Here is a 230,686-nt window from a genome sequence, read left to right as displayed (position 1 = left end):
GCCTCGGTTGGCCATTCAGTGCCGTCAGCCAGTTGTCCGATGTTGTGAGTAAGGTCCAGCATCCGCGCAATCTGATTGGAAAGATCTGCGTGCACCGCGGCAAGGGTCGCGGGCTCGCTATCCAACATCTCCATCCCTTTCGCCCCAAAGGCTGCGCTCAGAGCAGCGATCTTTTGAGCAGTACCTTTTGGAGCGGGTTCTTGGGATGTAAGATTGACCTTCTTTGCATCCTCAGCCCATTGCGACATGAGAGCGGGATCAAGCAGGCTATGAAGTACATCATGGACAGGCGCCAGTTCCAGATTGGCAAGCGCATCGTCCAGACTGTTTACCCCTGCCCCGCCTAGATGTTGATGCAGCTTCCCCCAAGGAGCGCTACTGTCGGATCGCAGTTCCCGCCAAGCAAGAAATGCGTGATACTCATAGGCGTGGAGATCAAACCTTAGTCCCTGATCAATGAGTTCACCCGAATGACGCAGGTACTCAAGGCCAGTAGAGCTATCACGAAAGGCTACGAAGAGTTCTTCGTCGGCCGAGAATCCGAGCCCCTCTGCCAGGCTACGTTGCCGGAGGATCCCCGCGACTTTATCCTGATATGCAGCAGAGTGATGAATGGTGCCACTGGTCGAGGCAAAACGGTTGTGATAGATCACAAGTGCGCGATCATTGCCTCGTCGATTTGAATATGCAAAAACATTCTCGTCCACCGTTCCGTCAGGACGCCAGAAATCGTACATGAGAAAGTTATCGCTCTCGGCGAACAATGCGCGATTGTGTAGCAACGGGGCGATTTCGCGTTGATGGCGATCCACGAGCCATTGAGTTGCATCTTCCTGCATACGGGGCCGCTGATACTCCATACCATACTTTTCAGTGAAGCCCTCGACCTGCCCATGACCAAACATAGGCAAGCCCGGCAGCGTTGCCATCATCGTGGAAACACCGAAGAACTTATCACCTGTACCAAACTGGTCGATAGCCGTGCGCTCATCCGGATTGCTCATGAAGTTGACATAGCGCTTCATAATCCCCGGATCAAACTCCAAAGTATTCTTGAGCACGGAGCGGTATTTGGCGTTTTCCTCATCGCGCATCATGTTCATAAAAGCGCTGTTATAAACACGATGCATGCCGAGAGTGCGCACAAAGTAGCCCTCCATCAGCCAGAAAGCCTCAGCCAGCAGTAGTGTCCCGGGAACCTCGTGGGCCACGCGGTCCACGACTTCACGCCAGAACTCCTGTGGTATCGCCGCATCAAACTCCGCTGTCGTCATCGAGTGCTCAGCGCGCGATGGAATTGCACCGCCGCTTCCAGGCGCAGGAAACCATAACCTCTGAATATGACGTTTGGCCAGGGTCATGGCGGCATCGAAGCGGATGATCGGAAACATCCTCGCCACATGCAGAATAGTCTGAATGACCTGCTCACGAACCGTAGCGCTCAGATAATTAAGCTGCGCTGTGTCGTTCCAGGGAAAACTTGTCCCATCATTGCCGTGATAGATATAAAGAGTGTCATCAGTCCACTTATCGCGACGACGAAATACTACCGCTGCATCCGATTGCTCATAATAGTGATCTTCAATCTTGATTTCGACCCGTCCATCACTGGATAGGTCGGGGCCGTTGAACTGGTATGCAGGATAAGGGCAGTCGCGGCGGGAAAGAAACCAGTCAGGATGATTGATGACCCAACTTGAATCGATGCCCATATGGTTTGGGACCATATCGCTTGCCAGACGAATGTTACGAATAGAAGCTCGTTCGCGGAGATTCCTATACGCTTCATCGCCTCCAATATCGGCTGCGATTGAGTAGTCATAAAGGGAATAGGCGGATGCTACAGCATCTTGATTCCCGCAAAGCCGCTTGATAGTTTTAGAAGCATGGCTCCGTTCCCACACCCCGATGAGCCACAGAGCGTTCATGCCACGGCTGGCCAGAGTGTCAAGCTCTTCATCAGGAATGTCGTTAAGAGTGGTAATGCTTCGTCCATATTGACGAGATAGTTGCGCGAGCCACACATAGGTACTCTTCGCAATCATGACGGTATTCGGCATCCATTCCTGATCGGGGCTGAATCTCTCATATTCATGTTGCGAGGTTGTGAACTGCGGCACCTCTGAGTGGGGATCGTTGAGTCCTGCTTCGGCTATCTTGCGGCGCCGTTGCTTTGTCTCCTCCGTAGGAGGATTAAAGCGCATCCAGATGGCTACCTCTTCTTCGCGCAAAATGTCTGAGGCAAGCAAAATAGAGCGCAACATGTCTCCCAGCTCCGCAGGCCAATTCTGCTTTATGTATTCCAACTGCCCACTGAGTGACTGAGGCGATGCAAGCGCCGGTGCACGCAGGGTAGCAAGCAGAGATTGCTTGCTCTGTCCTATCGTTGGTTTAGTGGCAAAATAGTCGTCAAAACCCTGCGTTATCTGCTCATATACAGGCATGGCCGCAAGAGGTTCGTCATCAAACAGCTCCTTGAATGGTGCAAACGCAGTATTCTGATTTGCCAGCCATAGGAGCAGAAGTTCTTCCATGGCCGCGGCACCATGCGTAATGCCATCGGTCTCCCCCAAGAGCCACTCCTCCGGCTCAATTTCTCCGCGAAAGACATCAGACGAGGGAAAAGCTTTCACAAAATTTAGTAACAGCTCGTTCAATGACTGGTCGCCAGCGATGCGCCCGAACCAATCCAAAGCGTCTGTGATGACATCAGGATCGATATTCTGACGGTAATACGCGAACATCGCGTGAGTCGCCTCATCAATGAGACCCATCGCATACAGGGATCCAGGGTGCACTACCCGAGTGGGATCCTGATCGGCGCCGCGCACCAGATTCATCTGATGCGCGAGCTGTCGACTGCCCGCAAGGTTAGCAAATATCGCGTTGCCACTGAATGAGAAAAGAATGTCTTTAAGCTCGTAACGGTCACGAGCCTCTCTTAAAATATGGAATTCCATCATGGGCAGGTCGACTCCTATCTATTCTTCCGCTGCAGTGCAACGTGCCCATCTCCTTAAATTTCAGAAGATGACAGGTTTCCTGAACGGATGACAGTATAGATGCTAATCATTGAAGAGGAGAATTCCAGATTAGTACTGGCTAGCGTTATTCGTCTCCATCTGTCTGAGGATCGGGTTGTGAAACTGAGGTTTGAGTGAGGTATATCCCCCCCTCCGACGTCTGACGGGTCGCTCAACCGACTCCGTCAAATCAAGCCTGAGCCTGGTTTCAGCAGTAGACGATCGCCTATCTGCTTTACCTGCGGCATTTCGGGAGGGCGACGACGCATATAGCCCGGGCCATTTATCGGCGACATATATGGAAGGATTCAAGAAATTAGAGGATGCCAGATCGCGAAATGGAGACGCGGCATACCCAGATGCTAATGACCAAAGCAAGGAATTAGGGCTCGAGTCGTTGAAGGTGAAGACATTCAAGCGGGCAGGGACGCCCGGATCCGGTTGTGGATAAACCTGCGATGAATAGACTGCGACGTCGCCCGGATTAACAATTTCTTCATCGCCAGACGATAATAAAACCTGCGAGGAAGGCCCTGTCACAGATGGGTTAAGGCTATCCTGCGCCAACTGAGAGACAGGAACACTCCCCACGCTCCATCCACTCCGGACAGATTCCGTTCCGATCCCATTCGAATTCAAGTCCATATCCTCGCTTGATGAGGCATCCGACGAAACCCCCTTCAACTCCTTCTTCTGATCAAAGAGCGATGGATTCACACCCATACGGTTCAAGCGAGGAGGCATATTTACATTGCCGAAGGAAGACATCAATGCATTCTGTATATACGGTGCGACAGCGCTCGCTGTGCTGCTCAATGCATCCACATTTATGTAAGGGCTCTGCGTGGTAGCGTCAAGGCTCGAGTTGAGAGGATCGATCGGCGCAAGATGCCGGGTGGGCTGCGTTAGATCAGATGCTCCAGGTGTGATTTCCGCGCTAGGCGCTGGAGCGGAACCCAAGGTTGTCTCATCTATGAGGGGATCCGATAGCGAAGTCACCGGATTCTGAGCATAAGAGGCATGAACTACCGCAAATAGGATCGCTCCGAGCACTAGCCCGCTTCTCTTGGCCCAGGCTGGAAGAGATATTAATTTCATGCCCGCCTCACTCTAAATCGAGGAATCGATGCATAAACTGACAACAGCACGGCGAATGCCAGGCCATCCCGCATGTTAAGGAAGTAAATCGACAGCTCATTTTCTACTTCGAACAGCAATCCGACGATTGCCAAGACCAAAATCGGCGCCACCAACCGTGGGACAGCATTCCCTACGATCTCCAGATAGCTCCTGAGCACGAGGCAAAGCAGTAAGGGATAGAGCAATGCACCGATGACACCGAAATCCAGCGCACCTGCAGTCAAAATAGAATTAGCTTCATCAATATAGGAAAATCCCAAGTAGTAATTTGCCAGGGATTCCTCGAGGACGCCTATCACCTCGTCCTTTCCACTCCAGATAGTTGAGGGGATGACTCTTTTGATCTGCAACATGAAGTCATGGCCCATCGCCGGATGCTGCTTCCCGGTCGCATCCAGCAAATCTGAAAGATAACCAAGGATGAAGGTCCTGCGCTCCACATTGTATTGCAATACCGACAGAACTTCGCTGCTGTTACGGCTTTCTTTTAGCTCCATCGCGAGTTGTACTCGCTCTACAAATGAGACCTGCGCGTTAGAACCGTTCACCGACCTCAGATAGTAGAAGAGGATGCTTGTAAAACTAAAAATTCCGATGAATATGGCAACGACAATCACTTTCCCAGCGAAATTCAACCTTACTTTTCGTCGGCCCATCCTCAACGCAAAAATCCCCGTGAGAACTGAAAACGTCAAAAAGCGACGACCAAGAGGAATCAATGCTGCAAATTGGATCAACATGCAGACCAGGGTTACGACCTTCTGGATTCGGCTCCCGGAGTTAAAGGCGACACACATCGTATATGCGAAGAGCGGAGTAATGATCCAGAACAGTAGTGCGGAGATAGGATCGTACCGTTGACTTACATCTGAAGCTACACCGCCGAAGGTTAAACGGCCTGTTATATAGGCGAGGATGATCCACGCCGTACCTGCGACAATCAGGAAATAGCTTCTTCCATCTATAACAATCCGAAAATCTTCACCCAGGACAGGTTTTTCGAACACCTCGCCTACACAGTAGAGTACTGCGGAAGAAGTAAGAATTACTGCCATTGCCCTGGTAAGTGCCGCAGGATCACGATTGAAGAACTCGCCTAGAGTGATTCCGGCGCGATCAATGGTAAACCAGCTATTGACGGCTCCGAGGCCATAACCAACTAACAGCATCATTCCCAGGAAGTTGGTCACTCGAAAAGGTGCCGTATTTACAAGTAAATCCCAGAGTGTGTATGCCCCTATAAGCCCTCCTGTGAGAGAGGCGATAATGAGCATGCGGTCTGTTGGCAAAACCCATGCTGCGAGCGCTGTATAGAGGAGCAGCAGAGGGAAATATATGAAATACAGAGCCCTTGGCGCAGGCATCACTACTCCAAGGCCACGTGACGCATATCGCGACTGGAGTAGTAACTGTGGACGGGATGTCGCGCCTGCTGCCATATTCCTCAAAAAATTGTATTGGAATAGATCAGGACACCGGTTGCTATGGCGATAGCAGCCTCAATGCCGCGATAGCCAAACGTCTTTCCGTTACTGGAAGGAACAAAAATGATATCGCCGTCACTGACCTTGATATCCGCCTGCTTTCCATACATCACATGCTTGAGATCAAGGTCCACCTGTTCGCGCCCTGCTGCCGTTTTCCGTATGAGTTTTACCTGACTCATTGCCGCAGTCTTATTCCATCCGCCAGCAAGACTTAGGGCTTGAATAAGAGAAAGGCGGGCGTTATTGTCTACGAGGAAACCGCCCGGCTTCAATACATCACCGATAACATAGACGACCCCCGCTTTGGAGACGATGACCGTATCACCTGGCTGAATAACCGGATTCGGCTGCAGGTTCATGTGCTCGACATTCGACTGGAGCGCAATCAGGATAGGATGTTGGGCGTCACTTCGATGAGTAATCGACACGACCTTGCCGGCAGTAGGCGAGAGTCCACCAGCAAGAGTAAGCATGTCAAGCAGACGGCGTGTGCCCAAAGTCGGATAGATGCCGGGCATTTTAACTTCACCTGTCACGGTGGCCCCTTGCGATGCATATTCGGAGATGAAGACCGTAACATGCGGATATCGCAGGTAGCCTCGCTGCTCTAATTCCTTCTCGATCGTGCGTGCCGCCTGATTAGCATCAAGGCCGGCGAGCCTAACCACTCCAAGCACTGGAATATTAACTTCACCACTCTGATTTACACGAACGGATGAGCTAAGTTCCGGAGTATCGAATACTACAACACGCAGTAGATCGCCGGCTCCAATAGCAATAGCTGGGGCGCTCTCCTCGGCATTGGCCAAGGGAGACACAGAAGATGATGGAGTTTGCGCTAGAACCGCAATCGGGGATATCGAGATCAGAACCGCGAGGCCCGGCACGAGCAGTGAACGAAAGGCTCTACTTATCATCGTCTACGACCCCGTATCCCGAGCCATAGCTCTTATAGCCATAGTCGTACGATTTCGAATAGGTGTAATAGTTTTCGATGCGCAGATCAACGTCATTCACGATTGTGCCTAGCACGCGTGCATTTACCCTCAGCAATTGATCACGCACTCGCTGGAGCGCCTTTTTCCGGGTAACTCCCGATCGAACGAGGATCAATGCTGCGTCTGTTTGTGGCGCAAGGCTTAGCGCATCTGAGACTGCCAGCACTGGAGAGGTATCAAGAATTACGTGATCGTATTGTTCACGCCATTGCAGCAATAGCTCTTCCATGCTGCGCGAGCCCAGCATCTCCCCAGGATTGGGGGCGACGGGGCCACGGGATACAACAGTCAGATTGGGCAAATCAGCCAAAGGCTGTTCATACGCTTCCGCACCAGACTCTCGACTAAGTAGCGTGGACAGACCAACACGGTTGGACCGCCGAAATTTAATATGGAGTGTGCCCTTACGAAGATCGGTGTCAACGAGTAAAACTCGTGCATTTCTCTGGGCGAAGGAAATAGCTAAATTAGATGCGCAGGTTGATTTGCCCTCTGCCGCAAAGCTGCTCGTAAGCAAGAGCACCTTGGGCTGTGTATCCACGGCAGACAAGAGAATTGTGGAGCGAAGGTTGCGAAAGCTCTCTGCAATAACGGAATGCGGCTCCAGATATGCAACAAGATCCGGTGAAAGGGATTCGGGACGCCCATCATCCCTTTCAGCAGAAGACTTTTTTGATGCTCCCCGAAAATGGGGGATTACGGCAAGTGTGGTCAGGCCTGAAACTGTCTCCGCGTCCTCTGATGTTTGAATCGTGTCATCAAGTGACTCTAGAAGCAGGGAAAGCGATATCCCAACGAGCAGGCCCGCGGCTAGTCCAACGCCCAGATCAACACGCTTTACAGGAGAAATCGGCAACGCCGGGATACTCGCACGATCAATTACATCGATGTTGTTGGAGTTGAGGCCTGCCATAATACCCGCCTCCTTCAACTTGATCTGCAGTGCATCATAGAGGTCTGAAGCAGACTCGGCACCATGCTTGAGAATTTCGAATTCAGCCGATGACTCGTTCTCACGAAAAGCCTCCTGCTTGGTGGCATCCAGCCGTTTTCGCATTAACGCTTCAGTGTTCGAAGCCGCGTTATATTCCTCCTGAAAACGCTGTGTCAGGCTGTTGATCTCGCTATCAATATCACGTTGGACCTGGCTTAACTGGCTCCGAATTTCCCGAACCCTGGGCCAATCGGGCCCGTACTTCGATTCGAGCTGGGCTGCCTGTACAAGGAGTGCAGCCTGCTGCTCCCGCAGAGAGGCGAGAACAGTCGTGGGTGCAACGGAAACAAGGAGTTCAGGATTGCGTGTCTGAGCAAGCCTGTATCGAGCCTCCTTCACGATTCGGTCGGCCTCAGCCTGTGCCAGCTGCTGGTTAACTGTTCGCAGACTGTCCGTTACGAGGTTTCCCCCCTCTGAATCGATACCGATCAGATTATTGTCTCGCTGAAATTTTGCAAGCGCCTTTTGGGAATCCTCCACCTGCCCTTTAAGCGCCGTCAGTTGCTGTGCAAGCCAACTCGATACCCGCGTTGTTCCTTCGAAACGCGACTTCAGATCGCGCTCAAGGTAAGCATCAACGATTGCATTGGCGACGTTGGTTGCAACCTCCGGGTCTGGGTTGCTGAAATGGATCTCCACCACATCAGTGCTTGGGATGACCATGATCTTGAGAGCACCGTGGTAGGAAAGAAGTAGCAGATAGCGTTGGAGGGGCGTTAACTGACCGTGATAGGGAGTCTGCTTGAAAATCTTGGAGAAAGGCTTCTTGTGGTACAGGTCCTGGGAATTGATTACCGCCATCGAGACAGAATCGCTCTGCATGATTCGTATCTCGGTCTGCATACGATCTGAGCTACCCTCACCGCCTGTAAGCTTTTGCTCAATCAGATCGTTGATGCCAATATTCGTAGATCTGCCGGGGTCGATATCAATGCGAGCTGTCGCTTCGTAAAGCGGTACAGACATGAGGAGGAAAAGGACGCCGGCGCCGAGACCAATAAGTGCAAAAGCCAACAGGAGCCACTTGCGCCTGATGAATATTTTGCGCACATCACCCGGAGTCAAGATTGAGCGCTCGTTAACAGGTAATTCTGCTTGCATATCTCCTGCGGGCGACACTCTGGTCGTCGTTCGAGGTCCTTCCATTCGTGCCTTGAGGCTCCTTAATTTTGTGCGCAGAACCTCCCCGAGGAAGGATCGTGCTTAGGGGAACGGATTTTGATGCCAGTGCTGCTCTCCCGCCCAGGATCTAGGCGAATGTCTTGTCTTGTTCCCCGATTATACCCATCCAGTTGCTTCTCTCTGGGTAGTTTCCTTTCTTAAACGGCTATTGGGGTCTTTGCCAGCAGACAAAAAACCGGCCGGCAGAATATCTGCCGGCCGGCCCTTTGTAATTAGACTGGTTTACTTTGCGACGGGATAGTCAACACGAACAGCCACGATCTCGAAAGGATGTACCGGAACTGTGACCCGATCACCTTCCACCTGCAGGGGAGAGCCTTGCGGCGCTTCCATCAGGTTAGTTTCCGTGGCTGCTGTTGCGCCTTTGGGAAGAGTAAGGGTGACACTTCCATCCTTACCCGCCCACTCATACATGTGCAGGATCAAGCCGTTGGAGTCCTCCGCCTTCTTCAGGGCGGTCACGACCACATTATCCGATCCGACAGAGAGAAAGGATTGCTCCACTGGCAGCTGACCGGTGTGCGGCTGCAGCTGCATGGCAGCAAGCTTGTAGTTGTACTCATAACCATGGCGCTCTGTCAGGGCCTGTTTCCAGTCTCCTGCATGAGGATAAAGCGCATAGCTGAAGTGCTGATGGCCACGATCGGCATCAGGGTCAGGCGAAACAGGCGAACGCAGCAGGGTGAGACGAAGCAGATTGCCCACAGCGTCGTACCCATACTTAGATTCGTTGATCAGGCTGAATCCGTGCTGTCCGTCTCCAAGATCTGCCCAGCGTAGGGCGGGCACCTCAAACTGTGCCTTTTCCCAGCTATTGTCACGCAGCGTGGAACGCTGGATTGTGCCATAGGGGATCTCGTAGGTGGCCTTGCTGCTTGTTGCAGCAAGCGGGAATGCAGCCTTCAACAGAACGTGTGTCTCATGCCAGTCAAAGTCATTAACAACATTCACCTGATCCATTCCGCTGTACAGCTGAATGTCCTGCTGGAATTTTGAGCTCTGCCAGTGGCGAGTGACGCGAATCACCGCGCGCATTGGTCCATGTTCAATCAGCTCAACCGAATCCGCCTGATTGAGGAGCGTCGGAGGAACATCGAGGGTGCCAGGATCGATATTCCAGGCGTCGTATTCCTTCGGCAGGTCTTTGAAGGCCTGCAGTTCATTTCCACAGCCGCCTTTGGCAATGGTCTCGAAGTTCGACTTCTTGTCATAGAGGCTGGTGATACAGCCAGTCGTTTTGTCTACCGTCACACGAAGCGCTGCATTCTCCAGAGTCAGCCCCTCTACCTTTACGTCGCTGGTAAAAGGCTTCTTGCCGGGCACGGCATGGAGAACCTCATAACCCATCGATGGAATATCCTTTGCCTCGACGAGCATGTGGTAGGTGTTGGTTGCTGCATTCTTGGAGATCATCTCTGCAGGTAGAACGCGATCGTGAGCATCCAGTATGGAAATTCCATCCGGCGCCGCTGACGGCATCTGCACATCAACCATCATCAGGCCGGAGCGCTGCCAAGCAAGGGGGTTGAAAACCATCACCGGCACTGCACCTGCAGCTCGGGTATCAATCCTCGCCGCAATAGTGTCCAGCGACTTCTGCTTGATCTCATTCGTGGCCCAATGAACCTGGTCGAACTCCTTCTGGGCATCCTTGTAAATAATACCGATACCCGAACCAGCTGCTAGGTCATGGAAGTCATTGAACGTGACCTTCTCCCAGGCGCTGGTCAGCTCGCTCCCTGGATATTTCTGGCCATCCAGCCACGCGAGTGAGGCATACTTTTCAGCATTGAGCGTCCACTCTTCCGAATGGCGCATGTTCCATTTGTGCTGAGCCTGGGTTGTGAAAACTCCCCGATGATATTCGAGATAAAGTTCGCTCTTCCAGGTAGGGATTGCGACCTGTCCGTTTTCAGGCGTCGGGGGTGGCTCATATCCCTTGGCGATGCTGTCATAGTCCCATTCGGGAGACTTTGCAGCGACTTCCTTCTGCACAGTGGTGAAGTAATTGATCGCAGTCCCAAACTTCATGTTCGGGATGATCTTATCCGGCTGAGACCAGTGAGCGGCCTCATCCAGCATGGCCCGCGTCGGTCCACCACCGTGATCGCCCACACCATACAGGTCCATCATGTCGAGCATTCCGGGCGAACGCTTGCGCGCCGTCACCAGATCGTCTGACAAGCGGAGAGGGCGCATGTCCTGATTCGCATAGTCGTGCGGGAAATAGGTCAGCACCTTGCTGCCGTCCGGTGATTCCCACCAGAAGAGCTTGAAGGGGAGCTGGTTCGTGTCGCTCCAGGTCATCTTCTGGGTGACAAAGTAATCCACGCCGGATTTCTTGTAAATCTGCGGCAACTGCCAGTTATAGCCAAACGAGTCCGGATTCCAGCCAATCTTTACATCGACGCCGTAATTCTTCTCATACCAGCGCTTGCCGATCAGCAGCGAACGGGCCTGAGATTCTCCATCGGGCAGGTTGAGGTCCGGCTCGACCCACATGCCACCGACAACTTCCCAGCGCCCTTCCTTGATGCGCTTCTTGATCTCATCGTTCATCTCCGGATACTTTTCGGCCACCCACTCGTTGTACTGAGCGGCTGACTGAGTGTAGGTGTACCACGGATATTCATGCATCAACTGCAGCGCTGTACCGAACGTACGCCTGACCACATCTACTGTTTCGGTTTCAGGCCACAGCCAGGCCGCGTCGATGTGAGAGTTGCCCGTTTCGTAGAATGTCGCCTGCTTCAGCACAGGCTTGAGTGGTTCAAGCTCGCTGGTTGCCTGCTTGAGCGATGCATCGAATTTCTGCTGATCTTTGGAGTCAAGCGCCCCGGTATCCACTGCGGCAATTGCCTTTTCAAGCGTGGCCATGTCCCCGGAAGGGTTCTTCGAGAGGCTGGGAATCAGCATGGTTGAGGAAAGGAATTCATCGACGAGGTCTTCCGGATTCGGGCGGCTCTCCGCCGGTTCGACGCTGAACTGCGCACCCCGAAAAGTCGTTCCCGAGGCCGTCATCACTTTAACCGCGACGACCACTTGCTGACCGGGCTGAGCATTTCGCAGCAACTCAACCGTCTCGAGATCTTCCCCCATCTGCACAGGGTTGCCGTTCACGTACATGATCTGCTGCATCGGCCTTTCACCGCTCGCACTGAAATGAACCTTGATGGTCGCGCCAGTCAGATCGTAGCCGTTGAGGTCTTTTGGAACTACAAGTGTTTTACGGAACCAGACTCCTTCGGCAGGGGACTTGAATCTAGGCTGAACCGTTGTCCACTGGCTCACATCAGCAGTGGGCGATTCACCGTGCGGCATGTCCGCGACGTGATAAAGCCAATCACCACTAGGCAGATGGTTTAAGTGTGAAAGCCGTGATATGACTGCCTGGTCATTGGCCGGCAGCGGCTTCATAATCTCCGCCATCTGTTGCGGGGACTGCCCCAACAATGGGGCAGCAGTCAACATGAACGCGGACGCGCTAAGTAAGCTATAGGCCAGCACTTGGCCTGGTAGTGTCTTCACCAGCAATCTCCTCAGTAGCCCTCTGCGGATTGGACCAAGGTCAGACATAAATCCTTCACAGAGAGACGAGCGGATTATAGCGCCAAAGAGGAACAAAATGGAAACGTTCCCATATTCCCGCACAAATTTCACTAGTGAACTTATTTATTTACAGCCCTTCTGCCCCCGATTCAGCCACGGGCGGAGCGAAGAGTGACTGGAGTCGCTGCCTCTACCAATGCCGGCACAGCCTGCGAGCTGATAGGGGGGGAAAAGAGGAAGCCCTGCATCACATCACAGCCCAGGTCGCGGAGTATGGCCCACTGTTGCTTGTTCTCGACCCCTTCCGCAACCACATTCATACCAAGGCTATGTGCGAGGGAGAGCGTCGCCTCTACGATCGAGTACGTGCCATTTCTTTCACAGATGCGTTCGACAAAGGATCGATCGATCTTCAAAGTTGAAATGGGCAACTGGTGGAGATGGCGGAGCGAGGAGTATCCCGTGCCAAAGTCATCGACAGAGAAGCGAATACCCTGATCAGATAACACTCGCATCTGACGCGCAACCTCATCAAGATTCCGCATAACCGTGGTCTCCGTCACCTCAAACTCGATCAGATGCGGATCCATGTTGTGGTGCTTGAGCACCTGCTCCACGAAGTTAGAAAAATCTACCCGCATGAACTGCAATGGAGATACGTTCACAGCAATACGAAGCTGGGGCAGGCCACTCTCAACCCAGGCTCTGCTCTGGCGACAAACCTCTTCGATAACCCAGTTCCCGAGCGAAACGATCAAACCGCTCTCTTCAGCTATCGGGATAAACCTATCGGGCAGGACCAGTCCAAAGCGAGGATGCCTTAGTCTGACCAAGGCCTCAAAACCGCAGAGCTTTTCATCAATGGTGTACTGTGGCTGATAGTAAAGCTCCAGCCCACCCTCTTTCAGGATGCGCCGTAAATATACTTCCAGCTCCGTGGCTTCGCTGGCCGAATTACTGATTTCGCGCGAGACGCAGACGTATTGGTTGCCCCCCGAATTCTTGGCGCGGTACATCGCTGCGTCTGCGCTTTTCCACAATAATTCCGAGTCCAGGCCGTCGTCTGGATAGATAGCCACGCCCAGACTTGCACTGATCTCGAGCATAAAGCCGTCCATACTGAACGGTTCACGAAAACTTTCGATCAAGTCGTTCGCGACGGTTCCAGCATCCCTTGCACTCGCCAGCCCTCCAAGTACCACGGTGAATTCTTCTCCTCCCGTGCGAGCCACGGTGTCCATCTGCCGAAGTCTGGCCTTCAGGCGTACAGCTACCTGCTGGAGCACCGCATCGCCGGCCGCATGCCCATAGATGTCATTGATCTGTTTGAACCGATCGAGGTCGATGCACACAACCGCGGCCTTCTGGCTGTGGCGTGCTGCAGAGACAAGAGCCTGCTCCATGCGATCTCGCAACAAGAGACGGTTTGGCAAACCGGTCAACATATCATGTTGCGCTTGGTGTACGAGCTGATTGTGAAGTAATTGCCGATCGGTAACGTCATTGATCATTATGAAGTGAGCGTCTCGCCCTTCAAATTTGATCGTATGGCCGATCTCCTCTACCTGGATACGGTGCCCGCTTCTGAGGATATGGGTAGTGGGGCCTGTCACTGTCGAGTTCACAATTGAAGAGACGACTGATTCTTTCCTGTCCTCCAATGCTTCTGCCGGGCAGAGGTCGCGAATCGTCATCAATAGAAACTGCTCTCGCGAATAGCCGTAGTGGCGTATCGCTGCATCATTGACACGAAGAAACGCGAGTGTCTTCCTGTCAAAGATCCACATCGGCAACGGATTACCGTCGAAAAGCAGCCGATAATCCAGACTCTGGCGACTGGCATATTCGAGTTCATCTTCGAGCAGTGTGAGCACCATCCCAAACTCCACAAAGTATTTGGGGACATTCCACACTTCGGGCGAAATATTGATCTGCGGGAAAAAAGCAGCAAAAACAACAGCAGAAGGAAAGACCGCAGCCCACACCAGTAAACCGATGCCGGCGGTGATGACGCCAGCAGAAATTCTCCGGAAGTCATCCCAGAAAAGCACCGCATTCATGAAGAAAAGCTGAGTCAACGCTGCATAGATGCCCAGTTCCGGTCTCTTATGGAGTGTGGAAACGACAGTTGTGAGGACATTCAACGCTGCTGCAAAGAAACTCGAATACAAGACGAGCGGACGCTGCCGATAAAACCGGACTGTCAGTAGCAAAACCAGCGTTTCGCCACAGATAGCGATCAGATCGAGAATTAAAGGATTAGTCCCGCCAAAGGTGACGAGTGCTGCGTAAAGAAGAGGGGGAAATGATAGCGCCGCGGCTGTAGACCAGACACGCTCCGCATCTATAGAGACAGCGGAGGAAGCCAGTATAAAGCTCACGCCACCCAGCAACAGGAAGCCGAACTGCATGAACGACTGGAGCGATTGTCCTGTGTTAGTAGTTGGCGACACTAACAGCACACAAAAATGTGCGAGGACGGAGAGCCATCCAAGAATCCAAAATTGCAGCCTTCGAGTCGCCCATTTTAGATAAATGGAGCCGAACAGCAATATCAGGAGGCCCAGAATAATTATGTCGAGCAGCGTCTTCTGCATAGTTGACGGACCGCAGCTAATGAACAGCCATCACATCCATGGCTGTTACAACACGACTTAATATTTCAGCAAAACGATGAGAAGAACCTAAGGGGGAAAATAAGACAGCCCTCTCGGCGAAAAAGCGAGAGGTAGAGGTACATGGTGGGCAGTGAGGGACTCGAACCCCCGACATCCTGCTTGTAAGGCAGGCGCTCTAACCAACTGAGCTAACCGCCCGTGCTTCTCTAACCCTTGTTGCACGGAAGTGCGCAAAGCTTCTTTGTTTACTGTACCAGAACTGCGCGTGAACCGCTCTCGAGAGAGGCAGCGGGCTACGAACGACGAGCGACAATTTGCAGCTTCGGGCTCGACGGGTTTTGGGCGGACCGCTCCAGTGTTCGTACAGGGGATCCATCCCGGGTCCATGCCACAGTCAACTCCACAAAATAGGTGAGGTACAGATAGCTAATTACCAGAAGATTAACCACGGCAAATATTGCAACAAGCACTATCACGATATGCATTCCATTCAACGACACGGGAAATCCGCCTTTCCCTGTTTCATTTGCAGAGAGTATCGGCATACTGGCTGACTTCGCCACACCCGAAGCGGTCACAGCCCTACAACTTTAGTGCCAACGCGCTGCTACACTTACCCTGTGAAACGGCTGATAGTGAACGCCGACGACCTGGGTCTGACGCCAGGCGTCAATCGCATTGTCTTCCGGCTGGGAGAGGCCGGTGCAGTTACCTCTGCTACTCTGATGGCCTCCTCCCTGGCATTTGAAGATGCCATCGGCCTGATCCGTCACAGAAGCACCCCTGCAGTCGGCTGTCACCTCATATTTGTGGATGGCACTCCGATTCTGCCCTCGCCTGAGATCCCATCCCTCGCTCCGGGGGGACTATTTCGGTCAACGCTGGGAAGTTTCGTCTCAGACCTCCTACGCAATCGAATTGTAGAAGCAGAGATTGAAGCAGAAGCAACTGCCCAAATCCGCAAAGTGCAACAAGCAGGCGTGAAGGTCACCCACATTGACACGCACAAGCATACCCACATGTTTCCCGGCGTTCTTCGGCCTGTCCTCCGTGCGGCGCTTGCCTGCGGCGTGAAGGCCATTCGCAATCCATACGAACCACAGTGGAGCATCCGTGCGACTCCCCACTCAACCATCACACGCCGCGCCCAAGTAGCCGTACTCAACACCCAGAAAGGGACTTTTTACCGCCTGGTTCGTGAGGCGGGGCTTTCGACAACCGATGGTGCGATTGGGGTCGTTGCCACGGGCACGCTCGACCGCCCTGCGCTACATTCATTGCTCCAGGCAATTCCTGATGGCACCTGGGAATTGGTCTGCCATCCAGGTCTTGATGACCAAGCTCTCCGAAACATACAGACCAGACTTAGAAATTCACGCGAAATCGAAGCGGATGCTCTTGCAGCGCTTATCCCGGCTACGGCCTCACAAGGCATAAATCTGATTCATTTCGGATCACTCTGAATCTCACCAGCCAGTCACCCCGTCCAATCGGGAGCGAGTTAACTATGAAGATCGGCATTACCTGTTACCCGACGTATGGCGGAAGTGGTGTAGTAGCAACTGAGCTCGGCATTGAACTCGCCGCAGCCGGCCATCAGGTTCATTTCATCACTTACTCGCAGCCTTTCCGGCTTACGGGTCGCGAAAAGGGCATCTTTTATCACGAAGTGCCAGTGTCCAATTATCCACTATTCGAATATCCGCCTTACGATCTTGCGCTTGCCACTCGCATGTATGAGGTGGCCGAATATTACGAACTGGATTTACTGCACGTTCACTATGCGATTCCGCACTCTGTCAGCGCGCTGCTCGCGCGGCAGATGCTGGCGGCCCGCGGACGTCACCTGCCTTTCGTGACGACCTTGCATGGCACAGACATCACTCTGGTAGGTCTGGATCGTAGCTACCTGCCGATCACGCGCTTCGCTATCGAGCAGAGCGATGGGGTCACATCGATCTCCAATTATCTGCGTGAGCGCACCATCAAAGAATTTGGGATAACTCGCGAAATCGAAGTCATCTCCAATTTCGTCAACTGCGACTTCTACACACCACTAGGCCAGGAACGCGCGGAACGGCGCAGCCGTTTTGCCACATCGGACGAAAAACTGCTCGTCCACCTGTCAAATTTCCGGCCCGTCAAACGCGTGGGAGACGTGATTGAGGTTTTTGCCCGCGTGGCTGAAAAGATTCCTGCGCGCCTGCTGCTGATCGGTGACGGGCCAGATCGCTCATCTGCAGAATGGCTAGCCCACAGTAAGGGCATTCAGCATCGCGTTCACTTCCTCGGCAAGCAGGATAGCGTAAACGAGTTGCTGCCGCTGGCGGATCTGATGATCATGCCCAGCGAGTTGGAATCCTTTGGACTCGCCGCTCTGGAAGCGATGGCATGCTGCGTACCCGCCATCGCAACGAGGGTTGGCGGCGTTCCGGAGTTGATCGAGGATGGAAAGAATGGCCGCCTCTTCCCTGTTGGGGCCATCGATGAAATGGCTGCAGCAGCATTGGATCTGTTGACAGATGACGAGAAGCTGAATGCAATGGCTGCGACCGCAAGACAGACAGCCCAGCAGCGCTTCTGTACAACACGAATCATCCCTGCCTACGAGCGTTACTACGAGCGAGTGATCGAGCGCTCGGCGAAAGGTGTGTCGGACGGGTCCTGAACTGGCACTGGCATCACCATCGTGACCTTCGTTCCTCGTCCGGGTCGGCTGCTCACATCAAAGCGCGCGGCCTCCCCAAAGAGTACTTCCAAGCGTTCCCGCACGTTACGCATACCGATGCCCGTCCCCTGACGCAGAACCCCTGTAGACTGCGTTCGGCCCGGCGCAATACCGACTCCATCATCTTCAACTTCGATAATGAGCTTGGCACCTTCCAACCGGCTGCGCAGGGTGATGACACCACCACTGATTCGAGGCTCCAGCCCATGCTTGATACTGTTCTCCACCAGCGGTTGCAGCAACATGCTGGGTACCTGCATCTCGAGCGTAGCTGGATCTATCTCTTTGACCACCTTCAATTTTTCGGCTCCAAAGCGCACGACTTCGATGCTGAGATAGTCATCGGTAAAAGCCAGCTCGCTGCTCAGCGCGACGTAGGAGTCATGCTCTTTGAGCAGCGCGCGCAGGATGTTTGCAAGCTTCACAATTAGCTCCCGGGCCTGCTCCGGCCGAAAGCGTACAAGAGATGCAATCGAATTTAGCGTGTTGAAGAGAAAATGCGGGTTGATCTGCCGCTGTAGCGCATCCAGCCGCGCTTCCAGAAGCAGTCTTTCCTGCTCCTTCAGCTTTTGCTCAATACGCGCCGCATTCCATATCTTGAGTGGTATTCCGACAACAACGGCCGCACAGGTCCACACGGCGAGACGTACAGGCCACAGTGAGGTGGTCAACGCAAACAGCCGATGAGGATACATTTGCGCCAGCCAGTCGCGGATGATCTCCATGGAGACAATCAAGACCAGCAAAAGTATCTGCCGATCGAAACGCGGTTTTCTCAGATTGCGCCGGATCCAGCGATAGATGCTCAGATCCACAAATGGAGAGAAGGACCAGACCTCCTCGGGTTCAACAAATGTGCCGAAAAAGCCGGAGATCATAGCAACTGCCAGATTGAAGGGCAGCGCAAAATACTCATGATGCAGAATTGCTGGCACCGAGAGCAGCGCGCCGCCGGCAACCGCCGGGAGCGGACCAAGCAGCACGCCAAGAATGATGGTGGTTTCAAATGAAATGTCGGCCGCGAAAAAGTTCGGGACGACCACCCGTACCCAGACACCCAGTGTCAGAGGAATGCAGATAAAAGCCAGCAGCCCCAGCATCTCAGCCAGGCTTCTATGCTCCGTAAAGAGGAGCCGCTTGAAGACACGGGACCGCGCCAGCGCGCTTGAGACTGCCGCTGCTACGCCCAGCTTTACTAGCAGGGTGATCAGGATGAGCTTCGGCTCGATCACGCCTTCTACTTTAACGCGTTCAGGACTTCACATTACCGGCGCATATAATCAGAACATGTCATTGGAGAGTGTCCGTCAGGTCGCCAACGCTGATTTTCCCTCGCGCTGGGGCCACTTCCGCATCCTTGGATTTGAAGGCGTGCAGGTGGGCGCCCAACCTTGCTGCAAAGAGTCAGCTTTGACCAGCCAGAAGGAAGAAGCGGCCGTACTGGTGATGGGTGATATTCATGCCACTCCGCCCATCGTGCGCATCCATTCACAGTGCCTGACGGGGGATGTTTTTCATTCCTTACGCTGCGACTGCCGCCTGCAACTGGAGTTGGCCTTACGGATGATCACCGAAGCTGGAGCCGGCATCCTGATCTACGAACAGCAGGAAGGCCGCGGCATCGGATTGATGGCAAAGTTGAAGGCTTATGAGCTGCAGGATCAAGGCTTGGATACGGTGGAAGCCAATGTAGAGCTTGGCTTTAAACCAGACTGCAGGGAGTTTGAACTGCCTGCTGAGATACTGCGCATCATGGGCGTACCGGCCGTGCGACTGATTACCAACAATCCTGAGAAGGTAGCAGCGCTGGAATCCGTCGGCATCCGCGTGGTGGAGAGAATTCCAGCGGAAGTTGAAAGGGCGGAAACGTTTGAGCGCTACCTCAGGGTTAAGCAGGAAAAGATGGGGCACATCTTCGAAGATGTGCAGCCTTAAGGCACATCCCACTACGTTCTTGCGTTCGGCTGACGCAAGGCCTTGAGCACTTTAACAGTGGTAATAATCTCCCCCACATGTCGCTGGGTATGATCCGCTATATGCACCAGAAGTCCTCCCAAACTCGTCGGGAGCTGCTTTCTGCCCACGTAGCGAGGTTCTTCAAGATTCAATGTGGAGAGCGCACGGACGCGTTGCGCTGCCTCGGCCAGTGACATTGAAAATTCAGTCAAAACCACGGACGATGGGATGTCAGCAGTATGCTCGGTTCCAAGTGCTGCCATCTGGACCACGCTGAGCTGGTGCCCCTCAGCATACGTAAGTAGGCGGTCAAGGCTGCGACTGAGATGCCGAATATGAAACACCAGCGCCGGCAGGCCGAGCGGCTCCCTATTCAGTTCGATGTCAGTGAGGTCGGCACACCAACGCGTCACATCTTCCTCTGCCAGCTGAAGAGCGTGGAGCGTGGCGCGCGCAACGGCGGGGACGTCCACAAGGCTACCGCGAAGCCAGGGTTCCGGCATATCAATCCAATCCTTTCCGCTTCCTGAATTCGAGAACCACGGCCGCTGGGTCTTCATGGCGGCCATCTACCGCCTCATTCATGCTCCGCATATCCTCCACAGTGATCTTGCCCCGAAGCTCCTCTAATGCCCTCCGCATAGCTGGCCATCGCTCTAGGGCCGCTTCCCTGACCAGCGGAACTGCCTGATAAGGAGGAAAGTAGTGCCTGTCGTCGCTGAGAGTTTGCAGACCGAGTGCCTCAATGGCTCCATCTGTTGAATTCCCCGCCACGATATCGACCTGGTGCGCATTCAGCGCGCGATAGAGCAACCCGAGATCCATGACGCGAGGCGATTCTTTGAAGTGCAGCCCGTAAGCCTTCGATAGTCCGTGAAGACCATCTGGACGCTCTTCAAACTCATAACCCACCCCCAGCCTCCACTGCGGCGCGTAGTTCACGGCATCACTCAGCGTTTTGATGTGAAACCGCTGCGCGTCGTCGCCCCGTATGACCATTGCAAAGCTGTTTTCGAAGCCAAACGGCTGCAGTACCGCAACCCCATACCGTTGTCGATAGAGAGCTGTGACCCTATCCAAAACGCGAGCAGGATCGCGGTCCATCGGCTGCTTCAAAATAGCGGTTAGTGCAGTTCCCGTGTATTCGGGATATGCATCGATGCGGCCCGAGACCATTGCCTGCTGACAAATATAGCTGCCAGCGAGATAGAACCTCCTCTCGACCTTCATGCCTGTTCTGGCTTCGATCTGCTGCGCCATTAACTCACCAAGGATTACCTGTTCTGTGAAGTTCTTCGCTCCGATTACCGGACGATTCGGGCGCGGTGGGGAGCAGCCTATCGCCATCGAAATGAGGATCACACCTACAGCGTTCGCCAGCAGTTTGACGAATCGCAATCTCATGCCGATTCCCGCCCGCGAACTCGCACCACATGTTCCAGCAGGCCAAGGAATCCATCTGCGGCAAGCGCCAGAGCAGCCGCCGGTATTGCCCCGGCCAGCACAAGGCGATTATCCACCGAGGCCACACCTCGAAAGATCAGCTCTCCCAGGCCTCCCGCACCGACGGCAGCGGCTATAGTTGCGATCCCGACACAGGTGACCGTCGCCGTCCGCAAGCCCGCTAGAATCACTCCCGCGGCAAGTGGCAGTTCGACCTTCCACAGTCGTTGGAGGTTGGTCATTCCCAATGCCTGCGCAACATCCACCAGCGCTGGGTCCACGCTTCGAATCCCTGCGTAGGTGTTACGCAGGATCGGCAGCAATGCATAACCGGTCAGCGCCACGATAGCGATGCGCGCAGCCCTCTCCCCCAGCCACGGCACCGGTAACAGAAAACCAAACATAGCCAGGCTGGGTATAGTCTGCACGACGTTCGCGAGCCCAATCACAGGCCTGGCCCATCGCCCGTACCGAGTCAGGAGAACCCCTACAGGAATCCCGATGGCTGCCGCGATCAGCATTGCGGTTCCGGTAAGCCAGAGGTGTTCAAAAGTGAGTGTGGCGATGTCCGAGCCGTACTGTGCGAGAAACTCTCTCACTCCCCAGCCTCGTGTGCTCCCCTGCGAAAAGCCTGCATATATTGCAGCACCGAAGGGTTTTGAGATTGAAGGAATTCCCGGGGCGGCAGGTCGGCAATGATGTGACCCTGCTCCAACAACACGATTCGAGAAGCAAGATAAATTGCCTCGTTGAGATCATGCGTCACCAGAAGAACGGTCTTCTTCAGTCGCCGCAGGAGTCTTCGCAGCATGTCCTGCATTTCGGCACGGGTGAGGGGGTCGAGCGCGCCAAACGGTTCATCCATCAACAAAATACGCGGATCCCCCGCCAGAGCACGAGCAAGCCCTACCCTCTGGCGCTGCCCTCCGGAAAGTTGATGCGGATAACGCTCGGCAAACTTCTCAGGATCCAGACCAGTCATAGCGAGGAGGGTATGCAAGTCCTTAAGACCGGTTCTCTTGCCTCCCAGTTCGCGCACAATTCCAATATTTCTAGCAACGGTGAAGTGCGGAAAGAGCCCCGTCTCCTGGATTACATAGCCGATGCTTCGGCGCAGCGCAATGGGCTCTGCCGAATTCGTATCAACACCATCGACCAGGACCACACCTGTGTCCGGAGTGGCCATCCGGTTGACCATCCGAAGCAGCGTCGTCTTTCCGGAGCCTGACCGCCCCAGCAGCGCCGTGGTTGTGCCTTCTTCCAGCGCTAAAGTGACATATTCCAGCAGCGAACGTCCGTCGTGCGAACGCAGACTAACATTCCGAAACTCAACGGCTGCGGCCATAAATCACTTGGAAATAATTCAGCCGGGCGAAGATGCCCGGCTGAATTCGGTGGATTATGCTCCCGTATCTGGTAAAGCTTCTGCTGGTGGTGTCAGCGAATTCTTGACTCGAACGACCGTAATCTTAGAAAAGCCCTCGGTGAAGGCCGGGGGCCGCAGCCGTTCCGCCATTTTCTGCATTACCTCATCACTCACCGTCCGTTCGCGGCGACGGTTACGCTCTATGCAGATTTCCAAGGGCACATCGAAGAATACTGCCTGCACATCGTAGCCGAAACTCTTCGCCATTTTGATCCACTGCCGACGCTCGTGAGGCGAAAGATTAGTCGCGTCCACATAGTTCCAGGGCATCTTCGCAATCAGCCGCGCACGCAACAGAGAACGCAGTGTTGAGAAGACCAGGCCCTGATAGCGCTGTTCCGTGATGTCGTCAAAGAGGATAGTGCGCAACATGTCGCTGGAAAGCGGCATAACTCCGCGCCGCTTAAACCAGGTTGTCTTGCCCGATCCAGGAAGTCCGATTGTCAGCACCACATATCCGCGAGGCCCCTTCTGTGCACTAGCCGGTGCTTCCGGTGGGGGGACTGACGGCGACTCAGGCTGAGTTTCCATCACGAGATGGCCACCACCCTCAGGCGACAACGGTGCCTCTTGCGGCATTTCTGCCGCATCGGCGACCACCACCGCTGATGGTTCCGGTTCAGCAGCTTCAATTGCAACCGGTGAACTCGCTGGCTTGTCTTCGGGATACGAAGGACGCAGCGGCGCTATTTGATTTTGGGGCAGTTCCTGCCCAATTTTGCCAGTGGATTCCGAATCGTTCGGCCCACGCTTCGATCGTCTTCTCATTCGTTCGCGCATCCATTCGCGCATGATGAGGATGTAACACACTCGGCGGCTCATCGCAAACATTCCCCGCCTTTCCTGAAGAATCTTCAGTCAATCCATTGCCTCGCCGCCATCCAGCGCTTTCACCGGAAGGGCCACAGTGCTAGCATCAATGTTTTGGAGGTTTGTACATCTTCATCCGGCAGTATCGTTCCACCCATTCAGTCAATAAACCGAAGGAGAAGCACTTTTCATGTCAGTCAAGGTAGGCATCAATGGATTTGGCCGCATCGGCCGCAACGTGCTCCGCGCATCGCTCAGCAATCCCGAAATCGAATTTGTAGCCGTCAACGATCTAACGAGCCCTGCCACGCTGGCTCACCTGCTAAAGCATGATTCAATCCTCGGCAACCTGAAGAATGAGATCGTAGCGGGCGAAGATTTCATCACAATCGATGGTAAGAAGATCAAAGTCTTCGCTGAAAGAGACCCTTCCAAGCTGGATTGGACTTCAGTCGGAGCTCAGATCGTCGTCGAGTCGACCGGCCACTTCACCGATGCGGAAAAGGCGAAAGCTCACCTGGGCAGCTCGGTCAAGAAAGTCATCATCTCCGCCCCTGCAACCAACGAGGATTTGACTGTAGTTCTGGGTGTCAATGATTCGAAGTACGACGCATCCAAGCATAACGTCATCTCGAATGCATCCTGCACCACAAATTGCCTTGCCCCCGTCGTCAAGGTGCTGCACGAAAACTTCGGCATTGTTTCCGGCATCATGACCACGATCCACAGCTACACGAACGATCAGGTCATTCTCGACTTTCCGCATAAGGACCTTCGCCGCGCTCGTGCTGCCGCAATCAACATGATCCCCAGCTCGACTGGCGCCGCCAAGGCCCTCAAGCTTGTTATCCCCGAGATGGCCGGAAAACTGGACGGCTTTGCAGTTCGTGTACCAACCCCCAACGTCTCAGTCGTCGACCTTACCTTCATCTCTGAAAAGCCGGTCACCATTCAATCCGTCAATGAGGCCTTGAAGAAGGCTGCCGATGGCGAACTGAACGGCATTCTCGGCTATGAAGCGGGTGAACTGGTTTCGAGCGACTTCAAGGGCGACGCGCGCTCCTCCATCGTTGACGCACCCCTGACGAAGGTTGTGGGACAGTCGGTTAAGGTCATCAGCTGGTACGACAACGAGTGGGGCTACTCGAACCGTGTTCGCGACCTCATCTTGTTCCTGACGAAAAAGGGCCTGTAAGTAATTCCTCTCAGGCACCCGCTCGGTAAATCCGCACCGGGTGGGTGCCTGCTCAAGAAGCCAATGCGAAACAACATTTCAGGTGCATCGCCCTACGAGCCAGTCATCGGATTTTCGCGCGCAGTGCGCATCGACAACACCATTCATGTTTCTGGCACCGGTCCTGTAGGTGCCGATGAAGGCAATGCCGAGACCCAGACTCGAATGGTTTTATCGATCATCAAGTCCGTTCTCGAGAAGGCTGGTGCCCGGCTTGAAGATGTAGTACGAACACGCATGTACCTGACCTATGCCGAAGACTGGGAGTCCGTTGGCAAGGTCCATGGCGAGTTCTTCGGTGTTATTCGCCCAGCGGCAACGATGGTGGTTGTTGCCAAACTCCTTAATCCAGCATGGCGCATTGAGATTGAGGCAGATGCCGTTCTCGAATGCGCGGGAAAATAGCGAATCTAATATGCCAAAGCTTTCTATCCGCGACCTCGAACTTCAGCACAAACATGTCTTCGTTCGCGTTGATTTCAATGTTCCGCTTACCGACGATGGCACAGAAATTACCGACGACACACGTATCCGCGAGACGCTGCCGACGATCAAGTACGCCCTGCAGCACAAGGCCAAGCTCATTCTCGCCTCGCACCTCGGCCGTCCCAAAGGCAAACCAAATCCCAAGTACAGCCTGCGTCCCATAGTCGACCGTCTACGCACTTTGCTCGATCATGAACTCGGCGAAAAGATCAATGTAGCCTTCTCGCCCGACTGCATCGGCGAAATCGCCACTGAGATGTCTCGTCAGTTGGAGTCAGGTCAGGTGTTACTTCTTGAGAACCTGCGCTTCCATCCAGAAGAAGAAGCGAACGATCCTAACTTCGCGAAGCAGCTGGCATCCCTCTGCGAAATTTATGTGAATGATGCATTTGGCAGCGCACACCGCGCGCATGCTTCGACGGAGGGAATCACTCACTTTGTCCAACAGTCCGCCGCAGGCCTTCTCATGGAGAAGGAGCTGAACTACATGGGCAAAGCGCTCGAAGCACCGGAGAAGCCATTCGTAGCCATCATCGGGGGCGCCAAGGTCTCGGACAAGATTCAGGTGATCGAAAACCTCTTGAATAAAGTCGATGCACTGCTGATTGGCGGAGGGATGGCCTATACCTTCCTGATGGCGCAGGGGCAGGACACAGGCAAATCTCTGGTTGAAGTGGATAAGATAGACACGGCGAAAGAGGCATTGGCGAAAGCTGAGTCCAAGGGTGTCCGCTTCCTGCTGCCTGTCGACCACGTGCTCGCTGATAAGTTCGCGCCCGATGCCAAGACACAGATCTTCGCCGGCACAGGCGCCTTTCCTGCAGAGTGGATGGCGCTCGACATCGGCCCCAAGACAGTTGAACTATTTACCCAGGAGATCACCGCAGCTCGCACGATTATATGGAACGGCCCCATGGGCGTATTCGAGATGGCCGCCTTCGCAGCAGGTACAACGGCAATTGCCGAAGCAGTCGCTGCCAATACTCAGGCTATTTCGATTATCGGTGGCGGGGACTCTGTCTCAGCAGTCAAGAAGGCTGGCGTCTCTGACAGAATCACCCATATCTCAACTGGCGGCGGAGCTTCACTGGAGTTCCTTGAAGGCAAGAAATTGCCAGGCGTCGAAGCACTCACTGAAAAGTAGGAGTAAGAAGAGAGTCGTATGCGCAAGCCACTGATCGCAGCTAATTGGAAGATGTATAAGACTCCGGCGCAGGCATCGGAGTTCGTGACGAATTTTCTCCCGCTTGTCGCCGGCCACGATCGCGACGAGATCGTCCTCTGTCCGTCGGACACGTCGCTTGCAACCGTCATCGCATCGGTGCAGGGTACCAATGTCGGCGTTGGCGGCCAGAATATGCACTTTGCAGAAGAGGGTGCCTATACTGGAGAAACTTCAGCGCAGATGCTGACAACTATCGGCGCAACCTGCGTCATCCTCGGGCATTCCGAGCGGAGACAGTACTTCTGCGAAACAGACGAAACGGTCAATAAAAAACTGCATGCAGCACTCAAATACAAACTGACACCCATTGTCTGCATTGGCGAATCGCTTGCCGAGCGCGAAGGAGGCCACACAGAAGATGTACTGCGTCGGCAGGCAACCCAAGCCCTGACTGGAATCGCTCCAGCAGATGCTGAGCCCATCGTCATTGCTTATGAACCCGTCTGGGCTATTGGCACCGGGAAGACCGCAACCCCTGAAATGGCTGCCGAGGCCCATCTGATCATCCGCAGTGAAGTGGCACGCAGGCTGGGAAGGTCGGTTGCGGAGAATCTGCGCATCCTTTACGGCGGCAGCGTAAAACCTGACAATGCTACAGCGTTGCTTAACCAGCCGGAGATCGATGGAGCCCTGGTAGGGGGAGCGAGCCTGGATCCGCAATCCTTCGCACGGATCGTCAAGTATTAGGCACTTGCGCGTCCTCATTGTTCATAATCGCTACCAGATAGCGGGTGGAGAAGACACCGTCGTCGCGCAGGAATCGCAGATGCTGCGCGACGACGGTGTTGAAGTCAAAACCTTTATTCCATCCAATGATGAGATTGTGGGAGTAGCCGCCCGGATCAAAACCGCGGCCCAAGTCACTTATTCCTGGACAATGCGTAGACGCATAGCGGCGGAGATAGCCGGCTTCAAACCCTCCATCGTCCATGTTCACAATTTTTTCCCGACTGTTACTCCTTCTGTCTACGACGCCGCCAGAGACGCGGGGTGTAAAGTCGTGCAGACGATCCATAATTACCGCCTCATCTGCCCTAGCGGCACCCTCTTCCGAGATGGGCATGTTTGCCATGATTGCGTAGGCAAAGGTATCGCGTGGCCAGGAATCCTACATGGCTGTTATCGAGATAGTCATGCAGGCACAGCGGCCGTCGCGACCATGCTTACCGTTAACAGGCTGCGCGGCGCTTGGTCTGAGCGCGTAGATAGATTCCTGATGCTCACTGCCTTCGCCCGTGACTTTTTTGCGGAACATGCTGGTATACCGCTGCACAAGATGCGCGTCAAACCCAATGCCGTTCAAGATCCGGGAGTCGGAGATGGCGGGGGAGGCTATGCGCTTTACGCAGGCAGATTATCGGAGGAGAAAGGCATACGAACGCTACTGGAGGCTGCCAACCAGGGTTTGGCTATACCGCTTCGAATTGCCGGATCCGGGCCGCTCGAAAAAGAAGTCCGCTCCGCGCATGCACAAGGCAAAGTCGAATATCTCGGCCCTCAGTCTCAGGAGCAGATTCGCAGCCTTATGCAGCGCGCCGCGCTACTGCTCACACCATCCCAGTGGTATGAAGGTTTGCCGATGGTAATACCAGAAGCCTACGGTACAGGGCTTCCAATCATCGCAAGTCAAGTTGGGTCATTGGCTTCCCTTATCATTCCTGAGCAGACGGGCCTACTGGTCGAGCCAGGAAATGCAAAGAGTCTTGCGGACGCAACGAGGAAGCTGGTGGACGCCCCGGCTCTGCTGGCAAAGCTCCGCGCCGGCGCCCGCAAAGCGTATGAGTCTGATTATCGACCAGAGACAAACATGGCGCTCCTCACTGCGATATACGACGAACTGCTTACAGAGAATTAAAAAGCGACGTCTTCCCCAATTGCGCCAGTATCTGCGTTAACGCTACCTGCTGTGATTCTGCCGTGCTCAGTTGGGTGGAGACCTGCGCAACGTCGGCCTGCATCAGACTTGTCTGCTCCGATTGCAGCTGCGTTGATTCCGTTTGCGAATAGCCTGCAGAGGCCTTAAGCCGCGTAATCGAGTTATCAATTGTGACCCTCTGATGGCTGACAAAATTCAGCACCTGACTCAGTTGAGTGGTGTCCGTAACCGAAGTAGCAGATGCCGTCCCGGAGGAAAAATCAGCTACCAGGCTATTCAACGTGCCGAGAACGTCATTACCTGCAGAAGAAAAAATCTCGTTTCCAGGCACATTTAACTGGATCTTTTGCCCATTGGGAGTCTGTACATAAGAAACCGCGCTATCCCCATGGTAGGTGGCGACCGCGGGGGAGACACTGTTATCGAGCGTGTAGGGAGCGGTACTTCCCTGGCTTCCGGAAAAAACATACTGACCCAGGTAGGTAGTATTTGCCAGGGATAGCACTTCATCCCGAATTCCCGAAAGCTGAGTCGCAACCGACTTTACGTTGCTCGCGTTCAGGGTACCGTTGTTCGCCTGGGTAGCAAGTGAGATCGCGGAAGTCAGTTGGCTGACGACGCTGCCCAGAGCGGAATCGCTCACCTGCAGCATACTCTCGGTTGAGCTTGCTGTTTGCGCGAAACTCGCATCCAGATTGATCTGCGAGTTTAGCAGCACATTTTCACCCGAGGCTATGGGATCACTGCTGAGCGAGTTCACTCGCACACCGGTAGAAATCTCCTGCGTGAGTGATTGAACGGTTCCCGTGACATTGTCCAGGGAAGAAACAACATTATTTAGATAATTGGGATCAACTCTCATACCTGCTCATCCTCTCTAGCTGACTGCTGTCTGAACCCCGAGGTTAACCGCTGACGACATAAGCGTGTCGAGTATCGTAAAGACCTTGGAAGCTGCCTCATAGGAACGCTGCAGGTTCTCAAGGGATGCTGCTTCCTCGTTCAGGTCAACGCTTGACAGCGCATTTCGCTGTCCCTGTATCTGGGTCAGAGACGCCTGCTGCGCCGTATTCTCTGTTGATACCTGAGAGACAAGGCTACCCAGGCTAGAGACGAAGCTCGAATAGTAGTTCACGGGAGTTGCCCCGCTTACGATCGCAGAGTTGGCGAGGCTCGCCATCGCCGTGGCATTCGTGTTATCTGACGGCCCGAGCCCGCTCCCAGCAGCGGCAATCTTCGAGGGGTCTGTCATGTTGACGTTAATTGCCGCCGCGGAACCAGCGACCGTACCAGGCACTGAGAATATTCCCGCGCCTGCCGCTCCGCTCAGATCCGACCCTGCCGCATTCTGCGTATTAATCGATGTCGCCAGCGAGTAGGCCAGCGTATCCAACGATGTCTGTATCTGGGGAATATCCTGGTTGCGCACCGTCAGCATGCCATCCAGCTGACCACCGCCGCCTGCGAGTGATGCCGTGATGTTATTACCACTCGCGTCAAAAACGTTCGTCGCTCCGCTAACCGTTCCGGTGCTCAACTTGAAGGCAGACGACTTGGAGACCAGCAACGCACCGGCAGAGGTCGTCACCGTTAACCCATTGCCCTCGGTCGTAATGGTGTGTATGCCAATCAACTGGGAAAGCTGCTGAAGATCCTGCTGGCGCTGATCTTCCAGCGTGCCCGTATCTCCCGACGCGCCTACGCTGCCGATTTGTCGATTGAGCTGGGCGATGGAAGAGGTTAGCGCATTCACCTGTCCCACCGTCGTGCCGGTCTGCTGGTCGAGAGAGGCCTGCTGCTCGGAAAGTTGCGTTGAAGCCGAGTTGAGCGCTGCAGCAAAGGAACTTGCGGTGCTCAGCACCTGCTGGCGCAATGAATTATCCGAGGGATTGCCTTCCAACTGGGCCAGTGAATCGAAAAACTGCGAGAGGTCCTGGCTTATACCACTCGCGGGGCTACCAGCCGTTCCGGTCGCAGCACTACTGAAGACCGCCTGCACCTGCTGAAGCGCAGTCAGCCGTGTATTGGAAGCCGCCTCCGTCTGCGTCTGCTGCTGCACCCGCTGCTCCAGCACTCGGTCACGCTGCGAACGGCCGCCTGTCATGGTCACACCCGTTCCGTAGTTTGTGCCATTAATGTTGACCGGCACATTTTCCTGCCACTGCGGAACCTCTCGTGTATAGCCGGCTGTATTCGCATTCGAAACGTTGTTGGCGACAATGTCGAGCGCGCTCTGATCGGCCTGGAGCGCTCCCGTAGCAATGTTTAAAGCGTTGCTGAGTGTTCCCATCTCTCTAGCTCCTCGGCACTCTGGTGCGACTCTGATTTATTCAGCCCTAGATTGATCTGCCGTTCAAATTGGCATGCGCGCTGCGCCGATAGAGTGAAGTTGCTGTCTGGTTGGACAGGAACAGCTTCAGATTGCGGTCTGTCTCCCGTAAGAGTGCTTCGAGCAGCTGCGCCTTGCTGTAGCAGCGATCCCGATCCTTCGGCGTGCCCGGCGGCAGCGCAAGCTCTGCCTCGGCAACGAGACGGGCAAGATTCTCAACATCATTACGGACAAAAGACGCAATGCAGTTATTCAGCACCTCTTCCGCAGATAAACCTCCAGCCGTCATAAGAGCGCGCCCCTTCTACTTTCCCTGCATATGATCTATCAGCTTACCGGCAACCTGCTCGGGGCTGACAGCGTACGTTCCATCGGCCAGGGCCTGCTGCACCGCCTGCACCTTTTCCATGCGGACCTCCGATGCGGCCATGGCCTTGGCCGCAAGACTGCCCGCAGAACTGAGCGTGGTGCTGTCGACGCCCATACCTGCGCTGCTCGAACTACCCAGCGACGTACTCTCCTTAAGTTGAGCTTGAGAAGCAGCCGCAGTCTGTGATCCTGAAGCAACCTCAGTGGGGCTGAAATGATTGCGAACTTCCATGGTGGTTCTCCCTCACCCAATAAATCGGCGGATACCAAGGTTTACTTTAGTAATTTCCCCCGCGAATATGTGAGAAGCTTCTCAGGATCTTGCTGCCTTTTCTTTGCCCTTTTCGGTCGCGTGAAAGTGGTCAAGGATACGGGTCGCGATTCCAAAGCCTCCATGCTCTGAGATGGCCTTGGCCATGGCTTCCGACCCGAAACTCATGAGCGTACTCTCGCTTCCGCCGCCCGAATCCGCTCCATCGGAAGACTCACTGAAAAGGGAATCATGCTCCAGAGGAGCAATAAACTCCTTCATCAATGCGGCCTCAAACTCATGGGCCGCGTTTTCCAGCTTTGCATTATGGGGCGAGTTGGGACTTGCGCCCGGATGTAGTTGCGTAATTGCTGTCACAGGACCTCCAGTTCTGCTTCGATCGCCCCTGCAGCTTTCATTGCCTGCAAGATCGAGATAATATCGCGAGCCGAGGCGCCGATCTGCTGCATGTCCTGCACCAGATCATCAACGGTCGCCCCCTGTTTCAATTCGATACGATTGGCAGCTTTATCCTGTGCCTGGATCGTGGTCTGCGGAACTACTTCAGTTGTTCCCTGTCCAAATTCATTTGGCTGTGAAACCTGATACTCCGTCACCACGTTGATCGCCAGGCCTCCATGCAGTATCGACACTGGCTGAAGTCGCACATCACCGCCAATCACCACGGTTCCGGTGCGCTCGTTGACGACTACCTTGGCACGTGGATAGACCTGGACCTCAACCTCCTGTACACGAGCCAGCAACGCTGCCGCGTCCTCGCCCGGCGCGACGGCGAGAGCGATGCGACGGCTGTCCACCGCATGCGCGAGATTCCGTGCCATGCTTTTGTTGATCGACTGCGCCATCGTCTCGGCGGTATGGAAATCAGCGTCCCTCAAGAGCAAGGAGAAGCTATGCATCTGGTTCAGTTCAAGCGGCACGGCGCGCTCCACAATACCTCCGGAGGGCACCCGTCCGGTCGTCGGAAAGTTGTATTGCTTTGAGCTTCCATTCAAGGCCACAGCATAGCCGCCAATGACGAGCGGTCCCTGAGCCTCCGCATAGATCTGGCCATCGGGCCCATAGAGGGGAGTCATCAACAGCAAGCCGCCTTGCAGGCTACGGGCATCTCCGGCTGAGGAAACCGTCACATCTATCTTGTTGCCAGGACGCGCAAAAGGCGGCAAGGTCGCCGATATGAAAACAGCTGCCATATTCTGCGTACGCATGGTCGATAACAGAGGCGAACTCTGAAGGTTCACCCCCATTCTTTCGAGCGCAGAGACCAGCGTCTGCAAAGGAAAGATCGTCTGCGTACTGTCCCCTGTTCCCTGCAGCCCCACGACGATCCCATAACCCATGAGCTGATTGTCGCGAATTCCCTCAATGGAGCTGACATCCTTGACATGTGCGAGACGCACGCGTGAGACCTTTCCCACCGACGCTGAGAGGGCCTGAGGGGAGAAATCCTGGAAGGTGCCGGCTTCTGGCGGCTGCGCGGTTCCTGTGCTGGCTGGAGGCGCTGCAGGCGGCACGGGCGGCGCGGCCAGAACCTGCGGTCTGGTTTCCCTCCCGCATGCAAATAACGCAAGCAAAAGCGCACATCTTGCCCATTTCATATTCATCGCCGCAACCCTTCTATCCCTGCCAACCTAGAAAATGAACAACTTTTGAAGCATCCGCACCACCACGTTCTGGCGGTAGGTATAGTCGTTGATAATTCCTTTGCCTACCACTTCAAGCTCGAGATCACTGATCGTCGTCGAGAGCACCTGGTTAAGCGAACTGACATCATCCGGGCGCACCAGTCCACGCAGGCGGACCAACTGAGTCTGCTGATTGAACGTCAACTGCTGAACCGCCTGGATCACCAACATGCCATTTGGCAAAACATCCACTACCTCGCCACCGAAGGTGGTTGCTAGGCTTGAATTCGTGACACTCTGGCCCTGCGCGTTCAGGCCGGACTGAGAGTTCTGATTCACAAGATTCTGCAGGCTGTTTCCTGCATGAAGTTTGCCGAAGAGCGCAGCAATCTGGGAGCTGGCATTCGATGCCCGGGAGTTCTTCACCGTCCCATCAGTCGATGCAGCCAGGCTCTCCGAGATGACAATCGAGACTGGATCATGCACACGCATCGCCTTCACGTCCGCTCCCAGATTTGTCAGCCTCCCATTGCTGCTCCAGATGGAACCGGTCGTCAATACTTCAGACGCCTGATCGGAACGCACGCGCGCAATGTAGTTCGAAAGCGCGATATCGGGAGGGGATGGCTTCGGCCCACCGGTCTTCTTCCTGGCAGCTGCAGTCTGAGAGCCGCCACAGAGGAGACTCACGGCAAGGAGAGTCGCAGCTAGATTGAAATGAAAGCAGGAGTAGAACCTGAAAAAGAAGATCCGGGCTTTCATGGCTGCCCCCATGCCGAAACGGCATTCGGGGACAGTTCCACTGATCCGGGACCACGCACAATGCCATGCAACTGCTTAACGCTGCCTGAGATCCGTACACGGATGATGCTCCCCACATCACCGCTTTCGACAGCGGTTCCCGACAATTCGATACGCGTATCGCCGTTTTGCTTCCAGAGCTCGACTGCACTGCCTGCACGGATGACCCGTGAGAGTTCCAGTGCTGCGACAGGAGCGATTCGTGGACTTTCTTTCCTCGCGGGCAGGACTTCCGGAGCAGTATTCCGCGATTGAGCCGTAAGTGCAACTCCGCTGCCTTCATCGATGATTCGCCATGGCTGTGCCGGATGATCGCAGTCCGCTACAACAGCCCACTTCCGGTGAAGTGTCGCATCCATCCACCTGCGTTCGATAAAGCTGCCCGAACAGGTGGAAGCTGCGAGCGGCAGACAATTCATAACCAGAAAACACGAGAGCAGAGATGCGCGCATCACAGTTACCTCGCCATATTGTTAACTTGGCTGTACATGTTGTCCGCCGCCGTGATGACCTTCGAGTTGCTTTCGTAGGCTCGCTGGGCAAGTACCATCTGCACGAATTCTGTGACTACATCTACATTCGAGTTTTCCAGGTATCCCTGCTGCAATGTTCCCAGCCCTTCCGGGCCGCCAGGTACACCAAGTACCGGATCACCGGAGGAGAGAGTTGCAGTGAAGAGATTGGACCCCATGCTCTCCAGCCCTTCCGGGTTCGCAAAGGTAGCCAGCTGAATTTGTCCAAGCTGAGAAGGGTTCTGTTGTCCAGGAAGAGTCGCGTTCACTACGCCGTACTGGGTAATCGTCACCGATGTGGCATTGGGCGGAATAGTGATATTCGGCAGGACCGGGTCGCCGTCAGAGGTCACGATCGTCCCCTGGTTATTCAGGTGAAAGCTGCCAGCCCGCGTATAGGCGATCGTCCCATCGGGACGCGTGATCTGAAAAAAACCCGAACCCTGAATGGCAACATCGAGAGGGTTGCCGGTATTGTTCAGATCGCCCTGCGACATGATGATTTCAGTTGCCGCTGATCGCGTGCCGAGGCCGATCTGCAGGCCGGCAGAGACGGTCTGCTGGCTCTGCGCCGCACCGGGCGTCACAAGATTCTGGTAGATCATGTCCTGAAACTGAAGCTGGCGCTGGCGAAAGCCTGCAGTTGAGGAGTTGGCCAGGTTGTTGGCTATGGTATCGAGGTTCAACTGCTGGGCGCTCATGCCGCTAGCGGCGGTGTAAAGGGCTCGAATCATACTTTGTGTCTCTCTTTCTCTCTCGAACAAACGCGGGAAGGCTTACACTCGCGGCAGGTCCTCACTGGCCGTCTTGTCAAAGTCAGCATGGAAGATGGATAGCGCCTTTTGCATCATCTCCGACTGGCGCTGGACAAGGATCAGTTGCATTGTGCCTTGGATTACATCCTGATTCGAACTTTCCAGCGCTCCTTGATGTACTCCTGCCGACGACAGCTTCGGTTTCGCGCCACCCACCGGCATGTAGCGGTTCACTCCCTCCGGCTGCATGGAGGCGGGTCCGTCAAATGTAAACACGCCAAGCTTGCCGGCCGTCGCTCCGCCAACGGAGATGACACCATCGGAGCCGATAGATATCTCACCGCTGGGTACGATGATCGGCTTGTTATTGATATCCAGTACCGGCTCGCCGGTTGCCGCAATCAGCACACCTTGATTGGTTCGCTGAAACGATCCATCACGGGTATAGCGCACACCGTTGGGAGTCTGCAGGGCGAAGAATCCCTGCCCCTCAATCGCCAGATCCAGAGGATTTCCTGTAGGAGCCAGCACACCCTGCCCAAAGTCAAGCTGGTTGCCACCAAGCACACCGAAGTTGTTGACCGTCCGGTTCAGTTGGGAATTAAGCGCATCGGGCCCAGCAATGGCATTGCGAAAGAATTCGCGCTCGGCACGAAAGCCGTGAGTGTTTGCATTGGCAAGATTGCTGGCTGCCGAATCAAGTGCTTCGGTGCGCGCCAAAAGCCCCGAAAAGGCTGCATAAATACCGCTGTCCACTGGTATCTCCTTTGCGCAGAGAAAGTGCAAAAGAGATACCGGGAAAGGTTTGGGAAGATAAGAAGGTTCTCAGGAACGAGTGGTACCGACGATCTACTGCTATTGGATCGATTCGCAAATCACCTTGAAGTCAATGATCTGATCCTCGAACTGATAACAGCGCTCGATACTGAACTCGGGACTCTGCATGTGTAGCTGATAGTTGCTGCCAGTGACGATAGCTGGAATCGATAGCATACAGCCGGAACTGAGCGGCGCATATTTCCCCTTCCAGGCTCCGGCAATCATGTTACACACCTCGCCGACCGCATCTTTAACGGTAGTATCCATCTCTGCCGTCTGCACTCCCGTAAGAAACTCTGCGATTCTCAGCGCAGACTTGCGACCCAGGCTGAGTAGACACGCGCCGCTGATCGCTCCTGCCAGACCAATGACCGCAGTCAACATCTCAGTATCGGAAGGGGGCTTAAGCTCCCCCGGTATACACTGGACGCCCATCATCAGACGGAAGACTTCATCCACCGCCTCATCAAGATGCACGGCATGGGGGCTGTCCTCTATCAACTGTCTGGTCATGGTCGCCATCAATTGCTCTCCTGTCGCTCTTACGCTTTCATCGATTTTAGAAATTACTTGCAGTAGATATCTGCTTCTGAGAACGACCGCAGGTTAAACCGCAGCTTCAACCAGCGGAAGCACCCGCTCCTTGACCTGATCAGCAGTGAACGGCTTACGTATATAGCCCTGCGCGCCGCTGGCAAGCGCCTCGCGCACGTGGTCCTCACTGCTTTCAGTGGTAATCATCACGACTGGAACTTCCGCCGCAAGATCCTCAGTTCGTAACTGCTTGAGAAAGGTGAGCCCATCCATATTGGGCATGTTGATGTCAGAGACGATTAGATCGACTCTTTCCGCACGCAAAAGCTCAAGCCCCTCCACTCCACTCGAGGCTTCAAACACGTGCGTCAGCTCCAGCCCAGCCTGGCGCAAGGCGCGCTCGACGATTTTCCTCATCACGGAAGAATCATCTACGATCAGGACGCGTATTCCATTCATTTGCACTCTCCTTTGAGCGTCCCCTTCCTTATCGGCGATTTAGTTTGCTTGCATCAGTGAACAGATCACATCCTCAACATCTTCTCTCCGAGGAACAGTTTGGCCTGACGCGACGCGCCATATCCTCAGCCAGAAGAAATCATGCACCCGCACCAGTCGCGCCTCAACTGCTCTGCTGTCCTCTAGCACGAGGCTTAGTGCGTGGACCAGGGGTTCCAGTCCGGCGGCCTCCATAAGTCGTGTTTTCGGAAATGCAGCCGCCAGCATCTGCGGATGGGCCAGTCGGAAGTCACTGCCACTCAATAATCCCGCTTCAACCCTGCATCCTGTCATCCGCTCAATGGCAAACGTGACGCACGGATCCAGATGACCTTCAAAACCAATGTGCAGGCGACTCGACACTGTCGCTCTCACCGGGACAAAGCCAAAGCTGTCGAGTAAGAGCCGCGGCACCAGCGACGAAACCAGTGCTGGCTGGAAGCCATCGAGCGAGAAAATGGGACAATTCCACTGTATTCCGAGGGCACGTGTCACCAGTCGCTGATCCAGTCCGTGAAGCTCTACCAGCAGGTCGCCCAGACGCTTCTGGTTGCCTTGCCTCTGCGCTTCAATCGCGTTGCGTAACTGAGCCTGCGTGATCCAGCCTTGCGCCAGCATCACCAGACCCAGCGGAACCCTGTGTTGATGCACAACGGGGACCTCACTCCTGCCCTCCATCTCGCGGGCGAGCATCTCTCGCAACCTGGCCCGAGTACACTCCGGACTGCAGAGCCACCCGCCTTCAAGTACCGGCGTCTGGCGGCTGCGCCAGAGACGAAGACGGCCAGCTTTACAGTCTGCATTCGAACAGACCGGAAAGAGCGCAGAACCACGCCTGGAATCTTCTGTCCGTCCAGATAAAGGAATGGCCTGAGGCTGGCCGTCTGAGAACTGCACCTGCTTCTTATCTAGAAAAGGCATCGGATACTCTCCAGGCGCATCTTCGGTTCTGCCACTTCAGTGACGCGCAAACCGAAGCAACCATTGACGAGCACAACTTCGCCCCGGGCAACGATCTTATCCCCTACCAGCAGATCAACAGGATCAGCCACATGGCGCTCCAGTTCGACAACGTCCCCCGCTCCAAGGTCCAGCACCTCGTTTAACGTCATCTCACGAGAACCGAAGCGCAGGGAAGCCTCCAGTTCGACATCCAATAAAAGATCGAGGCCACGGGAAGGCAATGCTGCACTATGCGAAGATGCTGGCTTCGACCCGGGAGGGAAAGCTCCTGCGCTGTTGACCGTCCGCGCTTCATTGCTCGACCCCTTTGCCGGATCTGCTGACGCACTCCCTGTTCCCGCAGTCTTTGGCACTACATTCTCAAACCGCACGGCAAGCGGGAGTCGATTTTCGCCAACTCGCAGCGTGTACCATTCGAAGGAGCTGCCCCGCATCTCGGCAAGTTGTACTCGCACATCGAGCCCCTCGCCAAACGCCGCCGCGGTCTGCGTGCTTGCCTGCCGCAGCAAGTCCGTCCACAGATCCCGGTCGCGCTCCTCGTCCGGCTCGGTGGAGGTCACCTTCGCGGCAACCAGCAGCGACGACAACGACGCTGCATCTACGGCCGCCAGCAGCCGATGGGAGCTGCCATGCAACACTTCGACCGCCACAAGCCTGCCGGTGGGCGGCAGCCCGCTCATCGGCTCTATCACAGCCTCAGCGCCTAGTTCGCTGGTCAGCAGCTTAGGCAGCTCGACCAGCCACACCTCAGAAAAATTCTTCATAGCCACCCCTTCGCCTCGAACGCGTTAACCTTTCAAAACATCTCCGCCAGCGGACTGTCGGGCTCCGGCCGCAACAGCCGCGCGCTGCGCAGCCCATCTCGGTTTACTGGAAGCGCCTCAAAAACCGGCACTCCCGCTACCTGAAACTTCGCCGCCCGAGTGGCTGGCAGCGGCAGTCGAAGGATGCTGCCCACCTCCATCTCTTCAATTGCCGAAGCAGGTAGAGAGACAGCAGGTAGCTGTACGGATGTGCCAAAAGTAGCCAGGCCCATCCGCTGTCGAATGCGCTCGGATGTCTCCGGCGAATGGCGTCTCTGCCGCGTCCAATCCCCAGTGAGCCGACGCAAAATGGTATTTGAAACCACAGCGGGAAAAGCCAGGTTCAGCAGCCCGCTCGCTTCCGGCATCCGGATTTCGAAGCTCAGACAAAGAGTCTTTTCGGCAACCGGCATAATTCGTGCGACCTGGGTCTGCAATTGACGCCGTTCGAAGGCAAAGGTCAGTCCCACCGGCTGCCAGGCTGCACTCAGTTCCCGGCAGATGACATCGGACACACTGGCAAGAATGGACTCTTCGATATCAGTCAGTTCCCGTGGAGTTCCCGGCCGCCCCTCGCCACCGAGTAACAGGTCAATGATCGGAGGAGCCAAGGCGAGATCGAGCTGCAGGACAGAGACCGCCCGCAACGGTTCAAGCTGCACCGAGCCTACGTATGCAAGTTCCGGAATGCGCATTGTGAACTCGCTGAAGGGCATCTGTTCGGCAGACACAAGATTGACCTCAAACCTGCTCCTCAGCCATACGCCAAGGTTGTGCCGCAGGTTACGGGCGAACATGTCATTCAGCAGGCTGATGGCCCGCATCTGTTCGTTCGAGATCTGTCCGGCACGGGAAAAATTGTAGGGTTGGACCTTGCTCCGAGTGTCGCGTGGGTCCTGCTTGGCAGAAACGGAGCGGGCCCGCGCCGCCTGAAAGAGAGCGTCAATTTCATCCTGCTTAAGATTTTTTTCCATCACTCGCCGTCTTTCCTGAAACTCTTATTTCTCCTGCCTCCGCATGGCTCTGGCGCCCTGCCCTGCTCTTTTGTCCCTCAGCCCGGCCAACCGGCGCGAACGCCGCAAGCAACGCCCGGAGATGCACGACCGCCGAGGAGTGGATCTGCGAGACCCGCGACTCGACCACCCCAAGAGCGAGGCCTATCTCTTTCATGGTCATCTCCTCGTAGTAGTAGAGCGTCATCACGAGCCGCTCCCGTTCGGGCAAATTGCTGACCGCTTCCGCCAGGCGCTCTTTCATCTCACCGGCAAGGCATCGGAAGAGGGGGTCTTCCTCCGGCTTGTTCGGGATATAAGCTAGTTCTTCTTCGCCGGAGTCTTCGGATCGCTCCATGTGGAGCGTCCCGATTTCGAGGCCTTTCAGCTGGCCAAGTAACTGCTGGTAGTCTCCGAGTGGCAATCCCATCTCCGCAGCCACCTCACTCTCCGATGGCTGACGCCCAATCCTGGCCGTGAGAGTGCGGATTGCCTCCTCGATCACGCGACCTTTCCGCCGCAGCTCGCGAGGACTCCAGTCAAGTGTCCGCAAGCTGTCGAGAATCGCACCGCGAATCCGAAACTGCGCGTAGCTGCGAAACTGCACTTTCTTGTTGGGATCAAACTTCTGAAAGGCATCCATCAGTCCAATCACCCCAGCTGAAACCAGGTCTTCCATCTCGACGTGCTGCGGCAGCCGCTCGTGAATGCGCCTGGCAAGATAACGGACGATTGGCAGGTGCTCGATCATCATTCGCTCCTGCTCTGCCTCCCACACTCCCGGAATCTTTGGGGTTGCGCCTACACTGGGTTCCTCGGCCGATATTCGCGCCTTACCGCCTGCCAACTCCGGATCCCGTTCCGGTAAATACACCATGGCCTGGTCCCTTTCCCGCTCTGCACTCGCTTCTCGCTGCTGCTCCCATCCGCCGCTCTGCATATCTGCTCCTGACCTCTGATCCAAAAGCTGTTCGTCTCTTTCTTCTCCCGTGTGAATCACACTCTCTACCGCACCACGCCTACGGACCGCACCCTCACGTCCGCGGGAATCTCTGCAGGCGAAAGCACCGTCACCCTCGGCAGCACAGGCTCAAGCCAGCGGCGCAGGTAGTAGCGCGCCGGTGATGGGGCAAGGAGCACGGGCAATGCCGCCGAAGACCTCGCGCCTATTAGCTGCTTCACAGAATCGGCAATGCGCCTTAGCCATGGTGTATTCGCTGGTGCACGGCCATCACTCAGCAGACGCGCCCCTTCAGGCTCAAAGAGAGCCAGCATCTCCTCCTCGATGGCGGGATCAAGTAGCAGAACCCTCAGCGTCCCATCGGCATCGAGCAGTGGCTGCACGATCCTGCGACCAAGAGCCTGACGCGCAGTCTCCACCAAATGGGGCACGGTCTTGTTCAACGCTGCCGCCTCGACCAGAGCTTCGAGAATCGTTCCCAGGTCGCGGATCGATACCTGCTCGCGTAAAAGTTGCTGCAGCACCTTCTGCGCTTCCCCAAGCGAGATCAGCTTGGGCACCAGTTCCTCGACCAGCTTCGGATGAGACTCGTTAAGCGAATCCAATAGCCGCTTGGTTTCAGCCCGGTTCAGGAGCTCGTGGGCGTGCTGCCGTACCATCTCCGCTACGTGGGTGCTCACTGCCGAAATGCCATCAACTACCGAGTAGCCTGCTGCGATAGCCTGGTCTTCGAGCGCGGGCGAGATCCAGCGCGCAGATATGCCGAAAGCGGGCTCCTGCGTTTCTTTGCCTGGCAGAGGATGGGCCGAAGCCTCGGCGCTCACCGCCAGAAGACTGTTGACCTCCGTCTGCCAGCGTCCAATTTCAATTCCTCGCAGGGAGAAGACATACTCACGCGGCTTTAGTCGAAGATTGTCCGAGATGTGGATAGGTGGCACGAGAAAGCCAAGTTCCGTGGCCAGACCACGCCTCAGCGTACGCACCCGGTTCAGCATCTGACCTCCCTGCTTTTCGTCCACCATAGGGATCAGCTGAAACCCTATCTCCAGGCTCAGTTCTTCCATTTTGAGAAGACCAGCGATATTGTCTGCCTGGGCAGTGGCAGGCTTTTTGCCTTCCGGCTCAGCAACTGCCGTTATCGGCCGCCGCTTTGAAACCACACTTCCCAGCAGGCCCAGCCCCAGTGAAGGCAGCAGGAAAGCAAGCTTCGGCAGTCCGGGAACGAGACACAAGGCGCCCAGCACTCCGCTCGCAATATAGAGTGTCGTGCCTTTGCGGAAGAGCTGTGCCCCTAACTCCGTAGTCAGCGCATCTGCCGAGGAGGCGCGGGTCAGCACCATGCCGCCGGCTACAGAAACCAGCAGAGATGGAATCATCGTCACCAACCCGTCGCCGACGGTTAGAATCGTGTAATTTTTCACCGCATCGGACAGATCGGCTCCCTGCTGAAAAACTCCTATCAGCAATCCTGCGATGATGTTGATCGCGGTAATGAGAATGGTCGCCATTGAGTCCCGCTGGCTGAATCGTGCTGCGCCATCCATGGCGCCATAAAACTCAGCCTCATGTGCAATTGCCTGGCGGCGCTTCCGCGCTCCGGCCTCATCGATCAGCCCGGCATTCATGTCGGCATCGATTGCCATCTGCTTGCCCGGCAAAGCATCGAGGGTGAACCGCGCTGTTACCTCCGCTGTACGCACCGCTCCGTGGCTGACAACCAGGAATTGAATTGCGATCAGGGCGAGAAACAGCACGAAGCCGACCACATAATTCCCACCCACCACAAATTGTCCGAAGGCCTCGATGACTGTTCCCGCCGCTGTTGTTCCTTCACTACCGTGCAGCAGAATGCGGCGACTGGACGCGATGTTCAAGGAAAGCCTGAAGAGCGTCAACAGCAGGAGGACAGTGGGAAAAACCGAGAAGTCAACCGCTCGCCGCACCTGTACGGCCGAAAGAAAAACAAGGATCGAAGCCGCCATTGAACAGGAGAGCAGTAGATCGAGCACCATTGCAGGTACGGGAATGAGCATGACGAAGATCACGCTGATTGCTCCTACTGGGAGGGACAGCTCACGCGCCAGCCGGGCTAAGCGAGCTCCCAGGCTGTCGGGTTTCGTCACGGCGAGTCCAGGCAAGGCTGCAGTAGTGCTCATGGGATAGGCTTCTCCTTGGCGGGTAAAGCAACGGTAGGTATAGCAACAACTGCTTGCGAGGCAGCTCCACGCGCAGGGCCCCCGCCCGCTTCCTTAGAGGCCCTCCTCGAGGGGATAGGCGCAGTCTGTTTTCTGCGGCGCTCTTCCCGCACTTTCTCCTCAACCTGCTGCCGATAGAGATATGCAAGGATTGCGGCGACTGCTGCATAGAGATCCACCGGGATCGCTTGACCTGGCTCAACCAGCCGATAGAGCGAACGGGCCAGTGGCGGATTCTCTACAATAGGCACGCCTGCCCAGCGGGCCTCACTCTTGATCTGTTCGGCAAGCAGATCGCGGCCCTTGGCCATGACTTTAGGCGCTTCCATTGTGTCGAAGTCGAAGCTCAAGGCCACCGCATAGTGCGTTGGATTGGTTACGACCACCGTTGCGCGCCGCACATCCGCTTTCAATTTCCTGCGCCTCATCTGGCGCTGCAATCCTCGGATACGGCTGCGAATCTGGGGATTGCCTTCCGTCTCCTTGTACTCGTCACGAAGCTCCTGCTTGGACATCTTGAGGCGCGCCTCTCTGCTGCGCCACTCGACCGCAAAGTCAACCCCGGCCCAAGCGAAAGAGATCCACGCCGCATCGCGCAGCAGCTCATAAGCTGCAGTAAAAATTAAAGGCAGACGCACGAGAGACATCACCGGGAGAGCCGTCTGTTCGCGCAGCTTTCCCCAGGCCAACGCCGCCAGTACCCCCGCGGGCAACAGCGACTTGAACAGCCGTGAGACGGCACGCATCGAGAAGAGGTTCTTGATGTTTTCAACTGGGTTGAGCCGATTAAACTTCCACGTAAGAGCCTTGGGGTGGACAGTGAAGCCTCCACCCTGCACAGCACCTGCCGCAAAGGCGCCCGACCATGCAGCAGCAAAGAGCAGCAGCACTGGCGATAGCACCTCAACCACGATGTGCCTCATTGCGAAGAATGTCGCCATCAACCGCGCATCTGACCAGAGCTTTGGCAGGCCCAGTTCGAGGCTCTGCTGATAAGCCATCGACCAGGCACCGGCCCATCGCTCCCCGGCCATGCCCAAGGCCGATACCCCCGCAAGCGTGGAGGCAGCCGTGACCAGTTCGCGGCTCATTACCCTATCTCCGTCTTCCTCAGCCTTGTGCCGCCGTCGCGGAGTGGCCTTCTCTGTACGTTCTCCACTCATCGGATGGCCGCTCCACCGCAGGTTGCCATCTGAGCCACCAACCTCTGGGCCACATCGAGCAGGGCTGTAAACCTCATCTCAAAGAAGCGTGGCCACAGAGCAAGCGAGCCGAGAAGGACGACATACCCCGTAAAGGTCTTCGCCGGGATGGTAATGTTCATGACCGGAAGCGAGGGAGAAAGCCTGCCAACCAGCGCAATCGCAATCTCAACCAGCATGGTTGCCGCCAGCACCGGCGCCGAGAGTTGAATTGCCGCAAGGAAGATGCCGCTGCCCATCGTGACTAGGGAGATGGCAATCTTCCCTTTGAAGATAGCTGTACCGACAGGCACCGAGGCGAAGCTTCGGATAAGAGCCTCGAGAAGAATGCGGTGAAGGCCGGATACAACCAAGCCCGTCGTCAGCAGGAGCGAGAATAATTGTCCAAAGATCGGAGTCTGAATCGAGGTATTAGGATCAAGCAGATTGACCAGCGAGAAACTGAACTGCAGACCGACGACCTGCCCGGCGAAAAGCGCAACCTCAGCCAGCAGGAGAAGGGTGAGTCCAAAGACCAGTCCTACCGCCAACTCCCCTAGAATCGCTGCGAACCCAATCTCGGCATGAGCCGCTGTCATCGATGCCGCTACCGGCGCGAGCAATAGAGAGGTAGTTCCCACCAGCGTCACCTTTACGGCTTTGGGAATCGCATCGGAGGAAAACACGGGCGCAAAGACAGCGAGAGCGCTCACCCGCAACATGACCAGTACCCATGCGGCGAGATAATGCTGCCAGTCGAGTTGGGGCAAAGCAGGCATGAGTCGTGATCTCCGCAAAATAGTCCCCGAAAGGAACCGGCTTCTATCCGAGATACCGGTGAAAGTCGAAAAACAGGCCGACGGTATAGGTCACAAGCCTGCGTAGAAACCACGGCAGTCCGGCGAGAATCATCAGCACGACCGCGAGAATGCGCGGCACCGTGGATAGCGTCTGATCCTGCAGGGAAGTGAGTGTCTGAAGCAAGCTCAAGAGGAAGCTGACGAGCGAGGCAACAAGCAGCACAGGGGCGCTGACAATCAGCGCTTCACGCAGGAGATGACGCATCAACTCTGAAACCTGATCTGCTCCCATTCTTCATTCCTTTCCTAAAAGCTCTTCAGCAGAGAACCCGCCAGCAGATTCCATCCATCAACCATGACGAAAAGCAGAATCTTGAGCGGAGTCGAAATAACTACTGGCGGCAGTTGAAACATGCCGATCGCAGTCGTCACTGAGGCCACTACCATGTCCACCAGCAGAAACGGGAGGAAGAGTACGGCGCCGATCTCAAAACCTGCTTTGAGCTCAGAGAGCATGTAGGCGGGCACAACCACTCGCAGCGGCAAATCCTGAGGCTTTGACGGCCGCGCTGTCATTGATGCCGCCGTGAACAGTGCCAGATCCTTCTCCCGGGCATACCGCAGCATGAAGGCCTTCGGCGGTTCGCTCCCGCGCCTGATCGCCTCCAGCCCTGAGATCTGACCGCTGCGAAAAGGCTCAACTGCCTGCTGGTCCACCTGCACAAGAACCGGCTGCATTAAAAACCACGTCATCATTAACCCAAGCCCCATCAGCACCTGGTTCGAGGGCGCGGTTTGCGTGCCCAACGCCTGACGCAGGAAATGGAACACCACCAGCAGACGCACCATCGGAGTCATGGAGAGGAGAATCGCCGGCAGTACTGTGAGCAGAGTCAGTGAAAAGACAATCGTCCAGGGGACGGCATTGTTGCCCGTCGCGTGTGCGTCCAGACCCGGAATGGAGAAGGGTTGAGACCTGCTGGCAAGCAGGAGGAATGCGGTGCTCATTGTGCTGCCTCAGCATCGTTTCTGGCGCGGGTGCGCCGCCCGGGCCGATTCAATGGCAGTACTTCCACAATCGGGGCTATCTGCTCCCCTGCCGAAGCCACCAGATAGTGCCTGCCACAGCAAGCAACCAGTGTGATTGATTTTTTAGGTCCCAGCGCAACCCGGGCTTCGATCTTCAAGGCCGTTTCACTATCAGCAGTCCGGAGTAGAAGCCGAGAGCGCAGTCCCACGGCGGCCGCCAGAACCCTCTTTCCCAGCCGCCGTAGAAGGGCAGCTTGCCCTGTCTGCGGTCTTTCTGCACTCATCACGCTGAAAGGCCATGATCCTGTCAGCATTCCCACTCCGCTTTTTTGATCTGGTTTCATTGAGGTCATTGCTCTTCCTGAGGTCTTTCACTGCGAATTCAGATCAGGCGTGTTACGCGAATGCCAAGCTTCTGCCCGACTATCTCGAACTCGCTCCATACCAACTGCACACCACCGGCCCACAGCGGCAGGTCCTCGGAGTGTGCCCAGGCTGTTTCAATGACTCGGCCCTTCTCCAGCGATAACAGCTCCCGCACCTGAAACGATGGCACGGGAATTCGCACATCGAGTTGAACGGGGAGGCGGCGCAACACCGAGGGCACCGGCGTCGCTTCGTCTTCCGCAATGGGACCCGGCGTGGACTGGAGCGTAAGCGCCGAAGATATGGTCGGCGCGTTGGAATCGACAGGTGGAGCGGCGAGGATGGGCTCTGCTTGCATGATGCAGAGATGAGGTGCAGATGGATGACCGAAATTGGAACAGCAAAAATTAGAAAAAACTTAGATTGCAGCGGAAGGCAGATTCACCCTCCGCCGCAGCCTGATTTAGTGCACCATGTTGATCGTGTCCTGGCTGACCGTATCAAAGGTGGTGACGGCCTTTGAGTTTGCCTCGAAGGCTCGTTGCGCAACAATCAGATCAGAGAACTGGGTTGAGATATCCACATTCGATGCCTCCAGCGCTCCACCCTGCATCGATCCCCGCCCTGCAGTTCCGGCCACTCCGTAACTCGCGTCCCCCGATACCAGCGTCGCCGCATAGTTGCCATCGCCGAGCTTATCGAGACCCTGTTCGTTGGTCACCATAGCCACCGCCAGCTGCCCGACTACCTGCGTGTGGTTGTTACTGAACTTCGCCGAGATGGTTCCGTCAGATCCAATCGATACACTTTGATATTGCCCACTGGTAAAGCCATCCTGATTGGTAGAGGCCACAGCCGATGCGCCAGCAACCTGCGTAATACTGGGTTGATTATTTGAGCCGTAAAGATCAAAGGCGAAGCTCATGTTCGACGCCCCATCCGAGAGGCCGGTGAAGGTGGTTGCTGCGGGATTCGATGCTGGCGCAATCAACTTTCCGGTCGTGTCAAAGGTCAGTGTCCCGGTCGTGTTTGCCCCGGGAGTTGCATCGCCGGCCGGCAATGCGATGCTGTAGTTCCAAGTATTTGCCGGAGCAGCTGGCTTTGTGAAGGTCACGGTCGCTTCGTGAGCCACGCCCAGCGAGTCATACACCTTCACTTGTGCAGGAACGGTGGTTCCAGCCGCAGCCGTCGCATCGAGATTTGCCGTGATTGACATATTCGCCGTCGCCTGTGGCTTCTCCACCTGTCCAACTGGAACTTGTATACCGGAAAGAGGAGCATTGGTATTCACAACGCCATTGGTCGCGGCGTATCCCATCACCTGTTGTCCGCTCTGCGTCTGCAGATTGCCATTCAAATCAAGAGAGAAAGTTCCATCGCGAGTCAACTCTGTCTCCCCGTTCTGCTGCACCGCAAAGAAGCCATCACCGTTGAGCGCGACATTGGTCGAGTTTCCAGTTGTATTCGGCGAACCGGTTGTAAAGTCTGTCGAGATGGACCCTACGTGGGTACCCGCTCCAACCTGCTCCGGATCTCCTGAGCCTGAGGCTCCGATCTGCTGATAGAACAGATCGCTGAAGTTGACCGTCTGAGCCTTATAGGCAGTGGTATTCATGTTGGATAGGTTGTTGGCAATGGTATTGAGCGCCGTTGAGTCGGCCTCAAGCCCAGAAAGCGGGATCGAAAAACTTGGCATTGCTTCCTCCGTAAAATGCGGGTTCAAAAATTATTTGCGTGGACGATATTCAAACATCGTGGGGTTGGAAGAGTATCGACTGTTTGCCACTGTGCCTGCCGGCGTAAGCGCCTGCGCCAGGCGGCTTGCTGCATTGATAGCCGATGAAGTACGGGAAGCCCCTGCGGGTATCGGCTGTGCTGCAGACAGACTCGCTTCTCCAGATGCCGCGGCCCGCGCTTTGGCCGGTGTGCTTGTCCCCGAAGCACTCGCACCAGCGACACCGCCTGCGCCGCTGACCCGCCCGGCGGTAGCACCTGTAGTGGAACCTGTACTGCTTCCCGTGCTGCTGCTCCCTGTGCCCCCCAGATCTGTATTGATTTGGATCAGTTGCTGGAGACTATTCACCTGAACAAGCTGATCGATGTAAGCGTTTGGATCCTGCTGAGAAGTCGGATCCTGGTTTTTCATCTCCGCAACCAGCAGGGTCAAAAAGTCATTCGCAGTGATGGTTGAGCTGTTGCTGGAGGCACTCGTATTGGAACTGGATGACGCATTTGCAGATGCGCTTGATCGAGAAGCCGTACGCGCCGACGCTGCCTGCGGCTGTGTTGTTTTTTGAGCTAAAGGGGAGAGGCCCTTATTGGCGGGATGAGTGATGTTCGTCGGATGCATGTGATGTTCTCCTAAACGCGAATGCTGATGCTGGACATGCGGCTGCTGTAGATGGCAGAACTCTCGGGCTGCTCGCCAATGGCAGGAATCTCCGCGAGAGTCGCTCTGCCCATAGAAGCCGGTGCCTGCGGAGTCTGCGGCTGGTGTTGACCCTGTGGTGGTGGTTGACCGCCGCCATGCTGTGAGCCGCCACTCATCGCGGTCAAGTTTCGCTCGACAGAGACGTTGCCAACCTGCACTCCGTGCCCGGACAAATACTCACCCAGAGCAGGAACGTGGCTTAACAAGCTGGCGTGGGCCTCTGGGGTGGAGGCAGCAAGCGATGCGCTGATGCTTCCCGCTTCCGCATGCGTCTTGATCTCCATGTATCCGTGCAGCGGATCTGAGACCGCGACGGAAACCTCGTGAGGAGGAGACGAAAGCAGGGTTACCGGCATTCTCGCGCCATCCATATGCTCAAAGGTCTGCGCAGGATGGATAGATACTGCAGTTGTCAGGCCCGCGGAGGCGCTCGCCGGCTGAACATGAAGGCTGCTTGCGTGTACCACCTCCACTGGAGCGATCAGCGTAGCTTGTGTTCTCTGGTGAAGTGGAACCGCTGGCCCCGCCAAAGGCGCAACCTCTGTTTTCATGGCGGATGTTGAGCTTTTCATCGTTGACTTCTGCACCAGGGAAGAAGCCTTTGGCTTGCTGGCGCTGGTCGCCCCTTGTGCCTGAGTAGTGGCCAGCCCGATGGATGGCTGCTCTACCGGGCTGGGCACAGTTAGCGTTGCAGTCTGCGATGGCCCTGGAGCCTTCACTGTTGCGAATGCATTCAGTGGAGGGGTGAGGTCTGAGCCTGCCACAGGCGTCATGTTCGAGGAAGAAGTCTGCGGCCCATCTTTCTGCGGCATGGCTGAAGCCACTTGTGCGATCTCAGACGTAGTCATCTTTGTACTCAGAACCGGAGCCGCCGCGGTCGCATGCAGTTGTGCCTCATCATGACAAGAAGCAACAATGGAAGGAGAAGCAGTAGAAGCTGGCGCCACAACATCCCCGGCAGCAACAGTCCGCCTGTGTGCTGTTCCTGGTTCTGAGGCCTGCTGTGTGATCAATGAAGATTTAACCACCGCAGGAGACTGCGGGATCGCAGGATGCACCACAGGCTCCGCTGACACTGGAACCGGATAGGGCGCAACAAGGCCAGTACTGACGACACTCAGCCGCGCCGGTTCCCTCTTTGTCGGTTTCGCCGCAGGCTTTGCGGTCGGCGAAGAAGATGCTGATTCCGTGCTGCCGCTGGCTACAGAATTCCTCTGAAAGTGAGAGGGCATGCCACCCTTGGGGAGCAAGATCTCCCCTGCCAACTTCGCACCTGGTTTTGTGTTTGGCTCAGGCGTCTGCGGCGGATTTGCCTGCCTAAAGAACAACTCCAGGAAACTCAGTGCACTCGGTACGGATGTCGTCTTACCTCCTGCCGCGACGGCTGTGGCTGCCTGTACCGTACTTGGAGGCCCTGCAGTTCCTGATGTCGCTGGTAATTGCACGCTCACTCTCCGCTTGCTCACCAGTGCAGGCAGCCTGCCATCATGGAATCTCGAAGAGTAAGAAAAAGCTAAGAAACGAAGGCTCCCAGCCTCTTGTGAGGCTGGGAGCCAAAGGTAAAGATTCGCTGATAGCTAGTGCGGCTTGCGAAACTGTATCTCATCCCCATGCAGGAAATACTCTGAAGAACAGTTGTCTGACCCGCAGATCATCGACTGCACTCCCGAGTACTGCGCCAACGTTATCAGTCCCAGCGACCCGCAGCTTGGGCACGCCAGCACTGCCCAATAGGGATTGTTCTGGTCACCCGCCTTTCCTGCGTTCTCTAGCACGAACATTGTTCCCGGCTCCATCTGCTCCGGTATCCATGCTTCCAGGGTCTCAAGCTCTTCCTGCATAGCTCTCTCCTCGCTGGTTATCTTGCTGCTGAAGTTTAGCTCCACTGCCGGGAGCACCGCGCATTTCAGGCCTGCTTCCTCTTTCCTCCTTGTGTGTAATTCGCCTTCGCAGGAGCCTTCCTTCCCCGTGCGGCGACCATACCTTCAATATCGGCTCGCAACGGTTTCAGTGCATCGCTCAGCGACAGCAGGAGCATCGGTTGGCGGCTGTTCCGCATCAGATCGACAACCTGCTCCGGTCCCTTTTTCAGATACACATGGCGCCCGTCGAAAAGCAGATGTTCTGTCTGCTTCTCTCTCAATGAGCCAGCGCTCCGTGGATCAGCAACCAACATATCCGCCAGCCTTGCCTGCAACTCATGCCGCAGAAAGCGCATTACGTGACGCACATGCTTGAGGGAAACTCGCCGCCGTCGCAGCTCATCGATAACGGTTATTTCAGCAAGATCTGCAGCGGAGTAAACCCTCTGCCGTGCTCTCCGTGCAGGAACGACAAGGCGCTGCTCATCCCACCATTGCAACTGCCGCGCCGAGACGCCGGTCAATTCCATTACTTCGCGCGTGCTGAAGGAGTCCAGCATCTCAAGTCTCGCACCAAACATTTCCTAGCGAAAATGTTTGATGCCATTCTTCCTGCCACAACGAAGCTTGTCAATCAGGAAATCAAGCCAAGAGTTTAAGCGTGGGTCTTCAATGAAACGGCACCTTGAACTGCGCTAGCGATCCGCTCAATCTCCTCATCCTGAAGATATGGATGCATCGGCAGACTCAGCACTCTATGTCCGGCCCGCTCCGCATGCGGGAAACTCCCTACTCCCTGCCCTCTATCTGCGAACACTGGCTGCAGGTGAAGCGGTACCGGATAATGCACGGCTGTCGGTATCCCAGCCGCCGTCATCGCCGCCTGCACATCTTCACGGTCATCTACCTCAATCGTGTATTGCGCGTAGGGACTCGTATAGCCGGGAAGCACTTTCGGTGTCTGCACAATTCCGGCAAGTCGCACATCATACTTGGCGGCAGCCGCATTCCGGCCGGCCAACTCGCCGTCGAAGATTTCGAGTTTTGCCAACAGCACAGCCGCCTGGATAGTATCGAGCCGGCCGTTGATTCCTACGCTGACGTGGTGATAGCGCCGGTCCTGCCCATGATTACGCAGTTCCATCATGGCCTTCGCCAAGCCATCATCATTGGTGAAGCAGCAGCCTCCGTCACCATAGCAGCCAAGCGGCTTCGACGGAAAAAAGCTGACACATCCTATCGTGCTGAGATTGCCTGAATGCTTCTCTCGATAGGTTGCTCCAAAACTCTGTGCCGCATCTTCAATTACCGGGAGGTCATGCCGCGCGGCAATCTCGTTGATTCGATCGAAATCCGCGCATTGCCCATAGAGACTTACCGGCATGATCGCCCGCGTGCGGGGGGTGATAGCCGCCTCAAGTTTTTCTGGATCGATGTTGTATGTAACGGGATCGATATCGACAAAGACAGGCCTTGCACCTATCAAGGCGATCATTTCGCCAGTCGCGAAAAAGGTAAAGGGAGAGGTGATGACCTCATCCTCAGGGCCGATTCCCAGAGCCAGCAGAGCCACCAGCAGAGCATCTGTTCCGCTCGCACAGGAGATACAGTGCTTCGCGCCAACCCTGGCAGCTAGCCGGGATTCCAACTCGGCGACCTCGGGTCCAAGCACGTATTGCCCGTGTTCGAGGACGCGGGCAATCCTCGCATCTACGTCGCTTTTGATCCGCTGATATTGAGCCTTGAGATTTATGAACTCCATATCTCTATTGTCGCGCAGGCATCATTTCCCTGTCAGTGCCTCCCGGGCGCACGAACGCACGCTCGGAGGTCAACTTGTCGAGCTCATGGTAAATCTGCTGATTACGCACGATCGCCTGCACATATTCGCGAGTTTCTGTAAAAGGAATGGACTCAACAAACTCATCCATACCATGGAAGTTGCCCGCGCTGCGCCAGTCCGTGACCCGGTCATCGCCAGCGTTATATGCGGCAAACGCATACTCAGGCTGATCATCGAACTTATCGAGTGTTTGCTTCAAGTAAAGTGTGCCGAGCCGGATATTCGTCAGTGGGTTGAGTAACTCACTCGCAGAGAAATGCCGGATCCCTTCCTGTCGGGCCATGCTCTTACCGACGGAAGGCAATAGCTGCATAAGTCCATACGCGCTCTTGTTTGAAATTGCGCTCGGATTAAACTCAGTCTCCTGGCGAATTAAAGACGCGACCATGTATGGGTCCAGACCATTCTTCTGCGCCTGCTCTTTGATCTCAGGCCAATAAGGCTGCGGAAAGAGAATGCGCCAGTAGCCCAGCGGAATGGAATCGATAGGCGCTGAGGTGTAGAACGGCAATGCCCGCTTCATGAGCCTCATAGCATGCCATGTTTCACCATACGAGGCATATATTTCAGCTTCAGCCAGCGCGCCCCATTCCCGGCTGCCATCCGCCGCCTGAATCTCCGGAGTGATGTACTCGTTAAGCCCGGCGTTGGCCAGCAGCTTCGCTTTGACAACATGGGGATCATCACTTGGAACATCGTCCGTGAGCTCAGGTACCGGCGCCGGGTTGATCTGATCCAGCGCAGTCACATTGGCAGGTGTGACATTACCTAACTCCTGCAATCGTTGCTCGGCCAGTGCCGCATAGTAGTAGTGGCGGTAAACGCGAGCGACGGTGCGAAAGTACTCCGCAGCCATATCGGGCCTGTGTTCCTGGTCAAGATACACCCGCGCTCGCCAATAAAGTGCGGAGGGTATCTCCTTGCCGCCGTGATACACCGCAATCTGTTCGTCGAAAAGCCTGGCAGCCTCCGAATAATTCCCGATCCGGTAGTTGAGCCATGCGGCGCGCCAATGGCTGCTGGGCGCGTAGTTTGAACATCCGGCGCTCGCTACCGGCTCACAGGAGCGGGGGAAACGGCGCGCCAGCTCCCCATAGTAACTGATAGCCGTCGCATAGTCCTTGCGCAGCAAATACATATTGCCACTTGAATAGAGCGCCTCTGACAGCCAGGGGCTGGTAGAAAACCGCGTCTCCATCTGCGACACAATGGCGCGTTGCGCATCTCCATCATCTTTGTTCCGTGCCAGCTCCATCAGCAGATAAAGCCGCCGCGCTCCGGATTCATCGTTCGTATCGGGCAAAGCATCGAGCTCTGCCTTATTCAGACGTTTCAACTTCAGGTCGCAGGCAGCAGCTGCGACCAGCAGTAAATTACGCTCCGCACCATCTGTTTTTGGATCCCCTGCCAGAGATTTATACTCGTCGTCGGCCTCGCTATAGCGGCCTGCGTGATAAAGCGCATCTGCATGATGGCTGCGCTCACTGACCGTCAATGCAGTCTCCGCACCCATCAACTGCAAGGCTGTCTTCGCCTGCCCCGATTCATAACTCAACGGATAATTCAGAAATACATGACGGAAAAGCGCTGCAGCCTCCGCCTGATTACCTGCCATTTGCTGAGCGCGGGCCATCGCAAATTGATAATCAACCTTACCCGCCAGTGGCTCCGAGCGATGGGCGTTCAAAATAGTCAACGCCCGCTGGGGATCGCCTTCCTGCAGAAAGAGATTGGCTTCCAGCACAGGTACGCTATTCACAAAAATGCTGTCAGGGTGTTTAGAGAGAAAGCTGCTCAACAGCATCTCCGCCTGAGGAAGGTCATTGCTCTGGAGATAGGCCTGGATTGTGAGATAGTCTGCGTAGTCACCAAGGGACTCGCCCTTCACATGCTTGAGGGCGCTGACAGCGTCAGGAAACTTTCGATCCAGCAGATAAGCGTGACCTAAAGCGAGATAGGCCGCCGAGGCAGCCTCGCCTGTGTGTGACCGCGCATAGGACAAAACCCCGGCATAGGCTGCTGGCGTACGCATCTGCGCAAGCTGCTGCGCCATGGGCCGCAACTGGGATGAGGCCACAAATGCCCGCTGGAGCCGGGAACTCCTTGCCCTCGCTTTAGCGGAAAGCACATGATGGCGGCTCCGCTTCCGAGGGGTCCTGCGACTCTGGTGTCCACCGGACTTGTGCGTCGCACTATGGGTGTGAGTTGCGGCAACCTTATGCTCTGATGCCGAACGGCGAGTTGCCGCTGATATATGCTTTTTATGCACAGCCTTGCGCGATGGAGTGCTACTCTGCTGAGCGGCAGCGCGATACGGCACAGCCATCCAGGTAAAGGCAGCCAGAACTGCTACAGCGGCCCACATCCGCAGCTTCGACTTACTTCTATTTGCAGAAACCCCAAGCGCTTCTTTACTCACGGAAACCAACACTCTCCCCTTCTCTAACTTTAAGCCGAAAGACAGAAGTTGGCTGGGGAAAGAGGTTACTGAAGAGTCTGAGGTGTTCCCAAAAGAGCATTAGCGCAGAGAAAATCCGGACATCTCACGCAACATCTGAGGTGTCCGGACCTATTTTTACGACTGCTTCTGTGCTTCTTCCGCAGCTACCGCCGCCTCTGCTGCCTGAAAACCGATCTTCGAATGGGTGCCATCGCAGAAAGGCTTCTTCGTCGAAGCGCCACAGCGGCACAGGGAGACAGCGGGCTTACCTGTCAGATCCCACTGCTGCCCATTGCTGTCGACCAGCTTGATCGGACCCTCTACTCTAAATGGTCCATTCGGACGCACGGTAATCGTCACTTCATTCTCTGCCATTCGTATCCCCTTTTGGTTATCTCTTAAGCGGTTCATTTCTGAGTCTACCAGCCACGAGCCGGAAGGGTGACGAAGCACGCCCTCTCCTGATAACGTTATCGCCGTACAGAAACCATACCCAACGTGGTAACGTTTCGCATAATTGATTCCGGAGCTGCTTGATGCCCTCTTCGCACGTACGCCTTCTGCGTCTTTTGCCCGTCGCTCTTCTGTTATTTCCACTTGGCCTGACTGCCGCATCAACGAGCCCAAAGCAGTCAATCCCTATTGACTCAGGGTGGCAGTTTCGACAGCGGGTGGAAACCGGGGACGCGCCGGCGAATGGGCAGGCACCTGCCCCGTCAGCCGTCAAAACAACGCATTGGCTACCAGCTCAGGTTCCGGGCGACGTGCATCTTGACCTGCTTCACAATAACCTCATCCCCGACCCCTTCTACCGTGATAACGAGGCCAAGCTGCAGTGGGTCCAGGATGCCAGCTGGGAGTACCAGACGACCCTCACCGTCACCCAATCAATGCTCGCGCACCAGCATGTCGAACTGGTCTTTGACGGATTGGACAGCGCTGCTGATGTCTCGATTAACGGGCAGCATGTCCTGTCTGCCGACAACATGTTCCGCCAGTGGCGCGTCGATGTACGCGCCATACTCAAACCCGGCGCCAATACCCTGCTCGTCGTCTTTCCCTCTCCGATTAAGGCGGCGCAAAAGGTAGCCGCGAACGACCCCTGGCAATCCCGTACCAAAACGGCAGAGAAAACCTACATCCGCAAAGCTGCCTATGAATATGGGTGGGACTGGGGACCGCGTTTCGTCACCAGTGGCATCTGGCGCCCCGCTCATCTCGACCTCTGGGATGACGCACGTATCGACAATTTCTACATTCAGCAACAGGAAATTTCGAAGCAGGCCGCCGAACTCAATCTCAAGTTCACGGTTCAATCCTCGTCCGACCAGAAGGCAACCCTGCAGGTGAACTACGATGAAGGCGGCCATCAAGGCTCTGTCTCGCGAGACTTTGAACTTGTCCCCGGCGAGAATGACGTAGACCTTCCGCTCGAAATCGCTAATCCTGATCTCTGGTATCCCACCGGATATGGTGCTCAGCCCATTTATCACTTCCATGCGCGCCTGACAGAAGGTAAAGCCACCGTTGACGAAGCCGACGCCAAGGCCGGCATGCGCAAGGTCGTGCTGCGCCGCGATGTCGACCAGTGGGGCCGCTCATTTGAATTCGTAGTGAATGGCATCCCAGTCTTTGCCAAGGGGGCTGATGTCATCCCCTTCGACAGCTTTCCCAATCGGGTTACGACGGCTCAATATCGCCAGATTCTGCAGTCCGCTAAAGATGCGAACATGAACATGATTCGTCATTGGGGCGGCGGCTACTACGAGACGCAGGAGTTTTATGACATCTGTGATGAACTCGGCCTCATGGTTTGGCAGGACTTCATGTTTGGCAATGACTGGCAACCTGGTACCTACTCCTTCAAGCAGAACGTCGAAAAGGAAGTCGAGTATCAAGTAAAGCGTCTGCGCAACCACCCCAGCATCGTTCTGTGGTCAGGAAATAACGAAACCGAATCGGCGTTTGCGTGGGGCGGCCGCTCGGAGCTGCCTGCCGACGTTCGCCTGCGCATGTGGCAGGATTATCTGACGACCTTCTCTGGAGTCATCGCCCGCACTGTCGCCCAGTTCAACCCTGAGACGCCTTACTGGCCAAGCTCACCGAGCGCGGACTATGAAGACACTTCAGCGAAATACATGTCAGGTGACATGCACGATTGGAGCGTCTGGCATGGCAATGCCGAATTCAGCGAATATGAAAAGCACTTCCCCCGCTTCGTCTCGGAATACGGATTCCAATCCTTCCCTGAAATGCGCACGATCGAGGCCTTCACCAAGCCTGAAGACCGCACCAGCATCTTTACTCCAGTGATGCTCGCACATCAGAAAAACGATGCGGGCAACCAGATCATTCACGACTACATGCTGCGCTACTATGGCGAGCCAAAAGATTTCGCATCATTCCTTTATGCAAGCCAGGTGTTGCAGGCTGAGTCAACAAGAATCGGTGCCGAACATTGGCGCAGGCTGCGGCCACGCACCATGGGTTCAATCTTCTGGCAACTGAACGACTGCTGGCCGGTCGCCTCGTGGGCCAGCATTGACTATTACGGCCGCTGGAAAGCTCTGCAGTACTACGCGAAGCGTTTCTATGCTCCGGTGCTTGTGTCACCGTATATAGAAGATGGAAAGCTCGACGTTTATGTCGTCTCCGATAGAACTGAGGCTCAATCCGGACAATTGCGCCTCCGCATCATGGACTTTAACGGCAAGGTTCTCAAGGAACAGACTCTGTCCGTTAGCCTTCCGGCGCTCTCCAGCAGGGCCTACATCGAGCTGCCACTCTCTGAGTTCGTAAATGCAAACGGAACCGATTCGGCCGCCATCTTCGGCGCAGCGGATCTGACTATCGCAGGCCAGCCTGCGTCGAGCAACATCATCTACTTCGCGCCTACCAAGCAGGTCCATCTGCCACAGGCTAAGATCGCAAGCGAACTGAGCGGGGGCAACGGCACATACACTCTCAAGCTGTCGTCTCCGGTGCTCGCTCGGGACGCGTATGTGTCTTTTGGTGACAACGACGTAAAGTTCTCCGACAACTATGTTGATCTCCTGCCTGGCGAACCGCAGACCATAACAGTAACCAGCAATGCCAGCTTGGAGATGCTACGCTCCAGCATGAAAGTCGTTTCCCTGGTGGATGCTTTTGGCGCGCAGCCAGCCAGCGCAGCAGCCGTTGTCCCCGCCAGATAGTTACCACAAGTTACCCTCCACGCCCGACTTTGGGCGTGGAAGGTAAAATTCCCGCTCTCCGCCCGTACCCACCCCGCATTTCCCGTATGATAAGAAAACACCGTGAAATTCTCGCGTGAATCAAGCACGTCCCGGCATTAGGTGTGATACTTTCCATCGGGGACGATGATTAACGTGCGCGGCAATTGTCTCCCATATGGAGGGTTTCAAAATTGGGTAAAAGCATGGTCCCGAAGCGCCTTTTCTTCACCAAGGGTGTCGGGAAACACAAGGAACGTCTCACCTCGTTTGAACTGGCGCTTCGTGACGCCGGCATAGCCGCCCAGAATCTGGTGCGCGTTTCATCGATCTTCCCTCCACAGGCTAAGCTAATTACCCGCAAGGAAGGCTTGACCTACCTGAGCCCTGGCGAGGTCGTTTTTGCCGTCGTCGCCGAGAACTCCACCCGCGAGCCGCACAGACTTGTTGTATCGAGTATTGGCGTCGCCATTCCCTCGGATCGAAATACCTACGGCTACCTGAGCGAACACCACAGCTTCGGCGAGACTGAAGAGCAAGCCGGCGAATATGCAGAAGAGCTTGCTGCAGAAATGCTTGCCACCACGCTCGATGTTGATTTCGACCCTGATAAGAGCTGGGACGAGAAGAAGGAAATCTATCGTATTTCCAATAAGATCGTACGCACTGCAAATGTGACGCAGTCGGCAATCGGTGACAAGCGCGGCCTGTGGACGACCACCATCGCAGCCGCAATTCTGATTTTTGAGTAGCTTTGCTGTACTAGAAGAGGCGCTGGGCCTGGTGCCAGCGCCTTTTTCACGCTCACGACTTCATCAGTAACTAACTGGGGCAAATCTATGCCATCTCAAATCAACTATCGCATCGGTCTGGTGCAGATGTCTTGCAGCCCGGATCCGGCCGCCAATCTTGATAAGGCCGCAGATCGCGTTCGCGAGGCTGCACGCCTGGGCGCAAACGTCGTCTGCCTTCCCGAGCTGTTCTGCACGCAGTACTTTTGCCAGAGGGAAGATCATGCGCTCTTCGATCTGGCCGAGTCGATCCCCGGACCCAGTACGGAACGCCTCAGCGCCATTGCGCGCGAGGAAAAGGTTGTGGTCATTGCGTCTCTCTTTGAGCGCCGAGCTCCGGGACTTTACCACAATACCGCTGCGCTATTGCAGCAGGATGGCACATTGGGTGGCCTGTATCGCAAGATGCACATACCCGACGACCCCCTCTATTACGAGAAGTTCTACTTTACGCCCGGGGACCTGGGCTTCCGCGCCTTTGATACAGCCGTAGGCCGCATTGGCACACTTGTTTGCTGGGATCAGTGGTACCCCGAAGGCGCGCGCATCACGGCGCTGCAGGGTGCGAACACTCTCTTTTATCCGACCGCCATCGGCTGGCATCCAGCCGAAAAAGCAGAGTACGGTGACGCTCAATACGATGCATGGCGGACCATCCAGCGCTCCCACGCGATCGCCAATGGCGTTTACGTCGGCGCGGTCAATCGGGTGGGACACGAGCAGGGTGACATCCGCGGCAATCGCGTTGAAGGTCCTGGCCTTGAATTCTGGGGTGGATCCTTCATCGCAGACCCCTTTGGCCGGGTCATCGCCCAGGCTTCTCACGACAAGGAAGAGATTCTCATCGGCGAAGTCAACCTCGGCCTCCTCGAAGACCAGCGCCGCAACTGGCCCTTCCTGCGCGATCGCCGCATCGATGCCTATCAGCCCATTGTTCACCGCTTTCTCGACTCCTCGGGAGATGGCAAGTGAAGACCCCACGCGATCTTGGCTTTCGCATGCCTGCGGAGTGGGAGCCGCACGCGGCTACATGGCTCGCGTGGCCGCACAATGCCGAGGATTGGCCGGGCAAGTTCCAGCCAATTCCCTGGGTTTACGCCGACATTGTCCGTAACCTCTCACGTGTCGAGGTGGTTCATATCCTCGTCAATGATGTTGCTGCCGAAAAGCGGGCCGCAGGCATTCTGAAGCGAGCGGGAGCGGTACTCAGCCAGGTGCGTTTTCATCATTGGCCGACGGATCGAGTATGGACACGCGATTCCGGTCCCATCTTCGTCAAAAACAACGAAGGGCTCGCGGTTACGAACTGGCGGTTCAATGCCTGGGCGAAATATGACAATTGGCGACATGACGACCGCCTTCCGGCCCGCGCAGCTGAATTCCTGCAACAGCATCAATGGGAGCCATCGATTGGCACGCATCGAATTGTGCTCGAGGGCGGCTCTATCGACGTAAATGGTATAGGCACGCTTCTGACCACGGAGGAGTGCCTACTCAGCGAGGTCCAGCAGCGCAATCCCGGCATCGGCCGCGATCAGCTCGAGCAGGTCTTCCACGACTACCTCGGCATCGATCAGGTCTTGTGGATGAACCGCGGCATCGCCGGGGACGACACCCATGGCCACGTTGATGACATCACACGATTTGTTGATCCGAACACCATCCTCACCGTAGTGGAACCAAACCGCGACGACGAGAACCACCTGCCCCTCTCCGAAAATCTTGATCGGCTGCGCTCCGCCAGCAATCTCGATGGCAAGCCCTTCAGAGTCATCGAGCTGCCGATGCCCTCACCTGTAGTCTTCGAAGGACAGCGGCTCCCCGCCAGCTACGCTAACTTTTACATTGCAAATGGCCTGGTTCTTGTGCCAACCTTTAACGATCCGGCCGACCGGCATGCCCTTAATATTCTGGCGGATCTATTTCCAATGCATAGGGTTACAGGCATCCACTGTGGGGACTTTATCTGGGGACTGGGAGCGCTGCACTGCATGACACAGCAGCAGCCCGCATGAGGACCATGGCAGTCATCGATAATCTGGCGTGGCTCGACGATTGGTATAGACGCCAATGCGACGGAACCTGGGAGCACAGTCATGGAGTACGGCTTGACTCAACCAAAGACACGCCCGATAAGCCAGGGCTGCGACTGACCATCAATCTCATCGGGACTTCAGCTGAGCATGCAATGCCCCAGCGACTCAGCCTGGATGCTACAGACGGCGACTGGATCTCATGCCGCATCTACGAGCAGCGTTTCGAAGGAACAGGTGACCCCCGCAAGCTAGAGCAGATCATTGGCATCTTTCGCACCTGGGTCGACCGCGACCAGCCAATCCCCAAGTGATGCAGCTGGAATATATGCAGGCAGCCCTCGAGGAAGCACATGCAGCCGCCTCCGCAGGCGAAGTGCCCGTAGGAGCCGTCGTCGTTCTGAATGGCGAGATCATCGCCCGCGGGCAGAATCGCGTACTGCGCGACTACGATCCCACCGCGCACGCGGAAATCGTTGCCATGCGAGAAGCTGGCAAGATCCTTGGCAACTACCGTTTACTGGGATGCGAGCTCTACGTGACCCTCGAGCCCTGCTCCATGTGCGCCGGCGCTATGGTTCACGCTCGCCTTGGCCGCCTTGTCTATGCCGCTCCTGACCCCAAAGCAGGGGCAGCGGGGTCCGTTCTTGAGGTGCTCAATCATCCTCGACTGAATCACCAGATGGAGATTATTGCCGGTGTCATGGCGGAGGAGTGCGGAGGAGTGCTTCGAGATTTCTTCCGTCAGCGTCGGAGCTGATTCACAATCGTATCTCTGGCGCGCTATTATGCTCCGCATGAAATTGCTGGTCTATTCCGCGGCCTGGTGCCGAGACTGCTATGTCGCCAAGCGGTTCCTTGAAACCCACAACATCCCCTATGAAGAAGTAGATATCGAAGAGACGCCGGGAGCAGCAGACGAGGTTTTGCGCCACGTTGGAAAGCGCGCAATTCCGCAGTTTGTTATAGACGGCGAATGGGTGCAGCCCTACCGGCCAGGACGAGGCTTCCTCTTTGAGGAGATGAGCGAAAAACTTGGCATCACGAATAAAGCCTGAAGACGGTGCTCGGCTTCACTTCAGGAAGCCGAGCACGCATTCTACTTAATGAGTTTTTTTAGGAAATATTCGGGTCTGCTGCCGGCTCCTGAGCCTCGGGTCCGAGATCCGCTCCCGGATCACTCAAAATAGACCTTGCATCAACTTCGTCCGCAGCAGCCACTTGTAGCCGTAGCGGCCCAAGTCCAGGCTCCATAATGCGTGCGTTTTCACCTGCTAAAAAGACGTTGATGCCCGCTGACTCGAGGCGTAACTTCGCCATTTCGGCTTCGAGCGGCTCTGTATAGCTTGCTACTGTAACCACTTCTTCCATGGTTCCCTTTCTCATTCCGACAACAACCGTACCATTCTTTTAGATGCGCAGACGATAGAATGAGAAGTTCCACAGGAGTGATTGATTGATCGCGCGCTATACACGCCCTCAAATGGGCAGCATCTGGAGTGACGAAAGCAAATACCGCAACTGGCTTGCAGTCGAAACAGCAGCAAGCGAAACCCTTGCTGAAGACGGCATCGTGCCCGCTGAAGCAGCCAAAGCCATCCGCGAGCGCGGTGGCTTCGACCTCGAACGAATTCAGCAGATTGAAGCCGAGGTAAAGCACGACGTTATCGCTTTCACTACGGCCGTCGCCGAAAAGGTCGGCCCGGAATCCCGCTGGTTCCACTACGGCCTCACCTCCAACGATGTTGTCGATACAGCGCTGGCCTTGCAGGTCAAAGCCGCTTCCGCAATCCTGCGGGAAGGCATTCTCTCCTTGCTCGAGTCGCTTAAAGTCCGGGCACTCGAGTTCAAACACACACCGACCATAGGGCGCACGCACGGCGTTCATGCAGAGCCGACCACCTTCGGTCTTAAGCTTCTCAACTGGTATGCGGAAATGCGCCGTAATCTGGAGCGCTTCGACGATGCTGCTGAACAGATGCGGGTTGGCAAACTCTCTGGCGCTGTCGGCACCTTCGGCCATCTCAAGCCTTCCCACGAGGAGCGCATCTGCGCCAGGCTCGGTCTTCAGCCTGCTCCGGTAGCGACTCAGGTCATCCAGCGCGATCGTCATGCGCAGTACATCTCAACCCTCGCGATTCTTACCTCGACCCTCGACAAAATCGCAACTGAAATTCGTCACCTTCAACGCACGGAAGTGCGGGAAGCAGAAGAATTCTTTTCCGAGAAGCAGAAGGGATCATCTGCTATGCCGCACAAGCGCAATCCCATTACCTGCGAGCAGATCAGCGGCCTTGCACGCATTGTTCGCTCAAATGCGCAGGCAGCCTATGAGAATATTCCGCTCTGGCATGAGCGTGATATCTCCCATTCCTCGGTGGAACGCGTCATCTTTCCCGATTCAACGATCCTCACCGACTACCTGCTCGCGAAAACCACCAACCTGATCGAAAAGCTGCTTGTCTACCCCGCACGCATGAAGAAGAACCTCGAAAGCACTGGAGGTCTCATTTTCTCCGGACAACTGCTCCTCGATCTTGCCGAAGCAGGCATGCTGCGCGAAGATGCCTACAGATTGGTACAGTCGCACGCCATGCGTGCCTGGCGCGAAGACCTTATCTTCCGCGACCTGGTTGCGGCTAACCCAGAGATAACAGCGAAACTCAGCCAGGAGCAGCTTTCCCGCACCTTCGACCTGGAACGCCAACTCACGAACGTGGACGCGATCTTTGACCGCGTGTTGGCCAAGGCGTGAACATTACACTGGCAATGACGGGCGCGAGCGGCGCCGTCTTCGGGCAGCAGATGCTTGCTGCACTCGAAGCCGACGTTCGCGTCTCCCATATCGATTTTGTTCCATCTGAAAATTCGCTGAGGGTGCTCGCAGAAGAGTTGCGTCTAAGCGGGCGTAATGGACTGGCTGAGAAACTTCTGGGCGCTTCTCCCCAAAAGGTCCAGCAGCATGCAGAGAGCGACATCGGAGCCAGCATCGCGAGCGGTAGTTATCCGAGTGCCGGGATGATCGTGCTGCCATGCAGTATGGGCACACTGGCAGGCATAGCCAATGGTCTCGCCCGGAACCTGATCGAGCGGGCTGCTGATGTCTGCTTGAAGGAACGCCGCCAACTGATACTCTGCGCACGTGAAACACCACTGAATAAAATCCACCTGCGCAACATGATGAGCGCCGCAGAAGCGGGTGCAACTATCTTTCCAGTGATTCCGTCCTTTTACGATCGCCCTGTGGACTCGACACAGATGGCACATCAGTTTGTCTGCCGTGTGCTCGCGCACATAGGACTTCCTCAAGAAGACGCCTATGTCTGGAAAGCCGGCGAGTAGCTATCGCGCCACATTAACCACCTGGGGAGCCATAGGCGGTTCAGCTTTCAGGAACGAAATGGTCCTCGGCGCGACCCGATCTACGCACTGCGCGGGAGCCAGATGCCCGCATCCATCATAGACTTCCAGCACTGATTGCGGTATTTGCGCATGCAGATCGAAGCCTACGGAAAGCGGAATCAGGCGATCTTGCTTTCCCCATACGATCAGCACCGGCATCTTGAGAGCCCCCAGCTTGCCATCTAGAATATCGTGACCAGCAAGCATTGAGTCGACGCTGCGCTTAATCACCCAGCCTACCTGCCTTTGGCGTCGAAGAAAATCTCGCACAACAAACGAAGGCATCGCAGGCCCTCGAGAAGGCAGCAGCAGGTTCTCGAGCTTTGCTACTTCTTCTGGCGTATGAGGCAGAAATACCTCTGGCCCGAATGGAACATAAAAGACAATCCCTGCGCTATCGTAGAGCACCAGGCGGCGCACAACGGCAGGTTTATCGAGCGCCACTCGCGTCGCTACCCACCCGCCCATTGACCAGCCTGCCAGATTGATATTGCTGAGGTTCTGGCTGGCAATAAACTCTTCGACGATGCCTGCCTCCTGCGCAATCGAATAGCTTGCATTGCGCGGCTTGGCTGACTGCCCATAGCCCAGCAAGTCTATGGCGTAGACGTGATAGCCTGCGCGCAACAACTGCGGCATCAATACGGCCCAGTCCTCTGACTTCGCTCCCAGTCCATGCACGAGCAGTACAGGTGCAGCCCCCGTAGGACCACCCACATAATAGTGAATTTGCTCTCCGCCAATCGTCACATAGCGGCTATGCATTCCACTTATCAGCAGCCGCAGACGTACTGCGCTCCCGACCAACTCCATCGGACGAAGGAAGGCAAAAACGGTAAGGAGGAGACCAAGCACCGCCATCGCGAGAACGAAATTACGGTAGGTATACCAGACGGAGTGCTGGGATTCACGAGGGGTTGTTTGCGTAGTATTCATCAACTTCTATTTCTATCTTGCTTGAACCCCTTCTCGATTACCGCCACCAGCGCTGGCTCACAGTTATAGATGTTATTCGAGATCAGCTCCGATCGCGTTGTCCAGAGAACCTCATCAGCATCGGTTGCGGCCTGAAGAAGGCCTCCCGTTTCATGACATAAAAATTCGACCAGCACATAATGAAAACGAACCAGTCCCTTCTCATCATGTGCGATGCGCTCGGCGACCTCCAGAATCTCAAGAGGTTCAATCGTGAGACCGGTCTCTTCCAATACTTCCCGGCAAACACCGTCTCGAAGGGTTTCACCTACTTCGAGCAGTCCTCCGGGCAGCGACCAGTGGCCCTTCAGAGGCTCTTGTCCGCGCCGTACCAGTAACACTTCCTCTCCGCGGATCACCGCCGCGGCCACTCCTACCCTCGGCGCATCGGGATATTCTCTTCTCACAGCTTTAGCGGCCTGCCGTACTCTTCGTCAAAGACCATCCGCGCGGTGCTGAAACGACCACCATAAAACTTGTCGCTTCCCTTCAGATGTCCGATGCCCAGCAGCGCAACCACATGGTAGCTAAGCGGCAATTTTAGAACCTCGCTTACCTTATCCGCCTCGAAACCTTCCATTGGAGCAGTATCGTAACCCAACACTTCAGCCATTAGCATCATCGTGGTGAAAGCGATCATCACCTGTCTGTTCAGCCACATGGGCAGATTAGGATGGTTGGACAGGTAGTTAGGGATATTAACCTTCGCCTGCTCGGCATAGTTTTCGGGCATGCCGCCTTCCCGGCCCAGCTCCAACATCTCTTCCAGGTCGCCTTTACGCCAGCCATCTGCATCCCCACAGGCGACTACCATAACCGAGGCTTCTTCGACCTTTGCCTGGTTGTAGCAGGCTGCACGCAATCGCCGCTTCTGCTCTGCTGAGCGAACTACAACAAATCTCCACGGTTGCAAGTTGTAGCCACTCGGCGCATTCAGTCCTGCGTTTAGGATTTTTTCTAGCGCTCCATCCGGTATTGCCGCCCCGTCAAAACTGGGAGTAGCTCGGCGTTGCATGATCGCCTGCGAAAGATTCTTCTCTATCAGGTTTGGCATGTTTTCCTTTATGTATGGCCTTGCTAGGATCTGACCGTCCGGATCCGATTGATCAAAGTGCTATTTGATTCATAGGCAATTCGATGGCAAAACGCTGCTGCCCAGGTGCATTCGCGTATACCCAAAGTCCGTGAAATGCCAGGCGCAGCTCGGGATGCTGATCCAGTATCCCTTTCATCAACTCTATGATTTCCGCCCGTACCGCAACCGGATTTGCAACGCTACTCGTCTGATAATTAATCACCAGATCAAGCCCTCCCAACGAGCCATCTGTGTGGATATTATTGATATAGAAGGTCTTGCCCGCTGTGGTAAGTTGCATCGGCTGCGCTCCCGGGATCCCTTCAGGCTGAATCGAGGTAGCCTCTTTCTGCAGCTTTTCCAGATTGGGGCTTGAGAGGAAATCCACCGGTCTGAGCAGATATTCAGCGGTCTGATAATAGAAAAAGGCGTTCCAGTTTAGTTTGCGATCGGCGTATTTACGCGCCTCGGTCCAATACCAAAGCCCGTCATGGCCCGCGGAAGACATGGGACGCACAAAAAGTCCGGCCAGTTTCCAGCCTGCACTCGCAGGAGGATCATTCTGAAGCACGATCGCCATCTGCTGAGGCTGAGCCACGCCAGTTGCATGCACTATTGCCACGACATACCTGCCCGGCGGCAGGTTTGGGATTGTCAGTGTTACCAGCAGTCTTGAAGTAGATCCACTGCAGAAAAAATCTGCCTGCTGCGCGGTCTTCAGATCGGTCGCATTCAACGCATAGAGGGAGTCGATCGTTACTGAGGCATTCTTCATCAGCGGCGAAGCACTTTGTATCGTACTCGCGATGCCCCCGAAATCTGCCGCGACACTGGAGATTGTCGTTGCCTTGACAGCCTGAGCATCGCCATTGGAAATATCGGTCGCCAATACCTTCACCGTCTGCACATAGATCGTCCGTTGCGCCTCGCTCATCTGCGCCTGCGTAGTACATGAGACAGCCAGACAGCGTGGCGCAGAAGCCACGACAAGCAGCGCCGGAAGAAGTCTTAGAAGGTGTTTGCGCCAACTCTTCATAAATTTTAGAAATTTCGTGAGCGAACCTGAACCACTGCTAGTCTAGTACACAGGCGTGATGATGATGCGAAACAGATTGAGGATGGCTGCCCTGATGGCGCTCGCACCATCTATCGTGTGCGGCGCTCAAGTCATTGCACCTATTGGCACCTATCCGCCCGCGATTCAGAAGCAACAGCAAGCGACGCCACCGCCGCCCAAGACATCAGCCGCAACTACGGCAAACCCGGCCAACTCATATGGTAGTGGATTGCAGCGGACTCCACCCTCGCTGCTTGACCAGGCATCCAGTCCCGCCAAAATCTCTTTTTCGGAGGGTAGGCTCGCCGTTGACGCAAACAACTCGAGTCTTCTCTCCATTCTTCAGCAGATCGCCACCCAATCGGGCATGAAGATTGAAGGCTCCTCAAAGGATCAGCGAATTTTTGGCACCTATGGGCCCGGGGCTCCGCGTGAAGTCATCCTCTCATTGCTCGAAGGCTCTGGCTACAACGTGGTTATGGTTGGAGCAACCGCACATGGCGTACCCCGACGCCTGGAGTTGAGCACTCGCGGGCAGGAGTCCGTCCCTCCTCCCCAGGCATCTGTACAGGAGAGCAGTGCCGACGATAATGATTCCGGTGCGGATGATGGTCAAATTCCTCCCGCCGAGCCAATGCCCCCTCAAGTCATCACGCCGGCTAGCCAGGCGCCTCCACCTCAGGCGCCGGCACAGGACGGAGTGAAGACGCCGCAGCAACTCTTGCAGGAATTGCAGCGAATGCACGACCAACAACAACAGCAGCAGAATCCCCAGTAGTTTCGCTTATCCACCCGGCTTAAGCCGGGAGCACTCCCCTCCAGGACCGGGGCCCTCATATAACTTGCCTTCTCCTCGGATTAGGCGCCTGTTATACTCAAAAGCTGGGATGAGCTGCGTTTACCGGGCAGTACAACGCTCGAGTGCTATTGATGGAACCCGCCTCCACCCGCAATTTTCCAAGAAGCTGTCTTTGAAAGGATCAAGCACTGTGTTGATGATTCGCCTGGCGCGTTTCGGCGCTCGCAAGCAACCTTACTACCGCATTGTTGTCATCGAAAAGGATCGGGCACGTAACGGTAGATCAATCGAGATTGTCGGCACCTATAACCCCCGCACCAACCCTGCTACGGTTGACGTCAAGCGGGACCGCATCGACTACTGGATCAGCAAGGGTGCCCAGTTCTCCGAGCGCGTTCAAAAGCTCGTAAGCAAGCTGAGCGTACCAGCAGCGGCCTGAAGCGGGTTCTGAGCCCATGTCTCGAGTCTCCGGGACATGGGAATAACCTGGCAATGAGGTGGCCGCGCAAAGGTAACAACCCTCAGGTAACCATATAAAGGTTATTCTTTATATACTACCGTTTTAGTCCAGCGAGCTGTTAGTATTGGCCAGCCCAAAGAGCAAATTATGCTCTCGCAAGGGGGGCCCACAACATGACGCTGGAACAGAAGCAAGACAACATGCAGGAATTAGTAACGGAAATCGCTCGCGCCCTGGTGGATGCCCCAGACGCGGTTCAGGTGGATGCTGTTGAACGCGATGAAAGCACTGTCTTGCGTCTGCGCGTTGCACCTACAGACGTTGGCAAGGTCATCGGCAAACAGGGTCGTACAGCCCGCTCAATGCGAACGATTCTTGGAGCTGTCAGCATGAAGCATCATCATCGCTACACGCTCGATATTCTCGAAGAGAACAATTCGCATGGCCAAGAACACAGCGAGTAGGTATCGGAGTAAATTTTGACCGTCGGTGGTGATGAATGGGTCACCATAGCTTGCATTGTCCGTCCCCAGGGACGGCACGGCGAGGTACTGGCTGAAATCTTGACCGATTTTCCGGATCTCTTTGCGGACCGCAAGATCTTACATCTGATCAAGAATGGCTCTCCCGCCAGAGAAGTCGGTCTAGACGACTTCTGGCTGCACAAAGGGCGGGTTGTGCTCAAGTTTTCAGGGGTGGACAGCATTTCCGATGCGGACATGCTGCGCGGGTTTGATGTAGTCATTCGCCCGGAGGATCGCGCGCCGCTCGATGAAGACAGCTATTACGTAAGTGACCTTCAGGGCTGTCAGGTCTTTGACTTGTCGGAAGAGCGGCGGGAGATTGGCCTTGTAACAGGAGTGGATAGCAGCACAGGAGCCGGCGTTCCGCTGCTTACGGTTCGTCCGCTGTCAGGCGGTGAAGAACTGCTGATCCCCTTGGCAAAATCCTATCTACGCCGCATAAGCCTGGAGGAGCGCGTTATCGAAATGGAGCTGCCTGCGGGGCTGCTCCAGATCAACGCACCCATGAGTGAAGAAGAACGACGGCTGCTCACCGCAAATGAGCCGGACTGAATAACCAAGGTGACCATGATCCGGTTCGACATCATCAGCATCTTCCCTGGCTTCTTTGAAGGGTTTCTGCAGCACGGCGTTCTCCGCCGCGCCATCAGCGCCAGCATGGTCGAGGTTCGCGTCCACGATCTTCGCTCCTTTACACACGACAGGCACCGTACAGTCGATGACAGGCCCTTTGGCGGCGGCGAGGGCATGGTTCTCAAGCCCGAGCCCATTGCGGCTGCCGTCGAGTCTCTAGGCGTAGCTCCAAAGGCTGAGCGCAACCTACAGCGCGAGTCCGTCGTCCTGCTTTCAGCTCAGGGCGCAAGCTTTACCCAGGCAACAGCTCGCCAGTTGACGCTGCTTGAAAGAATCGTTCTTATCTGTGGACGCTACGAGGGCGTCGACGAACGCGTCTCCGAGCTCATCGCGGATTGTGAACTCTCCATTGGGGACTATGTACTTTCGGGCGGCGAGCTCGGCGCAGCAGTGATCGTAGATGCTGTTTCAAGGCTTATTCCGGGAGTTCTGGGCAATGAAGCATCAAGTGAATACGAGAGCTTTGGGAATGCCGACACAGGCCCCACCTCTAACGGGACGCCTCGCTCAACCTACGGCTCCGGTGGCCTCCTCGATTATCCCCATTACACGCGCCCACAGGAGTTTGGTGGGCTTTCGGTGCCGGAGGTGCTCGCTGGGGGTGACCACGAAAAAATCCGCCGCTGGAGGCGGGAACGCGCATTGGAAAAAACGCTTCACAACAGGCCGGATCTGCTTGAGAAAGCAGTACTCAGCCCGGCAGACCGTGCATTTATCAAATCGATTCAGCCCCCAAGTTGCTGAATTTTGTGTAAACTGAAGATTCCGAATTCATTCGCAGGAAAGAACAATGTCTATCCATCCAGTAATGCAGCGCCTCGCAGAAAAGCTTAATCGCACCGACATTCCCGCGTTCGTACCCGGTGACACCGTGCGTGTGCAGGTCAAGATCAAAGAAGGCGAAAAAGAGCGCCTCCAGGCTTTTGAGGGCATCGTTATCGCCCGCAAGAATGGCGCTCAGGGAAGCTTTACCGTGCGCAAGATGAGCTTCGGTCAAGGAGTTGAGCGAATTTTTCCATTCAACTCCAAGGTAATAGACAAGGTGGAAAAGGTTCGTTCCGCCCGCGTGCGCCGCGCAAAACTCTTCTACCTCCGCGGCCTCCGCGGCAAAGCTGCTCGCCTTAAGGAAGTTGAAAGAGCCTAGCTCCCGATATAGCAGATAAAAGCCCCGGAAGACCGGGGCTTTTTATCTGTATGCGGCAATCCTTGGTGCTCTGGCTAAGCCATTACGGATAAGCCATCAAGGCCTACTGGTGGGGTCTATGGCCTTGGGCCGCAGGTACTGGTGGAGGGACAGAGGCCAACACCTCTGGCGTCTCCTCGCTCAATTCTGGCAGCGGACCTTCCAGTGCAATCTTCAATACTTCGTCCATGGAATCCACGAAGTGCAGCTTCATAGCACTCTTCAGGTTCTCCGGGAGGTCAGCTAAATCCTTCTTGTTGTCCTGCGGAAGAATCGCTTCGAAAATACCCGCGCGATGAGCTGCGAGCAGCTTCTCCTTCAATCCCCCTATAGCAAGAACCTTCCCCCTCAGCGTTATCTCTCCGGTCATGGCGATATCCCTCCGCACAGGAACCTTTGCCAGCGCACTGGCAAGCCCCGTGGCTAGGGTGATACCTGCGGATGGACCATCCTTCGGGATCGCCCCCTCGGGCACATGAATGTGAATGTCAACATTGCGGTAGAAGTCCCGAGGCACGCCGAGATGCTGAGCGCGGCTGCGAATATAGGAGAGCGCTGCCTGGGCTGACTCCTGCATGACATCGCCAAGCTGTCCGGTCAGCGTAAGCTTGCCCTTGCCATCCAGAACTTGAACCTCGGTCTGCAATATGCTGCCGCCCACCTCAGTCCAGGCAAGGCCTGTCACCAGCCCGATTTCGCTTTTCTCATGTACCTGTGAATCGCGGAACTTGGCCACCCCAAGAAAATCAGAGATGTTTGCCGCAGTAATCTCATCCTTGTGCTTCATTCCCTGCTTCACAACCCTACGCGCGACTTTCCGGCAAACATTCCCAATTTCACGCTCAAGATTGCGGACACCCGCCTCACGCGTGTAACTGCGAATCATCTCGGTCAGGGCCGAATCCTGAAAAACAATATTTTTCTCGCTTAGGCCCGTGTTCTCGCGCTGCTTTTTTACGAGATACTGCTTCGCAATCTCCAGCTTCTCAACCTCGGTATATCCATGCAACCGCAGGACCTCCATACGATCCTGCAGCGGCGCGGGAATGGTATGCAGAACGTTTGCAGTCGCAACGAACAACACTTGGGAAAGGTCGTATTCGACATCGAGGTAATGGTCTTGAAACGCCGTATTTTGTTCCGGGTCCAGCACCTCAAGCAGTGCCGAGGCTGGATCGCCACGGAAATCCGAAGCCATCTTATCCACCTCATCCAGCATGAATACCGGATTCCTGGTGCCCGCCTTTTTCATAGACTGAATAATCTGACCCGGAAGAGCTCCTATATAGGTGCGCCTGTGGCCCCGGATCTCCGCTTCATCGCGAACTCCTCCTAAAGACATGCGGACAAACTTCCTGCCCGTTGCCTTTGCAATGGACATGCCCAGCGATGTCTTGCCTACCCCCGGGGGTCCGACAAAGCAGAGGATAGATCCCTTCGGGTTTTTCACCAACTGCCGGACCGCTAGAAACTCCAGGATGCGATCCTTAATTTTTTCCAGACCATAGTGGTCTTCATTTAGTACTTTTTCAGCATGTTCGATGCTGCGCGTCTCTTTTGACTTCTTCTTCCACGGCACAGCCAGCAGCCAATCAAGGTAGTTACGCGAGACAGTTGACTCGGCCGACATAGGCGGCATCGCCTCAAGCTTCTTCAATTCCTGGGTTGCCTTCTCGAAGACGTCCTTCGGCATTCCAGCCGTCTCTATCTTCTTCTTTAGGTCGTCAAACTCGTTTTTCTCGCCCTTACCCAGTTCCTTCTGAATCGCCTTGATCTTCTCGTTCAGGTAGTACTCTTTTTGCGCTTTTTCCATCTGCCGCTTTACGCGTGACTGGATACTGCGCTCCATGTTGAGCTTTTCTATTTCAATTTCAAGCACACCGGCAACCCGCGCGAGCCGCTCCATGGGATCAAACACTTCCAGCAATTCCTGCTTATCTGCGATCTCTAGCTGCAGATTTGCAGAAATGGTGTCTGCAAGTTTGGCAGGCTCGTTGGTAGGGATAGCGGCGATCATCGTCTCATAGTTCAGAGACTGCTGCAGCTTGACGTACTGCTCAAAGAGCGAAAATACTTTCTGCGCAAGTTGCTCAACCTGGGGAGTAAGCTCGAGATCCAGAGCGCCGGTACGAACGGTTGCGACAAAGAAGCCATCTGTGTCTGTAACTTCAATCGCACGTGCGCGTTCCAATCCCTCCACCAAGACTTTGATATTGCCGTCCGGCATCTTCACGCTTTGCACGATGTTGCCGATGGTGCCGACCTGGTAGATATCTCCAGCGCCAGGCTCATCAAGCTTTGCATCATGCTGGGTGGCAAGAAAAATCTTACGGTCACCGGTGAGAGCCTCCTCAAGCGCGCGCACGCTCGATTCTCGGCCTACTACGAATGGCGTCATCATGAAAGGAAAAATCACCATGTCCCGGATGGGCATCATGGGCAGCACGCGCTGGCTGCTCTTCTCACGCGCTTCTTTTGATTGGCTCATTGAACTTCCTTTCATCCTGTCTGTTAGATGAAGACTATCGCATCCGGGCTCAGAGCTGCAGGAACGATCATTGATGGCTTAACGAGGTTCTGGTGGCGTCAGTATTCTTATGGGCGAAATAATAGATGGTATCGGCTGGCTGCCGCCGCTCTGGTCAATGAACATGTGATCAGGATGGTCAGTTCTTTCATTTTCAAATTTGAGATCAGACACCATCGATCCAATCTTCTTTCCGGCTACATTGACGCCTAGCGCTCTCGCATGCACAGCATACCCGGTAGTTGTATTGTTGCGGAATATCCAGTGAGCGGATGACGCGTCCTGGTTGGGCGTGCCGTAGATCCCGAACGCTGTCGTGTTGGGATTTCCACCTATCGCTCTCAGAATATTATTTTCGACTGTGAGATTCACGAGAGGAGTAAAGCTGACCCCTCCCTCCCTCATCCCCAAACCAATGCCAATAACATTCCCTGGCGCATTCTTTGGAATATCCTGATTGACTGTGTTGTGGTTGAGCTTGATGTCGGAAAGGTATCCTTTCGATCCTGCGGGTCCGCCACCTACGCCAAGAGCGGGAAACTCTACCCCCTGTCCTACCGAAGTCTGATTGACCACATTGTCATGTACGTCGATGGATTGGGCGTCAACACAGACATTATTGAGGCAGTATGGGGTGAGCTGCATTGTGCCGCCATCTATTACATTCCCACCGATTTCACAGGAGAGGCAGTCAAATTCAAACCCATCCCGATGATTCTGCTGCGCACCATTGATAAAGCGATTGTTGAGAATTACTCCACTGGCAATCATAAGAGAGATCCCATTGCCGGTCTTCGCGCCATGATTTGCATCGAAAATATTGCCGGTAATGGACACTTTGTCCATAAAGTCTTTAGCGGAACCATACACGGCTTCCAGCGCGAAGTTATTGGAACCCGTGCCAGTCTGCGTAAAATTATTAGCGATGATATACCCCCTTTGAGGGCCACCCCCATTCCCGCGAAATGCCAATGCATCCGCTGTATCACTGTTCCAGCCATAATTAATGACGCGGTTATTAATAAAGCGAAAGTTGGAGACACCGTACATCTCGACTGCGTGCCAGCCTGCATTCAGAAATTGATCATGGTCGAATACAAAACCGTTGCTGTTGGTCCCCCCAACAGAATCAATGCGAACTGCATCTTCCCAGGAGTCGCGAAAAATAACATTACGGAAAACGAGAGTATGGGCATTTGCGGCAGCGGTCGCCCCACGGCTGAAAATTGCCAGGGCGCGATCATTGCGGTCTGCTGCAGCACAGTTCCCACCGGAAGCAGGAGGACAATTCCCACTCATTGTGAGATTCTCCACCGTCAGATTCTTGCTGGAAGTATGGCTCCGATAGTCATACGCCTGAATCGGATAGAGACCCGCACTGAGTCGGCCTTGGTTAGATAGAGCCATTGACGGTCTTTCCCTAACGATAAGGCGGATCGTATTCGGCGCTACTATCAGAGGGTTGGCAAAGCTACCGCTATAACCCTTAGGGGCGCCAGAGATGGCTATTACGCTTGGCTGTGCGTAAGCATTCCAATCGGGCAGTGAAAAGTCACCTTTGATTTTCACCAGGATGGTATAAGGCCCGCTTCCGCTGTAACTCAAACTTTGCACATCGTACTTTTTGTGTGGGCACGCCAGCAGGGTGGTTGCGCCTGTTCCGGCGCCACGAACTACCTTATTGCTTGGCAATGGCAATACCAATGGAGCCGCGCAGCCCACTATAAACACGCCTGCAGGGAGATTGACCGTCGTGCCCGGAGCATCGAGCATGGCCTGAATTTTCGCTGTTGAGTCGGATTGAGCAGCGACCGGCAAAGAACCCAATTGCAGCCACCCCGTCACAAGGAGGACTACAGCAAGCGTTAACCCTGTACGCATAGTTTGATTCTATGCGTATTTACAATCCAAATGACCCAGGCCTGACCGGCTAAACGATCAGGCCTGGAAAATCAGCCAGCCTTCTCAAGCAGGCTGATCGACAGGTCTCGCTTCTCGATCATTTCCTTGGTGATATCCAATTCCTTCACCTTCTTACTGCTGGGCAGGTGATACATCAAGTCCAGCATCAATTCTTCGAGAATCATCCGAAGTCCGCGAGCTCCTACTTTTCTATTAAGTGCTTCCCTCGCAATAGCTAAGGCAGCCTCGTCATCAAAGCGGATCTTAACGCCTTCATACTCGAAAAGCTTTTGATACTGCTTCAAAATTGCATTCCTAGGCTTGGTCAGGATCTCAACAAGCGCAGCTTCGTCCAGCTCGTCTAATATCCCGATAACCGGGAGCCTTCCGACAAACTCGGGTATCAAGCCGAACTTAATCAAATCCTGCGGTTCAGCCTGCCGCAACAGCTCAGTGTCGCGCTGGGCGCGACTTCCCGGCTCCTGATGTTCCTTGTCAGCAATCGCCTTGAATCCAAGCGCTTTTTTGCCTACTCGTCGGCCGACTACACGTTCCAGCCCAACGAATGCGCCACCACAAATGAAAAGAATGTTAGTCGTATCAACCGGCGTGAATTCCTGGTGTGGATGCTTGCGCCCACCTTGTGGCGGCACGTTCGCAACTGTACCCTCCAGTATTTTCAGCAATGCCTGCTGTACTCCTTCACCGGAAACGTCTCGCGTGATCGACGGATTCTCATCCTTGCGTCCGATCTTATCGATCTCGTCGATGTAGATAATGCCGGTCTGTGCACGTGCCACATCACCGTCGGCCGCCTGTAACAGCTTGAGAATGATGTTCTCCACATCCTCACCCACATAACCAGCCTCGGTCAGAGTGGTTGCATCAACTATGGCGAAGGGCACATCAAGCATCTTGGCGAGGGTGTGGGCAAGAAGAGTCTTGCCGCTACCAGTCGGCCCGACCAGAAGAATATTGGACTTGGCAAGCTCTACATCATTGCCCCGGACACGATTCATCTGGATGCGCTTGTAGTGGTTATATACAGCCACTGCAAGTTTTTTCTTGGTTTGGTCCTGGCCAATAACATACTCATCCAGGAATGCCCTGACTTCTAGCGGTTTTGGCAAGTGAGCTGGAGCGGCACCAGGCTGCGTCTCTCCGCGGTCATCCTCGAGAATCGAGTTGCAAACAGCTACACACTCGTCGCAGATATACGCGCGCGGGTAGTCACTTGGAGAAGAAATGAGTTTAGCTACAGCGTCCTGTGACTTGTGGCAGAAAGAACAACGAAGTGCATCGTCTGATCCCGTGCGAGTTTTCATACTACTGGGCTCCTGGTTCGACCGCCATTCAGGTGCGCGGGCGGTCGATGATCTCGTCGATAATGCCGTACTCTTTCGCTTGCGGGGCGTTCATGATGAAGTCACGTTCCACATCGCGCTCTATACGTTCAAGCGTCTGGCCGGTATGCTTCGACATCAAATTGTTCGTAATCTCGCGAATGCGAAGAATTTCGCGGGCGTGGATATCAATATCTGTGGCCTGACCTGAAAGACCACCCATGGACGGCTGGTGAATCAGGATCCGGGAGTTGGGAAGCGCAAATCTCTTACCCTTCGTGCCTGACATCAACAAAAATGCACCCATGCTGGCAGCCTGCCCAATGCAATACGTCACCACATCGTTCTTGATGAACTGCATGGTGTCATAAATAGCCAGGCCAGCGGTGATTGAACCTCCCGGGGAATTGATGTAAAGCTGGAGATCCTTTTCCGGGTCTTCACCAGAGAGAAAAAGCATCTGCGCAATGATCAGATTCGCGACCTGATCATCGATAGGCGTGCCGAGGAAAATGATGTTGTCGCGCAGCAGACGGGAATATATATCGTAGGCGCGCTCGCCTCGACTCGTCTGCTCGATCACCATAGGTACGAGTGCCATGCTTCTCTTTCTCTCACTCCCCGAAGCTCGAAAGCTCCGATCAGAAAACTTCGAAAGATAATCCAGGAGGCCTAGCCTTCCAGGCCTCCCGCATCCGGAACCGTATCTAGGAAGCTAATCTCTCGTAAAGCACGCTTCCCGTTTTGTCTCTGCGTAGTTGTTCACGGATTCTAGCTAGACTGCCATCGTTCGTCAAACGCGTCCGCAGCGAATCCAAGGGCTCCCTTGTTTGCAATGAGATAACCTCCAGCTCACGGTCGACCTCGCCTTCGTCTACCTTGATACTTTCAGCATCTGCAATCCGATCTAGGAGGATTGATGCCTTCACCTCATTCACAGCTGACTCACGCTGCGCCTCGCGGAGCCGTGCGAAATCGAGCTTCCGCATATCCTCCGTGCGCATCCCCTGCTGGGCAAGCGCACGGAGACCGCGATCAAGCCGCGCATCCACTTGCTGCTGCACCAGCGACTCAGGCACCGGGAATTGGTATTTCGCGAGCATCGCTTCGACCAGCTTGTCTTTAGTTTCCGCCTCAAGCTTTCGCTGCTTGTCGAGCTGCAAATGCTCTTTTAACTTTTGTTTGAAGTCTTCAAGGCTCTCATATTCGCCAAGCTCCTTGGCAAACTCATCGCTCAGCTCAGGCAGGATCTTCTTCTTAACACCCTTAACTTCGACGTCGTATGCAATGGTCTTACCGGCAAGCCGAGGCTCACCAAACTCCTGCGGATAGCTAACTTCAAACTTCAACTGCTGGCCGGTGCTGGCGCCTCTAAGCGCGTCATTGAAAGCCGGCAGCGTGTTCTGCCCACCAACCTCGATCATGACTTCTTCGCCGGTAATAGGCTGCGATTGCTCAGTGGTCGACTCGTCCTGCTTGAATTCGCCCTTGAAGCTGATCTGCGCCCAATCCCCCTCAACCAGAGGGCGCTCTTCCGCCACAGGCTCCATTGTCGCCCGTGAATCACGGATGCGATCTAACTCTGCATCGAGTTCAGCATCCATCAACTCTGTGGACGGCTTGTCTACCTTAATATCCTGATAGCCTTCGATCGAAAATTCGGGAAGAACTTCGAAAACGGCCTTGAACTTCAGAGGATCACCTTCTTGAAGGTGTAGATCAGTCACCTGTGGCTGAGAAACGGGAGTCAGATTTTGCTTCTCGATAGCCTCGCGAAAATGTGTCGGCAATATTGACTCAACCACATCCTGACGCAGCGACTCCGCAAACCGTGTCCGAATCAGTGACTCGGGCACTTTCCCTGCACGAAAGCCGGGAATTCGCGCCTGCTTTTGATAACGCTTCAATACTGTGCGAAAGGCGCGCGTCACCTCGTCAGCCGCGATTTCGATCTCAACTTCACGGCTGCACTCGGGATTCAACGTGGGACCGTGTTGGTGATCATGAACGTGATCATGGGTGTGTTCGGGGTTCTCCTGCGTGGCCGTATCGATCGCAGGATCGGTCTGCTGGGTGTTGTTGACTACTTCTGTTGAACTCAACGTGTGCCTTCCGGATATTTTGCTTGTCCAACACCCATTTAAGATGCCTCCGAGATCAATGCGGTGGCGCGGGAAATGAGGTGCTGAATGGTCTACATTCATGTTACGGAGCTTTCAGGAGGGGGTCAAACCAGCTGGTCCTTGGACGGTGGCGCTCTCGATGCTGTTTAATTGCGAAATGGTCAGGCCCTGTTTTCTCATTGTTGATCGTGAATTCCCCGGGACTATTTCCACCCGAAAGCTGGTCATGGAAACAGCCAAATACAATGTCATCACTGCCTACAGCGGCCCAGAAGCGGTGCATACTTTTGAGCAGTTTCCTGGAATCACGGGAATTGTGCTCAATGCGGATATGCGCGACACCCCTTGCGGAGAGGTGGCACGGCAACTGAAGGCTATCCGCAGCGATATCCCGATCGTTTCGATCCTCAGTCCTGGGGCCGAGCAATGCCCGGGAGCGGATTATCACCTTGAAAGCTTCGATCCAAAACAGCTTCTAGCTCTGCTGCAAAAGCTCACTCCCCTTGAAACAGCAGAGATCCTGGCGCGAGAGCAAAAACTTGAGAGAGACACGCCTGGAGTTTAAGTCTCCCTTCGCTAGTTCCTCCGAAGATGCCTAGCTTAAGATTCTCGTTTCCTCTCGAGGCGCCGTCTGGGATAATAAAGCTGCTCTGGGGTTCTGCGCCGTGCGGCCGCAACACATGTCTGTGCGCGGCAGGCACCGGAATTGCTTACGATGAAACCCCTTAAACTGGCCCTTTCGCCAACTCGCAACCGCCGCCTGAACGAGCTGCTTGGGTTTCTGCTGCTGGTCGCCGCTTCTCTTCTGCTCCTCTCTCTGATCTCGTTTCACCCCTCCGATCCGTCGTTCAACACTGTAAGCGACCCTGGCCGGGCTGTCAGCAATTGGATTGGCCGCGCAGGTGCATTGACCAGTGACCTCCTTCTCCAGATGGAAGGCCTGGCGGCTTTTTGTGTACCGCTCCTCCTGGGCAGCATAGCGATGGCGTGGATGCGCTCTCGGCCGACAGGTTCGTCCCTTTCGAAGCTCCTTGGCGCGCTGCTTTGTTTGCTCTTCCTTCCGGCGATCTTCGGGCTGCTGCCAGGGCACCTGCACCTGCTCCGGGGTCTGCCGGTTGAGGGTCTCATAGGTCTTCTGGTCAGCGGTCTCCTCGTCCGCTATCTCAATCTGCCCGGCGCATGGATCGTCTCCATCAGCATGGTCGCCGTGGCCCTCTACTTATCGACAGCCTTCAGCCTTAACACGGCCCAGGAATGGCTTGCCGTTCGTTTTGCCTTTATCCAGTCATGGCGCGACCGCTTCACGCGCTGGAAGCAGCTACGCGCTCGCGCCCGCGAACAGAAGCAGGCAGCCCGAGTGGAGGCGGCGCGGGCCACGACTCAGGCAAAGGCAGTAGCAGCCCCCACCCAGCCCAAGGCCCCCAAGCAGGTCAAGCCAGTGCCGGAACCGGTACAACAGGTTCCCGAGCGTCGTAAAGACGCGTTGGCGGCCATGCGCGAAGAGGAAGAGCTTGCGGCCATGCATGAGCAGGAACAGGCGCCGGAGACAGTGCATGAGGCACCCCCACAGCGCAGCGTATGGGAGCAGATGCCTCGCGCTTCCGTTCCCGATCCGGAACCGTTGCCGGAGCCACCGAGCTCGATCGCCGTTGGCGAGCGCGCAGACGCTGAGATCCGTACGGTCACACTCACCCCAAAGACGGTCAGTGGCTATCGCCTGCCGCCCAGCACTCTGCTCCATCGCAGCGAGGAATCGCAGACCATTCGCGAAGACGAGCTTCGAGAAGAAGCCAAGGTGCTGGTTGAGAAGTGCGCCGAATTCGACGTTGGCGGCCAGGTTGTGCAGATAAATCCCGGTCCGGTGGTCACTACCTTTGAATTCCGCCCTGAGGCAGGGGTCAAGTACAGTCGAGTCACAGGCCTTTCTGAAGATCTCTGTCTTGCGATGCGGGCCGAGAGCATCCTCATTGAGCGCATGGCTGGCAAAAGCACAGTCGGCATTCAGGTACCAAACCATACTCGTGAAACTATCTGGCTCCGCGATATCGTGGAAGCGGAAAACTTCTCCAGTCCTAAGAGCAAGCTGACTCTGGCGATGGGCAAGGACATTAATGGCCGCATCGTCACTGCCGACCTCGCGACGATGCCGCACGTTCTGATCGCCGGCTCAACTGGCAGCGGCAAGTCCGTTGCCATCAATGCCATGATCATGTCCGTTCTCTTCAAAGCAACACCTGAACAGGTGCGCCTGATCCTGGTGGATCCGAAGCGTGTCGAACTCGGCATGTATGAGGGCATTCCTCACCTGTTCACCCCCATCATTACCGAACCTAAGCTGGCCGCGAACGCTCTGCGCAACGCGGTCCGCGAGATGGAACGACGCCTCAAGCTCCTGGCATCGCGCAGCGTCCGCAACATAGATCAATACAACAAGCTGTTTGAAAACCCCTCGCTTTTCGAGGACGGCGAAGACGAAAATCCGCTGCCTTACATCATCATCATCATCGATGAACTCGCTGACCTGATGATGCTCGACAAGGCCAATGTTGAAGAGGCTATCACCCGACTGGCGCAGATGGCGCGCGCTGTCGGCATCCATCTGGTACTCGCTACACAGAGACCATCCGTGGACGTCATCACTGGACTGATTAAAGCAAATGTTCCCACTCGAATATCCTTCCGCCTTGCCACGAAAGTAGACTCGCGAACCATCCTTGATTCGAATGGCGCCGAGTCGCTGCTCGGGCGGGGCGATATGCTCTTTCTGCCTCCAGGCACCTCCCGACTGCAGCGCGTGCATGCTCCCTTTGTGACCGAAAAGGAAATTGCCGCGGTGACGGAGTTCTGGAAGAAGCAAGGCGAGGCGGAATATGTGCAGGGATTCCTCGAAGGGCCAAAAGATGATCGTGGCCGCGATCTGGAGGAGGGTGACGGCGAAGACTCGAACGACGAACTCTATGAAGACGGCGTCCGGCTGGTGCTCGAATTCGGGAAGGCTTCCACTTCCCTGCTGCAGCGGCGTCTTCGCATTGGGTATGGCCGCGCTGCCCATTTGATAGATATGATGGAGCGCGACGGCATCGTGGGCCCGGCGGATGGCTCGAAGCCGCGAGAAATTCTTAAACCTCCCGACTGGATGAATGAAGTCGAGCAGGTAATTCGCTGACGCTCATCCGCTTTTTTGGGGGGACATGACGTCACATCAACAACCAGCAGCAGTGAGTAATTCGCGCGGTGGATAAAGAGCAGGAATGCAATACCGTTTCTGGGGCCAGTATAAGCGCTATCGCAACCATCCTTATCATCGACGACGATCCGCTCAGCCTGGCCTTGGTCGCTCTGCAGGTCGAAGCTGCTGGTTACAGTGTGCTGACTGCCTCATCTGGAGAAGAGGCTCTCCACCAGCTCCACTCGCTGCCTCGCACTTCGTTTCCAACAGCGTTCCTGATTGATATGCAGATGCCAGGACTGGCCGGCAAGAGTCTTGCTGGTGCGTTGCGCATACTTACAGGAGCAGCCACGCTCCTGCTCGCCATGAGTGCCAGCGGGGATAGTATTCCTGACGGCTATGATGGATTTTTGCGTAAACCGCTGGATCTCAATGCATTTACGCATGCTCTTGCCAAACCAGGGCAACCAGTTCCGGGAGACTCTTGTTCTAACCCTGCCGAAGTGCTAAGAAGGGAAACTTACGACAAACTGGCAGCCATGATGCGGCATGCCGATGTTCGTGAGATATATACGGCGAGTGTCAATGACACCCGCACACGCCTTGAAGCCATGCGGAGCAATGCGCAGACAGGAAATTTGGCAAGTGTTCGCGCCGCTGCCCACGCGATTAAGGGTGGTGCAGGTATGATTGGGGCGACGCAGCTTTCTGGCATTGCGGCACGCATCGAACTGCAAAACATGAATAACGAAGAGTTGACGCAGGCATTAGATCAACTCGCCGCAGCATGTAACGAACTGGAGCGTGTACTGGATGGCGAATAGAGAAACCAGGTTTTCGACAGGCAGTGTTCCATCAGCAGATAACGGCTCAGCATCTTCATCTCCTCGGCTGCGCATTCTGCTAGCGGATGACCATCCTGTCGTTCGAATCGGCGTCAGCAACATGCTTCTTCACGATGCCTCTTTTGTTGTCGTTGGAGAGGCGGCTAACGGCGAGGAGGCCATCTCTCGAACGGTGGAGCTTATGCCCGACATACTCCTCCTTGATCTGCAGATGCCGCGTCTGCCTGGCCTTGAAGCTATGCGCACGATCATGAACGGTTCCCCCACCGTCAAAATCATTCTGCTCACCAGCACGATCACGACCCAACAGATCATCGAAGCGCTGCAGGTGGGAGCGCGAGGCATTGTGCTCAAAGATGCTCTCACCGACCATCTGACAACTGCGATACGCGCTGTATCTTCTGGTGATTATTGGATTGGCGGACGTCGAGTGGCTAATCTAGTGAACGCCCTGCATGAACTCATGCAGCAGAATGCCAAACCTGATCGCAAAACCTACGGGCTTACTCCCCGTGAGCTGGACGTTGTTGGCTGCATCGTTGAAGGTTGCAGCAACCGAGATATTGCCAAGCAATTCAGCCTCAGCGAAGAAACCGTGAAGCGCCACCTCTCGAACATCTTCGACAAAACGGGTGTATCCACTCGCCTCGAATTAGCGTTATTTGCGATTGCGCACCAATTGGTTGCCCCGCGACCGTAATTATTCAGTTCACGCTACCTTACTTCTGACTCTCACTCGCAAGCACCTGTCTTGCTCGCAGGCGCATCCACTCTAGCAGAGCTTTGCGTGTGCCTCGAATGTCCGTACTTTAGGAGTAAATAAATCCTCTCATGAGTAAGAAAAATCTTTTGGTCTTTCTCGCTATTTGTGCCTCATCAAGCGTTCTTCTCGCCCAGGAAATGAATCCCACAGCGACGGACAAGTGGCCTCAAACTCAAGATCAACGAAAACAGCCACAGGCTGAGATGCGTGACGGTGTCGCTGTTTATAAGGTTGAGGTTGTGGGGCGGGATATACCCGCAATCAATTACTTCCACCGGAGTGGCGCAACGAAAATAGGTTTCGAGGGAACAAGTCTTCTGCCGGGAGCTAAGGGCTCTGCTGAGGTATCCAGTGAGCGCGGCCGTATGGTCATTAAGGCGCGCTTTCAAGGCCTGAAGCCGGCGAACAGTTTCGGCATTGAGTACCTCACCTATGTCCTCTGGGCAATTACCCCGGAAGGGCGGCCTATCAATCTCGGCGAGATTTTACCTGAAGGTACAAAGAACGACATTACTGTCACTACAGATCTGCAGAGCTTCGGGCTTGTGGTGACTGCTGAGCCATATTTTGCAGTGACGATGCCGAGCGATGTCGTCGTACTGCAGAACACCATTCTTCATGACAAAACCGCCGGCATCTTGGAACAGATCAACGCTCATTACTCGCTCCTACCACGCGGAGCCTATGAGAAAACTGCCAGTCAGAATGCGGTGCTTCATCCGATCACCCGAAACGAAAAATCTCCGCTTGAGCTCTATGAAGCAATCAATGCAATCCAGATAGCAGAGGCTGCAGGCGCTAAAAAATATGCTCCGGAAACCCTGGCCACGGCGCAACAGGACCTGCAGAATGCCCAGGCCATGGACACGCATAAGAGCAATCGGAAGCAAGAGATCACTTATGCTCGTGAAGCCGTCCAGGCATCGGAAGATGCGCGCATTATGAGCATCCGGAAGCAAAAAGCCGAGGAGGCTGCACGTCGGCAACAGGCGCAGGAACAAGCTGAGCAGGCAGCCCAACAAGCCCAGCTTGAGGCACAGCAACAGGCGACCAAGCGCGCACAGGCAGAAGCACAGGCCTCTGAAGCCGAGGCACAAGCTGCGAAAGCCCAGGCGCAGGCAGCCTTAGCTCAGCACGCGCAGCAGCAGGCAGTCGACCAGACGGCGCAGATGCGCGAGCGCCTGAAGCAACAACTCAATCAGGTTCTGTCTACCCGCGAAACGGCGCGCGGTCTCATCATCAACATGTCAGACGTGCTCTTCGCATTCAATAAATACGATCTCAAGCCGGACGCCCGCGAGAAGCTGGCAAAAGTTTCTGGCATATTGCTCGCCTATCCCGACTTGAAGCTCCAGATCGAGGGATACACGGACAACGTTGGCTCACAGCAATACAACGAGAAGCTTTCTCAAGAGCGTGCAGATGCGGTTCGGGATTATCTCGTCTCTCAGGGAGTAGCTCAGGGGAATATCGTTGCGACAGGTTACGGCGAGAATAATCCTATCGCCGAAAACTCAACGGCCAATGGCCGCGCACAGAACCGCAGAGTACAACTGGTCGTCTCCGGCAACTCTATCGGTGTACAGGAAAAGGCGCCCGGAGCTGGGAATGACGCACAACCCGCACCACCAAGCCCACCCCAAACGCCAAACAACACTGGCGTCTCCAATGTGCCACCACAGTAACTGAATCCGTGCTGCAGGGCTGTGCTGTAACTTTAGCGCAGCCCTTTTTCTTTTGTCGCATCTATTCATTCAGTTATGAGAATCGCTTTTCTAGGACTGGGCAAAATGGGCTCGGCCATCGCCGGGCACTTGCTGAAAGGCGGCCACGATCTGGTCGTCTGGAACCGCACCATATCGCGAACGGATGAGCTGGCCGCGCAGGGGGCAAAGGTTGCATCGTCGCCAGCTCAAGCGGCGACGGGCTGTGAATTCCTGTTCACCATGCTCATGGACGACGCGGCGCACGAGGAGGTCCTGCTGCATCCTGAAGGTGCGGTCGACGCGCTACCTACGGGTGCAGTCCACGTTTCATTGAGTACCATCAGCGTCGAATTATCTCGGCGTCTGGCGCGCGAACATGCTAGCCGGAATCAGCATTACATCGGAGCACCTGTCTTTGGGAGACCCAATGTCGCGGCTGAAGGGAAACTTTGGATCACAGTGGCTGGGCCCCAATCTACTCTCGACCGTGTACTCCCTTTGCTTCAGTCATTCAGTCGCGGTCTCAGCGTGGTGGGTAGCGAGCCGCAGCAGGCGCACGCGCTCAAGCTTGGTGGCAATTTCCTTATCACAGCGATGATCGCCTCGCTCAGCGAAGGTTTGGTATATGCCGAGTCGCAGGGGATAGATCCTGCGCTCTACCTGGAAGCGGTTAACGATGCTCTCTTCCAATCGCCGTTTTATCAGGCTTACGGCAAAGTCATGCTCAACCCGCCATCTATTCCCGGCGCGACAATTACTCTAGGGGCCAAAGATACCCGTCTCTTCCGCGAGGCAGCAGTAGCAAGTCATGCAGCGACCCCGCTAGCCGACTCATTTCAGCAGCAAATGGATAGAGCCAGCAAAGCAGGGCTTGCAGACCAGGACTGGGCTGCGGGCTACTATAAGTCCGTCAAGAGCGAGTCGGGTTTAGGATGATGCCTATGCAGAAACTGAACGATCGCATCGTTTTTATCACCGGCGCAAGTGCCGGCATTGGATATGCCTGCGCTCGCGCATTCGCAGCTGAGGGTGCAAACCTGCTCCTCGCCGCGCGGCGCTTCGACAGGCTCGAAGAGATGAAGCCGCAACTTCTCGAGAGCGGGGCGGGAAGTGTGCATAATTTTGCACTAGATGTCCGGAGCAGAGAACAGGTACAACAAAAACTCGCGGAATTGCCCTCACCGTGGGGAAACGTGGACATTCTTATCAATAATGCTGGGCTCAGCCGGGGTCTCGACAAGCTCTACGATGGAAGCGTCGAAGACTGGGAAGAGATGATCGACACCAACATAAAGGGTCTGCTCTATGTCACCCGCTCAGTTGTCCCGGGAATGGTACAGCGTGGGCAAGGACATATTGTCAACCTTGGCTCGACTGCGGGAGAGATGACCTACCCTAATGGCGCAGTCTACTGTGCAACCAAAGCCGCTGAACGCGCAATCAATGACGGCCTTCGTCAGGACCTTCTGGGAACACCGGTCCGCGTCACCACCATTGATCCGGGAATGGTAGAGACGGAATTCAGCAAAGTGCGTTTCCGAGGCGATGAAAACAGAGCAGCCAAGGTATACCAAGGCCTAACGCCTCTGACTCCAGAGGACGTAGCAGACTCGATCCTCTGGGCGGTAACGCGACCCGCTCACGTGAACGTGGCCCGGGTCTTATTAACGTCTGTCGATCAAGCTAACTCTTTGCTTTTCAATAGGAAACAGTCGTAATTTACACCTTGGCCATGCGGGCCTCGATATCGGCGAGAGCCGCTTCGAGGGCCGCGCGCCGGTGAGGACTCGATGTTCGCGCGGCAAGAATATGTTCGCGCTGCAGTTCGAGTTCCTGCTGCTGCCTCTTGCGTACGGCAGCCGTAATACCATCCTGCTTTTTAGCTGCGGCCTTACCCGCATCAATGTCTTTATCGGAAATCTGATCTTCCACGGACTTACTCTCCCACCCTCGAGCCATACTTCTATCGTAACCCGCTTTCGCATCAAAGCTAACGCTGTCCGCATCTACATACTGCATTGCCCACGTTTTTTTTACGGAGCCGTCCCTATGAAAGTCTGGCAAATATCTTCATTTGGCATTGATAATCTTGAACTTAACGATCTTCCCATGCCGCATCCCGCCCCGGGACAGGTAGTCATCAAAATCCATGCGACGTCGTTAAACTACCGGGACTTGATGATGGTCTTAGGCAAATACAACCCAAAGATGGCGCTGCCTCGCATTCCGCTTTCGGATGGGGCTGGCGAAGTAACGGCAGTCGGCGAAGGCGTAACCACGTTCAAGCCGGGTGATCGGGTTGCGGGTATCTTCATGCAGAATTGGCTCGATGGTTCTCCCCACGCAGCGAAGCAGAAGGGCGCCCTGGGCGGAGACATCGACGGCATGTTAGCAGAGTATGTGGTGCTGCCAGCAACGGGTGTCGTTCCTGTGCCGACCCATCTCTCCTGGGAGGAAGCCGCTACGCTGCCGTGCGCTGCCCTCACCGCTTGGAACGCGGTTGTCCGCTCCGGCAATGTAAAGCCGGGCAGTACGGTTTTGATTCAGGGTACAGGCGGCGTCTCTATTTTTGCTCTACAGTTTGCCAAAATGCTCGGAGCTCGGGTTCTTGGCACATCCAGCAGCGATGACAAACTCAGCCGTGCACAGAAGATAGGCCTGGACGCGGGGCTTAACTATAGGACCACTCCTGACTGGGCTGCGTGGGCAGTGGACCAGACCCACGGCGAAGGGGTGGATCTTGTAGTCGAGGTGGGCGGATCGGGAACGTTTGCACAGTCGCTGAAGGCTGCTCGTACCGGTGGCACTATCACCCAGATCGGCGTGCTCAGCCACGCTACAGAGCCCTTTCAGATCGGCCCCCTGCTACACAAGCAGCTTCAGGTACAGGGCATTTATGTAGGCTCACGAACTGAATTTCTCACCATGAATCAAGCCATCGAGATGCATGGCCTGAAGCCTGTCATTGATGAGGTTTTCGCATTTCAGGACGCTAGAAAGGCCCTCGAAAAAATGGAAGCTGGGCGGCACTTCGGGAAACTGGTCATCCGCGTGCAATAACTCGTAACAGCAAGTGTACAGGCTGCATCTTAGGCCTGACACCAAAAAGCCGAATACGCTTTAGCAATCCACGACCTGAAAGGAGAGAGCTGATCGATGAGCTTTCTTCATAAGTTTTTTAATTTCTTTGTTGAAATCTGCCTTGGCTGCAGCCATAACAAATTGACCCGTCCGTTCACCCTCAATCGCGAGACCTACAAGGTATGTCTCGATTGTGGCAGACGGGTCTACTATTCCACTGAAACCATGCGCCCGATGGGAAGGCGGCAGCTTCGCCTCTTGAGAAAGGCGTACAACAGAAAGCTGCCACAGTTCCAAGTGAACACAACAGTCCGCGCTATGCTTCCCACCGATCATAGCGAGTCTAGCGCTGCTGCCTGATCCACATTGGCTTGGCATCCACGCAGGAGCGCTGCTGGGGTTCCGTATAATTCGGAAGCATATTCATTCTTCAATGGAGCCAGCATTTGGTAGTTGAGATTTCAGGGCTGACGAAGATATACCAGGACAAGCAGCAGCGCACAGTCGCAGTCAACGGGATCGACTTGAACGTTGAGGCGGGTGAACTTTTCGGATTGCTTGGTCCGAACGGCGCTGGCAAAACGACAACCATCAGCATTGCGACGACGCGCGCACGACCTACCAGCGGCAGCATCCGCATCAGCGGCATTGACGTCGTCGCCAAGCCCGCCATGGCGAGACGGAACATCGGGGTCGTGCCACAGTACAACACGCTCGACCGCTCGTTAAGCATCTTCGAGAATCTCTACTATCACTGCAAATATTTCGGCTTTTCGAATAGCGAAGCTCGCGATCGCTCCAACAGCCTGCTTGACCAGTTCCATCTGCTTGAACGCAGCAAAGCCTTTCCATCGCAGCTCTCGGGCGGCTTGCAGCAGAGAGTTCAGATTGCCCGGGCTATCGCTCACCGGCCAGCCGTCCTTTTTCTCGATGAGCCCAGCGCAGGACTTGATCCGCAGAGCCGCATCGCTATGTGGGATGCTGTACGCGGTCTGCGGGCTGAGGGCATTACTGTCGTCCTCACCACTCACTATATGGAGGAAGCCGATGAACTATGCGACAGGGTGGCGATTATCGATCACGGCAAGCTCCTCGCACTTGATACCCCTGAGCAGCTTAAGTCCCGCCTCGGCGCGGGTACCATCATCGATCTCAAGCTTCGCGACCAGCTTGGAGTTCATGTCCTGCTTGGCAATCTGAAGGAGATTGCAGGTGAAGCCCGCGTAGAGGAGATCGCCGACGGCGTGCGCATCTTCGCCGCCTCTACTGACGGCCTGCTTCCGGCACTCGTACAGGCTGCGCAACCCTTCGGTGTTCGCGACATCACCATCAACGAGCCAAGCCTTGAGACTGTCTTCATCCAGCTGACAGGAAGGGACCTGCGTGAGTAATCCTACCGCTACCACCGCACGGGCCTTTGCCGGCCTCATTCTCCGAGATTTTCGCGTACTGCGCCGGGAGTTGGGGCCTTTTGTGGTCCGGGTCATCATGCAGCCGCTCCTGTTTCTCTTCGTCTTTACCTTCCTTATGCCGCGCATTGGCCAGGGGAGCATGATGGGCGGCGGCACCAATTTCGCTACCGTGCTCCTGCCCGGGCTGATGGCAGTCGCAATTATGTTCAGCGGCATTGCCGCAGTCGCCCTTCCTCTATCAACGGAGTTTGGCGTCACCCGCGAAATCGATGATCGTGTCATGTGTCCGCTGCCGGTCATTGCAGTGGCGTTTGAAAAGGTATGCTTTAGCGCGCTGCAAAGCATCCTCGCTGCACTGCTTGTTTTGCCTCTCGCTTACTTCATTCCGAGCCAACCCGTCGAGGCGCATGTCAGCAGCTGGTTCATGCTTGTTGCCGTTCTGGTGCTTGCGAGCCTGGTAGCAGGTGCACTCGGTCTCGCCATCGGCGCCAATGTGGAACCCAGACAGATTGGCCTGGTCTTTTCGATTGTGGTTGTCCCGATCACATTCCTTGGCTGTGTCTACTATCCATGGGCCCTGCTCTATCATGTGCGCTGGCTGCAGATTGCTGTGCTCATCAACCCGATCGTTTACATGAGTGAAGGGTTACGCGCCGCACTGACCCCAAATGTCCCGCATATGCCCTCTGCATTGATCCTTCTCGCGCTGCTCATCTCCTTTGCATTGTTGGGCTGGTTCGGTGTGCGGGGCTTTCTGCGTCGCGTCATCTCGTGACTTGTGATCGGTTTCCGTGTTCAATAAGGATGGTTTGCTCTCTCGAATCATGCCTTTCACGCTCTATCGCCGTAGCTTGCCCCTGCTGCTGTTAACCGGCGCGCTGTGCGGCTGCGGCGCCTTCCAGCCCGGCAGTGCGGGAGGATCGGGCAACTCCAACCTTTCTGTCCAGGCCGGCGCCTTCCAGATCACGACGAACGGGCAGAGCCAACTCACCGCCATTGGCAGAGATGGCAAGCCAGCAGCAGTGCGATGGTCTGTCAGTGGCGGGAACAACGATGCTTCCCTCGGCGAAGGTAGCGTTGACGCAAACGGTCTTTATACACCTCCTTCTGCTCTATCTCAGGACGCGGTCAAAATCGAGGTCACAGCGGCATTGCAGTCAAACCCTGCTGTCACCGCAACAACTACGCTCAATATCTCTCCCGGATTTATCCAGTCTCTACTGCCCGAAAATGCTGCGGTGCCTGCCGGCGGCACCCTAGAGGTCAAAGCAGAAATTGCAGAAGTGGGTTCTGGCTCCGTCACATGGAAGCTTGCCGTCACGCCCTCAAGCGGGGCAGAGGCAAACATGCTCGGCACCATCACCCCCCTCCCCTGTGAGCGAGGGGAACATCGATACACCGTCTGCAAGGCAACCTATACTGCTCCCACTGGTCTGAGCGGGCCTTCTGCCGTCTATGTGCAGGCGCTAGTGAGCATCGCCACTGCTCCATCCGATGAGGAGCCATCAGCGACTCCCGCGGTTCTCCATATCCTGCTGAATCACAACGGTGTAGCTGCTGACCCCGCCATGAACCAGACAGTGCAGACTGGCCCGGTAAAGATGGGCAGTTCCGGTGGAAACGAAGGTGATTACGATACCTTTGAGACCCGGGCAGGCTCACAGAAGATTGCAGACTGCTGCGGCGGGACGCTCGGCGCTCTGCTCAAGGACAGTAGCGGGAACCAATATATCCTCAGCAATAATCACGTCCTCGCCGAATCCGACCAGGCCCAGCCCGGCGATTCGATCATCCAGCCGGGACTCATCGACGATGCCTGCCGTCCGCCCAGCGAGTCAGGCTCAACCGCTCGCGCTGTTGGTGTGCTTAAGGCATTCGCTCCGCTCAGTTCTCCGGCGACTAATGTAGACGCAGCTATTGCCGCCACCTCTCCCGGGGCGGTGGATGCAAGCGGAAGCATACTTGATCTTGGCACACCGATCTCCGGGGGCCTGATTGAAGCTGCACCGCCCATGAGTGGCTCCGGTGAGGCTCTGACCGCGGCGAATCTCGGCGATCTACATGTAGCGAAGAGCGGCCGCACCACCGGATTGACCTGTTCCACCGTCAATGCTGTCGATCTTTCGGTCAAGATCGACTACTTCAGGGATTGCGCAGAGACGGAGCCCTACACAACCAAGCTATTTACCGGACAGATCGGCATCGCCGGGGATAGCTTCTCTGACAGTGGCGACTCGGGATCCCTGGTTGTCGATTCGGCCAATGCCGAGCCATTAGGCTTGTTTTTTGCCAGTGGAACAGATGGCCATGGCAACGGCATGAGTATCGCAAATCCAATTTCTGACGTCCTGGCGCAACTAAGCATGAGTGTCGGCAGCCGCCTCACAGTGATAGGAACGACTTCGCCTCACGCAGTTTCCTGTTTGAACTACGACACGGACAATTCTCCGCCGCCCGCGCCGCTTGCTCCACGCCTCCAGTCCCTTGCCCATCATGCAGCAGAGACTGCCAGCGCCATGCTGATCAACCAAGAAAGCGGAATTCTGGGTATCGAGACCGGATTTAGCGCGGATGCGCCAGGTGAGCCGGCCATTCTTGTCTATGTTGACCACCAGAAGCCGCCAGCCACCCTGCCGCAAAGTATTGATGGTGTCCGCACTGCGGTCATTGCTACGGACTCGGCTAGCGTTACCCGAGGAAGCACTCCATCGAGACCGCCAGCCGTTTCTGGCATCCATCTTTCAGCAGAAGTGCTGGCGCATGCGGCGTCTATCCAGAGACAGGTGGCCGCCACACTCATGGCTGATCCTGCGATCTTTGGAGTGGGTATTACACAAAGCGAGGACAATCCCGCCGAGGCAGCACTGCTGGTTTTGGTCGATCTTAACCGCGAACCGCATACCCTCCCCCACTCGATGGGGGGCCTGCGGGTTCGTTATCTACGGCTACACCGATTCCATGTGACCCGCTCGAAAAGTGCTTCCGTGAACAGTGCAAGTCGCTGTCTGGCGCGTCCTGCGAGCGGGATTTAGAGATCACTTCAAATTCCCTGAGATCTGCACGCTACGCATTCACTGAGTCGCCTACAGGTTGGGCTTCCATCTCAGGAGTAACAGCTGGCAATTCTGGAAAGAAGAGCATGAAGATGGTTCCGCACCCGGGAGAACTACCCTCTCGACTGCGGATGGCTACCCTCCCGCCATGCTTGCGGATGATTTCTGCACTCACCCAGAGACCAAGACCGGTACCCGTAGCCTCTTTAGTTGTGAAAAATGGTTCGAAGATGCGTTCAATCGTGGCCTTTTTCATGCCGCAGCCTGAATCGGTAACCGACAATCGAATCCCTGGAGTGCAGGGCTCCCTCCACGAGCGAGAGCGACGGACTGAGATACGCAACTTGCCGCCAGCCGGCATCATGGCATCAAGTCCATTTCCGATCAGATTTGCAAAGAGCTGGCGCATCTCCCCTGAAAAGCAAAATAATTCTGCGTCATCGCGATATCTCCGCTCAACCACGACCTGCAGTGAGCCGACTCGTCCCTGATGCAATGTCAGAACGGAATCCATCAACTCGGTGATGCTCGCGCGGGTGGCCACGGTAGACTGCCTATAGAATCGCAGTGTCTGCTGCGTTATCTCCGAGACGCGCGCAACCTCATGTTGTGCCATTTCAGCATATGAGATGGCCTCGTCATCGAGCGAACTCTGGTTGCGTAACAGGAACAGAAGATTCGTTACCGCTTCCAGAGGATTGTTAATCTCGTGCGCGATAGAAGCTGCCAGCCTGCCTGCGGCTGCCAGCTTCTCCGTCTTCCGCAACGCCTCCTCAGACCGTTTCCTCTCCGTCGCGTCGACGATAATCACACCTACCCACCGCACTTCCTGCGCGGGGCCGGAGCGAACCGGATAGACGCTTACGAGCCAGGTAAGAGGACGCGCGGAGCTCGCCAATAAACTGCCTTGGACTTCGATATCGCGCATAGCATTGCCGGTGCGAAACACCTCTTCCAGTGCAGGCCGTAACTGTTGTGCAGCCGACGAAGGCATCGCCTCATCGAGCGTGCGCCCCAGATAATGCGTCATGCCTTTCTGACTGATTTCTGCAAGAAACTGGTTCACCCGCACAAAGCGGTACTTCCGATCTAGAAACACCAGCCCGATTGGCGCATTAGCCAGCATCGAATCGAGGATCGCCAGCGTGTCGTTCAATCCCGCGCGCTGTTCATCGAGCGATGCGACCATTCTGTTGAAGGCCAGGGTGAGGTCGGCTGCCTCATTCCTGCCATGCACTTCGAGTGGAAATCCTCTCATGTCCTCCGGATCGCGAACAATCTGTCGAGTCGCTCGCATGAGCACGCCAAGAGGCTTTGTAATGCTCCGCGCCAGCAGGCTTGCAAGCAAGGTGCACCCCAGCACCACCATCACGCCCGAAACCAGGGACAGGCGCATAAGGGAACGCAACTGAAGGCGGTCCTCAGACTCATGAGGATAGATCCACGCAAGCCCCACCACCTTATCTCCGACCCTGATCGGAGCTACAACTTCGTGAGATTTACCTGGGGAAAAGATAACCGGTTGATAGAGATATCTGAGATAGACGCGTTCCTTTTGGCTCAGTGTGATCTTGCCATCCATTGCCGGATCGCTGCTGAACATCGTTCGACCTGTCGGGTCGGTAATCTGGACAGCTTTTATGCTGGGGAAGCGAGTCATCCCGGATACCAGCTCCTGGATGGGGGCCACGTTACCGCCACGGATGGCCGCGGCTGCCTCTATGGCTAACTGCGATGCCTGGAACTCAAGCCGCCGGCTGATTCGCAGTTCAAGCTCTGCATTCTGCTCCCTGATCAGCAGCCATGCAAATCCGCCAAGCACAAGCATTTCGAACACAACCAGCGCTGCGATAAGTTGACCGCGTATCGTTCGGGGTCCAGTCAGCCACATTGGATTGCCTATGCCTCCACTCAGCGCCGGCTTAGATTGACCTCAGCCAGTTTCTCTTTCAGATCGTCGGCGATCTGCCGCCCGTGGAAACGTCCATTCTCTATAAAAATCTCGTTGGTACGGGACCCAGCGATAATGACACCCGCCAGATAAATGCCTGGAACATTGCTCTCGAGACTTTTTTCGTCGAATACCGGGCAGCGATCCTCACCCTCGATTCTCACCCCTAACGATTCAAGAAAGTCAAAGTCAGGGTGATATCCCGTCAAAGCAAAAACAAAATCATTACGTAAAGTCAGCTCTCTCTCCAGAGTAGCGATATGTACAGAATCTTCGGTGATCGATGTCACGTAACTGGAGAAATGCGCCTTCACTTCGCCGTTCTTGATTCGATTTTCTATGTCGGGTTTGATCCAATATTTAACATGGCGATGGATGTCAGGACCTCGATGCACCATCGTCACCCTCGCTCCGTGACGCCATAACTCGAGCGCAGCAATTGCTGCGGAATTCTTCCCACCGATTACCAGTACATCCAGGTTGTAGTATGGGTGCGGATCATCGTAATAATGAAGCACCTTGGAGAGGTTTTCCCCCGGTAGCCCAAGATAGTTCGGCAAGTCATAGTAGCCAGTGGCGACCACGACCTTTCTCGCTGAATAAGCCAGGCCCCGCCCATACTTATCTTCCGTCTCGACGAGGAAATCCCCATCGCTACCACTTACTTTCTTCACTGTCTGGTATTGCCTGATGTCGAGTTCATAGTGATCTGCGACTTTGCGGTAATACTCCAAAGCCTCGTTACGGGTCGGCTTCTGGTTGGCGCTCGGAAAAGGTATATCTCCTATCTCCAGCAACTCCGGTGTCGTAAAGAAGGTCATATGCGCCGGATAATGGAAGATTGAGTTACACAGACATCCTTTATCTACCAGGACGCTTTGCAGACCCGCACGTTTCGCTTCAATGGCGCAGGCCAATCCAGTCGGCCCCGCGCCAATCACCAAAACATCGAAGACAACTCCAACCTGAGCGCTCTTTAGCTCCGCCATTCTGATAGATTAGACGATTCGTCTGCGCGAAGGGACATAAAGCCCAAACCATCGGCCACCCAAGCCCCCAAAGCAACCAAACCACCCGCCTCCCCCTCCAACACGCCTAGACATAAAATGCCAGAGCATCCATTGTCGCCATACCAGCTATGAGCTCCACTGCGAATACAATAGTAGAGAGTGAGACACGCATTGCCACCAGGAGCACACCTCCGCAGCAGAACAAGGATAATCCCCGGATGAGCCCAGAATCCACTCCGGGACCGACCCCCGGGAAGCCAGCCAATCACCACCTGCGCCGCAATCCTCCTATTGCCGGAGAAGCAGAAGCGATTGCCGCAGCACAGGCCGGCGACGCAAAATCATTTGAGACGCTCTATGCGCTGCACAAGCGCCGCGTTTACTCGCTCTGTCTGCGCATGCTCGGCAATGTGGCGGAAGCTGAGGATCTAACGCAGGAAGCATTCCTGCAGCTCTATCGCAAAATCGGAACATTCCGCGGCGACTCGGCATTCTCTACCTGGCTTCACCGGCTTGCGGTGAATGTCGTATTGATGCACCTTCGCAAAAAAGGCCTGCCTCAGGTTTCTCTGGAGGAGACACTTGAGCCCTCGCAGGACGATGGGCCAAGGAAGGACATTGGTGCCCGCGACCTTACCCTTTCAGGATCGATTGACCGGGTCGCCCTTGAACGCGCCGTGGAAAATCTTCCCCCCGGCTATCGCCTCGTTTTTGTCCTCCACGACGTAGAGGGCTATGAACACAATGAGATCGCCGAGATGTTAACCTGCTCAATCGGCAATAGTAAATCTCAACTCCACAAGGCGCGCATGAAACTGCGTGACCTACTGCGCTCTGGGCAGCGCAAGGAGCAAGTATGACAGCCCGCCAGCCCGAGCGGCCAAATGGAAAGATCATGACCTGCGCAGAGTTTCAGGAAATGCTGCCGGATCTCTTTGAGTCCGGCAAAAACCCCAGCGAAGAAGAGCATGTCAAGACTTGCGCGAACTGCGCGGCTCTCGTGCGGGACTTGGAGTATATTGCCTCTCAAGCAAAACTGCTCCTGCCTATTCACGACCCGGCTCCAGCTGTCTGGGACAACATTCAATCGGCACTTCGCCGTGAACCGGACAATGGCCGCCCTTAATCGTCACTTCCTTTTTTGAATTCGCTTTTCTACGCAGATTTACTGCTTAAAATCTAGACGAGCGCATTCATGGAGCACACAGAGGCCGGGAGCCTGAATCGTAAGATAGAGCGCGTTGTGCTTGCCGGGTTTATGGGAGCGGGCAAGTCGACGGTGGGGCGTCTGCTCGCCCGACAACTTGGCTGGCAGTTCTTCGATGCCGACGAAGTCATCCAGGTTAGGAACCAAGCAACCATCGCAGAGATCTTTTCCTCTGGCGGCGAGGCAGTTTTTCGCCGACTGGAAGCAGAGACCATCCATTCACTTCTGGTGGAAAGCCACTCTGTCATCTCGCTTGGCGGCGGAGCCCTGGAAACAAGCGAAACCCGGGAGCTACTCCTAACCGATCCCGCAACGTTTCTGGTCTTCCTTGATGCACCTCTCGACATCCTGTTACAGCGGTGCGAGCAGCAACCCGGTGCAGCCATTCGCCCCGTGCTGCTTGAGCGCGAAAAACTTCAGGAACGCTTCGCACGCCGGCTTCCGCATTTCCGCAGAGCGCATCTTATCGTCCCGACAAGCGGGATTTCCCCGACCGAGACAGCTATGAAGATTGCGGCCGCACTTCCAGTGGACAAGACAATAGGAACAGAGAAAGTTGGACAGGATCTTGAACATCAAAACTGAGCGGCAGTCCTCTCGACGAGGTGACATAGTCTTCACCTTCGCGCTCGCTCTCCTGCTCTGCCTGGCCTGGTTCGTGCGTGATGTGTTGGTGCTTATCTATGTGAGCGCGCTCTTTGCTGTCGTTCTCACTCCGGTTCTCAACGGAATCATGAGCCTCCGCATCCGTGAGTGGCATCCCGGAAAGGGCCTGGCTGTCCTGATTCTTCTGCTCGCCGTTGCAGGAGCAGTCACGCTCTTCATCGCTTTTGCGCTCCCTCCGGTCATCCGAGACTTGAAGGAGTTCGGCTCTGAGCTACCCACGCGCGGTCCTAAAATGCTCGATCGCATTCATCGGCTCCCTTTTATGCGCCACGTCGACGTTTCATCCCTGAATACAAAGCTTCAGGATTTTGCCTCGAACTTCGCGACTTACGTCTTCGTCTCGATCAAGGGCTGGGCTGGGAAAGTGGCGGACATTGTGACTGGGATTGTCCTGACCGTCTACTTCATGCTGGAGGGGGATACGGCCTACCGCTGGATACTCAGCTTCTTCCCTGTCCAGCATCGCCAGCGGCTTGATCAGACTCTAGGCCGGGCTGAGCTCCGTATGGGCAAGTGGCTTCTCGGCCAGGGGTCGCTTATGCTGATCCTCGGTATTACCAGCACCATTGTTTTCGTTGCGCTGAAGATCCGTTACGCCTATGCACTGGGCGTCCTGATGGGTGTCTTCAACATCATCCCGGTTGCAGGTGCGCTGATTTCGGTTTCCCTTGCCCTTCTGGTGGCAGCCATCGACTCCTGGGGCCATGTGTTGGGCATCATTATCTTTTATGCGATCTATGCCCAGATAGAAACCTCGTTCCTGACCCCTCGCATCATGCAGAGCAGCGTCGATCTTGCCGGGTTGGCAGTGGTGATCTCTCTGCTTCTCGGCGCTTCCATGGCGGGAGTAGTCGGCGCCATGGTCGCTGTTCCGACCGCCGTGCTCGTCGCTGTGCTCCTCAACGAATATGGCGTCCAGAAGGAGCCGATCATCGATGTCAGGACGACAGAGTAATGTCGCCGAAGCAGACTGGCTATTCGTCCTGCTCCCGGAGCCTTGCGATCACGCTGAAGTCTTCAAGAGTGGTCGTGTCTCCCTTGATCTCACCGTGTGTTGCCAGCTCCCGCAAGAGTCGCCGCATGATCTTTCCCGATCTGGTCTTAGGTAGCGAATCAGTAAACCGGATATCATCTGGCCTGGCCAGCGCTCCAATCTCCTTGGCAACCCAGGCACGGAGTTCATCCTTGAGATCCTTCGATGGCTCATGACCACTCTCGATCGTCACAAAGGCAGCAATCGCCTGGCCCTTCATTGCATCGGGCCTACCGACGACTGCAGCTTCAGCCACTTTGGGGTGAGCGACAAGCGCGGACTCAACCTCCATGGTTCCAAGCCGGTGCCCGCTGACGTTGATGACGTCATCGACGCGCCCCATCAGCCAATAACAGCCATCTTCGTCCATGCGCGCGCCGTCCCCGGTAAAGTACGAACCGGGCACCTCCGTCCAGTACTGCTTCACGTACCGGTCGGCATCTCCATAAATAGTGCGTGCCATCGATGGCCACGGCTTCCGAATCACAAGGAGACCACCCTGCCCTGCGGGAACAGGACCACCATCCTTATTGACGATTTCCGGCACAATCCCAAAGAAAGGTTTGGTCGCCGATCCTGGCTTGGCTGCAACGGCGCCAGGGATGGGCGCCAGCATGATTGCGCCTGTCTCGGTCTGCCACCAGGTATCGACGATCGGACAGCGTCCTTTGCCGATCACCTCGCGATACCACATCCAGGCCTCCGGGTTGATCGGCTCGCCTACTGTGCCCAACAGTCGCAGAGAATCCAGGTTGTGCGCAGCAGGATATTCGTCGCCCCACTTGATAAACGCACGAATCGCTGTAGGCGCGGTATAGAACACTGAAACCTTGTGCTCTTCGATAATTTTCCAGAAGCGGCCCGGGTCAGGATAATTTGGCGCTCCCTCATACATCAGGGTCGTAATCCCGTTCTGGAGGATGCCGTAGATGACATAAGAATGCCCGGTCACCCAGCCAATATCAGCCGTGCACCAGTACACATCCTGATCACGCAGGTCGAAGATATACTTGCTCGTCAGATACGTCTGAACGGCATAGCCACCGGTCGTATGCACGAGCCCTTTCGGCTTACCTGTCGTTCCAGAGGTATAGAGGATGTAGAGCGGATCTTCTGAATCGAGCGGTTCTGCCGGGCACTCTGCGCCGGCAGCAGCCATCAGCTCATGCCACCATTGGTCGCGACCGGACTTCATCTCAACTGCTGCGTCGCTTCGCTTGTAGACCACCACATGCTTCACCGTTGGACAATGCTTCAACGCCTCATCCACAGTTGCTTTCAGCCTTACTTCTCCGCCACGCCTATAGGAGACATCCTGCGTAATCACAGCGATACACTCCGCATCGTTGACGCGATCTACGATTGCGTTGGCTGCGAAACCACCAAAGATCACCGAGTGCACTGCCCCGATGCGCGCACACGCGAGCACAGCAACAGCCAGCTCGGGCGTCATCCCCATATAGATCGCTACCCGGTCGCCCTTGCGTATGCCCAGCCCAAGCAGCACATTAGCAAACCGCTGCACCTGCTCGTGCAATTCGCCGAAAGTAAGCCGCCTCACCTCGCCCGGCTCCCCTTCCCACAGGATGGCCGTCTTGTCCTTCTTTCCGCCCAGCGCATGGCGATCGACGCAGTTGTAGCACAGGTTCAGTCGTCCTCCGACAAACCACTTCGCCCACGGCTCGTTCCAGTCAAGCACTTTTGTCCATGGAGTAAACCAGTCGAGTTCCCCTGCGGCCTCCGCCCAGAAACCCTCCGGATCCTCGATGGAGCGCTGATACAGGGCATCGTACTCTGCCAGGTCGCGGATATGCGCCTTCGCGGCAAACTCCTCTGGCGGAGCAAACACGCGGTTTTCGCGGAGCGTGGAGCTAAGATTCGAATTAGCGGCGAGATCGGGAGAAGGCATACTGCGCGAACACACTCCAGAATGATTTCAGGGCGTCAAAGAGCCCCTATCCACACTACCGGCACAGCACAGCATGAGGCAAGGCACGCCACCATACAAGGTGGGGAAATCTCGCATTGCGGCCAGGGTGTAACTCTCAAACAGCTCACGGGTACACCCCGGAAGGATTCGTCACCAGATAGCTGCCGCCGCTTTCTGCCACCACTCGAAAATTGTTGCCAACCAGCTTTCTCAACAGTGGCAGGTCTGAATCATCAAGCAACAGGTAGCTTTTCCCGCTGCCCATCCAGATCGTCTGCAATCTCGCGTCGTCTATGAACACCTTCGGGGCATTCGGAGCGTACGACCCGTACTCCAGATTTGCACTCCTGCCATTCCAAAGCAGCGCCGTACGATCTGTGTAAAAGAAGACCGAGGAGAAAGCATAATAAGCATCAGCTTCAATCAGTGTTCCAGGCTGAGACCGCATCAGCGCCCTGGCTAAGCCGTAGGAGCCTAAATAGGGGTCGAACTTAATGAGAGCGATACGTGCTGCCTGCAGAAAAACCAGCATCACCACCGTCAGCACGAATACGGCTGCTTTGGTCTGGCGCACTAGCAGTAACCCCACCGCGCCTATCAGGACCGCAAGGCCCGCCAGCGCCAACGGTAGACGAAGATAGGCGAACGACCTCACCGTCAGGTCACCCATGTGCCCCAGCGATAGCGTATAAAGGTCGGGATGCTGGGTGAGGGCTGTCGAAATATCTCCCGGCGTAGCCAGCCTGGCAGTGCTCACCAGTAGATATCCGATCACTCCGAGACAAACCGCAAAAATGGATACAAGCAAGATGCGCGCCCATTGCGGATATTTTTCCCTGCGAGCAAGATCTCCCCCCAGCAGAATTGCCAAAGCCGGGTAAATCGGCAACGAATAATATTCCTGCGTGGTTGAAAGCGTAAAGAACAGCAGGATAAATCCGATCCAGATGAGGCAAAGAAGCCTGACCCTGCCCGCACGGTCAACCACCTTATAGCTGGTTCTGAAGGCGCTGACCATTGTCGCACTCCACGGAAACAACCATGCAAAGTGCAACAGCCAGAACCATACACGCGGAACCGTGTTGTAATCGCGCGGGTAGCGCATATTCAAAAAGCGAAACACATGCTCGTTGAAGAAGTAGAACCAGAAAAAGCCGTGATATTCGCCCGGTCCGCTGTGCATTGTCCAGTTAAAGTGTGGCGGATTCTGCAGAGTCGCGAGCACATGCCAGGGGGCCGCAATCACGAGGACGATAATCATCCCTAGAAAAGGACGCATCCTGCGGAACAACTCCCTGGGAGTGTATTCACGCGTAACAGCCAGGTAGACCAGCATAATCCCGGCAGGAAAGACTCCGGCGATCAGTCCCTTCAGCAACAACCCCAAGGCAATGCTTCCATAAAGCAGCAGGAACCATAACCATCGTCTCTTTTCAGCGCTATCCAGTAAACGCAAAAAGCTCCAGAGCGTGAGAGCAATGGTCAGAGTAAGAGCGGCGTCCGGAATCAGGATCCGGGTAAACAGAAACATGCCGACACAGGTTGCTATGATGACTCCGGCATAGAGCGCGGCGCGCCTGCCCAATGCCCACATGGCAAACCGAGCCGTAACCCAGCAGAGAGCGACATTAATCAAGGCCAGCGGCAGCCTTGCCGACCAGTCATGCACTCCAAACAGGCGATAGGAAACTGCCATGATCCAGTAGATCAATGGAGACTTTTCCAGATACGCTACACCGTCCAACCTGGCTGTCACCCAATTGCCGCTTTCGAGCATATTGCGGGCGATCTGCGCCTGCACTGCGTCAACGTCATTCATCAGGTGCGGCGGCGCGGGAACCAGTGGCAGAAAAGCACAGCAGGCAACGATCAGGACAAGAATATCTACGCGGAGACGGTGGAATACTCCTCTGTAACCTGTAGTTCCAGGTTGCATTCGATCTTCCATTGCTTGATCCAGAGAAACAACATCAGCAGTCCCCATAAGTGATATCCGTAATTTGCCTTTCTTTGCAGGTGCTGCGTCAAAATAGATTCAATATAAGACCAGCGGAAGAGCCCTGATTCTTCTACAGCCCTTTTATTCAGCGTATCCAGCAGTAGCGATTTCAGATGCCCACGCAGCCAGCCGTGTACCGGGATATCCAAACCATGCTTCTTCTTGGTCAGGATATTCTGCGGCAACTTATCCCCCATCAACTCACGCAACACTACTTTCAGCCTGGATCCTTGAATACAGTGGCTGAGCGGCAATCGACCGGCAAATTCGACGATCCGATGATCGAGGAATGGCGGCCTGACCTCAAGGGAATGCGCCATGCTCATACGGTCAACTTTGGTCAGAATATTGTCCGGCAGAAAGTAGTCCTGATCGAAGGCGAGGAAGCGCTTTCCATCTCCATCCTGAGGAATGGACTCGAGCAGCTTCCGCATTCCGAAGCCTCGATTCGTCAGCAGTAGCTCACCGCGCTCTTCCTCTGAAAAGGTCCCATTCCAGAAGACATGTGAGCTGCGCTCATCCATCAACGCACCCTGCAGAAAGCGCTGCAGCTTGTAGTCAAGCCCGATTTTCTTGTCGGAAGCCGCAATCTTCCTCGCAGAGTGCAGCGCTGCCCTGCGAATTCCCCTTGGTACGCTGCGGGCAAAGCGAGCATACCTGTCGGCCTTGTAAGTGATGTAGCCGCCGAACAACTCGTCCGCCCCTTCTCCACTCAGCGCGACCGTCACATGGCTTGCGGACATCTGGGACAGGAACCACACCGGCACCGCTCCGGCATCTGCATTCGGCTCATCTGCATAGTAGGCGAAGTCGGCAATCGCGTCAGGCGACGCCGTTTCCGGCCCGAGGTCGAGCTCATGGTGGATGGTCGAGTATTTCGCTGAAACCGCCCTGATATAGCTTGCCTCGTCAAATTCGCGCCCATTGAAAGTGATGGAAAAGGTCTTTACCGGGTTTGACGAGTGCTGCGCCGCATAATGCAAGATTGTCGACGAGTCCAGGCCACCGCTGAGCCAAAGGCCCACCGGCACATCCGCAGCCAGATGTTCTTTGACTGATTGGTGGAGTAACTCATCAAGCTCCCCCACGGAATCGCGCAGGGATCGACCGGCTGCAACATTGCGGCTCGGCTTCCAATATCGACTGGTCGACACATGACCGCCGCTCCAGATCAGCATGGAACCCGGCGCCAGCTTCACAATGCCCTCAACCATTGTTTCTGGACCCGGAACATAATTCAATCCAAGGTAGGTCTCGAGCGCATGAGGGTCGATCCTGTGCTCGATCTCTGGATGACAGAGTATCGTCTTCAGCTCCGAACCAAAATAGATATTCCGACCCCTGCAGGCGTAATAGAGAGGCTTGATTCCCAGCCTGTCGCGAACCAGCACCAGCCGTCGCAGCGACTCTCTCCAAACTGCGAAGCCAAACATGCCGCGAAGCTTTTCCAGGCATCCTGTATCCCACTGCATGAACGCGCGCAGTAGCACTTCCGTATCACAGGAAGAGTGAAAACTGTGCCCAAGCCCCTCCAACTCCCGCCGCAGTTCTCGATGGTTGTAAATCTCTCCATTGAAAACCAGGACGTAATCCTTGTCCTCGGAAAACATAGGCTGAGAGCCATCGTTATTGTCGATGACCCGCAGGCGGGTTGAACCGAGCGATGCGCTCTCGCTCTGCCATACGCCCTGCTCATCAGGTCCGCGGTGGCTGATGGAGGCGACTGCCTGGTCGATACGGTCGGGCACGAAGGGGCTTCCGAGATGAGTAAAACCTGCAATTCCGCACATCTTGGCACCTCCCCTGGATTTTTTTTGCGCTACCGCGAAACTTAATCTTTCGTGTCGCGTATAAGTCTGAGGATACATTCGGAATTCTTAGGAGTGGAGGCAAAACAGCGCTCCAAACCCTTACTTTGCGCCAGTATCTGGGTAAGTTTACATCCTCTTCCTTAAATTTTCTTCAAGAAGTAATATTTCCGGGTTCAGCACATGACAAGCCTTTCCCCTGTGGCAGCCCGTCTCGACAAGGTATTCTCAAAAGACGTCTAGGCCCTAAAATGCCTTCGCGGATCTGAACGATCCTGCTGGAGCACTAGGGATTTTCTCAGACATGGCCATTTGAGATGGGCACTCCTCCAATGTTTACGCGCCGACTTGTTATCGCGAGACGCAGCATGGCCCTCAGCGAGGTCGTACACCTCGCCCTCTCCAGCTTCCGATCAAATAAGGTCAGCTTCGCATTAACCTCACTGGGCATGGTCATTGGCTCTGCAGCCGTCATTCTTGTCGCAACGATAGGACTCACCGGCAGGCAGTATGTCATCCATCTGATTGAAGGCATAGGAGTCAATATGATCGAGGTTGACTACCAGGGTGGGGGTACGTCAGCCACTTCTGAACAGGACCTGCTGACCATTGGGGATGAAACAGCCGTAGTGGAGCAAGTACCAGGCATCGTCGCCTCATCTCCTATGCTCGAAACTCATGAGGCAGTTCCTTTGGGGGAAGGCAGCGTTAAGGATGTTTTAGTCCTCGGCGTATCGCCGGAATATGAGGATATTCGCAATCTGCTCGTCGTGTCCGGCCGCTTCTTCGATCAGCAGGATGCCCGTCATCGCGCCAAGGTCGCCGATGTGACCGTTCCTTTTGCCGAATCTCTCTTCGGGAGCGCAGACAGTGCGCTTGGCAAGTCTTTCTCGATGAATGGAATCCCCTTCACCATCATCGGCACTGTACAAGAGCGCATTAATACGTTTGGTCAGTCAGAGATTGAGGATCAGACCATCCTTATTCCCTATCAGGTGGGGCGCTATCTCACAGGCTCCAACAGCGTTGGCCAGATATTCTTTTCGGTCCGCGACTTTGGCCGTGTCAGCGAGATCGAGAGGCAGATACATGACGTCATCCAGGCGCGGCACAGGCCTAACACTGTTTACATCACCCAGGATCTTCGATCGTTAATTTCCGCTGCGGGCAGCATCGCCGGCTCGCTCACCATCGCTCTGATCCTCTTTTCGACGGTCACTCTGCTCGTCAGCGGAGTTGGCATCATGAATATCATGCTGGCTACCGTACAAGCACGGTTTCAGGAGATTGGCCTGAGGAAAGCGCTGGGCGCAAGGCAGCGCGATATTCAACTGCAATTTCTGATGGAATCAGGCCTGATTGCCGTCAGTGGTGGAGTGATTGGCGCTGTTCTCGGGCTGGCGCCCTCACTGCTCATCAATGCTCTCACCAGTTATCACATCCCTATTTCCTGGTGGGCTGTGTTCATTTCACTGAGCACGGCTCTTTGCATCGGCATCGGATTTGGGACTCTGCCTGCGAATCGTGCCGCAAGCCTCGATCCTGTGGAAGCTTTGCGGCACGAATAACCCGATAAGCCTTACTGTTTGCCCCGCAGTTTAACCGCCGCCTCAGCAACGCGTTTGCCCTGTACCCTTGCGATAAAGAGGTCTTCCGGCTTCGGTTGCAATTCCCCCTGGGCTCCCGCGATAGTGGACGCTCCATAGGGAGTGCCGCCGCGGTTCTCCGTATGGATCATGCCCGCGGTGGAGTAGGGTACACCCACTATCACCATCCCAAGGTGAATCAACGGCACCATCATGGTAAGCAGGGTGGTCTCCTGTCCGCCATGGGTGGATGCTGTTGAAGTGAAGACGCCGGCAGGCTTGCCTTCCATTTCCCCTTTGAGCCAGAGCTGCGCCGTACCGTCGATAAGCGCCTTCATCTGCGCAGTCATGTTGCCATAGCGGGTCGGGCTGCCGAAAAGGACACCATCAGCTTCACGCAGGTCATCGACTGTGCATTCCGGGATCGACTGCTGGTCCTGATAGACCTGCCACGCATAGCCCTTTTCCTGTTCGATATGCTGCACATATTCCGGGAATTCGCGCACTCTGCGTAGGACCAGCTCTACCCCATTCACCTCTTTCACACCCTCTGCAACTGCATTCGCGAGCTGGCGCATGTGTCCGTATAGCGAGTGGTAAACCACGAGTATCTTCATTTACATCCTCCTCTGAGTTTCGTTTCGTTGCAGACCTGAGGGCTCGCGTAATGCTTCTTACGCCAGATCGAATACCAGGACTTCGCTTGCTTCAGAGCCTGTGGAGATCAGCTCGAGCGCCTTCTCCTGGCTTACAGCTACTGCATCACCACTCGATAGCGCCGTACCATTCATCGTCATCTCACCGCGGATAAGATGCACCCACGCATGACGTTCACTCCCAAGTGCATAGTTCAGCGTCGTCTTCGGATCCATCTCGGCTACCGAAAGTGTCACATCCTGGTGAATCTTCGCTGCACCCGCAACCGGATTCTGCGAAGCCAGCTGCCGGAACTTATTATGTTTCTCCTCGCCGGTAAAGGCCAGCTGTTCGTAGCTTGGCTTGATACCTAGACTCTGTGGCTCGAGCCATATCTGCAACAGATGCACAGGCTCGGTTCTGGAGCCGTTGAACTCACTATGCACAACCCCGGTTCCCGCAGACATGCGCTGGATTTCATTCGGCCCAAGCTGTTCCGTATGCCCCATGCTGTCCTGGTGCGCCAGCGTGCCGCTGAGCACATAGGTGAGGATCTCCATATCGCGATGCGGATGGGAACCGAAGCCCCTGCCCGGCGCCACCACATCCTCATTAATTACGCGCAGCGACCGGAAACCCATGTGATCTGGATCGTAGTAGGTCGCAAAGGAAAAGGTGTGATATGTATCCAGCCATCCGTGGTTTGCATGGCCCCGTTCGCCGCTTTTTCGTACGGTAATCATTGTTGATGCTCCTCTTTGTTCGCCCTTGAAGCCACGCTCGCCGCGTAGCCAAGCTTTTTCAGCAGATGACGCAACTGGTTGCGCTCTGCCCGGGAAAGTCCGCCCATCAAGGCCTCGAGTTCACGCTCGTGCCTTTCATAGATCGCAGAGATAAACGTTCTTCCCTGCGCCGTCAGCTCGACGATGCGGACGCGCCGATCTGATTCGCTATTCACCCGCCTCACCAGACCCCGCTCATCGAGACGATCGATAGCCGAAGTCATGGAAGCATTTGCCAGCAACACCTTCTCAGCAATTGCCGACATCGTTAGCGGCCCCTTGTGCAGCAGCACCTCGAGAGCCGCAAAGTCGCTTAAGCCCAGCCCCTCCGCCGCAATCGTGCTCTCCAGATAAACGGCAACGGCGTTATAAGTTCGCGCCAGGATGACCCAGAGCTTAGGAGCGGAGGTTGTTTGCTCATTGTTCATATTCCTACGACATAAGATAGTTCGATATCGAAATAAGATTCAAAAACTTCTTCACGGCCAGGAAGAGTCTCAGTCTATCCGCACTTTTCGATCGTTCGTCTGGAGTGACGCAATCCTGAAGGCTATCTGATAAAAATCTGTTCGGCTGCTCAGGGAGCAGGAACTCCGGCCGCCTCATAGTGAGCTGCAAGCTCTAGGGCAACGTCGGCTTCGCGTCCGGCAAACAGCTCTCGCAAACGCTCTGCAATCCGGAGGTGGCAGCGAGCTCGAAGCGACGCTGATGCGCCGTTGTAAAGGGCCTCTCGATAGAAAGAATGGCAAAAGACATAAAAGCTGGAGCGCGCACCATCCGGCAGTTCATCCTGTCCGGCATTGGCAATGAGTCGGGAACCACGGGCAAGAGCCTCGCACTGTTCCTCAACTTCGGCCACGCTGATATCGAGGGCCGCCGCTGTTGCCCATGCCGGAAAGACAGTTCCAGCGACGGCACTCGCTTCCAGAAGTCGCCTCTCATCCCGGCTTAGGCGCTCCAACTGCAGCTCGATCATCCCGGCAATTCCATCAGGAACTCCCAGCCGCAATTCAGCAAGTGGAACAGTCAGTCGCAGCTCTCCGCAATCCGTCGACAGCAGCTTCTGCTGCTGCAGATGTTCAAGGGCAGACTCAAGAAAAAGTGGGTTTCCTTCCGAGTGCTGATGCAGAAAGCTAGTTAGCCCCTTGGGCAGATTCTCACTTCCCAATGCGCGCTTGACACACTTGCCGGCTGCCTCCTTATCCAGAGGTCCAAGGTCAATACGCGTCGCCAATTTGCGGGTCAAAAGATCCTGCTTCAGCTGGCGTGGCGACTCCGCTGTAATCATTCCTGTCGGCGAACAGGTCGCCAACAGTAGGAATTTAGCTTTTGTCTTTCTTCGCGCGAGGGCCGAGATCAGATCAAGCGTCGATGCATCCGCCCAGTGCAAGTCTTCCAGCACCAGGATGACAGGGTTCTTTTGAGTCAACCCCTCGATCGTCTCGCAAAACTCACTCAACAGAGGCTGTTTGCCTGTAGCATCGGCAATGAATCTCTTGAGCGCGCTGCGCATTTCCCCTTGTTCGCCCGAGGCGAGCAGGCCCAACGCTTCGCGAATGGCATAGAAAGGCTCTTTGCCGGCAAATCCCTCTACGCTCTGTCCCCAGCCGATCTGAACGCTTTCGTTCAATCGAGCCTCTGCGCAGAAGGCCTCAACGAGCGCCGTCTTGCCGATGCCAGCATCGCCCGCGAGAAAAATGATCTGTCGCTCGCCTCGGGAGGCACACTCCAGGCAGTGCCGGAGGGTCGCCAGCTCCGCTTCACGACCGAAGACCTGCTTCCCACGTCCGGGCAGATTCGACGTAGGGGCGTCGTGCACTTCGGCTAAAAATCGATAACCCCGCCGCTGCACAGTCTGGATGTATCGCGGCTCATCCCTGTCATCGCCAAGCAGCCTGCGAAGCTCAAGGATGTAGGTACGCAACACCTGAGGCTGCACAAAGGTTTCCGGCCAGAGGGCATCGAGCAGCTCATCGTGGGTGATCAGCTGCTGCGGATGCTCGACCAGATAGCGCAGAAGCGCAAACGGCTTCGGCGTCAGAGGCAACATCTGTGCGTCGCGCCACAGGCACGCATTCTTGTCGTCCAGACGGAAGCAGCCGAATTGCTTCATCGCGTTCGGTGAGGCGGAAAAAGATTCGCCCTCACTAGCGCTTTTTGGGCTTGTGAGGAGCGCCAATCTTACCTAATCGATAGACCAGTCCCACGGAAAGTGCAAATTGCTCCTTCACCTGGTAGCCGCCAAAATTTACCAGGGTCGCATCCGGTGAGATACGGAATGAGAGCCGCGGCGAGCGATTCAGGTCGATTGAACCACCGATAGCGCTGCCCCAAGTGAGTTGGTTACTAAAAAACCCAACGGCCAATGGAGGCACGGGATGGTTGTTCTGGTCGTAGAGTGCGCGTTGAAAGTCACCATAAGCCCCTCCGAAGAGAGCGTGCAGCGTCATGGAAACATGCTGGTTGCTGGGGCCGCGATATTGGGGACCAACGAGGAACATATGCTCACTCACAAAGGGGCCGATAATCCCATAAGGATTTGGCTGTGCGCCACTGGTGCCATAGTACCCGCGGACGTCCGCCATAGCGGCCCAGCGATGGGTGAGGAAGCGGGATGCCTGGACATTAAATCCGCCCAGATTTGCACCCTGCAACAACTGCGGACCCGCATCGAAGTGCGAGTAAGCCACACCGCCGTACAACTCCCAGCGATAGTCATACTTCACATCGTTCAGGGTGTCATTTGGCGCGACCACCGGCGCATGATACTGAGGAGCCTGAGCGCGGGCTGGAAGACTGACGGCTACAGACAGAAGCGCGGAACAGATCACTGCTGCCGCAATGCCCACACGAAGCACACGAATACCTTTCAACAACGACCGGACCTCCACAAAAAGCACTAACCTCTCACGATACATGGGAGCATGGCTTTCTGTCAGATTCACCCGTAACCTGCCCGGCATGAAAATCCCTGCTCCCTCACCCCTGGCAGTGTTAGACTCGCTCTAAACCAGCACTTACTCTGATCGCCGGTCCCGCAAGTTGTGGCGTACAGGTATGCTTTGGATTGGAGACCCTCACCGTGGCAGATGACCGTTCCCGCGCTGTAGACCTCGCGCTCTCACAGATTGAAAAGCAGTTTGGCAAAGGCTCCATCATGCGCCTTGGCAGCAAAGATGTTGTGCCGATCGCTGTCATTTCCACCGGCTCAATTTCTTTTGACGCTGCGTTGGGAGTAGGTGGCGTGCCTCGCGGCCGTGTCATCGAGATCTACGGTCCTGAGTCTTCCGGCAAGACCACTCTAACCCTCCAGATCATCGCCGAAGCACAGAAGGCCGGCGGACTTGCTGCATTTGTCGATGCTGAGCACGCGCTCGACCCGGCCTACGCCAAAAAACTGGGCGTCGATACCGACAACCTCTTGGTCTCCCAGCCCGACTATGGCGAGCAGGCTCTGGAAATCACCGAAGCCCTCGTCCGCTCGGGAGCCATCGATGTGCTGGTGGTCGACTCCGTTGCAGCGCTCGTGCCCAAGGCCGAACTTGATGGAGAAATGGGCGACTCGCATATGGGCCTCCAGGCGCGGCTTATGTCCCAGGCTCTACGAAAGCTGACCGGCACAGTCTCAAAGTCCCGAACCTCGCTTATCTTTATCAATCAAATTCGCGAGAAGATTGGCGTCATGTTTGGCAATCCGGAAACAACCACCGGAGGCCGGGCGCTCAAGTTCTACTCCTCGGTCCGCATCGATATTCGCCGGATTGCCGCTGTCAAAGAGGGCGATGTCGTGGTCGGCTCGCGCACCAAGATCAAGGTAGTCAAAAATAAGGTTGCCGCGCCTTTTCGTGAAGCCGAGTTCGACATCCTCTACGGAGAAGGCATCTCGCGTGAGGGTGACGTGCTCGACCTGGCCGTGGCCCACAATATCGTTGATAAATCAGGCGCCTGGTACAGCTTCTCAGGCGAACGTATTGGACAGGGCCGCGAAAACGTCCGCCAGTTCTTCAAGGACAACCGCGACGTATTCAATCGGGTCGATACCGCGCTACGTCAGAAGCTCGGGATAGCTGGCTCCGCCACCCCTCCTGCCGAGGTGCCGCCAGTTCCGGCAAATGGTGCAGCAGCAGCGCAGGAAGCGGTACGCCCCACCAAGCGCGCTTAACTCTTTGTCTAGATAGTAAAGGCCGCTCTCTGCGAGCGGCCTTTGTTTTTCATCCAGCAAAATCCTCTCCTTTCCCCGTATTTCCTGATAAATTTCATGTAAATAAGCGTGGTAAGCTTAAACCTCTTCACTAATCCACATTTACTTAAAGTGCATCAGCCGTTCGACCCTTTTTAAGGAGCCGTAATGAAGCGCAATTTGCACCTATCTCTCTTTGTCAGCCTGACGAGTTTGATCCTGTTCGCATTCTCCGCTCTCACACTCCAGGCACAGTCCACCGGCACGATCAAGGGATTGATCACAGATCAAAGCGGAGCAGCCGTACCGGGCGCTGAGGTCACCATTACCAATGCCGGGACAAACGTCGCACGCCATGTAACAACCGATGGAGCGGGCAACTATCAGGTTCCCTCACTCACCCCCGGCTCCTACAACGTTCAAGTGACGGCCGCTGGTCTACAGACCAAAACCATGACGGGAGTCGTTCTCCAGGTTGACCAGATCGCCAGCGAAAATATTCAGCTCGGCGTAGCCTCGCAGAGCCAGAGTGTTCAGGTCACCGCGGCCGCTCCTCTGATCGACTCGCAGAGCATGTCTGTAGGTCAGGTCATTAACCCGCGCACCGTGCAGGAAGCGCCCCTCAATGGCCGCCATTTTGTCGATCTCGGCACGCTGATCGCCGGATCGGTCACGCCGCCGCAGAGCGGCTTCCTGGTCGTTCCTATCCGCGGACAGGGCTCCCTGTCGTTTGACACTGCCGGCCAGCGCGAAGACACCGTCAACTTCATGATCAACGGCATCAACCTGAACGACATGAGCCAGAATCAGATCACCTTTCAACCTGAGATCAATACAGTTCAGGAGTTCAAGGTAGATAACTCCAGCTTTTCCGCGGAATACGGCCGCAACTCCGGCGCAATCGTAAACATCGCCACCCGCTCGGGCACAAACCAGTTTCACGGCGAAGCGTATGACTATATCCGCAACGACTTCTTCGACGCCCGTAACTTCTTCAATCCGCAGTACACAGTCAACGGCACACATGTCCGGCAGTCTTCTTTCAAGCGCAACCAGTTCGGCGGCGACGTGGGCGGTCCTATCTACCGCAATCACACTTTTTTCTTTCTCAGCTATGAAGGGCTTCATCAGCATCAGGGCGAGGCAGTCAACAGCGCCGTCCCGCCTGCTGGATCAACTTCCACCGACCCCATCATTCAAAAGCTGCTCACGCTCATACCAGCTCCTAATGCTGGCAACAACTTCGTGGGCTCAGCTATTGCCCCGGTAGCTATCGACCAGGGAACGGCTGATATCGATCAGGTCCTCGGCGCAGCAGACCACCTGCACGGCTACTATGCCATCCAGCAGGATTCGCGCACGGAGCCTCTGGCTCCAACGGTAGCCGATACCATTCCCAACTTTGGCGACTCGCGTCCGGCCCGGCGACAACTGCTGACCATCGTGGAGACACACATCTTTGGGCCGAATGCGGTCAATGAAGCTCGGCTTGGTTTCAATCGTATCCACATCACGTTCACCCCAAACTTCGTTGCGAATCCCGTCTCCTATGGCATCGACAATGGCGTTACGACTAACATCGGCTTGCCTCAGATCAGCATCAGCAGCCTGGGCCTGACCTTTGGCGGCCCGGCGGGCGAACCACAGGGCCGTGGCGATACGACCGGTGTCTTTTCCGACACCTTCAGCCTGTTACGCGGCAAACACTCCTTCCGCTTCGGCGGTGAATATCGCCGGTTCCTCAACGACAACTTTGCCGGCGACACCAGCAGCTTCTCCTTCAACTCTCTTCAGGGCTTCCTCAATGACGAAGTCGCGTCCTTTGCCGTCGTGCCGGGCACGCGTCCAAGCCGCATCTACACTAACGCTACGGGCGTTTACGCCATGGACAGCTGGAAGTTGCGGCCGAATCTGACTGCCGAGCTTGGCTTCCGTTTCGACTGGAACGGGACCCCGGCAGAGGCCAGGAACCGCCTGACCGTCTTTGATCCCTCCACCTCCTCGCTTGTGCAGGTTGGGACGAATGGCCTCGGCAGCATCTATCGGCAGAATTTCGGCTACGAGCCACGCGTCGGTCTTGTCTGGGATCCAAGTCACAATGGACGTACCGTAGTCCGCCTGGGATACGGTTATTTCCTCAACCAGCCGACAACCAACTTCATCCAGAGTCTCGCACTCAATCCGCCATTCGCGGTGCCGGTTTCAATCGTGCCCGCTACCCCGAGTGCAGCCTTGACCATGGCCAACGCTTTTGCTTCTTCGAAGTCATCGAAGACGATTGCGCCATCATCTATCAATCCTCAATTCAAGAATGCTACGGTTCAGTCCTACAACCTCAACCTGCAGCAGCAAATCTCCTCGACGATTGCCTTTCAGCTCGCCTATGTAGGCTCCAAGAGCACACATCTGCAGCTAACCCGCAACCAGAACCAGCCGATTAATGGCGTGCGCCCGTTCACGACTGTTGCTGCCAGTAGCCCTGTTGACCCGGGAGCGAGCCTCGCCAACATCACGGAGTATGACAGCGCCGGTAACGCCAACTACAACGCTCTGTGGCTCACCGTCACCAAGTCCTTCTCTAAGGGACTTCAATTCCAGAGCAGCTACCAGTGGACAAAGTCTTTTGACTACAACTCCCTCAGCAGCCAGGGCATTGTCCTGCAAAACAGCTACGATCCGCGCAACAACTATGGGCCGTCTGACTTCGATGTGCGCAACCGCTGGGTGCTGAGCGGCGTCTATGACCTGCCAGTGAAGGGCAACCGCCTCATTGAAGGCTGGGAGGTATCGCCCATCGTTGCCATGCAGACAGGCAATCCAATCACGGTTGTCACCACACTTCCCACCAATGGCGTACTCGGCACCATCCGGCCCAATCTACTTGGCAGAGTTCCGGTCGGCTACAGCCACACCGCCAGCGGCAATATCCAATATCTGCCGCAGGCTGTCTGCGCAACAGCAACCCCAGGCTGCCTCTTTTCCAGTCCCGGAGCAGGCAACTTTGGCAATGAGCCGCGAGGCGCAATCTACGGTCCGGGCTATCTGGACGTCGATTTCTCTCTGGTCAAAAACACGAAAATCAACAACCGTGTTCAACTGCAGATCCGCACAGACGCCTTCAACATCCTCAACCACGTCAATTTCGGCCAGCCGATCTCAACACTCTCCGTCAGTTCCGCTGGAGCGGTCAACGCCGGACAGTTCGGGCAAATAACCACCACTCGCTTCCCTATCGGCGATCAGGGCTCCTCGCGCCAGCTTCAAGTGGCTGGCAAGATCGTCTTTTAAAAGCTGCTGTTGCCTGGGCTGGAACCTACGATCCCAGACAACTTTTATCGATATCAAAGGAGGCGCTGAAACCGGCGCCTCTTTTGTGTTTCCCTAGAGAGATATGCGGCATCACTTTGAAGCGGCGCAGTGGGTACCTTATCCAATCGAGCTTGTCTTTGCGTTCTTCGCAAATCCTGAGAACCTGCCCCCGCTAATGCCGCGCTGGCAGCGGGCGCGGATTGAAGAGGCCAGTTTCGTTTCTCCACCGCCTCGCCCTGTCTCTGCCGACGGCTCAAGACGACTGCGCAGTTTCGCGGCCGGGACCGGCTCCACGATGACGATCAGCTTCCGTCCATTTCCGCTTTCCCCCATTCGAATGCCATGGGAGGCTTACATCGCGGAATTCGAGTGGAATGATCACTTTTGCGATGAGCAGGTTCGCGGTCCGTTTGCCTACTGGCGCCACTGCCATCGCGTGAGCAGAGAGACGCGAGACGGGCAGCAAGGAACCGAGATCAAAGACGACCTGACCTATGAAATGCTTTTTGGGAAGCTGGGAGAACTGGCGCATAAAGTCTTTGTCCAGGCGCAGATGAAAAGCCTGTTCGCCTACCGACAGAAGCGCCTTATGCAAATCCTGCCAAAGATCGCATCTCAATTCAAATTGTGAGCGGCTGATCTTTGGCGCTGCTGCTCTCGATTCGCTTTTCCGATCTTGGGCGCAAGAAGCTACCGAGTGACTAGCCGCGAGCGGTTAGCTTTCTTGAGATACGGCTCAAGCTTTTCGAGCGCTGCCTCCACGCTGACACCGTGACGTGCGCGCAGTTGATCGACCTTGCCATGTTCAATAAAGCGATCAGGCCAGCCAATGCGAACAACGGGAACATCGAACTGCATTTCACTTATAGCCTCTAGCACTGCGCTACCAAATCCGCCCATGAGAACATGATCTTCAAAGGTAACCATGACGGATACCTTTTGCGCATACTTCGCAACCATTTCGCGGTCGAGCGGTTTAGCGAAGCGCGGATTGATCACCGCCGTTGAATGTCCGCGCGACTCCAGCTCCGTCGCAAGCTCTCCCGCCATCGGGAGCAGGGCTCCCAATCCGAAAATTGCAACATCCTCGCCGTCCTGTATCACCTGTGCCTTGCCGATAGGAATCGCCTCAGGATGCGCCTTGAGCTTTACATCGGGTCCGGTTCCGCGCGGGTATCGTATTGCGCTCGGTCCTTCGTGCAACATGGCGGTGTAAAGCATATCCGCAAGTTCGTCTTCATCCGATGCAACCATGTGCACAATATTAGGAATGCTGCGCAGGTAGCTGATATCAAAAAGCCCGTGATGTGTCGCTCCGTCGTCCCCGCTCAGCCCACCGCGATCCATGCAGAAGACGACAGGAAGATTCTGGAGACATACGTCATGAACGATCGGATCGAATGCCCGCTGCAGAAATGTTGAGTAAATGGCACAAAAAGGCTTGAAACCTTGCGTGGCAAGACCCGCAGCGAAGATGACAGCATGCTCCTCAGCAATGCCAACATCGAAATACCGCTGGGGATGGTGTGGGCGAAAAAGATCAAGCGCCGTGCCGTTGGGCATCGCCGCCGTGATAGCCACAACCTTATCGTTTCCATCTGCGAGCTTAACCAGCGTATTCGCAAACACCTCGGAGTAAGTAGGCTGTCCAACAGACTTGGTTTCGCCCGTCTCCGGGTCGTAGGGCCCGAGGCCGTGAAACTTCTTCTGCTTGTCTAGTGCAGGCTGGAAGCCGCGCCCTTTCTGCGTAATCACATGCAGCAGCACGGGACGATCCTGCGTTTTGAGAAACTGGAAGGTCTCGATAAGCAGCTCCAGATTGTGTCCATCAAGAGGTCCGTAATACGTAAGACCAAATTCCTCGAAGAAAACAGATGGCCACAGCATTCCTTTGGCCGCTTCTTCTGCGCGACGCACGACATTCAAAGCAGTCTTGCCGCCGAGCTTTTCAAGCAGCCGTGAAGCACTGTCGTGCAGATGAGTCACACGCTCATTGGTTACGATCTTATGGAGATAGCGGGCAATGGCGCCGACATTACGGTCGATCGACCATTCATTGTCGTTGAGCACCACAATCATCCGCCTCGTTTGATCGGCAATATTATTGAGTGCCTCGAAAGAAATTCCATTGGTGAAAGCTGCATCGCCAGCCAGTGCGACCACATGTTCCTTGCCCCCGGCAAGGTCGCGCGCAACAGCCATGCCGAGCGCTGCGGAAAGAGCTGTACCCGCGTGACCCGCACCATACGCATCGTGCTCACTCTCCGAGCGCATCATGAATCCGTTGAGGCCCGCGGGCTGACGCATTGTTTCGAATCGTTCACGCCGCCCGGTAAGCAGCTTGTGAATATAGGCTTGATGGCTGACATCGAAAACGAACTTATCCGTCGGGGTATCAAAGACATAGTGCATGGCCAGGGTAAGTTCGACCACGCCCAGATTGGGTCCTAAATGTCCCCCTGTCTTCGAGAGCGTCAAAATCAGCCGCTCCCGGATTTCCTCTGAAAGGGAGGTGAGTTCCGGGATGGTTAACTTCTTGATATCGGACGGAGAATTGATGCTGTCGAGTCGCTTTTTCATGGTTGCCCTGACGATTTCCGCAATAACCAAAAAAGACCCCAAGCTGGGGCCTTTTACTGCAGGCGGGTCTCCTAAACTTCAAGCTTTAAGTATACCAACCGGTCCATCTTATCTCCCCATGGACCCTTAATTCCTTTTCAGCTTATAAGATGCCCTGGTTTCTCTTGCGATGCACTAGCATGGACGGAAGAAGGAGTCATGCGCACTTACATTCGATTCATCAGCTCTCTCACCACAGCGCTTGTTCTAGGCATTGCGCAAATCGCCTGTGCGCAGCTTCCTCTTGATCCGCTCTCGAAGCCTACCCAGGATGCAAACCCTCTGACGAATCCCGGCCTCTCACCGGGCACAGCGTTCCTCTTCCAAATGGAGAGCAGATTTGAGCAGGAAACATTGCAGGGCGGCGGCGCTGCTTTCGCCTCCTGGTTTGCGGAAGATGGCGTTACGCTGGCCAATGGCAAAGCCCCGGTGATCGGACGCGCGGCTATCGCCAGAAGCGCCAACTGGAGACCAGAAAACTATCACCTGAGCTGGACACCGACCGGCGGCCAGCTGTCCGCAGATGGTCAGATGGGTTACACATGGGGAACTTATCAGGGTGTGTCTAAAGATGCCCATGGAAAGCCGGTGATTACCGCAGGGCGTTACATGACTATATGGAAAAAGCAGTCGGACGGAACCTGGAAGGTTGCGCTGGACGCCAGCAATGACGGGCCACCCGCAGCAGGAGACTGTTGCAGGATTCCCTAGCAACCCGTCTACCTGGTTCCTTGATCTTATGAATTCAGAAAATTCTCTCTGCACCCAGCCGTAATAACCCGAATGTGGCAGAGCCAAGCCGAGGGGCCTCTGAAACAATAAGTTTTCGAATTACTTTCCATGTCCTTGCTTGCCGCCATCCCGCAACGCGATGAGGCCGAAAGGCTCAGAACGCTTTTACATTATGAAGTTCTCGGTAAAGCGCAGGATCCTGCCTTCAGCGAACTTGCAGTTCTGGCTGCTCAATTCACTCTTGCACCTTACGCCTATATTGGCTTTCTGGATGCGAACCGGCTTTGGTTCGGAGGGACAGCCGGGTTCCAGGGTCTCGAACTGGAGCGCAATGCCACTCCTTGCAGGGTTACCGTTCTGGAACAGCAGCCTCTGCTGGTCCGCGATGCTGCCAGTGACCCGCACTGCCAGCCGGGGGGCGTCATCGAGCCCTCCTCCGGCATCCAGTGCCGCTCTTATTTAGCCGTTCCCCTTGTTGCTCCCAACGGAGAGCCTGTTGGGACACTCGCCGTGCTTTCTCCCCTTCCGCATGCCTTTCGCGAGCAGCAGATTCAGGCGCTTGAAGTACTTGCCCGTCAGGTAATTACCCGGCTTGAGTTCTACAACCGCTCGCGCCTGCAAGAGAGAATCGTACGCGCACGGCAACGGGTCGAGCGTGCCCTCACCGTTGAGCGAAACTTTGTTTCTGCCGTACTCGATACCATCAGCGCTTTGGTGCTGGTGCTGGACACAGCCGGCCGTGTCGTTCGCTTCAATCGCGCATGTGAACGTGTTTCCGGCCTCTCCTTTGCCGAACTCGTAGGACGAACTCTCCCTGCAAACCTCGCTTTGAGCGAAGAATGCGAGCCTGGAGCAGATATGCTTTCCAGGGTCCGCAGTGGCATGCCCTATGCGGGGGAAACAAACTGGATTTCCCGAGACGGTAAGCGGCGCAGGATCGACTGGACGGCCACCCCACTCTCTGACCACATGGGCGAGGTAAACTTCATCATCGCCACCGGAGTCGATGTAACCAGCCAGCGTGAAGCAGAACTGGCATTGCGCGAAAGTGAGACCAGATATCGCCAGCTGGTCGAAGGCTCGCTCGGCATGGTCTGTACTCACGATATGGAGGGCAGATTACTTTCTATCAACACTCACGCTGCCGCCGGTCTTGGGTACCAGCCGGAGGAGTTGATTGGTACCCATATCATCGACCTGATACCGGAATCCTATCGAGCCGGCTGGCAAACCTATGCGCAGAATTTGCGTGACCATGGAGATGCCCAGGGACGCCTCCATTTGCAACACAAGAATGGCGAAGTCCGGGTCATCGCTTACCGCAACAAACTGCTTGCATTGCCAGAGACAGCGCCCTTCGTGCTGGGCCATGGTATCGACGTAACCGAGAAGACTGAAGCTGAGAACAGGGCGCACACGCTGATGCGGCAGCGTGAATCTATTCTCGAGTCGGTTGGGGATGGCATCTACGGCATCGATCTGGAAGGCTGCATCCTCTTCGTAAATGAGGTCGGCGCTAACATGCTCGGCTATTCCTCCGCCGAGGTTGAGGGCAAGAAGATCCACGACCTCATCCACCACAGTCGGCCTGACGGCACCCCCTACCCGCATGAAGAATGTCCGATTGACGCCACCCCTTTTCGCAAGACACCGCTGCGGGTTCGCGACGAAGTCTTTTGGCGCAAAGATGGCATTGCGATCCCGGTGGAATATGTCGCCTGCCCCCTCATCACGAATGGTCAGCCCACAGGCACAGTCGTTGCTTTCCAGGACGTTACTGAACGACGTCGGCTGGATCGAATGAAAGATGAGTTCATTTCTACGGTCAGCCATGAGCTTCGTACTCCCCTCACCTCACTGCGTGCGGCTCTCGGCCTGATAGGCGGAGGAGTGCTCGACAAGCGGCCCGAAAAGATGGCGCAAATGCTGGACGTGGCTATTGGAAATTGCGACCGTCTGGTACGTTTGGTCAATGACATTCTCGACTTCGAGCGCATTAATAGTGGAAGGCTGCAACTGGTCTACGGCGAGGTAAACGCTGTCGATCTGCTGCGCCGGGCCACCGACCTGCAGCACTCGAGTGCCACCCGTGCCGGCATTGTTTTCCGTATCGATGCTGAGCCAGTAAACCTGTGGGTTGACAGCGACCGCATCCTGCAAACCTTAACGAATCTCATCAGCAATGCAATCAAGTTTTCCCCGCACGAAAGCGAAATTCGTCTGCGCGCACATGCGTTGAACGACACTCAGGCCGTGCTCGAGGTGCAGGACCGGGGTCGCGGCATCCCGCCCGAAAAGTTGGAGATGATCTTCGAGCGCTTTCAACAGGTCGATGCATCGGACTCGAGGGAGATGGGAGGCACCGGGCTAGGGCTCGCCATCTGCCGTAGCATCGTGCACCATCACGGCGGACGGATCTGGGCAGAAAGCAATGAAGGTTCGGGGAGCACCTTCTTCTTCACAGTGCCACGCGGCCCACTGCCAGGCCAACCTCCGCCTGAGCGAACAATTACTCCGGTGCTCGAATAAAAATGGCAAAAACTCCGCGGTTAAGCGAACGCCATCCTCCCCGACGCCAAGTGCTCCACATGATTCAGAAAGACAAAACACAGTCTGTCGTCAAAGAACCTTGCTCATCAATCTGATCTCCAAAAAGCCTCCGCCAGGCAAATCGACCGTGCGAGGTTCGACCAGCTTGTAACCGTGACGAGCATAGAACGGCTTGCCGGGCAGCGTGGCCGCCAACTCAAGGCGCCAGAACCCTGCTTGCCGTGCAGCCTGTTCACTTGCCCTCAAAAGAGCCGTCGCCACGCCAAGGCGTGCGTAATCGGGATGGGTAAAGAAGGCACGAATCTTCGCAGGCTCAGATTGCGGGTCGAGAAGTGCATCGTCGCGGTTGACGGCATGGTCACTGCCACTGAGGGTTCGCCGCTGGCTCCAGCCTCCGCAACCGGCGAGCACACCATCTATCTCTGCGACGAAGTAGGTGCCATCCTCAACAAGCTGGGAATCCAAACCGAGTGGCCCCCGGAGCGCCGCTTCTATCGTCTCCGGCGAGTAAAGGTCATAGCGCAGCACCCGCGCAGAATGTTGTATGAGCCCGCGCAGCGCCGGGATATCTTCCTGCTTGGCCGTGCGAAGGTCGATTTGGCTCATCTCCCCGTCCTCCTGTCGTTGGTTTGAAATAACCCAATTCAACGCTTCCGGTTCCATAACAGCACAAAGGCCCTCGAACGATCGAGGGCCTTGTGCGCAGATCGAGAGTTCCGGTTCCCCAGACTCCCTCCATCTCTGCAGAAACTGCTCTTAATTCACCTTGAGGAAGATGATGACCAGCGTGAACAGCGAGAGAGACTCGATAAACGCAAGACCGAGCACCAGCAGCAGCTGAATGCCTGCGCGGGCTCCAGGGTTCCGTGCGAGAGCTTCCGTTGCCGAGGCGGTTGCGCGGCCCTGGCCCAGGCCGCAAAGCCCGGCGGCGAGCGCCATGCCGATTCCGGCGCCGATCGGCACCATGCTGATTCCGCCGCCGGTCGAGCCGGACTGGGCATATGCCGGAGCTGCCATCAGCAGCACAGACAGAGTCATGAAGAGATATTGCAGTTTACGCATTGTGATTCTCCTGCTTCCTTTTCAGTATGTGCCATCAGTGGGTGGTTGAGGCTCACCGTGCTGGCCCCCTCACGCTCACGGCCTGCCTCGATCGAGGGAAGCTAAACTCGATCGAGCGCAGAATTTAAATCCTGCACGGTCCTTAGTGATCGTGCGAAACAGCCTGCGACAGATAGATCATCGCCAGCAGCATAAACACATAGGCCTGAATCAAGGCCACCGCAAAGTGAAGCCCCAGAAACACGATCGGGATCCCAATAGGCACCATCGAAAAGAACACCAGCGTCAGCAGATCACTTGCAAACATATTGGCGTAGAGACGAATAGTGAGTGACATGATTCGGGCAAGGTGAGAGATGATCTCGATTGGAAACAGTAGTGGTGCGATCCACCAGATAGGCCCCATAAAGTGCTTCAGGTACCCAATGGGCCCCTGCGCTCGGACGCCGTGGTAGTTGTAATAAATAAACGTGAGAAGCGCTACGCCCAGCGGGACAACCGGATTCGCCGTCGGCGTGTCGATATGCGGCAGCAACCCGAAGCAGTTGCAGCAGACGATGAAGAGCAGAATCGTCGTTACGAAAGCAATGTGCGGTTCATGGCCATGGCCAATGATTGACTCGCCCTGGTCGCTCACGAATCCGTGAATCATCTCGGCCAGATGCTGCGCCGGTCCGGGCTTTTCAACGCTGAGTGTTGCGCGTACCAGCACGAAGAAGAGCAGCAGGCCCACCATCGCTACCAGTTCCAACGTTACGGTGCGGTCAAAGGGTGCGGCAGGGTGCGCAGGATGGATACCGAGCTTCAGCAGCAGCGCCGTGACGGGCGCGCCGAAGAGCTGGTTCAGAAGATGCATGAGAGCTAGCTGTAAACTGAGCATGTGGGTTGTTTAGTTTCCCGGCCTTCAGGAACGCACGAGGCGCACTGCCTCGATCGTAAGGGCAATCATCGCCAGCCCCAGACCTGCAATCAGCGCATAGAGCGATCCGTGAAGATACCTCACACTAGCATAAAGGATGACCGCCGCCAGCGCGAGCCGGAAGAAAAACATCGTTACTACCCAGACTGTTGACCGGGGTGAGCGGGCATTGTCGAGCTTCGCATTGATCAGCGAAATCAGCTGCTGCCACTCATAAAGACCTGTGGCCGAGACCATGGCGCCCACCAGCAGCATTACCGCCGAACGCCACCCGGCGGCAAAACCCACCGCCACCGCCAGGCCAAGCCCCAGCAGGACGATCGTCCTGAGAGCACGCATCAGCGCGTCCTTAAGGTCGGCGTCTGTAAATTCCAAAAAGGGATTTGCTCCGGTCATAGGCTTACCTGGCGGTTCATGGCTTTTTGTCCCCCATCTGCAACGCCTGCCGAACGGCCTCGACTAGCCCGGCGACTGATCCAAAGATGAGCCCGACGATGTAGATCCAGCTGGTATGCAGCCACTTATCCAGCAGCGCGCCCGCCGCCCAGCCTATAAAAACGGCCGCGGGCAGCACAAAGGCGATCTGCATCATTCGCTCGGCCTTGACCAGCGAGTGCAGCCCACCGCCCTGCTTCTTATTGGAACCGTCTGCCATCCATCGACTGTTATACAGCAATGGCAGAGATCAGACAGCAACTGCCCCGCTATACTGACCCTTACACTTCAATCACGAGGCTCCTTCAGTGTTCGCATCAGAATTTGAGCGTGAGCTATTTGCGCTCCGCCAGGAAAAGCTGAAACAGATTGCCGCGCTCGGCAGTGAAACCTACCCGAATCAGTATTCGGCCACTCATACAATTCCTGAGATTCGTGCCTCCTACGAGAGCAAAACCGGGGAAGAACTCGAGGCCGAGCGGGTGCCTGTCTCGGTCGCAGGCCGGGTCATGACCATTCGCGGACAGGGCAAGGCCGGCTTTGCCCATCTGCAGCAGGGCGGCGAACGCCTCCAGATCTACGTCCGCAAGGATGCAGTGGGAGACCAGGCCTTTGAACTGTACAAGCTGCTCGACATGGGCGACCACATCGGTGTAACCGGCTACTTATTCCGCACGCGTACAGGGGAGCTGAGTATCCACGTCGAGACTCTGACTTTTCTTTCGAAGGCCATGCTTGCATTACCGGACAAGTATCACGGCCTGGAAGATGTAGAGCTGCGTTATCGCCAGCGCTACGTTGATCTCTTCATGAATCCCGAGGTGCGGGAAACGTTCGTCAAGCGAGCCCAGGTACTCCGGGCAGTTCGCAGTTTCTTCGACGAACGCGGCTATCTCGAAGTAGAAACACCTATGATGCAGCAGATCGCCGGCGGAGCCGCAGCGAAGCCCTTCACCACCCATCACAATGCGCTCGATCTCGACCTGTATCTGCGGATAGCACCGGAGCTCTACCTCAAGCGGCTCGTCGTCGGCGGCATGGACCGCGTGTATGAGATCAATCGCAACTTCCGGAATGAAGGTATCTCAACCCAGCACAATCCTGAGTTCACCATGCTTGAGTTCTATCAGGCGTATGCGAATTATCACGACCTGATGAAGCTTACAGAAGAGCTAGTTACTTATGTCGCTAAGCAGGTGAACGGTACGACCAAGACCACATTCAACGGGCATGAGATTGACCTCGGACAGTGGCGCAGCTACTCCATGCGCGAGGCGATTGTCGAATTTTGGCCCAAAGAGGCAGGAGGCGCAATGCCGGTTTTCAATGACTTTGAAAACTCCGCATCACTTCTAAATCTGCTCGACAGGGCCATTTCCAGGCCATCGACCCCGCGCGGGGCACTCAATGAATTAGGCACAGCAGAGTTTCAGCAACGTAAGGAGCTTGACGTCTTCTATGCGGCTCTTGACCTGATTCATGGTCAACTGAGTCGCGGCAGCTCCTGCGGCAAAGCGATTGCCGACATCTTTGAAACAGTCGCCGAATCGCATCTCATCCAGCCGACCATCATCTACGACTTCCCACTCGCCGTTTCGCCGCTCTCGAAGCAGAAGGCGGACGAACCGGACTGGGTGGAGCGCTTCGAGTTCTACATTGGCGGCTTCGAGGTGGGGAATGCCTTCAGTGAGTTGAATGATCCGGAGGAGCAGCGCAGGCGCTTCGAGCAGCAACTCACCGAGCGGGAACGCGGCGACGATGAGGCTCACCAGATGGACGAAGATTATGTTCGCGCGCTCGGATATGGACTGCCGCCGACTGGCGGTGAAGGCATCGGCATCGATCGCCTCACCATGATCCTGACCGGCGCAAAATCCATCCGGGACGTGATTCTCTTCCCCCTCCTGCGCCCACAGAAACAAGCAGCAGAGGCATAGCCACCGAGCCATGCCCCGTCGCGCTTCTTCGCGTCGGGGCGCATGGCTTCCTCGACTCAACTCAAGCTCGCTTCGTCAGGCGGTCCAGCTCGTGCCGTGCACTGCCGGCTGCGCATACGCCGCCACGGCGCCCGCGACTGATTGTTGCGGTGCGGTCTCACCCAGCAAGCGCAGCACTTCAGGGTCACGCGCTACCTGTTGCCACGCCTCGCGTACATTTCGTACGCAGTTGATCGCCTCTTCCAGCCGCTCCCGCGACTTCAACCGCGAACCCTCGATAGCCAGCGCAAAGACCGCCGCGTAAAACTCTGACAAAGACTTCGCCGGACTTCCTCCAATGTCCATTCTGAGCCGCGACTGCAGGTGCATGAGGATATCCAGGACGCGCCGGATCGCTACACGCCGCGCCGCGTCATCACCCGCGTCAATCGCCCGCAAAGCCCTGTGCAGAAACTTCATCATGCCGTCATAGAGCGCAACGACTAATTCCACGCGGTTCATGCCCGCGATTGCCTGGTTCTGATAATTCATCTGTGCAGCGCCCCCTGAGCCTCTGCTTGATTTCGCTTCTTTGATCCGATCACTACGGATGGTAGGTGTTATACCCGGTGATGGCGCTGTAAAGTTCGTTCATGTAATTGAGCTGCTGTGGTATCTGCGTCAATGTAAAATTCGCCTGATTGAGTTCGGTCGTCAGGGTTGCCTTCTGGGTGTTGATGATTGCCTCTTCATTGGACACATTGGTATTCAACTGCGACTCGGTGGTCGAATTCTCCTGCATTGCCAGATAAACTGCCCCGCTCGGCGCACTGTTTCCAAGGTTCCCCATCACCGTAGAGAAGTTTCCGCCGAAGGAAGTGAAGTTTCCGCTTGGTTGAAAAAAATTCACCACGTCCTGATAGTTACTGTTCAGCTCACTGTTCAGCGTGTCTCCGTTGAGGGCCAGCGTGCCGTCATTATTGACGGTAATTCCCAGTTGCGTGAGCGAAGTCACGCCCGCCGAAAGCGACCCACCAAAGGTGACCGCCTGTCCGGTAGTCGTATCGGAGAGACTGCTGCTGTTGATGTTGATGACTCCGGCCGACCCACTCGTCGCATTCTGCAGGCTTAGTGTCGACTGACTCCCTGAAGTGATCACATTCGCGGTCACTCCCATATTGGCCGCGTTGATGGCAGATGCAAGCCCAGCCAGCGTCGGAGTACTCGAAGGCACTGCCACCGTCTGCGCGGCTCCTGTCCCCACGGCGATCGACAAGCTCCCGGCGAGCGTGTCACTTGTTCCGATAGTGGTATTCGTCGCCACTGCCTGCGCCGGCTGAGTGAACGTCAACGCCGCCTGCAACTGCTGCTGCAGATTGGCCAGGACCGGGTTGCCGAACAGCGGCTCCGGCGTCCCTGACGATGTATTTCCCTCCTGCGTGTTCAGGTCAGTAAGGACCTTGTTGTAAGCAGTCACAAACGTATTGACCGCCGTCGTCACCGAGGTATTGTCATTCGTGATCTGAACCTGCACGTTCTCAGAGGGAGAGGCCTTTAGCAATTGAAAGGTCACACCTTGAATTGCGTTCGTGACAGTATTCGAAGCACTTGTCACAGAGACTCCGTCAACGGTCATCAAAGCATCCTGGCCTGCCTGGGCCTGAGTGAAAGTTACGGCAGCATTGCTGTTGCTGGTGTCTGTCATGCTGCTGGAGAGGGTAATATCGCCGCCTGCTCCGCTTGTGCTGCTCACCAGCGACAGTCGCGATCCGGAGGAGTCGGTGATTACATTAGCGGTTACGCCATAACTGCCCGAGTTGATCGTATTCGCAAGACCGGCCAGGGTATTGTCGGACGAGTTCAGAGTGATCGTCTGCGAACTGCCGCTTCCAATTGAAAGCGTCAGGCTCCCGGCGAGAGTATCGCTCGCGTTTGCTATCGCACCACTCACATAAGACGAGGTCTGTGCCAGCTGTGAAACGACAATCGTATGGCTGCCCGCGATGGCCGTCGTCGCTGCGGAGGTCAGCTGCAAGGTGTTCGTATCCGAGCTCGATCCCTGCTTGCCTGCGAGCACTCCCTGGAAATCGGTCAATGCCTGCATGGAGGTCGAGAGCGCGTTAAGATCCGTGCCTATCGAGGTCAGCGCTGTATCCTCGGCCTGCAGCGAAGTAAGCTGTGTCTTCCACGGGGTCTCAACCGTTTGCATGTTCGTGACAATCTGGTTGACTGTGCTTGTCACATTAAAGCCCGTGCCCGACGTAGGTGATCCGAAAGAGAGTCCTACTGTTCCCATGCTGCGTGTATCGGCGAAATCGGAGGGAGCTTGAAAGAAGTTAGCCGAGCCAGACTGGCTCAGGCTCGAGAACGATTCCAAATCTGTCCTGAACCACGGTTATGATCCGATCGCGCAGTGCACCTATAGCCGCAGCTGTAGCTCCCCCCCGGTTGATCAGCGCCAGTGTGTGACGAGAAGAGATTCCAGCCTGCCCCATCGCATAGCCCTTGATGAAACCAGCCTGCTCTAGCAGCCACGCGGCTGGCAGCTTCACCTGCGCGTCGCCGGCCGGATACTGCGGGACAGCCGTAGCCGTCGCTGCGGCAATCTGCGCATAGTGGGCCTTCGAAATCACTGGATTCTTGAAGAAGCTGCCCGCGCTGCGGCAGTCCGGATCATCCGCCGTAAGCAGCATCCCCTTGGCCCGACGTATCTCTCGAACCGCGGCGCTCACCTCGGTCAGGGTGGGCGTAGGCTGTCCGGCAAAGTGCCGCTTGAGATCGGCATACGCAATACGTGGCGCGCCCCCGAGGGTTAGATCGAAATCCACTCTCGTCACTGCGTAGCGGCCGCGCTCCGTCGAGTTGAAGATGCTTCTTCGGTAAGCAAAGCCGCACTCCGCGGCGCCGAGTTCTACGACGGCTTCGGATCGCAGGTCGACCGCACGTACCAGGCGCACCGTCTCCGCAACTTCCTGGCCGTAGGCGCCGACATTCTGCACAGGTGTGCCGCCGACGCTACCAGGAATTCCTGCCAGGCACTCGACTCCGGCGCAATCCCGACTAACGGCAAGAGAGACAAACCCATCCCAATCTTCACCCGCAGCCACAGAGAACTGACCCGGGTTATTTTCCTTGCATCCGCGCAGCGCCATGCGGAGCACAAGGCCGTTAAAACCCTCGTCTGCCACCAGGAGGTTGCTGCCTCCCCCGAGCACAAAGAGTTGCAGGCTGCGTGTCCGGGCAAAGGCTAGGCCCTCCAGAACCTCTTCCTCCGATACGGCCTCAGCGAACCAGCGCGCCGGGCCGCCCACCCCGAATGTCGTATAGGGCGCAAGCGGAACATTCTCTAAAAACTGCATTGCCACGCTTCCAAGATATACCCAGAGAGCTTGCGCAATCCCCTGTTGGAAAGGAAAAGGGGCAGGCAGAGCGTAAAGCCCCGCCTGCCCGATATGGATTCGAATTAGTCGCCGAAGGCTGTCGCTGCCTGACCCAGCATCCCCTGGCGCGGAGACAGGGTAGAGGAATAGCTGCGCGATTCGGCAAGGCGGAAGCGCCCGATATGCTCCTGCAGGCGCCTGGCTCCGGTTTCGACCGAGGTCACAATACCTGTCGTCGCAGGAATCGCAGCCGCACTCTCTTCGCCCAGCCGGTTGATGGTGTCGAGGTTCGCACTCGACTGCCGCGCGGCTTCGGCCTGCTGCATCGATGCTGTAGCGATCTGCGCAATCATACTGTCCACCTGGTCGGCCATCGAGATAATGCGCTGCAGGGCTTCTCCTGCGCGAGTCGTTGTTTCGACGCCCTCATTCACGGTCGCCGTTCCTGAGTCCATGGCCTCGACTGCACCACGCGTATGGACCTGGATCCCCTGAATCATCTGCGCAATCTCGCTGGTAGCATCGCGCGTGCTCTCCGCAAGCCTTCTGACTTCGCCAGCGACGACGGCAAAGCCGCGCCCCTGCTCCCCGGCACGCGCTGCCTCGATGGCAGCGTTCAATGCCAGCAGATTGGTCTTCTGCGCGATCTCCTCAATCACGTTGACAATGCGGATGATCTGTTCAGACTCCTTGCCGAGCCGCTGGACAGTCGTCGCCGTGTTGCGCACCGAGCCTGCGATCGACTCCATGCTGGTCAGCATCTCTTTGACGATAGAGCCGCCATGGCGCGCAGTGGTGGCCGCCTCTTTAGCGTTCTCCGCAGCGTTCTGCGAGTGCCGCGAGACCTCGTTGATGGAAATCGACATTTCCTGCATGGCCGCCGCAGCCTGCTGCGTCTGCATGCTCTGCTCCTTGATGCGACGGAAAGATTCGGAGGTGGACTGCGTGAGTTCCTTGGAATCCTGGTTGATGGTCGAGGAGATGTCCATCATCGTGCGGATCATCTCGCGCAGATTATCCTGCATGGTATTGACGGAGCGCGCGAGACTCGTCACCTCATCGTTTGCATCGAGATGCATCGGCTCACCTGTTAGATCCCCCTCTGCGATCAGGTGAGCGCGATCCGCCACCAGCGTCACAGATCGCACAACGCGGCGCGTGGTGAGTTCAGCGATCACGCTGCCGACGAGTCCGCCGAAAAAGATCGCAAGCCACATATAGACCGCCTGGAGATGATTCACGCGCACCAGTTCGCGGAGATCATGGTCCGTAGCCGCCACCTGCATCTGCACGATCTCAGAGACCGTCTTCTCGAACGCGGCATCATGGTCGGCAACCTCGCCCTGCAACAGGTCAAAGGCCTTGCTCGTCGCGTCACTTCCCTGTCCGACGGCCATCTGTTCCACACGATCCTGCCCCTGCTGAAAAGCGCGATACTCACTGAGCAGCAGGTCGATCTTCGCGTTGCCGGTAAGCGTGTCCAGCTGGCTACGCAGAGACTCAATGTGCTGGATGGCCTCTGCACCTGCTGCCTCGCTCGCAGCAAATTCTTGCTTGTACCTGCTGGCCATGGTCGGGTCAACACCAAACAGCATGTACGATTTGAGGGCCGATGAAGATGCCAGGGCCGCAACCCGCAGGTCGCGTACTGCTGTCAGGGCAGGTACCCGCGCAGCTGCCACACTCTCAGAGAGCTGGCTCACCTGCCGCATCTTGACGTAAGCGGCAAGCGAGCCGAGGAGCACTGCAACGACCAGCACACCGGTGCTGAGCCGCAATTTATTTGATAGCTTCCAGTGTGCCAATGACATGATGTGTTCCATTCTCCCTGTTGCTCTGTGAGGTAATCAGCAGACGAGCTGCCGCACTTAGTTGCCAGTCTCGAAATTTATATCCACATCAACCGTCGAGACTGCGTCGGCGGGCGCGAACTTCCAGCGTTTTACCGCGTCTTCCGCCGCCGGGGTCAGCATCTTGTTGCCCGACGTGGCTTTGACCGCCGTCACCGTCCCATTCGGGGCAACGGTTGCCGAAACATGCACCATTCCACCGATGCGCATGCGCTTCGCAAGCTCTGGATAGACGGGGGGGACACGCTTCTCGACATGGCGGTCATCGGCATGCCCAGGCAGCGCCACAGTAAGCATTGCCGCCGCAGCGGCAAGCAGGAAAAGACTCCGGAGAGAGACAGATTTCCTTAAAGAGAAAGGCAGAAAATTCATGAGAGTAACCTCGATCCGAGCGGGGAATCCGCCGTTTAGCCCTCTTATCGGCGACTTGAGAGGTTTCTTGAATTGGTTTTGGTGGAGTCAAAGAAGCAGGTTGCTCATCAGCCTGGCTTAACCCCACGCAGACCGCTTTCCGCCCATTATTTCGGCGTTGACCGGCCTGTCCACAATTGCTACACTCCGTTGCTTCGCCAATCTCGTGTCACGGACAAGCCTAATGTCTGGAGCCCTGACAACCATCGTTCTGGCATCGCCGGAATCGTCGGCGAACCATTCGTTGATACTTTGGATGATCTGCGGGATTGTCAGCCTTTTCTTCCTGACTTTCGTCCTCCTGACCAGAAGATCGTGGAGGCTCCCCGCCGGCAGCACTCCGCCACAAATAGCTACTGATCGTGCGGAAAGGTCCTGCGACGCGGTGCTCAGCGTCTGCGCTCTGCTGATCCCGGCAACCTTGGGCCTACTCACCTGGCTTCACGAAAAAATCGGCGTCGGAAGCTACATGATCCCCCTTGCCTTCGCGCTGGTTTACTTTTTCGCGCTTCTCATCTTCACAGCTCATCTCCGATTCAATTTTCTCTGGCGATATAACAGCACCTTTGAAGTAAGCTCGCAGAAGAATCTGCGCTTCGGATACTGGCTCACAACCGCCACCAGCAGCATCGTTCTGGGACTGATCCTCATGTCCATACCGGTGCTCCAACTGGGGTTCGGCTGGCTCAAAGTCAAAGAGTTGCCCGTCCGAGAACCTCCAGTCAAGATCGAATGCAGTGCCGGATTTTCGGAGCCTGCTCCGGTCCGCCCCTGCTACCCGGCCAGTATTCCGCCAGCCAGACCACACCGCCCCCGCACCTCAAACTAGGAGAAGCTCATGGCCTTCTTTCGCACATTCCTCATGGAGAATAACCAGACTCCCGACACCGCTTTCGACGAAGAGGATGAAGCAGCACTTGTAATCTTTCTGCTTCAGGCAAGAGTTAAAGGGTCTGCGGCCGATTTGCAGCTCCCGCCAGGCTTTCGAGCACCAGAACATCTGCCCGGCGAGTTCGACAGCCCGGGCGTTCGGCAGGAGCTGAAGTTCATTGCCGGCTTCTTGTGCTTCTTTGTCTCGAAGCCTGTGGCTTACATGCGTGAGATCAAGGCTTTTCGCGACTACTTCATTCCTCGGTTTGCGAGCGACATACCTAAGCAGATCCAGCTCGCCCAGGCATTACGAGAGGAGTTCTTCTCCGCGACTCTGGATGACCTGAGGTTTACCGACACAGTGGACCGCTTCTTTGACATTGCGGAGATCAGCCTCACAGCATAAGAAAACCTGGCAGCAACGCCAGCACTCAGCCTGTGATCGCTGCGAACGTCAGGTCGGCAGCGGAACTGCCCGTCTCGCGACGCCAGTCTTCGAACAGCCTGCCATAGCTCAGTGTCATAATTTCCTCGCGACCAAGACCCAGTTCTGCACTGCGGCGGTCGATCCAGGCCTCTGAGCCTTCCAGTTCGGCAAAGGTTCCGATAGGAGTCTCATCGATCACGCAATGGCCTTCACGATCGGCATATTCTGTGCGCCACTTCTCATAGGTAAATGCTGCACCATACCCCAGCTGCGTAAAGATCTCTGCTATTGCGTCCCCGTCTTCGACTATCGTCTCGGTTTCGACGCGGTGTTTATGCGGCGCGGCTGCATCATGATTGTCGGGCAACCGCTTATGTGTCACCACCCATCGCCCCCCATAGCTGCGCAGGCGAAGAATAGACTGCTTCGCGCGCAGGCTCCTCTCCGGCGTATCAAACAGGATGTTGCGCTCAAAGGTACGGGGTGTCTGGAGCTCGAAGCCTATCTCCGACAGCCTTAGCTCCAGCGCGGGAATACTGGTTACGCGAAACTTGACTTCAATCTCAATTGCACTCGACATTTTCTGAGTATAAGACGATGGTGCATAGCAGAGCATAATAGAGACAGGCTCAGATAAGGACGCGCCTTGCCCGATACTCTTCACCTCATCGTTGACCCAGCTGCACTTGACTCCCCTCTTTCGCGTGCTGCGATCGATCGCGCCGCAGCCATCCTGCGCAGTGGCGGCACAGTCGCCTTTCCCACGGAGACGGTCTATGGTCTGGGCGCCAACGCACTCGATCCGGAGGCAGTCGCAAAGATTTTTGCGGCAAAACAGCGACCTTCGTGGGATCCACTCATCGTTCATATCGCTGATCTCTCGATGCTGGACCAGGTCGCCTCCGGTATATCGGAGAATGCTCGACGTCTGATGAATGTCTTCTGGCCGGGGCCACTTACGTTACTGCTACCGCGCGCAAGGGGAATTCAGGATATCGTTACCGCAGGCAGGCCACTCGTTGGTGTGCGGATGCCTGAGCATCCCGTGGCGCTGGCGTTGATCCGGGCCGCCGGGGTTCCTCTGGCCGCTCCCAGCGCCAACACCTTCGGACGCACCAGTCCCACCCTCGCCTCGCACGTTGCCGAAGACCTTGACGGCAGAATCGATGCCATTCTTGATGGAGGCGAGACGACCCACGGGCTCGAGTCGACTGTAGTCGATGCCTGCGTCGATCCCTGCATCCTCTATCGTCCCGGGGTCATTACTCTGGAGCAGCTGCGTGCAGTCTGTACGGACGCCGTAGCCTTCAAAGAAACGCCCCGTACCCGCGCTACTGCGCCGGAAGCGCTACCCTCCCCCGGAGTAGGATTGCGCCACTATGCTCCGCGCGCGCGCCTTGTACTCGTCGGCAACAGCGACGAGGCACAATACACAGAGTTCAGAGCTGCCGCGCAGGAGGCCAACATACAGGGAACCAGACTTGGACTGATGCTGGCCGACAGCTTCCAGCTGGCCGCAGCCGGGATCGATGCAACTCTCTATCGGTGGGGCCACTGGGGCGATCCTGAAGAGCTGGCCCAGCGCCTCTTTGCAGGCCTTCGCTTCCTGGATAAGGCGGGCGTAGAGATGATTCTCTGCCCGCTACCGGCTGCTGAGGGTGTCGGTATCGCGATTCGCGACCGGTTGGAAAAAGCCGCACGAACCTCGTAGAGCAGCGGGATTCAGCATCATGCTAGCCATGCAAATAACCGCCATGATAGCCGCGTCTGAATCCATCCCTGTAATAGTAGCGATACTGGTGAAACGGCCCACCCAATCGCGGTGAATAGCCCGGCGCCTCCTCAAAGAGTTCGCTCCTCCCGGGCTTGTAGCTGCGCCCCATATCTCGATCTGCAACGCCCATCCGCTCTCCATCCACGAACCCATTATGTTCTGCCACGGAGATCAATGGCTCTACCTGGACTGGTTCTGGGGGCGGCGGTGGGGTGGCGACGTAATAAGCAGGCCGGCTGGCGCAGCCAGCCACAAGCAGCATCAAGAGGAGACCGAGAGACTTGAAGGAGGAAGATCTCATCCGCGAATAACTCATGCTGCTTTAAACGCAGATAGCAGCAACCAGTTGCATGCGTCTTTTTCCCCGATACAGGGTTTGATTTAAGCTCTCTTGCCCACCGGCAACTGCACCAGGAAAACCGTTCGTCCAGGCTCGGAAGTAAAGGTGACCGCCCCGCGATACTGGCCCACCACAATGCGGTGAACGATATCCAACCCGAGCCCCGTACCGACTCCGACCGGCTTGGTCGTAAAAAATGGCTCAAAGATGTGGCTGCGACTCGCCGCCGCGATGCCCGGTCCTTCATCGGCAATAGACACGCAGACAATTGGCCCGTCGACCCATGTCTTCACAGTGATCGCGCCCTTTTCCGGCGATGCGTCGATGGCATTATCCAGTAGATTCGTCCACACCTGGCTGAGGCCGGAGCCACCACTGACCACGATCGGCAACTCCGGGGCAAAATCCTTCTCCACGGTCAGCTGCTTATTGCGGAATTTGTGTCCGAGGATCGTCAGCGTGCTCTGGATGCTGTCGTGAATATCGACGCCCTGCTGGCTGATTTTGTCGTCGTAGGCATATTTTTTCACCGCGATGACCAAATCTGTTACGCGGGCCACGCTCTCTTCAATTGCGGCCACGTGCTGCACGCTTGAGATCAGCGCTTCCAGCCAGTTCAGTGAGTCGGAAAATAGCTCAGGCGAGAACTCGTGTTGGGCGCACTCAATATCACAAGGCTTCCAGCCAATCGCCACCAGGGACGGGGCCATCTTCCATGCATTCTCCACGCCCGCATTTTCCAGCCACTCGCTCAGCTCTTCCTCCGCGTCCGATTGTTCGATAGAACTCATGGCGGGAGCTTTCTTGCAGCTCAAAATTCGCTCTTGCAGATTGCGCATGCACTCCATCTGCGTCGGTGTGAGGTCTGCATGTGTGAATTTGAGACTGATCTGCTGAAGGCGGAAGAGATTGTCACGTAATTGCGAGGCAGCCCGCCGCGCGGCGGCGCCCGGATTATTCAGCTCGTGCATCAACCCTGCAGCCAAAGTCCCCAGCGAGATCAGCTTCTCGCGATGAAGGGTGATTGCCTGGTAGCTTTCCAGCCGTCGAGCCATATTTTCGAGGATGCCCTGCCGCACTACCGGGCAGGTCGCCATCAGACGCCAGAAGCCTTCGCGGCTGATGGAAATTAGACGGCTCGGCGTGATGACTTCGGAATTTACGGAAGTCGCCTTGCTCCCGATCAGGATCGGCACTTCCCCAAAAGTATCCCCGCTCTTGAGCGTCGCGATCGGATGGACCGTGCGGTCGCTTTCAACCTTATAAGCCCGAATTTCCCCCTGGAGCAGAACCCAGAAATGGAAGTTGGCTTCGCCCTCGCGCAGAAGAAAAGAGCCGGGCTCCATTTCAACGACTTCCACGTCCCCGAGACATTCCAGATCTGCCGGTTTGATATGGGCAAAGACAGGAATCTGCTTCAGTTCGGAGTAAAGCTGTTGAGCGGGGACGATTTTGCTGTCCACAATATCCTGGGGCCCACTACGGGGACTACTTTGGTTGGCGTCCGTCATTCCCTCTGTCTCAAAAGCGCGTCTTTTTACTAAAAACGTGCAAGGTATTGATGCATGAACTGCACAGCTATCGAACCCTCCCCCACCGCCGAAGCGGCCCGTTTGACCGAGCCGTGGCGTACATCTCCGGCTACAAAAACGCCGGGCGTGCTCGTTTCGAGCAGGTAGGGATCCCTATCTTCTTTCCAGATTCGCGGCAACCGCCCTTCGATTCTTAAATCCGGCCCGGAAAGTATAAATCCATACGGATCGCGCATAATCGTGTCCGGCAGCCACTCCGTCTGCGGGGCTGCACCGATAAAGATGAAGAGAGCGCTGGCTTGACGCTGCGTCTCGCCCTGAGGGTTTCTGACTCGAATGCACTCCAGCCGCTGCTCCCCAAACACTTCGACTACCTGAGAGTGCGTCTCGACATCGATGTTGGGCGTGTCGGCGATCTGATCTATCAGGTACTTCGACATACTCTTCTCAAGCGACTCGCCGCGTACCAGCATTGTCACCTTGCGGGCATATTTCGCAAAATGCATAGCCGCCTGCCCGGCCGAGTTCGCCCCACCCACCAGAAAAATCTCTTCATCGCGGCAGGAAAGCGCCTCCGTCATCGCGGCTCCGTAATAGACACCGGCACCGGTCAGCTGATCGATGCCCGGAATCGAAAGCCTTCGGTAATCGACCCCAACCCCTATCATCGCTACTCTGCAAGCAACCTCGCGGCCATCTCCCAGGACAACATAACGATAATCATTCTTCATCCGGAGGGACGTCGCACGCTGAGTCAAAAACTCCGCTCCGAAGCGCGAAGCCTGGACATAGGCGCGTCGTGCCAGATCGGCCCCGCTCAGCCCTGAAGGGAAACCAAGATAATTCTCGATCCGCGAGCTGCTGCCTGCCTGACCACCCGGCGCTTCGGGCTCGATTACCAGCGTCTTTAGCCCTTCAGACGCCCCGTATACTGCCGCTGCCAAGCCTGCCGGACCAGCTCCGATAATCGCCAGATCATAAAACTCATCCTGAGCCTGCGTCCGCAGGCCAATCCGGTCTGCCAGTTCCGTATGGGAAGGCTGCATCAATGAGGTTCCGTCCGGGAAAAGCACCGCCGGAAGACGCTTTTCATCGATCTTGTAGCGCTCCATCAGCCCGATGGCTTCATCGCTTTTCTCCGGATCGAGCCATACATAGGGAACCTGATTTCGGGAAAGAAAATCCCTGACCTGATGATCTCTGAGGGACCACCGCGGTCCGATCACTTTCAGGCCCTCAAAAGGCGGCTTGTAGCCATGGCTCCACGACTCGAGCAGATCGTCCAGTACCGGATAGAGCATCTCCTCCGGTGGATCCCAGGGCTTCGTCAGGTAATAGTGAATCTTTGCTGTATTGATGGCACGAATAGCGGCTTCCGTATCCGCATAGGCGGTCAGCAGGGCGCGCTTCGCATTAGGGTATAGCGTCTGTGCCCGCTCCAGCAGTTCCACCCCGGACATACCCGGCATCCTCTGGTCCGACAGGAACAAAGCGACCACATCCCCGCGCTGCTGAAGCTGCGCGCAGGTATCGATTGCAGCGTGGCCCGAGGCCGCACGCATGATTCGATAGTTCGCGCCATACCGGCGGCGCAGATCCTGCACCACGGCCTCAAGCACGCTTACATCGTCATCAATAGCGAGAATAACTGGCTTACTCATGAGTACTTAGTGTAGAGCTTTTCTGGATGCAGCTTGTGAAAGTCTTTACCTGAACTGCAACCTTCGTTGTAGCAATATGACCCCTTTTTACAGTTGCAATCTTTTGCAGACACGATATCTTTAGTCACAAAGCAAGTACGAGTAAGTAATCAAAATGAAATACTTTTATCCCCTCTGGGAATGTTTTTATATGCCTTGGTGTCTGATTCAAAGACATAAAAATGTTTATGTGTCTCAAAGCCGATATGACCAGTGAAAGGTACCTCTTCTGTGCTTTTACTGGACATGCCTGCACGAACTACGCCATGGCTGACCGTTCAAAGGTAGAGATGAAGCTGACAAAAAGGGGAAGCCGCAGCCGTCATGAACAAAATTATCCTAGCTGACAATCAAGCCATCTTTCGTGCAGGAACTGCCAAGGTTCTGGCTATGGAAGACGACTTCCGGATCATAGCGCAATGCCCGGACGTCGAGCGGTTGTACCAGGCCATCGAGACCTTCCGAGGTTCGATTCTGATCTTCGCCTCAGCACTCAAGCCCGACCTGAGCTTCATGATGGAACGTCTACGCCTCGCGCAAAGTCGCGCTCTGGCCGTCGCCGAACATGGCGAATCGGCACAGCCGTTCATTTCTGCCGGCGTCCAGGGAATGCTCTACCGCAGCGTCTCCGGCCCGACACTTATCGACGTTACCCGCCGGGTGGCTGAAGGTGAAACCTGGGTCCAGCCCTCGCTCGGAGTTCCCGGCACCCAGGAAGATGAAGATATGGTGGGCGCTCGCGTACGCGACCGCCTCACCCCTAAGGAGATGAAGATCGTCGCCTTGATCGTCCAGGGATGCAAGAATAAGGAAATTGCCATGCGCCTCGGGACGACCGAGCAGGTCATCAAAAATTACCTGCGCAGCGTCTACGATAAAACCGGTGTTTCCGATCGCCTGGAACTTGCGCTCTTCACGATCCACCATCGCATCCTGGCCGAAGCAGCAGCCGCGGCCGGCAACCTGATGATGCAAAGCTAACAGCCTTCTCAGCCGCCATGTCTTCCGGGCATGGCGGCTGAAAATCGGTACAGATCCAGGCGCACTTTCACACTTAATCAGATGTGCACCTGAAATTTCCCCTCAGACGCGGCTCAACTCCTCAAGCAAAACTTCAGCATCTGCCGTAGGTGGCATACAGCTATTGCCTTTGCACAGCACGGCAAAGCTTCCGCTTGCTGCGAGCTGTGGCAGGGACGGCAGTGTCTCGGCCAGCATAGGAGGCAGATTTTTCCGTGTCACCTGAATTCTCCTCAATGGCACCACGGCCTTATTGATCGCAAACCTCGCCGTCGCCATGGCGGCGAGCCTTTTTGCCGCATCGTCTTCGCCCAGAATCACCACCTGCACGGGCGCAACCAGAAACTGCCGCAGCGCAATCCCATAGGTCGCCGCATACAAGCCGAAATGCTCGACGATTCCCGCAAAGTGCTCCAGCGTATCCTCTGCCTTTTCGCGATATTCGGCTCGTCCGCTCAATGCTTCAAGTCGCAGCAGGGCGGCTGCGGCCAGTGGATTGGCTGCGGGAGTTGGCGAATCCTGCAGTGGCTTGCGCCGCGCTGCAAGGGCGCCAATAACTTGGCCGCTGCTCTGTTCGGCATCGAAGAAAGCCCCACCCGTAGCGTCGTAGAACCGGCTGATCATCGCGTCAGCAATATCAATGGCCGCATCGTAGTAGCGCCGCTCACCGCTTGCCTCCCATGCGTCGATCGCTGCATGGACGATGAAAGCATAGTCCTCGAGGATACCCGGCACCCGCTCTGAAGAGGTATGCCCGTCAGCGTAAGCAATTACGTGCGCGAGCCCTCGCTCGGCATCCCAGCCCTCCCTCAGGATACGATCCAGCGTCTTCAATGCAAATTCTTTGACTGCATCCAGTTGCAGGACACGGGCAGCATCCAGGTAGGCAGAGATCGCCATCCCGTTCCAGCCGGTGTAAACCGTTCTGTCGACGAAGGGGGTTTTACGTTTCAGTCTTGCAGCATAAAGCTTTTGCTTGGCAGACTGCAGATCCCGCTCGACATCCTCTATGGACCGGCCAATCCGTTTCGCAATCTCCTCGGCCGTGTACTTGACATGCAGCACATTCTTTTTCGGATCGTGGTGCATGTCTCCTATTTCGCCGATGTCATAGAACGGTTCAGCCACCTCTAGTTCTTCCGGTGTAAGCGCCGACGCGGCTTCATGGCGAGTCCAGGTGAAGTAATCTCCATCGTCATCAAGATCAATATCCGCATCCTGAGAGGCGTAAAAGCCACCCAGTTCCCGGTCACTGAGCCACTCATCGATCCAACGGATGATATCTGTGGCCACCCGGGCATGCTCAGGCTCGACGAACGTCTGGAAGGCATGCACATAGTTCTTCAGCAGGCCAGCATTGTCGTAAAGCATCTTTTCGAAATGGGGTACCACCCACCGCTCATCGACCGAGTAACGATGAAAGCCGCCCGCCAGCTGATCGTAGACCCCTCCGTGCGCCATCTTGCCAAGAGTGACTAAAGCGGCGCGACGCACATTCTCGTCTCCTGTCCGGGCCGCCTCGTCGATCAGGAGATCAAGTGCCGCGGGATGCGGAAACTTAGGTTGCGAGCCGAAGCCGCCGTTGACAGGATCGAATTGCTGGACCGCACTGGCAATCAGCTTATCAACCAATTCAGGACCAAGCGTACCGGCACGACCGGCAAACGAGCCTTCATGCTCGATGGCTGCAATCACACTCGATGCCGATTCGAGGGCCTCGTCACGCTTGTTCTTCCATGCACTGGAGAGGGCGAGCAGGACGCGCTCAAAGCCGGGCCGCCCATAGCGGTCTTCGCGTGGAAAGTAGGTCCCCCCAAAAAACGGCCTTCCGTCGGGCGTAAGGATGGCGGTCAGCGGCCACCCCCCCTGTCCGCTGATGGCTGACACTGCCGCCTGATAACGACTGTCCACATCGGGGCGCTCGTCACGGTCTACCTTGACGGCGATGAAATGTTCGTTAATGACCTCGGCCAGCGTCGGGTCTTCGTAGCTCTCGCGGTCCATTACATGACACCAGTGGCACCATACTGCGCCGATATCCAGGAGGACAGGTTTGTCTTCAGCAGCAGCGCGAGCAAAGGCCGTCTCGCCCCACTCATGCCACTGCACCGGCTGGTGCCGGGCGGAGCGAAGGTAGGCAGAGGCGGCTTGGGCGAGGGAGTTTAGCTTCTCAGTCATCTCTGCTGAGCATACCGCTCGCGGGCCTCTGCATCCACCCTCGCCAGTAAGCGCAGATAATACCAGGCAGTCGCAGCGCCAAAACTCACGGTAAATACAAAGTAGAGCCAGAAATTCGTCATATCGGAGGGCATCTGATCAAAAACCGTCCAGATGCGGAATGGCAACGCTGCAACCATCGCACCCAGCAGACCGCTGCACACAACCGCAGGTCGGACATGCGCAAGGAGCCACTCACCGGAAAAGAACACTGAAACCGGAACAGCAATAACTATCCAGGCAGCCGCACCTCCGGCAAAGGTAAATAAGCTCCAGGCCGACAGTCCGATGCTTAGCGCGGACAAAAAGAGTCGAGGCTCTGTGCCGGTATTGCGAACAACCTCGAGCACCTGGAACGGCACTGTCGCAACCACGCCTGTCAGCCAGCCGACTGTGGCAGCCAGGGCCGAGCAACGAAGCCTGTACCCGGGCGTGGTCACGCGTGGCCAACCAGCCTCTGCGCTACCTGCGTATACAGTTCGATTGCGTCACGCAGTTCTTGCTTTGCGAGCTTCTCGTTCGGCGTATGTGCAACATGGATCGAGCCGGGCCCCAGCAGCAGCGGCTCGCCCCAGTTGGTCAACGCCGGGACATCGGTAGTGAACGAAGCAATCATAGTTGGCAGCCCCTCCACCTGCTTCATCCGCATAAAGGGAATCTCCAGGGTGAAATCTACCTCAGCCAGGCCGGAAATAGCGTCCTGAATGACTTTGCGCGTCTCTTCGGAAGGTCCGACCAGTCGCACCAGCACCTGCGCGCGAGCCTTGTCAGCTATCACATTCGGCGCGCGCCCCCCTTCGATCACTCCGATATTCAGCGTGCTGGGGCCTACCTCTGCATTGGTTGGCAGCTTCACCTGCAACAAGCGCTCCAGTGCGTTCACCAATTTATGTACCGCACTATCGCCCAGTTCCGGATAGGCTGAATGTGCCATCTTCCCGCTCGCCTTGATTACAGCGCGCAGAGTCCCCTTGGATGCGAGCGCCAGTCGATTATCCGTCGGCTCACCATTAATCAGGAAACGGCTGCCCTTTGGGTGCTCATTCGCGATTTTCGCGCCCGCGGAGTCTCGCTCTTCGCCGACTACAAACAACAGCCCGACTCTTACCTGCAAGTCGCGAAGCTTTTCCGCAGCGGCTATCTGCGCCGCAATGATCCCCTTTGCATCACAGGCCCCGCGCCCATAGATGTAGTTCTCATCCTCACTGCTAGGGATATAAGGAGGTACGGTATCCATGTGAGTCGAAAAAACCACGTCAGGGGTTTGCCCCGGCACGCACGCATATACGTTGAAGCGTTCTCCGGTGTTGCCGCTTTCCGGGTCCTGCGGCACCGGCATCCGTTCAACGGAGAATCCGCGGGCCGCCAGAAACTCAGCCAGCCATGCGCCCACCGCGCCTTCGTTATAGGTTGTCGATTCGATATCGATCAGCTGCCGCGTCAGTTCCACTTCATTCAGGCTCATTGACGATCAGTATAGTGAAGAGATGACGACGAATCGCAGCGGCTCCGCTGTCCTCAGAACTATTGACGACCTGAGAGGCCCCGCAGGCAGGCTTGAAGCGCTCCTCAACGCCGGCGCTGCGGATGCGCAATACGCGGTGCTCGTATGCCACCCCCATCCACTGGGCGGCGGCACCATGCACAATAAGGTTGTTTACCACGCCATGAAGGCCTTCCAGTCCTTCAACCTTCCCGTTCTCCGCTTCAACTTCCGAGGCACCGGCCTCAGCGAAGGTGTGCATGACAACGGCCACGGGGAGCAGGAGGATGTTCGCGCAGCCCTTTCCTGGCTGGAAAACGAGTTTCACCTGCCGATACTCTTCGCAGGTTTCTCCTTTGGGGCAAACGTCGGCCTCAAGGTCTGCTGCAATGACGACCGGGTGCATGGTACGGTCGCTCTCGGCCTGCCGGTGCATGCAGAGGGGCGCGACTACCACTATGACTTCCTGCCCGGCTGCCGGAAGCCAAAGCTTTTTATCAGCGGCACCCATGATCAGTACGGGCCCCAGGAAGAAGTGGAGGAGATTGTCAGCTTAGCCCCACAACCTGCCCAGCTCGTGTTGATCGCCGGCGCAGATCACTTTTTTGTCGGCAAGCTTGAAGATGTGCAACTCGCAATCCGGGCGTGGCTGCAGACGCATTTTCTACCGCTCGCCCCATGAGCGGGAATGGGCCAGAGTTTCGCATGGATAAAAATTTGTATTTACTGGCTGGAGAGGGCCTTCTTTAGCGCACAATGGAGAGACCTGCAGATACACCATAAAGCCAGCCGCCCGGCTCGGATTTGAATGAGGAAGTGTTGAGTACCATCGAAGATCTCCACAACTCTGCCCACGATATCTTCACCCACGCCCTGGATGCATGCGATGTGGGCAACGCGTTTGATCGTCACCTTCACTTTGAAAACACAAAGCTCGTCCGTCACCCCTCGCAGGCGCTCAAGCCAATCGAGATCGACCTCAGCCGCTATAAAAAATTCCTCGTCATCGCCTTTGGCAAGGCTGCACTCAGCATGTTCGACGCGCTGCTCAGCCGCCTGCCGGACAAAATCCATGTCCGCGGTGTATGCTCAGCCCCCGAGGTACCCAGGAGCCAAAGCTGGCCGCTGAGACTCAACATTCACGAGCGTATCCGCTACTTTGCAGGCGGCCATCCTCTTCCGAACAAGGACTCGTTCGAGGCCGCCGAGGCCGCCCTTAACCTGCTCAAGCGCGCCGGCAAGGACACCTTTATCTTCTTCCTGATCAGCGGCGGCGGCTCGGCCATGCTGGAATTACCGCTTGACCGCAGCATCTCCCTCGAAGACACCATCGCCTTTCATGAGACGCTCGTTGCATCCGGCGCAACGATTACGGAGATTAATACAGTTCGCAAATACTTCTCCGCGGTGAAGGGTGGCAGGCTCGCGCTCGCCGCGCCTCAGGCGGAGAAACTATCGCTACTCGTCGCCGATGTCCCGCTCAAGGATCTGGGCGCTGTCGCCTCCTCGCCCACTCTTCCAGATCGCTCCACCCAGGCAGAGTGCAGCGAGATCCTTAGCCGCTACCATCTTCTAGATAAATTTCCAGCCACCGTAAGAACCTACTTCGAGACCCTAACTCCCGGCAATAACGCTCTCTCCGCAGATGCGTTCACCCACACGCAGTTCGACACGCTGCTGTCCAACCATGACTTCGTGAATGCAGCGCGCGACCGGGCCCAGCAGCTGGGGTTCAAGGTTTTTATCGATAATACCTGTGACGACTGGGATTATGTCGATGCGTCGCGGTATCTGCTCAAGCGCTTCCATGAATTGCGGCGTGAGCATCCGCGGGTCTGCCTGCTTTCGAGCGGCGAAGTCACCGTGCAGCTCGCCCCTGAGCATGGCTGCGGAGGCCGCAACCAGCAATTTGCCTTAGCTTCAGCGTTCGATCTTAGGCAGTTTGAAGGCCAGCCATTGGTGGTGTTCAGCGCCGGTTCAGACGGTATCGATGGCAACAGCCCTGCTGCAGGAGCTATCGCCGATACCACTACCATCAGCCGTGCCCGCTCCTATGGCTTCGATCCCGACATGACTCTGGCGCGCTTCGATTGTTGCCCACTCTTTACTGCCCTCGGCGACAGCATCGTGACCGGCCCTACCGGCAATAATCTTCGTGATTTACGCATTTTATTGGCTGCAGAAGAATAGCTCCTATTGCGCTGGAGTAGCTCTCCCGGCAGAACACTAGAATGACGACACCGATGCTCATGTATCAGGCCGGGACGGAATGGATCAATGAAGAGCCCTGAAGTACTGCGTTTACTAACGTCCATAGCCACCTTTGGATGGTTCATCCTCCTGGTCATCTGGGTGATCGGCGCCATGAACAGCAAACCAACGCGCCAGCGCCAGCCATGGCGTGTCATTCTTCTTCGGCTCGTGCTTCCCGCGGTGATCCTTTCCATTGCCTTTAGCCATTTCCATATCAGCCCCCTAGGGCAGCAACAGGTGCCACCGTCGCCTGCTGCCATGTGGGCCGGCTTTTTCCTGGATATCAGCGGCATTATTTTTGCCTGCTCGGCTCGCTTTTCCCTCGGATCAAACTGGAGTGGCCACATCACGATTAAGGAAGACCACTCCCTCATCCGTCGAGGACCCTATAAGCTCGTACGCCACCCTATCTACAGCGGGCTCCTGGCAGGTGGGTTAGGCGCCGCCCTGCTCCATGGCTATACCCACTGCTATTTCGCAGTAGCATTCGCTATCCTTGCTGTCTGGATTAAGCTGCGCATGGAAGAACAATTCCTGCTGCAGGAATTTGGCGAAGAGTATCTGCTCTACCGCCGAGAAGTAAGAGCGTTGATCCCATTCCTGCTTTGAGATCGATCTATCTACTCTCCGGGGTGGCCTGACGTGTATGGTGGCCGCGATTTTGGAAACGCATGAGGAGCAGTTCTTCTCTGCTGCAGCGCTTCCCCGCCGGAAAGATAGCTTGCCTGCTTCAGATTCTTTCGACTCTTCTCGTCCGACCCTGTCGGCAGTTCTTCATTTTCATGCAATGACAAAAGTAATTGATTCAATAGTTTGCTACTGTTCTCACGCCTTGATTCTGCCTGAGAAATAGCAATTCCTCTATTAAGCTAGAGATCGAAGGCTATTCGCACGGCGGTCCACTTTACAGATGGTCCTGAGTACACTTCTTCTCACAACTGTGTTGCTCACATTCCTGGCAGGGAGTGCGCTTTTGGCAATGCACCGCAGCAGTCCATCCCTGCGCGGCGTGTCCAGGATGAGTGTTTGTTACTTCTCGGGATGTGCGTGTGCCGTCCTGCTGCTCTCAAGGAATCACACCCCCGAAATCGTCTGGGTGCTGGCTGCAAATTTTGCTTTTCTGCTCTGCTACATCCTCATGCATCTGGCAATCCTCGACTTTTTCGGCAAGGCCTCCCATGTCTCCCTTCTCAGCGGAGTTCTGGTCGCAGTCGATCTCGGCTTCTGCAGCTACTCAATAGCACAGGGTGGCAAGGGATACCTGCGGATTGTGCTGATCAGCATCCTTATCTCAATCCAGCTTGCACAGACATTGCTTGCTCTGAATAAAGAGCTGAGAACCAATATGCGAACCCCTGTGCTGGGCTACATGGTCGTGCTTTCTGTAGTCACTGTCGGCTATCTCGTGAGGGCCGGGCTCGCGTTGGCTATCGGAAGTGCGGACGGAATTGTTGGAAACGGTATCCTCCAGGTCCTGGCGATTCTCACTTTGATCTTTTCCATCGTCGGCTCGGCTTTCGCTTTTATCTGGATGACAACCACCAGGCTCCATCTTGAACTGGAGCATCTGGCATCCACCGATCCACTGACAAAATCCCTGAACCGCAGAGCCATACAAACTCAGTTCCGCCGTGAGTTGGAACTCGCTGGCCGTAACGGCTCACCACTTTCCCTCATCACGCTGGACATTGATCACTTCAAAGCGATCAACGACCAGCATGGGCATGTTGCCGGAGACGTCGTCCTCCGCACCGTAGTCGGTGAACTTCAGGAGCATTCCCGGACTACGGACATACTCGGACGCATGGGAGGGGAAGAATTCCTGATTCTGTTGCCAGCCTCGAATAGAGAAGAGGCCGCCGCCGTCGCCGAACGGTTGCGCGCCGCCCTCGCCAAACTTCGAATTATGCACGGCGACAAAATAATAAGTGTTACTGCCAGCCTGGGCGTCACCGAGGTCTCAGCCCGACATGCAGGGTGGGAAGAATGCTGGGAAGATTCCCTGCGCCGCGGTGATACAGCTCTGTATGCCGCAAAGCAGAGCGGAAGAAACTGTGTCTTCTCACTGGAAGAAGGACCGGCATTTGAGCATATAAAAGAAGCAGCATCTGCTTCCTCCAGGGAAAAATCTCCCGGAACCTCAGCTGTTCCTCTCCTGATAAACTTAGAGGTTGAGGGATAGTCCAGAAATTTAGACTGGACCACCCCCGGAGGGAGTTCCCATGTCAGATCTGAACGGCAATCACACCACGACCACTTCGCTTCGCCTCAAGGTTGGTCTTGCAGAGATGCTCAAAGGTGGCGTCATCATGGACGTCACTGACGCGAAACAGGCGGAGATCGCGGAAAAGGCGGGGGCTGTAGCCGTCATGGCGCTTGAGCGCGTTCCAGCGCAGATTCGCGCTGAGGGTGGAGTTGCACGTATGGCCTCACCCAAAAAGATCAAGGAGATCATGGCCTCGACCTCTATTCCTGTGATGGCAAAGTGCCGCATCGGCCACTTCGCCGAAGCCCAGGTGCTCCAGGAGTTGGGTGTCGATTTCATCGATGAGTCCGAGGTTCTCACGCCCGCCGACGAGCTCCACCACGTCGACAAGCATGCCTTCAAGACCCCTTTCGTCTGCGGGGCCCGCGATCTCGGGGAGGCTCTCCGCCGCATCGCTGAAGGAGCTGCCATGATCCGCACCAAAGGTGAGGCAGGCACTGGCGACGTCGTTCACGCCGTTAAGCACATGCGCCAGATCGTTAAGGACATGCGCTCGTTGACTGTGCTTGGAGAAGAAGAACTTTATGCCGCAGCCAAGGAATTCCGGGCGCCTTACGAGCTCATCCGCATGGTTGCGAAGAGCGGCAAGCTTCCGGTGCCGAACTTTTCCGCAGGTGGCATCGCCACGCCAGCCGATGCTGCACTGGTTCGCCAGCTCGGCGCTGAAGCTGTCTTCGTAGGATCGGGCATCTTCATGCAGGACTCCTATACATTCGCCGAGCCGGCAGAAGCCACCATCCGCGCCCGCGCCATCGTGCGCGCCGCAACCCACTTCGATGACCCGAAGATACTTGCAGAATGCAGCGAAGAGTGCACCGGCGCCATGAAAGGGCTGGCGGTCGCTGCACTCGATCAGTCGCAGATGCTTCAGACCCGCGGCTGGTAAGGTTACGCCTGCTCCTGAGCGCGCCGAACGACGCGCTCAGGAGACAAGTCTCTTTTCTGCTTCTGCCAACAGGCGCAGAGTGCAATGGAAAGCTCAGCATCCGCGCATAGAAGCCACTCGCACCCCACACATCCAAGATTCGGACCCAGCATGCCAATGAATGCCACCCAGCCGCTCCGCATCGGCGTCCTCGCCATCCAGGGGGACTATGACGCACACGCAACCGCACTCAACGAGCTAGGCGCGCAGTCCATTCTCGTCCGCAAACCCGATCAACTCACCGGACTCGATGGACTTATTATTCCGGGCGGTGAATCGACCACGTTTCTCAAGTTTCTGGAGCGGGATGGCTTTCTCAAAAGCCTCCAGTCCTTCGTCCAGACGACACCAACTTTTGGCACTTGTGCGGGATGCATCCTGCTGGCAAAAGAGGTCCAGCACCCACACCAGGAGAGCCTCGCGGTGCTCGATGCAACAGTGGAACGCAATGCATACGGAAGGCAGATTGACTCCGCCATTTACAACGGAGAGACATCCCTGCCTGGCGGCCCGCTCGAAATGGTCTACATTCGTGCCCCGCGCATCACACGAACGGGTCCCGCCGTACGCACTCTCGCAGAGCGTGATGGTTTTCCAGTCCTGGTTGAGCAGGGGCACCTCATGGCCGCAACCTTCCATCCCGAACTTTCCAGCGATCGTCGGGTCCATCAGCACTTCCTCGACCTCGTCCGCAATCATCAGAGCGCCTGAGACAATGGGCGTATGAATCGCGTCTGGTGGATGCCGCCCAATGGCGCTCTGCATGGCTGGGCTATCGATAGGCTCATGTGGGTGAACCTCACCGCTCTTGGAATCTGCCTGGTGTTCGCTCACCTCCTGCTGGCCGCCGCTCTTCTCCGCCGGAAGCGTCACCAGGTTTCCTCTGGCATTCTCCGATGGGAGGTCCTGCCGCTCTTCGGGTTTTGCTGCCTCTACCTATGGCTTGCCATTACAGCCCAGCGGCTCTGGGCAGCCAACCGCTTTGAGGGACCTTCACCGGCAGCTATGCAGGTAGAGGTCGTCGGCATGCAGTTTCAGTGGTACTTCCGCTACCCTGGTCCCGATGCGACTTTCGGGGAGGTCCGGCCACGGCTTGTTGACGCTGCGGATGGGAACCCTTTAGGGCTTGACCCGCGAGACCCCCGCGGCGCCGACGATATCGTCACGAGTGTTCTGGTCGTCCCCGCTGGACGTGAAATAGATCTCCGCCTGCGCGCTCTGGATGTGATTCATGGCTTCTTCATCCCCGGCATGCGGCTTAAGCAGAATGCCGTCCCCGGCCTCGTTCTGCACCTTCACTTCACTCCGGAGGTCGAAGGCGCCTACCCCATCCTGTGCTCCCAGGTCTGCGGCTCGGGTCATGCCCGCATGCAGGCAAAGCTCAAGGTGGTCTCCCCCGCTGCTTACAAAGCCTGGAGCGCGACCTTGAAGCATCGCTGATCCCTCAAGGTCGGGCGAGAGCAAACGAAAGGCCCCCAGAATCTGAGGGCCTTTCGGGTATTACATATTACAAATCGACGTGGATCTTGATTTACGCAGCCTTTGCCGTCGACAATGCCTTGAGACGCGCATTCAGGCGGCTCTTGTAGCGCGACGCGGTGTTGCCGTGCAGAATCCCCTTCTGGACGCTCTTATCGAGTGCAGAAACGGTCTTCCGGTACTGTTCGGTGGCTGCGGCGTGATCGCCCGCCTGCAGCGCCTCGCGCATTGCGCGGAGACTGCCGCGAACGCGACTCTTGTTGGCGCGGTTCACCGCAGTTTTTCTAACCGTCTGACGGGCGCGCTTGAGCGAGGATACGTGGTTCGCCATGTTGCTTCCTTAAAGGTGAATGAAATGGGATGCAGGCAGAAGAGACGCAATTGCCGCATCCCCTACAAACCGTAAGTTTATACGATCCAGCGCTCAAGAGCAATGACTGCCTACTTAAAGAGTGAAAGATCGATAGAGTTCGCCATTGCCTTGTAGCCGGCATCGTTCGGATGAAGGTGGTCGCCGGAATCATCGGCAGGCAGAAATACGTCTGGCTTGGCTGGATCCTGAGTGGCCTTATCGAAATCGATGACTCCGTCAAAGGTGCCGCTGGTTCTGATCCACTGGTTGAAGGCCTGGCGCATCTGCTCGCCCGCCGGAGATTGATAGCCGGCCCCGACATAAGGCGTCAGAGTCGCACCAAAAACTTTGATGCCGTGTTGATGGGCACGTTCGACCATCTGCTCCATAGCAAATTCAAGCTGTTCGGTGGTAATTTCGTCACCGGGGTCGATTGGCTTGGCAGTACGGCCAATGTCATTGATGCCTTCAAGAAGTATCAAGTACTTCACCCCGCTCTGCGCGAGCACATCACGGTCAAACCGCGCGAGGGCATTAGGGCCGGCATTATCGTGCAACAGCCGGTTGCCGCCTATTCCCTGGTTCAGCACACCCAGTTCCGCCGTCTTCTTATTCGCATGCAGGCGCTGGGCCAGCAGGTCCGGCCAGCGTTGATTGGCATCGCGGGTGGAGTGAGCGCCATCAGTAATGGAATCGCCAAATGCCACGATGGCGGCAGATTTCTTCGTCGCCTTGACATCGACCCCCTTTACGAAGCACCAGGAATAATCTGGCTGCTCACCCGTCATGGTCGCCGCAGCGGTGTCATCTCCCGGGGCTGTGAAACTAGTAGCGTCGGCGAAAGAGTGACAGGTAGTTACGGCAATCGGCTGGGTGGGCAGATAGACACTGACGGCGAGATTCGCAAAAGCATCCACCTTGAGCGGAACCGGATCGCTCAGAACCATTGCGCCTGCGGGAATCATGACAGAAGTCTGACCGTGAAAAGTGAGCGCGTGGTCGGTGCCCGGCTGAGTAGCTCCGTCGGCTGCGCTGATCGCAACGTGCGATGCGCCAACCGTAAGGGGCGATGTGCCGAACTCATTTGTCAACTGGATCCTGATCCCATCCCCGCCCGCGGTAAGGTGAACGATGTCGCGGTAAGTTGTGTTCGCGGCATCGTGATCCGGCTTAACGGTAAAGCCCATGGGAGAAGCTGCCCAACTGCCTGTCCATCCGGGTGAAGGGCCTTCAGCCAGTCCTGGCAGTGCGGCAAGGGTTAAAACAGCAGTCATCAGCGATACTTTGCGCGCGGTATTTCTATTCACCTCAGGCGAGCCTCCATGGCACAGCACCAATCTTGCACAGGCAAAGCCTGATCCGTCAAAATTTAGCTGACTTTTCCATTGACGCAGCCTGTAGACAGGGCTAGTCTGAGCGCATTAACGGCAAAGATTTGGTGCTCATCGCCAATCCGGCCCGCAGCTACCCGCATCTAAAAGATGTGGTGTTGCAAATGCTTTCGCTCACTCCCGCTTCCATTTGCGAACCTCAACCACAACCTGTGCCTACAGGAGGGAATCCTTCCGCTTGATGAAAAAAGCGCTGGAAATCACGCCCAACCTCGAGCCCCTGTTCGGGACCCGCGACGAAAACCTACGGCTCATGGAAGACGCTCTTCATGTGCGCATCGATCTCACCTCTGACGCGGTTCAGGTGGAAGGCCAACTAGATGCGATCAATCGAGTTGAGCGTATCTTCGCTGATTTTGAACACCTTAGGCGCGGCGGCGTCAATCTCCACAATGGTGAACTGCACAGCATGCTCAAGCTGGTAATTGCAGATCCGACTATAACGCTGCGAAGCGTGGCCGAGAGCGGCAAGCAGCGCTCCGCTGGAACAAAGCGCATGGTGCAGCCGCGCTCGCTCAACCAGCGATACTATTGCGAAGCCATCGAGCAGAATGACATGGTCTTCGGAATTGGTCCGGCAGGCACCGGTAAGACTTATCTCGCCGTGGCCATGGCCGCCGCCGCGCTGATGGCAAAAAAGGTCAGCCGCATCGTTCTCGTCAGACCGGCAGTCGAGGCTGGGGAACGGCTCGGCTTCTTGCCGGGCAGCCTTCAGGAGAAGGTTGATCCTTATCTCCGCCCACTGTATGACGCGCTTTACGACCTGCTCGAACCCGAACGCGTCGACAAAATGCTGGAACGCAACGTAATCGAGGTTGCGCCCCTCGCGTTCATGCGCGGACGCACCCTGAACGACGCCTTCATCATCATGGACGAAGCGCAGAACACTACCAGCGAGCAGATGAAAATGTTCCTCACCCGCCTGGGCAACAACGCCAAGGCAGTCATTACGGGGGACGTAACCCAGATCGATCTCCCCAACCCCAAGAAGTCCGGACTGGTGGAGGCGATGAGCATTCTGGAAGGGGTCGACGGCATACGCTTTGTCCGATTCGAGGATGGCGATGTTGTCCGTCATCACCTGGTGCAGCGCATCATTCGCGCCTATGATGGCTTCGGCCGCGAGCAGCGGGAGCTGCCACTTTCGCTATCGGAAGAGGCCATCATGCGATCTTCCGCAAAGCCCCAGTAGGCTCGCGTGCGATAACATCAACACTGGAGGGCTTTGACGCCCTCCAGCGTTGTTTTTGCGCACTTATGATCCTGATCGAACCTGACGCGACGAAGAGCTTCAAAGCATCCGCATTGAGAAAGCGCGAACTGTCGCGCTTTCTCAATGCGGCGCAGAAGGCTGCAAAACTTCGCGGCCGCGTCGACGTGCTGCTCACAGACGATGCAGGCATCAAGCGCCTCAATCGCGATTTCCGCAAGAAAAATAAAGCCACGGATGTGCTCTCCTTTCCAGCCTTCGCTCCACCCGGGCTCAAGTCTCCCATGGCGGGAGATCTCGCCATTTCTCTCGACACAGCGTCCCGGCAGGCAGAGAGCTTTGGCCATACGCTCGAGGTAGAGCTCCAGATACTCATGCTGCATGGTCTGCTGCACCTCACTGGCCTGGACCATGAGACCGACAAGGGCGAAATGGCTGCGTACGAAGCCGCTTTGCGAGTCGAACTGGGCCTTCCGACAGGCTTGATCCAGCGGAGTGGAACGCGATGAGCCTGGCCTACATCGCCGCCGGAGCCATATTACTGATCGTACTGACCTTCGCGTCGTATATTGACCGGCTGTATTCGGAAATGGGTAAATTTCTCGCCCGGGAATTCCAGGAAAACATCGATGCATGGGAGCAGCTCGTAGAGCCCAAGATCAAGCTGGGACGGGAACGCATCGCGCTCTCGGCTTCCGTCCTCACTCACCTTTCGATCGCACTGCTCACATTGCTCTTTGCTGCAGCGCTTTTTGATCGTGACTCGATTTACGACCGCCCCACCGTCGCCGAGGTAGGCCAGGTAGTTCTCGGTATCGTGCTGGTAATCATGCTGTTCAATCAGCTCTTGCCCTTTGTCTTTTTTACCCGCACGCGGGGCGTATGGGTAGCCAAGGTGCGATGGCTGATACGAACCCTTATCTACTGCGCGCTCCCAGTCACCTTCTTTTTGAGCTTCCTGTTATCCATTGCAGCGCTTGCCGAAACGCCTCGCAGAACGGATGAAGAAACCACTTCTGAAGGCGTAGAGGCTCTGATCGAAGCGGGCGAAGAGGAGGGCATCCTAGAAGAAAGCGACCGTGATCTGGTCCGTTCCGCGGTCGAATTTGGCGACAAGGTAGCGCGAGAGGTCATGACTCCGCGCCCTTCCGTCTTCGCTGTTGCGACCGAGACCACGATTGAAGCATTTCTGACCATGCTCGCTGAGCACCCGTTCTCTCGTGTACCTGTCTTCAAGGGGACCCTGGATACCGTCACCGGGATTGTTTTCGCGCATGATCTCCTGCAGATCTCCGATGCGGATGCTCACACCAGAACAGTCGGCAGCATTGAACGTGTCGCCGCCTTTGTACCAGAGACAAAGAAAGTCAATGAGCTGCTCCGCGAAATGCAGCGCGAGAAGCAGCACATGCGCATCGTAATCGACGAATATGGCGGCGTTGCCGGAATAGTCACCATCGAAGACCTGCTTGAAGAAATCGTAGGTTCCATTTCTGATGAGCATGAGACGGAAAGTGTCGAAGAATCGATTGTGCGTGAACCGGATGGCGCGCTGCTGGTGCCCGGCAGCTTTGAACTGGCACAACTCGAACAAATCCTTCCGGATGCACTCGAGGGTAACGAGGAGATGGAAGCAACAACCGTAGGCGGCTGGGTAAGCGAGATCGCGGGGCGCATCCCGCTGCCCGGCGAGGTTATCGAGGAGTCGGGCCTGCGCTTTGAGGTACTGGCCTCGACAGACCGAAGAATTGTGCGCGTGAAAGTTTCACGCATCAGGAATGAGGAGTAGAAAGTGCGATCAGGTTTTGTATCCATTCTAGGCCGGCCAAATGCCGGCAAGTCGACGCTCATTAATGCGCTGGTCGGCGAAAAGGTGGCCATTGTCACCAGCAAGCCGCAGACTACGCGTAGCCGCATTCACGGCATCGTGGATATCCCGGCCGTCAAGGGTAAGCACCATGCGGCCCAGATCGTCTTTGTCGATACCCCGGGAGTGCACAAGCCGGGCTCCATGCTCGACAAGCGCATGATGCAGGAGGTTCACGACGCCCTGGCCCAGCGCGATATCGTGCTGCTCATCATCGACGCCACCCGGCGTATCGAGATTGATGATCCCAAAAGCGAAGACACCTTCGTCTTTGAATTGATTAAGAAGGTGGACTGCCCCGTCTTCCTGATCATCAACAAGATCGATCTGGTCGATCGCGAGAAACTGCTTCCGTTGATTGCGCAGCTCAGCGCTTTGTATCCGTTTGCGGAGGTCTTCCCTATCTCCGCACGCAAGCGCGACGGCCTGGAGCGCCTGACTGAGAAGCTCATAGAGCATCTGCCGGAGGGCCAGCGCTATTTCCCGAAAGACCAGTTCACTGACCAACCCGAGCGTTTCCTGGTAGCGGAACTGATTCGCGAGCGCATTCTCATGGAGACTGGCGAGGAAGTGCCCTACGCATCGGCGGTAGTCATTGAACGCTTTGAAGAGCCGGAGCCTGCCAAGGGCGACAGATTGCCACTCACCCGAATCGCAGCAGCCATCTACTGCGAGCGTACCGGGCAGAAGGCCATCCTGATCGGCAAAGGCGGCAGCAAGCTCAAGAGCATAGGAACGTCAGCCCGCAAAGAGATCGAGTCGTTGCTGGGAACGCGCGTCTTTCTTGAACTTCACGTCATCGTGAAAGAAAACTGGCGCGAGTCACAGGGCTTCGTAGAAGCACTGGACTGGCGCCGGCAGATTGCGGAAATGGGCGAAGCTCAGAAGCAGCGCGAAGAAGAAGACTGAAGCTCCTCCTTCGCGCCTGAACTGCCCTCTACAGCAACCTAAATTTTGGCCCACATTTGCTCGCGCGGGTCCTCAGGGTTGAGCTTCGCCAGTTCGCGGAGAATCTCCTTCGAGCGTTCATCCTTGAGCTGCGGAACGAAGATTTCGACCGTCACAATCTGGTCTCCCCGCACCCCTTCATGTGCAGCGGACGGTACGCCCCGCTCCCGCAGACGCAGCTTCTGGCCGGATTGCGTGCCCGGCGGGATCTTCAACTGCGCACGGCCATCGATGGTCGGAACCTCGACCTTTGCACCCAGAGCTGCCTCAGCAATCGTTACAGGAACGGTAACCAGCACATTGTCTCCCTCACGAGTGAAGACCGGGTGCGGACCGATCCTGATCACAAGGTAGAGATCGCCTGCAGGGCCGCCATTGAGACCGGCGTTGCCCTTACCAGCCAACCGGATGCGCTGCCCGTCGCGCGTGCCGCCCTTGATTCGAAATTCCACCGTCTCACTGCGCGTGACCGTACCCTGGCCGTGACAGGTGGCGCACGCATTCTGGACCTTACCCGATCCACCGCAAACTGGACATTGGATATTGAACTTCATCCTGCCGCCCATCTGCGTCACCTGTCCCGACCCGTGACACTCCGGACAGGTCTGCGGTCCCCCCGTCGAAGCCTTGCCCTTGCAGGTCGGGCAGACCTCCTGGCGCTGGATCTGCAGCTTCATCGTGCCGCCACGAATTGCCGTCCAGAAATCCGTATTTACCTGATACTCAAGGTCGGTGCCGGGCTGCGGCCCCTGTTGCTGGCGGCCGCCTTGAGAAAAGATCCCTGAAAAGATGTCGCGGAAGTTACCCCACCCGCCTTCGCTCCCCGATGGCTGTTGCGCACCCGGCTGGGCCGAGTAACCTGAGAAATCAAAGCCTCCAAAGTCGAAGGGGACACCCTGCTGCCCTCGTCCCCCGGCTGACCCGTAGCCGCCGCGCGCCGCCGCTTCTGCGGCCGCCGGATCGATCTGGTCGGAGTAAAAGCCAAGCTGATCAAAGATCTTGCGCTTCTTCTCATCACTCAGAACGTCATTCGCTTCTGAGAGTTCCTTGAATTTCTCCTCAGCCTTTTTATCTCCCGGGTTTACATCCGGGTGATACTTGCGGGCAAGCTTGCGGAATGCCTTGCGGATCTCGTCCGAAGTCGCGTTCTTCTTTACCCCAAGGATGCCGTAATAATCTTTCTGCTGCGGTGTAGTTGGCATTCTTTCTTAATCCTTCTGACACTGGGGACACCAATAAACTGTCCGCCCAGCTATCTGCCTGCTCTCAATCTTCACACTACAAACCCGGCATGGTCTGCCCTGTCGCCGGTAAACATAATGCACATCTTCATCATGAACCGGACGGGAGCGATGCGAGCGGTCTGCTGGCCTGGTCGTTACGATGCGGCGGTCGACCATTCCGTTTCGCATCAGTTTCTTTGCCTCCGTCCATAGGCCCTTCCTCTGGCTGGCACTCACCGCACTGCCTGGCCGGAACGGGTGAAGACGGGCTCGGAAAAGTAACTCAGCACGGTAGATGTTTCCTATCCCAGCCAATACCGACTGATCCATCAACAATGCCCCTATCGGCGTAGCACGGCGTTCGATGAGGGCAAAGGCTGGAGCGGGATCAGAATCCTCGCGAAGCGGGTCGGGACCCAGGCGTTGAAGCAGCGCCTTCCACCGCTCTTCATTGAAGATTGAGCAGTCGGTAGGCCCCCTCAACTCGATCCAGTCTGTCTTTGTCCACATCCTCAGCCGGAGCGCGCCCTTCGCCGCTGGATAGGGCATCTGCCCTTCCCGGAAATCTCCATACATGCCCAGGTGGACATGCAGGATAAGGTCGCGGCCGAAGAAGTAGCCAAGATGCTTGCCGTAGGCTTCAACCCCGCGAAGCATCCGGCGATCCAGCAAATCTGCATGAGCAAACCCGCCATTGGGCGAGTCAACCTGCACTCGCCTTCCGGCAAAAGCCGTTGCATGCCGGAGAGCGAAACGGTGGATTTCATTTCCTTCCGGCATGCTCGACCCGATACAGTCCGCTTTTCCTGAGTTTCATCTTTCGGTCCCGCAGCGTTAGAGTCAACTGCTGGAATTTAGTTCCAAACCATGCTGACAGGAATGGCTTCGACGCGCCAGAATAAGTCCGGTTCGACCCGGGTCATCTGGGCAACAAATTCATCGGCTTCCTTCCGGCTATTAAACATCACGCTGTTGTAGACCTTTCCAGCCCTCAACTGCTCACATCTCCAAAGGGTATCTGTCATTTACTGCTCCCCACGGCTCCTACTACTAGCTACTAGATAGAAAACCGCGGGGCGGCCCAATGTTGCGATGAGCGCGCCCCGCGTGTCTGCCACCGGTACACTTTCACCGGGTCTTGCCTGTCTGCCCTTTACTTCTTCTCGTCCACGTCGACGTATTCCGCATCGATTACGCCTTCGTCTTTCTTCTCATCCGCCGTACCGGCTACGGCTTGCGCTCCATCCGCCGGAGGCGCGGCGTTCGCTTTATACATCGCCTCGGCAAGCTTGTGGGAAGCTGCGGTCAACTTCTCCCGCGCCCCATTCAGATCACCGACCGACGGCGTACCTTCCAGCGTCTTCTTTGCTTCGGCAAGCGCTGTCTCCACGTCAGCCTTATCGCTGCCGGAGACCTTATCCCCGCTTTCCTTCAGCATCTTATCGACGCTATAGACGAGGTTGTCGAGACCGTTGCGGGCTTCGATTTCCTCCCGCTTGGCCTTGTCTTCCGAGGCGTGCGCGTCGGCTTCTTTCGCCATCCGCTCCACCTCTTCCTTGCTTAGACCCGACGAGGACGTAATCGTAATCTTCTGGTCCTTACCGGTAGCATTGTCCTTCGCCGTCACATTGAGGATGCCGTTTGCATCGATGTCAAAGGTGACTTCGATCTGAGGTACCCCCCGCGGAGCCGGGGGAATGCCGCTGAGCTTGAACTTGCCAAGCGTACGGTTCTGGGCTGCCATCGGCCGCTCGCCCTGCAGCACATGAACTTCGACCTCAGTCTGGCTATCTCCGGCGGTCGAAAACGTCTCCGTTTTCTTAGTCGGGATCGTTGTGTTGCGCGGGATCATCGGCGTCGCTACGCCTCCGAGCGTCTCAATGGACAGCGTCAAAGGAGTAACGTCGAGCAGCAGCAGATCCTTGACTTCACCCGCGAGCACCCCGGCCTGCACTGCAGCGCCGATCGCCACTACTTCGTCCGGATTGACACCGCGATGCGGCTCCTTGCCGAAGAGTTCCTTCACGATCTGCTGGATGCGCGGCATGCGTGTCTGTCCACCAACCAGCACCACTTCGTCGATCTTGCTCGCATCGACACCAGCATCAGCCATTGCCTTCTTGCAGGGCTCGATGGAGCGCTGCAGGATGTCCTCGACCAGCTGCTCGAGCTTCGCACGGGTCAACTTCTTGACCAGGTGCTTAGGCCCGGTTGCGTCCGCCGTGATGAACGGCAGATTGATCTCGGTCTCCATGGTGGTTGAGAGCTCAATCTTGGCCTTTTCTGCCGCATCCTTGAGCCGCTGCAGCGCCATCTCATTGCCTTTGGCGCGCAGATCCAACCCTTCGTCCTTCTTGAACTCGTCGATCAACCAGTCAACGATCTTCTGGTCGATATTGTCGCCGCCAAGATGGGTGTCTCCGTTCGTAGACTTGACTTCGATAACGCCTTCGCCGACTTCGAGAATAGAAATATCGAAAGTACCGCCACCGAAGTCGTAAACCGCGATCGTCTCATCCTTCTTCTTGTCCAGGCCGTAGGCCAGTGCAGCTGCCGTCGGCTCGTTCACGATGCGCTTGACATCGAGACCGGCGATGCGGCCTGCGTCCTTCGTCGCCTGGCGCTGCGCATCGTTGAAGTAGGCCGGAACAGTGATCACCGCCTCAGTTACAGAAGTTCCGAGATAGTCTTCGGCCGCCTTCTTGAGCTTCTGGAGGATCATTGCTGAAACTTCGGGTGGAGTGTAGTCCTTCCCCTGCGCCTCGACGACGATGTGATCCCCCTGCTGCTTGACCTTGTAAGGAACCATCTTCATTTCGTCGTTTACTTCGTTATAGCGACGCCCCATGAAGCGCTTGATCGAATAAATCGTATTCTCAGGGTTGGTGATCGCCTGACGTTTGGCCACCTGACCAACCAGCCGTTCTCCACTCTTTGTGAATCCAACTACCGAAGGGGTGGTCCTGCCGCCCTCTTCGTTCGGGATCACTTTGGGTTCGCCACCCTCCATGACCGCTACGCAGGAATTAGTCGTTCCGAGATCAATACCGATAATTTTTGCCATATGCCTTTAGCCGCCTGTACCGAGTGCTTACTGTCCCAGCATTGCACTTGAGTGTTCTATTGTCAACTTATCTGATGGCGAGATCGCACTCAAGGATGCAGAGGTTATCGCTATTTTTTACTGAATGCTGCAAGTCATTGAAGCCCAAAGAAATGCATCCATTACCATCCTTTGCTCCTCTAAATAGCTGGCCGTAAGGCAATCGTCTTAAATCAAGCAAAGATCGCTGGAAATCCTCCGGAAGGACCTGGATGCCCCCTCCTGACTCCAACTCGGCTCAAAATGCGGGGGTAAATCCCTGGTTGATCGCCGCATCCGTGATGCTGGCGACGTTCATGGAAGTTCTCGATACAGCAATTGCTTCGGTTGCGCTTCCTTACATCGCAGGCTCGCTGGGGGCGACTACGGATGAAGCCACCTGGGTGCTGACCAGCTACCTGGTCGCAAACGCCATCATTCTGCCGGCCAGCAATTGGTTTGCATTGAAGTTTGGCCGGAAGCGCTTTCTTATTAGCTGCGTCATCATCTTCACCATCTCCTCCTTTTTCTGCGGAGCCGCACCTTCGCTGGTGTTCATTCTCATTGCCCGCATTGTGCAGGGTGCAGGAGGAGGCGCCCTGCAACCGCTCTCCCAGGCCATTCTGCTGGAGAGTTTTCCTCCGGCGAAGCGTGGCGCGGCCATGGCCGTCTTCGCTTTTGGAGTTGTGGTGGCCCCGGTGCTGGGGCCAACCCTGGGCGGCTGGCTGACGGACAGCTACAGCTGGCGCTACGCCTTCTACATCAACATTCCAGTCGGCGCTCTGGCCGTCTTTATGATCAGCCGCTTCGTGCATGATCCCCCCTATATCAAGAACGCCAAAGTCTCCCCCTTCGACAACCTGGGCTTTGGACTGCTGGCGGTATGGGTAGGCTGCCTGCAGGTGATTCTGGACAAAGGCCAGGAGGATGACTGGTTCGCAGCTACCTGGATCCGCTGGGCGACCTTCTTTCTCGTGGTGAGCCTCGTTTGGTTTATTGTCCACTCCTGGCGGAATAAGACGCCGCTGGTAAACCTGCGCACCTTGAAGAACTGGAACTTCGCGGTCGGCTGTCTGCTCATCGCCGTCTTTGGCGTGTGCATCTACTCGATGATTACAGTCCTGCCGCTTTTCTATCAGGAGCTACTGGGCTACACCGCCTTCACCGCCGGTCTGGTGGTAGGCCCACGCGGTATAGGCTCCATTCTTGGCATGCCCGTGATCGGGTGGCTCGGCGGCAAGGTGGATGCGCGCTATCTGCTGAGTTTCGGCTTCATTGTCTTCGGAATCACCTCGATCATCTTTGCGAATGTAGATCTCAGCATCAGCCCAACAACCCTGCTGTGGCCAATTATTATTACCGGCTTTGCGCTCAGCTTTGTCTTTGTACCGATCACCACCCAGGCTTATGGCACCCTGCGCAATGAGCAAATCGGAAATGCCAGCGGCATCTTCAATCTGGTACGAAATGTCGGGGGGTCGATCGGCATCTCGGTGGCACAGACGCTGTTAACCCGACGCACCGATGTCCACCAGACCGAGATGACGAACTACGTGAGCACCAGCCAGTACTGGTTTCAGCAGCGACTGGAGAGTCTTACAAGCTATCTCGGCCACCACACGAATCCTGCAAATGCGCTGGCTGCCAGCCAGGGACAGCTCTACCGGCAACTCGGTCAGCAGGCACTGCTCTGGGCCTTTGTCGATGTTTTCCGCTGGACCTCGATCCTGTGTTTCGGTTGTGTCGCCCTGGTCTGGCTCTTCCGCAAGGTAAAAGCAACCAAGGCTCCCGTCGGAGCTCACTAGCTTCTTGCGCCAGGATGAAAGTGGGCACGCAACCAGTTTTACCTCACATTTCCTCCTCCATGGCCGATAGGAATTGTAGAGTTGAGAGGCCATTCGCTATCAGGCTTATCGCCCTGAAGCGGAAAGATTATGGATTGCATAGCCACTGGCACGTTGAAACTGGAAAGACCCAGAATGCAGGTACTTGCACCCACGCGCTTTCTAGCCAAACAGCCGATCTTCGACAGCGACCTCCAGCTTTTCGGCTACGAACTCCTCTTCCGCGAGGGGTTCGAGAATTGCTTTTCGGGCTCACCGGAGTCTGCAACCAAGCAGGTGATGGATAGTTACCTTCTTCTCTGCATGGACTCAGATCCGGGAACAATCTTTCTAAACTGCACGCGCGATGCGCTTGTATCGCGACTGGTCACCCTTTTGCCGCCCGCAACGACGGTGCTGGAGATACTGGAGGACGTCGAGCCGGATGAAGCGGTGCTGGCCGCCTGCAGCGAACTGCGCCGGAAGGGTTATCGGTTTGCGTTGGATGATTTTTCACCGTTGCCGTCGCGCATGCCGCTTCTCCAGTTTGCCGACTTCATCAAGGTGGACTTTCAGCTATCCTCCGCTGCCGATCGCGCTGCCATCTATGCCTTGGTTCATGGAACCAATATCAAGCTGTTAGCCGAAAAAGTCGAGACGCAGGAGGAGGTGGAAGAAGCGCGCCGTGAGGGAAACACCTATTTTCAAGGCTATTTCTTTTCGCGCCCTCAGGTGATCGCGCAGCGTGATATTCCGCCCAACCACACGACCTACATGCGACTGCTGGCAGCTCTCTCCCAGACGCCGCTCGACATGAAAAGCATTGAACAGCTTGTGGTAGCGGAGGCGTCTCTGTGCTATCGCTTGCTGCGGCTTGTCAACTCTGCCCTGTTTGGCCTGCGCCGAGAGGTACAGTCCATTCACAACGCCCTGATCATGATAGGCGAGCAGGAGTTTCGCAAGCTTGTCACAGTCGCTTTGGCGGGTGTGCTGGCTGAAAACCAGCAGCCTACGCTGATTTCTCTGGCGCTTGAGCGGGCTCGCTTCTGCGAGCTCCTTGCCCCGCCGATTGAGCAAAACTCGGCCGAGCAATACCTTCTGGGGCTGCTCTCGCTCGTGGATGCCATTCTGGAATCGCCCATGCAGCAGGTGGTTGACTCCCTGCCCCTGCGGCCTGAGGTCAAGGCGGCGCTGCTCGGCGAGCCAAATTTTGTCGGCATGCCTCTCCACCTCAGACGGAGATATGAAGAGGGCAATTGGCAAGCCTGTAGCGATTTACAGCAGGTCCTCGGCCTCACTGAGTCTTTCATTACCCAGGTCTATGTGGACGCAGTGTCATGGGCCAACCAGGTGCTCTGTTCTGCCCGTGAAGTCCACTCAGCTTGAAAATGCATCTATCAGGCTGAGGGATCGATATGCCAAAGAATCTGCTGCCGGACCATGGCGGCAAAGCTCTGAAGAAGGCGACCCGGTCGGCCGCGCTCGAAAAGCCCCCGACTACACCTGCCAAGAAGCGACCCAAAAAGCACGCCGGTACCCCTCCAGAGAATGATCTGGAGCGCGCCTACTGCCATCTGGGACGGGCTGCCGCTGTCGCTGCCGAGCTTCAGGCCGCGCCTCGCGAGTTTGTCTCCCGCTTTCTCGAATACGGGGCTGAATTTTACCTTGAAGCCCTATCAGAGAAGGGCAGGAACGCCGAGCACGCCGCCTTCGCCGCCGCAGAAGTGCTGCGAACCGCCGAACACATTGCCCTGGCCAGCCTTTATGGGCAAAACCGAAGCTCCGTGCCCGCGCTACCGGCCCCCAAAACCGACCACGTCAAGCGACTGCAGCAGACAAGCCGCCGGATCGACGATGCTGTACGCCACGCTCGTAGCAGCCCCCACCTTGCGCAGTTTACGGCCGCCGCCCGGGAACTGCTGCGTCAGGCCGAGCAGTCTACCGAGTCCCATGAAACACAACTCGCGCACGAGTTCCTGCATGCGGCAGAGGCACTGACGGAGGCCTTATCGCAACTGCCTGAAGAGTAGGCTCAGGCAGCGGGAATGCCCGGTATGGCGCGTCCGAGCTTTCTTGCTGCCACCCTGCCTCTCCGCTGTTTTTCGAGCTCCGCATTCACCTCCGCGCCCGCAATGATGGCGCAGCCGGTCAGATAGAGCCAGAGCATCAGTCCGATTACCGCCCCGAGGGAACCATAGGTAGCGTTGTAATTGGACATATGGTTCAGATAAAAACTGAGCCCAAATGACCCGAGGAACCATGTAACAACGGCAAAGGTCGCTCCAGGCAGCGTTGACCATACGCGGCTCCTCCGGTTAGGCCCCATCAGATAGACAAGTTCCAATCCGATAACAAAAGTGACAAACATAACCGCAATGCGCAGCGCAGGCCATAGATCTGCAAATGCCTCAGGTACGCCAAATGTCCTTACCATGAAGTGACCAAAGCGGGGACCACTGAGCAAGGCGATCAGAGAAATGACGGCCAGCGCCCCACTGGTGAAAGTCAGCAGCAGCGCCTGCAAACGGTCGCGCCACCATGGCCGAGTGACTTCAACGTCATAGGCTACATTGAGCGCGTCGATGAGCGCAGAAAAGCCCCCTGTAGAGGCCCACAGGTAAGTCAATACTCCGAAGGAGAGCAGCCCCTGGTGGTGTGTGGTCAACACTCCACTGACGATCCTCTCCACCAGAGCCATAGCGTCGGCAGGCACCAGGGCGGCCATCATATTCAGCAACTGCTGGAACAGGTTCGGGATCGGCAGATAGCCCAGAAGGGAAGAAAAGATGAAAAGCAGCGGCACCAGCGACAATAGGAAATAAAACGCAATCGCAGCCGCGATCACAAAAGCTCGGGTCCGAAAGAGCTCGTTGTAAATGATCGGCGGGAGCTGACGAATGGCCTGCTTCCATCCGTATTCGTCCTCAGGTCTTATCTTCATGGGGTAACGTGAGCATCACTGGTTCCGATGTCAATTCATGACTACGAGATGTGCCGCGGCAAAACCATTGTGGATCATCTACAAATTCATTGACCGGGCGCAGCACAATGCCGTCCCGGTGTGGCATCATTACCGTGCGCTTAAAAACCCGGGCCCTTTAAGAGGTGTGTTGTGCGACGTACGCTGCTCCTGTTTTCCCTCTGCGCTCTTCTGACGCTTACCGTGCATGCCGCCGAACCTCAAAGCATCTCCTTTCCCAGCGGAACAGAGACGGTTCATGGCCTGCTTTACCTGCCCTCTGGCCAGGGTCCGCACCCGGCTATCGTAGTGATCCATGAGTGGTGGGGTTTGAACGACTGGGTCAAGCAGCAGGCTGCTGATCTGGCCCGCCAGGGATATGTTTCACTGGCCGTCGATCTTTACCGTGGGCAGGTTGCGACTGATCCGGAGGTGGCTCATGAGTTGATGCGTGGCCTGCCTCAGGATCGCGGCGTCCGCGATCTTCTCGCGGCTACGAGCTACCTGGCCGGGCGCAAAGACGTAGCTGCTGACCGCATCGGCGCAGTGGGCTGGTGCATGGGGGGCGGGTTCGCGGTGCAGCTGGCAGTGGCTGACCCGCAGTTGCGTGCGGTGGCAATCAATTACGGTTCCCTCCCTACCGATCCGGCTTCGATCGAAAAAATTCATGCTGCGGTGCTCGGCAACTTTGGAGGCTTGGACCGCGGCATTACACCTGCGGACGTAAATGCTTTCGAATCTGCGCTTAAGAAGCTGAACCATCCGACGAATATCAAAATCTACCCGGATGCCGGCCACGCTTTCGAGAACCCGAATAATACGGCTGGCTATCGCGCGCAGGATGCGAAAGATGCAGAGCAGCGGATGACGACTTTTTTCGCTAAGACGTTGAAAAGGTGACTTAAATCACCAAGCTAGCCTCAGCGGGACGCGCAAAGGTACCGTAAAAAGCCAAATTTCTATCTGACGTAAAAACTTTACGAATGGTTGCAAAAATAATGCTTGCATATCCTACTTCCTGCGTGTTAACTATGCAGCCAACACCTCGATATTGCTCGGATTCGCACAAAGAGGGGAAAGTGTGGGGTTAGCCACCACAAACATGAAAATAGGTACAACAATTAAGGGTTTTCGCTTACAGAAGGGTTTATCGCAGGGAGACATAGAGAAGCGCACCGGCCTGCTGCGCTGCTACCTGTCAAGAGTAGAGAACGGCCATACGGTTCCCTCTCTCGACACGCTTTCGAAAATTGCAGGAGCTCTCGACCTGCCATTAGCGCAGTTTTTCGCCGAGGATAGCCTTAGCCGCGAACTGAATACGCACAGTCTGACGGACGACGAGTTACGTTTCCTTACGCAGATAAGGCGCTATTCCACCAATCTGAATGACAGCGACCGCAAATTACTGCTGGCCATGGTCAAGAAGTTCGCCGCAACCGCTGTCCGCTAACGCACGGGGACAATCCGGTCGTGGTTTTCTTCCAGCTGCGTTCCGCCCATGACCGGATTGATGCCGTAAAACGTCAGAATCCTGGCGTCGCAATGAAGTCGTCAGAGCCTTGCGGCGGACCCGTGCCGGATAAACGTGCCGGATAAAAAGGTTCAGCAATGGCCAGATCAACATTGGCCTTTGGGTAGATCTCTCAGCCGCGCCAGAAAGATCTGACCCCGAAACACAGCAGAAGAAGCAGGAAAGTCATCCCCACGGTAGCAATCCATCGCCTGCGAAGAAACTGGGCCCGGGCGGCGCCGATGCGCGGCACAAGTGGAATACCAAAGGCCAGCCCGCTGAGGAAGCCTCCTAGGTGGGCCATATTGTCTATCTGCAGGCGAGTGCGCGCGACCCAGGTGCCAGCGCCGATGACGAAGTTCAGTACCGCGAACCAGATCACACTGCGACGCAGTCTGCCAACCTCGGCCTGCGGCAGGGGAAGCAGCGGCGACTTGAGCAGAATGATCAGCACCCCAGCTAGTCCAAACACAGCACCAGACGCACCTGCGCCCACGATGCCCTGAGGGCCGCCATGAACTCCCGGATGCACCGCCGTGCTGAGAAGATTGCCCGCGATGCCGGTCAGCAGATAAGCCGCAAACATCCCAAACGGCCCAAGGAGGGGCTCGCCCAGCAACCCCAGATTCCAGAGGCACCACATGTTGGTTGCCAGATGCAGCAGCCCGACGTGGACAAACATGGCAGTGACCAGACGCCACCACTGCCCCAGCACGAGCACGAATGGGCCGTAATCTGCCCCCCAGACCAAGAGCTGCTCCGGGGTAGGCGATGTCATGGAAACGCCGGTCAGGAGCATGCCCAGGAAAACGAGGCAGTTAATCCCCACCAGAACGTAGGTCGCCGGGGCGAATGCCCAGCGTCGACGCGGACGGGGCGGCGGCTGCACGGGACGGTAGTAATAGGCCTGGGGCGGCTCCGGAGTGGCGCCCGGCGGCAATATCTCGGGTTCTCTCGCTACAGAGCGGGAGACATCGCCCTCGCGCCAAGTGGAATCCATAGCAATACGCTACCCTTCCCTGCCGCCGGTGACAACCGCCGCCGTGCTGCTTACAATCTGGATTCAGGCTGAATGCAAAAGGAGCGTACTTTTTGAGCGGCAACAAACAGGTGCGGCGCGCACTGCTAAGCGTGACCGACAAGACTGGAATTCTCGATTTCGCGCGGCAGCTCGCGCAGCATAAGATTGAACTCGTCTCCACTGGCGGAACCGCCAAAGCTCTGCGGGATGCCGGGCTGGAGGTTCGGGACATCTCCGACCTGACCGGCTTCCCTGAGATGCTCGACGGGCGGGTAAAAACGCTCCACCCTAAGGTTCACGGCGGAATCCTTCACATTCGCGGCAATGCTGCACACCGCGCCGCAGTAGCTGAACACGGGATCGAGCCAATCGACATGGTGGTCGTCAATCTCTATGCCTTTGAGAAGACAGCCACACGCGCCGGAGCTACCTTCGCCGAGATTATCGAAAACATCGACATTGGCGGTCCTTCCATGGTGCGCTCGGCAGCAAAGAACTTTGAAGATGTAGCCATCGTGACCTCTCCTGACGACTACGCGGCTCTCGCAGACGAACTGGCTGCCAACAGCGGCGCCCTTGGCCGGGAGACGCGTTGGCGACTCGCGCAGAAGGCCTTCGCGGTGACCGCGGCGTATGACACCGCAATCGCGAATGCTCTGGAGCAGATTCCCTCGCCCGAGCCCGCAGAGGCCCCTCCACAGCTCTCCAGGGAGCAGTTCCCTGCCGCACTGCGAATCAACTTCCCCCGCGCCATGAGCCTGCGCTACGGAGAGAACCCGCACCAACAGGCGGCACTCTATTCTGACGGCTCCGGCCTCGGCATCGCTGGCGCGGAACAGCTACAGGGCAAGGAACTAAGCTATAACAACCTCGTCGACCTGGACGCGTGCTGGGAACTGGCACAGGAGTTCGAGGAAACCGCGGTCGCCATCATCAAACACACCAATCCCTGCGGGGCAGCCACAGGCGCCACCGTCCTGGAAGCCTACAGCAAGGCTCTTTCCTCCGATCCGGTTTCCGCCTTTGGCGGCGTCATCGGCGTCAACCGAGAAATCGACGGCGCGGCAGCCGAAGAGATTGCAAAGCTCTTCGTCGAAGCCATTGCGGCCCCCGGCTTTACTGAAGAAGCGCGCACTCGATTCGCCGCCAAGAAGAACCTTCGGCTTGTCGTTGTGCGCCCGTCACAGGCAAGTCGAGTAATGAAGCAGGTATCCGGCGGTCTGCTGCTACAGGATGCCGATCGCGGTCACGTCACCGCGTCTGAGCTGAAGACCGTCACGAAGCGGAAGCCCACCGACGACGAACTGGCCTCCCTGCTCTTCGCATGGCGCGTCAGCAAGCATGTGAAGTCCAATGCCATCGTCTATGCCCGCGATAACCAGACAGTGGGCGTCGGCGCAGGCCAGATGAGCCGGGTTGACGCGGCAAAGTTTGGCGCGATGAAAGCGGTCCTGTCCCTCGAAGGCTGTGTAGCAGCATCGGACGCTTTCTTTCCTTTCCCTGATGGGTTGGAGACGGTGGCGGCGGCGGGAGCAACAGCAGTGATCCAGCCCGGGGGGTCGGTACGGGATGAAGAGGTGATCGCAGCTGCTGACCGCCTCGGCATAGCGATGGTCTTTACGGGGATGCGTCACTTCCGCCACTAGATTCCCACTCCCTTCTCAAGGGTTCACGGGACAGTAATTCCCACTGGTTTTTCTCCGGTTGAATTACTGTTCCGCTGCTCCCATTCCTTACAATCGAAGTGTGGCCATTGCAGCCCCACCCTTGAACAGATCAACGGCCAGCCCTCTCGGCTGGCTGACTTCGATCCCCGTCTACTGGCATCTGCTCAGTCTGGATGCGCCGACCGTAGCTGCCCTCTGGTGCTGGAGTATGGCCCGTGCCTGCGGCATCGCGCTACCCGCGGGCGCACCTCTCCTGCTTGCGCTGGGCACCTGGCTTGTCTACGTTGCGGACCGGCTGCTCGATGGGCTACCCGGCGCACACGCGGCCCACCTCCGCGCTCGACATCACTTCTACGCACGCCATCGGCTGCCTTTCTTGATCCTGGGTGCGACAGGAGCCTTGCTGCTACTCTGGCTGGTATTCACGCGCATGGCTCCGCTGGTACGCCGCGAAGACACAGCAGTCTTCCTGGTTGCGCTCGTCTATTTCATACTCGTCCACACACAATCGGCGGCCGTTGAAGGGCTGCTCTCCAAGGAACTGGCCGTGGGAGCCCTCTTCGCCACTGCAACCGCGGTGCCGGTGTGGGCGCGACTGGGGAGTGCTCACACCGCCCTAGTTCCGCTCGTGGTCCTGTTTGCGGCACTCTGCTGGCTAAACTGCGCGGCAATCAACAAATGGGAGCAGCCCCTCGATGCGCCACTCCGCTTTGCAGAGCGTCATCTGCCCCTAGTGTGCGGAATCCTGGCAGCCGTGGCCATAGTTCTCGCCGCAGGCAGCCATTCTTCACGACACCTGCTGCTTGCACTTGCTGCAGCCGCTGCGTTGCTCGCGCTACTCGACCGCTCCCACACCAAGCTTTCGCCCATGTTCCTCCGCGTAGCGGCAGATGCTGCATTGCTGACGCCCCTGCTGATTCTTCCCTGGCTCAGATAAGCAATGTCCCCCAGGCTAAATTTCGACCGAATCGCCCGCCCCTACCGCTGGCTCGAATATCTTAGCTTCGGCCCGCTGCTTGAACGTTGCCGCTTTTATCGTCTCGACGCGGCGAAGGGCTGCACCCAGGCGCTGGTATTAGGCGACGGAGACGGACGCTTTCTCGCGAAGCTGCTCGCTAGCCACACGAACCTTCATGCCGAGGCGGCTGACATCAGCCCGGCCATGCTCAAACTGCTACAGCGGCGTGTTGCGCGAATTGATGCAGTCCAGCGGTTGCGATTGCAGTGTGTTGATATACGCAACTTCACCCCGGAAGGCCATTTCGATTTCATCGCCACTCACTTCTTCCTCGACTGCCTGAGTGCAGATGAGATTGCCGCTCTGATCAAACGCCTTGAGCCAGCCGTAGAACCCGGAGCGGTCTGGATCATTTCGGAATTTGCGCTCCCGCATAGCGGGTTGGTGAAATGGCCGGCGCGTATCATCGTGCGCAGTCTTTACCGGGCCTTCGGTCTGCTGACAGGGCTCGAGGTCCGTGCCCTGCCGCCGCATGCACACCTGCTCCGGGCGTCGGCCTTCGAACGCATCGACAGCCGGGCGTGGCTAGGCGGCCTGCTGATAAGCGAGCTATGGAGAAAGATGGAGTCGGGCAACAGCAGACCCTCCCTGGCCGTCCCACCTGCATGAGCCTCAGTTCCATTCCAGGGATCGACCCTGGCCCGCTGCCCACCCCTGTTCCGGGTCCTGACCCGGGTCCGCTACCCAACCCCGATCTGCCGGAAGGCCCTGGAAATCCGGAACCCGACCCAGGACTGCCCCCGGAGCCAACACCTACACCATCTCCCGTCACGATATGAGCACCGGTTGCTAGAATCGTTGAGGTACAGGTTTCGACTTAAGAAAGTGATCTCCGCATGAACGTCTATATCCTGCGCCACGCAAGCGCAGGTACCCGTCGCGCTAATCCCGTCATCGATGTGCGGCGGCCGCTCGACAAGGAAGGCAAGCAGCAGTGCATTTTGATCGCCAGCTACCTCAACGCGCTGCGCGTACAGTTTGATCTGGTCGTTTCGAGCCCCCTCAAGCGCGCGCTGCAGACCGCTTCAATGGTGGCAACTGAAACGGGCTATGAATCGAAGATCATGGTCTCCGAGGCGCTAGCACCGGGCGCTTCGGTAACGGCCTTCCTGACGCTGGTGGACGATCTGTCGGTTTATGAAAATGTGCTGCTGGTAGGCCACAATCCAAACCTGCCACAGTTTCTCGGCGCGCTGATTGCTTCGCCGGGCCGAGCTGCCGTCCGGCTGCGCAAGGGAGCTATCGCCCGGGTGGACTCCACCCGGAGACCGGGCACCCTGCATTGGCTGGTCGATCCCCGCATTCTGCGCGGCCTCTACACGAGGGTTACGAAGAGTTCTCTACGGAAGACCTCTCGGAAGTAAGAAGCCTCTTTTCGCAGAGACCATATCTCCAGCTCCGCTCCGGTGCGGCCAGGAACAAGCTCCAGCATTACGCGCTTGGGATAAACCTTGACGCGGACCTTGAGTACATCGCTGGCGCGATCCTGGTTCAACGCAACAGCCAGGCGCAGCAGCACCACGGCGCGCCGGACGTGTTCATGCTCTCCAGGAGCTACCTGGCGCATAGTGCGACCCGCTGGCTCAGGGCGGCTTTTGCCCAGGTAACGGGCAATTGCCGACGTGACAGCCCGCTGCTGCGGGGTAAATCCGAAGAGCTCTGAATTGGCAATAATGTACTGCGCGTGCCGATGGTGGCCCTGGTAGTTCATGAACTTGCCGACGTCTCGCAGCATCGCCGCAGCCTCCAGCATTGTCTGGTACTCCTCCGGCAGTTGGTGGATCGTTGCCAGATCATGAAAGAGCTGCTCTGCGTGTTGCCTGACCGGCTCTGCCTGCCGGGGTTCGACCCCGTAGCGGCGACAGGTTTCGAGCACTGCGTTCCAGCGGTCACGCTCAAACTGCTGATGAGCCGTCGTGCGGGGATCAGTCTCAGCCAACATCTGCGCGAGAATCCCATCGCGCAATCCCATGGAAGAGTAGCGATAGCCAGTGAGTGAGAACCGCTCCAGCAGCTCTGCAAAAACATGGGCGCCGGCAACGATAATCTCCGAACGCCTGGGGCCTATGCCCTGCACACCGCTGCGTTCCACATTGGTGAGCTTCGTCAGTTTGTCCGCGAGCTTGCGTACTGCCACAGTGGATGTAATTTCCACGCCCGCGGTACGCTTCTGCAGTACCCTGCCGGCTTCCGCTAGAGCCGCCGCTGTTCCTGACGTGGCAAGAACGAGCTTTACGCCGGCGGGCTGCACGCGTCGCTCTGCTCGCCTGAGCTCACGGGCAATGAACTGTTTGAGCCGGGCCACTTCATTCGGCGTGGGTGGGTCCGTCTGCAGAAACTCCTGCGTGAGCCGCACCGCCCCGAGAGGAACACTGATGGTTTCCACCAGGCGGCGATGATCAGAGAGTGAAATCTCACAGCTTCCACCGCCAACATCGATCAGAAGGCAGCGGCCCGCTGTACCGGGCTCATTGCTCATCACCCCGCGATGAATCAGGCGCCCTTCTTCAAGGCCGGAGATGATCTCTACCTCCCAGCCCGTTTCATCCTTGACCCACGCCAGGAAAGCCCGTCCATTGCGCGCATCCCGCATGGCCGCCGTAGCCACCGCGCGCACCTTATCAGCACTGTGCATCTGCACTGCGCGATAGAAGCGTTTGAGCGCCCGCAGTGTGGCCGCCATCGCATCCGGCGAGACAAGTCCGCTCTCGAAAACGCTGGCTCCCAGGCGCGTTACCTCGCGATCCTCATGCAAAACCTTGAGCTGATGCTGCACTACCCGTGCAATCTTCAATCTGCACGAGTTTGAACCGATATCGATCGCCGCAAAGGTCTGCATCGAGTACGCGTATCCTCCATAAAAATCTTCAGCAATCCTTACGTCGGGACTGCTTTCAGGCCACGATTGAACGATACACGGCCACGCTGCGAACGGGAATCCGCCATCAGGCGGCATGCCCTCATACAGCCCTGTGACCGGAGACCTTGGCCTTTTTCGCCCGCCATTGGACCAAAAGCTTCGCACGAAGCTTCATGGCAGTTCGGTACGCCACCGTGTAGTGGCGGTCGCGCTCGGCGTCAATGATAGCCACCAGCCCCGACGAATCCGTCTTGAGTGCTGCCCGCACCTCCTCCGAGAGCACCACCCAGTCGTGCCAGATGCCAATCTCGTCCTGCATCTGGTTCAGCGGCGCAGCAACCTTTCTGCCTCGAGCGCCTTCCATCTCCGCCATGTAGCGGGCCTTCTTCGCGCCTTTGCGAAAATCATGCAGGTTTTCAGGTGTAAGCCGGGGCAGCCTTCGGGTGAGTTCCGCGAATGCATCAAGGGCAGCGTCTGCCGCACCGCCAGCCATCGAACTGTGGTCGTAAGTCTTCGACTCAACTCCTCCAATAGCCTTGTCCAGCTGCTTTCGCCACTTTGCCGCGTCTTCCGTGAGTCTCACCGCGCTTTTTCTGCGTCTGCCGCGGAGCCAGAGATCCAGCTTGCGGGCATCCCGTCGGACCTCCAGAGATTGGCTCGCAGCCGCTTTCCGTTGCTCCCCGAGAACCAGGTCCTTCAGCAGCCCGCGATGGACATCAAGATCCCGCACCGGCCCGGCAGCCCGGCGGATCTTCCTGAGCAGCTTCCGGAGCGTAGCTGCCGCATGGTCGTGACTGGGGTGGTGTTTCGCCTGCAGCAAAAGATCGAGGGCAGCCTCACAGCGCCGTGCTCCGGTGCGCAAATGATGCACAACATCTTTCCCCGGTGATCGAGAGCACGCACCAAGAGTCTCAACAAGTGCTGTAACGGATTCCCTGACACCTTGTGATCTGCTGTTCTGCATGGCTCGCTGCTATTCTGATCTTTGTGCGTAGAGCACCTAAAAATCATGCCCGATATCAATAATGCACCTGCGAGGCCGTCCTTGCTCTCTTCTCCCAAGAAAAGCTGGACACTGCTTCTGCTCGTATTTGCCGCCGTCCACTTCGCGGCGCTGTTTTCTCCTGCCTTGCTGGACGATGCCGATGCCACCCACGCCAACGCAGCCGCGCATATGGCTCGCAGCGGCGACTGGGTCACGCTTTACGTTAACGGCATCCGCTATCTTGAGAAGCCTCCTCTGCCCTACTGGATGGTGGCGGTGGATTATCACCTTTTTGGATTCAATGTCTTTGCGACTCACCTGCCCATGTCACTTGCAGTCTTAGGCTGCGCCGTGCTCGCGTGGTTGTGGATGCGACGGGCCTACAGCGATCGGGCTGCCTTCTATTCAGCACTGGCGGTGCTTACCAGCATCGGGGTTTTCCTCTTTACGCGCTTTTTTATCCCGGAATCGATCCTCACCTTTTTCCTGATGCTGGCGCTTTACACCTTTCTGACGGCTCTGGAAGATCGAAGATACAACCGTCTCTATATCACCTACGCAGCACTGGCGCTGGCGCTGCTTGCTAAGGGCCTGATTGCTCCAGTCTTCTTCATCGCGGCCGTGGCGCCCTATCTTGCCATCTCCGGCGAATGGCGCAAGTGGAAGCATCTCCGCATTTTTACCGGGCTGCTGCTCTTCCTCGCGATAGCCGCGCCGTGGCATATCCTGGCCGGACTGCGGAATCCAGACTATGGCAACCCGGTCGGTAATGTACCCACCCCAGGCCATGTTCACGGCTTCTTTTACTTCTATTTCATCAATGAACACGTACTCCGCTTCCTGGGCAAGCGCTACCCGCACGACTACAACAAGCAGATGGGCGTGGTCTATTGGTTTGCACACCTGATCTGGCTCTTTCCCTGGTGCATATACTTTCTCGCGGCCCTGCGGCGCATGTGGAAACATCACCGGGACTTCTTCCGCTACCTTCGCTACGATTCGAATACCACGCTGCACCTGCTCGACAGTCGAACCACGGCCCATGAAGCGGCCTCCATGGCCGCCCAGCTACGTTTCCGTTCCCGTACAAACTGGCTGCTTGTCTTGTACGGGACGTTTATTCTCGTATTTTTCTCCATTTCTACCAACCAGGAGTACTACACCTGGCCTGCCTACCTGCCCCTGCTCATGCTCACCGCCGGACAGCTTTCCCTGGTCGAGCGTGCGGGTCGAGACGACAGGCCACGCTTCTGGCTCAAGGGCGGCCACATTGCGCTGGCCGTGGTCGGCACCGGCGCAGCTCTAGCGCTGGGGTATGGCCTGTGGAGTTCGCGCCACCTTCCCTATATCCACGATATCGGCACCCTGATGGCTCACCGCGGAGTGGGTAATTACTCGCTCTCCATGTCTCACTTCTTCGATCTGACAGGTCCTTCGTTTGCAGCCCTGCGACTACCCGCTGCGCTGGCCGCAATTGCGCTGCTGGTTGGGCCACTCATCGCGTGGCGCCTTCGCGTGCGCGAACATGATTTTGAAGCCACCGTATCGGTAGCGTTCACTGCAGCCATCTTCCTGATAGCCGCGCACATCGCCTTTGCCCGCTTCCAGCCCATGCTTTCGTCTAAGGCATTGGCAGACACGGTTAACCGTCTGGCCGGTCCTAACGACCAGCTGATACTTTATGGCGATCAGGCCGACGGCTCTTCCGTAATTTTCTATACCCATCGCCGCGCGCTGCTGGTGCATGGACGCACCTCTTCCATGATCTGGGGCTCCTGCTATCCGGATGCGCCCCATATCTTTCTGGAGGATTCTGATCTGATGGCAATCTGGGGCCGCGGGCCGCGGAAATTCCTCTTCGTGCCAGGGGACTGGCACGATCACGTCGAATCGCTACTCGGCTCACATGCCTACAAGATTGAAGAATTGTCAGATAAGACGCTCTACACGGATCGTCCGCTGTAGAGCGTCCTGCGCTGCTGCCAAAACACTCTAACGATGCGCCCAGACCTTGTAAGCGGTGATTCTGCCGCTCGCATCGCGCAGGGGGGCATAGGAATCGATCGTCACCGGCCCGGACACGGGCTGGATGGCGCGCACCAGTTGCGCTTCACTGACGGAACCGTCCTTCGCATGCGCCAGGTCCGATGGCACCTGATAAATAAGGGCACCCCCGCCATTGGTTCGCACCAGCAATTCGCTTGGAGGCTGGTTAGCAACCGCCGGGTGATCGCCATAGTTCCACAGGTGCGGCGTGATGAAGATGAACGCAAGAATAAGCGTAACCATCACGTCGTAGTGCAGGCTGCCGCGCTCATACGTCCAGAAAATATAACCCTTAAGCGTCTTCATCTGATAACCTCCATGCCACCCATGTATGGCACCAGAATATCCGGTATACGAACTGAGCCGTTCGGCTGCTGATAATTTTCGATAACCGCGAGCCACGTCCGGCCAATCGCCAACGCGCTGCCATTCAGAGTGTGGACAAACTCCGTCTTCGACTGACCAGCAGGACGGTACCGGATGTTGGCGCGTCGCGCCTGAAAGGCCTCAAAGTTCGAGCAGGACGAGATTTCGCGGTAGAGGCCCTGTCCCGGCAGCCAGACTTCCAGGTCATAGGTCTTCGCCGCGCTGAAGCCCATATCGCCCCCGCATAGCAGCATCCGCCGATAGGGCAGACCGAGCTTCTCAAGAATCGACTCTGCATGCGCGGTCAGATTCTCGTGTTCGGCATAGCTGTCTTCCGGCCGCGTGAATTTCACCAGTTCAACCTTCTGAAACTGATGTTGACGAATAAGCCCGCGCACATCTTTCCCGTAGGCTCCTGCTTCCGCGCGAAAGCATGGCGTATATGCCGTCAGCGAAATAGGCCCCTCGGCCAGATCCACCACTTCGTCGCGATACAGATTCGTGACCGGTACCTCTGCAGTGGGAATCAGCCAGTGGTCATTGTCCTTGTACACGCCCGGCTCATACTCTTCGCAATGGAAGAGATCATCAGCAAACTTCGGCAGCTGCCCTGTTCCGTAGAGGGACTTGCTGTTAACCATGAACGGCGGCAGCACCTCAGTGTAGCCATGTGCCCCGGTGTGCTGATCGAGCATAAAGCTTGCGAGAGCGCGCTCCAGCCGCGCACCCGCTCCACGGTATACCGCAAAGCGCGCGCCGGAGAGCTTCGCCGCTCGCTCGAAGTCGAGGATGCCAAGCGACTCGCCCAGTTCCCAGTGCGGCTTCGGTGCAAAGTCGAATTCAGGCAGCCTGCCCCAGCTCTTGACCTCGACATTATCGTCGGCACTCGCTCCGGCTGGAACGCTCTCGTGCGGCAAGTTCGGAATGCGCTCGAGCAGCGCACGCATTTCGCTCTCCGCTTCGCTGGCGGCGTTGTCCAGCGCCTCCAGGCGCTGCTTCATTGAGCGTGTCTCTTCCTGAAGGGCGGTGGCATCCTGCCCGGCCTTCCGTAGCCGCGCCACCTCTTCACTCAGGCGGTTGCGCTGCGCCTTAAGTTGTTCCGATTCCGTAATGCGCTGGCGGCGCGCATCGTCGAGCGAACGAAAATCACCGAGAAGTGCCGCGGCCTCGCCGCCACGCGTTTTGAGCCGCTCCTCGACAAATTCCAGGTTTCCCCTGACAAAGGCAAGATCAAGCATAAGTATCCAGCTTACTAAAAAGCTCTCAATCCTCCCGCATCTCTCTGGCTGTCAATGCAGAAACGCGCTACCCTCAAACCATTCCCTTGCCTGAGGAAGACCTGATGCCACGACTGCGCACCTTGCTCGCCGCCTGCCTATTCGCACTCACCTGCTCGCTGAGCCTCGCTGGACAGAACACAATCGCAGAAAAGACCAGCGCCATGAAGCATCTCGATGGTCTCTTCCCGCTCGACTGGGACGCAAAATCAGGCAAGCTCTACCTGGAGATCGGCAGCTTCAGCAAGGATTTCCTCCTCCTCGATTCGCTGCCCTATGGCGTCGGCTCCAATGATCTTGGCCTCGACCGTGGGCAGCTCGGGCGCAGCCATGTCGTGCATTTCTACCGCAGCGGCCCGCATGTGCTGCTGATCGAGAAGAATCTCGCCTACCGCTCCAGTTCAAGCGAGCCGGAAGAACAGCTCGATGTACAGCAGTCCTTCGCCCAGTCTGTCTTATGGGGCTTCAAAGTTGAGGCGGAGGACAATGGCAAAGTCCTGGTAGACGCGACTGATTTCTTCCTGCACGACTCCCATGGCGTCGCGGAGCGGCTTGTGCAGGCGAGGCAGGGCGCCTATAAGCTCGACCCCACGCGCAGCACCATTGCCATGGAGGCGACGAAGAACTTCCCACTCAACACCGAAGTCGACTCCATCCTCACCTTCACCGCGGATGGCCCGATGCGCGGCAAGCTGGTCGCCTCGGTCACTCCCGATCCCCACGCCGTCACGGTGCATGAGCACACTTCCCTCATCCAGCTGCCGGACGATGGCTACCAGCCTCGCGCCTTCGACCCGCGCGCCGGCTACTTCGATATTCAATATCGCGACTACTCCGCCCCTCTTGGTGCGCCCATGGACGTTCATCTCATCACGCGCCACTGGCTCCAGAAAAAGGATCCCGGCGCAGCCCTGAGCGAGCCGGTAAAGCCCATCATCTACTACGTCGACCGCGGCGCGCCTGAACCGATTCGCAGTGCCCTCGTTGAAGGCGCCAGCTGGTGGAATCAAGCCTTCGAGGCTGCAGGATTCAAGAACGCCTTTCAGGTTAAAGTGCTTCCCGAGGGCGCTGACCCCATGGATATCCGGTACAACATGATCCAGTGGGTGCATCGCTCAACTCGTGGCTGGTCTTATGGCGACAGCGTCATCGACCCACGGACCGGCGAAATCATCAAGGGCCAGGTCACTCTCGGCTCTCTTCGCGCGCGTCAGGACTATCTCATCGCCGAGGCACTTCTCTCGCCTTACCAGAAAGGCAAGCCCATATCTTCGGCCATGAAGGAGTTGGTGCTGGCGCGCATCCGTCAACTCGCCGCGCATGAGACCGGTCACACCCTCGGCCTCGCTCACAACTTTGCTGCAAGCTCGATTGCCGCTGGCACGTCGGTGATGGATTATCCGCATCCTTGGATTACGCTCGACTCCAACGGACGCCCGGACCTCTCGCATGCATACACGACCGGCATCGGCGCATGGGATAAGGTCGCAATCCAGTATGGGTACTCGCAGTTCCCCACCGGAACCGACACGCATAAGGCACTCGATGCCATCCTGAGCAAAGCCTTATCCAGCGGCCTCTATTTCATCACCGATGAGGATTCCCGCCCGCTGGGCAGCGCCAATCCCTATTCGCATCTTTGGGACAACGGTCATGACCCTGCTGTTGAACTCGACCGTCTGCTCACCGTCAGGACCGCGGCACTCAAGCACTTCGGAGAAGATGCCATTCAGCCCGGCGAACCGATGGCCCAGCTTGAAGACACACTCGTACCCCTCTACCTGCTGCATCGATACCAGACAGAAGCGGCAGCGAAGGAGCTTGGTGGCCTCGATTATCGCTATGCCCTTCGAGGCGATAACCAGATGGTGACAAAGCCTGTCTCCGCTGCCGATCAGCAGCGCGCGCTTGCAGCCGTGCTCAGGACACTCAGCCCGGATGTGCTCACGCTGCCGGCGTCACTCCTGCAGATGCTGCCTCCGCGACCGCCAGGCTATCCGCGCACGCAGGAGTCCTTCCAGGGACACACCGGCCTGACCTTCGATCCTGAGGGTGCCGTTGAATCAGCGGCGGATCTGACAAATAACCTGCTCTTCAACCCTGACCGTGCCGCTCGTCTGGTGGAAGAAAAGCAGCAGGACACCTCACTGCCCGGCCTTGAGGATGTAATCGAAGCGACTCTTAAAGCCACCTGGTATGCGCCGCGCTTAGCAGGACTCGAAGGCGAAACGCAGCTCACGGTTGAGGATTCAGTCTTGCGCCACCTGCTGTCGCTTGCTGCCGCCCCGGGAGCATCTCCTGAAGCGAAAGCTGTTGCGGCAGCAGAATCATCCAAACTTGCCAACTGGCTAAAGGGCAGAACAAACATTGTGAACGCGCCACCATTGCTGCACGCACACTGGAGCGCCGCACTCGAACAGATAAACGCCTTCAAACAGGCTCCGGCAAAGTTTGCCACTCCCAGCGAACTGGAAGCCCCTCCGGGGCAGCCAATTGGCGAGGATGACTTCTAGGGATCGGTTCCTTGCCGGCCCTATCTTTGCTCCCCTATGCTGGTGGATACATCAGCATAGGGGGCGATCAAATGGTGGACGAGAAGCAGCGATGGGCTTCTGAGACTCTTGCACCCACTTTGGCTAAGGCAGCCGAGCAGCCCATCGGCTCCCGCACCGGCATCAACCTCAATGCTGAAGGAAACGCACAATTCACCAGCATTTCCGGCGCCCCGGTAGAGCGGCTTTACACCGAGGCCGATCTTCCGCACGAGTGGCAGCCGCCTGACCCGGGGGAGCCGCCCTATACGCGCGGCATCCATGCGACAGGCTACGGGGGCCGGCTCTGGACGATGCGCCAGTTTTCCGGCTTTGCCTCCCCTGAAGAGACGAACCTCCGCTACAAATATCTGCTGGCAAATGGTGGCAATGGATTGTCGGTCGCCTTCGACCTGCCGACCCTTATGGGGCGCGACTCCGACGACCCGCTGAGCGAGGGGGAGGTGGGCAAATGCGGCGTCGCCATCGATTCGCTTGAAGACATGGAGACCCTCTTCGATGGCATAAATCTCGAGACAACCAGCGTTTCAATGACCATCAACTCTCCTGCATGCGTGCTCTGGGCCATGTATCTCGCGGTCGCGGAGAGGCAGGGAGCGGACCTCGCAAAGCTCTCCGGCACACTGCAAAACGACATCCTCAAGGAGTACATTGCGCAGAAAGAGTATCTCTATCCGCCGGCGCCATCCATGCGCCTGGTCGTCGATACGCTCGAGTACGGCGCGGTGATTACGCCCCGCTACAATCCGATATCGATCTCGGGATACCATATCCGCGAGGCCGGTTCGACTGCGCTGCAGGAGTTGGCCTTCACCCTCTACGATGGCATCGAATATGTCGAGTGGGCCCTCCGGCGGGGAATGAAGATTGACGATTTTGCGCCCCGCCTGAGCTTCTTCTTTAATTCTCATAATGATTTTTTTGAGGAGATTGCCAAGTTCCGTGCCGCGCGCAAGCTATGGCACTCGGTTATGACGGAGCGCTTCGGCGCGAAAAATATCCGTTCCCACTGGATGCGGTTTCATACCCAGACTGCGGGCGTTTCGCTCACCGCGCAACAGCCAAAGAACAATATCGCGCGTGTAGCCCTGCAGGCGCTCGCCGCCGTCCTCGGGGGAACGCAATCCCTCCACACTGATGCCTTCGATGAGGCGCTGGCCTTGCCGACGGAAGACGCGGCCCGCATCGCTCTGCGAACCCAGCAGATCCTCGCTTATGAGTCCGGAGTGGCGAATGTTGGAGATCCTTTGGGCGGCTCCTATTTTGTCGAGAAACTCACCAGCAACATGGAAGAAGGCGCGCGCAGCTACTTCAAAAAGCTCGATGAGATAGGCGGCATGGTGCGAGCCATCGAGCAGGGATATCCCCAACGCGAAATCGCAGAGGCAAGCTACCGCTATCAGCGTGCGGTTGAGGCAGGCGAGAAGACTATTGTCGGCGTGAATAGCTTCACCGTGGAGGAGCCGCCACCAGAGACCCTTTACATCGGCGAATCCGTGCGCGAGGCCCAGACTGCGAAACTGCGAAGCCTTCGCTCGCGCCGATCCAACCAGGCAGTCGACCGTGCGCTGTCAGCCCTTTGCCGCGCAGCCGAAAGGGAGCCTGCTGCCTCACATACCGGAATTTCATCGGCTAATACAATGCCTGCCCTTCTGGACTGCGTGCGAGCCCTGGCAACCGTGGGCGAAATCTGCACGGCTCTGGAAAGGGTTTTTGGCGAATATCAGGAAGCCGCTTTCGCCTGATCAGTGATTTCGTTCCCAAGCAAGTCGTCACCGACCTTTGTGTCGATTATCGCAGTTAGTAAATCCATTCAAGACGTGCTACAACATCGCCTATGGCGAAAAATAAGCAAGATAATCCCGCCAAGCGCGATTCCGTCAATCTTCGTCAGCTTTCAGAGCTGCTCCAGTTGTCTCAGACTACGATTTCTCTCGTCCTGAATGATTCCCCGGCGGGAAAGTCGATTCCTGCGCAGACGCGCGAACGTGTCTTCGCCGCTGCCAAGAAGTTTCAATATCGCCCGAATTATTTCGCTCGTTCCCTCCGTAAGAGCCGCAGCATGTCCATCGGCGTCATGGCCCCCGACCTGAGCGAAGGCTACTTTACGATGGTGATGAATGGGGTAGAAGCGCAACTGCTTAGCTCCCACTACTTCTATTTCACCGCCAGCCATTACTGGGACACAAAATTGATGCAGGAGTACCCGCGTCTATTGGTGGAGAGGGCAGTGGATGGATTTCTGCTGCTCAACACTCCTGCTGATTTTGAAAGCACGCTGCCGCTGGTTGCCATCTCGGCGCACACCAATACATCCGGTGTCACGAACATTGTGCTGGACCACTTACGCGCCGCGGAACTCGCACTGACCCACCTCTATGAACTTGGCCATCGCAACATCGTCTTCATGAAGGGCCCGGAGATTATCCCGGATACCGAGTACCGCTGGCAGAGCATTCTGGAAATGGCCAGCAAATTAGGCCTGCAGATACGCCCTGAACTCTGCATTCAACTCGAAGCAGACAGCTGGTCGCCCGACGTAGGCTATCAGCCCATGCAGCGGCTGATGGCACAGACCCAGGACTTCACCGCCGTTTTCAGCTTTAATGACATCTCTGCAATCGGCGTGCTGCGCGCCATTCATGACGCCGGCCTCAGCGTGCCGGGTGACATTTCGATCATTGGCTTTGACGACATCATGAGCGCTGCCTATCAGAAGCCCAGCCTGACCACGGTGCGTCAGCCCCTGCGAGAGATGGGCCGCGAAGGCGCACGGGTGCTGCTCGAAAAAATCGCAGACCCCGCTGCTACATTCCCGCAGGAAATTGTGATGACACCTGAGCTGATTGTTCGTGAATCGACTGGCACCGCCATGCGGAAACTTGCTACACGGAAGGCTGCCAGGCGTAACTAAGATTTATTCCTGGTGCCTCTCCGGTTTGCTGAGGCCACCGAATTCACGCAGAATGTTCAAACCGAAACTGACGCCTTCCTTCACGCCGTAGCGTTCCATCGTTTTGCCGAAGGTGATGCTGCTCTCAGGAGAATATGCGTTGCTGAGCGCGGTCGACATGCCAAAGCCAATCATGCTTGAGTAGTTTGGCATCTCGTTCCCTTGGTCGCTGTAAGCGACCACTTCACTGCGTAATGCCCACCACACACGCGACACAAAAGATCCAGTTCCCTTGCGAAAGTATCGCGGATCCTGATGAAACACATTCGGAAGGATGGCATCGGTGAAAAGAAACGTCGTTGCCAGGTTGGCTGCGTTATAGCCGAAACGTTGCGCGTAGGGTCCCCATCCCGACCCATACTGCGGCCCATAGCCGATGCCCTGATCGAGGCCAGCGAAAGCTGCAGACTCGATCAGAAACGAGGGATCGACCGTCTTGCGATATGCCATCTCAAATTTCTGCTTCGGCTTCAGTGGCGCGACCGGAATAGTCGGATCCTGCACAGTCTCAAACCCCGGAAAGAGCAGCAACACTCTACGGTGAGGCAGTGGCGCCTCAGGCAGCGATGGGTCGATCTTTGCCTGGGCATTTGCGCTGGAGGTGAAGGCAACAAAAGAGAGTGCGCACAGGAGGCCCGGCAAAAGGCGGCCTATCATCGGTGATTTCAAAATGCAGGGAACTCCTTATTAAGGATCAAGTAACCCTCATTAGACGCGCGATTCCGCTGATGCGATTCGCTACTTGTCCAAAAATGTCCTTATCGTAACGACACAGTCAGCTTGCATGGGACAAGTGCCTCCTTGGCGATCAGAGCTAGAATTCTTATGGACCCTTTCAGGATGGCAAGAGTTGAATAAATATTTATTTCGGCTGCTCCCCCTTTGCTTGTTGATTTCGCTGACCGGCTGTGGCGTACATTTTGCCAACCAGGCGCAGACCGCTCCTTCCCAGTCGCCACCGACTCAACCGCCACCCGTTGCCGGCCAGAGCGGTTCCATCACCATCAATCCGCAATATGTCGCTTTGCTACCCGGGGGCACGCAGAATTTCAGCGCAACAGGGGCAGCAGGGCAGCCGCTGCAGTGGTCCGTGAATGGAATTCCTGGAGGCAACAGCAGTGTTGGCGTAGTCTCCAGCACTGGTGTATACACCGCGCCTTCATCTCTGCCGCAGAGCACAAATGTGACGGTCACGGCAGCCCTGGCCTCGTCGCCACAGGCTAATTTCGCCACAGCCGTTGTTTCCCTCATCGATCAGGGCGTGGTCACGTCAACGGCAAATCCGCAGGTCGCCACCTATTCGATCTATCTGCCTGCGCCGGGTACTGTCAGTATCAGCTTCGGCAAAAGCACCAGCTACAACCTGAATACCTGGGCTCAGGCTACACCATCGCCAAACGGCGGCCAGATCAACATCTATGTCGCAGGAATGCTTGCCTCCACCCAGTACCACATGACCGCGAGGATCACCCTGAGCGACGGCGCCACCCTCACTGATGTTGATCACACTTTCGAGACCGGCATACCGCCCGTGACATCGCCCGTTGCGGCGACAACCTTCAGCGGGCAACAGCCTCAACCCGGTGTCGAGATGTTTGACACTCTTGTTCCCTGGGAGCCTTCGCAGGCCTTCGCGACCGATCTGCAAGGCAATATCATCTGGACTTATAGCTATCCCGGCTCGCATGAGGATGTAGTTCAGCCCATCAAGATGCTGCCGAACGGCCACTTCCTCGTCCTCCTCTCTTATGCTTCATCGATTGCCGTGAAGAGTGGAAAGATCATTCCCAATACCATCGATGAGGTACGAGAAGTCGATCTGGCAGGCAATACTATCCGGTCCATCACTGAAGCAAATCTTGCCAGCTCGCTCGCTGCAGCGGGATACAACCTGGCACTCGGCAGTCTGCATCACGACGTGCTCGAACTGCCAAACGGCCACTGGATTCTGCTGGCAACAGTCAGCAAGAGCGTTACGCTCACCGGCAGCACCAGCCCGACCAATGTGCTGGGCGATGTGCTCATCGATGTTGACCAGAACTCAAAACCTGTTTGGGTCTGGAACTCCTTCGACCACCTCGACGTGAATCGGCACCCCTATCTCTTTCCCGACTGGACACACTCGAACGCGCTGCTCTATTCGGCTGACGACCACAACCTGCTGCTCTCAATGCGCCATCAGAACTGGATCATCAAGATCGACTATCAGGATGGGCAGGGCTCGGGGAATATCCTCTGGCGCCTTGGCAAGGACGGCGACTTCAAACTTGTGAATGGCACTGATCCGACCGACTGGTTCTACGCCCAGCACGGCATGTCCTTCTTCACGTCCAATACAACCGGCGTGTGGAAACTGGGCATGATGGATAACGGCGATGATCGATATTTCCCGGCAAGCGGTGGAGGCAGCACTCAGGTCAACTGCTCCCCCCCGAACAATACCGGCAGCGCGCAATGCTACTCCACCACCCCGGTACTGCAGATCGATGATTCGGCGAAGACGGCCACTCTGGTCTATCACTACGTGGCGCCCACGAACCTGTACAACTTTTTCGGCGGCAATGTCGAACTGGAGCAGAACGGAGACATGGCAGCCGATTTCTGCGCTGCAGCCGGAGGCTCCGTCGTCCAGGAATTTCGCATGAACAGCAATACCAACCCTCAACTCGTATGGCAGGCGACGACCAAAGGCAACAATCAATACCGCGCTGAGCGCCTCCCAAGCCTCTACCCGGGGGTGCAGTGGTAGAGGCCGCGCTTGACGCAGAAGAAGGCTCTGCCTAGCATCGAGTTTGACCATGTCAGAAAATGCTGTGAAACCAAGGGTGCGCTTCGCACCATCGCCCACCGGATACCTGCATGTAGGCGGTGCACGGACTGCTCTCTTCAACTGGCTTTTCGCGCGCCACACAGGCGGCACCTTCATCCTGCGGATTGAGGATACGGACTTCGAGCGCTCCTCGGAAGAGATGGTCGAGGGCATCCTCGACGGCATGAGCTGGCTCGGACTCAACTGGGACGAGGGCCCCTTCTACCAATCGAAGCGGCTGGATCTCTATCGGGCAACGGCCGAGAAGCTCCTGGCCAGCGGCCATGCCTATCGCTGTTTCTGCACGAAAGAAGAGCTGGAACAGCGCCGCGCTGAGGCCACCGCCGCCGGACGTCAACCCATGTATGATCGCCGCTGCCGCACTCTGAGCGAAGAAACCGCCAAGCAACGCGTCGCGGCCGGGGAGATGAGCGCCTTGCGCTTTGCTGTGCCGGAACAAGGCACCACTTTCTTCGACGATGCCGTCTTCGGACGCATCGAGTTCGCCAACGCAGAGCTCGAAGATTTTGTACTGCTACGGTCCGACGGCATCCCCACCTACCACCTCAGCGTCGTTGCCGACGATGTGGACATGCGCCTGACCCACATCATCCGCGGTGCAGATCACCTCTCGAACACACCGAAACAGGTGTTGCAGTATCGCGCTCTGGGCGCCGAACTGCCGGTGTTCGCGCATGTCCCGCTTATTCTCGGGCCCGATAAAACCAGGCTCTCCAAACGCCACGGCGCCACCAGCGTTCTCGCTTACAAGGACCTGGGCATTGTCCCTGAAGCATTCCGCAACTTCCTCTCACTGCTTGGCTGGAGTCCGGAAGGCGACAATAAAAACCGCGAAATCTTCTCCTCGCAGGAAGTCACTTCGCTCTTCTCTTTAAGTGGCATCTCCAAATCGAATGCCGTCTTCGGCAATGAGAAGCTCGCCTGGTACAACCAGGAATATATCCGCAATTACAGCGCCGAGATGCTGCTGCCGCTCGTTGAGCAGGAGTGGGTCAAGGCAGGCATCTGGCCTGAGCGACCTCGCGAAGAACTACTCTCCACCCTCGATCTGCTCAAGGCGCGAGCACGCAATCTGACCGATTTTGCCATTGCCTTTCGCGCCTACTTCAGCGACGAATACGAGATCGACCCGACTGCGGCTGCAAAGTTTCTAAAGGACACTCAGGTTCGCGCGCTGCTGGTAGAGCTTGCTTCGCGATATATGAATGCCACCGAATTCACTGAGCAATCCGCGGAGACAATCCTTCGTGCCTTTGCAGAGGAGAAGCAAGTCAAACCGGGCCTGCTCATCAATGGCGCACGAGTAGCCCTCACGGGCCAGGCAGTCGCGCCCAGCCTCTTTACGGTCATGATGGCTCTCGGCCATCAACGGGTCGTCAAGCGGCTCACAGCAGCCGAGCAGATCGCCGTCCCCGCGTAACCGCCCTTACTTCGCGATTACGTCCAGTGCCAGGGGCAGCTTTCTGGGCGGATAGCAGGAGTTTATGTCGCAGGCCTGGTAGCGAAGCTGGGCCGCGACCAGGTGCTCGCCCGGCTGCGCCGTGATGTGTGCACGCAACACAAAGTCTCCGCTATAGACGCTCAGTTTTTCGCTCGGCATCGAGGCTAGCGCATAGTCGCTCCCGGGGGGGAAATCCACGGCCGTGACTTGAACGCCCTGGGGTTCCAGCACAATCAGTTCAGTACGGATAAAGCTCTTTTCCCTCGGCGTATGCGAGTTGATATGCAGCCCATTCTGCACACGAAAGTGCAGATCAACCTCGGTAGGCTTTTTAGCGGTGACAGAGATCTGTTCGGGGAAAAGATATTCGACCGACTGATGCTCCGCAGCTTTCGCCTGGGAGGCATCTTTTTGCCACGGCATCTGCTGCCCCATCAGAGTTATGAAGGCCAGCACGGCCCAAGTGAATCCCGGCACTACTTACCTCCCTGTCCGAGCGCTTTCTTGATATTCGCCTCGATCTCGTCTTTGCCGGCCAGGCCGGTAATCACCGTGACCACTTTGCCGCTGCGATCGATGTAGAACGACGTGGGCAGCGAATCTACGTCCCCATAAGGCTTCGCGATCGAGTTACCGTCGAAGAGCACCGGATAGTTGATCTGCATCTTCGCTGCAAACTTGCTGATGTCCGACTTCTCCTGTGCCAGCTTCTTCTTGTCGTCCTTGTCCAGATCGTCATCGGAGACGCCCAGGATCTGCAGACCCTGCCCCGCGTACTGCTTCTGGAAATCGATGAACCACGGGATTTCGATTTTGCAGGGAGCGCACCAGGTTGCCCAGAAATTCACCAGCACACCCTTGCCTTTGTAGCTGGACAGGGAAACTCGCTTGCCGGTCGTATCTTCCAGCGTGAAATCTGGCGCCTGCTTATTGGTCAGAGGGCTCGAATACGGGCTGTCTGCACTGTCTGAGGCGGGCGCAGCGGCATCGGGAGCCGGCAGAACCTGTGCGGACGGCTGGCTGTGTTCCTGCTGAATACGGCGACGGTAGTTCCTGATGCCGGACCAGAAGATGACAGCAATGGCGGCGAGAATGATAAGCAGCACAAACTGATTGCGTTTCAAGGGGCTATGACCCTCCAGGTCAACTCTTCATTTTAGAGTAGGTTTCTCATCCCGCGCTTGGCGGCCTCTGATACCATCACAACGTTTGACGGATTTTGCCTCATCTCGTTCGCCTGCTGACCTCGTCCGAATCGAGGCGAGCGCCCTTCTTGCACTCGCCGGGCGGCTCGATGGGGCCATGGCCCAGGAATTCAGCCGCGCGGTTGAAATCGTCCTGAAATGTGGCCAGGATCGGGGACGTGTGGTCGTCACCGGCATGGGCAAGAGCGGCATCATCGCCCAGAAGATCGCCGCCACCCTCAGCTCCACCGGGACTCCGGCGCTCTTCCTTCATCCCGCCGAGGCAGTCCACGGCGACCTTGGCATGGTTGCTCGCGGCGATATTGTGATTGCCCTCTCCGCCAGCGGCGAAACGGAAGAAATTCTCCGTCTTTTGGCAACCATCCAACGCATCGGCGATGCACTGATCTCCTTCTGCTGCAATACTGACTCGACCCTGGCCCGAGCCAGCGATGTCACGCTGGACTGCAGCGTCCCAGAAGAGGCCTGCAGCCTCGGCCTGGCGCCCACTGCCTCCACCACTGCCATGCTCGCCCTTGGAGACGCACTTGCTATCGCCGTCTCCATCAAAAAAGGCTTTCGCGCGGAGGACTTCGCCAACCTGCATCCCGGCGGCAAGCTCGGCAAAAAGCTGGCCCGCGTACGCGACCTGATGCATTCAGGCCTTCGCGTGCCAAAGGTACGCCCCGAGACACCCATGAAAGACGTAATTTATGAGATGTCGCGGAAGGGCCTGGGGATGACGACCGTTGAGACAGAGGGCCGCCTTGCTGGAATTATCAGCGATGGCGACCTGCGGCGACTCCTCGAACGGACGGGGGCGAGCGGCCTGGAGCAATGCGCAGGCGACGTAATGAACCACACGCCAAAAACCATTCAGGGAGACGAACTCGCGGCTCGCGCCCTGTTCACGATGGAAGAGAAGAAGATCACATCGCTCGTGGTCGTAGACCCGGAAATGCACATCGAGGGCGTTCTACACCTGCACGATCTCTGGGAAACAGAGCTAATCTGAGATCTTCGTGCAGCCCACCTGCCGTAATCGAGAGAGTGCCCGATCCCGCCCTTCGTGCTAGCATCAGAGATTCTAATGGCTCACGATAATCTCAAGATAATTCCTCTCGGCGGACTGGGCGAGTTCGGCATGAACTGCATGGCCCTCCGCTGGAAAGACGACATCCTCGTCATCGATGCAGGGTTGATGTTTCCTGAGTCGGAACTGCTCGGCGTCGACATTGTCGTGCCGGACATCAGCTACCTGGTCGAAAACCGCCGCATGGTCCGCGGCATCGTGCTGACCCATGGCCACGAAGATCACATCGGTGGTCTGCCCTGGATCCTCTCGGAACTCAATGTTCCCGTTTACGGCACGGAATTTACCCTTGCCTACGTCGAGGGGAAGCTCGAAGAGCATAAGCTGCTCGACGATACCGAACTAATCGAGATCGCTCCCGGTTCGAAGTTCACGATCGGTCCATTCACAGTCGAGCCGATCCGCGTCACTCACAGTTTGGTTGACTGCGTGGCCCTCGCGATTGAAACGCCTGTGGGTGTGGTGGTTCACACCGGCGACTTCAAGGTGGACCTCTCGCCCCCGGACGGCAAGGCCTTCGATCTCCACAAGTTTGCCGAATACGGCAAGCGGGGCGTGCTAGCCCTGCTGCAGGACTCGACCAACGTCGATCGGCCCGGTTATACGCCGAGCGAGTGGTCGGTAAAGCCGCGTCTCGACGAGATTTTTTCCCGCACCAAGAAGAAGCTCTTCTTCAGCTGCTTCTCGTCCTCGATCTATCGCATGGGCATCGCCCTCGATCTCGCCCACCAGCATGGCCGCAAAGTGGCCATCATCGGGCGCTCTATGGTCGAGTCCTCTGAAATCGCGCAGGATCTCGGCTACATCAATATCTCTCCTGGCCTCATCATCAATCCGGGCCAGATCGGCGACCATGCCCCGGAAAACGTCATGGTGCTGATCAGTGGCACCCAGGGCGAGCCGATGAGTGCACTCAGCCGGGCTGCAGTCGACAACCACAAGCACGCCCGCATCTCGCCCGGCGATACCGTTCTGCTCAGTTCGCGCGTCATTCCGGGCAACGAGAAGAGCATCTACCGCGTCATCGATCACCTCTGCCGCCGCGATGCGCAGGTCATCTTCGACGACGGAGCATCGGGACTCATCCACGTCAGCGGACATGCCAGCCAGGAAGAGCAGCGGTTAATGATTAACCTCCTGCGCCCCAAGTTCTTCATCCCGGTCCACGGCGATTATCGGCATCTGAAAAAGCATGCCGAGTTGGCGAAAAGCATGGGCGTAGTCGATGCGGCCATCCTGATCGAGGACGGCGACGTCCTCGAAGTCAATGCAAATGAAGCCCGTAAGACAGGAAAAGTCACCGCAGGCCGCGTCTGTATCGACTCCGGCTCCTCAGCCGATGTAGTGGCAGATATCGTCATACGCGATCGCCGCCACCTGTCGGAGGACGGCATCGTGCTTCCAATCCTGACGATCAACAAGCTCAGCGGCAAGGTGGAGCGGCTGCCCGAACTGGTGACGCGCGGTTTTGTCGGCGCCGACCCCGCCATGTTGGAGGAAGCCCGCAAAGTCGTCGGTCTAACCCTTGAGAATTCAAGCGCTGAAGAAAAAGCTGACTACGGCGTCATTAAAGAAAAAATCCGTATCGACTTGAAGCGCTATATCCAGAAGAACACCAGCCGCCGACCGCTCATCATGCCGGTGATCCTCGAAATATAAGCCGAACTTCAGCTCCTATCCATTTCCGTTCAGCGACCTTTACCAGCCACCTGCTGGTAGAAGTCGCTGAACCTATTTGCGCCCAGCAAAATGGCCCCCGCAACGCTCCGCAGTTGAATTCCATCGCTGCGATAGAGTACGCTCCGCAAAGATGGGCACCCCAAACCTCGTCACCCTCGCCGATTTTCGCGCTGCTCAGGAGCGCATTCGCGGCATTGCCGTACACACTCCGCTGGTGCGCTATTCCGCAGATATCTGGCTCAAGGCAGAGGGACTCCAACCGATCGGCAGCTTCAAGCTGCGAGGCGCCTATAACAGCATCGCGCAGCTCCATCCTGAAGCAAAATCTCGAGGCGTCATCACCTATTCAAGCGGAAACCATGCTCAGGGCGTAGCCTATGCAGCCCGGTCTCTTGGGATGAAGGCAGTCATCGTGATGCCTTCCAATGCGCCACAGATCAAGCAGCAGGCGACCGCAGCGCTGGGCGCGGAGATAGTCCGTGTCGGGCCGGCCAGCAGTGAGCGCAAGCAGCGGGCCGAAGAGCTTGCCGCCGCCCATGGCTACACCATCATCCCGCCGTATGATGATCCTGCCATCATTGCCGGGCAAGGCACCTGCGGCCTTGAAATTCTCGAAGATCTGCCCGATGTCGATCTGGTACTTTCGCCCGTCAGCGGAGGCGGCCTGCTCAGCGGCATCGCCGCCGCTATCAAATCGGTCCGGCCTGAGGTCCGGGTGATCGGCATCGAACCGGAACTCGCCGCCGACGCTCAGGCTAGCTTCCGCGCGGGCAACCTCGTGCACTGGCCTGCGGAACTGACTACGCGGACCATCTGCGACGGGCTGCGCACGCAGAGCCTTGGCAATCTGAACTTCGAACACATCCGTGCCTACGTGGATGACATCCTCACCGTTAGCGAGAAGGAGATCAAACGAGCGATGCGCGAGTTGCTCTTCTCCGCACGGCTGACTCCCGAGCCGAGCGGCGCCGTCACCACCGCAGCCCTGCTCTATCACCGCGAGCAACTGCTGCCCTTTCGCAAGGCAGTCGCCGTGATGAGCGGCGGCAATGTGGAGCCCTCGGTGCTGCAACAGGTGCTGCAGGATACGGATATTGGGTAGCTCCAGCCTCTGCAGCCCTCAGGGCATGAGAACCCGGCGAGTTCCGCGTTATCCTGCATGTAGCTGGGATAAAGACCATGCGCCTCATTTTCTCGAAGCTCTCCGCGTTCCTGCTTTTATCGGCTTCCGTTGTGCTGGCCCAAACGGCCGCTCATCCGCCATCCAACGGAACCAAGGCGACGGTTATCCGCGTAGCCAACCTCTACATTCAGGCGGATAAGTCCTCCAGCAAGGTTGGCACGATCACGCCCGGCCGCGAAATGGTCATCGTCGAGCGCAGTGGCGACTGGCTCCGCGTCTTCGCGAACACCGACGTCGAAACCGTCAACCAGCAGGACGCTCCTGTCTTCGGAAACGAAACGAACATCCCGCCCCTCTCCGGATGGATGCTGAGCAAGGGCGCAATCGACCCGGATACTCCCCACGGCGCCGATATCCTCTTCGGCCTCGCAGCAAATGCCGAGGCAGCAGCCAGCAATCCTAATCCGCCACCTCGCGCGGCGCAGGACGCGCGCCGCCTCTATCGGATGGTTGTCGAGCTCTTCCCCCACTCCGCCTGGGTGCCGCAGGCCATGTGGCGGGCGGCGGATATTCGCTGGCAGCTGCAGAAGCTCGATGCGCAGAGCCTTCCTTCCGCCCACGAAAAGGAAAGCTATCTGCGCGAACAGCTCGACGACTCCGAGATGCGAACAATCCAACGCAATTTTCCGCATACCAGGTGGGCAGCGCTCGCCGCCTACGATCAGATAGACAACAAGCTGTGCGGGGAGTGGCAGGGCGATGAAAAGTGCCCTGAGAAGGAAGCTGACGTATACGCAAGATATGCTGCTGAGTTCCCTGACTCGCCTCGCGCGCCTGAGGCGCTCTACCACGCTGAATTGCGGTGGGCTTCAGCCGCAGATATGTGGATCTCTGATCACAATCCCAAGCGGGCTGAGGAAGACCGGGCCCGCGCCAAGGCGCTTGCCCAGACCTGCGAGACGAAATACGGCGATTCCGATTACTCGGCCCGCTGTGCCGGTCTGATATACAAGATGGAGCAGGGCATCCCGGTTTATGGCAGCGACCGCGAGTAGCGTTCGCCGCCCACCCCGTCACTATTTGCGCATCGAATTGAAAAACTCTCCGGAGGATTCTTGAACGACTATCTTGTCTCGGTACTGCTTGGCATCGTGGAGGGGCTCACCGAGTTCCTGCCGGTCAGCTCAACCGCCCACCTGCGCATCACCGAAGCCCTGTTACACATTAACCTCAGTGATCCTTACTGGAAGATGTACACCATCGTCATCCAGCTGGGAGCGATTCTTGCGCTCATGCTGCTGTTTTCAGGGCGAATTCTCAACTTCTTCCGCAGTTTCCCTGAGGGGGAAGCAGGCGATCGGACCATCTGGAATCATCCGATTACGCTGACTCTCGTTGCCTTCGTGGTGACGTCCATTCCCTCGCTGCTCTTCATCAAAATCATCGGCAAACATCTTGAGAGTATCCGCGTCATGGCGCTCTCGCTGCTCATTGGCGGCGTGGTCATGTGGGCCATCGATTCCTGGAGTTCCCGCAGCGATCCTGAGACCCGGGATGTCGAACAGATGTCGCTCGGTCAGGCTATCTGGATCGGACTCTGCCAGGTGCTCTCAGCCGTCTTTCCGGGTACCTCGCGGTCCATGTCCACCATCTCCGGAGCGCAGATCGTCGGCATGACCCGCCCTGCAGCACTTGAGTTCAGCTTTCTGGTATCGATCCCGATCATGATCGCGGCGACTGGCTACGACCTGCTCAAGACAATGCATCCCCACCACCATGCATCTACTCCGGCGCTCAGTCCCGCAGCCACCGGCTCCGAGTCGATCGCCCCGCTCGTCATGACCACACACGGATGGATCGTGCTCGCCATTGGCATGGTTGTCTCATTCATCGTAGCCTTTGGCGTGGTCGAGTGGTTCCTGCAGTGGGTCCGCAAGCACGGCTTCACACTCTTTGCCGTCTACCGCATCCTGCTGGGAATTGCCCTGCTCGCCCTGGGCTCCAGGTTGTGAGCTAGCAGCCGTCCAGCTTAAAAATGCGTTCCATCAGCAGCCACTTCTCGCCAGGCTTACAACCGGGAAGTGGCTGTTGAAATTTCCACATCAGCTGCTCCCACTCCTCAACCTTCGGGTTTGAAGCATCCTGAGCCGCCTTCGCTGCGAAGGAGAAGCCCTCGGTTGTCTCCATCACCATGAACATTCTCGTACCTAGCGCATAAATCTCCATATCGAGAATCCCTGCGCCTCGAATACTGGCCTTGATCTCTGGCCAGACATTCTCGTGGTACCGCTTATACTCGGCAATCAGCGCCGGGTCGTCTTTCAGATCGAGAGTCAGACAGTAGCGTGGCATCGGTTCATTGTCTCTCTTGATCAGCCCCGCTACAATCGGAGCGCGTGAATACTGTAAAAGCCATCTACCCCGGCAGCTTCGATCCTGTCACCAACGGGCACCTCGACCTTATCTCCAGAGGTTCCAAGATTTTCGACCACCTTGTGGTTGCCATCCTGCGCAACTCCGCTAAAGACCCTTTATTCTCCATCGAAGAGCGGGTCGAAATGCTCACCGAGGAGCTCGCCGGCCTGGAGCATGTTTCCATAGCCACCTTTGACGGATTGCTGATTGACTTTGCCCGGGAACAGCAGGCACAGGCGGTCATGCGCGGCATCCGCGCCATAAGCGACTATGAATACGAATTCCAGATGGCCCTGATGAATCGCCGCCTCGCGCCGGAGGTCGAAACCATCTTCCTCATGCCTGACGCGAAGTACTCCTTCGTCAGCTCAAGGCTGGTCAAGGAAGTCGCAAGGCTGGGCGGCTCGGTGGAAGGGCTCGTGCCAAAACGGGTGATTGAGCGTCTGAAAAAGAAGGCCTGAAGTTACGCAGCGGCCTTCTGCTGCTTTCTTTCAGGCTCGGTGTATCCCTCTCTCACTCCCAGCAGATTCAGCACGGGGTTAGTCAGCATCGTCGTAACCAGCGCCATCACCACCAGCATTGTGAAGAGCGTCGGGGAAAAGGCGCCGACGTTATAGGCGATGTTGAGAACAATCAGTTCGACCAGGCCGCGGGTATTGAGCAGCGCCCCCAGGGCCGCCGCGCTCCTCCATGACTGGCCGGTCCAGCGTGCTGCAAGCACCGCGCCGCCCATCTTGCCAAGGACCGCACCCAGCAACACAATTCCAGCCCAGAGCCACATTGCGGAATCATTGAGCAGGTCAAGGCGTGTCCTCAGCCCCGTAAGCGCAAAGAAAAGCGGTAGCAGCAGGACCGAGGTAATCATGTCGAGCTGGGTCCGCAAGGCATGCTGCCAGTGCGCCACGCGTGGGAAGCAGACGCCCGCCACAAACGCCCCAAAGAGCGGGTGGACGCCGATCCACTCCGTCGCAGCCGCTGAAAGCAGCGTGCCCGCCACGGCTACGCCCAGTAGTTCCAGCGAAAGTTCCGGTTTATTCCTGCGCGCCTCTACCCGCGAAGCAAGCGGACGCACAACCCCGAACATCAGCACCAGGTAAATAGCCAGACCGGCAAAACGCAGCGACAGCGGAGCCGACGTACCCCCTGCGTCTATGAGTGCGAGCGCGATGGCCAGCAACGACCAGGCCACCACATCGTCCACGGCCGCGCAGAGGATTGCCGTCGTTCCCAGCGGCGTCGCCTGCAGCTTGCGCTCTTCAAGGATTCGCGCCAGCACCGGAAACGCCGTAATACTCATCGCGATACCCAGAAACAGCACAAAAGGAAGGTTGCCAATTCCGTGCGGAGCAAACCTGATCCGTAGAGAGTGCGCGAGCACCGCCGCCATAATGAACGGGATCACGATGCTCGTCCCGCTCGCCATCACAGCAGTCACGCGCTGCCGATAGAGCTGCTCGTAATCCAGCTCCATTCCCACCAGGAACAGGAACAAAATCAGCCCGACCGTCGACAGCATCTCGAGGGAATGAAGGGAGGCTTGCGGGAACAGCGCCGCCGACGCATGTGGTGAAAAGCGGCCCAGCACCGACGGACCCAGCAGTATGCCGCCGATGATCTCCCCAATTACACGCGACTGCCCTACTTTGCGCGCAGCCCAGCCGCAGAGCACGGTAACAAAGAGGATGATCGACATTTGCACGAGCAGCAGGGTCATAAGCAGAAAACCACTTTCTGGCAGCGCCCCTGCGCCACCCGGGCAGATTCGTATAGCTATGTTTACCAGATGTTCCCGGATGGGCCAATCCGGCTTCAACTGCAGAAATAATCCGATGGGCTCCCGCATTCTGCAAAAATCTGAAAAAATAGCAGCATGCCAACACAGACCGCCGCTAAGATCCTGACCGACCGCATTGGACGAATTGAAGTCTCCGCTACGATGGCCGTAACCGCAGAGGCGGCCAAGCTACGCGCCCAGGGCGCCAAGCTGGTTGACTTCGGCGCCGGGGAGCCTCACTTCGCCACGCCGCGCCACATCAAGGACGCAGCGATCGAGGCGATCAACGGCAACTTTACCCGCTACACCGCCGTTGCCGGCATTCCCGAAGTCCGCAAGGCTATTGTTGAGCGCCATGCATGTGACTTCGGCTCTGACTACTCGCCGGAGGAGTGTGTCTTCACCACCGGTGGTAAGCTCGCCATCTTCAACGCGGTACAGGTGTTGGTCGACCACGGCGATGAGGTCATCCTGCCGGTTCCTTTCTGGGTCTCCTTCAAGGACATCATTCAGTACGCGGGTGGCAAGCCGGTTTTTCTTGAAACCAGCGAGGCGGAAAACTTCCGTATCACGGCGGATGCCATCGAGAAGGCGATCACACCGCGCACCAAGGCCATCATCCTCAATTCGCCGTCGAACCCGGCAGGCTCTGTCGTTTCACCGTCCGACCTTGAACGCATTGTGCGTCTGGCTCACGAGCGCGGCATCTACCTGTTGCTCGATGAGTGCTACGTCTACCTGCAGTACACAGGCGCCCTCGTCAGCGGCGGCTCGTTCACGGACGCAAAGGAGCATGTCATTGTGCTCGGCTCGCTCTCCAAGACCTACGCGATGACCGGTTGGCGCGCCGGCTACGCGCTGGGCCCCAAGTCGATCATCGCCGCCATGAGCAAGCTGCAGAGTCAGTCCACCTCCTCGACAGCGACGTTCGTACAGAAGGCTGCCGTCGCCGCGCTGAACAGTTCACAGGAGTGCGTCGCCGAAATGCGCGCTGATTACCTGAAGCTTCGCGATCGCATCCTGAATAGGCTCTCAGAGATCCCGAATATCACCTGCACCCGCCCTGAAGGCGCGTTCTACGTATATCCCAATGTATCTGCCTATCTGGGTAAGCCCGGCGCACAAACGGCGATGGAACTTGCCGGACGACTCCTCAACGAGGCTCACGTCGTGACCGTTCCTGGCGAAGCTTTCGGGACAAAGCAGCACATCCGGCTCTCGTATGCCGTCTCTCATGACGACGTGGAAGAGGGCCTCAAGCGCATGAAGGAATTCTTCGCAAAGCTATCTGCATAGAGCGTCAGGAGATTTATTGTGAGCACATCCGTTTACGATTTCCCGCTGCACCGCATCACCGGCGAAGCGGCGTCTCTTGCCGACTACAGGGGCAAGGTTCTGCTCGTCGTCAACGTCGCCTCAAAGTGCGGTCTCACCAAGCAGTATGAAGGCCTTGAAAAGCTGTACAGCCAATATCGGGACCGCGGACTGGTTGTCACCGGCTTTCCGGCGAATGACTTTGCCGGTCAGGAACCAGGATCGAACGAAGATATTCAAGCCTTCTGCCGCTCAACCTACGGCGTTGAATTTCCTTTGTTTTCGAAGATTGCAGTGACGGGTGAGAACACCCATCCGCTCTACCAGGAACTGATCAAGGCCCAGCCAAAGGCGATCAGCACTGCAAAAGAGTCCTTCCGCGACAAGCTGAAAGGCTACGGCATGTCGATCAACCCTGAACCCGGCATCCTGTGGAACTTCGAGAAGTTTGTAGTCGGCAGGTCCGGCGATGTGGTCGCACGCTTTTCGCCGGAGACGCTTCCCGACGATCCGGCGCTGCTCCAAGCGATAGAAGCAGAGTTGGCAAAGAGCTGAATCCGCTGGCCGCCTTAAATCCAACATAAGGCGGCCCCACCCTCACAGCCCCCGGGACATTTCTCTCTCCACGTCTTTGTTGTTCACGTCACCCCACCGCTCGTCTGTTCTGCTTTGCAGCCCGGCTCGTTGGAAGCATCGAAGCATGGGGGACAGGAGATATCGAATGGATTATGTGAACCTCGGAAAGACCGGCACCAAAGTATCGCGCATCTGCCTCGGCTGCATGAGCTACGGCAATCCTGAACGCGGAGCGCATCGCTGGGTGCTCAACGAAGAGCAGGGACGTCCCTTCATCAAGCAGGCGCTAGATCTCGGCATCAACTTCTTCGACACCGCGAACGTCTACTCCATCGGAGCCAGTGAAGAGGTGCTCGGTCGCGCCATTCGAGACTTTGCTCGACGCGAAGATGTAGTTATTGCTTCCAAGGTTCACGGCCAGATGCGCGACACGCCGAACGGCAAAGGCCTCTCCCGCAAGGCAATCATGTATGAGGCCGAGCAGAGCCTCCGCCGCCTCGGCACGGACTATCTCGATCTCTACCAGACGCATCGCTGGGACTACGAGACTCCCATCGAAGAGACCCTTGAGGCACTGCACGATCTGGTCAAAGCAGGCAAAGTACTTCACATCGGCGCCTCCTCCATGTATGCGTGGCAGTTCGCCAAGGCGCTTTACCTGTCTGACCTTCACGGCTGGGCGCGCTTCGTCACAATGCAGCCGCACTACAACCTGCTTTACCGCGAAGAAGAACGCGAGATGCTGAAGCTCTGCATGGCAGAGGGCATCGGCGTACTCCCATGGAGCCCGCTGGCTCGCGGCAGACTCGCCCGCCCATGGACAGAGGAAGCCAGCACAGGCCGTGCCCAGACAGACGAGTACGGAAAGAAGCTCTACGCGGCTACCGCGGAGGCTGACCGGGCCGTCATCGACAGGCTCGGCGAAATCTCTGAAGTGCGTGGAGTTTCCCGCGCGCAGATTGCGCTTGCCTGGATGCTGCACCAGCCCGCTGTCACAGCCCCTATCGTGGGTGCGACCAAATCACACCATCTTGACGATGCCATTGCATCTCTCGCCCTCAAACTGACCGACGAAGAAATCAAGTTGCTGGAGGCTCCCTATGTGCCTCACGCCGTCGCAGGTTTTGAATAAGGCCTTAAAATATATAGGCGAGGATAAAAATTGGTTTCCGTAGAAGATAATCTGCAGCCGGCTTCCACCGTAAAGCTGCGCGTCGCTGGCATTCTTTTTGATATGGATGGTGTACTCATCAGCTCGCTCGGCTCTGTCGAGCGCAGCTGGACGCGCTGGGGAGAGATGCGCGGCGTGGATGGAGGTCTGGCCATCAAGACAGCTCACGGCATGCGCGCCATCGACACCATCCGCAAGCTCCGTCCCGACTTGAGTGATGTGGATGAGCTGCGCGTGATTGAAGATCTTGAGATTGAAGATACCGAAGGCCTGGAGCTTCTCAAGGGTGTCCTTCCCATCCTCGATGCGCTCCCGGAAAAGTACTGGACCATCGTCACTTCCGCGACGGAGCGACTGGCACGCGCCCGTCTGCAGGTAGCCAATCTGCCAGTTCCAGCGCGCTTTATTACCGCCGATATGGTCACTCACGGCAAGCCTCATCCCGAGCCCTATCTGCGCGGCGCCGAGCTCTTGGGGGTAAGACCCGAAGATTGCCTGGTCATTGAGGATGCGTCTTCAGGCGCCAAGGCCGGACGCGCTGCCGGATGCAAAGTTCTCGCAACGCTCTTCTCTCATTCCATCGAGAGTCTCAGCGCGGCGGACTGGATCGTCGACTCGCTGGAGCATATGAAGGTGCAAGCTGTCGATAACCTCGTAGAAGTAGAATTCACACCCGTGGCTAGATAGAAAGCGACCGACGCACGATGCCTTTCCTTCTCAAGACCGAGCCAGCTGTCTACTCTTATGACGAACTCCAGCGCGACGTTGAAACCACCTGGGACGGCGTTACAAATCCGCAGGCGGTGAAATATCTTCGCGAAATGACACCAGGGGAAAAGCTGGTCATCTACCACTCAAACGGCGGCAGAGAGGCAGTTGGAACAGCCGCTGTCTTATCCGTCGATGCCAGCGATCCTAAGGTGCCCCTGGTGCGCATCAAGTGCGGACGGCCCTTCAAGGTGCCCCGCACCCTTGCCGAGATCAAGGCCCTGAAGATATTCGCGGAGTCACCCCTCGTGCGGCAGTCCCGGCTGTCCGTCGTTCCGCTCACCGCCGCACAGTACGCCTGGCTCACCCGGGAGTGACCGCTGCGCTACAATCAAGGCAGTAACACTCACACTCATGCTACGTTTCTCCACTGCAGGTGAATCTCACGGCGAAAGCCTGATAGCCCTCGTTTCGGGGCTTCCGGCGGGCGTCGATGTAGATCAGGAATTTATCGACCGCGAACTATGGCGGCGGCAGCAGGGCTACGGCCGCGGCGGCCGCATGCGCATCGAGCGCGATAGCGCTCATATTCTCTCCGGCGTTAGGCACGGCAAAACCATCGGCTCCCCGATCGCGATGGAGATCGAAAATCGCGACTGGAAAAACTGGACGGAAGTTCTGCCGGTCAGCACAGGCGATCCCGCGAAACATAAAGCCGTTGCTTCTCCGCGTCCTGGGCATGCCGACCTCGCCGGTGCGCTCAAATATGACTTCCCAGACGCCCGTTATGTGCTCGAACGCGCCTCCGCACGTGAATCGACCGCGCGGGTGGCTGCTGGAGCCCTGGCAAAGCAGCTTTTGGCCCCTCTTGGCATCGACATCGCCAGCCACGTCATTCGCGTCGGCCGGGCAGAACTCGACCGCGAAGCAACATGGCCGGAAATCTCAGCTCTGCGCAATAAAGAAGAAGTGCTGCTCGGCTGCGTCGATGAAGCCTCAGAGTCGCGGATGAAGGCGGAGGTTGACCTCGCTCTTCGCACCGGCGATTCGATCGGCGGCGTCTTTGAAGTTGTCATCCATGGAGCCCCGGCAGGCATCGGCACATATGCAAACTGGGACGAGCGCCTGGATGGCATTCTCGCCCAGGCCGTGATGTCGCTGCAGGCCGTCAAGGCTGTCGAGATCGGACGCGGTGTCACTGCTGCCGAGTCGCTGGGCTCAGAGGTGCATGACGCCATCGGCTATGCCGAAGCGCAAAACGGTAGCCATACCCGTTTTACCCGCGAGCGAAACAATGCAGGCGGCATCGAAGGCGGTATCTCGAATGGCGAGGATGTAGTCGTTCGCGGCTACCTGAAGCCAATCTCCACCTTGCGTCGTCCGCTCGCCTCTGTCCGCTTCGATACCCGGGAGGAGACGAAGGCTGCCTACGAGCGCAGCGATGTATGTGTGGTGCCTGCCGCAGGCGTAGCTGCGGAGGCGATGGTGGCGCTGGCCTTTGCGCGGCTCGTCCTGGAGAAATTTGGCGGCGACTCTCTTCGCGAGCTCAAGCGCAATTACGAAAATTACATAGAACAGATTCGCGCCTACTAGATTTCGAAAAATGATTTTAGATATCGTTAAATTCCCTGACCCAGTCCTGCAGCAACCCGCTGCGGCTGTCACCAACTTCGACGACGAACTTCGCCAGCTCGTCGACGACATGTTCGAGTCCATGTATGCAGCGCATGGCATTGGACTCGCCGGCCCTCAGGTCGGAATAGCGAAGCGGCTGACGGTGATCGATCTCAGCTTCCAGAAGGATCCGGAACAGAAGCTCGTCCTTATCAATCCGGAGATCATCCTCGCTCAAGGCAAACAATACGAAGAAGAAGGCTGTCTAAGCCTGCCCGATATCCGCGAAAAAGTCCGCCGCGCGGCCAAAGTACGCGTGCGGGCACAGGATGTAGAAGGCAAATGGTTCGAGTTAGATGGTGAAGAGCTGCTGGCCCGCGCCCTCCAGCATGAGATTGATCATCTAGACGGAGTGCTGTTTATCTTCCGCGTCAGCGCTCTCAAGCGCGATCTCATTCTCCGCCGTATCCGCAAACTGCAGAAGACTGGCGACTGGTAGCCCATGAAACTCGTCTTCTGCGGAACGCCGGCCTTTGCTGTTCCAGCACTGAAGGCTGTGCTCAGCGCTGGACATACAGTCGAGCTGGTCGTCTCGCAGCCAGACCGCCCCAGCGGACGCGGCATGCAGACCATACCAACACCGGTGAAGCAGGCAGCCATCGAAGCTGGCTTAAGCGTCGTTCAACCCACGAAGATCAAGAACAATCCTGAATTTCAGTCGCAGCTTGAAGCTATTCGCCCCGATGCGATCATAGTTGTGGCCTATGGACGCATCATTCCTCGATGGATGCTTGATCTGCCTCCCCTCGGCAACATCAACGTGCACGCTTCCCTGCTGCCGAAATATCGTGGCGCCGCGCCCATCCAATGGGCTGTCGCAAATGGCGAGCCGGTCACCGGCGTCACTACGATGCGTATCGATGAAGGCCTCGATACCGGCGATATGCTGCTCCAGCGTGAAATGGCGATTGCCCCTGACCAGACCGCTGCCGATCTTTTTCCTCTGCTTTCCGCAATGGGCTCGGCTCTGCTCATCGAGACGCTAGATGGTCTCGCCGCGGGAACAATCCAGCCAGGCAAGCAGGATGAGAGCCAGGCTTCCCATGCTCCCATCCTTACGCGTGATGATGGCCGCGTCGATTTCCATCGAACCGCCTGGCAGATCTATAACCGATGGCGAGGCTTCTATCCATGGCCCGGTGCCCATACAGAACTGAACGACAAGAAGATAACTTTCCACCGTGTCGCTGTTACTGAGCATTTTGAACGTGCAGCCACTTCTGGCTCGCTCTTGATCGAGGGCAGTCACCTATTCGCAGCCTGCGGCGATAACACCTGGCTTGAGATTCTCGAGCTGCAGCTTGAGGGCAGAAGGCGCATGATGACATCCGAATTTCTGCGCGGTTCCACTCTGAAGACCGGCGATCGGCTCGGCTAAACAGATGATTGCACCTGCGCGGGCGGCAGCCTTCGACATTCTGATCAACGTTGCGCGAAACCAGGGTCACAGCGACGAACTCCTGCGTGGCTCCGCAGTCGACAGATTATCCCCACAGGACCGCAACCTGACCACGAATCTCGTCATGGGCACTCTGCGCTGGCAGCTGCTTCTCGATCAGCGCATCACCTCTCTGCTCGCGCGCCCTGAAACAAAACTCCCGCTTCCGGTCCAGATGGCCCTGCGTCTTGGGGCCTTTCAGCTTATCTTCCTCGATCGCATTCCGGTACATGCCGCCATCGGCGAAAGCGTCGAGTTGGCGAAGCAGGGCGAGAGCAAATTTGCCGCTGGAATGGTCAATGCCATCCTGCGCAAAATCGCCTCAAGCGCAAAACTGACCCAATCTGTCCCGCAGATCGATGCTGTCGCCGCCCATCCTGAGTGGCTGGTGGCGCGATGGGCCGAAAATTATGGATCCGAAGCTGCCAAAGCAATCTGTCTCTACGATCAGCAGCAGCCTCCGGTCACCCTGAGGCTCGTGGATGAGCAAAGCGAAGCTTCTTTACTGAGCAACGGCATAGAGCTCGCGCCGGGCGACTTTCTCGCCAGCGCGCGACGCGTCGTCCGCGGTGATGTGACCGCATCCGCAGCCTTTCGCTCCGGCGCAGTCCGGATTCAGGACGAAGGCTCGCAGCTCATTGCTGAGCTTGCAGACCACGGTCAGCGAATTCTTGACCTCTGCGCAGCGCCCGGTGGTAAAACAGCAATTCTTGCCGAGCGAAACCCCGAGGCAGTCATCACAGCCTGCGACGTCAGCAGCCGCCGGCTCAACTCCATGCGTGAGCTTCTTGCTGGTTCCCCCGGCGCGGAGCGCATCCGCTACCTGCATGCTGATGCGACCACGTTCCAGCTGGAACCTGAGTACGATCTCATCCTTTGTGACGCACCCTGCAGCGGCACGGGCACGATTGCCCGCAATCCCGAGATTCGCCATCGACTCGCGCCCGCGGATCTGAAACGCCAGCAAGCAAAGCAGCTCGCCATCCTCTCCTCTGCGATGCAAGGTCTCGCTCCCGGCGGACGGCTCATCTACTCGACTTGCTCGCTTGAGCCGGAGGAGAACGAAGAGGTTGTCGAGCGCTGTGTCGACCGTGCACCCGGCATGGCTCTTCAGTCTTTTGCCAGGGTGGAAGGACTTCCCGCCACCGCCTTTTCAGGCCACTACCTGCGAACCATTCCCGGCATCCATCCTTGCGATGGCTTCTTCGCTGCACAGATCATCTCGACCCGCACGGCCTAGCAGCCTGAAATTATGGAAAATCCGTAACCTTGGGAGTAACACGCGGCTGAAGCGAAGTTGCTCCACCGGTGTTGTCGATAACGTTGCTGATCCCTCCATGCGTGCCCAGGCAAACAGTAATCATGTCGTGAAACCTGACACTGGGCTTGCGCGGAACCTCAATGGCTCTGGTCAAAACAATATTCGGATTCGTGAAGACGCTATAGATTCCCAGGCCCCACGCTTCATGGCTGCTCACGCTGTCCGCAACCTTATACGATGCCCACCCATTTGTTCCCGGCGCGCTCGTGTAGCTGGCCTGATTCGGAGGATCATAAGGGATCTCAGACTGATAGAAGTAGGTTCGTCCGCCATTGCCATTCCAAAGCACCTGGAACTGCTGGTGATGCTCGACAAATAGGCCATAGATGGTGACATCGTTGCCGTTCACGACGAGCCCGTTTGTGCTGGTATTCAGATTCCAGCCCACACCCGCACCGTGATCTGCGCGCCAGATCCACGTGTGATCCACAATCGTGTCGTTGCTGTTGATTATTAGATTGATCCCGGTGCGGCCCACGCCAGCGCCTCCCACGCGAAAAAAGACGTCGTGGAGAGAAATAGGGTCGTTGCGATGGTGAGCTTTGCTTCTATCCGGCCCCACTTCGAGCAGAACAGGCGATTTGGCAGGCCCCGCATCAAAGAGCAATCCTGCAAGGATAATCCCGTCTGCATCCGCTGTGGTCATGGCAGCCGTGCCGTTAACCGGCTGCAGCGTAGCAAAACCGAGCCCCATCACGACCGTATCGGGCCGCGTCACTCGAATGGCTTCAGCAAGCCTGTAGATGCCAGGAGTAAAGAGTAGCTCCTTGCCCTTCGCCAACTGCGCATTGATGGTCGCTGCCGTGTCCACATCTGGCCGCGCAATGTAAAACCGGCCGAGAGGAATAGACCTTCCCGGCGTCGATCCCGCGCGCCAGCTGATCCCCGAGCTATCTCTCCGGAGGGACGGAACACGCACACTATAGTTCCCTGCTGCATCAACTTCCAGAAATGGCTTCTCACGCACGACAGGGGTCTTCTCCACCTTTGTGTAGGGTGGCGAAGGCCATTCACCCGTGGGCGGGTGCTCAACGCCGACGAAGACCATATTCCAGTTTGAGCCGGTCCAACTGCCCCAGTTGCTGTTCCTTGCGATCCATTGCTGCTGGGTACCGGATCCGACGTTGCCATCAATCAGGTCATCAGCCATCCAGCCGCCGCTCGCCCATCCGTTATGTTGATGGAGGACCATATCTCCGCGAACATGCATGCGACGGAAAGGCACCGCCTGCGAGACCGCCCACTGCATCATGCCGCCTGTGGGCGTCACCGAAAAGCCTTCTGCGGCTCTCCAGAATGTAGTCGTGGCATTGTTGTTCCGAGCGCTCGCATCGGCATGCACATTGCCGGTGATGTGCACCCTGTCCGGTGATGCTCCCAGTCCCAGCACCTCCGTGTAGAAGCCCACCGGCACATCTAGGTGATACTCACCGGGCATGAACAAAATGGCATTGCGTTCTGGGCCGAATTCATTACGCCGCTGCGTCGCGTAGATATTGTTGATCTCTTCCTGCATAGTCGCCGCCGGCATGGCAGGGTTCAAAACAAGCACATTTGGTCCGAAATCGGGCCTGGCATTCTCCGCAGCCATCAGCGTGCTTGCACCATAGGCAAGCACGCCTGCCGTCACGCCGAGCTTGATCGCTGCTCCAAAAATATTGGTAATCTTACGCTGCTTGCGAGGTGTCAACTCTTCCATAGCTCGGTTTTCCTTCTCAACTCTGGCCTGGATCATCGCTGGAATCGCCTGTGGCTCAATAACTTGCCATGCAGACTTCAGTTCCTGATGTTACCCGGATGAATACTCCATTTACATTGATAACATGACGAATTCGTCGAAGGTTGACCTGGTCGGCGTGGGACTGAACGCCACTGACACTCTGATTCATCTCTCGGCCTACCCTGCGCTTGGCTCCAAGGTCGAGTATCGACATGCGAATGTGCTGCCCGGAGGGCAGGTTGCGACCACCGTTGTTGCCTGCCAGCATTGGGGCATGCGCACTCGATATGTCGGGAAACTTGGCGACGATGAAGCAGCGAATCTGCATCGCGAAGCCTTCGCCCGCGAAGGTGTAGAAACGCAACTCATCACCGTAGCAGGGGGCGCCAGTCCACAATCACTGATACTCGTCGATGGCGGAGGAGAGCGAACCGTCTTCTGCAGAAAAGATGAGCGGCTCATCCTGCAGCCCGATGATCTCAATCCTGAGTGGATTCTGAATGCGCGCGCGCTTCATGTAGATGGCCACGACACTGCCGCAGCGACCCTGGCTGCCAGTTGGGCGCGGGATGCGGGCATCCCTGTCATTGCCGATCTTGATGAACCTTATCCTGGTGTAGAAGCGCTGCTTGAGAACATCGATTACCTGATCGCGAGCAGAGATTTCCCTTGCCGGCTCATGAACGAGCCTGACCTGGAAAGGGCTTTGCACCAGATGCAGCGCCGCTATAGCTGTCTTCTTACCGCTGCGACCCTGGGACAGGATGGCGTGCTCGCCTGGGATGGCAACCGCTATCATCATTCTCCTGCCTATCGTGTCTCTGTGGTCGATACAACCGGAGCGGGTGATATCTTCCACGCTGGCTTCATCTATGGATTGCTTCAGAGTTGGCCCCTGGAACGGCAGCTGGACTTTGCATGCGCTGCTGCTGCGCTGAACTGCACGGCAGTAGGAGCTCGAGGCGGCATTCAATCCCTCGAGGCCATCGAACATCTCATGGCTACTGCACCTCGTTACGCCGCTGAGTATTATGTTCCAGCTTCAGAGGAACGCGCCGCGCAGATAACCCACGACTAAATTCCCGACGGAAACGTCTCAGCTGGCTCTGCATCCTTCAACATGGCGATTGGCTCTAACGGTTCTACGGCTCTCGTCTGGTCAAAGTGAATGACTGCGTCAAATTGATCTGAAAGGCGTGCTTCAAAATAGTGGCTGGCTCGTTCCGTCTCCGGCCGGTAGATCACGCCGATCGCCCGCTCAAGCATGGGCTCACTGAGTCCCGCTGTAACCTGTGTGCCCCGCTCCAGCGGCAGCACAAATGCGGGAATGCCAGCTCTGTGAAACAGCCCTTCATAGCTGTCGACCCTCGCCGGTCGCACCCTCTTGCGCTCTCCGGGGCCATCCCAGTTTGACGCTGCAGTCACCGTTCCCTCATAAGTACTGAAGCCCACCAGACAGACATCCTCTCCATATCGCTCACGCATGAGTTGTCCCACGTTCCACTCTCCATCTGCATGCATCTGCGTAGCCCGCGCATCTCCCAGGTGGGAGTTATGTGCCCACACAACCACTTTTGCAGAATGACGCTTTGTAGCGAGATGCCTTTGCAGTGAGTCGAAGGTCTCCACCATATGCGCATCGCGGAGATTCCAGGAAGAAACCCGCCCTCCGAACATGGTTCGGTAATAATGCTCCGCATTTTTCACCAGCCGCGCATTCTGCTCAGCAGAAAAGAAGTCTTCCTCCGCGATCCATCCATCCCTCCGCACATACGCAAGAGCACTCCTTCTCAGGTCGACCAGCTGGGCAATCACTTCTGCTTCGCACTTACGGCTTAGCCCTAAGCCGGTTGCATAGCCATATGCCTGAGCATCTTCGCCGAAGTGTTCAAAGCACGCATAACGATGCCGCGCTCGCATCGCTCCCTCAGGATCTATCTTGTCGAGATAGCCGAGAACCGCTTCGATCGAGGCATGCAGGCTATAGAGATCCAGACCGTAAAATCCAATTCGAGCTAAGGACTCTGCTGTGAGCGAATCGTTATAGCTGCGCAACCATCCGACAAAGTCCAGCACATCTGCATTGCGCCACATCCAGGCCGGAAAGCGGCGGAATCCGCTCAGGGCCTCAACAGCATCCGCATCAGGACCTCGTCCCTGCACATAGCGATTGATGCGATAAGCGTCCGGCCAGTCCGCCTCGACCGCAATCGCATTGAAGCCCTTTTCGCGCACCAGTCGCTTGGTGATCTCTGCACGCGCGGAATAGAACTCGTGCGTCCCATGGGATGCCTCGCCCAGCAGCACATAGGAAGAATCGCCTATCAATTTCAGCAGCGGATTATAGTCATCCGTCGAACCTGTCAACGGATGCGCGGCATTATGGACCAGATCTACAACGAGGGGAAGAATTGCATTTGCCATAATCACTCCCGGCTTTTCGCTAACAGTTAGCTCAGGCCGTTTCCCGGATGTTCTGCAGTTTGCCGCTCTGTGCCAGATAGCGCACAAACCACTCTGCAGTTATCCGTGCCACCTGCTCAAGCGTGCCGCGCTCCTCAAAAAGGTGCGTTGCTCCCGGTATCAAAATGAGATCCTTATCCGGGCATTTCAGTTTGGCCAGGGCCTGCCTGTTGAGGCTAATGACAATTTCATCCAGGCCTCCAACGATAAGCAGGGTAGGTGCCCTCACACTGCCCAGACTTTCTCCTGCCAGGTCCGGCCGCCCTCCGCGAGAGACCACAGCAGATATCAACTTAGGTAGACGCGCAGCCGCTACCAGGGCCGCTGCAGCTCCTGTACTGGCCCCGAAGTAGCCGATAGGAAGATTGTTGACGTCTTTGTTCTGAGTTACCCATAAAGTCACATCAACTAGCCGCCCTGCCAGCAAGCCAATGTCAAAGCGAAGTTCGGCAGTAACCCGGTCAACAACTTCTTCCTCGTGCGTCAAAAGGTCAAACAGTAAAGTTGCCAGACCATGAGAGTGCAGTTCCTCAGCTACGAATTGATTTCTTGGACTGTGACGACTGCTGCCGCTCCCGTGAGCAAACAACACTAGCCCCTTCGCTCTATGGGGGACGCTTAGGATGCCCTCCAACTGAAGTTCACCGGCTTTGATCGATATTTCGCGTTGATGCAGATACAAGGGAGCCTTCTGGGTGGCACTCACACCCTCATCCTCGGGACAATCCTCACCCGGACTTTCCTTGGCCACCTTTTCAGCCAGCCTCAATAACTCGATCACCTCCTCATCGGAGACCTGCGAAAACGAGTCGTAAAACTGGCCCACCGCATAGAAATCCTTCGGGGTATACAACACAACCAGTTCATCCACCAATGGGCGGAGCCAGTTGCAGGTTGAAACCGGCGCCACTGGAACTGCGATCACCAGCCTCTTCGGCTTCATTTCGCGCAAAGCGCGAATAGCTGCAAAAATGCTTGCCCCTGTCGCTATACCATCGTCAACAAGAATGACGGTCCGGCTCTCGACATTGAGAGGCGCCTTGCTACCGCGATAGAGCAGCGCGCGCGTTTCCAGCCTTTCTTTTGTGGCCTGTGTAATGCGCTCTATCTGTGCTCCGGAGATTCCGGCGGCCTGAATAATCCTTTCATCCAGATAGCGGCCATCCCCTGCGGCAATTGCACCAAAGGCAAGCTCCTCCTGCCCCGGAACTCCAAGCTTTCGGGATAGAAATACATCCAGCCGCGTATTTAGCTCGCGAGCGATTTCGTATGCTACGGGAATTCCTCCGCGAGGAACTCCAAGCACGATTACATCTTCCAGCCCTGCATACTCTGAAAGCTCCTTTGCTAACTGCCGTCCCGCATCCTGTCGATTCTTAAAGATCATGGATTTACCTCGACAATTCCAACCCGTGCTACAACTCTCTTCTTCTGAGATAAATACGCTCCAACGGGGCTGAATACAGTGACGCGCGTCACTTTGCCGCAGGACTGATCCGCAACATGAAGGTGTCCGTATGCTCCCGGAGTTTGCTTGGTTCCTCAGGCCAACTTTTCCTCATGGGTGACTTGCATCACATCATGCCCCGAAGAAGAGCGGTAAGCTTGCGCCAGAAATCATCTCGAGGTGCTTTGTGAAAGCTGCCACAGATCTCACCGCCCGCCTGGAATCCAGTACTTCGGTTACACCACAGGATCTTCAAGCCTTGGCGAAGCTTCGCGATCCGCTGGGCAACGCCGTGTCGTTTTACTTCAGCCACACCACGACTGCCAGTAAAGCTCATCGAGAGGAACTGATCGCCATCAGGGGACTTATCCAGGAGAAAATGAATGGCCTTCCCACAGGATCGGCATCCGCTCCACTATCGCATGACCTCGCGGATCTTCTTGCCCTCGCCGAGGAGATCCGACTTACTCCCAATCGCCTGCATATAGTCTTTGCAGATCGGAGCATGCATGTATGGCAGCAACTGGATCTGCCGGTAATCAGTCCGCAAAGCTCCTTGTACCTTGATCAACGCTTTCATCTCGCGCCTCTAATGCGAGCAGTGCAATCGATGGCGCCTTATTCTGTCGTCTTGCTTGAAAGTGGAAAAGCCAGGGTCTTTGTCGTTCGCGGCACTGAAATCCACGAAGTACCTGAGCAAGCCTCGAATGAAGATCTGAGCCTGCATGCTGAAGACTCGCGCGTAGGCTGGTCAAAACATATCGAAGGAGGTCAAAGAGAACTCGAAAAGACATACTTCAAAGAACTGTTGCAACAGCTGCAGCAATTTCTGTCGAAGCAGAGGATCGGCCGTCTGGTCATCGGATGTCGCGAAGATCTATGGGGTGAAATCGAGCCACAGTTCGCGGCCCTTGAAAAGAGTGTCTTGATCGGACGGTTTCACCTTCCGAGTTTTGCAGCAAGCGCCGCTGAAATACTGCAGATCGCCAGGCCACTTTTCGAAGCAAGCCAACGGGCGCGCGTAGACACACTCTTACAGGAAATCAGTGAAACCCCATCCCGCGGTTCCTATGGAGTAGAGCAGGTGCTGCAGATTTTGGCAGAGGCCGGTGCGCAAAAGGTAGTTCTAGGCATGCAGTCTGCCCAATCGATTCACGAGTGCAGTGCCTGCGGGCACATGATGCCAGATTCTGTTCAGGCTTGTGCCTTCTGTGGCAGCAGTGACCTCCTCGACATCCCCGCGGAAGAGGGCATCATACGGCAGGCCCTTCTCAGTGGCGCCGAGATTCTCTTTGCCGAAACCTCTGCCCATGAAGGCTTCAAAGATGTAGCTGCACTCCTGAGACACGGATAAAACAGACGAATGGTCAGGAGCAGTAACGCCATAGGCTATCCATAGATAGTTTTGCCATGATTCACACTCGAAAAAAGCTATCCGACGAAGAAACTACTGAGTCGGTGATGATGTGACAGGCATCTCTTCCAGTTTGTAGCGTCTATGCTGTACTGCTTCGGACTTTGTATTAGCTCGTAGCTTCGTCAATTGTTCCAGGAGCTGTGGAATCTCCTCTTTCTGGTCCGTTTTCCGAAGCGTCAGGATTAGATGGTAAAGTGCTTGCTGATCCTGAGGGTCGACAGAAAGAGCGGCGCGCGATTCTTTAATTGCCAATTGACTCCGGCCGTCTTGGAGATAGATCTTGGCGAGCAGGTCGTGGGCTGCAACCATCTTTGGATCGAGACGGGCTGCGCGTTCAGCGGCTGCGACTTCCTCTTTATATTCAGGCGTGCCCGGAGATTTGCCCTCTTCCGAAAGTGCCTCGGCGAAGAGATATTGCGTCAAGGCGTCGTTGGGGTGAGCCTTCGCTGCAGCACGAAAACTGCTCAGCGCCTCGCCTGATTTATGTTCCTGCGATTCGACCAGTCCTTCAGCAACACCAGGGAAGGACAGGTTTGGATCGATGCGGTTCGCGATATCAAAGTCAGCCGTCGCCTCGCGAAATTTGCCAAGCTGCGCGTAAAGTATGCCACGCGCTAGATAGAGTCGCCCTTCACGCGGCAACTGTGTCAGTCCTGCGTTGAGGTAATCGATACCAACCTGCATCGAGCCGTGATCGTAACAAAGGGAAGCAAAGTCGAGATATGCCTCCACATCCTTCGGCGACTGAAGAATAGCCCTTCTTATCAACTCCACAGCATGTGAGGTGTCGTTAGTAGACTCGTAAATATTTGCCGCGAGGAGCAGTGTACTTGCCGTTGCTGAGGTCGACTCGATCGCCGGCTGCAAGGTCGCAAGAGCTTCCTGCGGACGATCTGCCTTCCACTGGGCAACTGCATAATTAAGCCGAAGCTCTTCCATATCAGGGGCCAGCGCCAACGCACGCTCAAATATCTGCAGAGAATCCTGGTAGCGACCTTCGATCACGAGACACGCTCCGTAGGCGCCCAGTGCGTTTGGCTGCCTCACGACCGCCTGTAGTCCTTTCTGAAAATCAGCAACTGCATGCTCGCAATCATGCTCCCGATACTCCATAAAGCCCAGCATGGCATGCGATGTCTCATCGTCGGGACGCTGTCTGAGTACCTCCAGAAGCAAATGCTTCGCCTCTGGACTGCCCCGCTTAAATTGGATCTGAGCAGCGCCTTCCAAGGCAGGCAGATAAGCGCCATCAAGCTTGAGCGCGTGCTGATAGGACCCCAGTGCTAAAGAGTCTTCCCCTTTTCCCGCATAGGCCATAGCTCGCAGAGCCCACAGGCGTTTGTCGCCAGGGCTCGTCTTCAGCGCTGCTGCTGACTGGGTTAAAGCCTCGTCGAAGTTGCGGGCACGAAGGGCGGTGACCACGTCAGCAACTGGCGATCTCTCTGGACCGGGCTGGGAAGCAAAGGAATATGGGATGGAGAGCATGGCAAAGAGGAGCAGCACAAGGGCATAACCTCGAAGTGCGTTCGCTTCTCTACCCATTCTTTGTGCTTCACACTTGAGCATTGTTACGACGGCCGGCTTCGTGATACCCAGGATGTCGAGATTATATAAGCAGGAAGGATACCTTCGCTCTAGCATACGTCGGGAACCGCATGTGGTCATCCACTCAGTCCCACTAATACGGGAAGGGCTGTGCAAGTCACGCTTCCCCTTGCACAGCCCTTCTACTAGCTCTGCTCGACGTCTAGAAGTCCAATCGCGCCCCCAGAAGCATATTGCGCGGCGGATTCGTGGATGACGACTGCCCAAAGCTGCCATCCGGCAGATTCGTATCTACCCCGTTCAGGTTGACGCGATTAAACAGATTGAAAGTATCCAGGCGAAGCTCAAGGTTGATACCTTCCCATATCCGGGTCACCTTCTTGAGGGTTAAGTCAGTATCGGCGTAGCCAGGATCGCGGAATTGGTTGGGCGTCTGATTCCCCTCCTGGCCCAACTGTGGCAGGACAAACTGGCCGCAGGGAAGCACGCCGCCGGGACATGTTGGGAAGATTCCATGACCGACTTCGTAGTCTTTACGGCTATGCTTTTGCTTGTAACTGGTCACGCTTGGATAATCGTTGTTGTCACCGTCAGCGTTGAAGTCGCCGCTACCCGGAGCAAAGCGCAGATTCCCCGCTGCCTGCTCCGCCTGATAATTAGCAGAGGTAAGCACTGCTCCATCTGCTGCAGTCGTACTTACAGCGAGGGGAGCATTCGTCGTTACAGTGAATGGATATCCGGATTGCAGCACGGTTGTGCCTGCCACAGTCCATCCCCCAAGAACATGTCGTGCAAGGCTGTTTGACAGCTTATCGCCTGGAAGAAGATAGCTGAGACCCAGCGAGAACCGATTGGGCACATCCCATGGCGACGGTGCATAAAACTGGCTATAGGGATATGCGATAGGGTAATTCTGCCAATCATCCATCGACTTGCCATGTGTGTAAGAGGCAGTTACAAAGCCGCGTCGGGCAAATCGGCCTTTCACCGCCAGAATCAAAGCCTGGTAGTTAGCGATGGCTCCATTGAACGAGTAAGTCATTCCGCCGAAGCTTGTATTGAGACGGGTTTGCGTGCCAGAGCCGCTATATGCTCCAGAGGATGTGAAGTTGGGATGGGCTATCAAATCCCCGGAAAATGCATTCACGTCATTTCCATAGGATGTTGCGTTCTCATTACCTCCTCCGGTCACAAGATCCTGCGAATGCGAGCCAACGTAACCGATGCTTGCCACCATGTCACGCGTGATTGCATGTTCAACAGTCAGAGACCAGTTCAAGGTGGACGGAGATTTGAGATTCACGTCCACTCCACCAACCCCAATCTGGGCGCCCACAATACCTCCTTTTGCATCCAGCGGCCTACCCTGAAAAGCCGGATAGGGGAAGCCAAAGGGATAGGTATTCTGCGTTCCGTAGCCGAAGATAGGTGCTGCGGTCGAACCATTGTTGTAGAAGGTAGGCACAATGGGGCCAGGCGGGTTTGACCCAAGTCCGTTCTCTGCATTTCCTAGAGTGAAGAAGTCGTGATACAGGCCGATGCCGCCGCGAACCACCCATGCACCATCGCCGAATGGATCATAGGCAAAGCCACCGCGTGGGCTGAAGTTCCAATTGAGATCATGATTGAAGACGTGATTCTGCTGCGTCATGACTCCATTCGCGATTCGATCAGCAAAGGCTGCCCCATTACCTGTGTGGAAATTGGCCAGCACTGTCCCTTTGAGCGCCACATATGGATTGCCAAAATTGTCATAGCGAATGCCATAGTTCAACGTCAGTTTTCGCGTAGTCTTCCAGGTATCTTCAATAAATCCGCCACCTGTTGTTTCCTGATAACCATAGTTGCGGTCGGCCGGCTTACCTGTAACAGGATTGTATGCAAGGCCAGATTCGCTGTAAGGATTGTCATTGATCAGATCGATCATGTTCGTGTAGTTGATCGTTGGCTGTCCATAGGCGCCGGCGAAGTAGGCGAGATCATCGCCATGCCATCCTTCATAACCAGCTTTGATTGTGTGAGCTCCTTGTATATGAGTGAGCACGTCTCGCCAGTGGTAGCTGTGTTGGATATAGTCGCCTAATGCGAATCCGTCACCGAAGCCCACGCCCAACCCCGTTACATTGACGACCGGTACGGTGAAAAGACCTGAGGATGGTGAAAATCCTTCGATGCGGTTGTAACCCATGAAGGCTTCATTAAGAGTTGAAGGAGAGAAGGTGTGTGTCTCGTTTCCCTGCAAGGAAAAGGTGTAATAGTTGTTCGTTGTATTGAAGGCTGGACGAACGGCTGGTCCGCCGGTCTTGATAGTGTCGCGGTAGAAAAGACCATACACGCGATCCTTGGAAAAGTACTTATCTATGCGGACGCTATACTGCTTTGAATTGTTATAGCTCGAAGAGTTGAAGTTACCCTGGTCGAAGACGGCTGTACCGCATGGAATGTTATCCGTACTCGGCGTGCCGCAGCCTTTGTTTGCTACTGGATCCTGTGGACCAAACGCCTGCTCTGCTGTCTGAAGAACATTGCGGAAGGTTGCATTGGAGGGAGCATACTTGGCTAAGAGCTTGACTTCCGGACTATTGGGCTGCACAGACTGGGCAAAGTTCACAAAAGCAGGATCTTCATACGTTTGCAGTGACGAGCCATTAGAGGTCAGCGAGAGATATGGCTCATAAGTGATAAAGAAAAAGAACTTATGCTTCGGAATGACCGGACCACCCACTCCAAAGGAGAGATTGTTGGTGTGATATGGTGCAAGCTTCAGAGGCTGCGGAACTCCAAACTCCCCTCGCGCCTGCAAGCCCTGATAGGTGTAATACTCGCTGGCAAAGCCATGATACTGGTCTGTACCGGCGCGAGTAGACATAACCGTCTGAAGTGAGCTGGCACGGCCATACTCTACATCGTAGGTGTTCGTCTGAACAGTTGTCTCGGCGAGCGAATCGACATTAGGTGTCAGATTTACGACGCCAGGTCGGATGCTACTGGTAACGTCGAGTCCATCAACCACGTACATGTTGCCGTTCTGTCCGCGGCCGTTTGCGCTTGCGTCGACGTAGTTCTCAGGATTGAAGTTTGTAGCAGTGCTCGCGCCGAGGCCTGTAACTCCGGGCGTCAAGGTGATCAGTGCGGTTGGATTCCGCGATGCCAGTGGTAGATTCTCAAGCGCAGTCTGATCCAATGTTTGTTGATTGCGACTGTCAGAGGTATCCAGCAGCGGCGCCTGACTGGTGACTGTGACATTTGTGCTCACCTGGCCAATGGTCAGGCTGAGGGGAACATTTCTTGTCTCACCAGCGTTGAGCGTAATCGATGTCTGCGCACTGGAAAAGCCCTTGGCGCTCACCGCAACCGTGTAGTTGCCAGGCCCCAGGCTGGCAAATCGGAAGACACCGTTCGAGTCGCTCGTAGTGCTCTGGGCAATCTGGTTATCATTGTTAGTGAGTGTGACCGTCGCACCGGGAATTGATGCTCCTGTCGAGTCCTGCACACTCCCCTGCACTCCAGCCGTGAACTGGCCATAGGCAACAGATGCCGTGATAATAGCAAGCAGTGATAGAGCTTTGATGGCTCGTGCAATCGACCATGACAGTCCGAACCACTGGACTTCATGGAATTTTACAGTCAGTCTCTTAATGTCGTGATGCAACTTCCTCATCTTGACCTCTCCCAGAAATACTTAAAGTCTCTTGCTGCAGCGATTCGCGGGAAGTCCTCATCCAGACGGAATTCGCTAGTTGTAATCGATTTCAGGCCCTCGCGAATCAGACCTTTGTGTCGCAGAGGAGATTAATGATTGGGGAAAGAGGATGCATGAGTCAAATTGCCTAGCCTCATATAGTGCATATGGACTATTTCTGCCCATGTAGTAGTTTTGCTGCCATTGCTCAGTGATATTTGGGCAAGATAGACTCCGGTCAACCTCTACATGCGAATTTCCAAGCACCCTGAAAGCCGTACGAGTCGATACCGAGCCTGCGCCTACATCCTTCTTGGGTGCCTTGGCGGGTTGATGCTCTCCAGCTGCCATCGGAAGTCAGTGATCAACATAGCTGTCATTCCGCGGACATCCGGCACAATGCTGTGGGAGCCCGAGCACGCGGGCGCGATGTCAGCGGCTGTCGCCCATGGCGCCAAAATCTACTGGAATGCGCCAACACGCGAAGATGATATTCAGGGGCAGATTGCGATTGTAGAAAGCGTGTCCAGCGGAGATTATCAAGGGCTGATTCTGGCTCCTGACCACGCACTCGCCTTAATCACTCCTGTGCGAAGGGCTATCGCCCGCGGCCTCCAGACCGTCATCGTAGGCTCACCACTCGCGATTCCACCCGGCGGCCGCTTGCACTACATTCTGAATGACGAGGTGGCAGGAGGACATATCGCAGCCCAGCGACTAGGCACAATATTGCACGGTAGAGGAACGATCGCAGTCTTAGGGATCGACCCCGACATCACGGGCATCATGGAGCGCGCACGCAGCCTGGAGCATTATCTGTCGGAACACTATCCGAACATTCGCGTAGTGGCGAATCAGATGGGCTCCTTCAACGTGCCTCATGAACAGCAGGTAGCCGAAGAAACACTCAAGGCACATCCTGATTTGGACGCGATCGTCGCGCTAACTTCCACATCGACTCATGGAGCACTCTCCGCCATCGCAATTGTTGCCTCGGAGCACCCGCGGGTAATTGCATTCGACCCGGACGCATTGACGTTTGACAATCCCAGCATGGATTCCTACATTGTGCAGGATACGCGCAGAATGGGCGCTGAAGCCGTAGACATCATTCTTGCAGGTCCTCGAAATGAGACTATTCCGGCGACCATGCAATTTCAGCCCACTCTTGTCACCCGAGAGAATGCGAACTCTCAGGCAGTTCGGAAAATGACATCCATGGACTGGCGTCCAGCCCCCATGCGCTGGAAATGGAGCGTAGGCCCATGACCCTCAATCTGACTGGACGGAAGAAGTTGATTTCTTTCGGAGTGGTTGCAGCGCTTGTCATCGCAACACTGGGCCTGATTGCATATCAGCGAAGCCCCACTCATGGGCTTCCCTACCGGGACTCCTTTGCAGCAGGCTCAGCAGACGAGTGGACCGCTTTCGGTGGCACCTGGGAATTGGTGAATGGAGCCATGCGCAATGACTCCGACGAACGCGGGGCTAAATTACTAACCGGTTCCAAGCATTGGCAGAACTATTCGATCGAGGCGGATGTAATGCTGCTCGGTCTCGGTGGCGATGCCGGTCTCGTTATCCGCTCCAGCGATGAAGAGGAAGGCGTCGACGCATACCACGGCTATTATGCCGGCCTGCGAACCATTGACAACGTACTCACTCTGGGCCGCGCAGACTACGGTTATTCCGAGGTCAACTTCCCGCTCAGGCCCCGCGGGTTGGCAGTCCAGGCCTCGCGATGGTATCACCTCAAACTGCTGGCTTATGGATGCCAACTGGTAGCTTCTGCGCGCCTGCTGCAGCAGCCGGACCTTACCGTTGCTTCTATTACGGATGAGGATTGTATCCGGTCCGGCAGGGTTGGCTTGCGGTCTTACTCATCTGGCGGCGTGTGGCGCAATGTTGTCGTTAAGGCGGCCACCAAGCACGATTTCGACCAGATGCTTGCGCTGGAACATACACAGCAGAGTTCACATGCGCAGTATTCCATTGCAGATCTGCCGGCTCAAGGCGTTTCGCTTGCGCCCCCGGCAGACAATCGGCCGCAGGCGCTGCCATCGAGTCCAAACACGCAGCCAATTAGCAGCCTTCGGCTGGCTTCGCTCGCCAAACCCACGAAGGCGACAGTCCGAGGAATTGTGATCCTCAACTCGCCCGCGCTCTTTGTGCAGGATTCTACAGGTGGCGTAGCGGTGCAGCAGGCGCAGCCACAGCCTCTCAAGGTGGGCGATGAGGTAGAAGTCACCGGCGAAGTGCAGGCAAATGCTTTCAGCTCTACCCTGGAGAACGCGACTGTGCGCATTCTGTGGGAGGGCACTCCGATGCCTGCTGTCTCCGTCACTGCGTCACAGGCTGCTACAGGTGCCTTCGACGCAACATTCGTCGAGATTACCGGGCGTCTGCTCCGAAAGGAATACGGACGCGATGACACTCTGCTATTGCAGTTCAATTCAGGACCGCAGGCCTTTCGCGCCATCATCAAACGCGGCCGCGGCAGCTACCTCTATAGCCGGTTGCGGCCCGATAGCATCCTGCGGCTTCGCGGTGTCTCGGTCGTCGATCCCACCTATACTCAGGGAGCCACCCCCTTTGCTGTGCTCGTGCGGTCAAGCGACGACGTAGATGTACTTGCGGGGCCGCCGTGGTGGACGGCTAGACATCTGGTGGCCATCGCAATTGGCCTTCTGATCCTGACGCTGATTGCCAATTTTATCTATCACCGCATTGACAATCTCCGTTTGCAAGCTGTGGCGGAAGAGCGCGAGCACCTGGCCTACGAGATGCATGACACCCTCGCGCAGAGCGTGGCCGGCATCGGTTTTCAGCTGGAGGCCATACGAATTGGCATGCCGGAGGGCCTGGCCAAGGTTCACCATCAGTTGGATCTCGCGAGCGAGTTGGTTCGACACAGTCACGCTGAAGCGAGGCGAACCATCGATATGCTTCGCCCTCAGCAGCTTGAATCGCAAGGCCTTTTAACGGCGTTGTCTCACTGCGCACGCAGGCTGGTAGAGGGCGGGACTGTGAAGGTCGTTACCCAGTCGGCGGGAGACATTCGCCAGCTCCCTCTACGCGTTGCAGATGCTCTCTACCGCATCGGGCAGGAGGCCGTAGCGAACGCAGTGCGCCATGGGCGGCCGACAAGTATTACGATTAACCTCGAATACCAGAAGAGCGGAGTGCGCCTGCTCATTGGTGACGACGGCTCCGGTTTTACAGCGGGAGAGCAGACGCAGGGCTTTGGTGTTCAGGGCATGCGCAAACGCGCATCCAGCATCTCCGCCAGCCTGGAGATCAGCAGCAATAAGGGCGCAGGAACGCTCGTAACTGTGACAGCCCCATTGATGCCTCGCCTTACCATGACTTCCTGGCCGGCCTTTTTATGGAATTATCTGATGGAGCACACTCGCAATGTCACAGTCGGCAGTAAATCCAATCCGCATCCTTATCGTCGATGATCACCCGGTAGTGCGTGCCGGATTGACGAGCATGTTAGGCACTCAACTCGAATTCGAGATCATCACTGCTGCACCGAGCGGAGAAGCCGCACTCGACACAATCGCGCGAAGCGGGGCAGATGTCGTACTGCTCGACCTGCGCATGCCTGGCATGAGCGGTGTGGAGACCATCCTGGGAATGAAACGGGCTGGTTACAATGCGCGGGTCATCATCCTCACCAGCTTTGAAACTGATGAAGATATTTACAGCGCAGTCCAGGCTGGCGCCCAGGGGTATCTGCTGAAAGACACTTCCCTGAAAGGGATGGTGGAGGCTATCAAAGCAGTTCATTCTGGCAAGCGCTTCATCCCTCGGGATATTGCTGCACGCCTTGCCGAGCGCATGATGCGAACCAACCTCACTTCGAGAGAGTTGGAGATATTGAAGATGCTCTCCAAAGGTCTCACCAACAAGCAGATCGGGCACGTGCTCGGCATCAGCGGCAATACCGTAAAGAACCATGTCAATAGCATTATTGAGAAGCTGGAGGTTTCAGATCGTACTGAGGCCGCAACCACAGCCATCCAGCGGGGACTTATCTCTGTAGACGAATAGCAGCGAGAAAGAGTAGTAGAGACCTTATATAGCCCGGGTGGACTATAGACCTGATGCACTCCAGGGCGTGACACTGAACCGAGCTTGACGGCAAACTTCCCCCGAAGTTTCCAACCATAAATCTCGCACGATTCCTACCGGAGACCACATTTGCTGGAACGCCGTGACTTTCTGAAGTTGCTCGCCATAACCGGAGCCGGGTGCACCTTTCACCCGGCATTGGACTTGTTTGCGGAAAACCCTGCTGCGCTTCCCAAGAACAACTACACGCCAGGTCGCATTTTGAACGATTACTCGCTGCTGTTACCCGGCGAGGAGGAAGCACTCCGCGCTGTCCCTTCAGTGACCGCAATCAGCTACAACGGACTTACGGCAAGGCTCGGTGCACGATCGGTCACTCTCCAGCCTGGCGAGGTGCTTGAGGGATGGCGGCTAATCACTATTGTCGGAATGAATGGTGTTGAGACTGCCGTCTTTGAAAAGCATGCCACACATCGCGGCGCCATTGCCTACGTCACAGAGCGGCAAGGCACCATCGCATGGATTCCAAAATACATTGGCAGCGTCGCGCAAATTCGCCCAAGGCAGACAAGCACTCCCCATGGAGTGAAGCTGGAGCGCGCCTCGCATTATGTTCCTGGACCGGACGTGACCGGGCTCTATCTACTGAACTCATCAGAGGACCCCAGTTATGAGAACGTTGCAGCGCTCGGAGCTGAATATATCGGTTGGACGCTGGTAGCGAATGAACAGGGAGGCCCACAGGCATCACTGTATCTGGAGGCCGATGGCACCTCGCGGGAGATCGCTGATAAGCCAAGCGGGGCCGGAACATGGGAACAGGATCAAGTCGGAGCATACTTTGATCCTGCCTCTCTGCTTCCCGGAGAAAATCCGCAGATCTACGAATATACGCATGGGTACAGCAAACGCACGCTCCTGGGCGGCTATCTTCCGGTGGCGGATATCGGGGTGTGGAATCCCCGCTACGAATGCGGTTACGAAACGATGCTTCTGCTTCCCCCGGGCGCGGACGCTACGCCACTGGGCCGCGTCCGATCAATGATTCCTGAAGATCAGATCGCACAGTATGCGGGCAGTCATCACTCGATCACCAAGGATGCCGATGGCCACTTTTATCTCGATCGCTACTGGAATTGCACACCGCAATCTTTTTACTCGGAACTGGCAGGCATCTGGAATCGCTGGTCGTCAATGTATGAAAGCACTATGCCTGTAAAGATTCCGGATGAGTGGCTGCTGAATGCTGCGCGGGCAGGCATCACGCTTTCGCGTTGCAGTTACAGGGGGCTTGAGCCTACTTATCAGATCGGGGAGGGAGCTTATACGAAGATCCCGGAGCGAAGCCATGCTCTTTTTCCCGTGGCTCAGTATGAGTTCATATGGGCGCATCAGCTATGGAATCTCACCGGCGATGCTGACGTCTACTTCCAGTATTACCTCGATAAATATGTACTGCCTAATGGCGACTTCCTCTATAACACCCAGGACCAGGTCGAGGCGCCGCTGAATATCGGAATCTTCCTCGCAAACTCTGCACGCTCCTACCACTACACTCGCAATCTCGAAGCTCTTCGCAAGCGCCTCCCCATTCTGGAGCGAATGATTGCGTTTGCCCTGGCACGCTACGAGTACAGCAAGCAGACGTTCGCACCCGGCGACCGGCGCTATGGCCTTATCTACGGATCTCCGGAAGCCGACCTGGGGGATCCGAACAATGACTTTCCCAAATCACATCCCCTTTACTACCAGAACTCAGCATGGATTTGGCGTGGCCTCACAGAACATGCACGATGCCTGCGGCTTGCCAGTGACATCAGCGGTGATCAAGCCCTGGGCGCTGGTGCCACACACTATGAGGCACTAGCCAAGGAGATGCGCGCCAACATTCAGACCTCCCTCGCGGCAACACTTGCGCTACGCGCCCCGGACATGAAGGCAGCCGATATTACGCCATTTACTCCCGACGATATCGACCACCGTCCCAAAGATCTTTCCAGCTACGAAAATCATCGCTTTATGCATGACTGGTTTCTTGCCGACTGGGGAGTGCCCGAGTTGGACCTCGGCCATCTTCGGCATCGCGAACTGGCGGGCATGCAGATCATCGGCCTGCATACTGATGGCGCTGAGGCGCGCACGTCCAACTTCATGGATCACGGCAGCCTGGCAGTGAAAATCCGTCAGCAGGATTACCGTCCTTTTCTACTTAACCTTTACGCACTCGTCTGCTATGCCGCAGACTCCGGCAACTGTTATGCTCCGGAGGATGCTTTCATCCCTGGCAGCTTTCCAGGCGAAGGAAGCCGTTATGGCTGGGCCTCGGTGATCAACAGTACACTTCAGCCCACGCTCGGCCTCCGCTGGCTTTTGTGCTACGAAGAGTCCGACATGGATATATGCCATTTGCAAAAAGCAGCGCCAAAACATTGGTTTGTAGCCGGAAAGACGATCTCCGTCGCCAAGTGCCCTACCCGTTTTGGTTCCGTGAGTTGGACGACCACAGCCCTCTCCGACCGCCATTGGAAGGTTGTGCTCGATGTTTCGAAAGGCTTCACGGCGGACGTTGTGATCCATATTCATCCGGAGAACAGAAAGCCGCTGCAGAATGCTTCCGCGGGGAAAATTACAGGCGACAGCATCGTCCTGCCGCGCACTTCATTCGCAACTCAGTCGCATTTCGAGCTTGATGTAACTTAGAAATAAATCAGCACGATTCACCGCCATCCCCGGTAATAGGGCGTGCAACTGCGAAATGGAAGACAAACTAAACACATTTGCAGTTGCACATTTCTTTGATAGCAGTGGTTTGATAGGTCGGCAGATCGATCAGGGCTCGCGGCATGGCTGCGCATAGCGCAGCCATGCCCGGTAAAAGCTAAATGGAAAGATTCAGGATTCGGTTAAGTCGCTGAACAAAGCTGGCTGGATCTTGCAGCGGTACACCTTCCAACAGAAGTGCCTGGTCTAGAAGAAGCCACGCAGCATCTTCAACGATGGGGTCGTCGCCACGTGCAAGAAGCTTGCTGACGATCTCGTGATCTGGATTGATCTCAAGGGTAGGCTTTGGCGCAGGAATATCCTTTTGCCCCATAGCTCGCAGCATCTGTTGCATCTTGATAGATGGTTCCTCCTCGTCTGTGACAATGCAGGAGGGACTGTCCGCAAGCCGCACAGATGCACGCACCTCTTTCACCCGGTCCCCGAGTGAAATTTTGAGCTTGTCGATCAGCGGCTTGAGGGCTTCAGTCTTGTCTGGTTCCGCCTCATCCTTCAGATCTTCGTTTGTGGAACTCTTATTGACGGCCTTCAGTTCGATGTCGTCATATTTGTCTACGCCTGAGAAAACAATCTCATCGATCTCATCATCAAGGATGAGAACTTCCATACCCTTCTTTTTATAAATTTCGAGAAGAGGTGAAGTCCGGAGCAGGGATTCTGCACCGCCCGTGATGTAGTAAATACTCTTCTGCCCTTCCTTCATCCTCGATTTCACGTCGGCGAGGCTGGTCAGGCCTTCCACCTTTGTGGACTTGAAGCGGATAAGGTCGAGCAGCGTCTCCCTATTGGCGAAGTCGCTGTACAGCCCCTCTTTAAGGGGACGGTTATATTCAGCGACGAACTTCAGATACTGTTCCGGCTGATTTGCGGCAATGTTCTTCAGTTCGGAAAGTATCTTCTTTACGCTGGCAGTTCGTATGCTTGTGAGTACTCGATTCTGCTGCAGAATCTCACGACTGACGTTCAGGGGAAGATCTTCGCTATCGATGACGCCGCGCACAAAACGCAGGTACTGCGGCAAGAGCTCCTTGGCGTCATCCATAATGAAGACGCGCTTCACATATAGCTTCACACCCGTCCGATACTCGGATTGGTAGAGATCAAACGGAGCCTTCGACGGCACGTAGAACAGAGTCGTGTACTCCAGACTACCTTCAGCTTTGGTATGGAACCAGAAAAGTGGGTCTTCTGAGTCGCCCGTGATGGACTTGTAGAACTCCTTGTAGTCATCCTCCTTCAGTTCATTCTTTGAGCGACGCCACAGAGCGCTGGCGGCATTCACCTGTTCAGTCGTGCGAATCTTCTCCGACTTCTTCTCTGCTTCGTTCCATTCGCTCTTGTCATAGGTGAGGAAGATGGGAAAGGCGATGTGGTTGGAATATTTCTTGACGATCTCCTGCAGTCGCCAGCTGTTGGCATATTGCCTGCCTTCCTCATTAAGGTGCAGCAGAACAGTGGTGCCTGCAACCGAACGCTCTGCGGCTTCAATATCGAAGCCCGACTTGCCATCACTCACCCAGCGCCAGGCCTGTTCTTCCCCCGCCTTGCGCGAGATGACTTCAACGCGGTCAGCAACCATGAAAGCGCTGTAGAAGCCCACGCCGAACTGCCCAATGAGATTGGAATCCTTTCGGGCGTCGCCCGATAGCTGCGCGAGAAAGTTCTTTGTACCGGAGCGCGCGATCGTACCTAGATGAGCAATCAGATCCTCTTCATTCATCCCGATGCCGGTGTCTGCAATGGTGAGGGTTTTGTTTTCCTCATCCAGTTCCAGATCGATACGCGGGTCGAACGGAAGAGTCTTATAAGCATCGTCTGTCAGCGTTAGATGACGAAGTTTATCCAGCGCGTCAGAGGAGTTCGAGATAAGTTCCCGGAGAAATATCTCAGGATGAGAATAGAGAGAATGGATAATCAGCTGCAGCAGCTGACTGACTTCAGTTTGAAATTCACGCTTCGACATAGACCTTTATTATCAACAAAAACCTGCCTAGATGGTATTTTTGGCACGCGTCATATTTTGTGGTCAATAGAAAATAGATACTTTCCCTAACCATATTGGAATGAATAATTTATCGCTCCATTCAATACGGCAGGAGAACAGCTACGGCATACAAGATACATCTGCTGGGGAAGAGCAGACCCCGCAGCATCTGCGCCGCAGCTATTTAGAAAATGCCGGAGAAGGAAGCGGTACAAGTCAGCCGATTCTGATATACATGCTTCTGCTGAGGGATTCGCAAATCTATATGAAGTTCATGAAAAATGTACTTTTCATTGTTGTGAGTGCAGTGATTTGGAGCACTTGTACGTCCGCGCTTCCTGCGCAGAGTCTCAACACGGCAACCCTGCTCAATCCGCCGCCCGACAGCTGGCCAAGCTATAACGGTGATTACTCCGGCCGCCGCCATAGCAGCTTGACGCAGATCACTCCAACCAATGTAAACAGGCTCACTCTTGCCTGGGCATTTCAGACGAACAAATCCGCTACCATCAAATCTTCGCCCTTGTTAGTCGATGGGGTGTTGTACTTCACCCTTCCTGACAACGTCTGGGCGATCGATGCACGTTCGGGCCATCAACTCTGGCACTACACCTATCCGCCCAACAAAGGGGATCACATCGGCCAGCGAGGAGTTGGCATCTACAAGGATTCGGTGTTCTTCACCTCTCCTGATGCGCACCTCGTTTCTCTCGACATCAAAGACGGAAAGGTCCGCTGGATTGTACAAATCGCAGATGTAGAGAAGGGTTACTGGACCACCATGGCGCCCCTTGTGGTGGGCAACCACGTAATCGTCGGAGTGGGGGGCGATCTCGACAATCTGCTCACCTTTGTTCGGTCCGTTGATCCAGAGACGGGGAAAACACAGTGGCAGTGGAATGTAACTCCTCCTGCCGGCACTCCGAACACTGCGACGGGAGGCACCACCTGGATGGCTGGGACATACGATCCCGACCTTCACCTCATCTATTGGGGAACCGGTAATCCTACCCCGGTTCTTAATGGCTCTACGCGCCCGGGCGACAACCTTTACACCTGCAGCATCGTTGCTCTCAACCCTGATACAGGCAAACTGGTTTGGGCGTTCCAGCCTTCGCCGCATGATACTCACGATTGGGATGCGGTTGAGACTCCTGTGCTGGTCGATGGAGTCTTTCACGGTCGCCAGCGAAAAATGCTGATGCAGGCTTCGCGTAACGGCTATTTCTTTGTGGTAGACAGGACTAACGGCAAAAGCCTGTTAACTGTGCCTTTCGGTCCGGTCAACTGGGCTCTCGGCATCGACAAGCAGGGACGGCCTATTCCCAATCCTGCAAAAGAGCCAGCTCCTGACGGCCGCCTGATCGCCCCCGATGAAGGCGGCCTCACGAACTTTCGTGCGCCCAGCTTCGATCCAACTACCGGCTTGTTTATTGTCGATGCCCATCCCAGCTGGAGCATTTACTTCGCTAAGCCCGCAGATGGCGCTTATGGATGGGCAGGTGCGGATTACAGCCTGTGGGGCAAGGGGGTCATCGAGGCCATTGATTATCAGACAGGCAAAATCAGGTGGAGTCACGAAGTTGGTCAGGGTGGATCAGGTGCGGGTGTCTTGACGACCGCATCCGGTTTGACCTTTACCGGGGACGCTCACGGAAACTTTCTTGCCTTGAATACTGCCAACGGGAGAACGCTCTGGCATGCCGGCTCTGGAGCAGGCATTGGCAGCTCTCCCATTACTTATGAACTCGACGGCCAACAATACGTACTAACCAGCGGAGGCGGCGTAATGTTCGCGTGGAAGCTCCCTAGGGCTACTCCTTAGCGAACATTCACGCCCACGACGTACATAGTCATTCTGCATCGGGCCTATCTTGCTCAGGCCCTGAAGCCAGCTATGCACTTACTCAGTGAGATTCACCGCCGTCTCAACTACATTCCAGCCGCGAATCTTCAGGCTGAGCGCATGAGCTGGATTTGCATCGGGCAGGTCAATCGTCACCGTGCGCTCTTCACCCGGCAAGAGCGAGATATAGTTGTCGCTGTAAAATGCCGGAAGTATTTCGGAACCATCAGCCGCACTCATGGTTACCAGCTTTGTGTTCAGCGCAGCAACCGCACTCGTATTCTTGAGCTGAACTTCTATCCTCCGCCCATGCTCTGGTTCTACCCCTGAAACGCTGTGAGCCGAAAGTGTGACATGCGCAGGAGCCAGATCATTGAGCGCTCGATAGCCGGCGTCGGACGCAGCGCGCCAATAGAAATTCTGCGACAGCAACGCGCCATCCTCTGCGTGCAGCGCCAGATGCACAAATACTGTCGTATCTCCCATCAGCGGTGCGAGGTCTACATGCATGGCGCGCGTCACATCATCAGTCGCCGCATCGAGCGTTGCATCGCGATGCAGCAGCAACTTCCCATTGAGCGCGTAGATGTCAGCTTCCACCTTCACCTGGTGCAGAGGCTCACGAGTGGTATTGATCACCTGGACATCATTCGTCGCAAGCTCAAGCTGCACATGGACCGGCTCGCACGCTTTCTTCGTCCCATAGTAGGAGGCCTGGGTATCGTAATCCGAGGTGAGAATGCCCCAGATCATACTCGGCCACGAGGGCTGCGTCATCCACAGGAGACGCCCGCTGTTCGGCGCCCATAGGTGCGCATTAAACCCTTCAAAGATGGCGCGGTAGTCGACATAGTTCATCATCTGCGCTTGCCGCACGTAGTCCTTGAGACTGCCGGCCATCCCGAACTGCGCTGCCATGTGCTGGTTCAACTCATCATGGGGATGCCAGTTGTGATATGCCCAGTCGTCCGTGATGGGCCAGCGATCAACTTTGGGAATCCAGCGATCAAACCATTCGAGCGTTGGCAGGGAAGGAGTTCCGACTTCTACTGCGAATCCTCGGTCCAGCTTCGTGTAGTAATCCGCCGGATCTTCATAAGAATACGGCCCGCTGGGTTGCAAGTTCACCTGATTCGAAGACGGGGAGTAATACCGCGTGCCATCCAGCGAGTGCGTCAGTGCAATGAGTCCCTTGTTAATGATGGGCTGCGGCACGCCTTCATTCCGTCCGCACCACATCACGATGGATGGATGATTGCGATAGCGCAGAATCGTATCCTTGGCGTTTGCCAGGAAGAGTTGCGGATCTTCCGCTTCAGCATTCGAGTCCATCGTGACTTCCCAGAAGTCATTCCAGACCAGCATTCCATATTCATCGGCCAGGTCATAGAAGACATCTTCTGTATTCTGCCCTTGCCAGTTGCGAATGATATTGAGGTTCGCGTCACGATCGTAGCGGAAGAAGGGCTCGAGCCGCCCGCGGGAGACTCGCTTGCGCGAGTCATCCATGCCCCAGCTCCCACCGCGTACCGCGATACGCACGCCATTTACCTTGATGGTGAGGTACGGGGTTGCGCGGGTGTCATTCACCGTATGGAAAGCCGGCGACCCATCTTTACCCGCTGCTATGGACGCTGCCCATCCATCCGGAACCTGTCGCATGCCTTCATGAGTGACGTCTACCTGCGGCTTTGCTTCACTGCGGCCGACGGTGGGGTCATAGTCCACACGACGCAGTGCACCCTCGTTATCGAGCAGGCTGATCTCATAGGAAACTTCACGCACTCCGAATTGCAATTTCTTCACAACTGGCGCTGCGCCCTCAGTCGTGAAGGTTGTGGTCAGATGATAGAGCTCCGGCTTTCCGTATCCGTTCGGCCACCACAGCCTCGGGTGCTCAAGATGCAACGCCGCAAACTCCTTTGGCGTTAACTGGATGGTTGCTCCACCCGGGAGGACGGTAACGCGCTTCCGCACCTCGCACCCTTCAAATGAAGCGGTCAGAGTACCCTCAACGGGCTTATCCGTCGCATTGTTTAACGGTACATTCAGAGTCACATCCGCCTGCGTAATATCTGGCAGAGGAAGATGTGTAACGACCTGCTGATCACCAATGGACACAGGCCCTGTCGCAATCAGGTGAACATTCTGCCACAGTCCCGTATCGCGATCGTGCATGGGAGGGTTCCAATCCCACCCTTCCGATGCAACAAACGTCGGGCCATCCAGTTCCATCGCCCCGCCATTCAGGCCCGAACCTAGAATGATGGACTGTACATTGGGAATGCCCGGATGCGGCACGGGCGAGATGCGGATGGCCAGCGCATTTTTCCCGTCGCCATGCAGCACCTTGCTTACATCAAACACTCCACGCGTAAACGCACCGGTCATCGCGCCCAGGTGCTGACCATTCAACCAGACTTCAGCGTGATAGTTGATCCCGTCCAGCACCAGCGACACATGCGAGCTACCATTCTTCTTCGGCGCTACAAACTCCGCACGATACCAGTAGTCCTGCTTGTTCAGCCTTTCAGGAATGTCCAAATTATTGAGGCCGTAGTCGGGGTCAGGGTAGCGGCCCCGATCGATCATGGTCGTCAACACTGTGCCTGGGACAGTCGCCGGCATCCATGCTGCCGTATCGAATCCTGCTGTGGAAACAGCTTCCGGAGTAGCCGAAACCTTCGGTGCTTCGGCCAGCTTCCAGCCTCCGCGCAGTACCCAGTCTCCGGGCGCATCCGCTGCGAGCGTAGTTTGCGCAGGCGGCAATGCAGCAGCCAGCGGCTTACTGAAAGGAGCATTGCGTTGCGGCATCGTCCACGGCTCCTGCGGCGCAGTGTTGCCGGTGTACTGCACCACCTGCACCGCCCACGGCTTCGAACCCTCCTCAAACTCAATCAGCTCAGGGTCCGGCTTTTCGTGCGCCAGGGCTGCAATCTGGTCGGGCGACGATACACCGCGCGCAAGCGTAAACTGCGCGATGCGTCCGCCGAAGTGGGGGCACGGCAGCTTCGCGCACGAAGCCTCGACCGGAGCCATCACCAGCTCCGGGGCGATGGCTGCCGTACGCAGCGCCCCGGATGCCTGCTCCACGCCGTCCACATAGAAATGAGTCGTGGACCCGTCGAAAGTAGCAGCGAGAAAGTGCCAACCCTTGGTGGAAAATGGCGCAGCAGACAGCAGCAGATCCGCCTTTCCTGCACGAAAGGCAGGCCTTCCCTCCACAAGCGCGAAGAAACGCGAATCCTCCGCAGACGGATCGCCCACTCCCGCTATCAGAGCGGAAGACGGAGAAATCGGCGCGAATTCAATCCACGCCGAAAGAGTCCACGGAGTCGTGGGGTTAAGAATCGGGTCCTTCGCCGGCAAGGTCTTCGTAAGCCCGCGCCCTCCAACCAGGATGTGCGCGTTGTACGGCCCATAGCGCTGCAACGGCAGGAACGGTTGCGGCAGGTGCAGCGTAGGAACGCTGATAGTCTGCTGGGCCTTTGCCTCCACGCCACAGGTGAACAGGATTGCGCCAATGGAAGACAGAACAACAGCACAGCGCATGCGCGCAACCGACCGGCTATAAAGAGTCACAAGTCTCCTGGAACGCGCCAGCAGTCTTCTAGTTGCTGTACGCGAAAAATTTAGTATAGCGACAGCCCACGGCGAAAGACGGCTGCGGTGCTAGGCATACCGCAATCAGGTATGCCTGCGATTAGACCGGTGTCTCATCAGGCTGCAGGTCCCGGTCGCGAACTCCAATCAGGTACAGCAGCCCATCCAGCCCCAGGCAGGAGAGGGAGTGGTCCGTATTCTGGCGGACAAGAGGTTTAGCGCGAAAGGCAATCCCCATACCCGCCAGGTTCAGCATGGGAATGTCGTTTGCTCCATCGCCAACCGCTACGACCTGCTCAAGTGAGATACCTTCACGGCATGCAATCTGCTTGAGGAGTTCGGCCTTCCGGGCTCCATTGACAATAGGAGGAAGCACACGCCCGGTTACCG

204 protein-coding genes and 1 tRNA gene (2 of these 205 only partly in view) are annotated in these 230,686 nt (G+C 56.4%); 97 read left to right on the top strand and 108 right to left on the bottom strand.

Going from position 1 to position 230,686, the window contains the following annotated elements; genetic code table 11:
* The 7 genes from C7378_RS02460 to C7378_RS02430 form a co-directional block, all read right to left on the bottom strand.
* Window positions 1-2,963, bottom strand: the 5' portion of a protein-coding gene (locus C7378_RS02460) for an alpha-amylase family glycosyl hydrolase (protein WP_243648010.1). Its footprint begins 595 nt before the window's first position; only the first 2,963 of its 3,558 coding nucleotides appear in the window; its start codon is at window positions 2,961-2,963; its stop codon lies off the left edge, out of view.
* A gap of 1,154 nt (window positions 2,964-4,117) precedes the next feature.
* Window positions 4,118-5,602, bottom strand: coding sequence for a hypothetical protein (locus C7378_RS02455; protein WP_131991335.1), 1,485 nt, complete (start codon window positions 5,600-5,602; stop codon window positions 4,118-4,120).
* A 5-nt stretch (window positions 5,603-5,607) separates the two neighbouring features.
* Window positions 5,608-6,459: a polysaccharide biosynthesis/export family protein gene (locus C7378_RS02450; RefSeq protein ID WP_165876601.1), complete on the bottom strand. Its 852-nt coding sequence runs from the start codon at window positions 6,457-6,459 to the stop codon at window positions 5,608-5,610.
* 97 nt (window positions 6,460-6,556) lie between these two features.
* On the bottom strand, window positions 6,557-8,743 hold the full coding sequence (locus tag C7378_RS02445) for a GumC family protein (RefSeq protein WP_165876600.1): 2,187 nt from the start codon (window positions 8,741-8,743) through the stop codon (window positions 6,557-6,559).
* Between the two features lie 303 nt (window positions 8,744-9,046).
* Window positions 9,047-12,352: an alpha-mannosidase gene (locus C7378_RS02440; protein WP_243648009.1), complete on the bottom strand. Its 3,306-nt coding sequence runs from the start codon at window positions 12,350-12,352 to the stop codon at window positions 9,047-9,049.
* 170 nt (window positions 12,353-12,522) lie between these two features.
* Window positions 12,523-14,970, bottom strand: a complete 2,448-nt coding sequence (locus tag C7378_RS02435; RefSeq protein ID WP_131991329.1) for a putative bifunctional diguanylate cyclase/phosphodiesterase — start codon at window positions 14,968-14,970, stop codon at window positions 12,523-12,525.
* A gap of 142 nt (window positions 14,971-15,112) precedes the next feature.
* Window positions 15,113-15,189, bottom strand: a tRNA-Val gene (locus tag C7378_RS02430).
* A 422-nt stretch (window positions 15,190-15,611) separates the two neighbouring features.
* Here C7378_RS02430 and C7378_RS02425 point away from each other — a divergent pair.
* Window positions 15,612-16,454 carry a ChbG/HpnK family deacetylase gene (locus tag C7378_RS02425; RefSeq protein WP_131991327.1) on the top strand — a complete coding sequence of 281 codons (843 nt, stop codon included), beginning with the start codon at window positions 15,612-15,614 and terminating at the stop codon, window positions 16,452-16,454.
* 44 nt (window positions 16,455-16,498) lie between these two features.
* Complete coding sequence (bshA, locus tag C7378_RS02420) at window positions 16,499-17,659, top strand: N-acetyl-alpha-D-glucosaminyl L-malate synthase BshA (RefSeq protein ID WP_131991325.1); 1,161 nt, start codon at window positions 16,499-16,501, stop codon at window positions 17,657-17,659.
* Here the strand turns inward: bshA and C7378_RS02415 are convergent.
* Window positions 17,608-18,819 carry a sensor histidine kinase gene (locus C7378_RS02415; RefSeq protein ID WP_243648008.1) on the bottom strand — a complete coding sequence of 404 codons (1,212 nt, stop codon included), beginning with the start codon at window positions 18,817-18,819 and terminating at the stop codon, window positions 17,608-17,610. The two genes, bshA and C7378_RS02415, sit on opposite strands and share 52 nt — an antisense overlap.
* 187 nt (window positions 18,820-19,006) lie before the next feature.
* On the opposite strand from C7378_RS02415, the gene ribA reads away from it, so the two are divergent.
* Window positions 19,007-19,654, top strand: coding sequence for a GTP cyclohydrolase II (gene ribA / locus C7378_RS02410; RefSeq protein WP_131992721.1), 648 nt, complete (start codon window positions 19,007-19,009; stop codon window positions 19,652-19,654).
* 11 nt (window positions 19,655-19,665) lie between these two features.
* Here the strand turns inward: ribA and C7378_RS02405 are convergent, their stop codons facing one another.
* From C7378_RS02405 to C7378_RS02385, 5 genes are read right to left on the bottom strand one after another with little or no spacing between them, the layout of a single operon-like run.
* A complete protein-coding gene (locus C7378_RS02405) occupies window positions 19,666-20,244 on the bottom strand; it encodes a DinB family protein (protein WP_243648007.1) in 579 nt (192 codons plus the stop codon).
* Entirely contained in the window at window positions 20,180-21,079 is a 900-nt protein-coding gene (locus C7378_RS02400; RefSeq protein ID WP_131991321.1) for a glycine betaine ABC transporter substrate-binding protein, read from the bottom strand. Before C7378_RS02400 ends, C7378_RS02405 begins: the two co-directional genes overlap by 65 nt.
* Window positions 21,076-21,717, bottom strand: coding sequence for an ABC transporter permease (locus tag C7378_RS02395; RefSeq protein ID WP_131991319.1), 642 nt, complete (start codon window positions 21,715-21,717; stop codon window positions 21,076-21,078). The genes C7378_RS02400 and C7378_RS02395 overlap by 4 nt, the downstream gene beginning before the upstream one ends.
* A complete protein-coding gene (locus tag C7378_RS02390; protein ID WP_131991317.1) occupies window positions 21,714-22,463 on the bottom strand; it encodes an ATP-binding cassette domain-containing protein in 750 nt (249 codons plus the stop codon). Before C7378_RS02390 ends, C7378_RS02395 begins: the two co-directional genes overlap by 4 nt.
* Window positions 22,464-22,517: 54 nt before the next feature.
* Window positions 22,518-23,312 (bottom strand): AAA family ATPase, encoded by a 795-nt coding sequence (locus C7378_RS02385; RefSeq protein ID WP_131992715.1) that lies wholly within the window; start codon window positions 23,310-23,312, stop codon window positions 22,518-22,520.
* Between the two features lie 232 nt (window positions 23,313-23,544).
* Here C7378_RS02385 and gap point away from each other — a divergent pair, with 232 nt between their 5' ends.
* The 5 genes from gap (at window position 23,545) to C7378_RS02360 (ending at window position 28,154) form a co-directional block, all read left to right on the top strand.
* On the top strand, window positions 23,545-24,549 hold the full coding sequence (gene gap / locus C7378_RS02380) for a type I glyceraldehyde-3-phosphate dehydrogenase (protein ID WP_131991315.1): 1,005 nt from the start codon (window positions 23,545-23,547) through the stop codon (window positions 24,547-24,549).
* Between the two features lie 63 nt (window positions 24,550-24,612).
* Window positions 24,613-24,993, top strand: a complete 381-nt coding sequence (locus C7378_RS02375) for a RidA family protein (RefSeq protein ID WP_131991313.1) — start codon at window positions 24,613-24,615, stop codon at window positions 24,991-24,993.
* A gap of 10 nt (window positions 24,994-25,003) precedes the next feature.
* Window positions 25,004-26,218, top strand: coding sequence for a phosphoglycerate kinase (locus C7378_RS02370; protein WP_131991311.1), 1,215 nt, complete (start codon window positions 25,004-25,006; stop codon window positions 26,216-26,218).
* Window positions 26,219-26,236: 18 nt separating this feature from the next.
* Window positions 26,237-26,986, top strand: coding sequence for a triose-phosphate isomerase (gene tpiA, locus C7378_RS02365; protein ID WP_131991309.1), 750 nt, complete (start codon window positions 26,237-26,239; stop codon window positions 26,984-26,986).
* A gap of 4 nt (window positions 26,987-26,990) precedes the next feature.
* Window positions 26,991-28,154 carry a glycosyltransferase gene (locus C7378_RS02360; RefSeq protein ID WP_279388565.1) on the top strand — a complete coding sequence of 388 codons (1,164 nt, stop codon included), beginning with the start codon at window positions 26,991-26,993 and terminating at the stop codon, window positions 28,152-28,154.
* On the opposite strand, the gene flgL is transcribed toward C7378_RS02360, so the two are convergent.
* The 31 genes from flgL to C7378_RS02205 form a co-directional block, all read right to left on the bottom strand.
* Window positions 28,141-29,037 (bottom strand): flagellar hook-associated protein FlgL, encoded by an 897-nt coding sequence (gene flgL, locus C7378_RS02355; protein ID WP_131991305.1) that lies wholly within the window; start codon window positions 29,035-29,037, stop codon window positions 28,141-28,143. The genes C7378_RS02360 and flgL overlap by 14 nt on opposite strands.
* 15 nt (window positions 29,038-29,052) lie before the next feature.
* Entirely contained in the window at window positions 29,053-30,465 is a 1,413-nt protein-coding gene (flgK, locus tag C7378_RS02350) for a flagellar hook-associated protein FlgK (RefSeq protein ID WP_131991303.1), read from the bottom strand.
* Window positions 30,466-30,511: 46 nt separating this feature from the next.
* A complete protein-coding gene (locus C7378_RS02345) occupies window positions 30,512-30,793 on the bottom strand; it encodes a hypothetical protein (RefSeq protein ID WP_131991301.1) in 282 nt (93 codons plus the stop codon).
* Between the two features lie 15 nt (window positions 30,794-30,808).
* Window positions 30,809-31,105 carry a flagellar biosynthesis anti-sigma factor FlgM gene (gene flgM / locus C7378_RS02340; protein WP_131991299.1) on the bottom strand — a complete coding sequence of 99 codons (297 nt, stop codon included), beginning with the start codon at window positions 31,103-31,105 and terminating at the stop codon, window positions 30,809-30,811.
* Between the two features lie 81 nt (window positions 31,106-31,186).
* Window positions 31,187-31,501 (bottom strand): hypothetical protein, encoded by a 315-nt coding sequence (locus C7378_RS02335; protein WP_131991297.1) that lies wholly within the window; start codon window positions 31,499-31,501, stop codon window positions 31,187-31,189.
* A complete protein-coding gene (locus C7378_RS02330) occupies window positions 31,498-32,544 on the bottom strand; it encodes a flagellar basal body P-ring protein FlgI (protein ID WP_341539110.1) in 1,047 nt (348 codons plus the stop codon). The genes C7378_RS02335 and C7378_RS02330 overlap by 4 nt, the downstream gene beginning before the upstream one ends.
* Before the next feature lie 231 nt (window positions 32,545-32,775).
* Window positions 32,776-33,531, bottom strand: coding sequence for a flagellar basal body L-ring protein FlgH (locus tag C7378_RS02325; protein ID WP_131991295.1), 756 nt, complete (start codon window positions 33,529-33,531; stop codon window positions 32,776-32,778).
* On the bottom strand, window positions 33,528-33,929 hold the full coding sequence (locus tag C7378_RS02320) for a flagella basal body P-ring formation protein FlgA (RefSeq protein ID WP_165876599.1): 402 nt from the start codon (window positions 33,927-33,929) through the stop codon (window positions 33,528-33,530). The genes C7378_RS02325 and C7378_RS02320 overlap by 4 nt, the downstream gene beginning before the upstream one ends.
* A gap of 98 nt (window positions 33,930-34,027) precedes the next feature.
* The gene (gene flgG / locus C7378_RS02315; protein WP_131991291.1) at window positions 34,028-34,816 is read right to left on the bottom strand and encodes a flagellar basal-body rod protein FlgG; all 789 of its coding nucleotides are present in this window, start codon (window positions 34,814-34,816) and stop codon (window positions 34,028-34,030) included.
* Between the two features lie 42 nt (window positions 34,817-34,858).
* Window positions 34,859-35,593, bottom strand: coding sequence for a flagellar basal-body rod protein FlgF (flgF, locus tag C7378_RS02310; protein ID WP_131991289.1), 735 nt, complete (start codon window positions 35,591-35,593; stop codon window positions 34,859-34,861).
* Window positions 35,594-35,692: 99 nt separating this feature from the next.
* Window positions 35,693-36,178 (bottom strand): chemotaxis protein CheX, encoded by a 486-nt coding sequence (locus tag C7378_RS02305; protein ID WP_131991287.1) that lies wholly within the window; start codon window positions 36,176-36,178, stop codon window positions 35,693-35,695.
* 84 nt (window positions 36,179-36,262) lie between these two features.
* Entirely contained in the window at window positions 36,263-36,649 is a 387-nt protein-coding gene (locus C7378_RS02300) for a response regulator (protein ID WP_131991285.1), read from the bottom strand.
* A 39-nt stretch (window positions 36,650-36,688) separates the two neighbouring features.
* On the bottom strand, window positions 36,689-37,390 hold the full coding sequence (locus C7378_RS02295) for a hypothetical protein (RefSeq protein ID WP_207901300.1): 702 nt from the start codon (window positions 37,388-37,390) through the stop codon (window positions 36,689-36,691).
* A 206-nt stretch (window positions 37,391-37,596) separates the two neighbouring features.
* Window positions 37,597-38,415, bottom strand: coding sequence for a FliM/FliN family flagellar motor C-terminal domain-containing protein (locus C7378_RS17900; protein WP_243648004.1), 819 nt, complete (start codon window positions 38,413-38,415; stop codon window positions 37,597-37,599).
* A gap of 32 nt (window positions 38,416-38,447) precedes the next feature.
* Window positions 38,448-39,428 (bottom strand): flagellar motor switch protein FliM, encoded by a 981-nt coding sequence (locus C7378_RS02285; RefSeq protein ID WP_131991281.1) that lies wholly within the window; start codon window positions 39,426-39,428, stop codon window positions 38,448-38,450.
* Window positions 39,412-40,386: a FliA/WhiG family RNA polymerase sigma factor gene (locus C7378_RS02280; RefSeq protein ID WP_131991279.1), complete on the bottom strand. Its 975-nt coding sequence runs from the start codon at window positions 40,384-40,386 to the stop codon at window positions 39,412-39,414. The genes C7378_RS02285 and C7378_RS02280 overlap by 17 nt, the downstream gene beginning before the upstream one ends.
* A gap of 65 nt (window positions 40,387-40,451) precedes the next feature.
* On the bottom strand, window positions 40,452-42,563 hold the full coding sequence (gene flhA / locus C7378_RS02275) for a flagellar biosynthesis protein FlhA (protein WP_131991277.1): 2,112 nt from the start codon (window positions 42,561-42,563) through the stop codon (window positions 40,452-40,454).
* Window positions 42,560-43,765: an EscU/YscU/HrcU family type III secretion system export apparatus switch protein gene (locus tag C7378_RS02270; protein ID WP_131991275.1), complete on the bottom strand. Its 1,206-nt coding sequence runs from the start codon at window positions 43,763-43,765 to the stop codon at window positions 42,560-42,562. Before C7378_RS02270 ends, flhA begins: the two co-directional genes overlap by 4 nt.
* Window positions 43,762-44,562 (bottom strand): flagellar biosynthetic protein FliR, encoded by an 801-nt coding sequence (locus C7378_RS02265; RefSeq protein ID WP_131991273.1) that lies wholly within the window; start codon window positions 44,560-44,562, stop codon window positions 43,762-43,764. The genes C7378_RS02270 and C7378_RS02265 overlap by 4 nt, the downstream gene beginning before the upstream one ends.
* Window positions 44,563-44,605: 43 nt before the next feature.
* The gene (locus C7378_RS02260; protein ID WP_131991271.1) at window positions 44,606-44,875 is read right to left on the bottom strand and encodes a flagellar biosynthetic protein FliQ; all 270 of its coding nucleotides are present in this window, start codon (window positions 44,873-44,875) and stop codon (window positions 44,606-44,608) included.
* A gap of 14 nt (window positions 44,876-44,889) precedes the next feature.
* The gene (fliP, locus tag C7378_RS02255) at window positions 44,890-45,591 is read right to left on the bottom strand and encodes a flagellar type III secretion system pore protein FliP (protein ID WP_131991269.1); all 702 of its coding nucleotides are present in this window, start codon (window positions 45,589-45,591) and stop codon (window positions 44,890-44,892) included.
* Window positions 45,588-45,896 (bottom strand): flagellar biosynthetic protein FliO, encoded by a 309-nt coding sequence (locus C7378_RS18125; protein ID WP_424221164.1) that lies wholly within the window; start codon window positions 45,894-45,896, stop codon window positions 45,588-45,590. Before C7378_RS18125 ends, fliP begins: the two co-directional genes overlap by 4 nt.
* Window positions 45,897-45,994: 98 nt before the next feature.
* Window positions 45,995-46,336, bottom strand: a complete 342-nt coding sequence (locus C7378_RS02245; RefSeq protein WP_131991265.1) for a FliM/FliN family flagellar motor C-terminal domain-containing protein — start codon at window positions 46,334-46,336, stop codon at window positions 45,995-45,997.
* A gap of 105 nt (window positions 46,337-46,441) precedes the next feature.
* Window positions 46,442-47,674, bottom strand: a complete 1,233-nt coding sequence (locus C7378_RS02240; RefSeq protein ID WP_131991263.1) for a flagellar hook protein FlgE — start codon at window positions 47,672-47,674, stop codon at window positions 46,442-46,444.
* 30 nt (window positions 47,675-47,704) lie between these two features.
* On the bottom strand, window positions 47,705-48,328 hold the full coding sequence (locus tag C7378_RS02235) for a flagellar hook capping FlgD N-terminal domain-containing protein (protein WP_131991261.1): 624 nt from the start codon (window positions 48,326-48,328) through the stop codon (window positions 47,705-47,707).
* A gap of 11 nt (window positions 48,329-48,339) precedes the next feature.
* On the bottom strand, window positions 48,340-49,257 hold the full coding sequence (locus C7378_RS02230) for a flagellar hook-length control protein FliK (RefSeq protein ID WP_131991258.1): 918 nt from the start codon (window positions 49,255-49,257) through the stop codon (window positions 48,340-48,342).
* Window positions 49,258-49,986: 729 nt separating this feature from the next.
* A complete protein-coding gene (locus C7378_RS02225; protein WP_131991256.1) occupies window positions 49,987-50,250 on the bottom strand; it encodes a hypothetical protein in 264 nt (87 codons plus the stop codon).
* Window positions 50,251-50,315: 65 nt separating this feature from the next.
* Complete coding sequence (locus C7378_RS02220; protein WP_165876597.1) at window positions 50,316-50,831, bottom strand: MerR family transcriptional regulator; 516 nt, start codon at window positions 50,829-50,831, stop codon at window positions 50,316-50,318.
* Window positions 50,832-50,926: 95 nt separating this feature from the next.
* Complete coding sequence (locus tag C7378_RS02215) at window positions 50,927-52,033, bottom strand: DegT/DnrJ/EryC1/StrS family aminotransferase (RefSeq protein ID WP_131991252.1); 1,107 nt, start codon at window positions 52,031-52,033, stop codon at window positions 50,927-50,929.
* A gap of 4 nt (window positions 52,034-52,037) precedes the next feature.
* Window positions 52,038-54,146, bottom strand: coding sequence for a lytic transglycosylase domain-containing protein (locus C7378_RS02210; protein WP_165876596.1), 2,109 nt, complete (start codon window positions 54,144-54,146; stop codon window positions 52,038-52,040).
* Window positions 54,147-54,689: 543 nt separating this feature from the next.
* Window positions 54,690-54,929, bottom strand: a complete 240-nt coding sequence (locus tag C7378_RS02205; protein ID WP_131991248.1) for a CDGSH iron-sulfur domain-containing protein — start codon at window positions 54,927-54,929, stop codon at window positions 54,690-54,692.
* 296 nt (window positions 54,930-55,225) lie between these two features.
* Here C7378_RS02205 and C7378_RS02200 point away from each other — a divergent pair, with 296 nt between their 5' ends.
* From C7378_RS02200 to C7378_RS02170, 7 genes are all read left to right on the top strand, one after another.
* Window positions 55,226-57,748: a beta-mannosidase gene (locus tag C7378_RS02200; protein ID WP_243648003.1), complete on the top strand. Its 2,523-nt coding sequence runs from the start codon at window positions 55,226-55,228 to the stop codon at window positions 57,746-57,748.
* A 224-nt stretch (window positions 57,749-57,972) separates the two neighbouring features.
* The gene (locus C7378_RS02195) at window positions 57,973-58,518 is read left to right on the top strand and encodes a pyruvoyl-dependent arginine decarboxylase (RefSeq protein WP_131991244.1); all 546 of its coding nucleotides are present in this window, start codon (window positions 57,973-57,975) and stop codon (window positions 58,516-58,518) included.
* Window positions 58,519-58,605: 87 nt separating this feature from the next.
* Window positions 58,606-59,529 carry a carbon-nitrogen hydrolase gene (locus tag C7378_RS02190; RefSeq protein ID WP_131991242.1) on the top strand — a complete coding sequence of 308 codons (924 nt, stop codon included), beginning with the start codon at window positions 58,606-58,608 and terminating at the stop codon, window positions 59,527-59,529.
* Window positions 59,530-59,555: 26 nt separating this feature from the next.
* Window positions 59,556-60,572 (top strand): agmatine deiminase family protein, encoded by a 1,017-nt coding sequence (locus C7378_RS02185; protein WP_131992706.1) that lies wholly within the window; start codon window positions 59,556-59,558, stop codon window positions 60,570-60,572.
* Entirely contained in the window at window positions 60,569-60,904 is a 336-nt protein-coding gene (locus tag C7378_RS02180) for an immunity 53 family protein (RefSeq protein WP_131991240.1), read from the top strand. Before C7378_RS02185 ends, C7378_RS02180 begins: the two co-directional genes overlap by 4 nt.
* A gap of 14 nt (window positions 60,905-60,918) precedes the next feature.
* Window positions 60,919-61,350 carry a tRNA adenosine(34) deaminase TadA gene (gene tadA, locus C7378_RS02175; protein ID WP_207901298.1) on the top strand — a complete coding sequence of 144 codons (432 nt, stop codon included), beginning with the start codon at window positions 60,919-60,921 and terminating at the stop codon, window positions 61,348-61,350.
* A 37-nt stretch (window positions 61,351-61,387) separates the two neighbouring features.
* A complete protein-coding gene (locus tag C7378_RS02170) occupies window positions 61,388-61,648 on the top strand; it encodes a glutaredoxin family protein (protein WP_131992703.1) in 261 nt (86 codons plus the stop codon).
* Between the two features lie 58 nt (window positions 61,649-61,706).
* On the opposite strand, the gene C7378_RS02165 is transcribed toward C7378_RS02170, so the two are convergent.
* Window positions 61,707-61,961, bottom strand: a complete 255-nt coding sequence (locus tag C7378_RS02165; RefSeq protein ID WP_165876595.1) for a putative signal transducing protein — start codon at window positions 61,959-61,961, stop codon at window positions 61,707-61,709.
* 85 nt (window positions 61,962-62,046) lie between these two features.
* On the opposite strand from C7378_RS02165, the gene purB reads away from it, so the two are divergent.
* The gene (gene purB / locus C7378_RS02160) at window positions 62,047-63,345 is read left to right on the top strand and encodes an adenylosuccinate lyase (protein ID WP_131991234.1); all 1,299 of its coding nucleotides are present in this window, start codon (window positions 62,047-62,049) and stop codon (window positions 63,343-63,345) included.
* The gene (locus C7378_RS02155; protein ID WP_131991232.1) at window positions 63,342-63,932 is read left to right on the top strand and encodes a UbiX family flavin prenyltransferase; all 591 of its coding nucleotides are present in this window, start codon (window positions 63,342-63,344) and stop codon (window positions 63,930-63,932) included. The genes purB and C7378_RS02155 overlap by 4 nt, the downstream gene beginning before the upstream one ends.
* On the opposite strand, the gene C7378_RS02150 is transcribed toward C7378_RS02155, so the two are convergent.
* From C7378_RS02150 to C7378_RS02135, 4 genes are read right to left on the bottom strand one after another with little or no spacing between them, the layout of a single operon-like run.
* Window positions 63,933-64,928, bottom strand: a complete 996-nt coding sequence (locus tag C7378_RS02150; protein ID WP_131991230.1) for an alpha/beta fold hydrolase — start codon at window positions 64,926-64,928, stop codon at window positions 63,933-63,935. It lies immediately after the preceding gene.
* On the bottom strand, window positions 64,928-65,338 hold the full coding sequence (locus C7378_RS02145) for an NUDIX hydrolase (RefSeq protein ID WP_243648001.1): 411 nt from the start codon (window positions 65,336-65,338) through the stop codon (window positions 64,928-64,930). The genes C7378_RS02150 and C7378_RS02145 overlap by 1 nt, the downstream gene beginning before the upstream one ends.
* A 32-nt stretch (window positions 65,339-65,370) precedes the next feature.
* Window positions 65,371-66,021, bottom strand: coding sequence for a nitroreductase family protein (locus C7378_RS02140; RefSeq protein WP_131991226.1), 651 nt, complete (start codon window positions 66,019-66,021; stop codon window positions 65,371-65,373).
* A 52-nt stretch (window positions 66,022-66,073) separates the two neighbouring features.
* A complete protein-coding gene (locus C7378_RS02135; protein ID WP_165876594.1) occupies window positions 66,074-66,931 on the bottom strand; it encodes a DUF2141 domain-containing protein in 858 nt (285 codons plus the stop codon).
* Between the two features lie 229 nt (window positions 66,932-67,160).
* On the opposite strand from C7378_RS02135, the gene C7378_RS02130 reads away from it, so the two are divergent.
* The 6 genes from C7378_RS02130 to rplS all read left to right on the top strand — a co-directional run bounded on the left by C7378_RS02130 (window position 67,161) and on the right by rplS (window position 70,659).
* Window positions 67,161-67,877 (top strand): hypothetical protein, encoded by a 717-nt coding sequence (locus C7378_RS02130; RefSeq protein ID WP_131991222.1) that lies wholly within the window; start codon window positions 67,161-67,163, stop codon window positions 67,875-67,877.
* Between the two features lie 217 nt (window positions 67,878-68,094).
* Window positions 68,095-68,337, top strand: coding sequence for a 30S ribosomal protein S16 (rpsP, locus tag C7378_RS02125; protein WP_131992700.1), 243 nt, complete (start codon window positions 68,095-68,097; stop codon window positions 68,335-68,337).
* 194 nt (window positions 68,338-68,531) lie between these two features.
* Complete coding sequence (locus C7378_RS02120) at window positions 68,532-68,822, top strand: KH domain-containing protein (RefSeq protein WP_207901296.1); 291 nt, start codon at window positions 68,532-68,534, stop codon at window positions 68,820-68,822.
* A gap of 15 nt (window positions 68,823-68,837) precedes the next feature.
* Window positions 68,838-69,434 carry a ribosome maturation factor RimM gene (gene rimM, locus C7378_RS02115; protein ID WP_131991220.1) on the top strand — a complete coding sequence of 199 codons (597 nt, stop codon included), beginning with the start codon at window positions 68,838-68,840 and terminating at the stop codon, window positions 69,432-69,434.
* 18 nt (window positions 69,435-69,452) lie between these two features.
* Complete coding sequence (trmD, locus tag C7378_RS02110) at window positions 69,453-70,259, top strand: tRNA (guanosine(37)-N1)-methyltransferase TrmD (RefSeq protein WP_131992694.1); 807 nt, start codon at window positions 69,453-69,455, stop codon at window positions 70,257-70,259.
* A gap of 46 nt (window positions 70,260-70,305) precedes the next feature.
* A complete protein-coding gene (gene rplS / locus C7378_RS02105) occupies window positions 70,306-70,659 on the top strand; it encodes a 50S ribosomal protein L19 (RefSeq protein ID WP_131991218.1) in 354 nt (117 codons plus the stop codon).
* 103 nt (window positions 70,660-70,762) lie between these two features.
* Here the strand turns inward: rplS and lon are convergent, their stop codons facing one another.
* The 5 genes from lon to tig all read right to left on the bottom strand — a co-directional run bounded on the left by lon (window position 70,763) and on the right by tig (window position 78,674).
* Window positions 70,763-73,186, bottom strand: a complete 2,424-nt coding sequence (gene lon / locus C7378_RS02100) for an endopeptidase La (protein ID WP_131991216.1) — start codon at window positions 73,184-73,186, stop codon at window positions 70,763-70,765.
* Window positions 73,187-73,264: 78 nt separating this feature from the next.
* Entirely contained in the window at window positions 73,265-75,106 is a 1,842-nt protein-coding gene (locus tag C7378_RS02095) for a hypothetical protein (RefSeq protein WP_131991214.1), read from the bottom strand.
* A 71-nt stretch (window positions 75,107-75,177) separates the two neighbouring features.
* On the bottom strand, window positions 75,178-76,452 hold the full coding sequence (clpX, locus tag C7378_RS02090) for an ATP-dependent Clp protease ATP-binding subunit ClpX (protein ID WP_131991212.1): 1,275 nt from the start codon (window positions 76,450-76,452) through the stop codon (window positions 75,178-75,180).
* A gap of 28 nt (window positions 76,453-76,480) precedes the next feature.
* Window positions 76,481-77,137: an ATP-dependent Clp endopeptidase proteolytic subunit ClpP gene (gene clpP / locus C7378_RS02085; protein WP_279388572.1), complete on the bottom strand. Its 657-nt coding sequence runs from the start codon at window positions 77,135-77,137 to the stop codon at window positions 76,481-76,483.
* 40 nt (window positions 77,138-77,177) lie between these two features.
* Window positions 77,178-78,674 (bottom strand): trigger factor, encoded by a 1,497-nt coding sequence (gene tig, locus C7378_RS02080; RefSeq protein WP_131991208.1) that lies wholly within the window; start codon window positions 78,672-78,674, stop codon window positions 77,178-77,180.
* A 58-nt stretch (window positions 78,675-78,732) separates the two neighbouring features.
* Between tig and C7378_RS02075 the strand changes: the two genes are divergently transcribed.
* The 7 genes from C7378_RS02075 to C7378_RS02045 all read left to right on the top strand — a co-directional run bounded on the left by C7378_RS02075 (window position 78,733) and on the right by C7378_RS02045 (window position 86,794).
* Window positions 78,733-79,158, top strand: coding sequence for a response regulator (locus tag C7378_RS02075; RefSeq protein WP_243648000.1), 426 nt, complete (start codon window positions 78,733-78,735; stop codon window positions 79,156-79,158).
* Window positions 79,159-79,308: 150 nt separating this feature from the next.
* Window positions 79,309-81,759 (top strand): DNA translocase FtsK, encoded by a 2,451-nt coding sequence (locus tag C7378_RS02070; protein ID WP_131991206.1) that lies wholly within the window; start codon window positions 79,309-79,311, stop codon window positions 81,757-81,759.
* 68 nt (window positions 81,760-81,827) lie between these two features.
* The gene (locus C7378_RS02065) at window positions 81,828-82,586 is read left to right on the top strand and encodes an Hpt domain-containing response regulator (protein ID WP_131991204.1); all 759 of its coding nucleotides are present in this window, start codon (window positions 81,828-81,830) and stop codon (window positions 82,584-82,586) included.
* A complete protein-coding gene (locus tag C7378_RS02060; RefSeq protein ID WP_131991202.1) occupies window positions 82,576-83,307 on the top strand; it encodes a response regulator in 732 nt (243 codons plus the stop codon). Before C7378_RS02065 ends, C7378_RS02060 begins: the two co-directional genes overlap by 11 nt.
* Before the next feature lie 266 nt (window positions 83,308-83,573).
* Window positions 83,574-85,055, top strand: a complete 1,482-nt coding sequence (locus C7378_RS02055; RefSeq protein WP_243647999.1) for an OmpA family protein — start codon at window positions 83,574-83,576, stop codon at window positions 85,053-85,055.
* Window positions 85,056-85,130: 75 nt separating this feature from the next.
* On the top strand, window positions 85,131-86,012 hold the full coding sequence (locus C7378_RS02050) for an NAD(P)-dependent oxidoreductase (protein ID WP_131991198.1): 882 nt from the start codon (window positions 85,131-85,133) through the stop codon (window positions 86,010-86,012).
* Window positions 86,013-86,017: 5 nt separating this feature from the next.
* On the top strand, window positions 86,018-86,794 hold the full coding sequence (locus C7378_RS02045; RefSeq protein ID WP_131991196.1) for an SDR family oxidoreductase: 777 nt from the start codon (window positions 86,018-86,020) through the stop codon (window positions 86,792-86,794).
* 1 nt (window position 86,795) lies between these two features.
* On the opposite strand, the gene C7378_RS02040 is transcribed toward C7378_RS02045, so the two are convergent.
* Window positions 86,796-87,008 (bottom strand): hypothetical protein, encoded by a 213-nt coding sequence (locus tag C7378_RS02040; RefSeq protein ID WP_243647998.1) that lies wholly within the window; start codon window positions 87,006-87,008, stop codon window positions 86,796-86,798.
* A gap of 117 nt (window positions 87,009-87,125) precedes the next feature.
* Between C7378_RS02040 and C7378_RS02035 the strand changes: the two genes are divergently transcribed.
* The 4 genes from C7378_RS02035 to C7378_RS02020 all read left to right on the top strand — a co-directional run bounded on the left by C7378_RS02035 (window position 87,126) and on the right by C7378_RS02020 (window position 92,601).
* On the top strand, window positions 87,126-88,136 hold the full coding sequence (locus C7378_RS02035) for a zinc-dependent alcohol dehydrogenase family protein (protein WP_131991194.1): 1,011 nt from the start codon (window positions 87,126-87,128) through the stop codon (window positions 88,134-88,136).
* 467 nt (window positions 88,137-88,603) lie between these two features.
* Entirely contained in the window at window positions 88,604-89,548 is a 945-nt protein-coding gene (locus C7378_RS02030) for an ATP-binding cassette domain-containing protein (RefSeq protein WP_131991192.1), read from the top strand.
* On the top strand, window positions 89,541-90,344 hold the full coding sequence (locus C7378_RS02025; protein WP_131991190.1) for an ABC transporter permease: 804 nt from the start codon (window positions 89,541-89,543) through the stop codon (window positions 90,342-90,344). Before C7378_RS02030 ends, C7378_RS02025 begins: the two co-directional genes overlap by 8 nt.
* Window positions 90,345-90,378: 34 nt before the next feature.
* A complete protein-coding gene (locus tag C7378_RS02020; protein ID WP_131991188.1) occupies window positions 90,379-92,601 on the top strand; it encodes a hypothetical protein in 2,223 nt (740 codons plus the stop codon).
* 31 nt (window positions 92,602-92,632) lie between these two features.
* Here the strand turns inward: C7378_RS02020 and C7378_RS02015 are convergent, their stop codons facing one another.
* A complete protein-coding gene (locus C7378_RS02015; RefSeq protein ID WP_131991186.1) occupies window positions 92,633-94,513 on the bottom strand; it encodes a sensor histidine kinase in 1,881 nt (626 codons plus the stop codon).
* A 20-nt stretch (window positions 94,514-94,533) separates the two neighbouring features.
* Window positions 94,534-95,562, bottom strand: coding sequence for a YpdA family putative bacillithiol disulfide reductase (locus C7378_RS02010; RefSeq protein WP_131991184.1), 1,029 nt, complete (start codon window positions 95,560-95,562; stop codon window positions 94,534-94,536).
* Between the two features lie 239 nt (window positions 95,563-95,801).
* Between C7378_RS02010 and C7378_RS02005 the strand changes: the two genes are divergently transcribed.
* The 4 genes from C7378_RS02005 (at window position 95,802) to C7378_RS01990 (ending at window position 98,411) form a co-directional block, all read left to right on the top strand.
* Window positions 95,802-96,443 carry an RNA polymerase sigma factor gene (locus tag C7378_RS02005; protein ID WP_131991182.1) on the top strand — a complete coding sequence of 214 codons (642 nt, stop codon included), beginning with the start codon at window positions 95,802-95,804 and terminating at the stop codon, window positions 96,441-96,443.
* On the top strand, window positions 96,440-96,709 hold the full coding sequence (locus tag C7378_RS02000) for an anti-sigma factor (protein WP_243647997.1): 270 nt from the start codon (window positions 96,440-96,442) through the stop codon (window positions 96,707-96,709). Before C7378_RS02005 ends, C7378_RS02000 begins: the two co-directional genes overlap by 4 nt.
* 69 nt (window positions 96,710-96,778) lie before the next feature.
* On the top strand, window positions 96,779-97,375 hold the full coding sequence (locus C7378_RS01995; protein ID WP_131991180.1) for a shikimate kinase: 597 nt from the start codon (window positions 96,779-96,781) through the stop codon (window positions 97,373-97,375).
* Complete coding sequence (locus C7378_RS01990) at window positions 97,359-98,411, top strand: AI-2E family transporter (RefSeq protein ID WP_243647996.1); 1,053 nt, start codon at window positions 97,359-97,361, stop codon at window positions 98,409-98,411. Before C7378_RS01995 ends, C7378_RS01990 begins: the two co-directional genes overlap by 17 nt.
* Window positions 98,412-98,430: 19 nt before the next feature.
* Here C7378_RS01990 and acs read toward each other — a convergent pair whose 3' ends face one another.
* From acs to asnB, 3 genes are all read right to left on the bottom strand, one after another.
* Window positions 98,431-100,398, bottom strand: a complete 1,968-nt coding sequence (acs, locus tag C7378_RS01985; RefSeq protein ID WP_131991176.1) for an acetate--CoA ligase — start codon at window positions 100,396-100,398, stop codon at window positions 98,431-98,433.
* A 145-nt stretch (window positions 100,399-100,543) separates the two neighbouring features.
* Window positions 100,544-102,355 carry an ArnT family glycosyltransferase gene (locus tag C7378_RS01980; RefSeq protein ID WP_243647995.1) on the bottom strand — a complete coding sequence of 604 codons (1,812 nt, stop codon included), beginning with the start codon at window positions 102,353-102,355 and terminating at the stop codon, window positions 100,544-100,546.
* Window positions 102,304-104,208: an asparagine synthase (glutamine-hydrolyzing) gene (gene asnB / locus C7378_RS01975; protein WP_131991174.1), complete on the bottom strand. Its 1,905-nt coding sequence runs from the start codon at window positions 104,206-104,208 to the stop codon at window positions 102,304-102,306. Before asnB ends, C7378_RS01980 begins: the two co-directional genes overlap by 52 nt.
* Before the next feature lie 350 nt (window positions 104,209-104,558).
* Between asnB and C7378_RS01970 the strand changes: the two genes are divergently transcribed.
* Window positions 104,559-105,794: an ABC transporter permease gene (locus C7378_RS01970; RefSeq protein ID WP_131991172.1), complete on the top strand. Its 1,236-nt coding sequence runs from the start codon at window positions 104,559-104,561 to the stop codon at window positions 105,792-105,794.
* Window positions 105,795-105,805: 11 nt separating this feature from the next.
* Here C7378_RS01970 and wrbA read toward each other — a convergent pair whose 3' ends face one another.
* From wrbA to C7378_RS01945, 5 genes are all read right to left on the bottom strand, one after another.
* Entirely contained in the window at window positions 105,806-106,429 is a 624-nt protein-coding gene (gene wrbA, locus C7378_RS01965) for an NAD(P)H:quinone oxidoreductase (RefSeq protein ID WP_131991170.1), read from the bottom strand.
* Window positions 106,430-106,486: 57 nt separating this feature from the next.
* A complete protein-coding gene (locus C7378_RS01960) occupies window positions 106,487-107,191 on the bottom strand; it encodes a pirin family protein (protein WP_131991168.1) in 705 nt (234 codons plus the stop codon).
* Window positions 107,188-107,658 (bottom strand): MarR family winged helix-turn-helix transcriptional regulator, encoded by a 471-nt coding sequence (locus tag C7378_RS01955; RefSeq protein WP_131991166.1) that lies wholly within the window; start codon window positions 107,656-107,658, stop codon window positions 107,188-107,190. The genes C7378_RS01960 and C7378_RS01955 overlap by 4 nt, the downstream gene beginning before the upstream one ends.
* 149 nt (window positions 107,659-107,807) lie before the next feature.
* A complete protein-coding gene (locus tag C7378_RS01950; protein WP_131991164.1) occupies window positions 107,808-109,343 on the bottom strand; it encodes an AAA family ATPase in 1,536 nt (511 codons plus the stop codon).
* 34 nt (window positions 109,344-109,377) lie between these two features.
* On the bottom strand, window positions 109,378-110,175 hold the full coding sequence (locus C7378_RS01945) for a hypothetical protein (RefSeq protein WP_131991162.1): 798 nt from the start codon (window positions 110,173-110,175) through the stop codon (window positions 109,378-109,380).
* 137 nt (window positions 110,176-110,312) lie between these two features.
* Between C7378_RS01945 and recA the strand changes: the two genes are divergently transcribed.
* The 3 genes from recA to C7378_RS01930 all read left to right on the top strand — a co-directional run bounded on the left by recA (window position 110,313) and on the right by C7378_RS01930 (window position 115,350).
* Window positions 110,313-111,392 carry a recombinase RecA gene (gene recA / locus C7378_RS01940; protein ID WP_131991160.1) on the top strand — a complete coding sequence of 360 codons (1,080 nt, stop codon included), beginning with the start codon at window positions 110,313-110,315 and terminating at the stop codon, window positions 111,390-111,392.
* Between the two features lie 186 nt (window positions 111,393-111,578).
* Entirely contained in the window at window positions 111,579-114,698 is a 3,120-nt protein-coding gene (locus C7378_RS01935; protein ID WP_131991158.1) for a TonB-dependent receptor, read from the top strand.
* 103 nt (window positions 114,699-114,801) lie between these two features.
* Entirely contained in the window at window positions 114,802-115,350 is a 549-nt protein-coding gene (locus C7378_RS01930; RefSeq protein ID WP_131991156.1) for an SRPBCC family protein, read from the top strand.
* 59 nt (window positions 115,351-115,409) lie between these two features.
* Here the strand turns inward: C7378_RS01930 and dxs are convergent, their stop codons facing one another.
* Window positions 115,410-117,299, bottom strand: a complete 1,890-nt coding sequence (gene dxs / locus C7378_RS01925; RefSeq protein ID WP_131991154.1) for a 1-deoxy-D-xylulose-5-phosphate synthase — start codon at window positions 117,297-117,299, stop codon at window positions 115,410-115,412.
* A gap of 198 nt (window positions 117,300-117,497) precedes the next feature.
* Between dxs and C7378_RS01920 the strand changes: the two genes are divergently transcribed.
* Together C7378_RS01920 and C7378_RS01915 are read left to right on the top strand one after the other, a co-directional pair.
* The gene (locus C7378_RS01920) at window positions 117,498-118,049 is read left to right on the top strand and encodes a YybH family protein (RefSeq protein WP_131991152.1); all 552 of its coding nucleotides are present in this window, start codon (window positions 117,498-117,500) and stop codon (window positions 118,047-118,049) included.
* Window positions 118,050-118,178: 129 nt separating this feature from the next.
* Window positions 118,179-120,599, top strand: a complete 2,421-nt coding sequence (locus C7378_RS01915; protein ID WP_131991150.1) for a PAS domain S-box protein — start codon at window positions 118,179-118,181, stop codon at window positions 120,597-120,599.
* 90 nt (window positions 120,600-120,689) lie between these two features.
* On the opposite strand, the gene C7378_RS01910 is transcribed toward C7378_RS01915, so the two are convergent.
* The 5 genes from C7378_RS01910 to C7378_RS01890 form a co-directional block, all read right to left on the bottom strand.
* Window positions 120,690-121,226: a GNAT family N-acetyltransferase gene (locus tag C7378_RS01910; protein ID WP_131991148.1), complete on the bottom strand. Its 537-nt coding sequence runs from the start codon at window positions 121,224-121,226 to the stop codon at window positions 120,690-120,692.
* A gap of 150 nt (window positions 121,227-121,376) precedes the next feature.
* Entirely contained in the window at window positions 121,377-121,682 is a 306-nt protein-coding gene (locus C7378_RS01905; RefSeq protein WP_131991146.1) for an ATP synthase F0 subunit C, read from the bottom strand.
* 142 nt (window positions 121,683-121,824) lie between these two features.
* The gene (gene atpB, locus C7378_RS01900) at window positions 121,825-122,538 is read right to left on the bottom strand and encodes a F0F1 ATP synthase subunit A (protein WP_131991144.1); all 714 of its coding nucleotides are present in this window, start codon (window positions 122,536-122,538) and stop codon (window positions 121,825-121,827) included.
* Window positions 122,539-122,586: 48 nt separating this feature from the next.
* Window positions 122,587-122,976, bottom strand: a complete 390-nt coding sequence (locus C7378_RS01895; RefSeq protein ID WP_131991142.1) for an ATP synthase subunit I — start codon at window positions 122,974-122,976, stop codon at window positions 122,587-122,589.
* A gap of 37 nt (window positions 122,977-123,013) precedes the next feature.
* Window positions 123,014-123,256 (bottom strand): AtpZ/AtpI family protein, encoded by a 243-nt coding sequence (locus tag C7378_RS01890; RefSeq protein ID WP_131991140.1) that lies wholly within the window; start codon window positions 123,254-123,256, stop codon window positions 123,014-123,016.
* Window positions 123,257-123,344: 88 nt separating this feature from the next.
* Here C7378_RS01890 and C7378_RS01885 point away from each other — a divergent pair, with 88 nt between their 5' ends.
* Complete coding sequence (locus C7378_RS01885) at window positions 123,345-124,973, top strand: lysine--tRNA ligase (RefSeq protein ID WP_131991138.1); 1,629 nt, start codon at window positions 123,345-123,347, stop codon at window positions 124,971-124,973.
* A 75-nt stretch (window positions 124,974-125,048) separates the two neighbouring features.
* On the opposite strand, the gene C7378_RS01880 is transcribed toward C7378_RS01885, so the two are convergent.
* The 5 genes from C7378_RS01880 to C7378_RS01860 all read right to left on the bottom strand — a co-directional run bounded on the left by C7378_RS01880 (window position 125,049) and on the right by C7378_RS01860 (window position 130,479).
* Window positions 125,049-125,504: a flagellar export chaperone FliS gene (locus C7378_RS01880; RefSeq protein ID WP_131991136.1), complete on the bottom strand. Its 456-nt coding sequence runs from the start codon at window positions 125,502-125,504 to the stop codon at window positions 125,049-125,051.
* A gap of 52 nt (window positions 125,505-125,556) precedes the next feature.
* Window positions 125,557-127,329, bottom strand: a complete 1,773-nt coding sequence (fliD, locus tag C7378_RS01875; protein WP_131991134.1) for a flagellar filament capping protein FliD — start codon at window positions 127,327-127,329, stop codon at window positions 125,557-125,559.
* Window positions 127,289-128,311 (bottom strand): UDP-N-acetylmuramate dehydrogenase, encoded by a 1,023-nt coding sequence (locus C7378_RS01870; RefSeq protein WP_131991132.1) that lies wholly within the window; start codon window positions 128,309-128,311, stop codon window positions 127,289-127,291. The genes fliD and C7378_RS01870 overlap by 41 nt, the downstream gene beginning before the upstream one ends.
* Window positions 128,312-128,415: 104 nt before the next feature.
* Window positions 128,416-130,143, bottom strand: coding sequence for a methyl-accepting chemotaxis protein (locus tag C7378_RS01865; RefSeq protein WP_165876593.1), 1,728 nt, complete (start codon window positions 130,141-130,143; stop codon window positions 128,416-128,418).
* A gap of 57 nt (window positions 130,144-130,200) precedes the next feature.
* Window positions 130,201-130,479, bottom strand: a complete 279-nt coding sequence (locus C7378_RS01860; protein WP_165876592.1) for an energy transducer TonB — start codon at window positions 130,477-130,479, stop codon at window positions 130,201-130,203.
* A gap of 583 nt (window positions 130,480-131,062) precedes the next feature.
* Between C7378_RS01860 and C7378_RS01855 the strand changes: the two genes are divergently transcribed.
* Window positions 131,063-131,422, top strand: a complete 360-nt coding sequence (locus C7378_RS01855) for a hypothetical protein (RefSeq protein WP_131991126.1) — start codon at window positions 131,063-131,065, stop codon at window positions 131,420-131,422.
* Window positions 131,423-131,431: 9 nt separating this feature from the next.
* Window positions 131,432-131,869 (top strand): hypothetical protein, encoded by a 438-nt coding sequence (locus tag C7378_RS01850; protein ID WP_131991124.1) that lies wholly within the window; start codon window positions 131,432-131,434, stop codon window positions 131,867-131,869.
* Window positions 131,870-131,894: 25 nt separating this feature from the next.
* Here the strand turns inward: C7378_RS01850 and C7378_RS01845 are convergent, their stop codons facing one another.
* Window positions 131,895-132,470: a class IV adenylate cyclase gene (locus C7378_RS01845; RefSeq protein WP_243647994.1), complete on the bottom strand. Its 576-nt coding sequence runs from the start codon at window positions 132,468-132,470 to the stop codon at window positions 131,895-131,897.
* Between the two features lie 66 nt (window positions 132,471-132,536).
* Here C7378_RS01845 and C7378_RS01840 point away from each other — a divergent pair, with 66 nt between their 5' ends.
* Entirely contained in the window at window positions 132,537-133,601 is a 1,065-nt protein-coding gene (locus tag C7378_RS01840) for an L-threonylcarbamoyladenylate synthase (RefSeq protein WP_243647993.1), read from the top strand.
* A 22-nt stretch (window positions 133,602-133,623) separates the two neighbouring features.
* Here C7378_RS01840 and C7378_RS01835 read toward each other — a convergent pair whose 3' ends face one another.
* From C7378_RS01835 to C7378_RS01825, 3 genes are all read right to left on the bottom strand, one after another.
* The gene (locus tag C7378_RS01835; protein ID WP_131991120.1) at window positions 133,624-133,965 is read right to left on the bottom strand and encodes a hypothetical protein; all 342 of its coding nucleotides are present in this window, start codon (window positions 133,963-133,965) and stop codon (window positions 133,624-133,626) included.
* Window positions 133,966-134,045: 80 nt separating this feature from the next.
* Window positions 134,046-135,515 carry an ATP-binding protein gene (locus C7378_RS01830; RefSeq protein ID WP_131991118.1) on the bottom strand — a complete coding sequence of 490 codons (1,470 nt, stop codon included), beginning with the start codon at window positions 135,513-135,515 and terminating at the stop codon, window positions 134,046-134,048.
* A gap of 29 nt (window positions 135,516-135,544) precedes the next feature.
* The gene (locus tag C7378_RS01825; RefSeq protein WP_131991116.1) at window positions 135,545-137,197 is read right to left on the bottom strand and encodes an NAD(P)/FAD-dependent oxidoreductase; all 1,653 of its coding nucleotides are present in this window, start codon (window positions 137,195-137,197) and stop codon (window positions 135,545-135,547) included.
* 363 nt (window positions 137,198-137,560) lie between these two features.
* On the opposite strand from C7378_RS01825, the gene C7378_RS01820 reads away from it, so the two are divergent.
* Window positions 137,561-138,217 carry a response regulator transcription factor gene (locus tag C7378_RS01820; protein WP_131991114.1) on the top strand — a complete coding sequence of 219 codons (657 nt, stop codon included), beginning with the start codon at window positions 137,561-137,563 and terminating at the stop codon, window positions 138,215-138,217.
* A gap of 102 nt (window positions 138,218-138,319) precedes the next feature.
* On the opposite strand, the gene C7378_RS01815 is transcribed toward C7378_RS01820, so the two are convergent.
* Genes C7378_RS01815 through C7378_RS01805 form a run of 3 tightly spaced genes read right to left on the bottom strand, consistent with a single transcriptional unit; the run spans window position 138,320 to window position 141,938 of the window.
* Window positions 138,320-140,434, bottom strand: coding sequence for a thioredoxin domain-containing protein (locus C7378_RS01815; protein WP_131991112.1), 2,115 nt, complete (start codon window positions 140,432-140,434; stop codon window positions 138,320-138,322).
* Entirely contained in the window at window positions 140,431-140,913 is a 483-nt protein-coding gene (locus C7378_RS01810) for a hypothetical protein (protein WP_131991110.1), read from the bottom strand. Before C7378_RS01810 ends, C7378_RS01815 begins: the two co-directional genes overlap by 4 nt.
* Window positions 140,910-141,938: a M20/M25/M40 family metallo-hydrolase gene (locus tag C7378_RS01805; RefSeq protein WP_131991108.1), complete on the bottom strand. Its 1,029-nt coding sequence runs from the start codon at window positions 141,936-141,938 to the stop codon at window positions 140,910-140,912. Before C7378_RS01805 ends, C7378_RS01810 begins: the two co-directional genes overlap by 4 nt.
* Window positions 141,939-141,960: 22 nt before the next feature.
* On the opposite strand from C7378_RS01805, the gene C7378_RS01800 reads away from it, so the two are divergent.
* The 7 genes from C7378_RS01800 (at window position 141,961) to C7378_RS01770 (ending at window position 148,840) form a co-directional block, all read left to right on the top strand.
* Window positions 141,961-142,638: an alpha/beta hydrolase gene (locus C7378_RS01800; protein ID WP_131991106.1), complete on the top strand. Its 678-nt coding sequence runs from the start codon at window positions 141,961-141,963 to the stop codon at window positions 142,636-142,638.
* Between the two features lie 137 nt (window positions 142,639-142,775).
* Window positions 142,776-144,146, top strand: a complete 1,371-nt coding sequence (locus C7378_RS01795) for a glycerate kinase type-2 family protein (RefSeq protein WP_243647992.1) — start codon at window positions 142,776-142,778, stop codon at window positions 144,144-144,146.
* A gap of 87 nt (window positions 144,147-144,233) precedes the next feature.
* A complete protein-coding gene (locus C7378_RS01790) occupies window positions 144,234-144,818 on the top strand; it encodes a methyltransferase family protein (RefSeq protein ID WP_131991102.1) in 585 nt (194 codons plus the stop codon).
* Window positions 144,819-145,305: 487 nt separating this feature from the next.
* Window positions 145,306-146,391, top strand: coding sequence for a GGDEF domain-containing protein (locus C7378_RS01785; protein ID WP_165876591.1), 1,086 nt, complete (start codon window positions 145,306-145,308; stop codon window positions 146,389-146,391).
* 40 nt (window positions 146,392-146,431) lie between these two features.
* Window positions 146,432-147,361 (top strand): pyridoxal 5'-phosphate synthase lyase subunit PdxS, encoded by a 930-nt coding sequence (gene pdxS, locus C7378_RS01780; RefSeq protein ID WP_131991098.1) that lies wholly within the window; start codon window positions 146,432-146,434, stop codon window positions 147,359-147,361.
* A gap of 156 nt (window positions 147,362-147,517) precedes the next feature.
* The gene (pdxT, locus tag C7378_RS01775) at window positions 147,518-148,111 is read left to right on the top strand and encodes a pyridoxal 5'-phosphate synthase glutaminase subunit PdxT (RefSeq protein ID WP_424221160.1); all 594 of its coding nucleotides are present in this window, start codon (window positions 147,518-147,520) and stop codon (window positions 148,109-148,111) included.
* A gap of 12 nt (window positions 148,112-148,123) precedes the next feature.
* A complete protein-coding gene (locus C7378_RS01770; protein ID WP_131991094.1) occupies window positions 148,124-148,840 on the top strand; it encodes a cupredoxin domain-containing protein in 717 nt (238 codons plus the stop codon).
* Window positions 148,841-148,931: 91 nt separating this feature from the next.
* Here the strand turns inward: C7378_RS01770 and rpsT are convergent, their stop codons facing one another.
* Together rpsT and C7378_RS01760 are read right to left on the bottom strand one after the other, a co-directional pair.
* Complete coding sequence (rpsT, locus tag C7378_RS01765) at window positions 148,932-149,210, bottom strand: 30S ribosomal protein S20 (protein WP_131991092.1); 279 nt, start codon at window positions 149,208-149,210, stop codon at window positions 148,932-148,934.
* 110 nt (window positions 149,211-149,320) lie between these two features.
* Window positions 149,321-150,538 carry an SGNH/GDSL hydrolase family protein gene (locus C7378_RS01760; RefSeq protein ID WP_243647991.1) on the bottom strand — a complete coding sequence of 406 codons (1,218 nt, stop codon included), beginning with the start codon at window positions 150,536-150,538 and terminating at the stop codon, window positions 149,321-149,323.
* Between the two features lie 262 nt (window positions 150,539-150,800).
* On the opposite strand from C7378_RS01760, the gene C7378_RS01755 reads away from it, so the two are divergent.
* The 4 genes from C7378_RS01755 (at window position 150,801) to era (ending at window position 154,608) form a co-directional block, all read left to right on the top strand.
* The gene (locus tag C7378_RS01755; RefSeq protein WP_131991090.1) at window positions 150,801-151,814 is read left to right on the top strand and encodes a PhoH family protein; all 1,014 of its coding nucleotides are present in this window, start codon (window positions 150,801-150,803) and stop codon (window positions 151,812-151,814) included.
* A 65-nt stretch (window positions 151,815-151,879) separates the two neighbouring features.
* Window positions 151,880-152,341: an rRNA maturation RNase YbeY gene (gene ybeY / locus C7378_RS01750; protein ID WP_131991088.1), complete on the top strand. Its 462-nt coding sequence runs from the start codon at window positions 151,880-151,882 to the stop codon at window positions 152,339-152,341.
* Complete coding sequence (locus tag C7378_RS01745) at window positions 152,338-153,621, top strand: hemolysin family protein (RefSeq protein WP_131991086.1); 1,284 nt, start codon at window positions 152,338-152,340, stop codon at window positions 153,619-153,621. The genes ybeY and C7378_RS01745 overlap by 4 nt, the downstream gene beginning before the upstream one ends.
* 3 nt (window positions 153,622-153,624) lie before the next feature.
* The gene (gene era / locus C7378_RS01740) at window positions 153,625-154,608 is read left to right on the top strand and encodes a GTPase Era (RefSeq protein ID WP_131991084.1); all 984 of its coding nucleotides are present in this window, start codon (window positions 153,625-153,627) and stop codon (window positions 154,606-154,608) included.
* Window positions 154,609-154,646: 38 nt separating this feature from the next.
* Here the strand turns inward: era and dnaJ are convergent, their stop codons facing one another.
* The 4 genes from dnaJ to dnaK all read right to left on the bottom strand — a co-directional run bounded on the left by dnaJ (window position 154,647) and on the right by dnaK (window position 158,934).
* On the bottom strand, window positions 154,647-155,849 hold the full coding sequence (gene dnaJ / locus C7378_RS01735) for a molecular chaperone DnaJ (RefSeq protein ID WP_131991082.1): 1,203 nt from the start codon (window positions 155,847-155,849) through the stop codon (window positions 154,647-154,649).
* Between the two features lie 6 nt (window positions 155,850-155,855).
* Complete coding sequence (locus tag C7378_RS01730) at window positions 155,856-156,650, bottom strand: Fpg/Nei family DNA glycosylase (RefSeq protein ID WP_131991080.1); 795 nt, start codon at window positions 156,648-156,650, stop codon at window positions 155,856-155,858.
* A 74-nt stretch (window positions 156,651-156,724) separates the two neighbouring features.
* Window positions 156,725-156,895 (bottom strand): hypothetical protein, encoded by a 171-nt coding sequence (locus C7378_RS17610; protein ID WP_165876590.1) that lies wholly within the window; start codon window positions 156,893-156,895, stop codon window positions 156,725-156,727.
* Between the two features lie 128 nt (window positions 156,896-157,023).
* Window positions 157,024-158,934, bottom strand: a complete 1,911-nt coding sequence (dnaK, locus tag C7378_RS01725) for a molecular chaperone DnaK (protein WP_131991078.1) — start codon at window positions 158,932-158,934, stop codon at window positions 157,024-157,026.
* 251 nt (window positions 158,935-159,185) lie between these two features.
* Here dnaK and C7378_RS01720 point away from each other — a divergent pair, with 251 nt between their 5' ends.
* From C7378_RS01720 to C7378_RS01710, 3 genes are all read left to right on the top strand, one after another.
* Complete coding sequence (locus tag C7378_RS01720; protein ID WP_131991076.1) at window positions 159,186-160,757, top strand: DHA2 family efflux MFS transporter permease subunit; 1,572 nt, start codon at window positions 159,186-159,188, stop codon at window positions 160,755-160,757.
* Window positions 160,758-160,931: 174 nt separating this feature from the next.
* Complete coding sequence (locus C7378_RS01715) at window positions 160,932-162,161, top strand: EAL and HDOD domain-containing protein (RefSeq protein ID WP_165876589.1); 1,230 nt, start codon at window positions 160,932-160,934, stop codon at window positions 162,159-162,161.
* Between the two features lie 29 nt (window positions 162,162-162,190).
* On the top strand, window positions 162,191-162,805 hold the full coding sequence (locus tag C7378_RS01710; RefSeq protein ID WP_131991072.1) for a hypothetical protein: 615 nt from the start codon (window positions 162,191-162,193) through the stop codon (window positions 162,803-162,805).
* 2 nt (window positions 162,806-162,807) lie between these two features.
* On the opposite strand, the gene C7378_RS01705 is transcribed toward C7378_RS01710, so the two are convergent.
* A complete protein-coding gene (locus tag C7378_RS01705) occupies window positions 162,808-163,716 on the bottom strand; it encodes a YihY/virulence factor BrkB family protein (protein WP_131991070.1) in 909 nt (302 codons plus the stop codon).
* Between the two features lie 171 nt (window positions 163,717-163,887).
* Here C7378_RS01705 and C7378_RS01700 point away from each other — a divergent pair, with 171 nt between their 5' ends.
* On the top strand, window positions 163,888-164,634 hold the full coding sequence (locus C7378_RS01700; RefSeq protein WP_131991068.1) for a dienelactone hydrolase family protein: 747 nt from the start codon (window positions 163,888-163,890) through the stop codon (window positions 164,632-164,634).
* Between the two features lie 202 nt (window positions 164,635-164,836).
* The gene (locus C7378_RS01695; RefSeq protein WP_131991066.1) at window positions 164,837-165,184 is read left to right on the top strand and encodes a helix-turn-helix domain-containing protein; all 348 of its coding nucleotides are present in this window, start codon (window positions 164,837-164,839) and stop codon (window positions 165,182-165,184) included.
* A 193-nt stretch (window positions 165,185-165,377) separates the two neighbouring features.
* Here the strand turns inward: C7378_RS01695 and C7378_RS01690 are convergent, their stop codons facing one another.
* Complete coding sequence (locus tag C7378_RS01690) at window positions 165,378-166,244, bottom strand: rhomboid family intramembrane serine protease (protein WP_131991064.1); 867 nt, start codon at window positions 166,242-166,244, stop codon at window positions 165,378-165,380.
* Between the two features lie 92 nt (window positions 166,245-166,336).
* Here C7378_RS01690 and purH point away from each other — a divergent pair, with 92 nt between their 5' ends.
* The 4 genes from purH (at window position 166,337) to sixA (ending at window position 170,314) form a co-directional block, all read left to right on the top strand.
* Window positions 166,337-167,911, top strand: a complete 1,575-nt coding sequence (gene purH, locus C7378_RS01685; protein ID WP_131991062.1) for a bifunctional phosphoribosylaminoimidazolecarboxamide formyltransferase/IMP cyclohydrolase — start codon at window positions 166,337-166,339, stop codon at window positions 167,909-167,911.
* A 121-nt stretch (window positions 167,912-168,032) separates the two neighbouring features.
* Window positions 168,033-168,869 (top strand): hypothetical protein, encoded by an 837-nt coding sequence (locus tag C7378_RS01680; protein ID WP_131991060.1) that lies wholly within the window; start codon window positions 168,033-168,035, stop codon window positions 168,867-168,869.
* Between the two features lie 3 nt (window positions 168,870-168,872).
* Window positions 168,873-169,559 carry a class I SAM-dependent methyltransferase gene (locus C7378_RS01675; RefSeq protein ID WP_131991058.1) on the top strand — a complete coding sequence of 229 codons (687 nt, stop codon included), beginning with the start codon at window positions 168,873-168,875 and terminating at the stop codon, window positions 169,557-169,559.
* Window positions 169,560-169,786: 227 nt separating this feature from the next.
* Window positions 169,787-170,314, top strand: a complete 528-nt coding sequence (gene sixA, locus C7378_RS01670; RefSeq protein WP_131991056.1) for a phosphohistidine phosphatase SixA — start codon at window positions 169,787-169,789, stop codon at window positions 170,312-170,314.
* On the opposite strand, the gene C7378_RS01665 is transcribed toward sixA, so the two are convergent.
* Window positions 170,266-171,789 carry a Ppx/GppA phosphatase family protein gene (locus C7378_RS01665; protein ID WP_131991054.1) on the bottom strand — a complete coding sequence of 508 codons (1,524 nt, stop codon included), beginning with the start codon at window positions 171,787-171,789 and terminating at the stop codon, window positions 170,266-170,268. The two genes, sixA and C7378_RS01665, sit on opposite strands and share 49 nt — an antisense overlap.
* Window positions 171,790-171,910: 121 nt before the next feature.
* Complete coding sequence (locus tag C7378_RS01660) at window positions 171,911-172,681, bottom strand: CHAD domain-containing protein (RefSeq protein WP_165876588.1); 771 nt, start codon at window positions 172,679-172,681, stop codon at window positions 171,911-171,913.
* 138 nt (window positions 172,682-172,819) lie between these two features.
* On the opposite strand from C7378_RS01660, the gene C7378_RS01655 reads away from it, so the two are divergent.
* The gene (locus C7378_RS01655) at window positions 172,820-174,760 is read left to right on the top strand and encodes a glycosyltransferase family 39 protein (RefSeq protein WP_131991050.1); all 1,941 of its coding nucleotides are present in this window, start codon (window positions 172,820-172,822) and stop codon (window positions 174,758-174,760) included.
* Window positions 174,761-174,787: 27 nt separating this feature from the next.
* Here the strand turns inward: C7378_RS01655 and C7378_RS01650 are convergent, their stop codons facing one another.
* The gene (locus C7378_RS01650) at window positions 174,788-175,147 is read right to left on the bottom strand and encodes a hypothetical protein (protein WP_131991048.1); all 360 of its coding nucleotides are present in this window, start codon (window positions 175,145-175,147) and stop codon (window positions 174,788-174,790) included.
* Complete coding sequence (gene serS / locus C7378_RS01645; protein WP_131991046.1) at window positions 175,144-176,445, bottom strand: serine--tRNA ligase; 1,302 nt, start codon at window positions 176,443-176,445, stop codon at window positions 175,144-175,146. Before serS ends, C7378_RS01650 begins: the two co-directional genes overlap by 4 nt.
* 104 nt (window positions 176,446-176,549) lie before the next feature.
* Here serS and C7378_RS01640 point away from each other — a divergent pair, with 104 nt between their 5' ends.
* The 3 genes from C7378_RS01640 to C7378_RS01630 all read left to right on the top strand — a co-directional run bounded on the left by C7378_RS01640 (window position 176,550) and on the right by C7378_RS01630 (window position 181,950).
* Window positions 176,550-178,997: a zinc-dependent metalloprotease gene (locus C7378_RS01640; protein ID WP_131991044.1), complete on the top strand. Its 2,448-nt coding sequence runs from the start codon at window positions 176,550-176,552 to the stop codon at window positions 178,995-178,997.
* 119 nt (window positions 178,998-179,116) lie between these two features.
* Window positions 179,117-180,781 carry an acyl-CoA mutase large subunit family protein gene (locus tag C7378_RS01635; protein WP_243647990.1) on the top strand — a complete coding sequence of 555 codons (1,665 nt, stop codon included), beginning with the start codon at window positions 179,117-179,119 and terminating at the stop codon, window positions 180,779-180,781.
* A 92-nt stretch (window positions 180,782-180,873) separates the two neighbouring features.
* Window positions 180,874-181,950, top strand: a complete 1,077-nt coding sequence (locus tag C7378_RS01630; RefSeq protein WP_131991040.1) for a LacI family DNA-binding transcriptional regulator — start codon at window positions 180,874-180,876, stop codon at window positions 181,948-181,950.
* A gap of 3 nt (window positions 181,951-181,953) precedes the next feature.
* Here the strand turns inward: C7378_RS01630 and C7378_RS01625 are convergent, their stop codons facing one another.
* The gene (locus C7378_RS01625; protein ID WP_131991038.1) at window positions 181,954-182,646 is read right to left on the bottom strand and encodes a hypothetical protein; all 693 of its coding nucleotides are present in this window, start codon (window positions 182,644-182,646) and stop codon (window positions 181,954-181,956) included.
* A 193-nt stretch (window positions 182,647-182,839) separates the two neighbouring features.
* Between C7378_RS01625 and C7378_RS01620 the strand changes: the two genes are divergently transcribed.
* Window positions 182,840-184,738 (top strand): aryl-sulfate sulfotransferase, encoded by a 1,899-nt coding sequence (locus C7378_RS01620; RefSeq protein WP_165876586.1) that lies wholly within the window; start codon window positions 182,840-182,842, stop codon window positions 184,736-184,738.
* Between the two features lie 64 nt (window positions 184,739-184,802).
* A complete protein-coding gene (gltX, locus tag C7378_RS01615; RefSeq protein ID WP_243647989.1) occupies window positions 184,803-186,239 on the top strand; it encodes a glutamate--tRNA ligase in 1,437 nt (478 codons plus the stop codon).
* Window positions 186,240-186,245: 6 nt separating this feature from the next.
* Here the strand turns inward: gltX and C7378_RS01610 are convergent, their stop codons facing one another.
* Window positions 186,246-186,737, bottom strand: coding sequence for a protein-disulfide reductase DsbD domain-containing protein (locus C7378_RS01610; RefSeq protein WP_131991032.1), 492 nt, complete (start codon window positions 186,735-186,737; stop codon window positions 186,246-186,248).
* Window positions 186,737-187,384: a peroxiredoxin family protein gene (locus tag C7378_RS01605; RefSeq protein WP_131991030.1), complete on the bottom strand. Its 648-nt coding sequence runs from the start codon at window positions 187,382-187,384 to the stop codon at window positions 186,737-186,739. Before C7378_RS01605 ends, C7378_RS01610 begins: the two co-directional genes overlap by 1 nt.
* Before the next feature lie 85 nt (window positions 187,385-187,469).
* On the opposite strand from C7378_RS01605, the gene C7378_RS01600 reads away from it, so the two are divergent.
* From C7378_RS01600 to C7378_RS01580, 5 genes are all read left to right on the top strand, one after another.
* Window positions 187,470-188,459 carry a KpsF/GutQ family sugar-phosphate isomerase gene (locus C7378_RS01600; RefSeq protein WP_243647988.1) on the top strand — a complete coding sequence of 330 codons (990 nt, stop codon included), beginning with the start codon at window positions 187,470-187,472 and terminating at the stop codon, window positions 188,457-188,459.
* A 75-nt stretch (window positions 188,460-188,534) separates the two neighbouring features.
* Window positions 188,535-190,196, top strand: a complete 1,662-nt coding sequence (locus C7378_RS01595) for a ribonuclease J (protein ID WP_131991028.1) — start codon at window positions 188,535-188,537, stop codon at window positions 190,194-190,196.
* Between the two features lie 151 nt (window positions 190,197-190,347).
* A complete protein-coding gene (locus C7378_RS01590; RefSeq protein WP_131991026.1) occupies window positions 190,348-191,319 on the top strand; it encodes a threonine ammonia-lyase in 972 nt (323 codons plus the stop codon).
* Between the two features lie 77 nt (window positions 191,320-191,396).
* Entirely contained in the window at window positions 191,397-192,395 is a 999-nt protein-coding gene (locus tag C7378_RS01585) for a hypothetical protein (RefSeq protein WP_131991024.1), read from the top strand.
* A gap of 60 nt (window positions 192,396-192,455) precedes the next feature.
* Window positions 192,456-193,352, top strand: coding sequence for an undecaprenyl-diphosphate phosphatase (locus tag C7378_RS01580; RefSeq protein ID WP_131991022.1), 897 nt, complete (start codon window positions 192,456-192,458; stop codon window positions 193,350-193,352).
* 1 nt (window position 193,353) lies between these two features.
* Here the strand turns inward: C7378_RS01580 and C7378_RS01575 are convergent, their stop codons facing one another.
* Window positions 193,354-193,692, bottom strand: coding sequence for an L-rhamnose mutarotase (locus C7378_RS01575; RefSeq protein ID WP_131991020.1), 339 nt, complete (start codon window positions 193,690-193,692; stop codon window positions 193,354-193,356).
* A gap of 44 nt (window positions 193,693-193,736) precedes the next feature.
* On the opposite strand from C7378_RS01575, the gene coaD reads away from it, so the two are divergent.
* Window positions 193,737-194,216, top strand: a complete 480-nt coding sequence (gene coaD, locus C7378_RS01570; RefSeq protein ID WP_131991018.1) for a pantetheine-phosphate adenylyltransferase — start codon at window positions 193,737-193,739, stop codon at window positions 194,214-194,216.
* Window positions 194,217-194,218: 2 nt separating this feature from the next.
* Here coaD and C7378_RS01565 read toward each other — a convergent pair whose 3' ends face one another.
* The gene (locus C7378_RS01565) at window positions 194,219-195,469 is read right to left on the bottom strand and encodes a cation:proton antiporter (protein ID WP_131991016.1); all 1,251 of its coding nucleotides are present in this window, start codon (window positions 195,467-195,469) and stop codon (window positions 194,219-194,221) included.
* Between the two features lie 156 nt (window positions 195,470-195,625).
* Between C7378_RS01565 and C7378_RS01560 the strand changes: the two genes are divergently transcribed.
* The 9 genes from C7378_RS01560 (at window position 195,626) to rsmB (ending at window position 203,650) form a co-directional block, all read left to right on the top strand.
* Window positions 195,626-196,825 carry a pyridoxal phosphate-dependent aminotransferase gene (locus tag C7378_RS01560; RefSeq protein WP_131991014.1) on the top strand — a complete coding sequence of 400 codons (1,200 nt, stop codon included), beginning with the start codon at window positions 195,626-195,628 and terminating at the stop codon, window positions 196,823-196,825.
* An 18-nt stretch (window positions 196,826-196,843) separates the two neighbouring features.
* Entirely contained in the window at window positions 196,844-197,398 is a 555-nt protein-coding gene (locus tag C7378_RS01555) for a glutathione peroxidase (RefSeq protein WP_165876585.1), read from the top strand.
* A 166-nt stretch (window positions 197,399-197,564) separates the two neighbouring features.
* A complete protein-coding gene (locus C7378_RS01550; protein WP_131991010.1) occupies window positions 197,565-198,551 on the top strand; it encodes an aldo/keto reductase in 987 nt (328 codons plus the stop codon).
* A 30-nt stretch (window positions 198,552-198,581) separates the two neighbouring features.
* Window positions 198,582-199,277, top strand: a complete 696-nt coding sequence (locus C7378_RS01545) for an HAD-IA family hydrolase (protein WP_243647987.1) — start codon at window positions 198,582-198,584, stop codon at window positions 199,275-199,277.
* Window positions 199,278-199,294: 17 nt separating this feature from the next.
* Window positions 199,295-199,675 carry an EVE domain-containing protein gene (locus C7378_RS01540; RefSeq protein WP_131991008.1) on the top strand — a complete coding sequence of 127 codons (381 nt, stop codon included), beginning with the start codon at window positions 199,295-199,297 and terminating at the stop codon, window positions 199,673-199,675.
* Between the two features lie 37 nt (window positions 199,676-199,712).
* Window positions 199,713-200,891: a chorismate synthase gene (gene aroC / locus C7378_RS01535; protein WP_131991006.1), complete on the top strand. Its 1,179-nt coding sequence runs from the start codon at window positions 199,713-199,715 to the stop codon at window positions 200,889-200,891.
* A gap of 10 nt (window positions 200,892-200,901) precedes the next feature.
* Window positions 200,902-201,411, top strand: coding sequence for a peptide deformylase (gene def / locus C7378_RS01530; RefSeq protein WP_131991004.1), 510 nt, complete (start codon window positions 200,902-200,904; stop codon window positions 201,409-201,411).
* Between the two features lie 3 nt (window positions 201,412-201,414).
* Window positions 201,415-202,350: a methionyl-tRNA formyltransferase gene (gene fmt, locus C7378_RS01525; protein ID WP_131991002.1), complete on the top strand. Its 936-nt coding sequence runs from the start codon at window positions 201,415-201,417 to the stop codon at window positions 202,348-202,350.
* 4 nt (window positions 202,351-202,354) lie between these two features.
* Window positions 202,355-203,650: a 16S rRNA (cytosine(967)-C(5))-methyltransferase RsmB gene (gene rsmB / locus C7378_RS01520; protein WP_131991000.1), complete on the top strand. Its 1,296-nt coding sequence runs from the start codon at window positions 202,355-202,357 to the stop codon at window positions 203,648-203,650.
* A 10-nt stretch (window positions 203,651-203,660) separates the two neighbouring features.
* On the opposite strand, the gene C7378_RS01515 is transcribed toward rsmB, so the two are convergent.
* Window positions 203,661-205,430, bottom strand: coding sequence for a coagulation factor 5/8 type domain-containing protein (locus tag C7378_RS01515; protein WP_243647986.1), 1,770 nt, complete (start codon window positions 205,428-205,430; stop codon window positions 203,661-203,663).
* A gap of 124 nt (window positions 205,431-205,554) precedes the next feature.
* On the opposite strand from C7378_RS01515, the gene C7378_RS01510 reads away from it, so the two are divergent.
* Complete coding sequence (locus C7378_RS01510) at window positions 205,555-206,529, top strand: carbohydrate kinase family protein (RefSeq protein ID WP_131990998.1); 975 nt, start codon at window positions 205,555-205,557, stop codon at window positions 206,527-206,529.
* Here the strand turns inward: C7378_RS01510 and C7378_RS01505 are convergent.
* Both C7378_RS01505 and C7378_RS01500 read right to left on the bottom strand, forming a co-directional pair.
* Window positions 206,526-207,875, bottom strand: a complete 1,350-nt coding sequence (locus C7378_RS01505; protein WP_131990996.1) for an erythromycin esterase family protein — start codon at window positions 207,873-207,875, stop codon at window positions 206,526-206,528. The genes C7378_RS01510 and C7378_RS01505 overlap by 4 nt on opposite strands.
* A gap of 31 nt (window positions 207,876-207,906) precedes the next feature.
* On the bottom strand, window positions 207,907-209,301 hold the full coding sequence (locus tag C7378_RS01500; RefSeq protein ID WP_131990994.1) for a phosphoribosyltransferase family protein: 1,395 nt from the start codon (window positions 209,299-209,301) through the stop codon (window positions 207,907-207,909).
* A 247-nt stretch (window positions 209,302-209,548) separates the two neighbouring features.
* Here C7378_RS01500 and C7378_RS01495 point away from each other — a divergent pair, with 247 nt between their 5' ends.
* Window positions 209,549-210,715 (top strand): baeRF10 domain-containing protein, encoded by a 1,167-nt coding sequence (locus C7378_RS01495; protein WP_131990992.1) that lies wholly within the window; start codon window positions 209,549-209,551, stop codon window positions 210,713-210,715.
* A 93-nt stretch (window positions 210,716-210,808) separates the two neighbouring features.
* On the opposite strand, the gene C7378_RS01490 is transcribed toward C7378_RS01495, so the two are convergent.
* A complete protein-coding gene (locus tag C7378_RS01490) occupies window positions 210,809-212,419 on the bottom strand; it encodes a tetratricopeptide repeat protein (protein WP_207901294.1) in 1,611 nt (536 codons plus the stop codon).
* A gap of 106 nt (window positions 212,420-212,525) precedes the next feature.
* Window positions 212,526-215,984, bottom strand: coding sequence for a TonB-dependent receptor (locus tag C7378_RS01485; protein ID WP_131990988.1), 3,459 nt, complete (start codon window positions 215,982-215,984; stop codon window positions 212,526-212,528).
* A gap of 381 nt (window positions 215,985-216,365) precedes the next feature.
* Here C7378_RS01485 and C7378_RS01480 point away from each other — a divergent pair, with 381 nt between their 5' ends.
* The 4 genes from C7378_RS01480 (at window position 216,366) to C7378_RS01465 (ending at window position 222,782) form a co-directional block, all read left to right on the top strand.
* Window positions 216,366-217,274, top strand: coding sequence for a substrate-binding domain-containing protein (locus C7378_RS01480; RefSeq protein WP_165876583.1), 909 nt, complete (start codon window positions 216,366-216,368; stop codon window positions 217,272-217,274).
* On the top strand, window positions 217,271-219,466 hold the full coding sequence (locus C7378_RS01475; protein WP_165876582.1) for a histidine kinase: 2,196 nt from the start codon (window positions 217,271-217,273) through the stop codon (window positions 219,464-219,466). The genes C7378_RS01480 and C7378_RS01475 overlap by 4 nt, the downstream gene beginning before the upstream one ends.
* Complete coding sequence (locus C7378_RS01470; protein ID WP_131990982.1) at window positions 219,420-220,061, top strand: response regulator; 642 nt, start codon at window positions 219,420-219,422, stop codon at window positions 220,059-220,061. Before C7378_RS01475 ends, C7378_RS01470 begins: the two co-directional genes overlap by 47 nt.
* A 150-nt stretch (window positions 220,062-220,211) precedes the next feature.
* Entirely contained in the window at window positions 220,212-222,782 is a 2,571-nt protein-coding gene (locus C7378_RS01465; RefSeq protein ID WP_243647985.1) for a hypothetical protein, read from the top strand.
* Between the two features lie 178 nt (window positions 222,783-222,960).
* On the opposite strand, the gene htpG is transcribed toward C7378_RS01465, so the two are convergent.
* Window positions 222,961-224,826 (bottom strand): molecular chaperone HtpG, encoded by a 1,866-nt coding sequence (gene htpG, locus C7378_RS01460; protein ID WP_131990980.1) that lies wholly within the window; start codon window positions 224,824-224,826, stop codon window positions 222,961-222,963.
* 295 nt (window positions 224,827-225,121) lie between these two features.
* Here htpG and C7378_RS01455 point away from each other — a divergent pair, with 295 nt between their 5' ends.
* The gene (locus C7378_RS01455; RefSeq protein WP_243647984.1) at window positions 225,122-226,672 is read left to right on the top strand and encodes an acido-empty-quinoprotein group A; all 1,551 of its coding nucleotides are present in this window, start codon (window positions 225,122-225,124) and stop codon (window positions 226,670-226,672) included.
* A 78-nt stretch (window positions 226,673-226,750) separates the two neighbouring features.
* Here C7378_RS01455 and C7378_RS01450 read toward each other — a convergent pair whose 3' ends face one another.
* Window positions 226,751-230,275: a glycosyl hydrolase 2 galactose-binding domain-containing protein gene (locus C7378_RS01450; protein WP_243647983.1), complete on the bottom strand. Its 3,525-nt coding sequence runs from the start codon at window positions 230,273-230,275 to the stop codon at window positions 226,751-226,753.
* Window positions 230,276-230,396: 121 nt separating this feature from the next.
* A protein-coding gene (serB, locus tag C7378_RS01445) for a phosphoserine phosphatase SerB (RefSeq protein ID WP_131990976.1) crosses the window boundary here: on the bottom strand, window positions 230,397-230,686 show its end. Its footprint extends 949 nt past the window's final position; 290 of the gene's 1,239 nt are visible here — the last part of the coding sequence; its start codon lies beyond the right edge, outside the window; its stop codon occupies window positions 230,397-230,399.

This window comes from Acidipila rosea (assembly GCF_004339725.1).
GTDB lineage: Bacteria > Acidobacteriota > Terriglobia > Terriglobales > Acidobacteriaceae > Acidipila > Acidipila rosea.
The sequence above is the reverse complement of the archived record's forward strand: the minus strand, read 5'-3'. Positions and strand labels throughout refer to the sequence as shown.

Bases quoted from the DNA above. Each gene is read 5' to 3' on its own strand.
- C7378_RS01710 (WP_131991072.1), top strand. From the start codon at position 162,191: ATGCCAAAGAATCTGCTGCCGGACCATGGCGGCAAAGCTCTGAAGAAG.
- C7378_RS02095 (WP_131991214.1), bottom strand. From the start codon at position 75,106: ATGCGTACAGGGTTAACGCTTGCTGTAGTCCTCCTTGTGACGGGGTGG.
- C7378_RS02285 (WP_131991281.1), bottom strand. From the start codon at position 39,428: ATGGAAAAAAATCTTAAGCAGGATGAAATTGACGCTCTCTTTCAGGCG.
- C7378_RS02260 (WP_131991271.1), bottom strand. From the start codon at position 44,875: ATGGGAGCAGATCAGGTTTCAGAGTTGATGCGTCATCTCCTGCGTGAA.
- acs (WP_131991176.1), bottom strand. From the start codon at position 100,398: ATGCCTTCTCCCGATCTCGCCGCTAATTCGAATCTTAGCTCCACGCTC.
- C7378_RS02280 (WP_131991279.1), bottom strand. From the start codon at position 40,386: ATGCAGAGCGGCGGATGGGAGCAGCAGCGAGAAGCGAGTGCAGAGCGG.
- C7378_RS02000 (WP_243647997.1), top strand. From the start codon at position 96,440: ATGACAGCCCGCCAGCCCGAGCGGCCAAATGGAAAGATCATGACCTGC.
- C7378_RS02045 (WP_131991196.1), top strand. From the start codon at position 86,018: ATGCAGAAACTGAACGATCGCATCGTTTTTATCACCGGCGCAAGTGCC.
- dnaJ (WP_131991082.1), bottom strand. From the start codon at position 155,849: ATGCCAACTACACCGCAGCAGAAAGATTATTACGGCATCCTTGGGGTA.
- C7378_RS01510 (WP_131990998.1), top strand. From the start codon at position 205,555: ATGACGAATTCGTCGAAGGTTGACCTGGTCGGCGTGGGACTGAACGCC.
- C7378_RS01575 (WP_131991020.1), bottom strand. From the start codon at position 193,692: ATGCCACGCTACTGTCTGACTCTCGATCTGAAAGACGACCCGGCGCTG.
- aroC (WP_131991006.1), top strand. From the start codon at position 199,713: ATGCTACGTTTCTCCACTGCAGGTGAATCTCACGGCGAAAGCCTGATA.
- C7378_RS01825 (WP_131991116.1), bottom strand. From the start codon at position 137,197: ATGAGTAAGCCAGTTATTCTCGCTATTGATGACGATGTAAGCGTGCTT.
- C7378_RS02300 (WP_131991285.1), bottom strand. From the start codon at position 36,649: ATGAATGGAATACGCGTCCTGATCGTAGATGATTCTTCCGTGATGAGG.
- C7378_RS01705 (WP_131991070.1), bottom strand. From the start codon at position 163,716: ATGAAGATAAGACCTGAGGACGAATACGGATGGAAGCAGGCCATTCGT.
- C7378_RS01930 (WP_131991156.1), top strand. From the start codon at position 114,802: ATGCGGCATCACTTTGAAGCGGCGCAGTGGGTACCTTATCCAATCGAG.
- C7378_RS02405 (WP_243648007.1), bottom strand. From the start codon at position 20,244: ATGGCCGCCATGAAGACCCAGCGGCCGTGGTTCTCGAATTCAGGAAGC.
- C7378_RS01860 (WP_165876592.1), bottom strand. From the start codon at position 130,479: ATGCTTACTGTGGCGCTGCCTGGGCATGCCGATGACCGCCATGTCGAG.
- C7378_RS01790 (WP_131991102.1), top strand. From the start codon at position 144,234: ATGAAGAGCCCTGAAGTACTGCGTTTACTAACGTCCATAGCCACCTTT.
- C7378_RS01640 (WP_131991044.1), top strand. From the start codon at position 176,550: ATGCCACGACTGCGCACCTTGCTCGCCGCCTGCCTATTCGCACTCACC.
- C7378_RS01590 (WP_131991026.1), top strand. From the start codon at position 190,348: ATGGGCACCCCAAACCTCGTCACCCTCGCCGATTTTCGCGCTGCTCAG.
- C7378_RS01490 (WP_207901294.1), bottom strand. From the start codon at position 212,419: ATGCTAGAGCGAAGGTATCCTTCCTGCTTATATAATCTCGACATCCTG.
- C7378_RS01560 (WP_131991014.1), top strand. From the start codon at position 195,626: ATGCCAACACAGACCGCCGCTAAGATCCTGACCGACCGCATTGGACGA.
- C7378_RS01910 (WP_131991148.1), bottom strand. From the start codon at position 121,226: ATGAGCCAAATCGACCTTCGCACGGCCAAGCAGGAAGATATCCCGGCG.
- C7378_RS02055 (WP_243647999.1), top strand. From the start codon at position 83,574: ATGCGTGACGGTGTCGCTGTTTATAAGGTTGAGGTTGTGGGGCGGGAT.
- C7378_RS17610 (WP_165876590.1), bottom strand. From the start codon at position 156,895: ATGACAGATACCCTTTGGAGATGTGAGCAGTTGAGGGCTGGAAAGGTC.
- fliP (WP_131991269.1), bottom strand. From the start codon at position 45,591: ATGAGCACCGCATTCCTCCTGCTTGCCAGCAGGTCTCAACCCTTCTCC.
- C7378_RS01745 (WP_131991086.1), top strand. From the start codon at position 152,338: ATGAGCCTGGCCTACATCGCCGCCGGAGCCATATTACTGATCGTACTG.
- C7378_RS02165 (WP_165876595.1), bottom strand. From the start codon at position 61,961: ATGGAAGAAGTGGTTACAGTAGCAAGCTATACAGAGCCGCTCGAAGCC.
- C7378_RS02220 (WP_165876597.1), bottom strand. From the start codon at position 50,831: ATGCTGGACTCCTTCAGCACGCGCGAAGTAATGGAATTGACCGGCGTC.
- ybeY (WP_131991088.1), top strand. From the start codon at position 151,880: ATGATCCTGATCGAACCTGACGCGACGAAGAGCTTCAAAGCATCCGCA.
- C7378_RS01695 (WP_131991066.1), top strand. From the start codon at position 164,837: ATGAAAATAGGTACAACAATTAAGGGTTTTCGCTTACAGAAGGGTTTA.
- C7378_RS02195 (WP_131991244.1), top strand. From the start codon at position 57,973: ATGGTCCCGAAGCGCCTTTTCTTCACCAAGGGTGTCGGGAAACACAAG.
- C7378_RS02370 (WP_131991311.1), top strand. From the start codon at position 25,004: ATGCCAAAGCTTTCTATCCGCGACCTCGAACTTCAGCACAAACATGTC.
- C7378_RS02345 (WP_131991301.1), bottom strand. From the start codon at position 30,793: ATGACGGCTGGAGGTTTATCTGCGGAAGAGGTGCTGAATAACTGCATT.
- C7378_RS02180 (WP_131991240.1), top strand. From the start codon at position 60,569: ATGAGGACCATGGCAGTCATCGATAATCTGGCGTGGCTCGACGATTGG.
- bshA (WP_131991325.1), top strand. From the start codon at position 16,499: ATGAAGATCGGCATTACCTGTTACCCGACGTATGGCGGAAGTGGTGTA.
- rpsT (WP_131991092.1), bottom strand. From the start codon at position 149,210: ATGGCGAACCACGTATCCTCGCTCAAGCGCGCCCGTCAGACGGTTAGA.
- C7378_RS02455 (WP_131991335.1), bottom strand. From the start codon at position 5,602: ATGGCAGCAGGCGCGACATCCCGTCCACAGTTACTACTCCAGTCGCGA.
- C7378_RS01720 (WP_131991076.1), top strand. From the start codon at position 159,186: ATGCCCCCTCCTGACTCCAACTCGGCTCAAAATGCGGGGGTAAATCCC.
- C7378_RS02050 (WP_131991198.1), top strand. From the start codon at position 85,131: ATGAGAATCGCTTTTCTAGGACTGGGCAAAATGGGCTCGGCCATCGCC.
- htpG (WP_131990980.1), bottom strand. From the start codon at position 224,826: ATGTCGAAGCGTGAATTTCAAACTGAAGTCAGTCAGCTGCTGCAGCTG.
- C7378_RS01955 (WP_131991166.1), bottom strand. From the start codon at position 107,658: ATGAACAATGAGCAAACAACCTCCGCTCCTAAGCTCTGGGTCATCCTG.
- C7378_RS02215 (WP_131991252.1), bottom strand. From the start codon at position 52,033: ATGGAGTTCATAAATCTCAAGGCTCAATATCAGCGGATCAAAAGCGAC.
- C7378_RS02305 (WP_131991287.1), bottom strand. From the start codon at position 36,178: ATGGCGACCATGACCAGACAGTTGATAGAGGACAGCCCCCATGCCGTG.
- tig (WP_131991208.1), bottom strand. From the start codon at position 78,674: ATGAATGTAGACCATTCAGCACCTCATTTCCCGCGCCACCGCATTGAT.
- rpsP (WP_131992700.1), top strand. From the start codon at position 68,095: ATGATTCGCCTGGCGCGTTTCGGCGCTCGCAAGCAACCTTACTACCGC.
- fmt (WP_131991002.1), top strand. From the start codon at position 201,415: ATGAAACTCGTCTTCTGCGGAACGCCGGCCTTTGCTGTTCCAGCACTG.
- C7378_RS01715 (WP_165876589.1), top strand. From the start codon at position 160,932: ATGCAGGTACTTGCACCCACGCGCTTTCTAGCCAAACAGCCGATCTTC.
- C7378_RS02230 (WP_131991258.1), bottom strand. From the start codon at position 49,257: ATGACTACGTCTGAGATCGCACAAGTGGCTTCAGCCATGCCGCAGAAA.
- C7378_RS02270 (WP_131991275.1), bottom strand. From the start codon at position 43,765: ATGAGTGGAGAACGTACAGAGAAGGCCACTCCGCGACGGCGGCACAAG.
- C7378_RS02185 (WP_131992706.1), top strand. From the start codon at position 59,556: ATGCCTGCGGAGTGGGAGCCGCACGCGGCTACATGGCTCGCGTGGCCG.
- C7378_RS01820 (WP_131991114.1), top strand. From the start codon at position 137,561: ATGAACAAAATTATCCTAGCTGACAATCAAGCCATCTTTCGTGCAGGA.
- serS (WP_131991046.1), bottom strand. From the start codon at position 176,445: ATGCTTGATCTTGCCTTTGTCAGGGGAAACCTGGAATTTGTCGAGGAG.
- C7378_RS02385 (WP_131992715.1), bottom strand. From the start codon at position 23,312: ATGAGAAGACGATCGAAGCGTGGGCCGAACGATTCGGAATCCACTGGC.
- sixA (WP_131991056.1), top strand. From the start codon at position 169,787: ATGAACGTCTATATCCTGCGCCACGCAAGCGCAGGTACCCGTCGCGCT.
- gap (WP_131991315.1), top strand. From the start codon at position 23,545: ATGTCAGTCAAGGTAGGCATCAATGGATTTGGCCGCATCGGCCGCAAC.
- C7378_RS01850 (WP_131991124.1), top strand. From the start codon at position 131,432: ATGGCCTTCTTTCGCACATTCCTCATGGAGAATAACCAGACTCCCGAC.
- C7378_RS01770 (WP_131991094.1), top strand. From the start codon at position 148,124: ATGAATCGCGTCTGGTGGATGCCGCCCAATGGCGCTCTGCATGGCTGG.
- C7378_RS02140 (WP_131991226.1), bottom strand. From the start codon at position 66,021: ATGCCAAACCTGATAGAGAAGAATCTTTCGCAGGCGATCATGCAACGC.
- tpiA (WP_131991309.1), top strand. From the start codon at position 26,237: ATGCGCAAGCCACTGATCGCAGCTAATTGGAAGATGTATAAGACTCCG.
- C7378_RS01815 (WP_131991112.1), bottom strand. From the start codon at position 140,434: ATGACTGAGAAGCTAAACTCCCTCGCCCAAGCCGCCTCTGCCTACCTT.
- C7378_RS01960 (WP_131991168.1), bottom strand. From the start codon at position 107,191: ATGATTACCGTACGAAAAAGCGGCGAACGGGGCCATGCAAACCACGGA.
- wrbA (WP_131991170.1), bottom strand. From the start codon at position 106,429: ATGAAGATACTCGTGGTTTACCACTCGCTATACGGACACATGCGCCAG.
- C7378_RS01655 (WP_131991050.1), top strand. From the start codon at position 172,820: ATGCCCGATATCAATAATGCACCTGCGAGGCCGTCCTTGCTCTCTTCT.
- C7378_RS02005 (WP_131991182.1), top strand. From the start codon at position 95,802: ATGAGCCCAGAATCCACTCCGGGACCGACCCCCGGGAAGCCAGCCAAT.
- C7378_RS01505 (WP_131990996.1), bottom strand. From the start codon at position 207,875: ATGGCAAATGCAATTCTTCCCCTCGTTGTAGATCTGGTCCATAATGCC.
- flhA (WP_131991277.1), bottom strand. From the start codon at position 42,563: ATGAGCACTACTGCAGCCTTGCCTGGACTCGCCGTGACGAAACCCGAC.
- C7378_RS18125 (WP_424221164.1), bottom strand. From the start codon at position 45,896: ATGAGTGCAGAAAGACCGCAGACAGGGCAAGCTGCCCTTCTACGGCGG.
- C7378_RS01475 (WP_165876582.1), top strand. From the start codon at position 217,271: ATGACCCTCAATCTGACTGGACGGAAGAAGTTGATTTCTTTCGGAGTG.
- C7378_RS01455 (WP_243647984.1), top strand. From the start codon at position 225,122: ATGAAAAATGTACTTTTCATTGTTGTGAGTGCAGTGATTTGGAGCACT.
- C7378_RS01550 (WP_131991010.1), top strand. From the start codon at position 197,565: ATGGATTATGTGAACCTCGGAAAGACCGGCACCAAAGTATCGCGCATC.
- C7378_RS01540 (WP_131991008.1), top strand. From the start codon at position 199,295: ATGCCTTTCCTTCTCAAGACCGAGCCAGCTGTCTACTCTTATGACGAA.
- C7378_RS02120 (WP_207901296.1), top strand. From the start codon at position 68,532: ATGACGCTGGAACAGAAGCAAGACAACATGCAGGAATTAGTAACGGAA.
- C7378_RS01595 (WP_131991028.1), top strand. From the start codon at position 188,535: ATGGCTCACGATAATCTCAAGATAATTCCTCTCGGCGGACTGGGCGAG.
- flgG (WP_131991291.1), bottom strand. From the start codon at position 34,816: ATGATTCGAGCCCTTTACACCGCCGCTAGCGGCATGAGCGCCCAGCAG.
- asnB (WP_131991174.1), bottom strand. From the start codon at position 104,208: ATGTGCGGAATTGCAGGTTTTACTCATCTCGGAAGCCCCTTCGTGCCC.
- C7378_RS02130 (WP_131991222.1), top strand. From the start codon at position 67,161: ATGGCTGCCCTGATGGCGCTCGCACCATCTATCGTGTGCGGCGCTCAA.
- C7378_RS02245 (WP_131991265.1), bottom strand. From the start codon at position 46,336: ATGCAAGCAGAGCCCATCCTCGCCGCTCCACCTGTCGATTCCAACGCG.
- C7378_RS01830 (WP_131991118.1), bottom strand. From the start codon at position 135,515: ATGACGGACGCCAACCAAAGTAGTCCCCGTAGTGGGCCCCAGGATATT.
- def (WP_131991004.1), top strand. From the start codon at position 200,902: ATGATTTTAGATATCGTTAAATTCCCTGACCCAGTCCTGCAGCAACCC.
- C7378_RS01890 (WP_131991140.1), bottom strand. From the start codon at position 123,256: ATGGCAGACGGTTCCAATAAGAAGCAGGGCGGTGGGCTGCACTCGCTG.
- C7378_RS01625 (WP_131991038.1), bottom strand. From the start codon at position 182,646: ATGATAGGCCGCCTTTTGCCGGGCCTCCTGTGCGCACTCTCTTTTGTT.
- C7378_RS01470 (WP_131990982.1), top strand. From the start codon at position 219,420: ATGTCACAGTCGGCAGTAAATCCAATCCGCATCCTTATCGTCGATGAT.
- C7378_RS01870 (WP_131991132.1), bottom strand. From the start codon at position 128,311: ATGCAGTTTTTAGAGAATGTTCCGCTTGCGCCCTATACGACATTCGGG.
- C7378_RS01865 (WP_165876593.1), bottom strand. From the start codon at position 130,143: ATGTCATTGGCACACTGGAAGCTATCAAATAAATTGCGGCTCAGCACC.
- rsmB (WP_131991000.1), top strand. From the start codon at position 202,355: ATGATTGCACCTGCGCGGGCGGCAGCCTTCGACATTCTGATCAACGTT.
- C7378_RS02390 (WP_131991317.1), bottom strand. From the start codon at position 22,463: ATGGCCGCAGCCGTTGAGTTTCGGAATGTTAGTCTGCGTTCGCACGAC.
- C7378_RS02225 (WP_131991256.1), bottom strand. From the start codon at position 50,250: ATGCAGGAAGAGCTTGAGACCCTGGAAGCATGGATACCGGAGCAGATG.
- C7378_RS02170 (WP_131992703.1), top strand. From the start codon at position 61,388: ATGAAATTGCTGGTCTATTCCGCGGCCTGGTGCCGAGACTGCTATGTC.
- C7378_RS02375 (WP_131991313.1), top strand. From the start codon at position 24,613: ATGCGAAACAACATTTCAGGTGCATCGCCCTACGAGCCAGTCATCGGA.
- C7378_RS01845 (WP_243647994.1), bottom strand. From the start codon at position 132,470: ATGTCGAGTGCAATTGAGATTGAAGTCAAGTTTCGCGTAACCAGTATT.
- C7378_RS01515 (WP_243647986.1), bottom strand. From the start codon at position 205,430: ATGGAAGAGTTGACACCTCGCAAGCAGCGTAAGATTACCAATATTTTT.
- C7378_RS02190 (WP_131991242.1), top strand. From the start codon at position 58,606: ATGCCATCTCAAATCAACTATCGCATCGGTCTGGTGCAGATGTCTTGC.
- C7378_RS02415 (WP_243648008.1), bottom strand. From the start codon at position 18,819: ATGCTGGGGCTGCTGGCTTTTATCTGCATTCCTCTGACACTGGGTGTC.
- C7378_RS01995 (WP_131991180.1), top strand. From the start codon at position 96,779: ATGGAGCACACAGAGGCCGGGAGCCTGAATCGTAAGATAGAGCGCGTT.
- C7378_RS01630 (WP_131991040.1), top strand. From the start codon at position 180,874: ATGGCGAAAAATAAGCAAGATAATCCCGCCAAGCGCGATTCCGTCAAT.
- C7378_RS01675 (WP_131991058.1), top strand. From the start codon at position 168,873: ATGTCCCCCAGGCTAAATTTCGACCGAATCGCCCGCCCCTACCGCTGG.
- C7378_RS01565 (WP_131991016.1), bottom strand. From the start codon at position 195,469: ATGACCCTGCTGCTCGTGCAAATGTCGATCATCCTCTTTGTTACCGTG.
- C7378_RS02010 (WP_131991184.1), bottom strand. From the start codon at position 95,562: ATGGCGGAGCTAAAGAGCGCTCAGGTTGGAGTTGTCTTCGATGTTTTG.
- C7378_RS01935 (WP_131991158.1), top strand. From the start codon at position 111,579: ATGAAGCGCAATTTGCACCTATCTCTCTTTGTCAGCCTGACGAGTTTG.
- C7378_RS02075 (WP_243648000.1), top strand. From the start codon at position 78,733: ATGCTGTTTAATTGCGAAATGGTCAGGCCCTGTTTTCTCATTGTTGAT.
- C7378_RS02320 (WP_165876599.1), bottom strand. From the start codon at position 33,929: ATGGATGCGACACTTCACCGGAAGTGGGCTGTTGTAGCGGACTGCGAT.
- flgM (WP_131991299.1), bottom strand. From the start codon at position 31,105: ATGGAAGTTCGCAATCATTTCAGCCCCACTGAGGTTGCTTCAGGATCA.
- C7378_RS02070 (WP_131991206.1), top strand. From the start codon at position 79,309: ATGAAACCCCTTAAACTGGCCCTTTCGCCAACTCGCAACCGCCGCCTG.
- C7378_RS01915 (WP_131991150.1), top strand. From the start codon at position 118,179: ATGTCCTTGCTTGCCGCCATCCCGCAACGCGATGAGGCCGAAAGGCTC.
- C7378_RS01805 (WP_131991108.1), bottom strand. From the start codon at position 141,938: ATGAGCCTGAATGAAGTGGAACTGACGCGGCAGCTGATCGATATCGAA.
- atpB (WP_131991144.1), bottom strand. From the start codon at position 122,538: ATGCATCTTCTGAACCAGCTCTTCGGCGCGCCCGTCACGGCGCTGCTG.
- C7378_RS01855 (WP_131991126.1), top strand. From the start codon at position 131,063: ATGATCCCCCTTGCCTTCGCGCTGGTTTACTTTTTCGCGCTTCTCATC.
- C7378_RS01585 (WP_131991024.1), top strand. From the start codon at position 191,397: ATGCGCCTCATTTTCTCGAAGCTCTCCGCGTTCCTGCTTTTATCGGCT.
- C7378_RS01500 (WP_131990994.1), bottom strand. From the start codon at position 209,301: ATGATCTTTAAGAATCGACAGGATGCGGGACGGCAGTTAGCAAAGGAG.
- clpX (WP_131991212.1), bottom strand. From the start codon at position 76,452: ATGAAAACTCGCACGGGATCAGACGATGCACTTCGTTGTTCTTTCTGC.
- C7378_RS01650 (WP_131991048.1), bottom strand. From the start codon at position 175,147: ATGAAGACGCTTAAGGGTTATATTTTCTGGACGTATGAGCGCGGCAGC.
- rplS (WP_131991218.1), top strand. From the start codon at position 70,306: ATGTCTATCCATCCAGTAATGCAGCGCCTCGCAGAAAAGCTTAATCGC.
- C7378_RS01485 (WP_131990988.1), bottom strand. From the start codon at position 215,984: ATGAGGAAGTTGCATCACGACATTAAGAGACTGACTGTAAAATTCCAT.
- tadA (WP_207901298.1), top strand. From the start codon at position 60,919: ATGCAGGCAGCCCTCGAGGAAGCACATGCAGCCGCCTCCGCAGGCGAA.
- C7378_RS02265 (WP_131991273.1), bottom strand. From the start codon at position 44,562: ATGCCTGCTTTGCCCCAACTCGACTGGCAGCATTATCTCGCCGCATGG.
- C7378_RS02210 (WP_165876596.1), bottom strand. From the start codon at position 54,146: ATGCGTACGCCAGCAGCCTATGCCGGGGTTTTGTCCTATGCGCGGTCA.
- C7378_RS01690 (WP_131991064.1), bottom strand. From the start codon at position 166,244: ATGGATTCCACTTGGCGCGAGGGCGATGTCTCCCGCTCTGTAGCGAGA.
- dnaK (WP_131991078.1), bottom strand. From the start codon at position 158,934: ATGGCAAAAATTATCGGTATTGATCTCGGAACGACTAATTCCTGCGTA.
- C7378_RS02240 (WP_131991263.1), bottom strand. From the start codon at position 47,674: ATGCCAAGTTTTTCGATCCCGCTTTCTGGGCTTGAGGCCGACTCAACG.
- C7378_RS02205 (WP_131991248.1), bottom strand. From the start codon at position 54,929: ATGGCAGAGAATGAAGTGACGATTACCGTGCGTCCGAATGGACCATTT.
- C7378_RS01730 (WP_131991080.1), bottom strand. From the start codon at position 156,650: ATGCCGGAAGGAAATGAAATCCACCGTTTCGCTCTCCGGCATGCAACG.
- pdxS (WP_131991098.1), top strand. From the start codon at position 146,432: ATGTCAGATCTGAACGGCAATCACACCACGACCACTTCGCTTCGCCTC.
- C7378_RS02150 (WP_131991230.1), bottom strand. From the start codon at position 64,928: ATGAATACTACGCAAACAACCCCTCGTGAATCCCAGCACTCCGTCTGG.
- C7378_RS01835 (WP_131991120.1), bottom strand. From the start codon at position 133,965: ATGAGATCTTCCTCCTTCAAGTCTCTCGGTCTCCTCTTGATGCTGCTT.
- C7378_RS02015 (WP_131991186.1), bottom strand. From the start codon at position 94,513: ATGTGGCTGACTGGACCCCGAACGATACGCGGTCAACTTATCGCAGCG.
- C7378_RS01970 (WP_131991172.1), top strand. From the start codon at position 104,559: ATGTTTACGCGCCGACTTGTTATCGCGAGACGCAGCATGGCCCTCAGC.
- C7378_RS02400 (WP_131991321.1), bottom strand. From the start codon at position 21,079: ATGAGATTGCGATTCGTCAAACTGCTGGCGAACGCTGTAGGTGTGATC.
- C7378_RS01800 (WP_131991106.1), top strand. From the start codon at position 141,961: ATGACGACGAATCGCAGCGGCTCCGCTGTCCTCAGAACTATTGACGAC.
- dxs (WP_131991154.1), bottom strand. From the start codon at position 117,299: ATGAAAAAGCGACTCGACAGCATCAATTCTCCGTCCGATATCAAGAAG.
- ribA (WP_131992721.1), top strand. From the start codon at position 19,007: ATGTCATTGGAGAGTGTCCGTCAGGTCGCCAACGCTGATTTTCCCTCG.
- lon (WP_131991216.1), bottom strand. From the start codon at position 73,186: ATGAGCCAATCAAAAGAAGCGCGTGAGAAGAGCAGCCAGCGCGTGCTG.
- flgK (WP_131991303.1), bottom strand. From the start codon at position 30,465: ATGGGAACACTCAGCAACGCTTTAAACATTGCTACGGGAGCGCTCCAG.
- C7378_RS02445 (WP_165876600.1), bottom strand. From the start codon at position 8,743: ATGCAAGCAGAATTACCTGTTAACGAGCGCTCAATCTTGACTCCGGGT.
- C7378_RS02060 (WP_131991202.1), top strand. From the start codon at position 82,576: ATGGCGAATAGAGAAACCAGGTTTTCGACAGGCAGTGTTCCATCAGCA.
- C7378_RS01950 (WP_131991164.1), bottom strand. From the start codon at position 109,343: ATGAAGCAATTCGGCTGCTTCCGTCTGGACGACAAGAATGCGTGCCTG.
- C7378_RS01880 (WP_131991136.1), bottom strand. From the start codon at position 125,504: ATGAATTATCAGAACCAGGCAATCGCGGGCATGAACCGCGTGGAATTA.
- C7378_RS01905 (WP_131991146.1), bottom strand. From the start codon at position 121,682: ATGCGTAAACTGCAATATCTCTTCATGACTCTGTCTGTGCTGCTGATG.
- C7378_RS02035 (WP_131991194.1), top strand. From the start codon at position 87,126: ATGAAAGTCTGGCAAATATCTTCATTTGGCATTGATAATCTTGAACTT.
- C7378_RS01920 (WP_131991152.1), top strand. From the start codon at position 117,498: ATGCGCACTTACATTCGATTCATCAGCTCTCTCACCACAGCGCTTGTT.
- C7378_RS02325 (WP_131991295.1), bottom strand. From the start codon at position 33,531: ATGAAAGCCCGGATCTTCTTTTTCAGGTTCTACTCCTGCTTTCATTTC.
- C7378_RS02235 (WP_131991261.1), bottom strand. From the start codon at position 48,328: ATGCATCCGACGAACATCACTCATCCCGCCAATAAGGGCCTCTCCCCT.
- pdxT (WP_424221160.1), top strand. From the start codon at position 147,518: ATGAATGCCACCCAGCCGCTCCGCATCGGCGTCCTCGCCATCCAGGGG.
- C7378_RS01665 (WP_131991054.1), bottom strand. From the start codon at position 171,789: ATGCAGACCTTTGCGGCGATCGATATCGGTTCAAACTCGTGCAGATTG.
- C7378_RS02435 (WP_131991329.1), bottom strand. From the start codon at position 14,970: ATGCAGAAGACGCTGCTCGACATAATTATTCTGGGCCTCCTGATATTG.
- C7378_RS17900 (WP_243648004.1), bottom strand. From the start codon at position 38,415: ATGAAGAATTTTTCTGAGGTGTGGCTGGTCGAGCTGCCTAAGCTGCTG.
- flgL (WP_131991305.1), bottom strand. From the start codon at position 29,037: ATGAGAGTTGATCCCAATTATCTAAATAATGTTGTTTCTTCCCTGGAC.
- C7378_RS01980 (WP_243647995.1), bottom strand. From the start codon at position 102,355: ATGCAACCTGGAACTACAGGTTACAGAGGAGTATTCCACCGTCTCCGC.